The organism is Pseudomonas sp. WAC2 (assembly GCF_030403525.1).
In the GTDB taxonomy this organism is placed as follows: domain Bacteria; phylum Pseudomonadota; class Gammaproteobacteria; order Pseudomonadales; family Pseudomonadaceae; genus Chryseomonas; species Chryseomonas luteola.
Map to the genome: position 1 here is coordinate 1 of NZ_JAUEPD010000010.1, position 228903 is coordinate 228903.

The window sequence follows — 228903 nt, forward strand, 5'->3', positions numbered from 1 at the left end:
GCCCTTTCACGGCGGTAACAGGGGTTCGAGTCCCCTAGGGGACGCCATATGCGGGAATAGCTCAGTTGGTAGAGCACGACCTTGCCAAGGTCGGGGTCGCGAGTTCGAGTCTCGTTTCCCGCTCCAAATTAAAAACACCGCCTTCTTGGCGGTGTTTTTGTTTGTGCATCTTGTTTTTGATGAGGGCCTTTGTGACCCTCATCGCTTTATCTAATGAGTTTGTCCGTTGTCTGGAAGCAGCATCAATTGCTTCTCTTGATTCCAGTCAAAGGGCTCTCCAGCAGCCTCTGCTTCGAAGCGGCGCTCATCCAGTGCCTGGTAGCGGGCGATTTCCTCGTCAGGCATGAAGTGAAGACAATCTCCCCCAAAGAACCACAGCAGGTCCCTGGGTACCAGATGGGCGACCTGGGGATAGCGATGGAAAATCTGGCTGATCAGGTCCTGCCCTAGATAATGGTTTTCTTCCGGATGTTTGGGTAGCTCAGTCAAAAGCTCGTCGAAGCGGTCCAAGAATAGCCCGTGGTTATCTTCAGGAATCTGCTCTGACTCACCCAATGCGGCCAATATGGTCCGCAGGTGCGCCAAAAGCGCCATGTTGTGTTCCAAATAGTCAGTGGCCATGTGTATGTCCCATTCATATACAGTGGAGCAGTATAAAGGCGGATGGCCAGACTGTCTTTTCTCACCCGATTTGGAATGATGTGGGCTTACATTCGTCAAAGGTTGTAAATCGGGTATTGCACCCTCATTTAGCCCCTCTAATTTTCTGAAATTTGTGAGCGAGATGAACGAAGCTCTGTCCATACGGCAACTCACTAAAACCTACGGAAATGGTTTCCAGGCGCTCAAGGGGTTGGACCTTGATGTCAACGAAGGCGATTTTTTTGCGCTTCTCGGACCTAATGGCGCAGGAAAATCTACCACGATAGGCATTCTGTCCACGCTGGTGAATAAAAGCAGTGGTCAGGTTTCGGTCTTCGGACATGATCTGGATCGTGATCCGGCAGGACTCAAGCGCTGTCTTGGGGTTGTGCCCCAAGAGTTCAACTTCAATCAGTTTGAAAAGGCATTCGACATTCTGGTTACGCAGGCAGGCTATTACGGAATACCTGCCAGGCAGGCCAAGGAGCGTGCCGAGGAATACCTGACTCAGCTAGGGCTCTGGGACAAACGAGATACCCCGTCCCGTATGTTGTCTGGGGGGATGAAGCGGCGTTTGATGATCGCCAGGGCGCTCATTCACAAGCCAAGGTTGCTCATACTGGACGAGCCTACTGCTGGTGTGGATATTGAATTGCGCCGTTCGATGTGGAGCTTTTTGACCACTCTCAATCAGCAGGGTGTCAGCATCATTCTGACGACGCACTATCTGGAAGAAGCAGAACAGCTGTGCCGCAACATTGCCATTATTGACCATGGCACCATTGTGGAAAACACCAGCATGCGTGAGCTTCTTCAGAAACTACATGTCGAGACATTCGTTCTGGATGTAAAGCAGGCGCTATCAGTTGCGCCCTCTCTTCAAGATTATCCGGTCAGGCTTATCACCAGTCACTCGCTTGAAGTGCAAGTCGACAAGAGTGTTGGAATCAATGGCCTGTTCACTCAGTTGAATGCTCAAGGCGTAGACGTCATCAGTATGCGCAACAAGGCTAATAGGCTTGAGGAGCTGTTCGTGTCGTTGGTAGAAAAGAACTTGGCCAAGGTGGCGAGATGAAAACTGAAATAAAAGCCAACCTTATTGCCTTGCAAACGATTGTCCATCGGGAGGTGCGGCGCTTTACGCGTATTTGGCCGCAGACCTTGTTGCCTCCTGCGATCACTATGGCCCTTTACTTCGTTATCTTTGGCAATCTGATCGGTAGCCGAATAGGAGGCATGGGCGGGTTCTCCTATATGGAGTATATTGTGCCGGGCCTGATCATGATGTCCGTTATTACTAATTCCTATAGCAATGTCGTATCAAGCTTTTTTAGTAGTAAATTTCAACGCTCTGTTGAAGAGTTGCTGGTCTCGCCTGTATCACCTCATGTCATTCTTATTGGTTATGCATGTGGCGGTATCCTGAGAGGGCTGGCAGTAGCGGCTATCGTTACGGTTCTTTCTTTATTTTTTACCCATGTGCAAGTGCATCATTTAGGAATCACGTTGCTTGTGATCATCCTGACTGCTGCCATTTTTTCCTTGGGTGGTTTCATAAACGCGGTCTATGCCCGTAACTTTGACGATATCTCTATAGTGCCCACGTTCATCCTGACGCCATTGACTTATCTTGGTGGGGTCTTCTATTCGATCGATCTGCTACCGCCGTTCTGGCAGGGCATGTCGATGGCTAATCCCATCCTGCATATGGTCAATGCATTCCGCTATGGGATATTAGGCGTCTCAGATATCCAAATTGGTGTCGCGATTGGTCTTATGCTAATTGCTGCCGTTGTTCTCTATATATGCTGCATTCGTCTACTGATAAGCGGGCGCGGCATGCGTCATTGATATATTGAGGGCGCTATGGCGAGAGTACATCTGACATAGCGCGCCTCGGATTTTTGAGAAATTCTATGCAGACTGTCGATCATTCTCCGCTCGGTAAAACGAGCGAGTACGTGGATATCTATACGCCTTCGTTGCTGTATCCCATACCGCGTAGCCCTAAATGGACCGAATTGGGGCTTACAAGAGAAACGTTACCTTACTGCGGTATGGATATATGGACGTGTTATGAGTTGTCCTGGCTGAACTCAAAAGGTAAGCCTGTCGCTGCTATTGCTGAGTTCTCCATACCGGCCAACTCGCCAAATATCATCGAATCCAAATCATTCAAGCTGTATCTGAACTCACTCAATCAGACAACATTCGAAGGTCCTGAGGCGCTCACTGAGGTTTTAACAAGGGATCTGTCTCAGGCAGCAGGAGACCACGTTGGGGTTTTGGTAAAGCCAATAGATTTAGTAGCCAGGGAAGGGTTTGTTACGCCCTCTGGAAGCTGTATTGATGAGCTGGATATTGAGGTACAGCACTACGATGTGCCTAGACCAGATTTATTAAAAGCCTTACCTGGTCAGCTTGTGAAAGAGTCGCTTTATAGTCATCTGCTTCGCTCCAATTGCCCGGTTACGGGGCAGCCGGACTGGGGAAGCGTCGTGATAGAGTATAAGGGCAGAGCAGTGCTTGATCGGGCGTCATTGCTCGCTTACATCATCTCTTTCAGGCGCCATGCAGATTTTCATGAGCAGTGCGTCGAGCGCATGTTTCTTGATTTGCGTAGCGTGCTGGAGCCGGAGTCGCTTACTGTTTATGCGCGGTATGTGCGGCGGGGAGGGCTTGATATCAATCCTTATCGAAGCACTCATGCCGCACATCTGCCGGTAGCAGGGCGCTTGGCCCGTCAGTGACGTCAGATACCCATGCTCGCAAGGCTCTGCATGATCGAGCGGAGGGTGTTCGCTACTCTGGGGTGGCTGACTTCAAACCGCTCGACTGCCAGATTTACGCCATCGACGAGATTGGAATCCGGCTTGGTCGAGTCTTCGTGAGCAAGCTGCAGTTCTATATCCCTGATTAACAGTTCTAGCGAGGCGCGATCTTCCTCGCTTTCAGGAGGACTTGTCTTGAGCTGGTGCTGTAGTTCGATCAGCTCCTGTTGCAGGCGAGAGGCGGGCATACGTTTTCTCCTTTTGAAGCGTACCCACCTGTAGACCTAATTGAGTGATCAAAGGTCAATAAGGCAAGTTGTTTCATCCGTAACCAATTGCAAAGACATCGCGGTTATAATTTTGCCACTCTGCCAGTAAGACTGGACAAACTCATCAGGAGAATATGATGCCGTTTAACAAAGGAGCATGGAGTACCCGTATTGGCGGCATTGCCTTTGGCGCAATGTTGACTGTCGCGAGTACCGCTGTGTTGGCTGCCTCGGAAGATGATCCATGGGAAGGGGTCAACCGAGGTATTTTCCGTTTTAATGACACGCTTGATACCTATGCGCTGAAGCCTATCGCACAGGGTTATAACAAGATCACACCTGACGTCGTGCAAACGGGAGTCAGTAATGTTTTTCGTAACATTGGTGATGTTGGCAATTTAGCTAATGACGTTTTGCAGGCAAAACCGTATGCCGCCGGTGTAGATACCGCACGTTTGCTCATGAACACCACGCTGGGTGTATTGGGTATATTTGATGTGGCGACTCATGCGGGACTGACGAGAAATGACGAAGACTTTGGTCAGACATTAGGTCATTGGGGCGTTGGTAGCGGCCCGTATGTCGTCTTGCCTTTCCTGGGTCCCAGCACAGTACGTGATGGACTAGGCCGAATTCCTGATTCCTATGCCTCGCCATACCCCTATATGGGTGATGTAGCGGCGAGGAATTCGGCATTTGCGCTGAGTGTAGTAGATACACGCGCTAACCTGCTTGATGCCGAGAAAATGATTACAGGCGACAAGTACATCTTTATCCGTAACGCTTACTTACAAAGTCGCGAATACAAGATTAAAGACGGTAATGTGGTAGACGACTTTTAAGAGGACTCATCACGTCAGGCAGCAGGTCTCTGCTTGACGTGATGCTGATCTGTGATCTAATTCATGGAAAGGATGCTGAGTCCTAGCAGTTGACTGCCTTGTTCCAAAGATGTGACGCGAATCACTTCGGCTTCGGCTTCTAGCCCTTGTAGCTCCGGGTGTTCAGAGGGGATCACTACGATCACTTTGTCTCCTTCCTTGACGTGACTCTTAGCTTCGATCTGAAGCCCTGTGCTCGACAAATCACGGCAAATTGCGTCTATTTCTTCGCCATTTGTCCGAAGAATAGCCTTGGAATCAATCTGCATTCTAATAAAGTCGCGCTTTTCGCTGTACGAACGATCGCTTAAGCTCATTGGAACAAGTCTCTCAATAAAGGTACTTCGCAAGTAAACGAAACCATATAGCCTTAGCCTCAAGGCCTTGTAAAGCTGGCCTCAGCCGTTTGGATAGAAGGGGCGCTTGAACGGCTCGGCTGATGGGAGTAGTGTCTGCGCCGTATTAAAAATAGTACCTATTGCGTGCACCCTGGCCTGATCCAAAAGACCACCTCATAGGGATACGCATGCCTGGATAGTTTATGCCTAATCCCAGCGCCACACTTTTGATTATCGATGATGATGAGGTTGTACGCCTGAGTCTGGCGGACTATCTCGAAGATAGCGGCTTTACGGTCTTACAGGCTTCGAACGGCATGCAGGGTTTGCAAGTCTTCGAGCGTGAGCAGCCGGATCTCATTATCTGCGACCTTAGAATGCCTCAGTTGGATGGGCTTTCCTTGTTACGGCGCATTTCGGAAATGTCGCTCGATACGCCTGTCATAGTCCTCTCGGGCGCAGGGGTAATGAGTGATGTTGTCGAGGCGCTGAGATTGGGCGCGGCCGACTATCTCATCAAGCCTCTTGAGGATCTGGCTGTTCTAGAACATTCGGTCATTCGGGCGCTCGACCGTGCAAGGCTTCGCCTTGAAAATGATCGTTATCGCATCAAACTGGAAAATGCCAATCGAGAGCTTCAGGCGAGCCTGAGTCTTTTACAGGAAGACCAGAATGCCGGCCGGCAAGTGCAAATGAATATGCTGCCGGTAACACCTTGGGAAACCAATGGTTTGAATTTCGCTCACCAGATCATTCCATCTTTGTATCTGTCTGGTGATTTTGTTGATTATTTTCGCGTTGATGAGCACCGTATCGCTTTTTATCTGGCAGATGTTTCCGGGCATGGAGCGTCGTCAGCGTTTGTAACGGTGTTGCTCAAGTTTATGACGACGCGGCTGTTGTATGAATCTCGTCGTAATGGCACTCTGCCTGAGTTCAGGCCTTCCGATGTGCTGGGGCATATCAATCGTGGCTTGCTGAACTGTAAGCTGGGCAAACACGTTACCATGTTGGGTGGCGTGATCGATGAAGACAGTGGCGTACTTACTTACAGTATTGGTGGGCATTTGCCGCTTCCTGTGTTGCACACAGCAGAAGAAACATGCTTTTTGCAGGGAAAGGGGTTTCCGGTTGGCCTTTTTGAAGAGGCCAGCTATTCAGACCATACTTTGGAGTTACCCGCCAGTTTCAGCCTTGCGCTGTTTTCCGATGGGATTTTTGATTTATTACCTGGAGAGAACTTGAAAGCGAAAGAGGCTTCTTTACCTGAACAGGTCCGCCTGGCCAATGGGACGCTAGGTGGGATTTCGAAACAGCTTGGACTGGCCAACTTGGGCGAGATGCCGGATGATATCGCCATGCTGGTGTTAAGCAGGAACCTTGCATGAGTACCGGTAAAATCCAGTTCGCTGAAATGAATGGCACCTTTGTGCTCAAATTCATCGGCGAGGTGCGCTTGACATTATGCTCGGCGCTGGATGCCACTATTGAACAGATCTTTTCTGCGTTGAATTTCTCATCAATCGTAATCGATCTGATCGACACTAAAAGTATCGATAGTACGACGCTAGGCTTATTGGCAAAGCTCTCTATTCTTTCACGTCAAAAGATTGGCCTATTGCCAACATTGGTCACCACCAATCCAGATATCACACGACTGTTGGATTCGATGGGTTTTGATCAGGTATTCAATATCGTGAATCAGCCCGTGCCATGTTCGGACTGTCTGCATGACCTCCCCCCGCAGGATGAGTCTGAGGAAGTCGTCAGGGATAAGGTGCTAGAGGCTCATCGTATACTGATGAGTTTGAATGAATCCAATCGTGAAGCGTTCAAGGATCTAGTCAATGCTTTAGAAAAGCATTGACTAGATCAGGCATTACTTCTTGGCGCTAATCAGGCCTTCCAGTTTTTCCTGATCACGAGCGAATTGGCGGATGCCTTCCGCCAGTTTCTCGGTGGCCATGGCGTCTTCATTCAAAGACCAGCGGAAAGCACTTTCGTTAAGGGAATGCAACGGCTCGGCTGTGCCGCCTGCTACCAGGTTACGCTCAAGCGTGCCTTCATCTTCAGACAGGCTCTGCAGTAGCTCTGGGCTGATCGTCAAGCGATCACATCCTGCCAGTTGTTCGATTTGGTTGAGGTTGCGGAAGCTTGCACCCATCACCACGGTTTCGAACTTGTTGGCTTTGTAGTACTGATAAATACGGGAAACTGACTGTACGCCTGGATCTTCCTTTCCAGTAAAGTCACGGCCTTCGGCTTTCTTGTACCAGTCGTAGATACGACCAACGAATGGAGAGATCAGGAAAACGCCAGCATCAGCGCAAGCTGCCGCCTGGGCAAAGGAAAAAAGCAAAGTCAGATTAGTTTGAATACCATCTTTTTCGAGCTTTTCAGCAGCGCGAATGCCTTCCCATGTGGAGGCAATTTTGATGAGTACTCGGTCTTTGCTGATTCCGGCTTTCTCGTACAGGTCAATCAAGCGCTCTGCACGGCTCAGGGTTGCATTTGTATCAAACGAAAGCCTGGCATCGACTTCAGTCGAAATGCGACCCGGAATGACATTAAGAATTTCCTTGCCAACAGCAACCGCAAACTTGTCGCAAGCCAGGCCGATGTCGTCACCCGTATCGTTGAGAGCGTCGCCTAGCAGTTGAGCGTAGCGGGGCAATGCTGCCGCCTTCAGCAGAAGGGAAGGGTTGGTCGTAGCATCGACAGGCTTCAGACGCGTGATAGCGTCCAGATCACCTGTATCGGCTACTACTGTAGTGTATTGCTTGAGTTGCTCTAGCTTGTTCATGCTTGCTATCGATCCTCACGTAGTGATTAGAGTGTTTGACCAGATTCAATGACCTTCCAAGAGTTCAGTGGCTTGGTCAAATATACGTAGCGGTTCCGAGCTTTTATGCACATCTACTGAGAGTAGCTGCCTGAAGCGGCGCCCTCCCTTAATTCCCTGCGAAAGGCCCAGAATGTGCCGGGTTATGTGATGCATGGCGCCGCCTGACGCCAGATGCTTGTCTATATAAGGACGAAGCGACTGTAACACCTGGTGCCGAGTCGTAATGGCACGGTCATCACCGAACAGCCGTTGATCCACAGACGCTAGAAGATACGGGTTGTGATAAGCCTCACGGCCAAGCATGACGCCATTGAAAGTCTTCAGGTGAGTCTGTGCGTCTTCCAGGGTCTTAATGCCGCCATTCAGAATGAATTCAAGATCCGGAAAATCATTCATCAGTCGTGCGGCTACGTCATAACGCAGCGGCGGGACTTCACGGTTCTGCTTGGGAGACAATCCTTCCAGGATGGCAATGCGTGCGTGTACGGTAAAACTATTGCAGCCCGCTTCGTTGACGGTGGTAATGAACTCCTGCAGCTGATCATAGCTGTCTCGGCCATTGATCCCAATACGGTGTTTTACCGTAACGGGAATGCTTACCGCGTCGCGCATTGCCTTTACGCAATCAGCCACCAGTTGAGGATGGGCCATCAGGCAGGCACCAATCATGTTATTCTGTACCCTATCGCTTGGGCAGCCAACGTTCAGGTTGACCTCATCGTAACCTGCTGCTTCGGCCAGGCGAGCACAGGCTGCCAGCTCATGCGGAGTACTACCGCCTAGCTGCAGCGCGATAGGGTGCTCACTTTGGTCGTACGCTAAAAAGCGTGCCGGATCGCCTCGAAGCAAGGCGCCTGTTGTTACCATCTCGGTGTAAAGCAGTGTTCGCTTCGAAAGCAGGCGCATGAAAAAGCGGCAATGTTTGTCCGTCCAGTCCATCATTGGCGCAACGGAGAAGCGGCGTAACAGTGTAGAAGGCTTGTTCAAGGCTGGGTAAGTGTTCGAGGCGGTCATGAGGTGTTCCAGTTACAACGTTACAGCCTGCTCCAATACGACATCGGAAATAGAGGTCAGTAACTTCGGCGAGCTTGAGCGCTAGCTTATCAGGAAAGCCTGCGTCTGATCGAAGATCGGTATCGTATCCTTGGCTACGCGTGCTTTTTAATTCAGAAGACGCCAAAAAGACGAAATACCTCATATTCCAGCGAACTCTATAGGGGTACGCTTTGTCTTGTCGGTAGCATCATAAATGTTCGTATCGGTATCCTTTCCAAACTCCTGTATTCTAGATCTGATTTATTAACCATATGGTCGGTTTGTTTTTCTTTGCGCCGACTGTATAAGCCTTATTTCATACCACGAAGAGATTCGCTGTGATACTGACCATGCCCTCAGACAAGCTCAAAGCCTGGGGCGCCCATGGCGTCACCGCCACGGGTGTTGTCCTGGCGTTGCTTGCAACACTTGCCCTGTTTGATAATCAGCCCAAAGAATGCCTGCTGTGGCTCGGTGCTGCCCTGATTGTAGATGGTCTGGACGGAACCCTGGCGCGCAAGCTCAATACCAAATCTGTTCTGCCCCATTTCGACGGTTCAGTACTTGATCTGGCGATTGACTACCTTACGTATGTCTTCATTCCGGCGCTGTTCATTTACAAGTACATACCTTTACCAAGCTACACCGCGCTCTTTACCGTTTCAGTGATTCTGGTGTCTTCCTTGTTCTGTTTCTGTAACGTGAACATGAAGAGCAGCGATAACTACTTTGTAGGCTTTCCGGCAGCCTGGAATGTGGTGGCGCTTTATTTGTATATCCTGTCGCCAGCACCGTGGCTGACGCTATTGGGCGTTATTGTGCTGGCGATGCTGACCTTGACGCGCATGAAATTCTTGCACCCTTTCCGAGTGCGCAAGTTCATGCCTATCAATATTGCAGTAACGTTCGTCTGGCTGCTGTGCAGTATGTTGCTGATTCTTAATCATCCTGACCATAGTCCAACCTTGTTGGCAATCTGGTTTGCCATGTCTGGATACTTCATTGGAATCTGCATTTGGCGCTCGGCCATTGAGTGGTTTGGTCACCTGCGTGCTTAAGCGCTAGAATCGCCTTTGCCTAAAAGCCTCGCTCATGCGGGGCTTTTTATTGCTCATGAGTTTTGGTAATGAAAGTGTCGGTCGTATAGAGATCATTGGCCTTGAACACCTGTCGAGTGATCAGGTCTATCTTTGACGAGGCAATGCTTCGAAGTGAAAAGAAGACCACTAATCTAAGACGGGGGCCGCTATGAAAACCAAAGCACTAGCTGTGTTGGCGTTGACGGGACTGATGTCTGTAACTGGCATGGCATTGGCTGACGATAAGACAAGCCCTAACTCTGCCGGCATGGGGACGCCTGACGGATCATCCTCGGGTAAAGGCGCCGGCGCTGACGTGGGGGGTGACGTCACGCCTTCACCAAAAGAAGAGCAGGGCGATAAAAGCGATAAGTAAGGTATATAGATTTAAAAGCTCAAGTTTCCAATCTGGGGAACTTGAGCCTGTTTCGTGGTCAAAGCTGCGTGTTTAATCGAGTGAGACGGTTCATGAGTTCTACAGATAAAGTGGTATTAATCGTAGAGGATGAACCTCAGGTCTTGTTAATACTCGTTGATTACCTTACTGAGCTTGGTTACAAGGTGCTTCAGGCGCCTTCATCGACCGAAGCCTTTCTCATTTTGGCTACAAAGCCTGACCTTGATCTTCTGATCACTGACTACAGATTGCCTGATGGCGTGTCGGGCGTAATGATTGCCGAGCCGGCACTTAAGCTACGTCCTGACCTAAAAGTAATGTTTATCAGTGGCTATCCGGCTGAAATCATGGATACAGGCAGTCCTTTGATTGGGACAGCTCCAGTATTGGCCAAGCCTTTTGCTTTGGACAAGCTGCAGGACTATATCCAGCGGCTCCTGGCTTAACGCTGCTTTTAGTTGATCCAACTTTCTGCCGACAACAGTCGATGCTCTGCCATGGCATGGTGATCTGTTGTGTTGTACTAACAGATACTTATTCTTTTATACCTCAGGCAGATCGTTTCCTAGCCTTATCAGTCTACTAAGTATCCGGTTGGCTTGTGGACGCCAACGTTAATGTGGAGAGGACTGTATCTATGGCAATCAAGCATTTCGAACATTTCGAAGCGATTTCATCCGCCGTACCTGCGCAAGACGGCTTTGAAGCCGTGATTGGCGTTAAGGCCCGAGAGGAAGGAAGTCAGCCTCATTTTCACCGTGTAGCCACCGAGCGGCATTTCGACTTGGCATCCGAGGCTGAAGAAGCTGCTGACGCAGCGCTTAGTCGGGTAGTTGAAGTCACTGAGGATGGCGGTCTTATCTGGGAAGAAAGTACCCGCTGAGCGAGGAAGCTCTATGGATCCGGTTGATAAGGGAAAAACGCCTGGTCTTACCGCCGAGGAAGAGCAGGATGTTAGTGAGAACCAGCCGCCCCGCGCGGCGGTTCTCCATGAAACGATCAGAAAGCAAGGCGAACAGGAGCTTGAGAGAAGTAGCAGTGCGCTTTTCTGGTCCGCTCTGGGCGCAGGGCTAACTATGGGCCTTTCGCTGATAGCGATGGGGCTCTTGAATTCTCACCTTCCTGAGGGAGAGACAAGCAAGATTATTTCGAGCTTTGGTTACTCGGTGGGTTTTCTGGCTGTCATTCTGGCTCGACAACAGCTTTTCACCGAAAACACCATCACGGCAGTACTTCCTGTAATGACGCAGCCGTCATTACATATGTTCAAACAGTTGCTGCGGCTATGGGGCATCGTTCTTATAGGTAACTTGATTGGTACATCGCTCATTTCCTATGTCGTGCTTCACCTTCCGCTATTCGAACCCAAAGTGGACGCGGCCTTTTTGGAGATTGGCCGGAAAGTAATGGAAAATGGCGTGCCGGAGATGTTCTCGAAAGGAATCATTTCCGGATGGATGATTGCAACCATGGTCTGGATGATATCGTCAGCGGAGCAGGCCAAGATCTGGATAATCATTGCGATCACCTATCTGATGGCCTTGGGCGATTTCACCCACATTATCGTGGGATCGGCTGAGGTGGCTTATCTAGTGTTTTCCGGCGAGCTTTCATGGACAGAGTTTGGGCTTGTCTTCGCTGGACCTACCTTGGCAGGTAATATTGTAGGCGGAACGTTTATTTTTACTCTTCTTAGCCATGCCCAGATACGGAGCGATACGCCATAAAAAAGGCCCCTTAGGGGCCTTTTTTATGTTTACGTCACTCTTCTATCTGACCCATGGCGGTAGTGTTGAAGCCGCCATCGACATAAAGAATTTCGCCGCTGATGCCTGATGCTAGGTCCGAGCACAGGAAGGCACCGGCGTTGCCGACCTCTTCGATGGTCACATTGCGACGCAGAGGGGTTTGGCGTTCGTTAGCCGCAAGCATCTTGCGGAAGCTCTTGATACCCGATGCTGCCAGGGTGCGAATGGGGCCAGCCGAGATGGCATTGACGCGAGTGCCTTCCGGGCCAAGGCTGCCTGCCAGATAGCGGACACCTGCCTCAAGGCTGGCCTTGGCCATGCCCATGACATTGTAGTTGGGCATGGTGCGCTCGGCACCCAGATAGGACAGGGTCAACAAGCTGCCGTTGCGGCCCTTCATCATTTCGCGTCCCGCCTTGGCCAGCGCAACAAAGCTGTAGGCGCTGATGTCGTGAGCGATACGGAAGCCTTCACGGGTTGTCACTTCAGTAAAGTCGCCATCCAGCTGATCGCCGGGTGCAAAGCCAACAGAGTGAACGATGATGTCCAGGCCGTCCCACTTCTTGGAGAGCTCTGTAAACACCGCTTCGATTTCTTCGTCTTTGGCAACATCGCAAGGGAAGCACAAATCGGCATTGGAGCCCCAGCCAGCCGCGAACTCTTCAACGCGGGACTTGAGCTTGTCGCTCTGATAGGTAAAGGCCAGTTCGGCACCTTCACGGTGCATCGCAGCAGCGATACCGGAGGCAATGGACAATTTGCTGGCGACGCCTACGATCAGGACGCGCTTACCGGCGAGAAATCCCATGTGTTTTCTTCCTCTTGGTTAATAGGCAGGGGCGGACGATGCAAGTGCCGCATCCAATAACTGCCGTGTATACGGGTGCTGAGGTCGTTGAAAGACATCTTCAGCACTCCCTTGTTCTACAACCTGGCCCGCTTTCATCACCAGCAGTTGGTGACTCAGCGCTCTTACAACAGCCAGGTCATGGCTGATGAACAGATAAGTCAGATTGTGTTTGGCCTGCAGATCGCGAAGCAGGTCCACGACCTGCCGCTGAACTGTCCTGTCGAGCGCTGAGGTAGGCTCATCCAGCAAGATCAACGAAGGTTTCACTATCAGGGCCCGGGCAATGGCGATGCGTTGCCGTTGCCCACCTGAAAACTCGTGAGGATAACGATGGCGGACCTCTGGATCGAGTCCTACCTCCCGTAATGCCCTGATTATTGCTGTCTCCTGTTCTTCTGGTGTTCCTATGCGATGGATTCTCAGTCCTTCTCCCACGATGTCGCTAACGGACATGCGTGGACTCAGGCTACCGTAAGGGTCCTGAAAGACCACTTGCATCTGTCGCCGCAACGGTCGAATTTGGGCAGAGGATAACTGATCAAGCGCCTGATTGCCGAAGCGTATGCGGCCGCGGCTTTCCAATAGACGAAGAATGGCCAGGCCCAATGTGGTTTTACCAGAGCCGCTCTCACCCACAATGCCCAAGGTTTGACCTCGTGGAACCGCTAGTGAGACGTCGTCAACGGCTTTTACGTGATCAACCGTTCGACGAAACAGCCCTTTACGAATCGGAAACCAGACGCTCAAATGTTCAGTAGCCAGCTCTACAGGTGCAGGATGGCTGGGAATCGGGTCGCCACTCGGCTCCGCTGCCAGCAGTAACTGTGTGTAAGGATGCTGTGGATGTTGAAACAGCGTCTTGCACGTTTCCTGTTCGACGATGCGACCACGTTGCATGACACATATTCGATCGGCAATCTGACGTACCAGGTTCAGATCATGGCTGATAAGTAGGATCGACATGCCTAATCGCTTCTGCAGATCTTTCAAAAGGTGTAGAACCTTTTGCTGAACGGTAACATCCAGTGCAGTAGTGGGCTCGTCAGCAATGAGCAGATCCGGCTCGCATGCCAGCGCCATGGCAATCATAACGCGCTGACGCTGACCGCCCGAAAGCTCATGTGGGTAAGCTGAAAGGCGGCTGGCTGGATCGGGAATGCCTACCAGGTCGAGAAGTTCGACCATACGCTTGCGTGCCGTAAGACCTTTCATGCCTTTATGCAGCGCCAGGACTTCGCCTAGCTGCTTATCGAGTGTATGCAGTGGGTTGAGGGACGTCATCGGCTCCTGAAAGATCATGGCGATGCGATTCCCGCGTATTCCGTACAGTTTCCTTTCAGGCAACTTCAGCAGATCTTGGCCACCGTACAGGATACGGCCGGCAGGATAGTGGGCGGTGGACGCTGGTAATAAACGCAGCAACGAATGGGCTGTTACTGACTTGCCCGAGCCGCTTTCACCGACAAGAGCCAAGGTCTCGCCAGGGTAAATATCGAACGATACCTGCTCGACTGCACGAATTATCTCTTGTCCGTTACGAAATTCGACGCACAGATCACGCACTTCAAGCAGTCGGGTGGTCTGCTGGGCAGAAGACGCCACGTTATTTTCGGGGGTCAAATGCATCGCGTGCCGCCTCGCCAATGAATACTAGAAGGCTTAACATCAAGGCCAATGTCACAAAGGCCGAGATGCCCAGCCATGGCGCCTGCAGGTTCTCTTTACCCTGAGCGATCAGCTCGCCCAGGGAGGGTGCACCAGCCGGAAGCCCAAACCCTAGAAAATCCAGGGACGTCAAGGTTCCAATCGCTGCCGTGAGCAGGAAGGGAAGAAAGGTCATGGTAGCGATCATGGCGTTTGGCAAAATATGATGAAACATGATCGCAGGATCTTTCATGCCGAGCGCGCGTGCCGCACGTACATATTCAAGGTTACGGCCACGCAAGAATTCAGCGCGCACAACATCTACCAGAGACGTCCATGAAAACAGCAGCATGATGCCCAGCAGCCACCAGAAGTTAGGCTGTACAAAACTGGACAGGATGATCAGTAGGAACAGCACGGGCAGACCTGACCAGATCTCCAGAAAGCGCTGCCCTAGAAGATCTACCCAACCGCCGAAATAACCTTGTAGCGCGCCTACAAGCACGCCAATCAGGCTGCTGCCGATGGTTAGAATCAAGGCGAATAGGACCGATATGCGAAAGCCATAGATGATACGGGCCAGAACGTCTCTTGCCTGATCATCCGTTCCTAGCCAATTTTGTGCCGAGGGTGGGGCGGGGGCTGGGACATTGAGGTCGTAATTGATGCTGTCGTAGCTGAAAGGAATGAGCGGCCATACCATAGAGGCTGCTTTTTCAGCCATCAGCTTTTCGAAGTAGGGGCCTTTGTAATTGGGCTCCAGAGGAAACTCACCGCCAAAGTCTGTTTCGTTGTAATGCACCAACGCAGGGAAATACCACTGATCATCGACATGAATGACCAAGGGTTTGTCATTGGCAATGAGCTCTGCGCAGAGACAAAGAACAAACAGGACGATAAACAGCCAGAGCGAATACCAGCCTCGTTTATGAGCCTTGAAGCGACTCCAGCGGCGTTGATTGAGGGGGGAAAGACGCGGCATCAGTAGTCTCGGCTTTCGAAGTCAATGCGAGGATCAATCAGCATATAAGTTAGGTCGCTGATTAATTTGGTCACCAACCCGAACAGGGTGAATAAAAACAGTGTTCCGAATACGACTGGGTAATCCCGGCTCATGACTGACTCGAAGCTAAGCAGCCCGAGGCCATCCAGGGAAAAAATTACTTCAATCAATAATGAGCCGGTGAAAAATACGCCCAGTAATGCCGCAGGGACACCTGATATGACCAAAAGCATAGCGTTTCGAAAAACATGCCCATAGAGGACGCGACGCTCTGTCAGGCCTTTGGCCCGTGCGGTGATGACATACTGCTTATTGATCTCGTCTAGAAAACTGTTCTTGGTCAATAACGTAAGCGTTGCAAAGCCGCCGATCACAAGGGTGGTGACCGGGAGCGCCAAGTGCCAGAAGTAGTCGACGATCTTGCCACCTAGCGTCAGTTCCTCGAAATTGGGTGACGTTAGGCCGCGCAGTGGAAACCATTGCAGATAACTGCCGCCCGCAAACAGTACGATCAGCAGGATACCGAACAGAAAGGCCGGGATCGCATAGCCAATGACGATGGCAGAGCTGGTCCATACATCGAACGTACTGCCGTGGCGGATAGCCTTGGTAATGCCGAGTGGAATGCTGACCAAATACAGAATCAGTGTGCTCCACAAGCCAAGGGAAATTGAGACCGGCAACTTTTCCAGGATAAGGTCAGTTACTTTGGCGTCCCTGAAAAAGCTCTGGCCAAAATCCAGTTGGGCATAGCTTTTTATCATCAGCCAGAAGCGCTGCGTTGCAGGTTTATCAAAGCCGTATTGCTTTTCGAGCTGCTTGATCAGATCCGCGTCTAGGCCCTGGGCACCGCGATAATGTGTATTGCCATGCTCTGCCGACTCGCTCCCGCCGCCCGTAATGCGGCTTGTTGCGCCACCCGCGCCCAAACCTTGCAGGCGAGCCATGGCCTGGTCAACAGGGCCGCCAGGAGAGGCCTGAATAATGATGAAGTTGATGAGCAAGATGCCGAACAGCGTAGGAATAATCAGCAGCAGTCGTCGCAGGGCATAGGACAGCATCAGGGGCTCACCTGCGACGTTTTGCGCGCCGTATCGCTGACTTGCCACCAAGTCATAAGGCCGAAATCGGAGTCGGGTTGCTTAGTGGGGCGTCCGAAGCGGTTCCAATAGGCAACTCGCCAGCGGTCGGTATACCAGTTGGGAACGACGTAATATCCCCAAAGCAAGGCGCGATCTAGCGCTTTGGCATGGGTAATTAGTGAAGCACGAGTATCGGCGCTGATTAGCATTTCCACGAGACGATCGATGGCAGGGTCCTTCAGTCCAAGCAGATTACGACTTCCAGGGTCATCTGCACTGGTTGAGTGCCAGAAGTCACGCTGTTCATTACCGGGCGAGCTGGACTGTGGCCAGCTGAAAATTGTCATATCGAAATCGCGGGAGCGTACACGATTGACGAACTGGGATACATCTACCCGCCGAATATCCAGGGTGATACCAACTTCCGCGAGGTTGCGTTTGTAGGGCAGCAGCACTCTTTCAAAGGCGGGCTGGGCCAACATGAACTCAAAGCGCAGTGGATTGCCTTGTGCATCCACCATGCGATCATTTTCGATGTGATAGCCCGCTTCCAGCAAGAGCCGGTACGCCTCTCGTTGTTGCGGTCGGATAATTCCGCTTCCGTCGGTACGGGAAGGCTCCAGCGATTGGCTAAAGACTTGTGGAGGCAGTTGATCGCGTAGAGGTTCCAGAATCTTCAGCTCTTCTGGGCCGGGTAGTCCTCTGGCAGCCAGTTCGGAGTTTTCGAAGTAACTGTTGTTACGTGTATAGGCGCCGTAAAACAGCTGACGATTGCTCCATTCAAAGTCGAATAGAACTGCAATAGCCTGGCGCACCCGCTTGTCCTGGAACATGGGACGGCGCAGGTTGTAAATAAAAGCCTGCATGCCTTGAGGCTCATGATTAGGTATTTCCGCCTTGACGATGCGTCCTTCTCTCAAAGCCGGTGTTTCGTAAGCAGTTGCCCAATTCTTGGCGGACATCTCCTGGTTCACATCGAACTGATTCGCCTTGAACGCCTCCAGTCCTACGTTCTGATCGCGGTAGTAGTCAACCGTGATAGTGTCGAAGTTGTAGAAGCCCTTGTTAACGGCAAGATCCTTACCCCACCAGTCTTTTACACGCTCAAGCCTAAGCGAGCGCCCGGCCTGCAGGCTGGCGATTCGGTAAGGACCGCTACCAAGAGGTGGTTCCAGAGAAGACTTCCCAAAATCCCGGCTGGCCCACCATGCCTTAGGCAGAACCGGTAGCTGCCCCAGAATAAGAGGCAGCTCACGATTTTGGGTTGTCTTGAAGTCAAAACGGACCACCAGCCGGCTCTCAGCTTTGACTTCTTTTACATCCGCGTAATAGCTGCGGTAGAGCGGATCGCCCTGATTGACCAAAGCGTTGAAGGTGAACACTACGTCATCAGCCGTGACTGGTGTTCCATCATTGAATCGAGCCTGGGGACGCAGGTAAAAGCGAACGTAGCTGTTATCAGAGGCTTTTTCGATCTTTTCGGCCAGCAACCCGTATTCGGTGAAAGGCTCATCCTGAGCATGAAATGTCAGCGTTTCATAAATCAGGCTGATCTGGACAGGGGGCGTCCCCTTGTTGTTGAAGGGATTGAGCGTATCGAAGCTACCGAAGCCGGACAGGCGTAAGGTGCCGCCTTTAGGAGCATTTGGATTGGTGTAATCAAAATGACTAAAGTTTGCTGGATACTTGGGGGCCTCATCATACAAGGTAACTGCATGCTGAGGGGTAGCATGGGCGTTACCATACACCAGCCCTAGCGCGGCGGCGAAAAGAGCGCCATGAATCCAGGCAGAAAAACGAAGGGCCATCTTAGCGCTCATTGTATGTGTCGGAGAGGCTGGCTTGATCATAAGCTGTACGGCCAGGCAGAACTCTTTCTGTAAGGCATTGAGCAGTAACGGTACCAGTTCGCTTCAGCAGGAAAAAGAGACGTATATGACTGCCTGTGACGCACCAAGACCCATCAATCGAGATACAAGGTCAAGGTCTGGCCAGGCGTGAGGTTTTTTCCACTCTTGGGATTCCACTGCTGGATAGATTGCAGTTGTACATTGAAATGTTTAGCAATCATGTACAACGAGTCGCCCGGCTTGACTCTATAGTACGTCACGTTCTGGCGCGATTTGCTGCTGTTGGCTAGCTTGCTTGTTTTCACCGGTGCGCCATAGAGCTTGAGTACCTGGCCCGCCCTAAGGCCCTGCTTGCCCAAATTGTTCCAGCGTTTCAGGTCGCCCAGCTCGACCTTATTGTCGCGAGCGATGGTCCAGAGATTATCGCCACTTCTGACCCGGTAGGTACGAGTCACCGGCTCCTCAACAAGGGCGGCAATGTCTTTCTGGCTAGTGACTGGTGAAATACTACCTGATACGCGAGGAATCATCAGTCTCTGGCCTGCAGCCAGTCGGCTGGACTTCAGCTTGTTGAGTGACAGGATCTGTTGAGTGCTTACGCTATAGCGATTGGCGATAGCGCCCAGGCTATCACCACGGCGCACCGTGTATTCCTGCCATCTTACGATCGCTTCAGAGGATTCGTTCGCCAGGTTTTCGAGTAACAACTCGGCTTTTTCTGCCGGAATCAAGAGCTGTTTGGGTCCGTCCATGGTAACCCGACGGGTATACGCCGGGTTCAGGCGATACAGTTCGTCCTCATCGAGGTCAGCCAGCTTGGCAACCTTGGCAAGGTCCAGGTGCTGCTTGATCTTGACGACTTCGAAATAGGGCTCGTTGGCAATCGAGTCCAGTTGGATACCGTACGATTCAGGGTTCATGATCAGCTGGGAAACGGCCAGCAGCTTGGGTACGTAGTCCTGTGTTTCCTGTGGAAGCGAAGACAGGTTCCAGTAGTCGGTAGGCAATCCGAGCTTTTGGTTGCGTTCAATGGCGCGACCTACAGTACCCTCACCGGCGTTATAGGCTGCCAGTGCCAGTAGCCAGTCGCCATTGAACATATCGTGGAGCTTGGAAAGATAATCGAGCGCGGCGTTGGTAGACGCTGTGATATCCAGTCGTCCATCGTACCAGCGAGTCTGTTGCAAGTTGAAATAGCGCCCGGTGGTGGGAATGAATTGCCAGATTCCGGCCGCCTCGCTGCGTGAAAGCGCAAAGGGGTTGAAGGAGCTTTCTACAATCGGAAGCAGGGCAAGCTCAAGGGGCATATTCCGCTCTTCAAGCCTTTCGACAATATAATGCAGGTACAGTCCGCCCCGGTTAGCCGATTTTTCGATATTGGCCGGGTTGCTGACATACCAGAGCCGCTGCTGCTCGATACGAGGATTTACGCCGATTTCGCTTTGCAGCTGAAAGCCACTGCGCATGCGATCCCAGATATCTTTGGGTGCCTTGTTCTGGGTGCCGAGCTTTATCCACTCGGGCTCCCGATGCATATTGATATTGCTGCTCAGGCTGTCTTCTGGGAGATAGCGTTCCTGGTCTTTAGGCGCCATTCCCTGACAGCCCGCCAGGAAGACAGCAAGGAAAAGAGCAGAAAGTTTCGCGGTGCGAGCCAGTCCGTCTACGTCGGCATTATGTGGCGGCTGTGGCGGCATTAGCTGAGTGCATCCCCGGAAAAATTTGCGCGATTCTAGGAATGCCGCTCCGCAGGGTCAAGATTGACTAGTCCTCAGAAATGATCTTTCCATGCGCGCAAGGTAGTGAAAACTTCTACTTCCGAGCGGGTTGGAAAGCCATTTTTTTCGTCCGCAGCGCGTTTGACAGAAGGGGTTGAACAGCGCATGAACGGGTTCGTAGCAAGCTCTAGCTCTAGGGTAGAGGGGAGCGTCATTTCGCCTCGCTCGCGCATGGCCTCTACCTGCCTGTACCGTTTGGTCAGCTCGTTATTAGTCGGTTCTACGGCATGAGCAAAACGCAAGTTGTTCAGCGTATATTCATGTGCACAGTACACTTTGGTCGTGGGCGCAAGCTGAGCAAACTTACGCAACGAGTCATGCATTTGTGCAGGTGTCCCTTCAAACAACCGACCGCAGCCGCCTGCAAATAGAGTATCGCCGCAGAACAGCAAAGGCTGAGCGCCGGTACGAACATAGGCAATATGGCCCAAGGTATGTCCAGGAACATGCAGGACTTGAAACGGGCGCTCAAAAACTTCAAGGCTGTCGCCTTCATTAAGTGCAGTGTCCAGACAGGGTACGCCTTCCAGTGCCGGACCGTAGACGTGGGCTGCTGTCGCTACTTTCAGAGCCTGCACGCCGCCTACGTGATCGTGATGGTGGTGAGTGAGAAGAATGTCTGTAAGCGTCCATTCCGGATGCCGTTCCAGCCATTCAAAGACGGGAGCAGCATCGCCTGGATCTACCACGGCACAACGCTTGGAAGACGGATCCTGCAATACCCAGATGTAGTTGTCGGAAAAGGCGGGAAGGGCGTCTATCTGAATCATGTGCGGTAACTACCGTTAGATGTGCAAAATTGCATATTAGGCTTTTATGAGTTTGAGAAGCGAGCACTAAAGCTGTGTCGTACGTTCATCGCTTGTCGGAAGTCTGCAAGCAATCATGAAAGGATACAGTCTTCATGTGTAGAACTGTTTAAAGTCTGTAGATTGCTGTCCATCGTCGGGGACACTTGCTGTTTGGTATTGAGGGTGCCGCCTTGGTGCTCAAGCGTCTCTAAATCCAGGTGCTCTATGGCGCCTCTGGAGGAAAAGCATATGGTAAATGACGCATTCGCCCAGGCTGATGAGCGTTGGTTAGCGCTGATGCGCTCGGCTCGCCAGTGGCTTGATGGCCCGTTGGGCCAGTTAATGATTGAGGAAGAGGAGCGCCTGCTTTCCGAGGAGCTGAAGCGCCACTTTGGAGGTTATCTGGTCCACTATGGTCCTTCCTTGAAGATCCCTCCAGGCGCAGACCAGTTACGTCATGGCGTACGTCTTGGGCCGCCGTTGCCAGGTGTCGATATCGCCTGCGAGGAAGGTGCCTGGCCACTGGGTGAAAATGCAGCAGACGTGGTGTTGCTCCAGCACGGTCTGGATTTCTGTCTTTCACCCCATCGCTTGTTGAGAGAGGCTGCCCTCAGCGTAAGGCCCGGTGGGCATCTGCTGATTCTTGGTATCAACCCTTGGAGTACCTGGGGTGTCAGGCATTATTTTGCCCGCGACGCGTTTCGCAAGGCCCGTTGTATTGGTGCCAGCCGTGTAGCTGATTGGTTGGCATTGCTGGGATTCGCGTTGGAGAAACGTCGGTTCGGGTGTTATCGTCCGCCGCTTTCTTCGCCGGTCTGGCAGAATCGTTTGTCTTGGTTGGAGCGCAATCGGGAAGGCGAGCCCTCGCCAGGTGCAGGCTTCTATTTATTGTCGGCTCGCAAGCTGATGGTCGGGCTTCGTCCCTTGCCACAGACCCGCCGTGAACCCCGTGGAAAGCTGATTCCCATGCCGGTTGCCAAGGTGAGCCGTCGCGAAACGAGCGGAACGAATGAGTGACATCGTAGAGATCTACACGGACGGTGCCTGCAAGGGAAATCCTGGCCCTGGCGGTTGGGGTGCCTTGCTGGTCTACAAGGGCAACGAGCGAGAGTTGTGGGGCGGGGAGGCCGTTACGACCAACAATCGAATGGAGCTGATGGCCGCCATCCGCGCGCTTGAAGCGCTCAAGCGTTCATGTCACGTACGAATCGTGACAGATTCCGAATACGTAATGCGTGGTATCACGGAGTGGTTGCGTGGCTGGAAGTCTCGCGGCTGGAAAACCGCTGCCAAACAGCCGGTCAAGAATGCCGATTTGTGGCAAGCCCTCGATGCCCAGGTGGCTCGACATGAGGTCGAGTGGGAGTGGGTAAGAGGACATACCGGGCATCACGGTAACGAGCGGGCTGACCAGTTGGCTAATCGTGGTGTTGATGAAATCCGCGCCCTGCGGACAGTGTGATAGGTGACTTTAGATGCGTAGCGTAGTACTCGATACGGAAACAACCGGTATGCCCGTTACCGACGGGCACCGAATCATCGAGATTGGTGGTGTTGAGGTTATTGGTCGTCGACTGACGGGCCGGCATTTTCATGTCTACCTCAATCCTGATCGCGAGATTGACGAAGGTGCTATCGCCGTTCACGGCATCACCAGTGAGTTCCTGGCGGACAAGCCGCGCTTTCGTGACATTGCAGAAGAATTCTTTGAGTTTATCAAGGGCGCTGAGCTGATCATTCATAACGCCGCGTTCGACATCGGCTTCATCAATAACGAGTTTCGTCTGCTAGGTGATCGACCTGAGTGGGCAGAAATTACAGATCATTGCACGGTACTCGATACCCTGATGATGGCGCGTGGGCGTCATCCAGGTCAGCGTAATAGCCTGGATGCGCTGTGCAAGCGTTATGGAGTGGATAACTCGAACCGCGAGCTGCACGGCGCCTTGTTGGACTCTGAGATCCTGGCCGATGTTTATTTGGCCATGACCGGTGGGCAGACCTCCCTCTCCCTTGCTGGACAGGGGCAGGAAGGTGATGGCAATAACAGCGGTATCAGCCCGATTCGCCGTCTGCCAGTGGACCGGGCCAGGACACGAGTCATCACGGCAAGTGAGGCTGAATTGGCCGATCATGCTGCGCGTCTGGCTGCCATTGAGAAGTCTGCAGGCGCCCCAGCGTTATGGGCTCAGATGGAAGAGCAAACCACCCAGCATTGACCTCTTTATACCTTGGCGGTTTAGGCGAACTGCCAAGGTTGCTTTCCTATCGCTATGCCTTTCCAGCTGAACGGTTCCTGTCAAAATGTCACGCAGACGCTCGGAAACGTCTGTTTGGCACATCAGTGCAAATATTTCGAATTATCAACTGAACCGTATTGCTTTATGATGTGACTAAAGTCGCAGTATGAATAGCGGCATATCGCTATCAAGGCAAGGCGGCTTTTGGTTGTCCGCTACCCCGTTTTCGAGAATCGTTCCAGCTTGGAAGAGGAGCAGATGGAAGAATTCAGCGCGTTCCGTCTTGAGCGTGTCGATAAGGTCGCTCATGTGATTATCAATCGACCCGAAAAGATCAATGCCATGAACGCTGAGTTCTGGCAGGAGATACGCAGTCTCTTCCATTGGGCCGATCAGGAGCGTTCAGTACGGGCCGTTGTGCTGTCAGGCGCAGGTCCTCATTTTTCTTCCGGTATAGACCTTTCGTTACTTGGCGAGACCGCCGGTCAGCTTGGACGTGACGTAGGCCGCAATTCGGAGTTATTACGCTCCAAGATTCTTGAACTTCAATCGTCTTTCAACGCAGTCGATCAGTGTCGCAAGCCGGTTCTGGCTGCTATCCAGGGATATTGCCTGGGTGGCGCTGTTGACCTGATAGCCGCATGCGACATGCGTTATGCCACAGCCGGAGCTCAATTTGCCTTGAAGGAAATTGATCTAGGCATGGTGGCTGACCTGGGCTCATTGCAACGCCTGCCTCATCTGATCGGTGAAGGCATGCTGCGAGAGCTGGCTTACACAGGGCGATCTTTCAGTAGTGAGGAAGCGTACTCCATGGGGCTGGTCAACCGTATTTATGCAACGGCTGAGCAGATGATGGAAGACGTATTTTCATTGGCGCATACCATCGCTACCAAATCACCGCTGGCTATACGCGGTACTAAGACGATGATCGGTTATATGCGTGATCATCGGGTAAATGAGGGGTTGGATTACATCGCCACATGGAATGCGGCAATGCTGCAATCAACCGATTTGCGTATCGCATTGGCTGCGCAAATGAGCAGGCAAACTCCGGAGTTTCCGGACTGATGGCAAGCGGATGTAGCGCAGGAGGCGTTTGACGGTATGGTTACCGGAGCGAGAGCACTGAGTCTGGTGCGCGACGAATTGTTCGCGACCATCGATCAGGCTGAACAGAATTTAGAGCGTTTCATTATGGAGCGGCACTGCAGTAGTCTGCTCCAGCGTGCCGTCGAATGCATTCATCAGATTCGCGGTGCCCTTTCCCTTATTGAGCTGGCTGGAGCCGAGCTGCTCGCCCACGAAACATTTGAGCTGGTGACTGACATTCCGGCAGGTGCTGGCGCAGAACGTGACGACCATTTGATGGCGCTCTGTCACGCACTGCATGTATTGCGTCGTTACCTTGAGCAGTTCCGCAGCCGTTATGAAGAAATGCCGGAGCTGTTACTGCCTGCTATTAACGAGTTGCGTCGCGTGACGGGGCAACCCGCGTTACCTGAATGCTATTTCTTCACGGTCCGGCTGGATCTGCCGCGTAACCCTGTCTCACGTACTGATGACTTGTCTCTCAACGAGCAGCGCAGTCTGGCGCGTCGCATGCGGCAAATGTATCAGATTGGCTTGCTGGGCCTGCTTAAGGAGCAGAACCCCAAGGCGAGCCTCAACTTGATGGAGCGTGCACTGACGCGCCTCGACCATCTTTTATGTGATCAAGCGGGAGCAAGGCTGTGTTGGGTCGGTGCGGCTGCCATTGAAGCTTTTCGAGAGGGCGACCTGCTACTTCACCGGACCCGGAAGCAGCTGTTTTCGCGTCTTGACCGTGAGCTCCGTCAGCTGTTGACGGTACCGGAGTACGAACCGCCTCGTAGTATCCTGAAGGATCTCCTGTACCTTATCGCCTTGTCGGAAAGCTCGGGTGCCCGCGCTGAAGAGCTGCGAGAAGCGTTCTCCATCGATACGCTGCCTTATACTGACGCGATGCTCGACAGAGAATATCGCAGGCTGACAGGACCAAGCCAGGCGGTTATGCAATCGCTTTCGCAAGCGATTCATGAAGAGTTGGCAACCGTTAAGGAACTGCTGGATCTTGTGGAGCGGCGTGTGGCTGAGCCTGATGCATATGCCCGACTCTATATCCAGCTGGGTATTCTGGCGAAGACATTGATCATGGTAGGACAGCCTTCCGCGGGTCAAGCCCTGCAAGCACATTTGCCCGTGCTGAATCAGTGGGCCAAAGCCGGAGCGGTAGAACAGGTACAGCTCGATAATCTCGCCGATGCCATCCTTTATGTGGAAAGCTTGGTTTCCTGTTTTGAGCACGAAACCGACAAGGAAACCTGCCCAGTACCCGCGTCGCCAGGGCAGGAGGGCGAGTCGTTTGGCAACCACCTGTTGAACGAGGCCCAGATGCTGCTGCTGGCTGAAGCCAAGACGGGGCTTTCCAATGCCAAACAATCCATTTCGGCGTATCTGGACGCCAGGGGTGAAGCCATACACTTGGCCAATGTCCCTGCAACGCTGCATAACGTGAGAGGTGCTCTGTTGTTTCTGGAGCATGCCCGTGCGGCGGAACTGACTGGTATCTGCGCCCAGTATATTCAGGCGCATATGGTGAATAATTTGAACATGCCGACTGCTTCGCTACTCGAAGTACTGGCGGATGCATTGAGCAGCATCGAGTTCTTTCTTGAAAGCGGTGCAATGGCGTCCCGTTCTGGGCAGCCCGATATCCTCGAGCTGGCTACCGAGAGTGTAAGTGCCCTAGGGTGGAGGCCTGTTGCCGCAGCATGAGTCATTGGGAGCCGGGTTGCCTGGACCTGTCAGGCAGTGTTGATAGTTTGATCATTGTTCATAGCTCGATGGGTTTTCTGACCCGAGAAGACAATGTTCTGTTTTCTCAGGGTTCTCCGTTTTTAAAAGAGCTGACAACATCCGGTATCTACGGGTTGGGCTACTTCGATGGACAGGCTGTTGCCCTGTATGAAGTCGTGTCTGCTCCCGAGCTTGAGGGTTATGAGTGGCAGCCTCTTCGTCCGTTGATGCTCAAGACCGAGCATGCCGTCTTCAAGATGTTGGGTTATGCCGCACAGATTGGCACTTGGGCGAACGATCATCGTTACTGTGGCCGCTGCGCCACGCCTACTGTGATCATCAAGGGGCAGCGTGGACTTAATTGTCCTGCCTGCGGGCTGACCCAGTATCCGCGCTTGTCGCCCAGTATCATTGTGCTGATTACTCGGGATGATGAAGTCTTACTGGCGCGCTCTCCGCGCTTTGCACCGGGCGTTTACAGTACCTTGGCGGGGTTTGTAGAGCCAGGTGAGACCATCGAGGCGTGCGTGGCGCGTGAGGTCAAGGAAGAGGTAGCCGTCGACGTCAAGAACCTGCACTACCTGGGAAGTCAGAGCTGGCCCTTTCCTCACTCATTAATGCTGGGCTTCCATGCCGAGTATGCTGGCGGAGATATTGTTTGCCAGCCGGAGGAAATCGAAGATGCCCAATGGTTCAAGCTGGATAATCTGCCCCAGCTGCCAGCCAAACAGTCCATTGCCCGTTTCCTCATAGAGCTTTATATCGCGCGCAGGCTAGGCATGCCCGAACCAGTGTTGCCAGACTAAACGCGCCGTCAGTGCCAGTACGACTAGAATAAACAGGGGGCGTATGAATTTTGCGCCTCCGGCTATGGCGGTATGGGCGCCCAGGTAGGCGCCAAACATCAGCGAAATACCCATGGTCAGTCCAAGCATCCAGACCACTTGGCCAAGGCAGATAAACACCGCCAGGGCTACGCCATTGCTGACAAAATTCATCGTGCGTGCTACGCCGCTGGCCCTGACGAGATCGATCCGGTAGAGAATGAGTGTGCTGATCGTCCAGAAAGCGCCCGTGCCTGGTCCGATCAAACCATCGTAAAACCCCAGTCCCAGCCCTTGTGGCCATTGCCGCTTCCGAGGGATCTGAGCATCAGCATCCAGCGGAGCTTCAGGCAGCCGACCAAACAGCAGGTAGATACCGCATCCGAATACGGCGAGCGGAAGTAGCCGGTCCAGCCAATGGGCAGGAAGATAATGTGCGCCGATTGCACCGACGGCTGCGCCCAGTGCGGTAGCGCTTAGGGCATTTTTCCACTTAAAGGGCGTAAACAGTTTCTTGCGATAGAACGTATAGGCTGCCGTTGCGCTGCCAAAGGTCGAACTCAGCTTGTTCGTACCCAATACCAAGTGAGGAGGCACGCCAGCAAGGAGCAGGGCCGGAACCGTTAGCAGGCCGCCTCCGCCAGCAATGGCATCGATGAAGCCTGCAAGAAAGGCAACGGCCGCGAGGATAATAAGTGTGATGGGTTCAAGCGCAAAATCATAAGGCATAACTACAGCTCGACAAGACCGCTATCCCGGCGGGGCGGGCCGTATAGTGCCTAATAATGGAGGGGTTAGAAAGCCCAGGCGGTTATGCCAAGAGGCCACCGTCGACGTTTAGGATCGTACCGGTGGTATAGCTTGACGCATCACTGGCAAGGTATAGCACTGCGCCAGCCATCTCGTCCGGTTGTGCGACACGCTTGAGCGGGATCTGCTGAAGCGCCAGATTGAGGATGGAGGGGTTATTGACCAGTGCCGATGCAAAGCGTGTATCGGTAAGGCCGGGAAGCAAGGCGTTGCAGCGGATGCCAAAACTGGCGCATTCCTTGGCAAAGACTTTGGTGAGGTTGATAACCGCCGCCTTTGTGATGGAGTAAACACCCTGCATGAGGCCCGGCGAAACGCCGTTGACCGAGGCTATGTTAATAATGCTTCCGCCTGTGCCGGCTTGGCGCATCAATTTGCCCGCCTCGATGGACATGAACAGATATCCGCGGATATTGACATCAACCGTCTTTTGAAATGCCTCGGCGTCCGTGTCGAGAATATGCCCGAACTGCGGATTGATAGCGGCATTGTTAACCAGGATATCTAAAGAGCCAAAGCGCTCACCGATGTGGATAAACGTCTGCTTGATCTGATCAAGGTCCCCGATATGGCAGGGCATGACGGTTGCCTGACCGCCAGCTTGGTTAATCGCGTCTGCAACCGATTGGCAGCCGTCGGCCTTGCGGCTGCATACGATGACATGAGCACCCTGCGCAGCGAGCAAATGGGCGATAGCAGCACCTATGCCGCGGCTTGCGCCAGAGACAAATGCTGTCTTGCCGGTAAGATCGAACGCTGCGCTCATGTCATTTCTCCGCTATAAAAAAGCCGGAGCATGCTCCGGCTTTCACGTGCTTAGTTAGGGAACAATTCGCTGAGCTTCATGGCCAGCATCATGTTGCCTTCGGCGCGAACCTTGCCAGCCATGAAGGCCTGCATGCCATCCGTTTCGCCAGAAACGATGCCTTTGAGCGTGTCGGTATTCATGATGAGCGTGCAATCCGGCTCGTCAGCATTGCCTGCCTTGACGTCGCAAGTCTGATCTTTCACAACCAGGTGATAATTCTCACCATCTTCGATGTCAAACTGATAAGTGAGATCCAGGCCGGCGGCCGCATCAGGATTGAACTTGCTTTTCAGGTTTTCGATGATGTCAGCACTGCTCATATGCAGAATCCTTAGGGGTCGTACATGAATGCGGACGCGTCCGCGGTTAGCCCAGCCGCTCATCAGCGGCAATGAATCGAGAGTAGGGTGGCTAGTGTTCGCTGTCAATGGAAAATCATACAGTTGTTTGAATACGCTATAGTTGCCTGGGTGTCCCGCTGGCTGGCAAGCGTAGCCATGAGTATGCTTAGTGGATCAAGAGTCGTGGATGAGCGGAAGGCTTGTCGACAGTAAGGAGAGCATGTGGATTTTTTTGTGGATTACGCCAGTTTTCTAATTAAGACCGTTACGGTTGTCATTGCCATCATAGCGGTGCTGATTTTTATCGCTGCCCTACGCAGTAAAGGCAAGCGTGCCACGGGAGGACACCTTGAAGTCCAGAAACTAAATGATTTCTACAAATCGCTACGGCTCCGCTTGCAGCAGAGCGTCCTTGACAAGGAACGCTTCAAGACGATGCGCAAGGAGGAGGCGAAAGCAGAAAAGGCCAATCGCAAGAAAGGGGCTGCCAAGAGCCACGTCTATGTGCTGAATTTTGATGGCGACATCAAGGCGTCTGCCACTGAGCAACTGCGCCATGAGGTGACGGCCATATTAACGATGGCAACTTCCAAGGATGAAGTGGTTGTTCGTCTGGAGAGCGGTGGAGGCATGGTGCATGGCTATGGGCTGGCAGCCTCGCAACTGGCACGCATCCGTCAGGCAGGTGTTCCGTTGACGATTTGTGTCGACAAAGTTGCTGCCAGTGGCGGATACATGATGGCCTGTATCGGTGACCGCATCCTGAGTGCACCGTTTGCCATTCTGGGCTCGATCGGCGTTGTTGCCCAGCTACCCAACGTTCACAAGCTGCTGAAAAAGCACGATGTCGATTATGAGGTTCTTACGGCTGGCGAATACAAGCGCACCTTGACGGTATTCGGTGAAAATACGGAAAAAGGGCGCGAGAAATTTCAGGAAGACCTGGAGAAAACCCATGAGCTCTTCAAGAACTTCGTGAATCGGTATCGCCCGCAACTGATCATGGATGAGGTGGCCACAGGAGAGGTATGGCTCGGTGAGTCGGCATTGGGTAAACGTCTGGTTGATGAACTTAAGACCAGTGACGAGTACCTGTGCGAGCGAGCCAAAGTGGCAGAGCTTTTCCAGGTTCGCTTTATTGAAAGAAAGACATTGCCTGAGCGCGTAGGTCTGTTTGCCAGCGCCACTGTCGACCGACTGGTTACGACATGGTGGGGTAGATTCACTCAGCATCGCCCTTGGCAGTAATGCCCAGGTTTTCAGGCATCACGATTAGGAGAAGGTAGATGGATACTTTCAAGGCGCTCTGGATTACGGAAGGCCCTCATGGGGCATTCCAGCAAGAGCTCATCCAGCGCCGTATCGATGAACTGCCCGCTGGCGAGGTGCTGATCAAGGTCTGTTATTCCTCGCTCAATTACAAGGATGCCCTGTCGGCGATTGGTAATCGCGGTGTTACACGGCGTTATCCTCATACCCCTGGTATCGATGCGGCCGGTATCGTGGTCGAATCTCAGTCGGATGAGTTTAAAGAAGGCGACGAGGTCATCGTGACGGGGTATGACCTTGGCATGGATACGCCGGGAGGCTTCGGGCAATACATTCGTGTTCCTGCTGCCTGGGTGATCAAGCGGCCTGAGGCTTTGTCGCTACGTGAGGCCATGACGCTGGGTACAGCAGGCCTGACGGCTGGGTTGTGTATCGACAAGCTTGAGCATGCAGGCCTGGTACCGGAAGCGGGTACTGTTCTGGTAACGGGTGCTTGTGGTGGTGTTGGAAGCCTTGCCATCAAGTTGTTGAGCAAGCTGGGCTATCGAGTAGCGGCTTCCACAGGCAAGCTGGAGCAGGCCGAGTTTCTCCATCACCTTGGCGCACAACAGATCCTGGATCGTGCCACGGTATTAGATGGTATTGAAAAGCCGCTTTTAAAAGAGCAATGGGCCGGCGCGGTAGACACCGTGGGCGGTGACATCCTGTTCAATATCGTGAAGTCCCTGAGCTATGGCGCAAGCGTTGCCAGCTGCGGCCTGACGGCTGGCAGTGGTTTCAAGGCATCGGTCTTTCCGTTCATTCTGCGTGGTGTCAATCTACTGGGGGTAGACTCGGTAGAGTTGCCCCTATCTGTAAAAGCAGCCATGTGGGAAAAGCTTTCGGCAGAGTGGAGGCTGGAGGGGCTGGATGAAATCACACGAGAAGTACCGCTTGATGATCTGCCAGGCACTATCAATCAGATGTTGGCAGGTAAAATGATCGGACGGGCACTCGTCAATCTTCAATGAATACATAGCCTATAAAAAAAGCCCCGCTAATACGGGGCTTTTTTCATCAGGCCAAGCGTCGCCGGAAAAGCGGTTGGGGCTGATCTACACCGCTCTGGTAGGCAACCGTGAAATCGTCCAGGCCTGCCAGGGCTGCTTCTGGATCACGATCTGCACGGATCACATAGGCATCAAAGCCACAACGCTGCATGAAAAAGAGCTGGTCCTGGAGCACATCGCCAATGGCGCGAAGCTCTCCCTTGTAACCAAAACGCTCCCGCAGCAGACGCGCGTAGCTGAAGCCGCGACCGTCAGTAAAGGCCGGGAAATTAATGGCGATTACCTGAAAATGCTCCAGGGAATCAGCAATGCTTTCCGGCTCTTCATCGCTATCCAGCCAAACGCCCAGCCCGCCGTCGCGTGTCGTCAAGGCATGACCATGCTCAAGCCAGAGCGCAGCGGGAATGATGACGTTATCGCTGTTGGGAATTTCCTCGAAGGTGGTTTCCTTTGGCAGCAGGTGCCAGTTATCGGTAACGACCTCGCGTCCCTTAATGATTCTTTGCATAGACGCGCTCCTTGAAGGGGTCGATGCCAATACGGCGGTAGGTATCGATGAAACGCTCATCTTCGGTGCGCTGATCGACGTAGACATTGATGATCTTCTCGATCACATCCGGCATTTCGTCTTGAGCAAAGGAGGGGCCCAGGATCTTTGCCAAGCTGGCGTCACGACCGGCATAGCCGCCGAGCGATACCTGGTAGAACTCTTCGCCTTTCTTGTCTACGCCCAGAATACCGATATGGCCTACATGGTGATGCCCGCAGGCGTTCATGCAGCCGGAAATGTTCAGATCGATATCACCGATGTCGAACAGATAGTCCAGATCGTCGAAGCGGCGCTGGATCGACTCGGCCACCGGAATGGACTTGGCATTCGCCAGCGAACAGAAGTCGCCGCCTGGGCAGCAGATCATATCCGTTAAAAGGCCCACATTTGGTGTCGCAAAACCATTCTCGCGCAGTTCGTTCCACAGCGTGAACAACTGATCCTGACGGACATCTGCCAGGATGATGTTTTGCGTGTGGGACGTACGAAGCTCGCCAAAGCTATAGCGGTCCGCCAGATCGGCAGCGGTGTCGAGCTGCTTGTCAGTGATATCGCCAGGCGCTGTGCCGGTGGGCTTGAGGGATAGCGTTACCGCTACGTAACCCGGCTTCTTGTGCGGGAAGGTGTTGCGGCTTCTCCAGCGGGCAAAGCCCGGATTCTCGGTGTCCAGCTTAGTCAAGGCCTCGCTTTGGTTTTCGAGCGCTTCATAAGCCGGATCAACAAAGAACTTGGACACGCGCTCGACTTCTGCTTCGATCAGGGTGCTAGGGCCGTCTTTAAGATGCGCCCATTCCGCTTCGACCTTCTCGGCAAAAGCTTCTTCACCCAGCGCCTTCACCAGGATCTTGATGCGTGCCTTGAACTTGTTATCCCGACGACCATAACGGTTATAGACGCGCAGGATCGCTTCCAGATAGGTCAGTAGATGCTGCCAGGGCAGGAAGTCCTTGATGAACGCACCTACGTAAGGCGTACGGCCTTGTCCGCCACCTACCAACACGCGGAAGCCAAGCTCGCCCGCTTCGTTCTTGACTGCCTCAAGACCAATGTCATGAACCTCGATGGCGGCACGGTCCATCTTGGCGCCGTTCACGGCAATCTTGAACTTGCGTGGCAGGTAGGCGAATTCGGGATGGAAGGTCGACCACTGGCGGATGATCTCGCACCAGGGACGCGGGTCGACTAGCTCGTCCGCCGCTACACCGGCGAACTGGTCGGTTGTTGTGTTACGAATACAGTTGCCACTGGTCTGGATGGCATGCATCTGCACCGTAGCCAGCTCGGCCAGAATATCTGGAATCTCTTCAAGCTCAGGCCAGTTGAACTGAAAGTTCTGGCGCGTACTGACATGGGCATACCCTTTGTCGTAGTCGCGGGCGATCTGCGCCAGTTTGCGTACTTGCTTGGTGTTGAGCAGGCCATACGGTACTGCGATACGCAGCATAGGGGCGTAGCGCTGGATATACAGGCCGTTCTGCAGGCGGAGTGGGCGATACTCTTCGCCTGAAAGCTCACCAGCCAGATAACGGCGGGTCTGATCGCGGAACTGCTTGACGCGTTCCTCGACGATCCTCTGGTCGTATTCGTCGTATACGTACATTAAAAATCCTGCTCAGGCTAAGGCTGTGCGCGCACGACTGCGCGTTCTTATCAGATATGCCCACGATAACAGCACCCGTATATGCTTAAAAGTGATGTTTTTTTATATAAAAATCGATTTGGGCGATAAGAGGTGATTCAAGCAGGTATGGCAAGGCAGCATCCCAGTATTATTGGGATGCTGCTTTTTAACAAACGATAGGCTAGTTGAACTGGCTCTTGAACCAGGTCCATACCCCGAATGAGAAATCAGGAAAGATATCGATGTTCAGGGCGGATTTGATTAGATAAAGAATGACCAAGCCGACAGCGAGGCTAAACAGCAAGAAGATAGCAATCACAAAGGCTTTAGCCATTTGGGACAATTCATGCTGGCGCCGGGACAAATCACGGCGGTTGCGGCCAACCAGGAACACACAGTAGTACCGCCAGCGCCACAGTTTGAACGTGGCGCGAAGGTCAACCGCATGCTTTCCCCATTGGCGGGCGCCAAACGCAACCTTGAGCGCCTGGAGTTGCTCCTCGGTGAACGACTCTTTCAGGTCGCTGGGCAAGCGCTCCTTCAGGCCTTGAACGAAGGGGTCTTGATGGATATCGATATCCGGCATCGTACAGATCCTTTTTGCGTCTGCCAGGGCAGAGGCCTTTGAGCTAACAGGTTTCCTTCCTGCACAGGACGTGTACAGACCTATCGCTTCGCACCGGCAGATGAAACGCTTTGCCTTAAACGACTGCTTACGAAGCTCTATCGTAGAGGTGTACGTGCCGGTAAGTGCGGCTACGAACTCAACGTAGTGGCTTACATGGGTGGCATAGCCAGGCCCTTGACCATCGTCAGGTTGCGCAGCGTTGGATAGATCAGTATGTCGTCCCAGCTAAGGGTGTTACCGTTATCTGCCGGTATGAGCAAAACCTTTAGCCCTACAAGCATTTTTTCTGCGCTTTGCTTGCGGAGGAGTATTTCTTCAAGGACCTGCCCAAATGAGCGCTCAATCATCGTTTCCTTGCGCAGCTGAAAATAATCACACGCCGATGGTTACGAGTTCCGGCGGGCTAATCGCAACACTGCGCGGAATCAGCAGGCCATTAATGGCGAGACGTATGCTGTCGATGCATTCAAGAGTGGCACTGATATCGGCTCCGGTGCGTATGACACGCTCTAGGTTGCCCAGCTCATCCAGCTTTCAGGCATTATCAAGACGCTCATCCATGCGGCTGCCATCGTTGAGCTGGAGACTAGGCACCTTTTTGCGCCGATCAGATCGAAGCAGGTAGCTTCGTCATCATTGGAAAGGTAGATCTTCTCGCGCTCGACCTGCTTGTAGTGGCAACCATAACGGCATGGACGCAGAAGAGGCAATGATCGTATGGGGAGAGTTTCATGGACATCCTTATTGCTGCGAGCCTGTCTACAGTGAGCAGGCCTCGGGCAAAAAGATGTCCATGTGTAAAGCGGTACGGTAATGCCGCCAGGGCGGGGTGGCGCTTAGCGGACCCGCTTGATCAGCCGCTTGCTGTCAACGGTCTGCACGGCGCGCGCTCTAAGTTGCCCGCAACCACCCTCGATATCCTGGCCGGCTGAATTACGGACTTTGGTCAATACACCACGGCTGTGGAGATAGCGGACGATCTCAACGATACGCTCACCGCGTGGCCGCTGGTAGTCATCACCCTCCAGGCTGTTGTAGGGAATCATGTTCATAACGGCATACTTGCCCTTGAGCAGGCGCAGGATGCCGTCCAGCTCTTCCTGGTTGTCATTGATGCCGGCCAGGAGCGTCCATTGATACTGGATGGGATAACCTGTTTGGCGAGCATAGGCTTCGCCAAGTTCGACCAGTTCTTCCGGATCTATCCGGGGGGCCTTGGGCAGCAGCTGTTGTCTCAGGTCGGCACGGGTCGTGTGAAGCGAGAGCGCCAGGGCTGGACGGACGGTTTGCTGAGGCAGACGCTCAAATACGCGCATGTCCCCCACGGTTGAAAACACCAGGTTCTTGTGGCCGATGCCGCCCTCCGTGCCGAGCAGATCGATCGCTTCCAGTACGTTGTCCAGATTATGGGCCGGCTCGCCCATCCCCATGAAGACCACTTTCTTGACCGGCCGGAAACGACGAGCCAGCGCTACCTGAGCCACAATTTCAGCGCTACCCACTTGGCGCAGCAAACCACTCTTGCCCGTCATGCAGAATACACAGCCCACTGCACATCCCACTTGTGTAGAGACGCACAGACCGTCCCGAGGCAACAGTACGCTTTCCACCATCTGCCCGTCGGTCAGCTCTACGAGCAGGCGCGCTGAGCCATCGGCAGCAAGGTGCTCTGATTTCAATCGAGCAAGCCCGTCGAGTGTGCAGGCAAGCTCAGGTAGCCCTTCACGAACGGTCAGCGGCAGAAAGTTTTCCGTTTGCTGATGCCGTGTCCCGGTGTCGAGTGGCAGGCCTTTCAGCCAGGCGCGACTGACGCGTCCGATGTGCATGGGTTTGGCGCCGAGGTCGGCAAGGCGGTTTTGAACGTCGTGGATGCGCATGAAATAGACTACTGATTCATAAGGCGGAATACGGTTGCTACGGGTAGGTCAGCCTCGCACGCGTAACGTCAGGCCCTTCAGGAAATTTCGTAATAACTGATCGCCACAGGTGCGGTAGTTGCTGTGTCCAAACTTGCGAAACACCGCGTTGAGCTCTGGCTTGGTAATAGTGAAGTCTACGGATTGCAAAATCTGCAAAATGTCTTCTTCCCGGAGCTCAAAGGCCACGCGTAGCTTTTTCATCACCAGGTTGTTCGTAACCGGCAGCTCAAGCGGAGGGGCGGGGCGGCTCTCGTCCTTGCCGCGTAGGTGGAAGACCAGACCATCCAGAAAGCTGGCCATCAACTCGTCCGGGCACAGCTCGAACCCGGTCTCATCATCTCGTTTGAGAAAGGCGGTAATGTCATCTGAGCTGACCGTTTTGCCAGCCAGTTTAAAGATATCGGCAACCTTCCGGTCATTGATATCCAACATGTAGCGAACGCTGCGTAATACATCGTTATTGAGCATGCGGGTGATCCTTGGGTAAGCGTGAAAGACGTAAAGAGCAGCGCGGTTAGAAGCGTTCCTGAAGTGAAAGGTAGCGCCACTGCCCCAAGGGGAGCTTGCCCATCGAAACGCCGCCTATTCTCAGACGCTTCATGCTGACTACCTTTAGCCCAACGCTTTCACAAAGGCGCTGAATGATTCCAGGTGCGGGATTCTTCATGGCGAAACGCAAGCGTGTCTCGTTCTGCCAGCTGACCTTGCAGGCAGGAAGTGGCTGGCCTTTATGGGTATGACCGCGTTTGAGGCGTTCCAGCCCGTTCTGCACTATCTCACCACTGACTTCAACGACATATTCCTGTTCAAGCTTGGCTGCGTCCTCAGTCAGTTTGCGCAGCGTCCGCCAGTCCTGGCTATAAACCGCCAACCCTTCCGCGCCGGGTTGCAATGCCAGCCCTGGCTTTAAGCGAGCAAAATGCCCCTTGAGTACCGGCCGCTCGCTTGGGTCTTCCGCCCAGTGCGTTTCACGGCTAAGCAGATGCTTGTCAGCGTCTGGCAGTGAAGTAATGCCAGCGGGCTGATAGACCAGAAACGTTACAGGCTCCAGCGGGGTAGCCGAAGCGCCTGGTAGCAATGCCACCGTTTCGGCGTGAACCTGAAATTGCGGCTCGTCGATAACATTGCCATCGACCGTTACCCAACCCCCTTCGATATACAGCTCAGCCTCACGGCGCGAGCAGCCCAGCAGTTCAATGAGGCGTTTAGAAAGGCGAATGGAGTCAGTCATGAGGAGAGGCAAACGTTAGAAAAGAAGACTAGTTTACCTGGGATGCACGAAAAGGGCGGGACTTATCCGACCCGCCCTGATCTTATGCCGCTATCTGGTAAACGGTTGCCCGTTGATGGTGACGTTCTGTGCAGTCAGACCCTCCACGTGCTCAAGCACACCAATGCCACCTGCCTTCTGGAAATGAACATCCGCTAGTCGCAGGTCTTTTATGGGTGCCCGTTCGAAGCCGCGAACCTGAAATACCTGATCGGCACGCTGGCAGACGAGGTTGCGAATTTCGATATCGCGCACCGTTGGGTCGAACTTCCCGGCATCGCCTTCCTCGTAGTGGAAGTCTATGACGATCGCATTCTGAACCTCTCCAATGGTGATATCCCGATAGCGAATATGCTCGATTACGCCGCCGCGTATGGAGTTGGTCTTGAAGCGGATACCGCGCTCCAGATCAGGGCTGCTCATGCTGCAATGCTCGACAAAGATGTTTCGTGCGCCGCCCGAGATCTCGCTGCCAATCACGACACCGCCATGGCCTGCCTCCATCTTGCAGTTGGCGATGACAATGTTCTCGGCAGGTCGATTGATCCGGCGCCCATCCGCATTACGTCCGGACTTGATGGCAATGCAGTCGTCACCGGTATTGAAGAAGCAATTCTCGATGACTACGTTGCGGCAGGACTCGGGGTCGCAGCCGTCGGAGTTCGGGCCCAGGCTTTCCAGGTGCACGCCGCGCACGGTCACGTTTTCGCACAACACTGGGTTCAAGAGCCAGAAGGGTGCCCGTACGATGCGTACATCCTCGATCAGCACGTTCTCGCATAGATAAGGCTGCACGAAAGGTGGACGGAAATAGTAGCCTTCGGCATACAGCCGTTGCTCTGGCGGTATGCCAGCCTCCACATCCTTCATCAACGCTTCGCGGCCGGCATCCTGAGAAGGATAGCCCTCCACACCCCACTCCTTGTTGCCTTTCCAGGGCCACCACGTAGTGCGGTCGGCCTGGCCGTCCAGTTCGCCCTTGCCGGTAATGGCAATGTTCTTCTGGCGGTACGCGTAGATCAGCGGCGAATAACCCATCAGCTCCATGCCTTCCCAGCGAGTGAACACCGCAGGCAGATAAGCCTTGGAATCGGTAATGAAGCGAATCTTTGCGCCTTCTTCGATATGCAGGTTGATGTTGGACTTGAGGTGGATGGGACCGGTCAGGTAATCGCCACCGGTTACCAGTACCCGACCACCGCCAGCAGCGGAGCAGGCCTGAATAGCGGCGGCAAAAGCCTTGGAGTTATCGGTACGACCATCGCCTACCGCGCCATAGCGGCGGATATCGAAGTCTACGTTTGGAAAGCGGGGGACGGTGGTCTTGCGGCGGATCGCATCGGCCATGGCCCAATCGTTGGTCTGGCCAGAACCGTCTGACCCGAACGACGAGCACCCTTGAAGATTGATCAGCGCGAGGCCAGCAGTCCCTCCTGCCATGGACGCCAGAATACGACGTCGACTAAACATGCTCACTCAGCAATTCCTTATTCGAGTTGTTTGCTTCAGGTGATGCCGCGATACGTGGCTCTTCCACTATAGACCCAATCGAAGCGGCGCGAGCCTATAAGGCTACTAAGGTAGGTAGTGAAATGGTGGGGTGGCACGGTTTACCGGGCAAGCCAAGTGAGTGCAAGACCAACCGGGCGCCTTACTCAAGGGAGAAAAGGTATAGCCATGCAGGGTTTAACCTCGCTGCACAACATGCAGAAAGTTAAGCGTCGGTAAGGTAAGCGATTCACGCAAAAAGGCAGGGCGCAGGTCTACATCACGAAGGGATGCCCTGGGAAACCATCGAAACTCTAATGATGTTCCAGCCTCAGTGCCGTTATGGGTACGCGACTTATCGAGAAGGGCAGAGTGGCTATGAAGCTGAGCGCGAAAGTACAAGCCGATTTCATGATTTGGCTGGTTTAGGTAATCAAAGAAGTTTTCAACCAAATATAGTAGCTCGCCACAAACGATAGGCTCGTCAAGCTCCTCCATCATTTCGCGAACAAGTGTGGCCTGGGCGTTTTCACCTGGCTCAACCCGGCCTCCAGGTAATGCCCAGAATGAGTCATTCACGCCTCGGTGTAGCAGAATATGGTTGTCGTGTTCCACAACGGCCGCTGCACGCATCTGGAAGCGGTGGCCGTCAATCTCGACAGAGATCATGAATCATCACCTTTATCGGATAAAAAAGCAGGGCATGGTATCTGGTAAAGATAGGCAGCTCAGGCTTGCCCCAGCTGTTTGGCTGTTTTGGCAACAGGAGCCGGAGCTGTCACCTGCTGATGAGCCTTGAGAATCTTGTTTGCAGCCATCAGGTTCTTGGCTGGAAGAACCAATCCTGATTCAAAAGGGCTCAACACAAACGTTGTGATCAACGCGGTCATCAGCCCGACCGTACGCGCTTTGGGATCAATGCTGCGGCAGAGCCTGTGAACCCGCACGGTGTAGAACAGCACAGGTGGAAGCGTGACGAGTGTAAGCAGAACTGACGCCTGCATACCGTGCTTTTCCCACTGCAACGTGAAGAACACACACATGACCACAAACCACACAACATGCATTACATAGGTGTGGATCAGGCCGGTACGGGCCTTGGTAAGGTCACGAATAAGCTGATCTTTCGAAGGGGCATCAGCGCTCCTTGTCATCTTGGCTCTCCTGTTGAGGCGGAGCGTTTCCTAGGTGATATAAAGCTTGAGTGAAGGAGAGGGCTTCAACACTTCTTGCCTGAACACGATCTGGAGACGCGCTGCTTACCAGGGTTACGGTATAGGGCGTGGATGACAGATTCTTTAAACGTTAAGCCAGCAAGGCATCTAGCATGCTGCTCTGAGCGCTCCAAGCGATGCGAGTCAAGCTCGCTATCGCGCACAATAGGCCCGTAAAGGCCGATTTACTTCCACAGCGCCCATTCTTACGATGACCCGCTTCGGATATGATGCGCGCCCCCCAACGCTGCACTCAAATCAGGTCATCATGCCCGGCAACGCCCTCTATACCGATCTGTCGGGTTACTACGATCTCATGTGCGCCGATATCAACTATCAGGCGCAAAGCCACTGCATTCATCGGCTGCATCAGTTATTCGGGAGTGGCGGAAGCAGGCACCTCGACCTTGCCTGCGGAACAGGGCCGCATGTTCGGCATTTTATTGATGCTGGCTATCAAAGTGCGGGGCTCGACATCAATCAGCCTATGCTGGATAGAGCATCCACTCGCTGCCCCGAAGCTCAGTTTTCCTTGCAGGACATGTGCAGTTTCACGGTAGAAGAGCCGGTAGACCTTATTACCTGCTTTTTGTATTCCATTCATTACAGCGCAAGTGTTGAAAGGCTGAAGGCCTGTATCGCCAGCGTATATGGCGCATTGGCCGATCATGGCATCTTCTGCTTCAACGCAGTCGACAAGAACACTATCGATAACAACTCATTTGTATCGCACACCGCCAATCACCCTGACGGCTTATTTAATTTCAGCTCCTGCTGGAATTACAGGGGAGAGGGCGAGCAGCAGTCACTGAAACTTCGCATCGAAAAAACGACAGCAGATGAGCGCCAGGTATGGCACGACGAACACCCTATGGTGGCTGTAAGTTTCGGCGAGTTACAGACGCTATTGCAGCCGTACTTTGAGGTTCATGTTCTGGAGCATGATTATGAGAAGATCATCCCTTGGGATGGGGCCTCTGGGAATGCGATTTTTGTTTGTGTAAAGGTTTAACAATGTATGAAAGTGCGGTTATTCATCACAGTGAATGGCCATGTGGCTGAGATAGTACAAAAGCTTATGCCCTTACTCAGCGTTAGCGGCCAGATGTTGGCTTTAATTCAGGTAAGGGGCGGGCTTCAGCCCGTCCCAGTGAGCGAAGTGAACGGTTTGAACCAGTTGTTAGGCTTTTGTTTGATCACTTTACTGATCATAATTTTGAATTGGTACTTCGTTCAGATAGTTGGTTAGCTCTTCGGCGCTGATGCCGGGGGCTCCCAGTTCTAACCAATATTCAAACTCCGCTGAATACAATGAATGAACGTATGTACCTTTGAGGACTCTCTGCTGCGAAAGACCGAACTGCGCTGCATACCTAACATGATAAATCGCCATGACCCAAGCACGGCTTTCTTCTCTGCTTGACTCTGAGATGCCAATGCTGTGCGGTAGCGTGTAACAAGACTCGCCCTCCATCAACTCTCGCAACTCTTCAGGCCGATTTGCTACTAACCAGCGTAGTGCCTGTTTATGTAGATGAGTCACAGCTGACTTCATGAAAGGCCTAGCGTTCAGGTTAAGGGGCGCGCTTTAGCGCGTCCAAGTGAGCGAAGCGAACGAGCCTTGAACCGCATGTTAGGCCGTTTCTGACTCATCGATGATCTCAAAGTCTGCTCCCAGTTGCTCACGAAGATTACCCAGAAGTCGCTGCGCAGATAGATTGAAGTCGGTGCGCTCTCGCACGTCCCAAGGCGAAGGGTTTGGTGGATAGCTCCAATCTATGCTCGTGTCGTACCAAGCACAAATGTAGAGCGAAAATCGCCATGTGTTTTCAGGCAGCGGAAGGCCCTGGGCATCAATTGGGTAATCCCACTTCTTGTGCGCAGCTTCATTCCCGGCCCAAAGGCAAACGTTGCTCCCGGCAGAGAAGAAAAATCTGAGTTGGTACAGGTGCATTACGAGGCAGCCTAACGCCTTGGGTAAGCCGCCGGGACGGAGCACAGCGTAGTACCGGTCGGCTTCACCCATTGGTGAGAAATTAGTCTAAAAAGCTACTCTGAATCCGGGTAACCAATGGTCTTTCCCTTAGGCAGAGAATACTTTATCGCTTCACCGCTCTCTGGTCTTAACTCAATTTGTTTCTCAGGAACATGCCATTCTCTAGAGATGGTTTCTTTAAAAGTATCTAAACTAAACTCTCTAAAGGACAACTTCCATATGTTGCTGAAAGAATCCTCGTCCTCTTCCGTATCAATTAGAAGCTCCTGACCTTTAACCACGATGGACTCTATAGAAGGAGGATCTTTTTTCTGAAGGTCAAGCTCAACGATCAAAATTTGCGGATTCGAATTAGGTATGATTGGCAACTGGTCTTTATAAGGCTGGAGGACCCGCTTTATAAAGCTTATTGAGTCTGAGTACTTTTCAACGGATTGAATTTCTAGCAACTCGTCTAAACACCGACTTTTCAAATTTCGGCCACGAAATTCGCCCTTGGAATCAAAATACACCTCATAGAACATGCCGTTGATTAGGTGCTCGGCCGGAGCCTGAGGAATAGTCGCCATCTCTCTTCTCAGGTTATCTAATATATCGTTTGCCTTATTTTCTCCCCCACATGCTGTTTGATATATATTTCGGCCGAGTACGAATAACTCGTCATCACTAAGATTGTTCAAATCAAGTTGGAATATCTTATTTATAGCGGGATTTTGTGTGTACCAATTGCTGGACTTTAAATCGGTAAGGATCTGAGATACAGAGGGGTAGTCAGCGAGAGGAAAATCTATATCTGCTTTAGCAAAACTTGAATAACTGAACTTTTCCTCAACCTGAAGAGATACCCCGCTATCCTCAAGTTTTTGAATTATTTTGTCACCGAATTTTTCCGGTTCGAGACCACGCAAGCTAATGTAGCCAGTGGTTTTCAGCAACCCTGGAATTTCCACAGCTTCATCAAACATTGCCGGCAGGATATATTCTTGACTTTCGGTAAAAGCTCGAGCCTGAGCACTTTTGCGCTCGTGGTTAGTCCATAATTTTTCTTTGTAGGCTTCAGACACGAACATAACCGTATATAACGCGCGGTTTTGGTATATGTCCGTCAAATATGTATAGAGATCTTTTCCCCAGAGCTTGGTTTCCTCGAACTTATCGTAGAATACCTCGACACCGTTTTCGCGTAGATGGTTCGCGACACGATCGACATAATCTCTGTCTTCACCAGCGAACGACAACGCAATATGGTACTTACTCATGGGATCTCCTTTTTCAATATTTCTAACGTTTGGTTAAGGGGCGGGCTTTAGCCCGTCCAAGTGAGCGCGGCGAGCGACTTGAACCACTCGTTATGTTACTTTGGTTGCGGCAGTTCGATTTTACCTATAAATGCAAGAAGTTCTTTTTGCATTCCTTGAGTGAAGAATAAAAGCATACCTATTGTCGAAAACATGCCCTTCACCGTATTTAGTACGTCGGTGATTTGCTCGGTTGTGTAGGACATTTTTTCGTGCTCATAGTATGATTTTAAAAGTTCTCCTTTGCCATGACTAAAGAGAGAGAACTTCTCATAGCTTGCCATGTGTTTTTTCGTAAATTGAGAAAATGCACCGTCGAAACTACTTCCTTTTGGATTTTTTACCTTTTCTAGTTTTTCTGTCATCTGAAAGAAGCTAGGGAATTGCTTCTCTTCATTTATATATTCATTTACATCGTCACCTTGTTCTTTGGCTATAAATTCTAGGTAATAGCTTTTAATATGAATCTCAAGCATTGTTCTTACTAAGATAATTCCTGAAGTGTGATAGCCCCCGGAGTAGATCAGGTGATTGATTGCTTCGTAGTGCGTTGAAAATATTCTAAAGTAAGCCCAGATAATTTTCTTATAGTCATCAGAGAGGTCCAGTTCATGATTTTTCAGGAAACCATGAAACACACCATATTCCTCCTCCATTTTTCTTACTAGGCATTCAACTTCTTTGCTCACAGCATCCTCCATAATTTGGTGAGTAACATAACGTTTGGTTAAGGGGCGGGCTTTAGCCCGTCCTAGCGAGCGAAGTGAGCGACTTGAACCACTAGTTAGATTTTTGGGAATGCTACGCCGTTTTTGATGAAATTTTCCATTGAATTGGCTCCGCGCTCTTTAAGCCCAGCAGCCTGCATTGCTGCGTACCATTTAATCAAAGCCTCTTTCATGGCGGAAAAATCGCTCTTTGAAGCCTGGCCGACATGCTCAATCCATAACTCAATTTCTTTTGTAGTAACTTCGCTCTTTCCCGCGAGAAGCTTTGCTATTTGGACGAGTGATTGAGAGAGTTTTTCGTCGATGATGTTGCTAGGCATCGACCAATTTTTATTACCCAAACAATCCGTATAAAAGCCAAGCTGTTTTAGCTGATCAAGGATAAATGGATGCTCTGCATCTTCATCGAAGAGAGGGCGCAGATCTTCTAGCTTCCTTGCCCCTTTTATTGCGAGCTCAGGAAGCAACCACTGAACGTTCTTGCGAGTATGAGAGCGATAATTTTTCCAGCTTGCTTTGATTTCTTCTGCGGTAGTAGCCGTAGAAAGCTGGCGTAGGATTGAAGCCTTTCCGGACTCCTCGATAGACAGAGCTGCGAGGGATGCTGCAGTTGGAAAGCTTCCGGTCTTCAGCAATTTCTCAGCATCGTTTGCTAGACGCAGGGCGTTGGCGTTGGCCGCGTTCATGCCGGCTGCAATTTCTGAGGCAGATAATTTGCCTTGATATGCATCGAGTTTCTTTTTGATTGGCATAAAAATCTAACGTTTAGTTAAGGGGCGGGCTTTAGCCCGTCCCAGCAAGCACAGCGAGCGATTTGAACCAATGATTAGAGGTCTTTCTCAAGCTCGCCGTCCATTCTGTATTCAACGCCATCTTCAAGCCACTTTCCTGATATTTCCAAGAATGTATCTTCAAGTTTTATTGATACTTTAATAGAACTTTCGTAAGCCTCGTACCCTTCATATTGGAACTTACCTAGACCTGAGTACTTTTGAGGCGACCGCTCGTTGGCAATGCAGTGCCCTGTAAATTTACAGCCTTCTTTTATGCCCACAAAATCGAAGCTAATTTTTCCCTCTGAAATAACGCAGCGAGGGATTTGATATATCCAACGATGGGCTTCATTAGCCACATCAATTTCTCCGCTGAATTTCATGGGGTAATCCTCTAACGTCCGCGTAATAGGCGCGAGCTTGCGAGCGTCCTAATTGACGCGTTTGTTAAATTTTAGCTGCTAGCTTACGTAGATGATCTTTGAAATTTTCGCATGTGGATTCTGTTGTGCAGAGCTTCTTTTTTTCGTGCTCTGCAATGAAAATCTTTCCTAAGCGCTGCAGCATCATTACTTCATTTGGTTCAATCGGCGTGTTCATTAAGCTTGCGTTAAACGCCTTCTTAAGATGCCAATGATTTAGATTCACAAATGATATGAATTCGGGGTAATTTATCTCATCAAAAAATTCATCTGGCCTTAAGCCAGCAAGCTTTAGCAGCTGAGCTTTATAGGATTCTGAAGTATTGCAGAGCTTTGAATACGCGTCTTTATGCCATTGATCTTGATACCAATGCCTAGCACCTTGATTTCTTTCGACTAAGGTTCCGAAATTAAGCGGCTCTACATTTCCTCCCCACCACTCTGAAAATAGTGAGGGATATAAGTCAACTTCTAATATCGTGTTTATGAAATTATGTTCGCCCAGCGTATGGTAAAACTTTTGACTAAATCCAATACCTTTATTCTCAGCGTATGCATGACAAACCGTATCTAGTAGCTGCGTAGAAAACGAGCAAGCCATTTGATAAACATCTACGGTTTCATTATACGAATCGGTTTTGTTTTTGAAGTTGATTTTAAAGAACCACTTTCTTGTTATCCCTAGGCATTCTCCAAGAGCAGAATGCTCCAAATCCATGAAAGCAATACTCTGAAATGCCAGAAGGTCATGAAAGATATCTTGCGTGTTTTTTAGTGCTAAGTCCCATGAGTACTTGCCTGGCTTGTTGTGGTCACCCAACCCAAGCTTCAGCTTGTATTCTATCTCTGAACGCAGCCTATATAATCCTCCAACCAATGATTCTTCGGGAAACACAAGGGCTTGGTGTGCACTTACATTTCTTAGGTGCTTTAGAATCTCATACTCTTTTAAATTTTGACTTCTATATGTGTTAACTGCGTCCTTCAACCAATCTGGAGTGTTTTTAATTGACACCTCAACGAAAAACAATGTACTTCGGAGCAGATTGTTTAGGTTTAAAATGAACTGTTTCGGGTTGTGATAACAAATATCAAGCTGCATTTTGTTTTCATGGACAACCTCCATGTTCTGAACTAGCAAAGGCTCTTCCTGGGCAAGTTGCTCAAAAAAAACCGAAGATTTTTCTAGCTCGAACATCCGATATTTCCTGATAATTTAACTATTATTAGACGTCATGTGACGGATAACACGCTGGAGGCGTTTGACGGATAACCTTCCTTGTCATCTTCATTCTTCCTGTCTAGGGTGGACGTTTCCGAGGAGCACTGACGGTATAAAGGGGTTATACGTCGTGGAAGGGAAGCCACGACTGCTGGATCAAGTGCGAGAGCAAATCAGGCTCAAACATTACTCGATCCGAACGGAGCGCGTCTATTGCGAGTGGGTCAAGCGATTCATTCGTTTTCATGGTTATCGACATCCGGTCGAAATGGGAGCACCGGAGGTTGAGTCTTTTTTATCTCATCTGGCTGTCAATAAAGATGTGGCTGCGTCGACCCAGAATCAGGCGCTGGCTGCGCTTCTGTTTCTTTATAAATAAGTATTACGGCAGGACTTGTCCTGGCTGGGTGAAGTTGTGCGCGCTAAAAAGCCAAGTCGTTTACCTGTAGTGTTATCAAAAGAGGAAGTGCAGAAGATTCTGGCGAATCTGAAGGACGAGCCATGGCTTATCTCAAGCTTGCTGTACGGCACGGGGATGCGGTTGATGGAGGCTGTCAGGCTGCGCGTTAAAGATGTCGACTTTGGTCGGCGAGAAATCCTTATTCGTGACGGAAAAGGCCAGAATGACAGGGTTACGGTGTTACCCCTGCGCTTGATTGAGCCGCTCAAGGCGCAACTTTCTCATGTGAAATATCTTCATCAGCATGAAGTGGCACAAGGGCGCGGTGATGTGTATCTGTCCGATGCCCTGGCGCGCAAATACCCTAGAGCACCTTGGGAGTGGGGCTGGCAATACGTGTTTCCAGCTTCTGGCTTATCGGTTGATCCCCGCAGTGGTGCCGTCAGGCGTCATCACTTCAATGAGCAGAGGCTTCAGCGTGGCTTCAAACACGCTGTTCAGGTGGCAGGCATTGTTAAGCTGGCTACGCCCCATACGTTGCGCCACAGCTTTGCCACGCATCTGCTGGAGAGTGGCCAGGATATTCGGACGGTGCAGGAGCTGCTGGGCCACGCCGATGTAAAAACCACCATGATTTATACCCACGTACTTAATCGCGGTGGGCTGGCCGTCTTGAGTCCATTGGATCGAGTTTAAGCGGCTTCTTTACTCGTCTTCGGAGTCGGCACCAATGGCTTCAAAACAGACGAGACGATGGTCCTCGATCAGCCAGCTGTTTGTCGTCGTGTTGTGCTCGGCCTCCATTACGCTGTTGTAGCTGAACTGCCAGCGCTTGCGCTCGCGTCCGTCCAGCGCTTCGATGGTCAGGACGATCTCTTCGCTTTCAAAAGACTCACCGGCTTCGGCGGCGGCATCGGCCTGGTCGAGAAGATCATCGTTTAAGGTAAAGTTGGCCGCATGGAGCCCGTCGATTTCGAGCATGTCGGCGAGTTCGAGTTGGTCGAGCAGGTAGGGCGTTTCGGTGGTCATGGGCAGGTACGTAGAATCTGAAGAGGGAAGAGGTGGGCCAGCCAGCGGCGTAACCCACCCTACAGGTTAGTTAATTATCGTAGCCCAGATTAGGGGCTAGCCAACGTTCGGTGACGGCGAGATCCTGGCCTTTACGCTGCGTGTAGCTTTCCACCTGATCCTTGTCGATCTTGCCAACGGCAAAGTATTGCGCTTCCGGATGGGCGAAGTACCAGCCGCTCACAGCTGCGGCGGGGAACATGGCGTAGTGTTCGGTCAGGAATACACCGCTGCGGCCCGCCTGGTTGAACTGCGCCTCCGGGTCGAGCAGGGCGAAGAGCGTGGCTTTTTCGGTATGGTCCGGGCAAGCCGGGTAGCCAGGAGCAGGGCGGATGCCTTTGTAGCGTTCCTTGATGAGTTCCTCATTGGAAAGTTGCTCATCACGTGCATACCCCCAATGCTCCTTACGTACACGTTCGTGCAGCCACTCGGCACAGGCTTCGGCCAAACGGTCGGCCAGTGCCTTGACCATGATGGCGTTGTAATCGTCACCCTTGGCTTCGTAGCTCTTTGCCAATTCTTCTGCGCCGATGCCGGCAGTAGTAATAAAACCGCCCATGTAGTCGGTTATGCCGCTTTCCTTGGGTGCTACGAAGTCGGCCAGGGAGAAGTTGGGCTTGCCGTCTGGCTTGATAGTCTGCTGGCGCAGGTGATGCAGCGTTGCCAGAACTTCACCGGAGTCGCTGTAGACCTCCAGGTCATCATTGCGTATCTGATTGGCTGGCCAGAAGCCGAATACAGCACGCGCCTTGATGAGCTTTTCGTCGATCAGCTTTTTCAACATTGCCTGGGCGTCGTTGAACAGGGCAGTGGCGGCTTCGCCCACTACTTCGTCGGTCAGGATGCGGGGGTATTTACCTGCCAAGTCCCAGGAAATAAAGAAGGGCGTCCAGTCGATATATTCGGCCAGTACGGACAAGTCGATATCATCCAACACTTTGACCCCAGTAAAGCTGGGTTTGGGTGCCTGATAGCCCAGCCAGTTGAACTGCGGCTTGTTGGCGACGGCCTTCTCATAACTCAGGCGTTCAATGCGTGCGCTGCGGTTGGCCGTGCGTTCACGCACTTCAGCGTATTCGGTACGGGTTTTCTCGACGAAGCCCGCCTTGAGCTCCTTGGAGAGCAGCTGGGTGGCGACACCTACGGCGCGGGAGGCGTCGGTTACATAGACCACCGCGTCATTGCTGTACTGCGGCTCGATCTTGACGGCCGTGTGCGCCTTGGAGGTCGTGGCACCGCCAATCATGAGTGGCAGTTTGAAGCCTTGACGCTGCATTTCCTTGGCGACGTGGACCATTTCGTCCAGCGATGGCGTAATCAGTCCGGAGAGGCCAATGATGTCGCACTTCTGCTCGATGGCGGTTTGCAGGATTTTTTCTGCCGGCACCATCACGCCCAGGTCAACAATGTCGTAGCCGTTACAGCCCAGCACCACGCCCACGATGTTCTTGCCAATGTCGTGAACGTCGCCTTTTACTGTCGCCATGAGGATCTTGCCCTTGGCCTCGGGCTTGTCACCTTTTTCCGCTTCGATGAAGGGGATCAAATGAGCCACAGCCTGCTTCATCACGCGAGCGGACTTGACTACCTGAGGCAGGAACATTTTGCCGGAGCCGAACAGGTCACCAACGACGTTCATGCCGGACATCAACGGGCCTTCGATAACCTCGATAGGGCGGGCACATTGCTGGCGGGCTTCTTCAGTATCTTCGACGATAAAGGTCGTGATGCCTTTGACCAGTGCATGCTCAAGACGCTTGTCTACCGGGTAGCTGCGCCATTCTTCTGTTTCGACTTCCTTGACGGAGCCGTCACCCTTGTACTTGTCGGCAATGGCCAGTAGCGCTTCGGTGCCATTGGGGGTGCGGTTGAGCACAACGTCTTCGACCCGATCACGCAGTTCCTTGGGAATCTCGTCATAGATTTCCAGCTGACCGGCGTTGACGATACCCATTGTCAGGCCGTTCTTGATGGCGTAATACAGGAAGACAGAGTGGATGGCCTCACGCACCGGGTTGTTGCCGCGGAACGAGAAAGACACGTTGGAGACGCCGCCGGAGGAGAGGGCGTAGGGCAGGTTGTCTCGGATGAAGGCGCACGCGTTGATGAAATCCACCGCGTAGTTGTTGTGCTCTTCGATGCCGGTTGCGACCGCAAAGATGTTCGGGTCGAAAATGATGTCTTCCGGCGGGAAGCCTACCTGATTGACCAGAATGCCATAGGAACGGGCGCAGATTTCATTCTTGCGCGCTTCGGTATCGGCCTGGCCCGCCTCATCGAAGGCCATGACGACCACAGCCGCACCGTAGCGTTTGCAAAGCTTGGCGTGGTGGGTGAATGCGTCGACACCTTCCTTCATGGAAATGGAGTTGACGATGCCCTTGCCCTGGATGCACTTGAGGCCGGCCTCGATGACATCCCACTTGGAGGAGTCAATCATGATCGGCACACGGGAGATGTCCGGTTCAGAGGCAATCAGATTCAGGAAAGTGACCATGGCCGCCTTCGAGTCCAACATGCCTTCGTCCATGTTGATATCGATGACCTGGGCGCCAGCCTCTACCTGTTGGCGGGCTACGTCCAGTGCCTCGGCATAGTTCTCTTCGCGAATCAGACGGGCAAATTTGGCGGAACCGGTAATGTTGGTTCGCTCGCCTACGTTTACGAAGAGGGACGTGCGATCAATGGTGAATGGCTCAAGGCCGGACAGGCGGCAAGCACGCGGGATCTCTGGTAGGGCGCGCGGTGGGTATTTGGCTACCGCCTCGGCAATCGCCTGGATATGGCCGGGCGTGGTGCCGCAGCAACCGCCTACGATATTCAAAAAGCCACTGGCCGCGAACTCTTCAACTACCTCAGCCATTTGTGCAGGCGTTTCGTCGTACTCGCCAAAGGCGTTAGGCAAGCCAGCGTTCGGGTGGGCTGAAACGTGGGTTTCGGCCTTGGCGGACAATTCTTCTATATAGGGGCGCAGCTCTTTTGCACCCAGCGCGCAGTTGAGGCCGACCGAGATGGGCTTGGCATGGCGAACCGAGTTCCAGAAGGCCTCAGTGGTCTGGCCGGACAAGGTGCGGCCGGAGGCATCGGTGATTGTACCGGAGATCATGATCGGCAATTCAAAGCCGACTTCCTCGAATACGCCCTGTACTGCAAAGATCGCTGCCTTGGCGTTCAGGGTGTCGAAGATCGTTTCGATCAGAATCAGGTCCGCGCCACCTTCGATCAGACCGCGCGTGGCCTCAGTGTAATTTTCCACCAGCTCATCGAATGTTACATTCCGGTAGCCGGGATTGTTTACGTCTGGCGAGATGGAGCAGGTGCGGCTGGTTGGACCAAGGACGCCGGCAACAAAACGTGGTTTATCTGGCGTTTCGGCTGTCTTTGTGTCAGCAACTTGACGCGCCAGCCGTGCACCTTCCACGTTCAGCTCATACACCAGCGCTTCCATACCGTAGTCGGCTTGGGAAACGCGCGTAGCGTTGAATGTATTGGTCTCGAGGATATCGGCGCCTGCATCCAGATAGGCTTTTTCAATCGCCTGAATGACATCAGGACGAGTCAGAAGCAGGAGGTCGTTATTGCCTTTGACATCGCTAGGCCAGTCAGCGAAGCGTTCGCCCCGGTAATCGGCCTCTTCCAGTCTGTAGCTCTGGATCATTGTACCCATACCGCCGTCCAGAATAAGGATGCGCTCCTTGAGTGCGGTTTGCAGGGCGGAGAAGCGTGCGGCGCGATCGATCATGGGCAGGTATCCAGATTACAGCGACAAAAAAGGGATGATAGCAAAGCTGTCAGATGGCACGAAGACTGCTTTAGTCATCTGATATATGAGCTATCTTCAAGTAGTAACGCTTCCATTTTTAACGAGTATCGATTGTGACTGCGACCCCGCTACTGGTTTGTGATGATTCTGCCATGGCTCGAAAGCAGCTGATTCGTGCTTTACCTCCTGAGTGGTCTGTGGACATAACACAGGCGACCAATGGGAGCGAGGCGCTTAACGTGCTGCGTCAGGGCAAGGTCCAGGTCATGTTACTGGACCTGACCATGCCGGTCATGGACGGTTATCAGACGCTGGAAGCGATGCGGGCTGAAAACATCACATGCAACGTGATCGTGGTTTCTGGCGACGTTCAGGAAGAGGCCATACGGCGTGTGCTGGAGTTGGGTGCACTGGCGTTTCTGAAAAAGCCAGCCGATGCTGAGCAGCTCAAGGCACTGCTGCTTCAGCATGGCTTGCTTGGGTCTGCACCCAACAAGGACGCCGTCATGGAGGATCGTCCCGATCCTGATGTCAGCTTTCGTGATGCCTTCCGCGAAGTGGTCAACGTATCCATTGGTCGCGCGGCAGCGTTGTTGGCCAAGGTGCTCAACGTCTTCGTGCAGCTCCCGATTCCCAACGTCAATATCCTTGAGGTAGGTGAGCTGCATATGGCGCTGGCCGATGTGCAGCGCGGCAGCCGTGTCACAGCGGTCTGCCAGGGGTTTATCGGTAACGGCATTGCGGGCGAGGCCTTGTTGATTTTCCATGATTCGGAAGTCAAGGACATGGTAACGCTGCTCCGCAGTGGCAGCACACAAAACAATGATCAGATGGAGATGCTGCTCGACTTGGCCAGCATCCTGATCGGGGCATGCCTTAGTGGTTTGTCGGAGCAGATCGATGTGCGCTTCTCACAGGGGCACCCGATGATCCTGGGGCAACATACGGCGCTTGAGAATCTGATTCAGGTCAATCGCCAGCGCTGGAAGAAGACCCTGGCTGTGGAGGTGAGCTATAGCCTCGAAGGGCATGACATACATTTTGATTTGCTGCTGCTGTTTACCGAAGACTCGGTCAAGCGGCTTACTAATAAAATCAATTACATGATGGATTGATACATGGCGATCGAACTCGACGATCTTCACTGGATGCTGGATATCGTGCAGCACATCGATGTCGGTGTGCTGGTGATCAATCGCAAGTATGAAGTGGAAGTCTGGAATAGCTTCATGGAAAACCATTCGGGGATCGTTCCGAGTGACGCGCAAGGCAAGCCGGTCTTTTCGCTTTTTCCCGAGATGGATGAAGAGTGGTTCCGTTACAAGGTCGAAGGCGTCGCCATGTTGGGAACGCCAATGTTTACTATCTGGGAGCAACGACCCTATCTGGTCAAGTTCAAAAATTACCAGCCCATTACAGGCCTGGAAGACCATATGTACCAGAATGTCACTATTCTGCCTTTGCATGACACGCGAGGCGGGGTGGGTTACATCGGTATCATTATCTATGACGTGACACGGGTCGCGACCAACACGCGTCAGCTGCAGTCGGTCAATGGTCAGCTGGAGCAGTTGTCACGAACCGACCGGCTGACCGGACTGTTCAATCGTGGCTTCTGGGATGAATGCCTGAAGCATGAATTCGCGCGTCATTTGCGCTACCGTTGCAATGTCGGGCTGGTGATTATTGATATCGATCATTTCAAAAAGATCAATGACACCTACGGTCATCCGGGAGGCGACAAGGTTATCCAGGCTCTGGCTAACCTGATTAACGGGCATATTCGGGCAACCGACAGGGCGGGGCGCTATGGTGGTGAGGAGTTCGTCATTCTGATGCCGGATACGCCATGCAGTGGCGCCCAGGTCTTTGCAGAACGCTTGCGCCAGCAGGCCGAACAGTTGAAGGTGGAGCACGAAGGTAAGCAGATTACCTTTACGATCAGCATTGGTATCGCCGACTTGAGCCTGCCGGTAGAGAGCCCTGAGGTGTTGCTGGAGCGTGCCGATCAGGCGCTTTACCGGTCCAAGCATAATGGTCGCAATCAGGTTACGGTCTATTTAGACGCATGAGTAGGCGAGAAAAAAGCCCGCTGTTTCAAGCGGGCTTTTGATATGCCGTGCTGATCAATCCAGGCCTTGCAGCAAGCCAGCCATGTCATCGGCGTGTTCTTCTTCCTGAGCCAGGATGTCTTCGAAGATACGCCGTGTGGTTGGGTCCTTATCACCGATGTACTGCACGATCTCGCGATAGGTATCGATGGCGATGCGCTCGGCGATCAAGTCTTCCTTGATCATGTCACGCAGGTCGTGACCTTCGGCATATTGGGCATGGGAGCGGGTGAGCAGACCTTCAGGGTTGAAATCAGGCTCGCCGCCCAGTTGCACGATACGCTCGGCCAGGCGATCGGCGTGCTCCTGTTCCTGGTCGGCATGCTCCTGAAATTCGGCAGCCGCAACGCTAGCCTTGATACCGGTAGCCATGAAGTAATGACGCTTGTAGCGCAGCGTGCATACGATCTCGGTCGCAAGAGAATCGTTAAGGAGTTTGATAACGGTTTCGCGATCGGCGCTATAGCCCTCGGTGATGGGACCGTCTTCAATATGTTGGCGGGCTCGTTGGCGAATGGTTTCGATATCGGTCAGAAAGGGTTGGTTGGTCAGCATGGGGCATTCCTCTTAGGCTTCACGGTCCATCTGGGATGGCCCTCTGTCGGGGCCTGTCCAGATGTGATTCCCACGTCTGGTAAAAGTTTTGTCCAAGATTTATCGGCGGATCGGGCTTGAAAGAATCGAGCACAGGTGCCATTTATCCTACTAAACTAGTAAGTCTTTAACCGTAGGCCGCTCTGGCGTACACTGCGCCCAGGTAAGCGAGGAGTAGAAATGAGCGCTATCACCATTACTGAAGCCGCCCAGGATTACCTGGCTGGCCTGCTTGAAAAGCAAAACACTCCCGGTATCGGCATTCGCATTTTCATTACGCAGCCGGGAACCCAGTACGCCGAGACCTGTATTGCCTACTGCAAGCCGGGCGAGCAGAAGCCGGAAGATACGTCGTTTGGTCTGAAGGACTTTACCGCCTGGATCGATGCGATCAGCGAGCCCTTTCTGGAAGATGCCATCGTCGACTATGCCCAGGATCGCATGGGTGGTCAGCTGACCATCAAGGCGCCCAACGCCAAGGTGCCGATGATCAGCGAAGACAGCCCGATCAGCGAGCGCATCAATTATTACCTGCAGACTGAAATCAATCCCGGTCTGGCCAGCCACGGCGGTATGGTGAGTCTGGTTGAGGTGGTAGAAGACGGGGTTGCCGTGTTGCGTTTTGGAGGCGGCTGCCAGGGCTGCGGTCAGGTTGACCTGACGCTCAAGGATGGCGTCGAGCGTACCTTGATCGAGCGTATCCCTGACCTGAAAGGCGTTCGTGACGTAACCGATCATAGCAATCGCGAAAACGCCTATTACTGATAGGGTTTTGCGAAAAGAAAAGGCGGCTACGAGCCGCCTTTTCTATGCCGCCTGTTAGTTAGTGCGGGGTATAGATCTGGTCGAAGACACCGCCATCGGCAAAGTGCGTTTTCTGTACGGTCCGCCAGTCACCAAACAATTGCTCGACTGAGAAGAAGTCCACTTTCGGGAAGCGGTCCTGATACTGCGCCAGAATCTCTGCATTGCGTGGACGCAGATAGTTGTCGGCTGCGATACGCTGACCTTCTTCCGACCAGAGATACTTGAGATATCCCTCAGCCACTTCGCGTGAGCCTTTCTTGTCAACGACCTTGTCGACCACCGTGACGGGTGGCTCGGCTTCAGCCGATACGCTGGGGTAGATCACCTCGAAGTTACCGCGACCAAATTCGCGCGCAATCATTTCGGCCTCGTTTTCAAAGGTCAGCAGCACATCGCCAATCTGATTTTGCATGAAGGTTGTGGTAGCAGCGCGACCGCCTGTATCCAGAACCGGAACATGCTTGAACAGCTCGCCCACAAGGGCTTTGGCCTTGGCCTCGTCGCCTCCGGTTTTCAAAACGTATCCCCAGGCGGAAAGGTAGGAGTAACGTCCGTTACCTGTGACCTTGGGATTTGGAATGATGACTTCCGTACCGTCCCTGACCAAGTCAGGCCAGTCTTTAATGCCCTTTGGGTTGCCTTTGCGAACGATAAAGACGGTAGCGGAGGTGAATGGGGCGCTGTTATTCGGTAGACGCTCGGCCCAGTTCTTGGGGATCAGCCCGCCATTGTCGGCCAGGGCGTTAATGTCGGTGGCCTGATTCATGGTGATGACATCCGCAGGTAAGCCATCAATGACGGCGCGGGCCTGTTTGCTTGAGCCACCATGAGACATCTGAATGGTTATATTCTGGTCATGGGTCTCCTTCCAGTGCTTTTGGAAGGCCGGGTTGTACTCCTTGTAGAAGTCACGCATCACGTCATAGGAAACGTTCAGCAGGGGCGCTGCATTCGCGGCACTTCCCAGGAGCAGGCCGGCCGCCAATAGCGGAGCGAAGAGTTGTTTTCTCATGGTGATGTCTCTTATCGGTTGTTATCAGAGCGTCCCGCTCTGGAAGGGCCACATTATTCCGGTATTACTGTTCGTTTATAAAGCGAGTTTCCACAGCGGCTACAAAACGATGCCTGTGCTTCGTGGAGTTCCTTGCCACACGCCCCGCACGGCTTGTGGATACTGTTCTCGCCTCGAATGGCATTGGAGAGCTCAGCGGTAAAAATGCCAGTAGGCACCGCGATGATCGAATAACCGCAGATCATGACGAAGCTCGCGATAGCCTGACCCAAGGCAGTCTGCGGAACCATGTCGCCGAACCCTACGGTTGTCAGGGTCACGATAGCCCAGTAAATGCTCTTGGGAATACTGGTGTAGCCGTTTTCCGGCCCCTCCACTACATACATCAGGGAGCCGAACAGCGTCACCATTGTCAGAACACTCAGCAGAAAGACGATGATCTTTTGCCGGCTGCCCCTTAAGGCTGTTACAAGAAAATTTGCCTGGGTGAGGTACTGACGAAGCTTGAGAATCCTAAACACCCGGAGCAGACGCAGGATGCGGACCACTAATAGGTATTGAGCGCTCGGTAGGAAGAGCGCAATGAAGCTGGGTAAGATGGCCAGCAGATCCACGATGCCGAAAAAGCTGAAGGCATACTTCGCAGGTTTTCGTGCACTGTACAGCCTCAACAGATATTCGATGGTGAACAGAACGGTAAATGTCCATTCGCACAGGGACAGCAGCTCGTCGTATCGAGCATGGATGTCCGCCACGCTATCGAGCATGACCACGACCAGGCTCGCCAGGATCGCAAAGAGGAGGGCTTCGTCGAACCAACGTCCCGGAGCGGTGTTGGAATGGAAGATGATGATCTCCAGACGTCGGCGCAGGCGCTGAGCGTCGGCCATGGCATAGACTCCTTCTAATGTTAAAATCGCACCCTTGTGTCTTCTCGCCATGCCGGTAATGAAGGCACGCGAAGGAAGGGCGCATGCGGCTAAAATCCATCAAGTTGGCGGGCTTCAAATCATTTGTAGACCCGACAACCGTTAATTTCCCCAGCAATATGTCGGCAGTCGTAGGGCCGAACGGATGCGGCAAATCGAATATCATCGACGCCGTGCGCTGGGTCATGGGCGAAAGCTCGGCAAAGAACTTGCGCGGCGAGTCGATGACCGATGTCATCTTCAACGGCTCGAACAGCCGCAAACCGGTTACTCAGGCTTCAATCGAGCTGATTTTTGATAATTCGGACAACTCTCTGGTCGGTGAGTATGCCAGCTATGCGGAAATCTCCATTCGCCGACGGGTAACTCGGGACGGGCAGAATACCTATTTTCTCAACGGTACCAAATGCCGTCGCCGCGACATCACTGATATCTTTTTGGGCACAGGGCTTGGCCCGCGCAGTTATTCGATCATCGAGCAGGGGATGATTTCCAAGCTGATCGAGGCTCGTCCCGAGGATTTGCGCAACTACATCGAAGAAGCGGCGGGGATCTCCAAGTACAAGGAGCGCCGTCGTGAAACGGAAAGCCGTATTCGCCGTACCCAGGAAAACCTGGCGCGCCTGACGGACCTTCGTGAAGAGCTTGAACGGCAACTCGAACGGTTGCACCGACAGGCGCAGGCTGCCGAGAAATATCAGGAGTACAAGGCGGAAGAGCGTCAGCTTCGTGCCCAGCTGGGAGCACTTCGTTGGCGCGATCTGGATGAGCTGGTGCAGCAGCGTGAGCGCGTCATTGGCAATCAGGAGGTAGCACTCGAAGCGTTGGTTGCTGAGCAGCGCAGTGCTGATGCCAGTATTGAGCGACTGCGAGACAGCCATCATGATTTGTCCGAGCGGTTCAATCAGGTGCAGGGGCGCTTCTATTCGGTTGGTGGAGACATTGCGCGGGTCGAGCAGAGCATTCAGCACGGCCAGCAGCGCTTGCGTCAGCTGCAGGATGATTTGCGTGAAGCCGAGCGCTCTCGGGAAGAAACCGCCGCACATCTGGGTAATGACCAGGCGCTTCTTGCTACCCTGGCCGAAGAGCTGGCCATGCTGGAGCCCGAGCAGGAAATGAGCGCAGCTTCTGCTGAAGAATCTGCCCTGGCGCTGGAGGCGTCCGAGCAGGCCATGCAAGCGTGGCAGCAGCAGTGGGACAGCTTCAACCAGCACAGTGCAGCGCCTCAACGTGAGGCCGATATTCAACAGTCCCGGATTCGTCACTTGGAGCAAAGCCTGGAGCGACTCATGGAGCGCGAGCGGCGTCTGCGTGACGAGCTGACGCAACTGGCGGCGGACCCTGAAGACGCGGCGTTGCTCGAGCTCAGCGAAGAGCTCGCGGGAATCGAGTTGATTCTCGAGGACCTCGCCCAGGAAGAAATAGAGGTCACCGAGCAGCTGGCTATCGGTCGAGAGCAGCTACAGGTCGTGACCGCCCAGCAGGCCGCAACGCAAGGTGAATTACAGCGTCTGGAGGGACGTATTGTCTCCCTGGAGGCCTTGCAGCAGGCTGTGCTCGATCCTGGAAAAGGGGCGGATGACTGGATGCGCCTGCATGATCTGCATGAGCGTAGCCGCCTGGCCGAGGGTGTTCGGGTTGAGTCAGGCTGGGAGAGAGCCGTTGAAACGGTGTTGGGCGCTGATTTGCAGGCGGTTTGCCTGGATGATCTCTCCGGTCTCGACCTGGCTGCATTCGAGCAGGGCGAGCTGCGCCTGGTAACACCTGGGCATGTAGCGCCTGCAACGCCAGGGAGCTTGTTGGATAAAGTCGAAGCCCCACATGATCTGTCGCCCTGGCTGGGCAATGTATTTCCAGTGGAGACCCTTGAGGACGCACTGGCGCAGCGGCAGAGGCTTGCTGACGGGCAGAGCCTTGTCAGTCGAGACGGGTATTGGGTATCCCGTCACTTTTTACGAATACAGCGCTCCAGCGAGGCGGAAAGCGGTGTGCTGGCGCGCGGCCAGGAGCTTGAGCGTTTACACGCTGAGCGTACTCAGCTGGAACACCGGCTGAGTGAGGGGCAAAAGGCATTTGAGCAGGCGCAGGAGCAGTTGGCAGAGCTAGAGCGCAGCCGCGAAACGGTCCGCCGTCGATCTCAGGAGGAGAGCCGCCGCCAGGGTGAAGTCAGAGCTCAGCTGTCGGCACGGCAGGCCAAGGCCGAGCAGCTTGGACTGCGCCGAAAGCGGCTTGAAGACGAGCGGGTTGAAATGGCAGAGCAACGCGCTATCGAGACCGAGCAGATTGGTGAAGCACGACTGAGCCTTCAGGATGCATTGGATGCCATGGCTGCCGATACCGAGCGCCGCGACCTGTTGATCGCTCAGCGCGAGACGCTACGCGAGCGGCTGGATCGGGCTCGTCAGGAGGCGAGGCAGCATAAGGAGCAGGCTCATCAGCTGGCTGTAAGGCTGGGGTCGCTCAAAGCCCAGCATGACTCTACACAGCAGGCACTGGAGCGTCTGCTGCTGCAGGCGGCTCGGCTCGACGAGCGACGTGAGCAGCTTAGTCTCAACCTGGAAGAGGGCTCTGCACCGATTGAAGAGCTCAGGTTGAAACTCGAAGAATTGCTTGAGCGCCGTATGAGCGTCGATGAGGAGTTGCGAGGCGCGCGCATGGCTTTGGAGGAAGCGGATCGTGAGCTGCGTGAGTCCGAGCGCCGTCGCACCCAGGCCGAGCAGCAGGCGCAGGTGGTGCGCAGTCAGGTGGAGCAGCAGCGGCTTGAGTGGCAGGGACTGTCCGTGCGCCGTAAAACCCTTCAGGAGCAGCTGCATGAAGAGGGGTATGACCTGCAGACCGTAGTGGCTACCTTGCCTGAGGATGCCACCGAATCGGCATGGGAGTCTCAGCTGGAGGCGCTGAATGCGCGTATTCAACGCCTGGGTGCCATTAACCTGGCAGCCATCGAGGAGTATCAGCAGCAATCCGAGCGCAAGCGCTATCTGGATGCGCAAAACGATGATCTTGTTGAGGCCTTGGAAACGCTCGAAAACGTGATTCGCAAGATCGACCGTGAAACCCGCAATCGTTTCAAGGAAACATTCGATCAGATCAATAATGGCCTTCAGGCCTTGTTTCCAAAAGTTTTTGGCGGCGGACACGCCTATCTGGAACTTACGGGAGAAGATTTACTCGATACCGGGGTTGCGATCATGGCGCGTCCGCCGGGCAAGAAGAACAGCACGATTCATCTCTTGTCGGGCGGTGAGAAGGCATTGACGGCAATCGCGTTGGTTTTTGCGATTTTTCAGCTCAATCCAGCGCCATTCTGCATGCTTGACGAAGTGGACGCGCCTCTGGACGATGCCAACGTTGGCCGCTACGCGCGGCTGGTGAAGGAAATGTCCGAAAAAGTGCAGTTCATCTATATCACACACAACAAGATCGCCATGGAAATGGCCGATCAGCTGATGGGCGTGACGATGCACGAACCGGGCTGTTCGCGTTTGGTGGCCGTCGATGTCGAAGAAGCTGTTGCTTTGGCTGAAGCTTGATACGACAGACGGTGTAAAGTTGGTGGCGGGCGTGCTAGTTTATGCCCGTTTTTGGGCGTTTGGCATTTTGCTATGCATGGGCAAGTGGCGAGCGCGAAGTTGATTTTTGACAGAGGTATGCGTCTTACATGGATATCGGTCTGCGCGAATGGCTGATCATCATCGGCATTATCGTAATCGCCGGCATACTTTTCGATGGCTGGCGACGGATGAGCGGGAAAGGGAAACTCAAGTTTCGCCTGGACAACAATCTCTCCGGCCAGTCCGATGAGGGCGGTAGTTCAGAACTACTAGGGCCGTCTCGTGTGGTCGAACATAAGGAGCCGTCTTTTGATAGCGAGGAAGAAGCGCCTCGCCCAAGTCGTGCCGCTCGCAAGCGCCGCGAAGAACCTGTTGCGGAAGAGTTAGAGCTAGGCGGCGCCGAACCTCAGTTCAGTGCCCTGGCTGATGATGATGAGGCACCGGCTCGTGGCAAGGGCAAGGCCCGCAAGGACATCGTCGACGCCGAGCCGGACCTGTCTGCGATGGAGGAGCCTCGCAAAGAGCGCAAAGAGCTGCCACCCGTCGAAGAGGTGTTGGTCATCAACGTGATTTCGCGTGATGAGAACGGCTTTCGCGGTCCGGCTCTGCTGCAGAACATTTTGGAAAGCGGCCTGCGCTTCGGTGATATGGATATCTTCCATCGTCACGAGAGCATGTCCGGCAACGGCGAAGTGCTTTTCTCCATGGCCAATGCCGTACGGCCAGGTACGTTTGATCTGGACAACATCGATAGCTTCCGCACGCCGGCCGTAAGCTTCTTTTTAGGCCTTCCAGGCCCGCGGCATCCCAAGCAGGCGTTTGAAGTGATGGTGGCTGCCGCTCGCAAGCTGGCCTCCGAGCTCAACGGTGAGTTAAAGGACGAGCAGCGTAGCGTCATGACGGCACAGACCATCGAACACTACCGCCAGCGTATCATCGACTTCGAACGTAAGAGCCTGACTCAGAAACGCTGAGCCGATTTCAGAGTCGATTAAAGAGCAGCTTATGCTGCTCTTTTTGTTTCTGCCTGTTGCTGGACATGACGTCCAGCCTTGGTGCTAGAGAGAGAACAGCATGACCCAAGCCCAAGATGCCGCTGAGCGGATCGCTTCTTTGCGCAGCGAAATCGATGCGCATAATTACCGTTACTATGTTCTGGATGAACCCAGTGTTCCAGATGCCGAATACGATCGGCTGTTTCGTGAGCTCAAGGCGCTTGAGGCCGAGCACCCTGAGCTGATTACGCCTGACTCTCCCACGCAGCGGGTGAGTGGCTCCGCCCTGTCGGCTTTCGGGACGATTCGCCATGAAGTCCCCATGCTAAGTTTGGGGAATGCCTTTGAAGAAAAGGATTTGCTCGAATTTGATCGCCGCGTACGGGACGGGCTGGCTGATGAGCTTGGCAGTCATAACGGTAACAATCTTTTCAGCCAGACGGCAGAAATTGAATACACCTGTGAGCCCAAGCTCGACGGCCTGGCGGTAAGCCTGCTGTATGAGCGGGGCGTGCTTGTTCGCGGGGCGACCCGTGGTGACGGCACGACAGGCGAGGACATCACCGCCAACGTGCGTACTATCCGCAACGTCCCGCTCAAGCTTCAAGGCAGTGGTTGGCCGGAGGTGCTCGAGGTGCGGGGCGAAGTCTTTATGTCCAAGGCCGGTTTCGAAGCCTTGAATGAGCGCGCCATGGAAGCCGGTGGAAAAACCTTTGCGAACCCACGTAATGCCGCCGCAGGCAGTTTGCGCCAGCTCGACTCCAGTATTACTGCCAAGCGCCCGCTCGAATTCTGCTGTTACGGCTACGGACGGGTAGAGGGCGGAACGCTGCCAAATACTCAATACGAGATCTTGCAGTCGGTTCGCAAGTGGGGCATTCCAATCAGCAAGGAGCTGAAGCTGGCCAAAGGTGCTCAGGCGTGCCGTGATTACTACCATGATATTGGCGAGCGACGTGATGGGCTCGCTTATGAAATCGATGGCGTCGTCTTCAAGGTTAACCGTATCGATTGGCAGAAGGAGCTGGGCTTCCGGGCCAGGGAGCCGCGCTGGGCGATTGCCCACAAGTTTCCAGCCCGTGAGGAGCTGACGGAGCTTACCAACGTTGAGTTTCAGGTGGGCCGTACGGGCGCCATCACGCCTGTTGCTCGTCTCAAGCCGGTTCAAGTGGGCGGCGTTACGGTCACCAATGCAACCCTGCACAATATGGATGAGGTCGAAAGGCTGGGCGTGATGATTGGCGATACTGTCATCATCCGCCGTGCAGGCGATGTTATTCCTCAGGTCATGCAGGTGGTGCTTGAGCGTCGTCCGGCAGATGCGCGGCCTGTGGCGGCGCCGACCCATTGTCCCGTCTGTGGCTCGGAAGTGGAACGGACACAGCTCGTCAAGCGAGGCAAGGGACGAGAATCGGTCAGCGTGGGCGCTGTCTATCGCTGCGTAGGTCGCCTGGTCTGTCAGGCGCAGCTCAAGCAGTCCATCATTCATTTTGCGTCACGCCGTGCGATGGAAATCGATGGGCTGGGCGACAAGATTATCGAGCAGCTGGTAGACCGGGGTATGGTCAAGTCACCGGCTGATCTGTATGCGTTGACCTTTGAACAGGTCATCCAGCTGGAGGGGTTTGCGGAAATCTCGACCAGAAACCTGCTCAGCGCTATCGCGAACAGCCGAACGCCTGTGCTGGCACGTTTCATTTTTGCCTTGGGCATCCCCGATGTCGGCGAGGAAACTGCCAAGCTGCTGGCACGTACGTTCGGGAGTCTGGAGCGTATTCAGCGGGCCTTGCCGGAAGTGCTGATCTACTTACCCGATATTGGTTATGAGGTCGCGTACGAGATCCATAACTTCTTCGAGGAAGAGCACAACCAGAATGTCATTGGTGATTTGTTGCGTAATGGCGTGCAGGTTCAGGAGGAGGGTGAGCTTCATCCTGAGTTCGCTGGCTACGCCACGTTTGCCGATTTCATCGAGAAGCTGGGTATTCCCTATGTAGCGGCAACCGGCGCTAAAAATCTCGCCGGTCACTTCAAGACGCTGGAAGCGTTGATTACTGCCGACTGGCTGGATCTGAGCGCCATGAAGGGCTTGAACGAAAGAGCCAAGAATGCCGTGCGCGATTTCTTCAGTCAGGCTGAACACGCAGAGCGCGCGCGAATGATCGAGGCACAGCTGCGCGAATTTGGCATGCATTGGGAAAGCGAAAGGACACAAGTGGAAGGGTTGCCGCTAGCAGGTCAGACGTGGGTGCTGACAGGAACGCTAGAGGCGATGAGTCGAGATGTAGCCAAGGAAAAGCTCGAGGCGCTTGGCGCTAAGGTTTCCGGATCGGTATCTGCCAAAACCACATGTGTCGTAGCAGGTCCGGGCGCTGGATCAAAGCTGACCAAGGCAACCAAGCTAGGTGTTACGGTACTGGATGAGCAGGCTCTGCTTGATCGTCTGGCCAGCTTCGAGGTGAGCTGAAAATAAGACGGCGCCCTCCATCCAGAAGGCGCCGTCTTATTAATTATCCGCTAAATGACTGAAAAGCTTGTAACTTCTGCTCAAGTGAGTAGAATGATGCGCCTCACCTGTTGGTGACGTTCGTTATGGTGGTCCTGCCGGTCCCCCCGCAACGATCAGCCGTGAACCCGGTCAGGTCCGGAAGGAAGCAGCCGTAGCGGTGACATCGTGTGCCGGGGTGTGGCTGGTGGGGCCACCTCCATTCTTAAAGCGTTCAGCTTGACTCTCTAATCAACTTCTCGAATTTGCTGCTTTTGCGGGTAGATATTCTCGCGTTTAGCAATAGTCTTTTGCCATGAAGGCACTTTGCTACCGCTCATCTGTCTGTCACAATTTTTCACGCTTAAGATTGAATTAATTAACGTATTTCATTTCTACAGCGTGACGTAGGTCCTAGTTGTACTGCAGCGCTTGTCTGTATGTGTTGTTCTGACCTGCTTGTCAAAGAATATTGTTCAGCGTGCATCCAGTAGTCCTTTCTACAAAAGGATGAGGAAAGGGCTGCAATAATAAAATTCAAAGGATGAGCAAAAAATGGAAAGCATCCAGACATCAGTATCCCCAGAAGAGCCTGTTTCATTCGTATCTATCATTCAGAAAACTGTGCAGGAGGCATGGGCTGTGGTTTATGCACATGGAGGAATCATTTCGGAGTTCAACAACGAGCAGGAAGCTAAATGCGAAGCAGAGCAATGGGGCGGGGTGTGGTTCCGTCTTAACGTCTGATAGTTTTCTCTAGCATCTGTGCGGCTGATTGGCAGCTGCACAGCTGTGCGCAATAACCGCCCTCCTTATTTTTCTTTTCAGTTGCCTCGTCTAATCATATGATGATTAGAGCGCTTTCTATCAATAACAATACGTCTTTGCGCTGATCGAGCAACGGCCTTCAACAGTCGTTAAGATGCTTATAGGTCAGAGCGGGCGAGGGCGAGGTCTGAATGTCGAATAACTTTCACGCATCAGCCGTAGATAAACTGGGTAGCTTGATCGCTTCCGGGCAATTCAAGCCTGGGGATGCGCTGAAAGTCGAGGCGGATCTTGGTGAGGAGTTGGGTGTCAGTCGAACGGTCGTGCGGGAGGCCATCAAGACACTGGTCGCCAAGGGGATGATCGAGGTGGGCCCCAAGGTGGGAAGCCGTGTATTACCCCTAAATCGGTGGAATCTCTTCGATCCCCAGGTGGTGGCATGGTTGAGTCGTGGCGGCTTGCCCGAGAATTTCGTCAAGGATCTGCTTGATTTACGGCGTGCTATTGAGCCAGTGGCTGTGCGCTGGGCTTGCGAGCGTGCAACACCTGAGCAGATCAGGCGCGTCCAGGCAGCCTATACGGCGTTGGAAGCTTCGCTTTCAGGTGGAGATTACAACAGTGCCGACCAGCACTTCCATGAGTGCGTCCTGGCGGCCAGTCACAACCAGTTCATCGAGCAAATGGTGCCCGCGCTAGGCGCCTTGCTTGCCGTTTCCTTTCAGATTTCGTCTGTCGATCCTTCAGAGTTGCAACGAACGCTGCCCTTGCACAAGGAGCTGGCGGATGCCATTGCTGCGCGAGATTCCTCTCGGGGCGTTTGGGCATGCATGACGTTGATCGACAAGGCTGCTGTCACGATTTCTAAATATGCTCAGGCTAGTAGTTAGCGTGAGCTGTGCATTCATAACTACAAATAAGGATGCTTTATGGAGTGGCAACCGGTTATATCCCATCGCTTTAAATTAGCGGAAGGTCCTTTTTGGGATGAGCCCACCCAAGCGTTGTACTGGGTGGATATCGTAGGTAAGAAAGCCTGTCGACTGGAGGGGGGGCATTACTCTGAATGGCAGGTGACCGAGCCTGTTTCGGCCTTTATTCCCACGATACGCGGAGATGCGTTGCTGACCATGGTCAGTGGTGTTCACCGCCTGGACCTGGAATCACCACCGCATGCACCTTCACTTTCACTGTTCTGCGTACCGGATCCTATTGAGGGGAACCGCGCCAATGAGGCGCGCTGCGACGCGGCAGGGAATCTGTGGTTGGGCAGCATGCAGAACAATATAGGTGAGCAGGGCGAAGACCTGCCGATCACCCGTCGTTCGGGTGGATTATTTCATATCGGTCCTGATGCGAAGGTCACTCGTCTGGCCAGCGATATCGGCATTGCCAACACGCTACTCTGGAGTACAGAGGGGGATTGCGTTTACACCGCCGATACGCTGGAAAGCGTGATCTACCGTCATACTATTGGTGCCAAGGGGCTTGGCGAAAGAACAGTTTGGGCGCAGGCCCATGAGCGTGGTCATCCAGATGGGTCTGCCATGGATTCGCAGGGATATGTCTGGAATGCGCGCTGGGACGGCCACTGTCTGATTCGATTTGCTCCAGACGGTTGTGTCGACACGATTATAGAGCTACCTGTGTCCCGGCCCACCAGTTGTGTGTTTGGCGGACACGACCTCAAGACGCTCTATGTCACGAGTGCGGCAGGTGATCAGCCTCTAGATGGTTCTGTGCTTTGTGCGCGTGTGGATGTGGCCGGGATGCCGTGCCATCGCTTCATGGGTTGACGTTAAGCGACTCGATTTGTGATCCAGCGCTTCTCTTTTTTCGATTGCTCAAGGAGAAGTTGCAGCCGATCGAGTCCAATCATATTATGATATGACTGTTTCGCCTGGTCTGTCTTATTACGTCAGTCAGGTGTCAGCACAATTTGATGCAGTACACGCTAGCTATTCAATAAAAATAAGGAGGTAGCTATGTTTCGTGGCCGTGGGATTTCTTCCCTGGTGAAATCTGCCTTGGCAGCTGGTGCGCTGGGCCTTTCGTTATCTGCGGCTTCGGTCGCCCATGCCGAAGATGTGAAGATCGGCTTTCTCGTCAAGCAGCCTGAAGAACCTTGGTTTCAGACCGAGTGGGCTTTTGCAGAAAAAGCTGCGAAAGATAAAGGCTTTACCCTCCTCAAGATTGCTGTACCTGATGGTGAAAAAACGCTTTCCGCCATCGATAGCCTGGCGGCTAACGGTGCTAAAGGCTTTGTCATTTGTCCGCCTGATGTTTCCCTCGGCCCAGCCATCGTGGCCAAGTCCAAGATCAATGGCTTGAAAGTCATGGCCGTGGATGATCGCTTTGTCGGCTCCGACGGAAAGTTCATGGAAGACGTGCCTTACTTGGGCATGGCCGCCTTTGATGTAGGGCGTCAACAGGGCGAGGCAATGGCTACGGAAGCCAAGAAGCGCAACTGGAAGTGGGATGAAACCTACGCGGTTATCAACACCTTCAATGAGCTTGATACCGGAAAGCAGCGTACCGACGGCTCTGTAAAGGCGTTGCGTGACGCCGGTCTGCCAGAGGACCACATCATTTATGCTCCGCAAAAGACGCTGGATGTACCCGGCAGCATGGATGCCACCAGCTCCGCACTCGTCAAGCTACCGGGTAGCGCCAAGCACCTGATCGTAGGTGGTATGAATGACAACACAGTGCTGGGTGGTGTGAGGGCGACTGAAAGTGCCGGCTTCAGTGCTGAAAACGTGATCGGAATCGGCATCAACGGTACAGATGCTATCGGTGAGTTGAAAAAGCCCAACAGCGGCTTCTTCGGCTCGATGCTTCCCAGCCCACACGAAGAGGGCTACCAGACCGCCACTATGATGTACGAATGGGTGACTACCGGCAAAGAGCCGCCCAAGTACACCGCCATGGACAAGGTTACGCTGATCACACGCGAAAACTTCCAACAGGAACTCGAAAAGATCGGGCTCTGGAAATAACCGTCTCCTGCATTATCCGGTCCGCCTGACGGACTCCTTGCAACCTTGCGACGCCTCTATGGCGTCGCTTTAGGAGGTGATATGGAAGCATTACAGCAGTCGGTGCAGGGCGAAAGCCTTGCGTTCCAGGGCATTGGTAAGACGTTTCCTGGCGTCAAGGCGCTGTCCGACATCAACTTCACGGCTCGCCCCGGCTCCGTACATGCCCTGATGGGGGAAAACGGTGCAGGCAAGTCAACATTGCTCAAGATTCTGGGTGGCTATTACCAGCCCAGTAGCGGTCATCTACGCATTGGTGATCGTGACATGGTCTTCAAGAACACGGCGGACAGTATCCGTAATGGCGTAGCCGTGATTCACCAGGAACTTCAACTCGTTCCGGAAATGACTGTGGCTGAGAACCTGTTTCTGGGTCACTTGCCGGCCCGCTACGGCATTGTTAACCGTGGGCGTCTTCGTCAACAGGCTCTGCAATTGCTGAAAGGCCTAGCGGAGGAAATCGATCCGAATACGCGCGTCGGGCGTCTGTCCCTGGGGCAGCGGCAGTTGGTGGAAATTGCCAAGTCCTTGTCTCGTGGCGCCCATGTAATTGCATTCGATGAGCCCACCAGCAGCCTGTCTGCCCGTGAAACCGAGCGGCTGATGGCAATCATTGCGCGTTTGCGCGATGAGGGAAAAGTCATTCTTTATGTTTCGCACCGGATGGAAGAAGTCTTCCATATCTGCGATGCCGTCACGATCTTCAAGGATGGACGTCATGTGCGTACATTCGAGCGCATGAGTGAAACCACGCCGGATCAGCTGATCACCTGCATGGTAGGACGTAGTCTGGACGATATCTATGACTATCGTCCCCGTGAAAAGGGCGAAGGTTGTTTGAACGTATCCGGCCTGATGGGGCGTGGTCTGCAGCAGCCAGTCAGCTTTGAGGTTTGCCAGGGTGAAATCCTTGGGCTCTTCGGGCTGGTTGGAGCAGGGCGTACCGAGTTGCTCCGCCTGCTATCAGGTCTTGAACGGCACAGTGCGGGCGTGCTCAAGCTCAAGGGCGAGGCGTTGACGCTTCGCAACCCACGTGATGCCATCGCTGCTGGCATCCTGCTCTGTCCCGAGGATCGCAAGAAAGAAGGCATCGTTCCGCTGGGCAGTGTGGCCGAAAACATCAATATCAGCGCACGTCCGCGGCATGCAACCTGGAGCTGCCTGCTTCAAAGCCGCTGGGAAAAGGAAAACGCTGAAAAGCAGATTCGCGCATTGAATGTAAAAACACCTACGCCTTACCAAAAGATCAAGAACCTTTCGGGCGGTAACCAGCAGAAGGCCATCCTGGGGCGCTGGCTGTCCATGCCCATGAAGGTGTTGCTACTGGACGAACCTACACGCGGTATCGATATCGGTGCGAAATCCGAAATCTACCAGATCATTCACTCGCTGGCGGCCAAAGGCATTGCAGTGATTGTGGTGTCGAGCGATCTCATGGAAGTCATGGGGGTTGCGGACCGCATCATGGTCATGAGTGAAGGTGCTGTAACGGGTGAGCTGGCACGTGCCGAAGCGACCGAAGAGCGTTTGCTGGAGCTCGCATTGCCCCGTACGCGCGCCTGATATGTAACAAGCCTGCGTTGCCTTGAAGGCTTCGAAATACAAAAACAATTGAGGTGTTCCATGTCCACGCAAAACAACGCTTTGGCGGCACCGCGCCGTAGCTTTGATACTCGCCGTTTTATTGATGACTGGGCGATGATGCTGGCGGCCCTGGCGATCTTTGTTCTCTGTACCTTGTTTATCGATAACTTTCTTTCGCCGCTCAACATGCGAGGGCTGGGGCTGGCAATCTCCACAACGGGGATCGTCGCCTGCACCATGTTGTTCTGTCTGGCATCTGGGCATTTTGACCTGTCTGTAGGCTCGGTCATTGCCTGTGCGGGCGTTGTCGCAGCGGTAGTAATGCGTGAATTCAATAGCGTGGCGCTAGGTGTAACCGCTGCACTGGCAATGGGGTTATGCGTAGGGCTCATCAATGGGCTGGTCATTGCCAAACTCAAGATCAATGCCTTGATCACAACTTTGGCGACCATGCAGATTGTACGCGGACTGGGTTACATCTTTTCCAACGGCAAGGCCGTAGGCGTAATGGAAGAGAAGTTCTTTATCTTTGGTAATGGCCAGATGTTTGGTGTTCCGGTGCCGATTCTGATCACACTGGTATGCATCCTGTTCTTTGGCTGGCTCCTCAACTACACCACGTTCGGACGCAACACGCTGGCTATCGGTGGTAACGAAGAAGCCGCCTTGCTGGCGGGTGTACACGTTGATCGTACCAAGATCATCATCTTTGCCATGCAGGGTGTGATCGGTGCGTTAGCGGGCGTGGTTCTGGCGTCGCGTATGACCTCCGGCCAGCCGATGATAGGGCAGGGGTTCGAGCTGACCGTGATCTCGGCATGTGTGTTGGGAGGGGTGTCGTTGGCCGGTGGTATCGGCATGATTCGTCACGTCATTGCTGGCGTGCTGATCTTGGCAGTGATCGAGAACGCCATGAACCTCAAAAATATCGACACGTTCTACCAATACGTCATCCGTGGAACGATTCTGCTGCTGGCCGTTGTAATCGACCGCTTCAAGCAGCGCTGATACCTAATGGAGACCTCACGGCACGCGTGCTGACACGTGCCGATGGGGTCGCTTTTGCCTGTGACCCGGCCTATCCCATAGATAAGAGACATCCATCATGTCCACAAAAAAGACCACCCTGCGCTCGGCCCAGTGGTTTGGCAATGCCGACAAGAACGGCTTCATGTATCGCAGCTGGATGAAGAACCAGGGCATCCCGGACCACGAGTTCCAGGGCAAACCCATCATCGGGATCTGCAACACCTGGTCCGAACTTACCCCCTGCAACGCCCACTTCCGCAAGATTGCCGAGCACGTCAAGCGCGGCGTCTACGAAGCCGGCGGCTTTCCCGTCGAGTTTCCCGTCTTCTCCAATGGCGAGTCCAACCTGCGCCCCACCGCCATGCTGACCCGCAACCTGGCCAGCATGGACGTGGAGGAAGCCATCCGCGGCAACCCGGTCGATGCCGTGGTGCTGCTGACCGGCTGCGACAAGACCACTCCTGCGCTACTGATGGGCGCTGCCAGCTGCGACGTACCTGCCATCGTGGTGACCGGTGGCCCGATGCTCAACGGCAAGCACCACGGTCGCGACATCGGTGCCGGTACCATCGTCTGGCAGATGCACGAGGCCTATAAGGGTGGGCTGATCGACCTGAACGAGTTCCTCTCTGCTGAAGCCGGCATGTCCCGTTCGGCCGGTACCTGTAACACCATGGGTACTGCCTCCACCATGGCCTGCATGGCTGAAGCCCTGGGCACCTCGCTCCCGCATAACGCTGCGATCCCAGCCGTGGATTCGCGTCGCTATGTACTGGCGCACCTCTCTGGCATGCGTATCGTGGACATGGTGCATGAGGACCTTCGCCTGTCGAAGATCCTGACCAAGGAAGCATTCGAGAATGCCATCCGCGTCAATGCTGCCATCGGCGGTTCGACCAATGCCGTGATTCACCTCAAGGCCATCGCTGGCCGTATGGGCGTAGACCTTGAGCTGGACGACTGGACGCGGGTCGGTCGCGGTACGCCCACCATTGTCGACTTGCAGCCATCCGGTCGCTTCCTGATGGAAGAGTTTTACTACTCCGGTGGCCTGCCTGCCGTGATTCGCCGGATGGGCGAGGCAAACCTGCTGCCGCACCCTGATGCCCTGACTGCCAATGGCCAATCGATCTGGCAGAACTGCGCTGAGGCACCTATCTATGGCAAGGATGAGGTTATTCGTACGCTGGACAATCCCATCCGCAAGGACGGCGGCATCTGCGTGTTACGGGGCAACCTGGCACCCAAGGGCGCAGTGCTCAAACCCTCTGCTGCCACGCCAGAGCTGATGCAGCACCGGGGCCGTGCGGTGGTGTTCGAGAATCTGGAGCATTACAAGGAGCGTGTGCTCGACCCGGACCTGGATATTGACGAGACCTGCGTCATGGTGCTCAAGAACTGCGGACCAAAAGGGTATCCGGGCATGGCTGAGGTGGGCAACATGGGTCTGCCACCCAAGCTGCTGGCCAAGGGCATTACCGACATGGTGCGTATTTCCGATGCGCGCATGAGTGGGACGGCCTATGGGACGGTGGTACTGCACGTAGCGCCGGAGGCTTCGGCAGGTGGTCCGCTGGCGGTTGTGCGTGACGGTGACATGATCGAGCTGGACTGCGAGAACGGCCGCCTGCATCTGGATATCAGCGATGAAGAGCTGCAGGCCCGCCTGGCGGACTGGCAGGACCCGAACGCCAACCTGCTCGGTGGCGGTTACCGCAAGCTGTACGTGGACCACGTGCTGCAGGCTGATGAGGGCTGTGATTTCGACTTCCTCGTTGGCTGCCGTGGCTCCGAGGTGCCGAGGCACTCGCACTGATCTTCTTTAAGGTAGCCCGGCCATTTCAGGCTGGGTTATCTTCTGAATGCCTTGATTTCTCTGGCCTAGACCCCATCTCTTGAGTCTGGCTAAAGGGTGTCCCGTACATGACTCGATATAGGAATATGAGGCGAGTCATAGGCTTTTGGATGCAATTTACCCCTTGCTTCGCTAGCATTAGCCGACTTCTTTTTCTTCGCCGTGTCAGGTATCGATGAGTTATCAGGTTCTCGCTCGCAAATGGCGTCCGCGCTCTTTCCGTGAAATGGTCGGACAGACCCATGTGCTTAAAGCCCTGATCAATGCCCTGGATAACCAGCGCCTTCATCACGCTTATCTCTTTACCGGCACGCGTGGGGTGGGTAAAACCACCATTGCGCGTATTCTGGCGAAGTGTCTGAATTGTGAGACCGGCATCAGCTCGACCCCCTGCGGGGAGTGTTCGGTCTGCCGGGAAATCGATGAAGGTCGTTTCGTCGATCTGATCGAAGTGGATGCTGCCAGCCGCACTAAGGTAGAGGATACCCGGGAGCTACTGGATAACGTGCAGTACGCCCCTACGCGTGGTCGTTACAAGGTTTACCTCATCGACGAAGTCCACATGCTCTCGACCCATAGTTTCAACGCACTGTTGAAAACATTGGAAGAGCCGCCGCCTCACGTTAAATTCCTGTTGGCAACGACCGATCCGCAAAAGCTCCCCGTTACCATTCTGTCGCGCTGCCTGCAGTTTTCGCTGAAGAACATGCCGCCTGAGCGTGTGGTTGAGCACCTGACCCACGTGTTGACCGCTGAGCAGATTCCTTTCGAACAGGATGCCCTATGGTTGCTGGGGCGTGCTGCCGATGGCTCGATGCGCGATGCGATGAGCCTGACCGATCAGGCGATTGCCTTTGGCGAAGGGCATGTTCTGGCTGCCGATGTACGCGCCATGCTGGGTACGTTGGATCAAGGGCAGGTATATGGTGTATTGCAAGCCCTGCTGGAAGGCAATGCCCGCGCACTGCTCGAGGCCGTACGTCATCTTGCCGAGCAAGGTCCTGATTGGGCAGGTGTGCTGGGCGAGATGCTGAATGTTTTGCACCGTGTAGCGATTGCCCAGGCGTTGCCTGAGGCTGTGGATAACGGTCAGGGTGATCGTGAGCAGGTTTTGGCCTTGGCTCAGGCGCTACCCGCCGAAGATGTGCAATATTATTACCAGATGGGGTTGATTGGGCGTCGAGATCTGCCGTTGGCGCCTGATCCTCGTGGCGGCTTTGAAATGGTATTGCTGAGGATGCTGGCCTTCCGACCGGCTGAGGGCGGCGGCAGTACACCCAAGGCTGCGTTAAAGACGTTGGGAGCCAGTCAGGCCACGACTGACTCCAAGCCAGAACCGGTGGCCGCTCCGTCTGCACCATCCACGCCGGCTCAGTTGCCTGTTGCGCCAGTCACTCGCCCAGCGCCCGTGGCGAAACCCAGTCCCGCTCTGGTTAAGTCCGAGCCTCGGCCGGAACCGGTAACGGCTTCTGCATCGTCTGTTGCGAAAGAGCCAGAGGCCTCTCAGACAAGCGAGCCTGTCGATCTACCCTGGGATGAACCTACAACGGCCATCAAAACGCCGGTAGAGCCAACCCATGTGGTTCCGATGGCAACCGAAACGTTGGAGGCCACTGTAATTGAGCGGGTCGTTGACGAGCAGGACAATGAAGGCTTGGCAGACGACGAGCCACCGCCTGCCGATGATTATTACAATGCCGAGTCCGATTACGGCTATTTGGACGAGCTGACCGAAGGCGTACTGGCCGAGACGCCGGCGACGGCCCCAGAGCCCGTACCGGCAGCCAAACCTGCAACCGGACTTGCCGCCGAGTGGATCGAATTGCTACCTAAGCTAGGCTTAGGAGGCATGACTGCAAGCATTGCGGCAAACTGTACGCTGGTGTCGGTTGAAAATGATGCATGGCACCTTCATCTGGATCCAAATCAGAGCGCATTATTCAACACGAACCAGCATCGCCGTTTGAATGATGCCTTGAATCAATACCAAGGGCGTACGATCAAGCTGGATATCACACTCCAGACGCCCGAGCAGGAGACGCCAGCACAGGCTGCCGCTCGCAAACGTGCGGAGCGTCAGCGGGAAGCTGAGGCGTCCATACAGAATGATCCGCTGATCCAGCAAATGATGGAACAGTTCGCGGCTGTAGTCCGCGCGGACACTATCGAGCCGGTCAATTCCAAGGACTGACCGGGTTCTCAAACCAGACGAGGTAAACAGACATGTTAAAAGGTGGCATGGCCGGCCTGATGAAGCAGGCTCAGCAAATGCAGGAAAAAATGCAGAAGATGCAGGAAGAGCTGGCAAATGCCGAAGTGACCGGTCAATCCGGCGCCGGGCTGGTCAGCGTCGTCATGACAGGTCGCCACGACGTCAAGCGTGTGTCCCTGGATGACAGCCTGATGCAGGAAGACAAGGAGATTCTGGAAGACCTCATCGCGGCTGCGGTGAACGATGCCGTTCGCAAGATCGAGCAGAACAGCCAGGAAAAGATGTCTGGTATGACTGCGGGCATGCAGCTGCCGCCTGGATTCAAGATGCCTTTCTAAGCGTCTAAAGGCTTATGGTCACGCCGCTGGCCGTTCTGGCTGGCGGCGATCCAGGCACGTTAACAGACGATAGCCTGTCTATACTTTTATCTATCTCCATTCGAGATTTCTTCATGAGTTTTAGTCCTCTCATTCGACAATTGATCGACGCGCTACGCATTTTGCCTGGGGTGGGCCAGAAATCAGCCCAGCGTATGGCCATGCAGATGCTTGAGCGTGACCGGAGCGGGGGCCTGCGCTTGTCGAGTGCCTTGCAGGCAGCCATGGAGGGAGTAGGGCATTGCAAGCATTGTCGTACCCTGACGGAAAACGAACTGTGCCCTCAGTGCGCTGATCCGGATCGGGATGATCAACTGCTTTGCGTGGTTGAGTCACCGATGGACGTCTTTGCCGTTGACCAGACGGGCTTTCGTGGGCGTTATTTCGTGCTGAAAGGGCACCTGTCTCCTCTGGATGGTCTCGGCCCGGAGGCGATCGGCATTCCAGAGCTGATGGAGCGTATCGAGCAAGGTGCCTTCCAGGAAGTCATTATTGCAACCAACCCGACAGTGGAAGGCGAGGCAACGTCCCATTACATTGCGCAGCTATTGAAACCACGCGGTTTAACTATTTCCCGGATTGCCCATGGTGTCCCCTTGGGTGGTGAACTTGATCTGGTAGACAACGGCACCCTTACGCATGCCTTTGCAGGCCGTAAGCCGATCACGCTTTGATCGGCGGTACGCAAATTGACGTAAAAAAGCATAGACCTATTCTTGAGAAGCATTATCATTAGCGATATCTTAATGCCATCTCGATAGGTTCTGACATGTGCGCGGCTGAAGTGTCATCACCCAACGCCTTGCATGACTGGTATAGCGAGCATCATGGCTGGCTGCACGGCTGGCTGAGCAAACGGTTGGGATGCTCGTTCAATGCAGCCGATCTGGCCCAGGATACATTCCTTCGCCTGTTAGCCAAAGGACGCGATCTTCCGTCCGTTCGAGAGCCGCGCGCTTACTTATCGACCATCGCCCATTCATTACTCGTCAATCACTGGCGGCGTCAGGATATCGAACGGACCTATCTCGAGGCGCTGGCTGATCGTTCCGAGTATTACGCGCCATCTCCAGAAGCGCGAGAAATCATTATTGAAAGTCTCGTTCAAATCGACGCCATGCTGGACCGTCTACCTGAAAAGGTGCGCTCAGCCTTCCTGATGTCTCAACTGGAAGGGCAGACGTATGCAGCCATTGGTGAGGTGCTAGGGGTGTCCGAGCGAATGGTCAAAAAGTACATGGCCCAAGCCATGCTGCACTGCCTGACCCTTGAGGTGGAATAGACCATGCAGGCCGCCCAGCAGATATCCGAGACAGAGTGCGACTTTGCGGTGCTTGAGCAGGCGGCCGAATGGTTTGCCGTGCTCAGTGCTGATGATGTCAGCGATCAGGAACGTGTGCAGTGGCAGCTCTGGCTGGCAGAAAATCCGCAACATGCCCAGGCGTGGCAGCGTGTCGAGCTGATCAGTCGTCATTTTCAGCGCATACCCTCCGAGCAACGCCATGGCGCTACACAAGCGCTACAGAAAAAAGGGCAAACGCGGCGTCAGACATTAAAACTGATGACCGTACTTTGCAGTACCGGTGTTCTGGTCTGGACTACCTCTTCACAGTTGTCCTGGAGACAATGGTATGCCAGCTACCGAACACGTGTGGGAGAGATCAAGGATTTTCAGCTTGCTGATGGCTCGCATCTCTGGCTGAACACCGATACGGCAATGGACGTCTCGAACGAACCGGACCGCTTGCATCTGGCACTCTACAAGGGTGAGGCCATGCTGTCTCGAGGCAAGGATGCTCACTATCCGCTGACGCTTGATACGACATTCGGTGCGTTACTGGCCAAAGAAGCCCAGTTTAGTGTTTTTGATCGAGGAGGCTTTGGCGAGTTGGCAGTTTTCAACGGCAGTGTGCAGGTTGCTCCTGTGGCGTCGGCGTCCGTCACAGTAAAGGCAGGACAACAGGTGCGCTTTAGCACTGACGGGGTTTCTACTGCTCAGGTGAGTGAGCAACGCCGTCAGGCTTGGATCAAAGGGATGATTCTGGCTGATGATATGCGATTGAGCGATTTTGTTGATGAGTTATCGCGTTATCGCTCCGGGTATCTGGCCTGTGATCCGGATGTAGCGAATCTGCGTCTGGTCGGTGCATACCCGCTGAAAGATACGGAGCGGGTGCTGACAGCCTTGGAGCAAAGCCTGCCCATTCGCATCAATCGACCGCTGCCGTGGTGGACGTCTATTTCAGCGCGTCCTGCCTGAATCTTAATAAAAAATATTATCATTAGCAGTTCCCTTTTCTTGATTTCGACTGGCTTTAGTCTCAAACAGGCTGAAAGCCATCACTGTTGAACACAAAAAAGGGATGAGTAATGGATTCGCGTCGTTCGTATCAGGCTTTTTTCAAGCGGAGCCCTCTGCATCAGGCTGTGCATGCTGCTGCACTTGCTATACCGATGAGCCTCGCCCTTGTGCCGCTTGCAGGTAATGCCGCTGAAACGGCTGCCACGGCCCAGGCAGTACGCAGTTACGATATACCGGCTGGCCCGCTGTCGACGGCATTGAGTCGTTTTGCTGGCGAAGCGAATGTCATGCTATCTGCCGATGGCGCATTGACGGAGGGCAAGCAGAGCCCAGGTCTCAAGGGGCAGTACAGTGTTGAAAAAGGTTTTGCAGCGCTGCTAAAAGGAAGCGGCTTGCAGATCGTCAACACCGGTAGCGGCAGCTACTCGCTGGCGGCTGGAACAGCAAGCGTTAGCAGTGATGTTTCCGAGCTTTCTGCGACTACCGTTACTGATTTCGCACTGGGCAATGCGCTTGGAACCATGGAAGGCTATAACGCCACCCATAGCCAGATTGCAACCAAGACAAGTAAGTCGATCCTGGAGACCTCTCAATCGGTATCCGTTGTAACGCGTGACCAGATCGACGATCAGGGCTCGCAAACAATTTCTCAGGCGTTGCGTTATACCCCAGGCGTCATGACCAACCCATATGGTGCAACTCACCGGTATGATTATGTTGCCATGCGTGGTTTCAATGACGGCTCGGTAGATAACATCTATCTTGATGGCCTCAAGACCATGGGAGATAGCGGTACCTATAGCAGCATGCAGGTAGATCCGTATTTCCTTGAGCGCATCGATATCCTGAAAGGCCCATCTTCGGTGCTTTACGGACGTAGTAATCCCGGTGGCTTGGTAGCCCTTACCAGCAAGAAACCACTCTATGAGCCTTATCATGAAATCCAGGCCACGGTAGGTACTCAGGGCCAACGGGGTATGGGGTTCGATTTTAGTGGTCCGGTAAACGAGGACCAGACGATTGCCTATCGGCTGGTAGGCCTGGCGGACAAGTCCGATACGCAGTTTGATCACAACGAGGAGAAGCGCTACGCCATTGCGCCCACTGTAGCCATCGACTTTGATGAAAATACGACGCTAACCCTGCAGGCGTATATGCAACATGACCCCGAGGGCGGTTACCACGGCGGTCTTCCGGCAGACGGCACACTCTATCGCCACAATGGACAATATATCTCAAAGCATTTCTTTGAGGGCGACTCCGATTTCGACAAGTTCGAACGTACCCAGCAGATGGTGGGTTATCAGTTTGAGCATCGTTTCAATGATGTCTGGTCGGCACGGCAGAACTTCCGCTATCTGGATGGCAAGGTGGATATGCGGCAGGCTTATGCTGCGGGTTGGGCCAGCATAGGATCCAACGAGTTAGCGCGCGCAACCACTGAAGGCAAGGAGCGTCTGCATGCCTGGATTGTAGATAACATGGCACAGGCTGAATTTAATACCGGGTCAGCCAAACATACGCTTTTGATGGGGTTGGATTATCAGCGTCGTAAGGCCAAGGTCGACTACGCAGGCGGGTCCGCTTCTAACATTGATGCGTTCGACCCTGTCTATGGTAATCCGGGCGTCACGGAAACATGGCAAACCAGCGATCTGCGTCGGATGGAGCAGACTGGCCTGTACATGCAGGACTTGATTGACCTGGATAAATGGCGGTTTTCGCTCGGTCTGCGCAAGGATTGGGTAGAGACCTCTTCCGAGGATGAGCTATACGGTGCAGGCAAAAACACCTACAAGGAGAATAAGGTTACTCCGCGGGTGGGTGCACTGTATCTTTTCGAAAATGGTATCGCGCCCTACATTAGCTATTCAGAGTCTTTCAATCCCAACTCTTTTACTGACCAGAACGGCGATCCGCTCAAGGCTACTGAGGGCAAGCAGTGGGAGGCTGGTATCAAGTATCAGCCGCCGGGTACGGACAATATCTTTACGGCATCAGTCTTCCACATTACCCAAGAAAACCTGGCGACCAAACTGGCGAATGAACAATATTATCGCCCGGTAGGAAAGGTACGCTCCCAAGGCGTAGAGTTGGAAGCTCACATGCAGGTGACTGATAGCTTCCGTGTACTAGGGAGCTATACGTTTGCTGATGTCGAATACATTAAGTCGGATGACGGTACAGAAGGCAATACGCCTAACGTGGCCCCTCGTCATATGGCATCTGTCTGGGGAGACTACTCATTCAAGGAGGGATCGCTCCAGGGCTTGAGCCTGGGAGCGGGGGTACGGGCAGTTAGTAAGAGTTGGGCAGATCCAGCTAATACCGAACGCGTTCCTGGATACACCCTGTTTGATGCGTCAGTGGGTTATGACTTGAGTAATGTGGGTCTCAAAGGTGTAGATGTACGTGTCAACGCCAATAACCTAACCGATAAAAAATACGTCGCTGCATGTAATAGCCTGTTGTATTGCTATTACGGCGAAGAGCGTAACGTCACCGCCACGGTCAGTTACAAGTTCTAACGATCAAAAGCGATAAAGCTTTTCAAGCAAAACGGGCGGCTTCAGGGCCGCCCGTTTTGTTTCAACCTTCCAGCTGGCCACCCGCCAGGGCACAGAGCTGAATCGAGTCGAGGATATGCACTTCCTTGCCTTCGGCCTCGATGATGCCGCTCTGCTGGAAGCGCGTGAACACACGAGAAACTGTCTCCACTGCAAGGCCCAGATAGTTACCGATCTCATTACGGGACATGGACAGGCGGAACTGCTGGGCGGAGAAGCCACGAGCGCGGAAACGTGCAGACAGATTCACAAGAAACGTCGCGATACGCTCGTCTGCGCTTTTTTTGGACAAGAGCAGCATCATCTGCTGATCATCCCGAATCTCGCGGCTCATCACACGCATCAGCTGGCGACGCAGCTGGGGAAGCTGATCGGCCAGCTCATCAAGATGCTCGAAGGGGATCTCGCATACCGATGTGGTTTCCAGCGCCTGTGCAGAAACCGGATGCAGCTCCGTATCCATACCGGACAAGCCAACCAGCTCGCTGGGTAGGTGAAAGCCGGTAATTTGCTCTTCACCGTTATCGGTCACGCTAAAGGTTTTAAGCGCGCCTGAACGGACGGCAAAGACGGAGCCAAAACTGTCACCCTGTCGGAACAGATAGTCGCCTTTCTTAAGTGGACGGCCGCGCTTGACGATCCGATCAAGCTCATCCAGATCCTCAAGGTTCAACGACAATGGCAAGCATAAGGGTGCCAGGCTGCAATCTTTACAGTGGGCTTGCGGCGAGGTGACACGCATTTTCAAAGTCTCGGACATGGCTTTCGATTTATTCCATTAGTAAGCCAAGGGTATTACTGCACGCATGATGATGAAAGCTGTTAGTGAATTTATTAGATGACCCGTGAAAACCGTTGTGTGTTCTGTTGGGGCAAATAACGATCAAACAACATACAAACTGATCGCACGAGTAACCTCCCGGCCGGCAAGATATCAATGCCTTTTTCATCCAGGCGAATAAGCTCATCAGTCGCCATACGCTCAAGGTCAGGCAGGACATCGGCAAAGTAATCCCTGAAATCAATTCCCAGTGCTCGGCCTGTTTCAGCAAAGTCGAGCTGGAAGTGACAAATTAGCTGCTGGATTACCGCGCGACGAATCAAGTCGTCCCGTTCACAGTGCAAACCCCGGCGTACAGCAAGTTGACCGTTATCCAGACTAGTCTGGTATTCGGAAATATCCACTGCGTTTTGAGAGTAAAGCTCATTTATCTGGCTAATGGCCGATACCCCCAGCCCAATCAGGTCACAATGGCCATGGGTCGTATAGCCCTGAAAGTTACGCTGCAGCGAACCATCTTCCTGAGCAATGGCCAATTCGTCGTCGGGCAGGGCGAAGTGATCCATCCCGATGTAACGATAACCGGCAGCCATTAGCTGCTCAGTTGTCCTTTGGAGCATCTCCAGCTTTTGTGCGGGGCTTGGCAGCTCAGCGGCCTCAATCCGCCGCTGTGGTGGAAAACGGGTGGGGAGGTGCGCGTAATTGAATACAGACAAGCGATGCGGTTGCAGATCAATTACTGCCTCGACGGTTTTGGCGAAGCTTTCCGGCGTTTGGCGGGGGAGTCCATAAATCAGGTCGATATTGATTGAGCGATAACTGAGCGTACGGGCCGCATCGATGATGGCCCGCGTCTCGTTGAGGCTTTGCAGGCGATTCACAGCCAACTGCACATTCGTATCGATGTCTTGAACACCGAGGCTGACCCGGTTGAAACCCAGCTCACGCAACAGGCCCATCGTGGCCCAGTCCGCTTCGCGTGGATCGATCTCGATCGAATAATCTCCAGAGTCATCATCCAGCAGGCTGAAGCGCTGACACAGCTCGGACATCAGCTGCCGTAGCTGTTCAGGGTTGAGAAAGGTCGGCGTGCCGCCGCCAAAATGCAATTGCTCTACCCTCTGGTCTGCGCCTACATGACGACTGATCAGCTGAATTTCCCTTGTCAGGCTGGCCAGATAAGGCACGCTGCGGCTGCGGTCCTTGGTAATGACTTTATTACAGGCGCAGTAGTAGCAAATATGTGCGCAGAAGGGTACATGGACATACAGCGACAGCGGCCGCTTGGCAGTGCGGCTATCCCTTAGTGCATGCATCAGATCGAACGCGCCTATCTGATCATGAAACTGCACTGCAGTTGGATAAGAGGTATAGCGAGGCCCTGCCATGTCGTAGCGCTGGATTAATTCTGGTTTCCAATCGATGGCGTCGAGCATGACCATACTCCCGTAAAACTATGAAGCAAAGTCTAGAAGCAAGTAGGTAGTGGCATCTTGACCTACATCAATAGCGACAACGTGAAGGCTAGAGAGGCGATAAAAGGTACGATGGATTCTGTTGAGCTAATTTTGTATGTAATACCAGCCCCATTAAGGTGTTATTAGATTCGCTAGGAGGATTCGTGCAAGACAACCAAGCCAATCAAAAGGAGGTTTCGCTTCTTTGGAGCAGGTGTGATCAAAAAATGGGCACGCTTGTTCTGGCTCATGGAGCAGGGGCTTCCATGGACAGTCCGTTCATGGATCAAATGACCAGGGCGCTGGTAGCCCAGCGTATCGAAGTAGTACGGTTTGAATTTCCTTATATGGCTGAGCGACGAATCTCAGGAAAGAAAAGACCTCCTTCTCCTAAGGCGCAGTTGCTTGCTACCTGGAAGCAGGTCATTGATCTGGTCAGGCAAACAACCCCAGGACCGCTTGCCATTGGCGGCAAATCAATGGGAGGCCGAATGGCCAGCCTGGTCGCTGATGAGGAGCGGGTCAGCGCATTGGTATGCCTTGGGTATCCATTCTATGCGGCAGGCCGCCCGGAAAAGCCGCGGGTCGACCATCTCGTTGATTTGCAAACGCCTACGTTGATCATCCAGGGCGAGCGTGATGCTCTGGGAGATCGGGAGACGGTTGAGCATTACACACTGTCTGACCAGGTCCGAATCGAGTGGGTACCGACAGCCAACCATGACCTTAAGCCACTCAAACGCTCAGGCTTGAGTCATTCACAAAGCATTGAGAAGAGTGCGTTATCGGTAGTGCGCTTTTTGGCCGCCCATTGGGCATAAAAAAGCCCGCACTGCGGCGGGCTTGTTTGTGGGAGCGCTTACATCAGGCTGCGCAATACATAGTGCAGAATGCCACCCGCCTTGAAGTATTCCACTTCGTTGAGGGTATCGATTCGGCAGAGAAGCTCTACCGTTTCCATGCTGCCATCTTCACGAGTGATTTCCATGGTCAGTGGCATACGTGGCCGCAGTTCGACGCCATCCAGTCCGAAAATGCTGATTTTCTCCTTACCGGTTAGACCTAGCGACTTGCGATCCACTCCGTTCTGGAACTGAAGCGGAAGGACGCCCATGCCTACCAGGTTGGAGCGGTGGATACGCTCGAAGCTTTCGGTAATCACTGCCTTGACACCGAGCAGGTTGGTTCCCTTGGCTGCCCAGTCACGGGATGAACCTGTGCCATATTCCTTGCCTGCAATAATGACCAGTGGAGTGCTATCTATCTGATACCGCATGGCAGCGTCATAGATGGCCATTTTCTCGCCGGTTGGAACATGCAGCGTATTGCCACCTTCCTCGCCACCCAGCATTTCGTTACGGATACGAATGTTAGCAAAAGTGCCGCGCATCATGACTTCATGGTTGCCACGGCGGGAGCCGTACGAGTTGAAGTCTTCATAGGCAACACCATGTTCGGTAAGGTAGCGGCCCGCCGGGCTATCCTTTTTGATGTTACCAGCTGGGGAGATATGGTCTGTTGTGACTGAGTCGCCCAGTAAAGCGAGAATTCGCGCATCATGAATATCTGATACACGAGGCGGGTTGCCGCCAATGTTCTCGAAGAAGGGAGGATTCTGGATATAGGTCGAATCGTTTCTCCAGGTATAAGTTTTGGAAGCTGGAACCTGAATAGCCTTCCAATTCTCATCGCCCTCGAAGACCGCTGCGTATTCCTTGCGGAACATCGCCGAGTTGACTTTCTCGATGGCGTCAGCCACTTCCTGTTGGGTGGGCCAGATATCCTTCAGATAGACCGGCTGGCCGTTCTTGTCTGTACCCAAAGGATCTTTAGACAGATCAACCTTGACGCTGCCTGCCAAGGCATAAGCGACCACCAATGGTGGTGAAGCCAGCCAGTTCGTTTTGACAAAGGGATGTACGCGGCCTTCGAAGTTGCGGTTGCCCGAGAGCACTGATGCCACGGTCAGATCGCCTTCCTGAATCGCTTTTTCAATCGGTTCGAGCAGCGGCCCGGAATTGCCGATGCAGGTGGTGCAACCGTATCCCACAAGGTTAAAGCCCAACTTGTCTAGCGAAGTCATAAGGCCAGCAGCCTTATAGTATTCGGTTACGACCTTGGAACCAGGCGCCAATGAACTCTTGACCCAGGGTTTGCGCTCCAGCCCTTTTTCAACGGCTTTTTTCGCCAGTAGACCGGCAGCCATCATGACGCTGGGGTTGGAGGTGTTGGTGCAGGAGGTAATGGCGGCAATTACAACTGCGCCGTTTTGTAAGCGGTGTTTCTGGCCATCAAGCTCATACTCAATGCCGTCCGCCTTGGGTTCGCCTTTAACCGAGTCGTCCAGCCCACCGGGTGTAACGGGATGTCCATTACCCTTAGGCGCAGTAGGCTTGAGTTGCAGACTCATGAATTGATCAAATGCTTCGCTGACCTTGGATAGCGAAACACGATCCTGCGGACGCTTGGGGCCTGCCAGGCTGGATTCGACATCGCCCAAGTCCAGATGCAGGGTGTCGGTAAAGCTTGGTTCGTCACCGGCCTCACGCCACATACCCTGAGCTTTGGCGTAGGCCTCAACCAGCTTGACTGTTTCTTCGGGGCGGCCCGAGAAGCGCAGAAAGTCCACAGTGACCTGGTCAACCGGGAAGAAGCCGCAAGTGGCGCCGTATTCCGGAGCCATGTTGCCGATGGTAGCGCGGTCCGCCAGTGGCAAATCAGCCAATCCGTCTCCATAGAACTCAACGAACTTACCCACTACGCCTTTCTTGCGCAGCATCTGGGTTACGGTCAGCACCAGGTCAGTAGCGGTAATGCCTTCGCGCAGCTTGCCTGTAAGCTTGAAGCCAATGACCTCAGGTATGAGCATGGATACCGGCTGGCCCAGCATGGCGGCCTCAGCCTCAATGCCGCCTACGCCCCAGCCTAGTACACCCAGGCCGTTGATCATCGTCGTATGCGAGTCGGTGCCTACCAGGGTATCCGGGAAAGCGTAAGTCTCGCCGTTTTCTTCGCGAGTCCAAACTGTACGGCCCAGGTATTCAAGGTTCACCTGGTGACAGATGCCGGTGCCCGGTGGCACTACGCTGAAGTTGTCGAAAGCTTGTTGACCCCAACGCAAGAATTCGTAACGTTCACCGTTGCGCTGCATTTCAATGGCTACGTTTTCCTCATAGGCATGTTCGGAGGCGTAACGGTCGACCATCACCGAGTGGTCAATCACCAGATCGACAGGGGAGAGGGGATTGATTTTTTCAGGATCACCTCCTGCCTTGGCCATGGCATCACGCATGGCTGCCAAGTCCACAACTGCGGGTACCCCGGTAAAGTCCTGCATCAGAACGCGCGCCGGACGGTATTGAATCTCGCGGTCGGAGGTGCGTTCCTTGAGCCAGTCAACCAGTGCCTGCAGGTCTTCACGGTAAACGGTTTTATTGTCTTCCCAGCGCAGCAGATTTTCGAGCAGGACCTTTAGCGATACAGGCAAGCGCGAAATATCACCCAGGCTCTTGGCGGCTTCGGGAAGGCTATAGTAGTGATACGTACGGCCATCGACCTCTAGGGTACGACGACATTTCAGACTATCCAGTGCAGGCATGACGATGAATCTCCTCTCGGCTTGGGACGGCACGACGGTTCGGCCTTGTGCAAGACGACGTGGCCTTCGCTAATCCCGGCTCAGGCCCACTCCGAGGAAATACCGAAAAGCCTGCCAACACTGCCTCTCGGCACGAAGATTCTGGGCCGAGCATCAATGGGGCCTGATCGGTATCAACAGCGGCGGACATCCGGCGCCAGCCTGTCGACCAAGCGTCGTCTTGCGCTTGTTCTCCAATACTGGACCGATTGACGGCTTTTACGTTCCCTGTTCCGCTCAATCCGGCTGGCTCGGGTATAGTGCGCGGCTTATTGCAAGGCGCATCACAGGGCTGGAGTTTTGATGAATACATTGTTGTTACATTGCCGACCTGGTTTTGAAGGCGAGGTGTGTGCCGAGCTTAGCGATCTGGCTGCACAGCTGGAAATTTCAGGCTACGCGCGGGGCAAGCCAGCCAGCGCCTTTGCCGAGTTCATTTGCAGTGAGGCAGAGGGAGCGGATCGCCTCATGAAGCGCCTGCGCTTTGCCGACCTGATCTTTCCGCGCCAATGGGCGCGAGGCGAAGGCTTTGTCACGTTACCTGAGCAGGACCGTGTAGGGGCCATCCTGCAGGAGCTACAGAGCTATCCGGTCTGCGGGAGCCTGTGGTTCGAGGTGCTGGATACCAATGACGGCAAAGCGCTGTCGACATTCTGCAAGAAATTCGAAAAGCCTCTGAGGGCTGCATTGACCAAGGCCGGCCGTCTGAACGAAGACCCTGCCTTGCCACGGCTGCAATTGACCTTTCGAACAGGAACGGATGTGTTCATTGGCGTGGCCGAGCCGCGTAACGCTGCGTTCTGGCCGATGGGTATACCCCGACTCAAGTTTCCCCGTGAAGCGCCCAGCCGCTCTACGCTTAAACTGGAAGAGGCCTGGCATCAGTTTATTCCTCGTGCGCAGTGGGATGAGCGCCTTGCCTCGGGTATGCACGCCGTAGACCTAGGGGCAGCACCTGGAGGCTGGACATGGCAACTGGTCAACCGGGATATGCTCGTGACCGCCGTGGATAACGGGCCGATGGCAGAGTCCCTGATGGAGTCAGGCCTTATCGAGCACCTGCAGGTCGATGGCTATGCCTTTCGTCCACGTAAGGAAGTCGACTGGATGGTATGCGATATCGTTGAGAAGCCGGCTCGTACGGCCGCGCTCATGGAAAACTGGATCGGCGAGCGCTGGTGCAAGGAGGCAGTCGTAAATCTGAAGCTGCCAATGAAGCAGCGCTATGCTGAAGTCAGGCGCATTCTGGATCGATTGAAAAGCTATTTTGGTAGTAAGGGAATGTCAGTTTCCGTTGCCTGCAAACAGCTCTACCACGATCGCGAAGAGGTCACCTGTCACCTCCGTCGCTTGAAATAACCAAAGCAGAACATTTACGGCTCGAAACGTACTGATGCAGCCAGTGCCTATGTCAAAGGCGCGGCTGCTACCGAATGGAGAAAAGCATGACTCTTACCGTTGACGCGACACTTGACGCCAGCGGGCTGAATTGCCCTGAACCTGTCATGATGCTGCACAACAAGGTGCGAGACCTGGCAGGTGGTAGCCTGCTCAAGGTCATTGCAACTGATCCCTCTACGCAGCGGGACATCCCCAAATTCTGCATGTTTCTAGGACATGAGCTGGTGCAGAAGGAGGAAGAGGGCGGAAAGTACCTTTATTGGATACGCAAGAAAGTCGAATAACCTAGTGGGCTGCATTTCGTATCCGGCGGCGTGCGCTACGTGCAAGGCGTATGGCAAGCAATACCGCTGCACAGGTAAGCCCCACCACCAGACCTTGCCAAAGGCCCGCCGGTCCGCGGGCCTGCCCAATCCAATCGGTCAGGCCTAGTACATAACCTACTGGCAGACCGATACCCCAATAGGCGAGCAGTGTGATCACCATTGTGGCCCGTGTATCCTGATACCCCCTGAGTCCCCCGGCCGCTGTCACCTGTACCGCATCTGAAAACTGGAAGAGAGCGGCAAATACAATCAGCGACGCCGCCAGGCTCACCACAGCCGGGTCCTGTGTATAAAGCGTTGCGATCGGTGCGCGGAAAAGCAGCATGATACTGGCAGAAATACAGGCCCAGGATAGGCCAACGGCCACTCCCGTGCCTGCCGAAAACCGCGCTTGCCGAGGCTCGCCGCGTCCCAGGGACTGTCCAACCCGTACAGTGATGGCCATGCCGATCGACAAGGGGATCATGAAGGTGAGTGAGGCAAAGTTGAGAGCAATCTGGTGGCCTGCTACCACCGTTGCGCCTAGCTCTCCGATCAACAGGGCAATGACCGAGAAGATGCTGGACTCCGCAAATACCGCGATTCCAATAGGCGCACCCACAGAGAGCAGGCGACGAATCACTGGCCATTGGGGAGCGTCGAAGCGGCTGAAGATACCGCATGCCTGGTAGATCTTGGCGCGTCGCACCCAGGCGAACATGCCTAGGAACATCAACCACATCGCCACGCCACTGGCAAATCCGCAACCTGGACCGCCCATCGCTGGCAAGCCAAGGCGACCATGGATGAACAGATCATTTAGCGGAACGTTGAGTGTCAGGCCAACCAGACCAATGATCATGCTGGGCCGGGTGCGTCCAAGCCCGTCGCTGAAGCAGCGCAGCACGTAATACAGTGCAACCGCGGGGATACCCATGGCGATGCCATGCAGATAGGTCATGGTTGGCTGAATCAGCTCCGGACTGACATGCATGGCAATCAGTAAAGGCTTCGCTGAGCATAAAAGAGCGCTGGCTATCAATCCGATGACCACGGCCAACCAGAGCGCCTGTCGAACAAGCGGACCAATCTTCTCCGGTTGCCTGGCGCCATGATGCTGCGCCACGTTTGGCGTAGTGGCCAGCAGCGTTCCGGTCATCAGAAGAAAGACCGGCACCCAGACGGAATTGCCTAGCGCAACGGCTGCCAAGTCCAACGGACCGACACGCCCGGCCATGACGGCATCGACGAACCCCATGGCAGAGTGCGACAACTGCGCAATGATAATAGGCGCTGCCAGGGCGAGCAGGGCCGTTAGCTCATGACGGATCCGCTGCCGCCGGGTAGGTCTTGTGTCCACGAGATTATCAGGTGAGGGAAAGTTGGTCAGTGTACGACGCTTTTCGGATGCCGAGAAATCCATCACATGTCTTGGGCCTGATAAAATGTATGTCTCGCTGATTGGAGTTCAAGATGCGCATCCTCGCAGATGAAAATATCCCCCTTCTGGATGAATTTTTTGGTGCCTTTGGATCGATCAGGCGAATGCCAGGCCGCGCCATGGATAGGGCTGCCGTGGGCGAGGCGGATGTTCTCATCGTACGGTCCATAACACCGGTAACTCGGGCATTGCTGGAAGGCTCACCGGTCCGTTTCGTGGGGACGTGCACCATCGGTACGGACCATCTGGACATTGATTATCTGGAATCGGCTGGCATTGCCTGGAGCAGTGCGCCGGGGTGCAATGCACGCGGCGTTATCGATTACGTTCTGGGTGCGCTTCTTGCCTTGAGCGACGCCCGCGGAGTCTCGCTGAGTGAGCGCGCCTATGGGATTGTAGGCGCCGGACAGGTTGGTGGCCGACTGGTGGAGGTGCTGAAAGGGTTGAACTTGAATGTGCTGGTGTGTGACCCACCACGTGCGCTATCCGCACCCGATGATTTTGTCTCGCTTGAAACCGTGATGGAGAAATGTGATGTCATTTCCCTGCACGCACCGCTGGTACGTTCCGGGCCTGACGCGACGTATCATCTTTTTGATGCTGAGCGCCTGGCTGGGTTGAAGGCTGGAACATGGCTGATCAATGCATGCCGCGGAGAAGTTATCGACAACAAGGCACTTCGTGAATGCTTGGTTGAAGGTGCCGACCTGGAAGTTGTTCTGGATGTATGGGAGGGCGAGCCTGAGGTCGATATCGAACTGGCCAAGCGATGCCGCCTGGCTACACCTCATATCGCTGGCCATAGTCTTGAAGGCAAGTGGCGCGGTACTGCAATGATTTACGCTGCCTTTTGCGCCTGGCAGGAACAGAGGCCAGAAAAAGCCTTGGAGGACTTTCTACCTGAACAGTGGCTATCGAAGATCGAGCTTTCGGCCAGTGCTACGCCTGAACAGGCACTGAGACTTTTGTGTCGGGCCGTTTATGATCCGCGCAATGATGACGCCGCCTTTCGATTATCACTCAAAGGTGATACTCAAGCGCGGCGTAAGGGTTTTGATCAGCTTAGAAAGCATTATCCCCAACGTCGGGAAATTACCGGACTTCGCGTTTATACAGATACAAGCCTGGCAACTTCCCGGATCGTAGAGGCGCTAGGCGCTACACGTCTGTGATTACTCAGGGTGCGTAGGCGTCTTGAGAGAGTCGTCTGGCTCACGACATGCCTTTTGAATCATGGCCTCGGTAATCGGGATCTCGCGACCCTTTTCATCGATGAGGGCGCCACCCAGGCGTTGAGCATGATCGGAGGTTGTGTGCTGAGAAGTGTTCTGAACGGTCATTTCAGTCTCCTTTGCCATATAAGTCCAACCTAGCCAAGGCAGGTTAAGAAGATATGACAACCTAGAGCGTCCAAAAGTGCGACAAGGGTGCATAGCGAACGCTATGCACCCGGCCTGTCAGTGATATTCGCAGAGATAAGCCGTTTCCACGCTGACTTTGAGCTGGAATTTGCTGTTGGCCGGAACGGTGAATTTCTGGCCTGCCTCAAAAGTTTCCCAAGCATCACTGCCAGGTAATTTGACCGTCAGGGCACCTGCTACCACGCTCATGATTTCCAATTGGCTCGTTCCGAATTCGTATTCCCCTGGCGCCATGACGCCAATGGTGGCTGGCTTACTGCTCAGATTGAAGGCGATGGATTTAACGGTGCCGTCAAAATATTCGTTAACCTTGAACATGGCTTTCCTTAGGATTGTTTTAAACGTCAAGCCAGTATGCCGAAACCTTTACGCTGCCGCCACTAAGCCATTAGTGCACGGTTATGGGCAATAGTCTTGCCGTGTTACGCGCGTCCTCCAAGGCCCTGTGCGGCTGACCATGAAAGCAGTATCCGGCAAGGCTCAGGGCCGAGCCTAGGCTGACAGGGCGGGGCAGTTGCCTGGACTTCGCAAAGCGCTGCTTGAGATTCATGTGCGGAGTGCGTGCCAGGAGTGTGCTGATTCTGTGCTCACGCCAATCACGCTGTAGTTGACGGCGATCATAGTCACCCCAGCTGCACCAGCCCGCCAAATGCGCTTCATGGCTACTCAGCCATTGCTCAAAGTGTTGCCAGACCGTGTATAAAGGCGCTGCGCTGTCTACATCGTCTTGGGTGATGTGCGTAAGCGATTTGCAGAACGCGGTCAGCAGAGGTCGATGCAGGGGCTTTACATAGCTCTGGAAGTGATCAAGCTCTTGTCCGGTGCTATCGATCAACACGGCGCCGATCTCGATGATCTCCATCTCCTCGACAGGCCATCCGCCTTCATCAGTGGTCGCTTCCAGATCGATGACCAGCCAACGCTTCATCGTGCCTCCAAAGAGCTTCTTGTAAGTAAGAGGACAAGGCATCCTGGTAACGGACCGGCGCCCACAGGCAGAGACCTGTATCAAGATAGGCAAGTTTCAGGCTTAAACACAGAGCTACGCACATTTTGAGGCTCTTCTGACGAAGGGTGTGACTGAATCCATGCCGGTGCCGACTATTAAGTTGGACGCCAGGTATCAGCTGCTTGGACAAACGTTTGAGTGACGCTTGGCGTTGGGGCCAATCCCCCTTATGCTTTTTGTATCTATTACTCAGGTCTATACGTTATGGAATGCCGTGCCGGCTGCGGTGCATGTTGCATTGCGCCTTCTATTTCCACGCCATTGCCTGCGATGCCACAGGGCAAGCCTGCAGGTGTGCGATGTGCACATCTAAGCGAAACCGATTTATGTGAGTTGTTCGGAAAGCCGGAACGACCGCCGGTGTGCAGCGCCTTTTCGGCAGAGCCTTTTGTCTGTGGTGAAAGCCGTGACGAGGCACTTATGCTGATAGCGTATCTGGAAGATGTGACTGCCGCCTGATTCAACCCCACCATACACGCTTTATGCTCATAACAAGAAAAGGAAGGTTCAATGCGTACTTTTTTTAAAACAACTGTTTTAACGGCTCTGTTCGCGACGTTGTGTTCTGGCGCCTACGCCGAGGAATGGAAACTTGCAAAGGATGAAGATGGGGTAAAGGTCTACACCCGTAGCGTGGAGGGGTCTAAATACAAGGCCTACCGTGGGGTTGTTACGATTAAGGCTACTCCTGAGCGTATCGAGCAACTTCAGGAGGATACCGCCAGCTCCTGCAAGTGGCTCTATCGTTGCCAGCAGCTCAAGGTGCTCAGGCAGCAGGGGCAGGACACCTGGACCTATATGCGCATTGAAATGCCCTGGCCGGTCACGGCGCGTGATGTGGTGCTACATATCACAACGGAGCAAGCCGGCAATGGAGGTTTCGTTCGTCATTTAAAAGGGGAGCCCACTTACACACCTCCTGCAGACGGCTACGTGCGAGTCAGCAGTTTCGACGGTAAATGGCAGGTGCTGCCAAAGGCGACAGGATCTGTGGAGGTGACGTACGAAGCCCAAAGCGAACCGGGCGGAAGCATACCGTCTTGGTTGGCTAATAGCTTTGTCGTTGATGCGCCGTTCAACACCTTGCAAGGTCTTCGTAAGGCGGCGGAGAGCCGTTAACCCAAATAAAAACGCCCCGGGTTAGCCGGGGCGCTTTTTATCTACCAATCAGATCAAGCGATCTCAACCGCATCGATCTTAGCCTTGGCTGCGCTTTCGCGGAACTCGGCAATCTGATCGAAGCTCAGGTAGCGGTAGACATCCGACGCCATGCTGTCGATGTCCTTGGCGTACTGCATATACTCTTCTGTCGACGGGAGCTTGCCCAGGATGGAGGCAACGGCCGCCAGCTCCGCAGAGGCTAGGTACACATTGGCACCATCGCCCAGACGGTTCGGGAAGTTACGAGTCGACGTCGAGACTACAGTCGAGTTGGAGGCCACACGTGCCTGGTTACCCATGCACAGTGAGCAGCCTGGCATCTCCATGCGAGCGCCAGCCTTGCCATAGATGCCGTAATAGCCTTCCTCGGTCAGCTGATGCTGGTCCATCTTGGTTGGCGGGGACAGCCACAGGCGGGTCGGAATGGCGCCCTTGACCTTGTCGAGCAGCTTGCCAGCCGCGCGGAAGTGGCCGATGTTGGTCATGCAGGAGCCGATGAAGACTTCATCGATCTTGTCGCCAGCCACTTGAGACAACAGGCGAGCATCGTCCGGGTCGTTTGGCGCGCACAGGATCGGCTCGGTCACTTCAGCCAGATCGATTTCGATGACTTCGGTGTACTCGGCATCGGCATCAGCTTCCATCAGCTCTGGATTGGCCAGCCAGGCTTCCATCGCCTGAGCACGGCGCTCCAGCGTACGGGCATCACCGTAGCCTTCGCTGATCATCCAGCGCAGCAGCGTGATGTTGGACTGCAGATACTCAGCAATGGATTCCTTCGACAGCTTGATGGTGCAGCCAGCAGCGGAACGCTCGGCCGAGGCATCGGACAGCTCGAAGGCTTGCTCGACGGTCAGATCCGGCAGGCCTTCGATCTCGAGGATGCGGCCAGAGAAGATGTTTTTCTTGCCTTTCTTCTCGACGGTCAGCAGACCTTTCTGGATCGCATAGTAGGGGATGGCATGCACGAGATCACGTAGCGTGATTCCCGGCTGCATCTTGCCTTTGAAGCGAACCAGTACCGACTCGGGCATATCCAGCGGCATAACGCCTGTTGCAGCGGCGAACGCTACCAGGCCGGAACCTGCTGGGAAGGAGATGCCAATCGGGAAGCGGGTGTGGGAGTCGCCGCCAGTGCCAACGGTATCCGGCAGCAGCATGCGGTTCAGCCAGCTGTGGATGATGCCATCGCCCGGACGTAGAGAAACACCGCCACGGGTACGGATGAAATCCGGCAGGGTGTGGTGAGTCTTGACATCGATTGGCTTGGGATAGGCGGCTGTGTGGCAGAAGGACTGCATCACGAGGTCAGCGGAAAAGCCCAGGCATGCCAGGTCTTTCAGCTCGTCGCGAGTCATCGGGCCGGTCGTATCCTGGGAGCCGACAGTAGTCATCTTCGGCTCGCAGTAGGTGCCCGGACGAACGCCGGCCACGCCACAGGCCTTGCCAACCATCTTCTGAGCCAGGGTATAACCCTTGCCGGTATCAACAGGCTGCTCGGGCTTCTTGAACAGGTCGGAGTGTTCCAGGCCGAGTTCGGCGCGAGCTTTTTCAGTCAAGCCACGGCCCACGATCAGCGGAATACGACCACCCGCACGAACTTCGTCCAGCAGAACCGGGGTTTTCAGCTCAAACGTCGCAACCACATCGTCGCTACCGTGACGGGTCACTTTGCCTGCATAGGGATAGACGTCGATCACGTCGCCCATTTCCAGCGCGGAAACGTCGAACTCGATTGGCAGAGCGCCCGCATCTTCCATGGTGTTATAGAAGATCGGAGCAATCTTGCTGCCAAAGCAGAAGCCGCCAGCGCGCTTGTTTGGAACGTAGGGGATGTCGTCACCGAAGAACCACAGTACTGAGTTGGTAGCGGATTTGCGGGAAGAACCCGTACCTACCACGTCACCCACATAGGCAACCGGGAAGCCTTTGGCGCGAACTTCTTCGATCTGCTTCAACGGGCCGATGCTGCCTTGCTGCTCCGGTACGATACCGTCACGGGCCATTTTCAGCATGGCCAGGGCGTGCAGCGGGATGTCGGGACGCGACCAGGCGTCAGGCGCAGGGGAGAGATCGTCAGTGTTGGTTTCGCCGGGTACCTTGAAAACGGTCAGGGTGACCTTTTCCGGAACAGCCGGGCGAGCCTTGAACCATTCACCGTCTGCCCAGGATTGCAGAACGGACTGAGCGTTGGCATTGCCTGCCTTGGCTTTTTCGGCGACATCATGGAAGGCATCGAACATCAGAAGCGTATGCTTGAGTTGTCCGGCGGCTATGGTGCCAAGCTCGGCGTCATCCAGCAGTTCGACCAGCGTGGCGATGTTATAGCCACCCTGCATGGTTCCCAGAAGCTCGACCGCGCGCTGCTTGGAGATCAGCGGGGAGCTGGTTTCGTCTTTGGCGACAGCAGAAAGGAAGCCAGCCTTGACATAGGCGGCTTCGTCAACGCCCGGCGGTACACGATTGGTGATCAGGTCAACGAGAAATTCTTCTTCGCCGGCCGGCGGGTTTTTCAGAAGTTCGACCAAACCTGCAGTCTGTTCGGCGTTAAGCGGCTGGGCAACGATACCCTGCGCGGCACGCTCTTCTACGTGTTTACGATAGGCTTCAAGCACAATATGACCCTCATCAGTGGTCCAGTAATGACGTCCGGGATCTGGCGACCCCATGAGCCCGAATGACGAAATAGCAATCGCTAGCAAGCGGCAGGAGCCAATGCGACGTCATTCAGGCTCCGGTGCGAAGCTGTTTTCAAAGTTTTACGCCAGCGGTATTACACGTGGGCCAGAATGCAGACGTGTGATGAGTACGCTGCACCCTGACCGGGAACCTGCCGGATAATTGTGTTCGTGACGCTTTGAAAACAGCTTCGTATCGGACATGGCGCCCCTTAGGGCGTACGGATTCTACTCCAAGGTTTCGCTAAAGTTAAGCTGAACATGCGACTAAACGACGCTGACCTTGGTTAGACGAAAGGCTAAAATAGGCTTTTGCTTGATCGGAACGACTATGTCCAACCAGCGCATAAAGACGCCCTGCGTCGGACTTTGCTCAACGGTATTCGGTGACCAGGTTTGCCGGGGCTGCAAGCGATTTCATCACGAGATCGTGAACTGGAATGCGTATAACGATGAGGAAAAGCGAGCTGTCTGGGCCCGTCTCGAGGTGCTCCTGACCCAGGTGGTTTCTGCAAAGCTCGAGGTGTTTGATCCGCTACGCCTGAAGGAACAGCTACAGCAACGGAAGATTCGCTTCATTCCTGAGCAGTCCGAATATTGCTGGGCCTATCAGCTGATTTCACGCGGCGCGCGCCATATTCAGCAGGTCGATGCTTATGGCATACATATTTTTCCTGAATTCAGGGAGCGCCCGCTGATGGAGCTGCGTGATGCCATCGACCAAGAGTTTTTCATCCTCTCCGAAGCTCACTATGAACGTTACATTGCGCCACGTTTCCTGCTTGAAGGAATGGACGTTCGAGTCTGACACCGCGCACCGTATAATCACCTCATATTCCAGTGCAATCGCTTCAGGCGGATGTGCTTCCCTTGATTCTGGAACAGATGGTTAGCCGCCTGTTGATTAAAGGATTTGCGTTATGTTGTTGCCCGAAATGGACGAATTCCTGGCCTGTAAAACGCCGGAAGCTTGGGTGGAAGCTGCTTTGCAGGATCTTCCTACCCTCTTGATCGATCATGCCAATAATGAAAAGAAAGCAGCGGGCGCTGCGTTTCATTACCTGTTTACTTACAGCAATAAGCTGGATCTGGTAAACAAGATGTCACGGATCGCTCGTGAGGAGCTACGGCACTTCGAGCAGGTGCTACACATTATGAAAAAGCGGGGCATCGCGCATGAAAACGTTACGTCAGCTCGTTATGCCGGGGCTATGCGCAAGTTATGCCGTAATCATGAGCCCTATCGACTAACGGACTCGCTTGTCGTAGGAGCCTTTATCGAATGCCGCTCATGCGAACGCTTTTCTGCAGTCGCTCCACATCTGGATGAAGAATTGAGCAAGTTCTACAGCGGACTGCTCAAGTCGGAAGCGCGCCATTATCAGGATTATCTGAAGTTGGCATATCTGTATGGTGACGAGCAGGATGTAACCGCCAAGATTCAGGAGATCAGAGCGCTAGAGGCCGAGCTTATTGCCTCGGCGGATACGGAAATGCGCTTTCATAGCGGTGTGCCGCGTGTGGCTTAACCGCAAATTACGCTTCGAGCCGTATCACGCCAGCTCGAAGCGTTCCTGCTCCATGCGGTCACGGGAAATCTTCAGGACCCAGCCGTAACGGTCCCAGTCACCCAATACAATTCGCGTCGCAGCGTTGCCATCAAGCATGAATTGATGTGTGGCAGGACGATGTGTGTGCCCATGAATCAAGGTCTGAGTGCGGGTACGCCGCATGACACCCTCAACCTCTTCAGGTGTAACGTCCACAATATCCATGGCTTTCTGCCGAGTCTGTACCTTGCTCTCGTTACGTAATTTCCTGGCCAGCTCGCGACGCTTCTGTAGAGGAAGATGGCGCAGGATCCACAATGAAACCGGGTTGCGAAGCCAGCGACGTAATCGCATGTAGGCCTCGTCCCGTGTGCACAGACTGTCACCATGCATCAGCAAAAGGCGCTTTCCTTCGGTCTCGATGACGGTCGGGTCAGCCAGCAGCGTACATCCCGCCAGTCGGCAAAAGTCCTTGCCAAGCAGGAAATCGCGGTTGCCATGCATCAAAAAAATGCGTGTGCCACGTTGGGCTAGGGTTTTTAAGGCCTGCGCAATGCCTAGCTGAAATTCGTCCATGGCGTCATCGCCAATCCAGACTTCAAAAAAGTCGCCTAGAATATAGAGCGCTTCGGCGTGAATGGCCTCTGTCTCGAGAAAACGCAAAAACGCCCGGAAAATAGCCGGGCGTTCAGGTTCGAGATGCAGATCAGAGATCAGCAGTATCACTCAACGATCTCGGCACGCTCGATAATGACATCTTCAGCCGGGACATCCTGATGGCCGGCGCGGGATGTAGTCGCTACACCCTTGATGGCATTGACGACATCCATGCCATCAACAACCTGACCAAACACAGCATAACCCCAGCCTTGTGTAGTAGGGGCGGTGTGGTCTAGGAAGGTATTATCGGACACGTTGATAAAGAACTGAGCGGACGCTGAATGCGGATCCATGGTGCGTGCCATGGCAACAGTGCCATTGCGGTTGGAAACGCCATTATTCGCTTCGTTCTTGATCGGTGCGCGAGTGGACTTTTGCTTCATGCCGGGCTCAAAACCGCCGCCCTGGACCATGAAGCCATTGATCACGCGATGAAAGATAGTGCCGTCATAGTGACCGCTCTTTACATACTCTTTGAAGTTGGCTGCTGTTTCAGGAGCCTTATCTTCAAACAGTTCAAGAGTGATGACGCCGTGGTTTGTATGCAATTTGATCATGGAATTTATGTCCGTGGTCAGATAGGAAGTTTGTCAGGGTCTTGACGGGTTCGGCTATGATACGGACTTTGATTTAGTCGGCCTACCCTTAAGCCGAACAACACATTATTAAGGACCCCATGAGCAAGCCAGAAACTCCCGCTACTCCAGCGAATTTTCTTCGTCAGATCGTCCAGGCTGATCTGGATGCCGGCAAGCACACAAAGATTGTGACACGCTTTCCGCCAGAGCCTAACGGTTATCTCCACATTGGCCACGCCAAGTCGATTTGCCTGAACTTCGGGCTGGCTCAAGAGTTTGGCGGCGAGTGCAATCTGCGCTTTGACGATACGAACCCAGCCAAGGAAGATCAGGAGTACATCGATGCCATCAAAAGTGATGTCGAGTGGCTGGGCTTCAAGTGGGCAGGTGAGGAGCGCTATGCCTCTAATTATTTCGATCAGCTCTATGACTGGGCGATACACCTGATCAAGACGGGTAAAGCCTATGTTGATGATCTCACGCCCGAGCAGGCGCGTGAGTATCGTGGCACATTGACCGAGCCGGGCAAGAACAGTCCTTTCCGTGACCGCTCCGTTGAAGAAAACCTGGATCTCTTTGCACGCATGAAGGCGGGCGAGTTCAGGGATGGTGAAAAGGCGCTACGTGCTAAAATCGACATGGCCTCGCCAAACATGAATTTGCGCGATCCGATTTTGTATCGTATCCGCCACGCCCATCATCACCAGACGGGTGACAAGTGGTGCATCTACCCGAGCTATGACTTCACACATGGCCAGTCGGATGCAATCGAGGGAATCACTCACTCTATTTGCACACTCGAATTCGAGGATCATCGTCCGCTGTACGAGTGGTTCCTGGCAAATCTGCCTGTGCCGGCGCAACCGCGTCAGTACGAGTTTGCCCGCCTGAATTTGAACTACACCGTAACCAGTAAGCGTAAGCTGAAGCAGCTGGTTGATGAGCGGCATGTAAGCGGCTGGGATGATCCGCGCATGTCCACGCTGTCTGGTTATCGCCGTCGCGGTTATACACCAGCCTCCATTCGTAATTTCTGCGAGATGGTAGGCGTTGCTCGCTCCAATGGTGTAGTCGATATCGCCATGCTTGAGTTCAGCATCCGGGAAGATCTGGACCGAAATGCGCCTCGGGCCATGTGCGTACTGCGGCCGCTCAAGGTTGTCATCACCAACTATCCTGAGGGCAAAGTGGAGCAGTTGGAGCTGCCACGTCACTCGAAGGAAGACATGGGGATGCGTACGCTACCGTTTACACGTGAGCTCTACATCGACCGCGATGACTTCATGATCGATCCGCCCAAGGGATACAAGCGCCTTGAGCCAAATGGCGAAGTTCGTCTACGGGGAAGTTATGTTGTTCGCGCCGATGAGGTTATCAAGGATGAGGCGGGCAATATCGTCGAACTGCGTTGCTCGTATGATCCTGAAACGCTCGGGAAGAACCCTGAAGGCCGCAAGGTAAAGGGTGTTATTCACTGGGTGCCTGCTGAAGGCAGTGTTGAGTGTGAGGTTCGCCTGTACGATCGTCTGTTCCGTTCGCCGCAGCCTGAGAAAGCGGAAGAGGGGCAGACCTTCCTGGATAACATCAATCCGGAATCGCTGCAGGTGCTGACTGGGTGCCGTGCTGAGCCATCGCTTGCGCAGGCCCAGCCTGAGGACCGTTTTCAGTTCGAGCGTGAAGGATACTTCTGTGTCGATCTGAAAGACTCAAAGCCGGGTGCTCCGGTCTTCAATCGTACCGTCACCTTACGCGACTCCTGGGGGCAATAATGCCACTTGCGATCTACAACACGCTCACCAAGACCAAGGAAACGTTCAAGCCGCTCGAGGGCAATAATATCCGTATGTACGTGTGCGGTATGACAGTCTATGACTTCTGTCATATTGGTCATGCACGTGTGATGGTGGCATTTGACGTCGTGGCTCGATGGCTGCGCAAGTCAGGTTACAACCTGACCTACGTACGCAACATTACAGACATTGACGACAAGATCATTCGCCGTGCGCAGGAAAATGGCGAAACGTTCAAAGACCTGACTGGACGTATGATCGAAGCGATGCGTCAGGATGAGGCCCGCCTGGGTGTTCAGCGTCCAGACGTTGAGCCCTGTGCGACTGATCATATTCCTGGCATGTTCACTATGATCCAAACCTTGATAGACAAAGGTTATGCCTATGCGCCTGGAAACGGAGATGTGTATTACCGCGTAGGACGTTTTGCGGGATACGGCAAACTGTCACGCAAAAAGATTGAAGATCTCCGCATTGGGGCCCGTATTGAGGTGGATGAGTCCAAGGAAGATCCTCTGGACTTTGTCTTGTGGAAGGCCGCCAAGCCGGGTGAGCCCAGCTGGGAGTCACCATGGGGGGCGGGTCGTCCCGGTTGGCATATTGAATGCTCAGTCATGTCTACGTGCTGCCTAGGTGATACGTTTGATATTCACGGCGGTGGCCCTGACCTGGTTTTCCCCCACCACGAGAACGAAATCGCTCAGAGTGAGGCTGCTACGGGAAAAACATATGCGGCATCTTGGATGCATGCGGGGGCTGTGCGGGTAGATGGCGAAAAGATGTCCAAATCCCTGGGCAACTTCTTCACTATTCGCGAAGTGCTGGAGAAATACCACCCGGAAGTCGTTCGTTATCTGCTGGTTTCCAGTCATTACCGCAGCCCGATCAATTACTCTGAAGAAAGCCTCCGTGAAGCACGCGGCGCGCTGGATCGCTTCTATCACGCCTTGAAAGGTCTACCGCAGGCATCGGCTGCTGGCGGGGAGCCCTATGTGGAGCGTTTCGCGGCCGCAATGGATGACGACTTCAACACGCCAGAGGCCTGCGCGGTCCTGTTTGAAATGGTCCGTGAGGTCAATCGTCTGCGAGACCAGGATATTCAAGCTGCCGCTGGCCTTGCCTCTCGACTCAAGCAGATGGCTGAAGTGCTGGGTGTTCTACAGCTGGAGCCGGAGGAGTATCTACGCGCAGGTGCGGAGGGCAAGGTTGATGAAGCGGCCGTAGAGCGCCTGATTCAGGCACGTCTGGATGCGCGAGCAGCAAAGAACTGGGCGGAGTCGGATCGTATTCGCGATGAGCTGACAGCCATGGGTGTCGTGCTTGAGGATGGTAAAGGTGGAACGACGTGGCGTTTGGCCAACTGAGTTCACCTGATATAAAAAAGGCCGCATTAGCGGCCTTTTTTATGGGGAGATATTTTTATTCGGCATGCAGCTGTTCAGCTGCATAGAGCGTGTTCTCTAGCAGACAGGCACGCGTCATGGGGCCAACACCGCCAGGAACAGGCGTGATCCAGCTGGCGCGTTCCAGAGCTGTTTCATATTCGACATCGCCAACCAGTTTTCCATCTGCCTGGCGGTTGATGCCTACGTCAATGACAATGGCGCCTTCCTTGATCCACTCGCCCTTCACCAAGCCTGGTTTGCCTGCCGCCACCACCACTAGGTCGGCCTGACTGACATGAGCGGCCAGATCACGGGTGAAACGATGAGTAACTGTTACTGTACAGCCGCCCAAGAGTAGCTCCAGCGCCATGGGGCGACCAACAATGTTGGAGGCGCCTACCACCACTGCATTCATGCCGTACAGGTCTGCCCCTATACTTTCCAGCAGACGCATGATGCCCTTGGGCGTACAGGGGCGGAGCAGGGGGATGCGTTGAGCGAGTCGGCCTATATTGAACGGATGGAAACCATCAACATCCTTGTCGGGACTGATGCGCTCAAGCAGATTGGAAGCATCAAGGTGAGCGGGCAGGGGAAGCTGAAGCAGGATGCCGTCAACTGCAGCATCTGCGTTCAGTGAGTCAATCAGCGCTTCCAACTCCTGCTGTGTGGTGGTGCTGGGAAGGTCGTACGCCCTGGATACAAAGCCTACTTCCTCGCAGTCCTTTCTTTTGTGAGTAACGTATACCGAAGAAGCTGGATCGTCACCTACCAGAATGACTGCCAGGCCAGGGGCGCGTAACCCGTGTTGACGCCGCTGGGCAACGCGTTGGGCAATTTCTTGGCGGAGAGAAGCGGCGATCGCTTTACCGTCGATCAGTTGAGCAGTCATATGCAGATAGGTCTTGCTAATGGAAGAAGGATGCTTATTTTCGCATGTACGCACTAAAGGAAGAAGCCTTGGTGAGAGGGTAGTGAACCTATCTTCTTAATTTTTTTAAAAAAATTGTTGACGAGTGGTCGAGTCATTCGTAATATACGCCCCGCTTGCCGAGCACAGCCTGAAACGAAATGAGAAGGCGATGCGAACCGGCTCAGCTTCTTAGGAGGCTGTTTCGTAAGCAACGGTTGCTGCGCAATAAAGCGCCCGTAGCTCAGCTGGATAGAGCATCCGCCTTCTAAGCGGATGGTCGCAGGTTCGAGTCCTGCCGGGCGCGCCATTGGCGGTTCGGCGCAAGCAATGCAATATGGTGGGCGTAGCTCAGTTGGTAGAGCACAGGATTGTGGCTCCTGGTGTCGTGGGTTCGATTCCCATCGTCCACCCCATATTGAGAGCATCAGGCATTAATAATGCCTGATGCTCGTTTTAAGTGTTACGCGGATGTGGTGGAATTGGTAGACACACTGGATTTAGGTTCCAGCGCCGCAAGGTGTGAGAGTTCGAGTCTCTCCGTCCGCACCATAGTGAAAAAGCCGACAGCGATGTCGGTTTTTTTTTGCCTTGAAAATGGCTGGCATGTTTCGGGTATGAGCGAGAGGGGTTGCAGGCTTTTTTCATGCTTGGTGACCAATACCTGCTTTATGCAGGATGACTTCCGTATCCTCTACCTCTAGAATGCTTGCCCTGTTTCTGGGGGCCGGAACGGCCGGCCTATGTCTGTGCCATGAGGATTATCCATGCAAGTTTCTGTTGAAAGCACCTCCGCTCTTGAGCGCCGAATGACCGTAGGCGTGCCGGCCGAGCGTATCGAGACCGAAGTCGCCAAGCGTCTGCAGCAAACTGCTCGCCGCGTTAAAGTGCCTGGTTTCCGTCCTGGTAAGGTGCCGATGAGTGTCATTCGTCAGCGCTACGAAGCCAGCGCTCGTCAGGAAGCTTTTGGTGATCTGATTCAAGAAACATTCTACGAAGCCATCGTTCAGGAAAAACTGAACCCGGCAGGTGCGCCTTCTGTTGAGCCCAAGGCTTACGAAAAAGGCAAAGACCTTGAATACGTCGCTACATTCGAAGTATTCCCTGAGTTTGAAGTGAAAGGCCTGGAAGACATTCAGGTTGAGCGTCTGCAGTCCGAAGTCGCTGATAGCGATCTGGATAACATGCTTGAGATTCTGCGTAAGCAGAACACTCGTTACGAGGAAATCGACCGCGAAGCGGCCAACGATGATCAGGTCACTATCGATTTCGTAGGCAAGATCGACGGTGAAGCCTTCCAGGGCGGCTCTGCAAACGGTACTCAGCTTGTGCTGGGCTCCGGCCGCATGATTCCGGGCTTCGAGGAAGGGCTGGTGGGTGCAAAGGCAGGCGAAGAGCGTGTGCTTAATCTGACCTTCCCGGAGGATTATCAGAACCTGGATCTGGCTGGCAAGACTGCCGAGTTCACTGTGAAGGTAACCAAGGTTTCTGCCCCGCAGCTACCTGAAATGAACGAAGAGTTCTTTGCTCAGTTCGGCGTTCAGGAGTCTACTCTGGAAGGCTTCCGTGCTGAAGTTCGCAAGAACATGGACCGTGAGCTGCGTCAGGCGATCAAGAACAAGGTCAAGAACCAAGTTATGGATGGCCTTATTGCTGCTAACCCGATCGAAGTTCCAGCCGCTCTGATCAACAGCGAAGTTGATCGTCTGCGTGTTCAGGCTGTTCAGCAGTTCGGTGGCAATATCAAGCCCGATCAACTGCCGGCTGAGCTGTTTACCGAGCAGGCTAAGCGCCGTGTTGTTCTGGGTCTGATCATTGCGGAAATGGTCAAGCAGTTCGAGCTCAAGCCTGACGACGAGCGTGTACGTGCACTGATCGAGGAAATGGCCTCTGCCTACCAGGAGCCTGAGCAGGTCGTTGCCTGGTACTACCAGAACGAGCAGCAATTGAACGAAGTGCGTTCGGTTGTACTCGAAGAACAAGTCGTAGATACTGTTCTTGAAAAGGCTAAAGTGACCGATAAGCAGGTTTCCTACGAGGACGCGGTCAAACCGGCCGAGGCCCCGCAAGCAGCCTGATCTTTACCCGCCTCGAATCACATAAGCCAGCCTCGTGCTGGCTTATGCGTCTTAAGGCAAGACCATCCTAATAGGGAGTGATCGCAGGACATGTCCCGCAATTCGTTCATGCAAACAATGCCCGAAGTTCAAGCCGCTGGCGGCCTGGTGCCCATGGTGGTCGAACAATCTGCTCGTGGCGAGCGCGCATATGATATCTACTCGCGTCTGCTCAAGGAGCGGGTGATTTTCCTGGTAGGCCAGGTCGAAGACTATATGGCCAACCTGGTGGTCGCTCAGCTTCTGTTTCTGGAAGCGGAGAACCCTGACAAGGATATTCACCTCTACATCAACTCACCTGGTGGTTCGGTGACAGCTGGTATGTCTATCTATGACACCATGCAGTTCATTAAACCCGATGTCTCGACAATCTGCGTAGGCCAGGCGTGCAGTATGGGTGCCTTGCTACTGGCAGGTGGTACTGCCGGCAAACGCTACTGTCTGCCTCACTCTCGTATGATGATCCACCAGCCCTTGGGTGGCTTTCAGGGGCAGGCATCAGACATCGAAATTCACGCGCGTGAAATTTTGACGATCCGTGAGCGTCTAAACAAAGTGTTGGCCCATCATACGGGTCAACCCATGGATGTTATCGCCCGTGATACCGATCGCGATAACTTCATGAGCGGTGATGAGGCTGTGAAATACGGCTTGATCGACAAGGTGTTGGAAAAGCGCAATATTCCCGCTTGAGCCGGCAAGCCTGCCACTAAGTCATGATTACTGAGTGGCAGGCTTGAAAATGCATAGATTTGCCTTCATCTTGTTCCTGTAAGTAACCCGATTGGATTGATCGAATGACAGATACTCGCAACGGTGACGACAACGGCAAGCTGTTGTATTGCTCTTTCTGCGGCAAGAGCCAGCATGAAGTGCGTAAGTTGATTGCCGGTCCCTCAGTCTTTATTTGCGATGAATGTGTCGACCTGTGCAATGACATCATCCGTGAGGAAGTACAGGAAGCCCAGGCCGAAAACAGTGCACATAAACTTCCAGCACCTAAAGAAATCAGTACGATTCTTGATCAGTATGTGATTGGTCAGGAACGTGCCAAGAAAGTATTGGCTGTAGCGGTATACAACCACTACAAGCGTCTCAACCAGCGTGAGAAGAAAGATGACGTTGAGTTGGGCAAGAGTAATATTCTGCTTATCGGGCCGACAGGTTCCGGTAAGACTTTGCTGGCTGAAACGCTGGCACGTCTGTTGAACGTACCGTTTACCATTGCGGACGCCACTACGCTAACCGAAGCAGGTTACGTGGGTGAGGACGTTGAAAATATTATTCAGAAGCTTTTGCAGAAGTGCGATTACGATGTTGAGAAAGCCCAGATGGGCATCGTCTATATCGATGAGATCGACAAGATTTCGCGCAAGTCTGATAACCCCTCTATTACTCGAGATGTATCGGGTGAGGGCGTGCAGCAGGCTCTGCTCAAGCTGATTGAAGGTACGGTAGCCTCAGTACCCCCGCAGGGCGGACGCAAGCATCCTCAGCAGGAGTTCCTGCAGGTGGATACGCGTAACATTCTGTTCATCTGTGGCGGTGCATTTGCCGGATTGGAAAAGGTCATCCAGAGCCGTTCTACCAAGGCGGGCGGAATTGGTTTCAATGCCGAAGTCCGTAGCCAGGAATTGGGCAAGAAAATCGGTGAGTCGCTTCGTGATGCCGAGCCTGAAGATCTGGTCAAGTTTGGTCTTATTCCAGAGTTCGTTGGTCGTTTGCCTGTAATCGCAACGCTAGATGAACTTGACGAAGCGGCGCTCATGCAGATTCTGACCGAGCCCAAGAATGCGCTGACCAAGCAGTATGGCAAACTCTTCGAAATGGAAGAGGTGGATCTCGAGTTCCGTCCAGACGCTCTGAAGGCAGTGGCCCGCAAGGCATTGGAACGTAAAACAGGCGCACGTGGTCTACGGTCCATACTAGAGGGCGTTCTGCTCGATACGATGTATGAGATTCCTTCTCAGAAGGAGGTCAGCAAAGTCGTCATCGATGAGAGCGTCATTGAGGGTACTTCCCAACCGTTGTTGATTTACGAAAACAACGACCCGGTCAAAGCGGCACCGGATGCATAAATAAAAAGGGGCCCTGCGGGGCCCTTCGCATTAGTTAGCCTTGTTTTCTGATCGATTAGGCCGCATGTTAGAAAAACATGCCATACGGTCGTTTCTATGCGGCCAGTCGAATGCCAAGAGCTGAAACCATGAATAAAACGATTGAATTGCCTCTTTTGCCACTGCGTGATGTAGTGGTGTATCCGCACATGGTAATTCCGCTCTTTGTTGGGCGTGAAAAATCTGTTGAGGCCCTGGAAGCTGCCATGGCCGGCGACAAGCAGATCCTACTGCTTGCGCAAAAGAATCCTACCGACGATGATCCAGACTCCGATGGCCTGTACCGCATGGGTACCGTCGCCACTGTCTTGCAACTGCTCAAACTTCCTGATGGCACTGTTAAAGTGCTGGTAGAGGGTGAGCAGCGCGGCAACATTGAGCGTTTTGTTGAGGCCAAGGGTTATTCTCGCGCTGAGGTTCAGCTGATTGAGGATACCGAAGCGGCAGACCGCGAGTCGGAAGTCTTTGTTCGTAGCCTAATGAGCCAGTTCGAGCAATATGTCCAGCTGGGCAAGAAAGTGCCAGCAGAGGTGCTGTCTTCACTTAATGGTATCGACGATCCAAGTCGTCTGGTCGATACGATGGCAGCCCATATGGCGCTTAAGCTTGAGCAGAAGCAGGAAATCCTTGAGATCGTAGATCTTGCTGAGCGAGTCGAGCACGTTCTGGCGTTGCTGGACGCAGAAATCGATCTGTTGCAGGTCGAGAAGCGGATCCGTGGTCGCGTCAAGAAGCAGATGGAGCGTAGCCAGCGCGAGTATTATCTGAATGAGCAGATGAAGGCCATTCAGAAAGAGCTGGGCGACATCGACGAAGGCCATAGTGAAATCGATGACCTGAAAAAGCGCATCGACAATGCTGGTCTGACCAAGGAAGCGTTGGCCAAGGCCAATGCAGAGCTGAACAAGCTCAAGCAGATGTCTCCCATGTCTGCCGAGGCCACAGTAGTACGTTCCTACATTGACTGGCTTGTGAATGTCCCATGGAAGGCGGAAAGCAAGGTCCGTTTGGATCTGAGCAAGGCCGAGGACATTCTTGATGAAGATCACTACGGTCTTGAGGAAGTCAAAGATCGGATTCTGGAGTATCTCGCTGTCCAGAAACGAGTCAAGAAAGTACGTGGCCCGGTATTGTGCCTGGTTGGTCCGCCTGGGGTAGGTAAGACGTCTCTGGCTGAGTCCATCGCGCGCTCCACCGGCCGCAAGTTCGTTCGTATGGCCCTGGGTGGTGTGCGTGATGAGGCTGAGATTCGTGGCCATCGCCGTACGTATATCGGCTCCATGCCAGGTCGTTTGATTCAAAAGATGACCAAGGTTGGCGTGCGTAACCCATTGTTCCTGCTCGATGAAATCGACAAGATGGGTAACGACATGCGTGGTGATCCGGCCTCTGCTCTGCTCGAGGTGCTGGATCCAGAACAGAACCACAACTTCAATGATCACTATCTGGAAGTTGATTACGATCTGTCGGATGTCATGTTCCTTTGTACGGCCAACTCCATGAATATTCCGGCACCGTTGCTGGATCGTATGGAAGTGATTCGTCTGCCTGGCTATACGGAAGACGAAAAGGTCAATATCGCTACCAAGTACCTGATACCCAAGCAGGTCAAGGCAAACGGTTTGAAGAAGACCGAAGTGACCTTTGACGAGGCTGCTCTAAGAGACATGGTGCGTTACTACACCCGCGAGGCGGGGGTACGTAGCCTTGAACGTCAGGTTGCCAAGGTTTGCCGCAAGATTGTCAAGGAGCACGCCAAGGAAAAAGCGGCTCAACAGGCTGCTGTCACCAGTGAAAGCCTCGAGCACTACCTGGGTGTACGTAAGTTCCGTTATGGTTTGGCTGAACAGCAGGACCAGATCGGACAAGTCACAGGACTAGCCTGGACGCAGGTTGGCGGCGAGCTTCTGACCATTGAAGCGGCTGTTGTGCCGGGGAAAGGGCAGTTGATCAAAACCGGTTCGCTGGGCGATGTAATGGCGGAATCCATTACTGCAGCACTGACGGTTGTGCGTAGCCGTGGCAAGAGCCTTGGTATTCCCAAGGACTTCCATGAGAAGCACGATATCCACATTCACGTACCAGAAGGCGCTACACCCAAAGATGGTCCAAGTGCTGGTATCGGTATGTGCACCGCGCTGGTGTCGGCTGCTACCCGGATCCCAGTGCGTGCTGATGTAGCCATGACAGGTGAGATTACGCTGCGTGGCCAGGTACTGGCCATTGGTGGTTTGAAGGAGAAATTACTGGCGGCACATCGTGGGGGAATCCGCACGGTGGTCATTCCGGAGGAGAATGTACGCGATCTGCGCGACATTCCGGACAATATTAAGGCCGATTTGGTGATTAAGCCTGTCAAATGGATTGACGAGGTCCTTCAGGTTGCGCTGCAATATGCGCCGGAGCCCTTGCCAGATGCGGCTCCTGAAATAGTCACGAATGAAGAAAAGCGCGAGCAGGATTCAAAAGAAAGAATCAGCACGCACTAGCCAGAGCTTCCTTGACACTTTTTTTGAGCCCTTGATATAAAGCGGCTCTTCAAGTGTCAGGCATGCCTCACAGCATCCATTTTTGCCTACACACGTAATATATTCTTATCAGAAATGAACAAGGGGACTTAGAGTGAACAAGTCGGAACTGATCGATGCCGTTGCTGCATCTGCTGATATCCCGAAAGCTGTAGCTGGGCGCGCTTTGGACGCAGTGATCGAATCTATCACTGGTGCCCTGAAGAGCGGTGATCCGGTTGTGCTTGTCGGTTTCGGCACTTTCGCCGTCAAAGAGCGTGCAGCACGCACTGGCCGCAATCCGCAGACTGGCAAGCCGATCGAAATCGAAGCTGCCAAGATCCCTGGTTTCAAGCCCGGCAAAGCGCTCAAGGATGCTGTGAACTGAGTGCTTAAGGGTTTTGGTTTCAATAGACGTCTGTCTGTTGAGTTCTAGCACGTGATACCGTTTGGTTCATTCCGCACGAAGACTCGCCAAAGCCCCGTTTAACAGAAGGCGCATCCTCTGATGCGCCTTTTCTCTATTCGCAATTCACCCATGCTGCCTAGCCTTTGGCCAGACGCAGCCGTTTTGGGGGGCGCATGCTGCAGAACATCAGGGAACATTCACAAGGCTGGATAGCCAAGGTCATCATTGGCGTCATTATCTTGCTGATGGCATTGACCGGATTCGAGGCGATCATTCGCGCCGGTAGCCACCAAGGTGCCGTAGCACTGGTAAATGGTGAGGAAATACGCCAGACCGATCTCAATCAGGCTGTGGAGATGCAACGTCGCTCTCTGGCGCAGCGTCTGGGTCCTAATTTCGACCCTGCTCTTCTGGATGAAAAACGGTTACGCGATGCGGCTTTAAAGGCCCTGATCGAGCGCGAGCTATTGCTTCAGGATGCCAAGTCGAACAAGTTTGCTTTTTCTGAAGCGGCTTTGGACCAGCTCATACTTCAAACACCTGAGTTCCAGGTTGATGGGCAATTCAATGCCCAACGTTTTGACCAGACCATTGCCCAGATGGGTTACTCACGTCTTCAGTTTCGCGAGATGCTGAAGCAGGAGATGCTCATGGGGCAACTCAGAGCGGGTATTGCAGGTACCGGTTTTGTAACCGATGCCGAATTGAATGCCTTCGCAGCTTTGGAACGGCAAACTCGAGACTTCGCAACCCATGTGGTTAAAGCGGATGCTTCGAAAGTTGCAGTCACCAATGATGAATTACAAGGCTACTATGACGATCATCGTAGCGAATTCATGACGCCTGATCAGGTGGTCATTGATTATATCGAGCTAAAGAAAAGCGCTTTTGCCGATAAGGCGCAGGTCAAGCAAGAAGACCTTCAGGCCCTTTATCAGTCGGAAACCGCTAACCTTTCCGAACAGCGTAACGCCGCTCATATCCTGATTGAAGTGAACGACAAGGTGAATGACGAGCAGGCCAAGGCCAAGATTGATGAAATCAAGGCTCGTCTGGACAGGGGCGAGGATTTTGCTGCGCTAGCCAAGAAGTTCTCTCAGGATCCTGGTTCGGCCAACAAGGGCGGTGAGCTCGGTTATGCTGGGCGAGGGGTGTATGACCCTGCCTTTGAAGAAGCCTTGTATGGTTTGAACAAGGGAGACGTTTCTGCTCCCGTACATTCGACATTTGGATGGCATCTGATCAAGCTGCTTGGCGTTCAGGAAGCCAAAGTACCTTCGTTGGAGAGCATGAAGCCGCGTCTTGAGGCTGAGCTCAAGGCTCGCGAGGCTGATCGCCTTTTTGTAGATGCTACCCGCAATCTTGAAAGCGCAGCGTTTGAAGCTTCAGATCTTAGTCAGCCTGCTCAAGAGCAAGGTTTGAAAGTGCAAACCAGCAAGCCATTCGGACGTGAGGGCGGCGAAGAAGGGGTTATTGCCAATCGTCAGGTTGTCCAGGCTGCTTTCAGTCCCGAAGTGCTGGAGGATGGTGCCAATAGCAATGCTATCCAGCTGGACGATGAAACGGCTGTCATCCTGCGCGTTAAGGAGCATCGCAAGCCTGCTCAGCAGAGCTTTGATGATGTCAAAGACAACATCCGCAGCACGCTGACCAAGCAGAAGATAGCTGAGACTGCTCGTCAGCAGGGCGAGACGTTGATTGCTGACCTGAAGGCAGGCAAGGCCAATACGATCAAGGACTGGAAAGTCATCGAGGCTGCTACACGTAGTCAGGAGGGCGTTGACCCGGTAGTACTCCAACAGGTGTTCCGCATGAATAAGCCTGGAGACAATTCCAAGCCGACTTATGCAGGAGTCAATCTGGCTGATGGGACCTACATGGTTATTCGCTTGACGGGTGTCAGCGTTCCGCAGGGCACCTTTACTGACGAAGAAAAGGCTATGTATCGCCGTTTCCTCTCTTCACGCAGTGGCCAAGAGGACTTTGCGGCTTACCGCCGTGCATTGGAGTCCAGGGCAGAAATCAAGAATCTTTGATTTCTGACAGGTAAGTAAAAGAAACCCCGCTTCGGCGGGGTTTCTTGTTTAAACATTAAGTTTGTCGCGAATATCGTAGTACCAGGCGCCCAGGGCGGTAAATGGAACGCGGAAAAGACGACCGCCAGGGAAGGGGTAGTGGGGTAGCCGGGCGAATGCATCAAAGCGCTCAGCGTGTCCTGCCAGTGCCTCACCAAGCACGGTACCGATCAGATGGGTAAACGTAACGCCATGTCCGCTGCAGCCTTGCGAATAATAGATATTGTCGCCCAGACGGCCTACTTGAGGGAGGCGGGACAGAGTCAATAGGAAATTACCGGTCCAGGCATAATCAATCCTGACGTTGGCCAGTTCTGGAAAGGTTTTTGCCATCTTAGGGCGTATGATTTTTTCTACATCGGCAGGATCACGTGCGCCGTATATAACGCCACCGCCATATAGGAGTCGACGATCAGCCGAGAGGCGATAATAATCTAGGAGGTAGTTGCAATCCTCGACACAATAGTCTTGAGGAAGTAATCGTTTTACCGTTTCCTCAGAGAGGGGTTCGGTGGCAATCACTTGCGTTCCACAAGGCATGGATTTGGCTGCCAGCTCTGGAATGAGATTACCCAGATAAGCATTACCGGCTACCACAACATACGTCGCTCTTACACAACCTTGTAGAGTATGTACAACAGGCTTAGGGCCACGCTCGATGCGTACAGCAGGTGTCTGTTCGTAAATAGTCCCGCCCAATGACTCAACGGCGTCTGCTTCTCCTAGAGCGAGATTAAGGGGATGGATATGACCGCCGCTACGATCCAGCATACCCCCCGCATATCGATGGGTGCCTACGACTTGCTCAATGGCTGTTTTATCCAGCATCTCCAGTTCATGATGCCCATGGCGAGCCCAAAGGGCTTGCTGAGCTTCCAGATGCTGCATCTGTCGGGCGTTGAAAGCCGCGAAAACGCCACCGTTCTTCAGGTCGCACTGAATATCATAACGGTTCACCCGTTCTCTGATGATACGTCCGCCTTCGAAGGCCATTTGACCGATCAGTTGCGCTTCACGGGCAGGCAAGGTTCGCTCGATAACATCAATATCCCGGCTATAGCTGTTGACGATCTGGCCGCCGTTGCGGCCGGATGCACCAAAACCTACCCTGGCGGCCTCGAGAATTACAACGCTGTAGCCTCGCTCAAGCAGTGCAATGGCAGTGGAAAGACCGGTATAGCCAGCGCCGACAATACAAACGTCAGCAATGCGTTCACCTTCAAGCATGGGGCGCTTGGGCGCAGGATGAGCAGAGGCCGCATAGTAGGAGTTCGGATAGGATGTGTTCGGCATATTCATTCCCTGTGTGAAATTTTTTACGCTCTAACGCGATAGTAGCTCAGCTGCCAGTGCCGTTCTAGCAGCCGAAAGTAGGGCAGGGAGAAACGAAAAGGCCCGCCGGTGGCGGGCCGAATGAGGTTACTGGACGGTTTCCTGTTCGCTGAACAAGCCGTCAAACAGCATGGTAGACAGATAGCGTTCACCGGAGTCAGGTAGGATGACAACGATTGTCTTTCCCTGCATGGCGGGTTCACGGGCAAGACGCACGGCCGCCGCCATGGCGGCTCCACACGAGATGCCACAGAGGATACCTTCCTCACGCATAAGCCGTTGGGCCATGGTCTTGGATTCATCGTCACTGACGCGTTCCACTCGATCCACCATGGAAAGATCCAGATTTTTCGGTACGAAGCCAGCGCCGATCCCCTGGATCTTGTGAGGGCTGGGTTTGACTTCCTGTCCGGCCATGGTCTGGGTGATAACAGGCGAACTCTCGGGCTCTACCGCTACTGACAGGATAGGCTTGCCCTTGGTGTTTTTGATAAAGCGGGAAATACCGGTCAGTGTGCCGCCGGTACCAACACCCGCCACCAGGACATCCACAGCGCCATCGGTGTCGTTCCAGATTTCCGGGCCAGTGGTTTTTTCATGAATGGCCGGGTTGGCCGGATTTTCGAATTGCTGGGGCATGAAGTAGCGAGAAGGATCGCTTTCCGCAATTTCTTTGGCTTTTTCAATCGCGCCCTTCATGCCTTTGGCGGGCTCTGTCAGTACCAGCTCGGCACCTAGTGCCTTGAGAACCTTGCGACGCTCCAGGCTCATCGAGGCGGGCATGGTCAGCATGAGCTTGTATCCACGGGCTGCTGCAACATAAGCGAGACCAATGCCGGTATTGCCGGACGTAGGTTCGATCAGGGTCATGCCGGGCTTGAGCTTGCCGTTGGCCTCCGCATCCCAGATAAGGTTGGCGCCGATTCGGCATTTCACTGAATAGCCCGGGTTACGGCCTTCGATCTTGGCCAGAATGGTTACCCCTTTAGGCCCAAGGCGATTAATGTAAACCAGAGGTGTGTTGCCAATGGATTGTGCGTTATCAGCGAAAATTCGGCTCATCTAAAGATCCCTGCATGGGTCAACAAATATGAGTTCAGCCTAAGGCTATGGCGTCAAGGCGTCCAGTCCAAGGAAACTGACACTGGCATGGTCGGTCCATGAAAGACATGCCAGAGGGAACCGAGCCATGAAACTGCGCTATAAGACGCCTGCACTTGTCATCTTGAGCATAGTTGCCCTGTTGATTGTCGTGCAGCTCGCCATGCCTTATGTCATACGACATTACCTCAATACCAAGTTGGCGGACATGGGCGATTATCGGGGACATATTGCCGATGTCGATCTGGCGTGGTGGCGGGGCGCCTACCGTATCGATGGACTCAAGATCGAAAAGGTGACAGGCAAGGTGCCCGTACCGTTTCTGGACGCGCCCAGCATCGACATTGCCGTGAGCGGAAGAGCGTTATGGGAAGATCACGCCATTGTCGGGAGGATTATTTTCGAGCGCCCCGAACTTAACTTTGTCGACGGCGGCGATGATCCGCAGTCCTCCCAGACAGGTGAGGGTACGGACTGGCGTGCTCAGTTGGAGAAGATCATCTCGATCACCTTAAATGAGGTGCGTGTGGAGGATGGCAAGCTCAGTTTCCGTAATTTCAACTCATCACCCCCCGTCAATCTACAAGCAACCCAGGTAAACGCCAGCCTTTACAACCTGACCAATGCCGCCGATGCCCAAGGCAAGCGGGTGGCACGTTTCGAAGGCAAGGCCACTGTGCTGGATAATGCACCGCTGGAAACCTCGGCAGAATTCGACCCCTTCAGCGACTTTAGTGACTTCCTGTTTCGGCTGAGGGTAACGCAGGTAGACCTGCCCAAAATAAATGACTTTGCCAAAGCGTATGGCAAGTTTGACTTCAAGTCCGGTAGTGGTGATCTGGTCATTGATGCCAAGGCTAATAATGGACAGCTCAGCGGCTACATCAAACCCTTGTTCAAGAATGTAGACGTCTTCGATTGGCGTCAGGATGTAGAGAATAAAGACAAAGGATTTTTCCGCGGGCTGTGGGAAGCCGTAGTAGGAGGAAGTCAAACCCTTTTGAAAAATCAGCGCAAGGATCAGTTCGCGACTCGAGTTGAATTGCAGGGCAGCGTCAAGCAGCAGGATATCAGTCCTCTACAGGCGTTCTTTTCCATCCTGCGGAATGCTTTCATTCAGGCATTCAGCGCTCAGTACGAGGATCAGGGTTAGTGTATCGCCTGTGCTTTATGCCTATCATCACGTCCTGTTGATCAATCCCGAGGGTCGCCCATGAAATTTGAAGGTACGGCGGATTACGTAGCAACCGCTGATCTCCAATTGGCTGTAAACGCAGCCATCACCTTGCAGCGTCCGCTGCTGATAAAAGGAGAGCCTGGTACTGGCAAGACGCTGTTGGCTGAGCAGCTGGCGCAGGCTCTTGGTACACAATTGATCACCTGGCATATCAAGTCCACTACGAAAGCGCATCAGGGGCTGTACGAATACGATGCCGTCAGCCGGCTGCGCGATTCCCAGTTGGGTGTCGACAAGGTTCATGACGTTGCCAACTACATCAAGAAAGGCAAGCTTTGGGAGGCATTTGATGCGCAGGAGCGGGTCGTTCTGTTGATTGACGAGATCGACAAGGCGGACATTGAGTTTCCAAATGATCTGCTGCAAGAGCTGGATCGCATGGAGTTCTATGTATATGAAACAGGCGAAACGGTTCGTGCCCGGCACCGTCCCATCATTATCATTACGTCCAATAACGAGAAGGAGCTACCTGATGCCTTTCTGCGTCGCTGCTTCTTCCATTACATTGCGTTTCCTGACCGCGATACGTTAAAGCGTATTGTGAATGTGCATTTTCCAAATATCAGCCAGACGCTGGTCAATGAGGCGCTGGAGGTATTCTTTGATATCCGTCAGGTGCCTGGACTTAAGAAAAAGCCTTCCACGTCAGAGCTGGTCGATTGGTTGAAGCTGTTGATGGCCGATGATGTCGGTGAGTCGGTTCTGCGTGAACGAGACCCTCGCAAGGCTATTCCGCCGCTTGCCGGGGCCTTGGTCAAAAACGAGCAGGATGTTCAGCTGCTTGAGCGCCTGGCTTTCATGACGCGGCGAAACGGCTATCGATAATCAAGGAGGTCCTATGCTCAAGGGTAGCTGTCTGTGCGGTGCGGTGACCTATGAAGTCGATACTTCGCTTGAAAAAGCTACCCACTGCCACTGCTCGATGTGCCGCAAGGCCCATGGTGCGGCCTTTGCTACGTATACGACTGTGTCTAAGAAAAGCTTTCGTTTCACGACCGGTGAAGCAGATGTTGCAGCCTACCGTTCGTCTCCAGAGGTGGTTCGTACGTTTTGCCGGCGGTGCGGGTCGAATCTACAGTTCTTGCGGGATGGCCGGGATACGCTGGGGTTGGCGCTAGGTTCATTGGATTCCGCGCTTGGTGCTTTGCCTGTCGATGAAATTTTTACCGAGGCCCAGCCGTCGTGGTATCAAGCACCGGTGCGTCATGACTGATCGTTCTCCAGCCGGGAATAGCCGATGCTGCTGAGTCTTTTTCATGAGTTGCGTTCTGCTCGAATTCCCGTTTCCCTGCGGGAGTTGCTGGATCTGCATGAAGCGCTACTGACAGGTGTCGTGTTTGCAGACATGGACGCCTTTTACTTTCTGGCACGTACTATCCTGGTCAAGGACGAACGTCATTTTGATCGCTTCGACAGGGCATTTTCAGCGTATTTTGACGGGCTTCAATCACTCGACGAGGCGCTGGAAGTATTGATCCCGGATGAGTGGTTGCGTAAAGCCTTTGAGCGTTCACTGACGCCCGAGGAGCGTGCGCAGATTCAGTCATTGGGTGGTCTGGACAAACTCATTGAAACCTTTAAGCAGCGCTTGGCCGAGCAAAAAAGTAAGCATGCTGGTGGCAACAAGTGGATTGGTACGGGCGGCACCAGCCCCTTCGGCTCAGGGGGGTATAACCCTGAAGGCATTCGTGTCGGCGAGGCAGGTGAAAGGCAGGGAAAGGCCGTCAAGGTCTGGGAGCAACGTGAGTACCGTAACCTGGACGATCAGGCGGAGCTCGGGCGCCGGAATATCAATGTTGCTCTTCGGCGTCTACGTAAGTTTGCCCGGGAGGGGGCAGCGGAAGAGTTTAATATCGAAGGTACTATCGATCATACCGCCCGCGATGCCGGATTGCTGAATATCCAGATGCGGCCCGAGCGCCACAATGCGGTCAAGCTTTTGCTGTTGCTGGATATCGGCGGGTCGATGGACATGCATGTGCAGGTCTGTGAGGAACTGTTTTCAGCCTGCCGCACTGAATTCAAGCGTCTGGAGTATTTCTACTTCCATAACTTCATCTATGAATCAGTCTGGAAGGACAACCAGCGCCGGATGAGCGAGCTGACGTCTACGCTTGATCTATTGCATCGCTATGGCGAGGACTACAAAGTGGTATTTGTTGGCGATGCGTCCATGGCACCCTACGAGGTACTTCAGCCTGGCGGTAGTGTCGAGCACTGGAACGAAGAAGCAGGCTCAGTCTGGATGGAGCGATTCAAGGCCAAATTTCGAAAGATCATCTGGCTTAATCCCTATCCGCAGCGGACTTGGGAGTACACATCCTCTATTCAGATCATCCAGGAATTGGTTGAGGGGCATATGTACCCATTGACCCTTGAAGGCTTGGAAGAGGGGATGCGTTACCTCGCACGTGGGTGAGGCTTGCAGGGCAAGCCTTCTATTAGCCTGGAGCGAAAGGAGGGGCCTCGGTAATTTCTATCAGGAAGGGCCTATCGGGTGGCGCATCGAGTAGCAGTTGTTCCAGATGTTGATGATCAGAGGCTTTTGCGGCTGCGCAGCCAAAGCCTTGAGCTAGCGTTATAAAGTCGGGTGTATAAATGTCTACACCCAGCGGTGTAATGGCGCGCTGCTTCATGTATCGCTTGATCTCACCGTATCCCTGGTTATTCCACAAGAGAACGATGATTCCGACACGCGCCTCTACGGCGCTGGCCAGCTCCGGCAGGGTAAATTGAATACCGCCGTCACCGATCAGGCAGATAACCGGCCGACCTGGACAGGCCAGCTTGGCTCCAATGGCGGCTGGCAAGGCATAGCCCAAGGTGCCGTAGCCCGTAGAGGCATTGAACCAGCGACGTGGCGAGCGTAGCTCGACGATATGGTTACCGGCATAAACCGGCTGTGTTGAATCACCTACATAACAGGCATCGGGACAGGCGCGGCTAAGCGTATCGAACAGTGTACGGAAGTGGCTGAGTGGTGCCAGTGTGTCGGCTAACTCACGCCGGGCCTTGGCCACACGCTCGCGACCGCTACCGGTTGCCTGAAAAATGTCAGGAGGCAATCTGTTCAGAAGCTCTTGGATAGCCGTCCTTGCATCCGAGACAATACCCAGCCAGGGCTGGTAGTTACGGGTAAGTTGATCAGGGTCTATATCGATTCGGATCAGGTCACCACTCAGTTCGAATCCACCATCGAAAACCACGTCATAATCCGTCTCGCCCAGTTCTGTCCCGATAGCCAGAATGACATCCGCCTCTTTTGCCAGTTGCCTGACGGCGGGCAATGACTGGTTGCACCCCAATGCCAGTGGATGGTAGTCAGGCAGTACTCCTTTGGCATTAATAGTGGTAGCGGCAGGCGCTGCGAGTCTATCGACAAGAATCCTGGCTTCGCTGGCTGCGGCAATACAGCCGCCTCCCAGTAGTACCAATAGACGTTTGGCGTTTCCGAGTCGCTTGGCGGCGAGGTCGAGCTGCTGCGGATCAGGTGCCGGGCGGCTGAAGCAGGGTTTGCATACAAGGGACAAGTGATCGGCGGGCGCGGTAATGACGTCGAGGGGAAGCTCAATGTGTACAGGTCGAGGCCTTTGGCTTTCGAATACCGCAAAGGCTTGGGTCAGGACCGCAGGCAGCTGGTCGACATCCAGCAGCGTATGACTGAAGGCTGTCACCCCGGCGGTCATGGCGCGCTGATCGGTCAGCTCATGCAGATAGCCACCGTTCCGCCCCAGGCGAGCCCGCGTAGTTACGCTTGAAATGACCAGCATAGGGATGGAGTCTGCGAAGGCTTGAGCCATGGCAGTCAGGATATTGGTTACGCCGGGGCCGGTAATGACAAAACAAACTCCGGGCTTGCCGCTGGCGCGAGCGTAACCGTCTGCCATGAAGCCTGCACCTTGCTCATGGCGAGGCGTGATATGGCGAATGCTGCTGTCTGGTAAGCCTCGGTAAAGCTCAACGGTATGAACACCGGGAATGCCAAATACCGTATTCACGCCCCAGGCTTCAAGTTGTCGAACCAGAAATTGGCCGCAGGTAACCATGCTAAATCTCCTCAGGCGCGGTTGTTGCCAGGGCATGTTGAGCGGAGCGAGCCAGAAGGCTCAGCAATACGAAGCTGCTCAGACTGACCGCCAGACTGAAATAAATGGGCGTGTTGGCTTCCAGGCCATCCTTGAACATGAAGATCAGTGCCGTCAGACAGCCCAACAACATGCTGGTGATCGCGGCAGGTGTGGTTGCTCGCTTCCAATAGATGGCGCCGATCAGGGGAATCAACATGCCGCCAACCAGCAGGTTATAGGCGCACGTCAGCGCGTTGAGTACATCGTCTACTGCCAGGGCAATACCCAATACGATGAGTCCGACGAGCAAGGTAAACAGACGGTTGAGCAAGAGATTGGTCAGCGGCCTTCCCTGACGCAATACCGGGATCAGGTCTTCCGTTAAAACTGTGGAGGCAGCCAGCAGGGCCGCGCTGGCGGTAGACATCATGGCAGCCAGAGCGGCAGCGATCACCAGGCCCCGGATGCCATCCGGCAGGGCTGCCTGAACGATTGCGGCAAAGGCATTATTGGCGTTATCCAGGTCCGGTAGAAGCACCTTGGCTGTCATGCCAATCAAGGCGCCACCCAGTCCGTACAAGACACAATAGATGCCTGCGGTAGTACCTGCATAGCGGGCGACGCGCTCATTTCGGGCAGTAAATACCCGCTGCCAGATATCCTGTCCGATCAGGACGCCAAAGAAATAGATGACGAAGTACGTCACGATCGTGCTCCAGCCAATGGCGGTAAAGCTGAAGCTGGAGGCAGGCAGCTTGGCAACGAGTTCATCCCAGCCGCCAATCCTGTACAGGCAGATCGGCAGGAGGATGAACATCAGACCTACGGTCTTTATGACGAACTGGACGATATCCGTCAGTGTCAGGGACCACATCCCTCCGATTGCGGAATACACCACTACCACGCCGCCGCCGATCACGACGGCCAGCCAGAAGGGAATGCCAAAAAGCACCTGCATGACTGTACCGATGGCAATGGTCGAGGTCGCTGCCAGCATAAGTGCATAGGCCACCATGATGACGGCGCTGGCTTGGCGTGCGGTTGTGTTGTAACGCCGCTCCAGTACCTGAGTCACGGTAAAGATGCGAAGTTTGAGGAGCGGTTTGGCCAAAAACAGATTCAGGATAATGATGCCAAGGCCCAGGGCCGCACACAGCCAGAACCCGGAGATACCGTGTACATAGCCCAGGCGCACTGTACCTACCGTGCTGGCGCCGCCCAATACAGTAGCCGCCATAGTGCCCATGTAAAATGTGGGGCCCAGGTTGCGACCCGCCACTAGAAACTCATCATGGGATTTGGCGCGGCGCATGCCGATCCAGCCTAGTAAAAGCATGGCAGCTACATATGCGAGGACCACAAGGATATCCAGGGCCATGAAGGCCTCCTTTAGCATCAGTTGAATGAGGAGCCGGGCAACGAGAGGCTTCAGGCATGTGCCTTGAGCCAGCCGTCGATCAAGTGCCGCAGGCGTTCACCGGAAAAGCTGGGGAAATGCCCGCCGTGTACTGTGCGGATAGGCATCTGTCGAAGCCGCTCCAGACTTAAGGCATAGGCCTCCAGATTCGAGTGGTAGGCATCCTCGACCAGCGGCCCGTCGTAGATAATGTCGCCGCTGAATAGCGTTGCGGTGGCGGCTTCCCATAGGTTGATGCCACCAGGCGAATGCCCGGGTGTATGCAGGATCTCCAGGTGGCGATCGCCGAGGTCAAGAATGTCGCCTTCCTCGATCAGGCGAGTCGCTGGAGCAGCTTTGACGCGGTATTCGGCATAGCACAGCGGGCAGTCAGGGTGTGCCTCGAACATGGCGTCCGTGACGTATCTGGCCGCCAGAGTATTCTCGCGGGTGGGGTGGGCGAGAATATCGGCTTCAGCAGGGTGCGCCAGACGCTCATCGAACTCATGATGCCCAGCGATATGATCGAAATGCGTATGGCTTGCCACGGCCATCAAGGGACGCTCGGTCAGCCAGGGAAGTTGCTCCCGCAGGCTGACGACACCCGAGCCGCTATCGATCAAAACATCACGGTCTCGTCCTTGAATGTGCCAGAGGTTGCAGCGGTAAAAGGGCCGAATGTAAGGTTCGTGGATCAGACTGATCCCATCGGCGCCACGCTTTACCTCAAACCACTGATCTCGGCTGACAATGTTCATAGGTGTCACTCCAGAGGTCAGGATAGGCTGGCGTTGGAGCGGATCAGCGCAGGGCCGCCGCGCGTTGCAGATGCGTTGAGCCAGGCAGGGCCATAGACTTCGATCGGTTCTGGAAAAAGTCGGAGCAGCAGGCTGTAGAGCAGAGCGGCCATGCCTAGCGTGATGGGCAGGCTGATATCGATTCCGCCTGCCAGCTCGCCTAAGGGGCCTACGAACTGACCGGGCAGGTTGACGAACAGCAACCCAACCACCGCGCTGGGAATCCAGGCACCCAGGCCCCGCCAGTTCCAGCCGTGGTGGAACCAGTAGCGTCCGCCACGTTCGCCGCGAGTAAAGACCTGCAGATCGTCAGGGCAGTAAAAACCGCGCCGATTGATCAGTCCGATGATCATGATGATCATCCAGGGGCTGGTGCAGGTAATGATCAGCACTGCAAATGTCGACACGCTCTGGACCAAATTAGCGGCGAAGCGGCCGATAAAGATGAATACGATGGCCGCAACACCAATGAGGAGCGTGGCACGTACTCGCGTCAGTACACGAGGGAAGACGCTGGACATGTCCAGCCCTGTACCGTAAAGGGAGGTGGTGCCGGTAGACATGCCGCCGATGGTGGCAATCAGGCAGACGGGCAAGAAGAACCAGTTGGGAGAGATGGCCAACAGGCCACCCACATAATTATTCTCGGCGATGTATTGAGGCGCTTTTACGGCCACGATGCTGGCCGTGGCCAGACCGAACAGGAAGGGAATCAGCGTTGCGACCTGGGAAAGCACCACGGCCAGCATGATGTGCAGTTTAGATGTTTGGCGAGGAATGTAGCGAGCCCAGTCACCCAGGAAGGCGCCGAAGGAGACCGGGTTACTCATGGCAACCAGCGCCGAGCCTATGAGCGCTGCCCAAAAGCCTTCTGTGCCGGGATTGAGCGTGCCGGCATAACTTGCGTCGAACGGCCCTGCAAAGGCTGCGATTCCCAGCATGAACAGCACGCTGGCGCTAACGACCGCGACCTTGTTTACCCAGAGCAGGAAGCGGAAGCCATACAGGCAGACCGTCAAAACCAGTATGGCAAATACGCCGTAGGCCAGTCCGAGCGTCAGGTCTGTTTCAGGAAGACCGATCAGGCGCTTGGCACCTCCGATCAGGGCATCGCCTGAACTCCATACGGAAAGTGAAAAGAACGCGATAGCGGTCAGCAGGGAAAGGAACGAGCCTACAATGCGACCATGTACACCGAAATGAGCCCCGGACGAGACGGCATTGTTCGTGCCGTTTATAGGGCCAAATAAGCCCATGGGCGCAAGGATAACCGCGCCGGTCATGACGCCCAGAAGAATCGCCCAGACGCCTGCCTCGAAAGACAAGCCAAAAAGAATAGGAAAACTGCCCAACACGGCAGTAGCGAAGGTATTTGCTCCACCAAAAATCATGCGAAACAAATCGAAAGGAGTAGCGTTGCGTTCGGCGTCTGGGATTTTTTCGACGCCAAAGGTTTCGATACGGGTGATACCGTTAGGGTTGTCCATGGTCGCCTCGACACGGTTATAGGCCACTGCACTGAGCGATGGCTTCTTTTGTTATCCCCGCAGGCGCTGGGCCCGCGGGTTGGTGTTCGGCAGTACGGCAAGGCCGGAAGGCTAATTGCCTGAGGCAAGTTCTGGACCTGCCTCAAACGGGAGTCTTTGCGGACTCCTCGGATTTATTTATCGTTACAGCGGCTATCGGCGTACCACCCCAGGCAGTACACACAGCATTTCATAAAGCAGATTGGCGCCCAGTAAAGAGGTGTTGCCTGTAGTGTCGTATGGGGGAGATACCTCCACAAGATCGCCTCCCACTAGATCAAGCCCGTGGCAGCCGCGGATAATTTCCAGCGCCTGAATGGTGGTCAATCCGCCTATTTCAGGGGTGCCGGTTCCTGGAGCCCAGGCGGGGTCAATACCGTCGATGTCAAACGACAGGTAAACAGGTCCGCCTTGCACTTTTGCCCGGACTTCCGCCATCAGAGGAGAGAGTGATGTGTGCCAGCACTCTTCCGCCTGCACAACGCGAAATCCCTGCTCACGGCTCCAGTTGAAATCGTCTGCCGTATAACCCTGGGCACGTAGTCCGATCTGCGCGACGCGATTGCAGTCCAGCAGGCCTTCTTCGACTGCTCGGCGAAAAGTAGTGCCATGAGCAATCTTCTCGCCAAACATGTGGTCGTTCACATCGGCATGGGCGTCGACATGAACCAGCCCAACCTTGCCATATTTCTTCTTCATGGCTCTGAGAATAGGCAGGGTGATCGTATGGTCACCTCCAAGGGTGAGCGGAATGACATTGTGCTCAAGAATGCCGTCATAGGCCTCTTCAATAATCCGTACGGCATCGAGAAGGTTGAAGGTATTGATGGCTACATCGCCAATGTCGGCCACCGAGAGCGAATCGAATGGTGCGGCGCCGGTTGCCATGTTGTAGGGGCGGATCATGACGGATTCGGCCCGAATTTCGCGTGGACCAAAGCGGGTGCCGGAGCGCAGTGATGTTCCAATATCCAATGGCACACCAACGAAGGCGGCGTCCAGCCCGGCAGGCGACTCGAGGTGAGGCAAGCGCAGCATGGTCGCGATGCCCCCAAAGCGTGGCATCTCGTTACCACCCAGCGGTTGATGAAGTTTTTTCTCCACAATCGATCTCCTGCCTGCGAAACGATGGCCCGATTGTGTGAAGGAAACAGCGCCTGAAAAATCGGCACGTGCAAAAAATCAGTTCAGAGATTTCTAAACTATCGGATAGGCTGAAAAAAATAAGACAACGGATCCTGTCCATGGCCAATGCGCTGCACGATATTCGTCTACTCAGAATTTTCGCGACTGTTGTCCAGAGCCAGGGCTTTGCGGCGGCACAGCGTGAACTGAATCTATCAACGTCAGCCATCAGTACCTATATGAGCCAGTTGGAAAGCCAATTGGGCATCACCTTGTGTCATCGTGGGCGCGGCGGGTTTGGGCTGACCAGCAAGGGTGAGATGTTTTATCAGGAGACGTTGAGAATCCTGGGAGAGATCGAAGGCTTTGAGCGATATGCAGCCGCGCTCAAGGGAGAGCTGAGCGGTACGCTCAAGCTGGGGATGCTGGACTCGTTAGCCAATGAGCCTGCCTTGTCATTGGCGGATGTTATCGGTGCTTATACAGGTGAATACCCCTCAGTCCACATTCATCTGACGGTCATGAGTCCTTATGACCTTCAACTGGCCATTCTTGAAAACCGTTTGGACTTGGCCATCGGTGCGTTTTCTGCGCGAATGAATGGGGTAACGTATCAGCCACTTTATCGTGAGCAACATTGGTTGTATTGCAGCGACCGCCATCCTTTATTCAAGGAAAGGCATATTCCCGAAGAACTTATTACTCAACAAAGAATGGTCCGAAGAGGCTATTGGAGTCAGGCCGAACTGGCTCGGCATGGGTTCAAGGAAAGTGCGGCAACAGTTGAAAGTATGGAGGCTCAGTTAATATTAATCCTTTCAGGAGCTTATATAGGTTATTTACCTGAGCATTATGTTCATGCGTGGGTTAATCAAGGGCGATTACGTGCTTTACAGCCAGCAATGTTTGGCTATCAGGCGCCATTTTCGCTCATATTTCGCCGAGGCCGTAATCGCGAAAGTCTTATACAGACTTTTCAAAGAATTCTTAAAGCTCATATGCGGCGTGCCGATAAGTAGCTGATGTTAAAAAATGATGACAACTAACAGGAGTGCTATTTGCCATCATTTAATTGAACGTCCGCTTATTTGGAAATCAGGAAGGCTTCTCCGCCATGCGCAAAAACCTGCCAGTGACACAACAGGCTCGTACATTCAGGGAAAGTGAGCGTCTTATCTCAACGACGAATCTCAAGGGACAAATTACTTATTGCAATGACGCTTTCGTCACAATAAGCGGTTTTAAGCGAGAAGAGCTTATTGGCAGTCCGCATAATCTGGTTCGTCATCCAGATATGCCGGAGGGCGTATTCGGCCATATGTGGGATACCCTAAAACAGGGCAAAGCCTGGATGGGTATCGTCAAAAACCGCTGCAAGAACGGCGACTATTACTGGGTAAATGCATACGTCACACCTATCTGGGAAAATGGCCAGATGGTGGGCTATGAGTCCGTACGTGTGCTGCCTACCGCGGATCAGATCCGGCGGGCCGATGTCATGTATGCACGGCTGCGTGAAGGCAAGCGTGCAGTACCAGTGACAGAAGCCATCAAGCATTCTGTCAAAATTGCATGGCCTACGCTTTTCAGCGGTGCCGTTATCTTTGGCGGTCATTTCTACTTCAACGACCTTGCCCAGGCTGGTGTGATTGTTGCCAGTGCACTAGGCATTACCTTCTGGCAGTTCAAGCGTCAGCGCTGGACCATTGAAAAGATCTTCGAGGCCAATCCGAAGATGTTTACCAGCGCCATCGTTGCGCCTACGTACAGTAACCAGTTTGGCGCGGCAGGCCAGATGGACCTCGCCTTGCAAAGCCAGGAGTCACGTTTGCAAACGGCACTGACTCGCCTGGTGGATACAGGCAACAACGTGCAGAGCAAGGCGGCAGAGTCGTTACGTCTTGCGCGGGCTCAAGCCGAGTTGCTTGATCGTCAGCGCTATGAGACCGACCAGTCAGCCACCGCAATCAACGAAATGTCTGCCACCATTCAGGAGGTTTCGCAAAACGTTAACCAGACGGCTCAAGCTGCTGGCGAGGCGGAGTCGCTGGCCCTACATGGTCGTGACGTGGCGGATGAGAGTTTAGCCTCCATGAGGCAGCTGTCTGGCGCCGTGAGTGAAATTGGACAGGCAGTGGGTGAGCTTGCCGATTCCACCCAGTCGATCGGCAGCGTTGCCGATGTGATTACTTCGATTGCCGAGCAGACCAATCTACTGGCGCTTAATGCTGCGATTGAAGCGGCAAGGGCAGGCGAGGCTGGTCGCGGTTTTGCCGTGGTCGCAGACGAGGTGCGCTCGCTGGCTTCACGTACGCGTGATTCTACCCAGCAGATTCACCAGATCATCGAGAACTTGCGTTCAGGCGCGCAGCGCGCCGTTGCTACAGCAGCCAAGGGCGAAGAGGCCTCACGACAGAGTGAAGAGCACACGGCAGCTGTACGCGAGGCACTGGAGGGTATCAGCCAGGCGGTCATGCGAATCACGGCCATGAGCCAGCAGATGGCTACAGCAGTAGAGGAGCAGAGCCATGTGGCAGAGGACATCAATCAGCAGATTACCCGCATTGCCGAGTTGTCCGATCACAGCACTCAGCAGTCACAGCAAGGTGCCGTGCTCAGTGGTGAGCTTGAGCAGATGGCAGTCTATCTGCGTGATCTGGCAGAGCGCTTTAATCGCTAGGCAACGCTTGAGGTAGACTGATGGCTGTTGCCCGCTATTGGTCTACCTAGAGGTTGTATGTCACGCCCGCGTTGTGCTGCATGCCAGCGTCCTGAAAGCCATTGCTTGTGTGCGCTTGTTCCCAGGCTTTCCAGTGCCACTCGCCTGTTGATCCTGCAACACCCTGACGAAACCCAGCATGCGCTGAACACGGCGCGCCTGGCCGCACTAGGTTTGGTAAACAGCGAGTTGCTTGTTGGCGAACAGTTCGAAGGGCTCGAAGCCCGTTGGGAAGGGTATACGCCCTGGTTGTTGTTTCCTGACGAGCAGGCTGAAAGCCTTGAGCATATAAAGGCCAAAGCTGAGCATTCTGGCAAGGCTATGCTTGTCATACCTGACGGCACATGGCGAAAGGCACGCAAGCTGCTGTACCTTAATCCGTGCGTGGCAGCGTTACCACGAGTCAGCTTGCCGACCGGTCTTTCGTCGCGTTATCGCCTTCGAAAAGCTCCTGCCGCTGGGGCTGTCTCGACCATCGAGGCGATTGTCACGGCCTTGAACGTATTAGAGACGCCCAAGCGTTTCGATGCGCTGCTTGCGCCTTTCGAGAGGTTAATCGAGCGCCAGATCGAGGCAATGGGTGAAGAGGTATTTGCAAAAAACCACGCGCTGAAAAGACATCATCATTAGGCTGTCATGAGCCCGACATACCGTTTAGGCATGCTCTTTTTAAGGAAGCTCTGAAGCGTTCAAAGCGTGCGGGCTCTTTAAACAGTCAAAAGCGACCACTTACCAGAAATTATGAATTTCTTGGCCGTACTAGGCTCTATCCATTACAGCCCGGATGAATCCGGTAAGACCGGTCGAGTAGGAGAGCAAGCTATGACCTTGAGTATCCAAGTCGTACGACAGGTGGAAGAGGACGAAACCATTCTGGCCTTCATTCCAGTATGGATGGGTGGAGACCAGCCTATTGAGCCTGGTGTTCCGACTGAGCCTATTTCTCCGCCATCGCAACCCATTGAGCCTGGCGAGCCCACCGTACCTGATCCCATTCCACCGGCACCTGTAGCCGATGCCCGCAGCATGATGATGTGAAGGGCAAGCCGTGACGAAAGCGGAGCTTAGGCTCCGCTTTTTATTAGGTTCCAGCAGGCACTCTGATCATGCTCAGAAAGCGCTGCTCTTCGAGCACATGCACGGCCTCAAGCTCCCGCCCCTTTTGCCAGCAAGGTGAAAGCGTCTTGGCGAGACGTAACCGGGCATAGCCGGATGGATCCCATTCGACCAGTTCGGCATCCTGGAAATAAAAGCGAACGCCAGTCAGCGGATAAAGCGCCTTGAAGAGGCTCTCCTTGAGCGAAAAGACTGCAGTGACATAAAAGGCGCTTTCAGCATCAGGGCTTTCATGCTCACGGGGCGTCAGCACTTCACTGGCCAGCCTCGCTGCACGTCCTGGAGCCAGCAGCGTCTCGGCGTCCAGCCCGATACTTTGCCAGTGCCTGGTTGCCGCAGTTGCTGCTCCTGCCCAGCCGTGACTGTGAGTAATGGAGCCGCAGAAGCCTCTCGGCCATACAGGTGCACGATCTTTCCCTACGTGTGGCGTTTCCACGGCTCCTGTTATTTCAGCTAACGATGCTCGTGCGCACAATCGTCCAGCCAGAAATTCGGTCTGCCGCTTCGGCACGGCCTTTAGCAATGACGGGGGCAGCGCCATGTCAAGGCAGTCGAAATCCGCGGCGGTTAACAAGGTAGGGATAAAGCGCGTGGAGTATAGAGCCACGCCCAGTCGCTCAACTGGAAACGGCCAGTACAAGGTTGGAAGAATATTGCCAGGATAGAGAGTAGTCATGAAAGCATTCTGCCGCGCTGCATCTCATCCGCCAAGCGACGCTACAGTCAGTCATTGGCATCGGACAGGTGTTGCATGATCAGCTTTTTATCGGCAATGCCAACCTCTGCTGTGGCGGTTTTCCCCCAAATACCTCAGGGGGAAAACCGCCACCTTGGGCGAATATCCGCCTCTTGAACCTCTTTATTCATACTTCTCAGTAGCTAAGGCTATGAAAAATATCGAGTTTTCTTTTATCTGAGGGAGTGGCACATGGCTTGCATTGTATATGGCAAGATCAAGGCATGGCCTTAATCCACAACAAAAGCTCCCTGGATGAGGGGCAGAACGCGATTGGCTTGACGTATCGCAAGGATGTGAGCGTAAGCACCATGGAATCACTCCCATGACAGCTAAAATTGAAGCAACCGCAGTGCCTCTTGCTGCAAAACCCCCGTTGTATAAGTCCTTGTATGTTCAGGTTCTGGTGGCTATTGCCATCGGTATCTTGATTGGTCACTTCTACCCGGATACCGGTGCTGCCCTGAAGCCGCTAGGTGATGGTTTCGTCAAGCTGATCAAGATGGTGATCGCGCCGATCATCTTCTGTACCGTTGTAACAGGGATTGCCGGCATGCAGAGCATGAAGGCCGTCGGCAAAACCGGCGGTTATGCGCTGCTGTATTTTGAAATCGTGTCGACCATTGCCCTGATCATTGGTCTGATTGTTGTAAACGTTGTCCAGCCGGGCGCTGGCATGAACGTTGACCCTGCCACTCTGGATACCAAGGGTATCGCTGCTTACGCGGCTGCTGGTGAAAAGCAGAGTACCATTGAGTTCCTGATGAACATCATCCCGTCGACGGTGGTTAATGCGTTCGCCCAGGGTGAAATTCTTCAGGTGCTGTTCTTTGCTGTCTTATTCGGCTATGCCCTGCATCGTCTGGGAGAGAAAGGCGAGCTGATCTTCAACTTCATCGATCGCATCTCTCACGTATTCTTCAATATCATCAATGTCATCATGAAGCTGGCTCCAATCGGTGCCTTTGGCGCCATGGCCTTCACGATTGGCAAATACGGTGTGGGCTCGCTAGTTCAGCTCGGCCAGTTGATGCTGTGCTTCTACATAACCTGCGTGTTGTTCGTGCTTATCGTGCTAGGCGCCATTTGCCGTGCCCACGGTTTCAGCATTCTCAAGTTCATCAAGTACATCCGTGAAGAACTGCTGATCGTGCTGGGTACGTCTTCCTCCGAGTCTGCACTGCCACGCATGTTGACCAAGATGGAAAAACTGGGCGCTCAGAAGTCAGTGGTTGGCCTGGTAATTCCCACCGGTTACTCGTTCAACCTGGACGGCACATCCATCTACCTGACCATGGCGGCTGTGTTTATTGCTCAGGCAACCAACACCCATATGGATATCACGCATCAGATCACGCTGTTGCTCGTGCTGCTGATCTCCTCCAAGGGTGCGGCAGGTGTAACTGGTAGTGGTTTCATCGTCCTGGCTGCAACCTTGTCCGCGGTGGGTCACTTGCCTGTTGCGGGTTTGGCCCTGATTCTAGGTATCGATCGCTTCATGTCCGAAGCTCGTGCACTGACCAACCTGGTAGGTAATGGTGTCGCCTCCATTGTGGTTGCTAAATGGTGTAACCAGCTGGATGAGGGCCAACTGCACCGTGAGCTGGCCAATGGCCCGACGCGTATAGAGGAAGAAGAAGCCCACAAGGTGGCTTGATCTCTCCCAATAAAAAGCCCCGCCTAGACGGGGCTTTTTATTGCTTGTTCGTCATTCATTGTCGAGCCGTGTTTGCCCTGTGTAAGTCAGCGGACTCTGACAGCGACGGCAGGAGTAGCGATACCCTTTCTTGACCAGTCCATGTCGGCGCGCGGTAAAGGAAAAAGGGCTTTCCGAACAGCCGCACCGATAGAGGTAGACCTTCCGTGCCGGACGCTCAATTGCATAGGTATGGCATCTGCTTGGTGGCAGACCGTATACCCCCTGCATGATGAGTTGCCACTCTTTGCCGTGCGGACTTATCCGACTGCCAAATAGTTGGTGAGCTACCAGATGGGCCACTTCGTGGGCAACGGTATGCTTTAAAAAATGCTCCTGATTCTGCCTGTAGAGCACCTCGTTAAAGCGCAGGCGGTTTTCCTGCAGATGGGCAACCCCGGCTTTCTGTCCTCGTAGGCGAAGGCTCACGTCGGGGCGAATAAACGATTTTTTGAAAAATTGCTCGGCCAGCTGATAGCAGTCTTCGACACGAGCGAGTAAGGCTTGAGACATTCGCTTTCTCCGTATCGAGCCTATTATGCGTCAAAGCGCATCGGCTGCCTAAGTGGGCCGCTTACCGGCAAGCAGCCCGGACAGCTAATTACTGATTGATGCTCTCATTACGCAAATGATGGCGCCTGAGCGCTTCCATTGCCCCATTGAGTGACTGCAGAGTTGCGGTACAGCCTCCACGATCTGGATGGTTACGGCTAACCAGCTGTCGGTACCGATGGCGGATGGCTGAGTATGAAGCAGACTCGTCCAGATCCAGCAGCGCAAAGGCAGACTTGATGCCACCCTCATCATTCTGGCGAGTCCAGAAGCTCTCTAGTAGCGCCTCTACGTCTTCCAGCGTGGTCGTGTCGAGCTGTTCGAGATCCAGATAATAGCTGCGCAAAGGATCCGCTACGATCAGGCCGGGTTTTGCACGGCGATAATCCTGTAGCTGAATGCGTAGCGCATGGATTTCAAGATGGGCGCTGGCATTGGCCCATAGTCGATCGCGCAGGGTATACAAGGCATTGAACAAGACGAAGTGCGTGCGAAACAGTACCAGTTTATCCAGCAGCGGCTCTTGAGGCACAAAGGGTGACCGGTCCGCTCTCAAGCGCTGAATCACATCGTATTCCGATAACCCTGCAGGGGCCGCCTTGAGCAATGCATGCAATTGATGAATGAGCGTTTCATTCGGGGCTGGTTGAAAAGCAGTCATAGCCCATACCAATAAGCGGGTTGTACAGGGCAGGGTAGGGGAAACCGTGCTTTACGCGTAAAATAGTCCTTTTCGTGCATTTCCTGATTTGGATTCATCCATGAGCACCCTTTCTGTCAATCAGAACAAGCTCCAGAAACGTTTGCGACGTCTGGCTGGCGAAGCCATCGCCGATTTCAACATGATCGAAGATGGCGACAAGGTCATGGTCTGCCTGTCTGGTGGTAAAGACAGCTATACCATGCTTGATGTGTTGCTTTACCTGCAAAAGGTCGCGCCTATCAAATTCGAGATCGTTGCGGTCAATATGGACCAGAAGCAACCAGGCTTCCCCGAACACGTACTGCCGGCTTATCTCGAATCCGTCGGTGTGGCTTACCACATCATCGAAAAGGACACCTATTCGATCGTCAAGGAAAAGATTCCCGAAGGCAAAACGACATGCTCGCTTTGCTCGCGTCTGCGCCGCGGAACGCTTTATACCTATGCCGACGAAATTGGAGCGACCAAGATGGCGCTTGGCCATCACAGGGACGACATAGTAGAGACCTTTTTCCTTAATTTGTTCCATGGCGGAACCCTCAAGGCAATGCCGCCTAAACTTTTGGCAGACGATGGACGCAATGTCGTAATCCGTCCGCTCGCGTATTGCAGCGAAAAGGACATCGAAGCCTACGCAGAGCTCAAGCAGTTCCCGATCATTCCATGCAACCTGTGCGGCTCCCAAGAAAACCTGCAGCGCAAGGTAGTCAAGGAGATGCTTCAGGAGTGGGATCGCAAGACCCCGGGGCGCACCGAAATTATGTTCAGGGCTCTGCAAAATGTAGTTCCTTCGCAGCTGGCCGACCGTAATTTGTTCGATTTTGTGAACCTGCGCATCGATGAGGACGCTACACCGCGTTTTCTGGATGTCATGAATCTCTGAGGTACTGTGTTCTCCAATGCGTGACTATGCCTGGCTACATGAGTTTTGCCTGAACCGCTTCGGCTCTTCCAAAGCCCTTGAAGCGGTATTACCCCAGCCCGCATCAGCCGAAGCGCTCGCCCAAGTGACTGCTGACCGCTATTTGTCCTTGATGACACGGCGAATATTTCGTGCGGGTCTCAAGCACAGCCTGGTAGACGCCAAGTGGCCTGCGTTCGAAGAGGTTTTCTTTGGCTTTGATCCAGAAAAGGTCGTCTTGATGGGCGGCGAATGGCTGGAGCGGCTCATGCAGGACACGCGTCTAATCCGGCATCTGGGGAAGCTGAAAAGCGTTCCCCGTAATGCGCAGTTCATCCTGGATATCCAACGGGAACAGGGTGACTTTGGCCAATTTCTGGGGAATTGGCCCTCAGAGGATATTGTGGGACTCTGGCAGCTTTTATCTCGGCGAGGTAGCCAGATGGGAGGGCTTTCGGCACCGCGTTTTTTGAGAATGGCGGGCAAGGACACTTTCGTTGCCACGCAGGACGTTGTGGCTGCACTCAAAGCTCAAAACGTTATGGACAAGGAGCCGACCAGTCAGCGTGATCGGGCTGCCATGCAGGCCGCCTTCAATCAATGGCAGGCGGAAAGCAAGCGGCCGTTGTGTCAGCTTTCGGTCATGCTCGCGCATACGGTAAATCATTGACGGACACGATAAGACAGGTGGCCCAGGCGCTTGAAAGCGCTCAGCGGATTCTTGTGATAACAGGTGCTGGGCTTTCGGCAGACTCTGGACTGCCTACCTATCGCGGTCTCAATGGGCTGTATAACGGAAAAACTGAAGAGGGCATTCCTATCGAGGCTGCGCTCTCCGGTACGATGTTTCGACACCGTCCGGATGTCTGCTGGAAGTATCTGGCGGAGTTGGGCAGGGCTTGTCTTAGCGCTCAACCCAATGCAGGTCACGAGGCCATAGCCGAGTTACAGCGGCGCAAGTCTGAGTGTTGGGTGCTGACCCAGAATATCGATGGTTTTCACCGGCGAGCCGGGTCGCCCATGGACAGAGTCATAGAGATCCATGGTGAGATGGGGCCACTGTTTTGCTCGGCCTGCGAGGCAGGCAATATCCCTGTTGCTGATAAAATTGGTCATTCCCTGCCGCCACGGTGTGACCGTTGCGGGGGTGTTTTACGACCGCCCGTCGTGCTGTTTGAGGAGGCTTTACCTGCCAGAGCGGTATCTACTCTGATGCAGCAGAATGCTATCGGTTATGACGTTGTGCTCCTCATAGGCACTACCGCCAGTTTCCCGTATGTCATCGAGCCAGCCTTGCAGACCCTCAACAACGGAGGTTTTGTTGCCGAAATCAATCCAACCATGACTGATTTGAGTGCATCGGTGACAGTCAGGCTCCAAAAAAGGGCCGTAGACGTTTTATCGATTATTTTAAGTCACATGTCCGATTAAAAAATTCTTGCCTGTTCGTTGGGTAAACGGCAAAGTGTCGCAACTTTTGAATTATGACACGGTCGTGCCCATGCTACGGACTCGCTTAGCACCCCTCGTGCCCCTAAGTTTTATTGCTTTGTTGGCGGCTTGCGCCAACGCTCCACAACAACAAAAGCCTGAACAGGCACAGCTTTCAAAGCCAGCCCGGGAACAATCGGCCGCTGTTGAAAGCAAGCAATCGGCTCAGCCAGTTCATTGGCTTTCCAGCAACGCTACCCGTGGGGGTGGTCATGCCTCCCGTCAGCCTTTGAGCTGGGAGCATGAGGTTGGCTCCACGCAGCCGATGCCGACTCTGGCCGATAGCATCCTGACCCGCGCCGAAGAGCTTGTCGGTACGCCTTATCGCACTGGCGGAAGCTCGCTCAAGGGTTTTGACTGCAGTGGCTTCGTCAATTATGTCTTCCGTGAGGAAGCCGGTATCCAGTTGCCACGCTCAACCCGCCAGATCATCAATCTTGATGTACCTGTTGTCAGCAAGAACGACCTGCAGCCAGGCGACATTCTGCTGTTCAATCACAACGGCCGCGGTCGTGTCAGTCATGCAGCCATTTACATGGGCGAGGGGAAGTTCATTCATTCCTCGAGCCATCGCAGTGGCGGTGTTCGTGTAGACAGTCTTGAAGACCATTACTGGAAGGTCAGCTTCCTCGAAGGAAAGCGCATATTGCGCTAACAGGGCTTTGATCGCGTAGCGCGTTCAACGCTGCGCGATCGAGGTGGAATGCAAGAGTGAATGGATTGTCCTATGCCTGCTTTGGCTCGTATCGCACTAACTGCTCTGACCATTCTGCTGGCCGCCTGTGCCGGCACTCCGCCGCCTTCTCCTCATCCTGCGGCAGTGCCTGTTTCCAGGGTTCAGCTTGATACCCATTCACAGGCCGCCGATGACGTTCTGTTTCGCGCAATAGGGCTGGTTGGGACGCCTTACCGTTACGGGGGAAACACGCCCGACAGCGGTTTTGATTGCAGTGGCCTGATCAATTTCGTATACCGCGACGTCATGGGGATTCGCTTGCCGCGCTCCACGCGGGAAATGATCACTCTCAACGCGCCTTCTATCTCTCAATCGGCCTTGCAGCCCGGTGACCTGGTCTTCTTTGCGACGGCTGGAGGCAAGCAGGTCAGTCATGCGGGAATCTATGTGGGTGAAGGGCGCTTCGTACACGCGCCCAGTACTGGCGGAACGGTAAGACTAGACAGCCTCAGTACCCGTTACTGGCAGAAGTCCTATCTGGATGCCAAACGTGTACTGGTTACACCTAACCTGGCCAGCAGTGCCGCTGGCGGGCGCCTCTGATACCAGAGGCGCTTTGAACTCCAGGTGGATCGGTTGAATCTGATGGAAACACACATTTTCCTTCCCGTTCATGCCAGACGCGATTCGACTGCCACCCCAGCCTGATGCCTGCGAACTTTGCGGACGAAAGGCTCCTCTCACTCGGCATCATCTGATTCCCAAGTCCCTGCATGACAAGCCCTACGTGCAAAAGCGCTTTGATCGTATAGAGCGTATTACGGCAACGCTGTGGGTATGTCGTCCGTGCCATAACCACATTCATGCCACGTTTGACGAGAAAGCGTTAGCACTTACCTACAACAGCCGTGAGCGCCTCATGGAGGATGAGCGGATACGAACATTCGTGGAGTGGCTGTCACGAAAGCCGGACGGCTTTGTACCCAAACGGTAACGCTTGGGCGGGTTAGCTAGAATAGTTTGTTTCCCTTCTTTTAATTGACGCTATAACCACGTCCAGCCAGACAGGCTGTCAATGCGCGACGATAATAATCCGTAGTTGCGCTTGGCGGTGCTGCCGTTGCGGTGGCTGGATCAAAGCCACTTTGAGTGACCGCCCAGCTATGGCATTCATATCGATCCCGAGCCTGCTGATCGGGCGTCTGGCCGCGAGCCGGGTAGGCGATGACGTCATAACTTTGTGTACTGACTGTTGTAGGAACAGGTGGTGTTACAACGATATAGCGCTGTTGATCGGCATTCCATACATAGTAAGTACCTGCAGCCAAAAAGTAGAGTGCACTGCCTATCCAGACCTCTCGCGCAAAGTCTGGTAGCCCGTGCCCATGTCGGGGGCCTGGGTTGAAGGCCGGACCGGCATTGTGTGGAGCACGCCAGTCTGGTCCGGGACCAGGCCCGTGAAGCGGCTCTGCCGTAGCAAGACTGGCTATGCCTATAGCTGCGAGGCCAACAACTGTTTTGCTGAGAGAAAAAAGATGCATATGTGCTCCCATGTTGTATGCGCAATCATGGAAAGGCACCCTACCCAGTTGAACTGCAAAAAGTGTTTGGCTTGTGTAAGCAGTACGTAAATTTTGGGCAGGTGACAAGTCTGAGGTTTTGATAATGACCGCCAGGCTTGCTGAATCCGTTTTGGTCCATTTGGCTTGCACACACCGCTTGTGGCCTTTATCTTGGCGAGTCGAATCGCAGCTGTCGTCCCATTGCATCGGGGCAGGTGAAAAATAGAAAAATAGGACGATAGCCGATGGGGTCAAGCCCACCTTTAGGGCGGGCTTTGTGTAAAGCCCTGCCTTTTTTATTACTCGCCGCGTTCAATGGCCCTGTCTGGGCGGGAGAGGGCGCAAGCATTGATACGAAACGGGGCGAATACCTGACGCAGTTGGGAAACTGTCAGAGTTGCCATACCCGTAAGGACGGCTTGCCCTTCGCCGGTGGCGTAGCCTTTATCACTCCCTTCGGTACGCTTTACTCTACTAACATCACGCCTGAAAACACGACTGGTATCGGTGCCTGGAGCGACGACCAGTTTCTCAATGCCATGCATAAAGGCATACGGCCTGATGGCGCACATCTGTACCCGGCGTTTCCCTATACGGCTTACACCCAATTATCCCGTAACGACGTTCTGTCTATCCTTGCGTATCTAAGGTCCCGGCCAAGCGTTGTCTATACGCCGCCTGCCAATGAGCTGCGTTTTCCTTTCGATCAGCGTTGGATCATCAAGGGCTGGAAGCTACTCAATTTCCGTGAAGGCCGTTTCAACGAGGTTTCTTCGAACGAACAGATCAACCGTGGCGCTTATCTGAGCGAGGCGCTAGGGCACTGCGGGGAATGCCATACGCCCCGTACCTGGAGTCAGGGGTTGGATCGCTCTCTACACTATGCTGGTGCGCGCCAGCAGGGATGGACGGCCTGGAATATCACGTCTGACCCTCGTGGTATCGGTGACTGGAGTGACGAAAAGCTGATGAATTACTTGCGAAATGGTCATCAGCGTGGGGAGGCGGTAGCGGGCGGACCCATGGCACAGGTTGTCAGCGGTAGCCTGCGGTTTTTGACGGACGAAGACCTGCGGGCCATGGTGGCGTATTTGCGTAGCGTGCCTGCAAAGCCGGGCACCGTACCAACGCATGCCGAAATAAGCGTGAAGCCGGAAACGCAGGGCAATACAGACGCCGAAGCGTTATTCGTGTCGCTATGCGAGAGCTGTCATCATCCCGATGGACAAGGGCTGGGAGGGCCTTATCCGCGCTCTTTTCCAAACTACTCGGCTGTGCGCGACCCGGATGGAACAAACCTCATTCGTGTCATGCTTGAAGGGATTGAGCGGAAGGGGATGCAGGATGAGGCTTTTATGCCTGCCTACCGCGCACTCTTGAATGATGATCAGATTGCAAGTCTGGCCACTTATATCGGCCACCGGTTCGGTGGCCATACCCATGTGTTTTCGGCTCAGGATGTAGCCCGTCAACGAGAAGCAGGAGCCGGGCAATGACAATCCATCAATTGAATGTCAACGGCGCGGCTTACGAGATCGATGTCGATCCGCAGGTGCCACTGTTGTATGTGCTGCGCAACGAGCTGGGCATCATGAGCCCTAAATTCGGATGCGGTCTTAGTGAGTGTGGGGCTTGCACGGTTCTGGCAGGCGGTCGCCCTGTACGCTCCTGCTGCGTGCCGGTCGGCTCACTGGCAAGCCAGGCTATCGTGACCGTTGAAGGCCTGGGCACGCCAGACCGACCACACCCTCTGCAGCAGGCGTTCATCGATGAGCAGGCCGCGCAATGTGGGTATTGCATTCCAGGCATGTTGATGAGTGCACAGGCATTGCTCTCTCAAAACACCTCGCCAACCGACGAGCAGGTCAAACGGGCGCTTGCCGGTAATCTGTGTGGATGCGGAACACATACGCGCATCGTCAAGGCAGTCCAGCGTGCCGCAGGCGTCATGCGCCAGGGCGAGGAGCGCTTATGACTTTTCTGGTGTCGCGCCGTTGTTTTCTCCAGGGTTTATCCGCTCTGGTGGTAGGGTTCAGCTTTAACGGTGTTCGGGCTGCCGAGCTATTGACGCCTGACCTTTCGGCCGAGCAAGTGCAGAAAACTTTGGACGCCAGGCAGCTCGACGCCTGGTTGGCTATTCGCCAGGATGGCTACGTCATTATCTATAGCGGTAAGGTGGAGCTGGGAACCGGGGTTGAGACCGCATTGCGCCAGATTGTGGCAGATGAATTGTGCGTCTCGTTCGAGTCTACTCGTTTGATTCAGGGTGATACACAGTTGACGCCCAACCAGGGCATCACAGCAGGGAGCAAGACGATTCAGGTGGGTGGTGCCCAATTGCGTCAGGCTGCCGCTTCAGCCCGGCATTATCTTTTTAATGAGGGTGCACATCGCCTGGGGCTCGATACGTCGGTGCTCGATACGGTGGATGGGTGTGTGGTCTACCGAGGCGATCCAACAGGTCGTTATGTTCGTTATTCCGACCTGCTGACGCAGGGTGCCTTTGAACGTTCTATAGATAAGACTGCTAGTGTTCGAGCGGTCGAAAGCTATCGAGTCGTCGGTCAATCCATACCGCGAGTGGATATTCTTGCCAAGGTTTTCGGCCAGTTTCGTTACGTTCATGACCTAACTGTCCCGGGTATGGTGCATGGGCGTGTGATTCGTCCTCCGATAACGGGCGCCAGCCGTCTGGATGGATTAAAAATCGAGCACCTTGATGCCAGTGAACTACCGGCAGGCGCGCAATTGGTCTATGAAGGCAACTTCGTGGGTGTGGTTGCAGAGCAGGAATGGGTGGCCATGCAGGCTGCCCGTGCGCTCAAAGTGACGTGGAGCTATACCTCCACGTTGCCGAACCCTGGCGATTTGTACGGCCGCTTACGCCATGTGGCCGGCGAGCCTGAGGTGCTGGTCGAGCAGGGCGATGTCATCGAGCATATGGAACAAGCCGCCCAGGTTATCTCGGCTGAGTACCGCTGGCCTTTTCAAAACCACGACTCGATTGGCCCTTCGTGCGCTATTGCCGATGTACGAGCTGACGCGGCAACCATTTGGTCGAGTACTCAAGGCATTTATCCGTTACGGTCGGCTTTGGCCGATCTGCTAGGCATGGACGAACACGCCGTGCATGTCATTTATAGTCAGGCTTCAGGGTGCTATGGACATAATGGGGCGGACGACGTCGCGGGTGATGCTGCGCTGCTGTCCAGGCACTGTGGTCGTCCGGTACGTGTACAGTGGTCCAGGGCTGACGAGCACGGTTGGAACCCCAAGGGTCCGGCTATGCTGATGCAGCTGCAGGGAGGGATGAACGCATCTGGTGACGTTGTGGCGTGGCACTTCCAGAACTGGACGCCTACCCATGTCACCCGGCCCAGCGCTAAGGCGGGAGCTGCTTCCCTGTTGGCTGGGCAACTCTCTCGGGGACTGGCCGTCCAGGGGCCCAACGCGGGGGGAGACCGTAACGCGCCCACCAGTTACACCCTGGTGAACTGTCGGGTTGAAACGCACTGGATCGACCCCTTGAGTTCGCCGCTACGGCCCTCTGCACTGCGTGGTTTGGGAGCGGTAGCAAACACCTTTGCCAATGAATCCTTCATGGATGAGCTGGCTTGGGCCGTGTCGGTTGATCCCTTGGCGTTTCGACTGCGTTATCTGCAGGATCCTCGCGGCCGTGCCGTGCTTGAAGCGGCCACCCGGCAGGCTCGCTGGACGCCTCGACAGCAGGGTCCTGATCGCTGGAAAGGCCAATCCGCACAGGGCCGCGGGATCAGTTACGTTCAATACGAGAACGAAAATGCCTATGTGGCCGTAGTCGCCGATGTGGATGTCAGTTCAGCCGGAGTAAGGGTCAGACGCGTGACGGTTGCCCATGATTGCGGGCTCATCATCAACCCGGACGGTGTTAGGAATCAGATTGAGGGGAATGTGATTCAGGCGATCGCCCGTACACTCAAGCAGGAAGTGACGTTCAACCCTACCGGTGTGACCAGTCTTGAGTGGGGAGCCTATCCCGTGCTGGCCTTTCATGAAGTGCCAGAGATTGACATCGTCTTGCTCGATCAGCCGGACCAGCCTTCTGTTGGGGCAGGTGAAGCAACGTCTGCTGCAGTGCCTGCCGCTATTGCCAACGCGGTATTCGATGCGACAGGGTTACGGCTGCGGCAGGTACCTCTGACAAGAGCGCGCCTGACCAATGCCATGCACGCATAAGCCTTCTTACTGCTGACCGCCGGGCACCAGGACCTCATGACGATCCGTCTCCAGTGCCTGCTCTTCTGCCTTCCAGGTCAGGTTGAAGCGCTCGGCAACCGTAAAGCGCTTGTCGATGAAGTCCCAGCGCTCTACCTCGATGCATTTAGTTTCACCGTTGCCTACGATCAGTCGATTGAAGGAGTTGGGTGCACTGCCACGTACGCGAGAGGAGAGCGTCGTGCCTGCCTGCACAATCCATATCTCTCGGGAAAGCTCAGGGTACTGGCCGCTTAGGGGAAGAACATAAGGGAGGTGGATATGGCCACCCATTACCAAGTCTAGGCCGGCGTCGGCCCAGGCGGTAAGCGCATCTCCTGCACCGCCCTGCAGATTGCTCAAGTCACTCAGAACCATGGCGCCAAAGGGTTGATGTGCTACAACGATGCGCAGCTTTTCCTTTGAGGTCTTGTTCAAGCGGTCGACGACGCGTTGAATCTGCTCGGATGTAACCGCTCCGTCCTTGCGTCGCTTGGGGTGCGTAGTGTTCAACCCAATGACCAGAAGATGTTCATCTTCATAGGTAGGCTCAAGGTCGCTTCCAAAATGACGCTGATAATTGGCATAGGGCGTCATGAATCGGGCAAAGAGGTTATAAAGCGGAATGTCGTGGTTGCCTGGTATTACCAGGGTAGCTGGAATGCCATATTTCTCAAGACGCTGCACGTAAGCCAGCCCGGCTTCGAACTGCTTGTCACGGGCTCGCTGTGTGATATCTCCTGAAAGAATCAGCAAGTCGGCGCCATGTTCACGTACGTGATCTTCCAACGCATCAAGTACGGGTTGTTGTTCGGTACCGAAGTGAGTATCGGAGATTTGCAGAATCGTTGTCATGGGAAATGCATGCTGTCAGTGTGAAGTTACGACGCTAATGGGCGGCGAGAATTCGATTGTCTGGCCTGATTTAACGGTTAAGAGGCTGTAAGTGGTTAGGCAATTCCACTTGCATGGGCGTCTTGAGTTAGCCGTTATTCGTTTAAACGTTCAAACGGCATTATCGATGAAAAACGACACCGATGTCCCTTTGCATGGGGCAAGGAAAAATATGTGATGTTTTTATCCAAAAACTTGCAGACAGTTTCTCATCATTGAGCAGTAATCTGCTGCCGCTGCTTGTCGCTATCAATAATTAGCAGTACTTCATGGCTCACGATTTGTAACATATCACGGGCGTTTTAGACGTCATCGCTTCCCGGATTTTGGTCTGGTTACAAACCTGATTACTGATTTCTCACCAGAATGTGCGGGTACCTTCAAGCAGGAGGCATCTGCAGGTTAATGGAAGCGCATCGCTATGAATCAAGCGTGGAAGATTGAGGTAGAAGGGCGCGCGCTTAACGAGGCGTTGCGCCGTGGGGTAATTGCGCTGGGTTGGCCCAAGCTAGGCGATTTGCGGGCTTATCCTGATGAAAAGGCAATTAAGATCAAGCTTTCCGAGTATACGACTCAGCATAGTGAGTCAATGTTGGATACGTGGGCGTCAGCGCTCAAGACGCTAACCCACGACATCAGGGTAGGCGATGCCTTAGTCGTGTATGACCACAGGACGCGTCAGTACTGGCTGGGACATGTTACAGGTGGGTATAGCTATGATCCGCATGAATGCGAGGAGTGGCCCAACCTGAGACAAGTCAGGTGGTATGCACAGATTCCCCGTGCGCAGCTCAGCGTCAAGGCGCGCAATGCATTGAATGCGGTGCAGGGTTGTCAGTTGCGCCAGGAAATCTGGCAGCAGCTCGACTCACTCAGCCGTGGTGATTTTCAGCCGGGCGAGCAGGAGGCCGACACTATCCTGAGTGCTCGACAGGATATGGAGGCACAGGCTCGCGAACTGATTGCTGATCGGCTCGATCGTCTTTCCGAGGCGCAGATCATCCAACTGGTGTCCGGTCTGGTACGCGCCATGGGATTTATCACCAAACAGCCTCCTGCGTCCAACGGTAGCCTGGCTATTGAGGCCTCCCTGGATGGCCTGGGTCTGCATCCCCCTCATGTAAAGGTCCAGGTTCAGCATCGTCAAGGTGTTGTAGGCGGTGAGACTTTGCGAGCGCTTCTGAACTGTCTGAAGGCTGACGACAAGGGTATTTTTGTCAGTACATGCGGCTTCAGCCAGGAGGCCATCTATGAGGCCGAGCGCGCCGGTCAATTGGTGGCTCTGATGGACATGGATCAGTTAGTCGACATGCTTCTGGTGCATTACGAGTCTCTGGATCTGGAGCTGAAATCTCTGATTCCCTTGACGCGGATCTACTGGCCAGCCTCCTGAACGCAGCAGAAATAAAAAAGCCCCGGCACTTTGCCGGGGCTTTTCACGATGACCTGTTACTCTTCAAAGTGCCAGGCATCGTAGAGTTCGCTGGCAGAAGCGCTTGCCACTTCCTTGCGTGCCTTGAGCCAATCGGTCAGGGCCTGACGGTCTTCCTCGGTGGGCGAGCCGTAGCGCTTGTTTGCCATGATAGTGCCTTCGATCCAGGTTTCGCCGAAGCCACCCATGTAGTCCAGGTTACGGGACTCGACGAAATCGACGAAATCGCTCAGCAGCGCTTCTAGCGCTTCGTCTTCAAGCGATTCCTTGAAATCAGCCTTGAGCTCGAATGCCAGTTCCTGGAATTCGCCCAGGTAGAGCTTCTTGCGGATACGGCGCTTCATGCGGCTAAGACGGGGATCGTTGGCAGTGGATTCGGACATAGGGAGACCTGTAGCTCGATAACTTCATGGCCAGCCAAAGGGTTTGACTGGATGGAAAGCGGCGCATTATCACCAGCTTCAGCCAGCATGGCTATCAAATATGATAGCGCGGTGACGATAAAACGAAATGAATCTGTCGTGCCGGTGGATTTTCTGCGCAAAGATTTATCTCCATTTGCCATGACTTTCGTTGACGCTCCCAGGGCTTGCCCGTAACCTGCGCGTCTGCTTGAGGTGCCTCGTGACATGGGTCGACGAGGTGAAACAGGGAAGCCGGTAGCAAGCCGGCGCTGCCCCCGCAACGGTAGGTGAGTTGAACGTCGCACAGGCCACTGGACAGCTGTCTGGGAAGGCGCGGCGGAGGAGTTTCCGCTCACGAGCCCGGAGACCGGCCTCAGGCGTTACACGGCAATGCGGAGGGCATTGATCGTCGCACAGGGCTAATGGCGTTGTGCGTCGTTGCCTCGTCTGTATCCTTGCGGAGCAGATCTTTCCGTTCGCCTCAGCCCTTGCCTGAAGGAGAGCGTCATGAGCGATACCCCGGAAACCCCCACCTCGTTACCCGTCGATGATGCGCGCAATGAGCGCCACCGTGAGCGAATGGTCCGTAAGAAAGCTGTCATGGACGAGCGGATCGCCAATGCACAGAATGAGCGAGGCTTGCTGCTGGTACACACCGGTATCGGCAAGGGCAAGAGCAGCTCTGCCTTTGGCATGGTGGCCCGAGCCTTGGGGCATGGACTGAAAGTGGGCGTCGTGCAGTTCATCAAGGGACGCGTCAGCACCGGTGAGCAGATGTTCTTCCAGCGGTTCCCCGAGGAGGTCCGTTACCATGTGATGGGCCAGGGATTCACGTGGGAGACCCAGGATCGTCAACGGGACATCGAAAACGCTGCCAGTGCCTGGGCTGTTGCCAAGGCATTATTGAGTGATCCTGAAATAGCACTCGTAGTGCTTGATGAACTGAATATCGCATTCAAGCATGGCTACCTGAAAGTTGAAGACGTGCTGGCGGATATCGAGGCGCGTCCGGTCTCCCAACACGTTGTCGTAACGGGGCGCGGTGCACCGCAGGCGCTGATCGACGCGGCTGATACCGTCAGTGAAATGGGCTTGGTCAAGCATGCCTTCCAGAGCGGCATTCGCGCCCAGAAAGGAATCGAATTTTGAACCTGCATGATCATCGTCGGTGTCCGGCGCTCCTGGTTGCCGCGCCGGCCTCCGGCCAGGGCAAGACCAGTGTAACGGCAGCCCTGGCACGTCTGCATAGAAGACAGGGCCGCAAGGTCCGTGTATTCAAGTGCGGCCCGGACTTTCTCGATCCCATGATCCTGGCCCGTGCGAGCGGTGCGCCGGTGTACCAGCTTGACTTGTGGATGGTAGGGGAAGAAGAAAGTCGCCGGCTGCTATGGGAAGCGGCAGGCGAAGCTGATCTGATCCTTATCGAAGGCGTCATGGGGCTGTTTGACGGCACGCCGTCTAGTGCGGACCTGGCACGTCGCTTCAATGTGCCGGTACTGGGTATTATTGAGGCGACCGGCATGGCGCAGACCTTTGGGGCATTAGCCTACGGTCTTGCACATTATCAGGCGGATCTGCCCTTTGCTGGCGTACTGGCCAATCGTGGCTCCAGCGCCCGGCAGACCGAGCTGCTCAAGGCCAGTTTGCCAAGCGGTATGCGCTGGTTTGGCGCCTTGCCGCGCAATTCGGGTATCGAGTTGCCGAGCCGGCATCTTGGACTGATCCAGGCTGACGAGTTGTCGGATCTGGATGCACGTCTGGACGCTGCGGCCGATGCCATTGCTGCCAGTGCCGATACCTCACTACCGGAGCCTGTGCTGTTTCAGGCCCCTATGAAGAAGAGCGTCGAACCGCTGCTGGCTGATGTGCGCATCGGGGTTGCACGCGACGCGGCACTGTCGTTTCTTTATCAGGCGAACCTTGATCTTCTACGCGCCATGGGCGCTGAGATTCGGCATTTTTCAGTGTTGCAGGACCAGCAGTTACCGGAAGTAGACAGTCTCTACTTGCCGGGCGGTTATCCTGAATTACATATTCAACAGCTGTCTGGAAATACCGCCATGCAGTCTGCTATTCGGGCGCATCATGCCGCAGGCAAGCCCATTCTGGCCGAATGCGGGGGGATGCTCTATCTGCTGGAGCGCCTGGCTGACAAGACAGGCGAGCAGGGCGAGATGGTTGGACTTCTCGAAGGGGAAGCTACCTTGCAGCCACGTCTTACTGCACTGGCGCTGCAAAGCGTTGCCTTCGATAGCGGCACCTTGCGTGGCCATACGTATCATCACTCATCCTTGGAATCGCCACTGGCTCCAACGTTGCGTGGTATCTGTCCCAATGGCAAGGCCACGGCGGAGTCGGTGTTCCAACAGGGCCGCCTGACTGCCAGCTACATTCACTTCTACATGCCATCCGCCCCCGAAACGGCGGCTGCCCTGCTAGCACCATGAATCCTCACGCCTTTACTTCCGCCGAGCAGGCCGGCGTCTATCGTGCTATCGCCGAACGACGTGACATGCGTCATTTCAGTGGCGGCCATGTACCGGAGGATCAGCTGCGGCGGCTGTTGAGCGCTGCTCATCAAGCGCCAAGCGTAGGCCTCATGCAGCCATGGCGCTTCATGCGCATTACTGACCAGGGGCTGCGTGCCGAGCTTTACCGGCTGGTCGAGTCCGAGCGTGTCTGCACGGCAGAGGCACTGGGTGAGCGTAGCGATGAGTTCATGCGGCTCAAGGTGGAAGGCATAAAGGAGTGTGCCGAGCTGCTGGTGGCTGCCCTCATGGAGGGGCGAGAAGCCCATATCTTCGGACGCCGTACGCTGCCTGAAATGGACGTGGCATCACTGTCTTGTGCGATCCAGAATCTATGGTTGTCCGCCCGGGCGGAGGGGCTCGGGATGGGATGGGTTTCGCTGTTCGACCCGGCTGCAGTGGCTGAACTGCTGGAAATGCCGGAAGGCAGCAAGCCGCTGGCCATCCTGTGTCTTGGCCCTGTCGAGGCCTTTTACAATCAGCCCATGCTGGTCGAGGAGGGTTGGCGGACGGCTCGCCCGTTGGATGAGCTCGTGTTTGAAAACCGCTGGGGTTCTGTCAAGGAGACTGAGAAGACATGATTCTGGCCCTGACCATCTTTTTAGGTGTACTGCTGGATACGATACTGGGCGAGCCTCGACGTTGGCATCCTCTGGTGGGATTTGGCTGGTGGGCAAACGCGCTGGAGCGCCGTTTCAATCCAGGCGGTGGCGGCTGGCGCAGTCACGGGCTGACGGCTTGGTGCATGGCTGTACTACCATGGGTCGTCTTGGTAGCGCTACTCGATCAGATTCCCTATGTAGGCTGGCTGGTTGAGGCGCTGGCGCTGTACTTCGCGCTTGGCCTTAAAAGCTTGGGCGAGCATGCCAAGCCCATCGCGCTGGCGCTACGGCGTAATAACCTGGAGGAGGCGCGGCGGCGTGTTGGCTATGTGGTCAGCCGGGAAACCCGTGAGCTGGATGAAGAGGCTGTCGCGCGGGCAGGTACAGAATCCGTACTGGAAAACGGAAGCGACGCTGTTTTTGCGGCTCTCTTCTGGTTTGTCCTGTTAGGCGCCCCAGGTGTTGTTCTATACCGCTTGGCCAATACGCTGGATGCCATGTGGGGCTATCGCAATACCCGCTTCGAACGCTTTGGCTGGGCGGCTGCACGCATAGATGATGGGCTCAATTACATGCCGGCGCGTCTGGTGGCATTGACGTATGCACTGTTGGGTAACTTTGGCTCCGCTCTGCATTGCTGGCGAACACAGGCGCCTCGTTGGGACAGTCCCAATGCCGGTCCGGTCATGGCGGCGGGCGCCGGTGCGCTGGGCGTGACACTGGGTGGCCCAGCGCGCTATCACGGCGAGCTACATGATCGGCCTGTTCTGGGATTGGGGCCTGCACCCACAGCGCACAGTATCGATATGGCACTGCTGCTCGTCCGTCGGGGCGTCATGCTCTGGGTGGCCGTTATCGTGCTGGGAGGCGTGATCAGTGCTTGAGCATGGCGGACGTCTGCGCAAGGCTGCGCAGCGCTATGGTATCGCGTTGGAGGATTGGCTGGACCTGTCGACAGGGCTTGCGCCTATGCCCTGGCCAATACCCCACATACCGTTATCAGCCTGGGCGCGTCTGCCCGAGACAAACGACGGCCTGGAGGAGGCTGCCGCTTGTTACTACGGTGCTCCACGAGTGCTGCCTGCTGCCGGCTCGCAGGCGGCCATCCAGGCCCTTCCCACACTTCGCCCTGAAGGGCGAGTAGGCGTACTGGCACCCTGCTACGCTGAACACGAGCAGGCCTGGGAGCGAGCAGAGCATTATGTTGTACCCCTATCACTCGACGATGTAGAGGCAGCGCTAAGCACGCTTGACGTCTTGGTTCTGGTCAACCCGAACAATCCTACCGGACAGCTTATCGAGCCTGAGCGGCTGCTCCGCTGGCATGCCAAGCTGACCGACCGGAGTGGTTGGCTAGTCGTGGATGAGGCGTTCATGGATCTCTCTCCCGCTTACAGTCTGGCTTCATGGGCGGATCGGCCAGGATTGATCGTACTGCGGTCTTTCGGGAAATTCTTCGGTCTTGCCGGTATCCGTCTGGGCTTTGTGCTGGCTGAAGCGAGCCTGCTGGAGCGACTGGACGATGTTTTGGGCCCTTGGACAGTCAGTGGTCCAGCTCGGGCCGTGGCACGTGAAATTCTGCTCGATAAGCGTGGTCATGACCGGCAGCGCAAGAGGCTTGCGACGGCAGGGCAGCGCCTGGCTGATGTATTGACCGCTCACGAGCTGGTCCCTGATGGCGGATGCGGTCTGTTTCAATGGTTGTCTCGACCCGATGCTGAGGCGCTTCATGAGTTCCTGGCCAGACGAGCCATTCTCACGCGTTTTTTCCCTTCAATAGCGGGCATCCGCTTTGGTCTTCCCGGTGATGAAGCCGGGTGGACGCGACTCACCCTGGCTTTGCAGGTATACAAGGATTCCTTATGACAACCGTGATGGTGCAGGGCACCACCTCCGATGCCGGCAAGAGCACCTTGGTCGCCGGTTTATGCCGCTGGCTCAAACGCCAGGGGGTGGCTGTCGTACCGTTCAAACCACAAAACATGGCTCTCAACAGTGCCGTCACGGCAGACCATGGTGAGATAGGGCGCGCCCAGGCTGTACAGGCCCAAGCCTGTGGAATCGCGCCGCATACAGATATGAATCCCGTGTTGCTCAAACCCAATACGGACATCGGCGCACAGGTCATTATTCATGGTCGTGCAGTGGCTACGATGGATGCCAAGACCTATCACGGCTACAAGCGTATCGCTCGCGAGGCGGTGCTGGAATCCCATGCGCGTCTGGCCGGCCGATACGAGGTGATCATGGTGGAAGGAGCAGGCTCGCCCGCAGAAATCAACCTGCGTGAAGGCGATATTGCCAACATGGGGTTTGCCGAGCGCGTGGACTGCCCGGTTATCCTGATCGCCGATATCGACCGGGGCGGTGTCTTCGCCCATCTCGTGGGCACGCTAGAGCTTCTCAGCGAGTCGGAGCAGCAGCGTGTAGCCGGTTTCGTTATCAACCGTTTCCGCGGCGATATTGCATTGCTCAAGCCGGGCCTGGACTGGCTGGAAGCGCGGACGGGCAAGCCGGTGCTGGGTGTTCTGCCTTACTTGCACGACCTGCATCTCGAAGCCGAAGATGCGGTCGATACGCGACAGGTCGCCAAGCGGGACGAGGTTATCCGAGTGGTGGTGCCGGTGTTTCCACGTATCAGCAACCACACTGACTTCGATCCGTTAAGGCTGCATCCCCAAGTCGAAATCAGTTTTGTAAGGCAAGGTCAGGCGCTACCGCCTTGCGACCTGATCATTCTTCCTGGGTCAAAAAGCGTGCGAGGCGATCTGGCCTTCATGCGCAAACAGGGGTGGGATACTGATATTCAACGGCATCTCCGTTATGGAGGACGCGTGCTGGGTATTTGTGGCGGCTATCAGATGCTGGGCCGTACCGTAAGTGACCCGCTCGGGTTGGAAGGTGATCCAGGTGACAGCACAGGTTTGGGCGTGCTCGACATGAACACCGAGCTGGCCGCTGAAAAACAACTCCGTAATGTCGCGGGGTGCCTGGCGGCTACCCGGTCTGCCGTAACAGGGTACGAGATTCATGCGGGAGTCACCGAAGGGGCCGCCTTGGAGCAACCTGCCATTATCCTGGATGATGGTCGCTGCGATGGCGCACTGAGCGAAGACGGGCTGATCATGGGAACCTACCTGCATGGGTTGTTCGAGTCGCCTGATGCGTGCACCGCCTTGTTGCGCTGGGCGGGGCTGACTACTCCTGAACGTGTCGACTACCATGCTTTGCGCGAGCGCGATCTCGAACGGCTGGCGGACTTGGTCGACCAGCATCTGGACACCGCGAAATTGCGTGCTTTATGTGGAATAAACCAATGAAGGAATTGATTCTGGGGGGCGCGCGTTCGGGCAAGAGTCGCCTTGCAGAAAAATTGGCCACTGACTCAGGTCTGGATGTCATCTACATTGCGACGGCCCAGGCCTGGGACGGCGAAATGCGTATCCGAATTGCCCAGCATGCCGACCGCCGCCCCGTTGAGTGGAGACTGGTGGAAGAGCCTCTTTATCTAGCTGCGGTGCTGCAAGCTCATGCTTCGACTGGGCGCTGTCTTCTGGTGGATTGCCTGACCCTCTGGCTGACCAATCTTCTAATGGCAGAGGATGCCACTATGCTCGCCCGGGAGCGAGCGGCCTTGCTGGAAGCCCTATCCGGGCTACCAGGCCATATCATTCTGGTCAGCAACGAGACTGGCATGGGAGTAGTGCCGCTGGGTGAGCTAACCCGGCGCTATGTTGATGAGGCGGGCTGGCTGCACCAGGCGCTGGCCGAGCAATGTGATCGTGTTGTGTTGACCGTGGCAGGTTTGCCAATGACGCTCAAAGGAGCTTCTTTATGACGCAGTACTGGTGGCAGGCACCCTGTCAGCCATTGGATGAGCGGGCCCGTCAGTTGGCGACGGCCCGCCAGGCGCAGCTTACCAAGCCGCGTGGCGCACTCGGGCTGCTGGAGCAGGTTGCGATTGATCTGGCAGCGATGCAGGGACGTGAACGGCCTGTTATCGAGCACGTGGCAATCAGTGTCTTCGCAGGGGATCACGGTGTCGTGGAGGAAGGGGTGTCGGCCTATCCTCAGGCGGTGACAGGCGAAATGCTGCGCAACTTTGTTGGCGGTGGCGCTGCCATCAGCGTTCTAGCGCGTTCGCTCAAGGCTCCGCTGGAGGTCATTAATCTGGGAACCGCTGAGCCCATGGAGGCGTTGCCAGGCGTTATTGATCGTCCTCTTGGTCCAGGTACGGCCAACTTTACTCGCGAGCCAGCCATGACTGTTGCTCAATGCGAGGCAGCTCTGCAGGCAGGACGAGACAGCGTCCAGAAAGCCAAGGCAAGCGGCGCTCAGCTGTTTATCGGTGGTGAGATGGGGATTGGCAACACCACGGCGGCCAGCGCTATGGCTTGTGCATTGCTGGAAGCTTCACCCCTCGCGATGACGGGGCCGGGAACCGGACTCGATGCAGATGGCATCGCCTTGAAGGTCGCGGTTATCCAGCGTGGTCTGCTACGCCATGCGGAGTCATTGAGTAACCCGCTAAAGGTGTTGCGCCGTCTGGGTGGCTTCGAGATTGCCGCGTTGACCGGCGCTTACCTTGCCTGCATGCAGGAGGGGGTTCCGGCATTGGTCGATGGGTTCATCAGCTCTGTTGCCGCCTTGTGCGCCGTACGAATGAGCCCCACCGGGCGGGAGTGGCTGCTGTTTGCTCACAGCGGAGCTGAGCCGGGCCATGCACTTGTGCTTGAAGCACTCAACGCTCAGCCGCTGATTGAGCTGGGGCTGCGTCTGGGGGAGGGAAGCGGTGCAGCATTGGCGGTGCCCTTGCTTCAGTTGGCGTGTCGCCTGCATGGCGAAATGGCGACCTTTGCCGAGGCCAGCGTATCGGATCGCCCGGCATGAGCCTGTTTCTGTTGAGACATGGTGAGACACAAGGGCCGGGTGGTTTTCGGGGGCGTCTGGATCATCCGCTTTCGGAGCAGGGCTGGTCCAGTATGCAGGCCGCGGTCCAGGCATTACCGTCATGGGAGTTGATTATCAGCTCACCCCTTGAGCGGTGCCGAGCCTTTGCCGAGTGGCTGGCAGGTATGCAGGGGGTAGAGTGCAAACTTGAGCCTGACCTGCGCGAGTTGGACTTTGGCGATTGGGAGGGGCGTACCGCTGCCGAACTGATGGAGGGTCAGGCTGATGCCCTAGGCCAGTTCTGGGCTGATCCCTACAGTTTTACGCCGCCCAATGGAGAGCCGGTGGCCACGTTCGAACAGCGTGTCCTAGGCGCCATGGAGCGTATAGTCAGGCGTACAGCGGATACGCACGCACTAGTGGTAACCCATGGCGGCGTTATCCGGTTGTTGCTGGCACGGCAGCAGGGACTACCTCGTAAAGATCTGCTTCAAGTAGAAGTTCCTTATGCCAGTCTTCATGCTTTTGAGGCGTCTGCCTTGAGCGACACGTACCCACCATGCTGCCCTTCCTGATTGCCCTGCAGTTCTTGACTCGTCTGCCGGTACGCCTGCCCGGCATGCCTCCACCCGAGAAAACCGGTGAGTCTTTATTGTGGTACCCCATGGTAGGCGTGCTGGTGGGTACCATTTTATGGCTGCTTGGCAACCTGCTCGGGCAGGCGGCTCCGGTATTGCAGGCCGCTATTGTTCTGGCTGTATGGGTCGCGCTGACCGGTGCGCTGCATCTGGACGGCCTGGCGGACACGGCAGACGCCTGGGCCGGTGGTTTTGGCGACCGTGAACGCACCTTGACGATCATGAAGGACCCTCGCTCCGGCCCGATGGCGGTCGTTGCAGTGATCATTGTGCTCTTGCTCAAGTTCGCGGCGCTTTACGTACTGCTTGAGCACCACCAGTTGGATGCCGTCCTCCTAGTTCCCTGGCTTGCGCGAGTTGCGCTGCCTGGGTTGCTACTCGTGACCCCTTACGCAAGGCCGGGAGGCTTGGGTCAGGTGCTGGTCGATTACATGCCGAAGCGATTGCTGCGCCTTGTACTGGCCGCCCATGTCATTGCCATGTTGCTCGTGATACGAGAAAGCCTGATCGCTTTGCTGATGGCAGGGCTGCTCTTTCTGTGGCTTCGTCGAGCATTCATGACACGCCTGGGCGGGACTACTGGCGATACGGCGGGTGCGCTGGTCGAGTTGCTTGAGTGCGGTGTTCTGGTTGCGCTAGCCCTGACGAGTACCTGAATAAAAACGCCGCCTCAAGGGCGGCGTTTTTTCATACGTGTCTATCAGAAGCGATAGCTGACCTGAGCGGCCAAGCCATGGGCGCTGTTTTCAACCTTGGCACTGTAGGCCGGCTGCAAAGCAGTCGCTTCACGATTGATCGAGGCCTTGTCTTCCCACAGGTAGGCATAGGCAACATCAACGGTCAGATCAGGCGAAGGAGACCAGCCTGCACCAATCGATACGGTCTTGCGATTACCCACCGGAATACGCACGTTGCGGTATTCATTGTCGGTCGGCGATGGATCGATTGCGAAACCAGTGCGCAGTACCCATTGGGGGTTCAGCTGATAGGAAGCGCCGATGGCATAGGACCAAGTGTCGTGCCATTTGAGTTCTTCATCCACTGTACCAAGGACATTGCCCAGAGTAGGTACTGTAGGCGTTCCACTGTTTTGTACTTCCAGCTTGTCCAGACGGCTCCAGCGGGTCCAGGTTGCGCCACCGTATAGTGTCCAGCGATCGTCAAGCTTGTAAGTAAAGGATGTATCCAGCGATTCAGGGGTAGTGATATCCAGCTCGGCATCGTACTTGCCATTCAGCGGGCTGATCAGGCGATTGACGACGGGAGACAGACTGGACACGCCACTGGCCTTGGTATGGCCCTCCAACTTGTATTTCACTTTGGAGTGGTAGGTGACCCCGACCGCTAACTGATCCGTTACATCGGCCAGCACGCCAATGTTGTAGCCCAGCGCAACATCATCGCCCTTGATTTTGACTTCCGCATCACCGCCACCCAAGGGCGCAAGGGACAAGTTGCTTTCCAGCTTGCCAGCGATTCGGTTGATCGTAGGACCAAAGCCAACGGATACGCGGTCATTGATCTTGTAGCTCAGCGTTGGTTGGACTGTAATGACCTCAACCTTGCTGTACGATCCGTGATAACGACCCTGGAAACTATTTTCATAGTCACTGATCAGCGCGTAGGGTACATAGATACCCAGACCAAAGTGCCAATCATCATTAAGTGGTGTTACAACGTAGCCGAACGGAACGGCGGATGTCGGCACCATATCCCCTTCGTTGGTGCCACGCGCATTCGAACGCACATTACTAAAATCGCTACTGGCATCAATTACGGCCGCTCCGCCGCTGATTTCAGTACGCTTGAGCTTGGACATGCCAGCCGGGTTACCAAAAACGGTCGAAGCATCCAATGCAGAGGACGAACGACCGGCAAAGGAAGTCCCCATGCCACTGGCGCTTTGCTCGTTGATGGCAATGCCGTTGGCAAGGCTAAGGCTAGAAAAACTGGCGACAGCCAGCGCAATTGCTGTTTTCAACCCTGTTGTTTTCATTGTTAGCGCAACTCCAGAAGATGACGCGGGCGGAAACTATCAGAACGGTGACCTTTTACCAACAGCCACGACGAGCGTATCGCTCAAAAAAGGTTTTAACAGTCTATTGGCCGTTATTCAAAAAAGACTACCGGGTCATACTCAGGCTACCTGGTTCCACGTCTCGCTGCAGCGCTGCCAGGCCATGTGAAAGTCGTGAAGACGGCCTCTAGGATTGAAAACCTTACGCCATAACCGGGCCTGCCCTTGATGGTCGTCAGGCTCCGGTAAGGGCAGGCGTGATTCTTCGATCATGAGCCAGGCGATTGCTGTGGCATAACGAAGGTTGACGGTCAGCTCCAGATGAGGCGCCCCGAAAAAGGCATGTTGACTGGCTAGGCCTCGGACAAGGCTGGCCAGCTCAGGGTCGCGGGCCAGATAGTAATCCCAGAGGGCGGCATGCCGTTCGGCGGAAATTCGGTAAATACCGTGGTATTGCTGTGTTTCAAGCGTGGCGCCTAGCGCAGACTGCGTGGCGGCGGTGGCCAGCAGCATGGCCTCTGCTGCCAGGGAATAGCGGTCTAGATAGACCAGGGTGGGACGAATAACATACTGACTCAATTCGCATGCAGCGATTCCCATGGCTACCTCATCACTAAGACAATGACCCGCTCGAGTCGAATGCCTGGTCGGTTGATGTTGTTTTCGTGTAGCCCCGACTTCTCTTGACGTTAGGCCTTGAACTTCAAGTTTAGCTTTAAGTTTCGCACGTAAACCTAAGCCGTTAGACGATTTTGAAGTTTTCATCCCTGCCCATATTCCGCTTGGTCACGTTAGACTCATGCCGCCAGGTTCGGATGGCGGTCGCCTCGGCAGGCTGGCGCCTGTCTGGTCATGCCGTGCAGCCTGCCCTATGTTCTAAGACAACGAAACGCCTCAAATGTGGCAAATCGGGATGCTTGATAAGCATTAAGCGGCTTAATCTGGGCCTTTGATCTGCCTGAACGCTTCAGGATGGATATACTTCCGGTAACAGTACTGGAGGATTTACGTGGCTCTTGCTATCCAATGGCTCAAAGACGATGCCAGCCTTGCTCGACAATGCGCGTTCTGGCGCACCTTGCCCTTCATCGTGCTCGACACCGAGTTCATGCGGGTCGATACCTTCTATCCCATTGCGGGCCTCCTTCAGGTCGGCGACGGGCAGGGCGCTTTTCTGATCGACCCATTGACGATCAGTGACTGGGCGCCGTTGTCTGGGCTGTTGGAAGACAAGCAGGTCATAAAAGTCCTTCATGCCTGCAGTGAGGACCTTGAGGTTCTGCTCAAGCTGACCGGAAGCCTCCCCGAGCCGCTATTCGATACGCAGCTGGCGGCTGCCTATTTGGGGTTGGGTCATTCGATGGGATATTCGCGTCTGGTACACGAACTGTTAGGTATCGCCTTGCCCAAGGACGAGACACGCTCGGACTGGCTTCAGCGCCCACTGACGGAGCTACAAGAGCGCTATGCCGCGGCTGACGTGGAGCATCTGGCGGAATTGTATCTGGCGTTGTCTGAGCGCCTGGATCAGACGAAGCGGGGATGGCTCTTGGAAGATGGCCGTGAGCTGGTAGCCAACCTTAAGCAGGAGTCGGACCCCTATCAGGCGTATAAAGATGTCAAGCTGGGCTGGCGTCTGTCACGTCAGCAGCTGGCTGTGCTAAGGGCCATCTGTGCGTGGCGCGAGCAGGAGGCAAGGTTATGTAACCAGCCTCGCAATCGTATTGTGCGCGAGCGCTCCCTGTGGCCTCTGGCGCGACTTCAGCCCAAGGACAAGGTCGCGCTGGCCCGTATCGATGACATGCATCCTCGTACTGTACGTCAATACGGCGATCACCTGATCGAGCTGATCAGCGAGGCCGCCAAGACGCCTCCGGATCAATGGCCTGAGCCGTTATCCGAGCCGCTGCCTCCGGAAATCTCGCCGATTCTGAAGGACCTTCGTCTCATTGGCCAGAGTGAAGCTGAGCGCCTGACCATGGCGCCTGAACTCATGCTGCGAAAGAAAGTGCTGGAAGCCTTGATTAAGAGTGGCTGGCCGGATGGTCAATATGTTTTACCCGACACGCTGCGCGGATGGCGCCGCGAGTTGATGGGGCAGGCCTTGCTGGATCGCCTGGCTGCCTTGCGAACCTGATGTTATCCGGAGTACCCATGAAACGAATCTGTTCCATTTACAAAAGTCCGCGCAAAAGCGAAATGTACCTCTACGTCGACAAGCGTGACGGGCTTGCCCGCGTACCAGAAGGGTTGATTGCAGCCTTTGGTACCCCTCAGCTTACGTTTGAATTCGTTCTTACGCCGGAACGACAGCTGGAGCGCGAAGACACTGCAAAGGTTTTGGAAAATTTGGAGAAGCAGGGCTATCACCTGCAGATGCCACCACCTCAGGAGGAGTACATTGAGCATCTGCCTGAGCATTTGCTGCGTATGAACGACCCCGTGTAACGCGACAGTCATCACCACTGCTTGTCAAGGAAAGACCAGATCATGCGTTTCTTGTTGTTGGAAGACAGTTATGAGGACTATCTCACCGCGTTGCATGGGTTGGACGCCTCTCTGGAAATAGTCGGAGGTAATGATCCAGAAAAGGTGGCAGGCGTGGCTGCCGAGTGCCAGATCTGGCTAGGGCAGCCAGATCTCGTCGCAAAGCTTCTGGATCAGGGGCTCAAGCCCTCATGGGTTCAGTCCACCTGGGCGGGCATCCGGCCGCTACTGGCCTCCGGGTTAACGCAGGACTATGTGCTCACGCGCGCAGTGGGCGTGTTCGGGCAGCTGATGAGCGAGTATGTGCTCGGCTATCTGCTTGCCCATGAGCGATGTCTCTTGGAGCGCGCTCGAAAACAGGCGGATCGACTCTGGGAAGCCTGTACCCCCGGCTCGCTGGCAGGGCGACGTGTTCTGATTGTCGGGGCCGGTGACATTGGCCAGGATGTAGCACGCTTTCTAGCGCCTTTTGGAGTTGAGCTCTACGGTATTGCCAGAAGCCCGCGCGCACTGCCCGGCTTTCTTGACGTGCATGGTCTTGAGGACTTGAGTCGTGAGGCCTCGAAAGCTGACTACCTCATCAACCTTTTACCTGACACTTCGCATACGCGTGATCTCTATACGCTTGACCTGTTCAAACAACTGAAGCCTTCGGCACTGTTCGTAAATGCAGGACGTGGCACTGCCGTTGTGGATGCCGATCTGGTAACAGCATTGGAGCAGAAATACCTGGCCGGCGCCGTGCTCGATGTTTTTCGAGAGGAGCCGCTGCCTAAGACTCATGCGTTCTGGTCGGCGCCTGGACTGATCATTACCAGCCATACCGCGGCAGTGTCTTCGCCCCCTTATATTGCCCGACTCTTTCTTGAAAACCTGAGCCGCTACCGCAACGGAGAGGCATTGAAAGGGCAGGTGGATTTCAAGCAAGGGTATTGATTGCGTGCAGAGCCGGCCTCTTCGTAAGCCGGCTCTGTGGCGGCATTAGCCGAGAGTGTAAGGGCCTTCGGCAGCCAACTCTTCGACTGGCCGACGTGGGCTGGGCAGCTCACGGGCCTGTAATTTCTCAGACAAAGACGACTTGTCGCCCAGCTTGCCAATGGCAATTGCCATTTCGATCTTGAAATCGGTGGGTACTTTCAGCTCCTGACGAATCAGGTCGTACTCAATACCTGCCATCCCGTGGGTATGAAAGCCCAGCTTGCCAGCCTGTAGAGACATAAAGCCCCAGGCTGCGCCGGTATCAAAACTATGGCTACCCAGCGGAACCTCATCGCTGCCGCCGGGCGGTACGAAGGTGGTTTTGGACAAGACGATGACCAACGCCGCAGCATGTTGTGCCCAGCTACGATTGTACTCACTGATCAGCTTGAGAAAGGTATCCCAGTGCGCAGAGCCACGGCGAGCATAGAGGAAGCGCCAGGGCTGAGCATTGTAGGCAGAGGGCGCCCAGCGAGCGGCCTCGAAGATGCTCATCAACTGGTTTTCTTCTATAGCGGCATCACTGAAGGCGCGGGGAGACCACCGTTGGACGAATTGCGGGTCGACTTCATACTGCGGAACACGAGTGCTAGCGGTCATGTGACGTCCTATGAGGTAAAGGTGTTGCGCGTCACTCTGGTTCGGCCTGAAGGAAATGATATGAAGCGCGCCATGCAGGAGCCATCCTGACTTCAGCCATTCTGGCCGCGGATGCTGTTTCGCCTGCGCAGGGGTTCGTCACATTTTACGCTCAGGCAGGCCCATGAGCTGCGCATCTGGAGAAGCCCTGTAACGTTAACCTCCAGAAGGCTGCGGCGACAAGCTGCACGAGCGGTGCTTGGCCGATTCGTGCATGAGGACTAGACTGCGCGCTTTTCGCAACCGACTACGTTCATGGCTGATATCACTCGACCTTTCTGGAAACGCAAGACCCTAGACCAGCTCGACCAGGGGGAGTGGGAGTCCTTATGCGACGGCTGTGGCTTGTGCTGTCTGCAAAAGCTGGAGGATGAGGACGATGGCAGCGTGTATTACACGCGTATCGCCTGCAAATTGCTGGACCTGAAAACCTGCAAGTGCACCCGCTACGCCGAACGGAAGCAATTTGTGGCTGACTGTATTCAGCTCACTCCAGGGCAGGCTGATGAATTCAAGTGGCTGCCGCCCACCTGTGGCTATCGCCTGATATCAGAAGGCAAGGACCTGCCGCTCTGGCATCCCTTGGTCTCGGGAGACGAAAGCGCCGTACATGATGCCGGAATCTCCCAGTCGGGCCGCATGCTGAGTGAAACCCAGGTAGCGGAAGAGGACTGGGAAGACTATATGATCTTTCGGGCGGGCTGAGTCAGCCCACTGGGGACGGATCGGTCAGCGATGTGTTTCCGGTAACGGTTACCATCTGCGTGGCGCTGGCCGCACTTTCCATCAAGCGCTTCAGATGAGTCAGGTCTCGGGAAGCCTGTGACGCCGGATCGCGTTTCATGATCTTGGCGAGGCTGTGCCCCAGTACGCCACCTGGCGGATCATAGGCAATCAGGGTTTCGACTTCGGTACTGCCATCAGGACGCTCATTGAAGGCTACCCAGCCCATCGTATTGAGATCGCCGCCGGCGATGGAGCGCCATCCAATCAAGTTGCCAGGCTCGTCCTCCGTGATGACTGAATCCCACTCGAGCGGGCCGGTCGGGCCTTGAATCACCCAGTGAGAGCGTTTGTCGTCCAGGATGTCGATGCGCTGGATCAGCTCCATGAATGCAGGCAGGTTCTTGAAGTCGCGCCAAAAGCGATAGAGTTCGTCCTTGGGTCGATTGATAACCACGCAGCAAGACTCGGTCTTGGCATTTTTCCAGTGATAGTCGCGCATTAGTTGGCGTTCAAACTCACTATGACTCAACGCTTGTTTGGCAGCACAATGCCCTGAATAACCCCGGTAAAGTGCCAACGCCCCGACAGCCATCCTTGCAACCCCGAGCAGGCCGCCCTGTCGTAGTCCCTTGATCAACAGCAGGCCACCCCCTGTCAGGGAGGCAATACGCTCAAGTCCCCCCACATTTTGCACGCGGTCTGAAAGATGGCTGTTCCGGGTAGCACGGCGGCCCAACATGACAAGCTCCTTGATGACAGGCAATTACAAAAAGACCGCGCCAAGGCAAAGCTGTTCCGGTGGGATCGATAGCTGGTTAACAGATCGGAGCGTTTCCAGCAGGCAGGGTCGGATGCTCTGCCTGCTGGAAGCGTATCAGTGACTCAGTCCAAGAACCTTGAGCAGGAAAGCGTACTCAAGTGCTACGTCACGTAGCGCCTGATAACGGCCGCTCATGCCACCGTGACCTGCGCCAAACTCGGTCTTGAGTAGCAGCAAGGCATCATTCGTGCGCGTGGCTCTGAGCTTGGCTACCCATTTGGCCGCTTCCCAGTACTGCACGCGAGTGTCGTGATAGCCTGCTACGGCCAGCAAGGCTGGATAAGCCTGGGCCTTTACATTTTCGTAAGGCGCATACGCAGCGATGCGGGCGTATACATCGGCCTCACCTGGATTGCCCCATTCATCGTACTCGGTGACGGTCAGGGGAAGGTCGGGCTTGAGCATCGTATTGAGCACATCCACGAACGGGACTTCTGCAATGGCCGCTGCAAACAGATCAGGCCGCTGATTGAGCACAGCGCCAATCAACAGGCCGCCAGCACTACCGCCGCTGATGCATAACTGCGAGGCGGTGGTATGCCCCTGATCGATCAGGTGTTCGGCGCAGGCAATAAAGTCATCGAACGTGTTCTGCTTGTTTTCCAGCTTGCCCGCCTGATACCAGGCCTCACCTAGTTCACCACCGCCTCGCACATGTGCGATGGCAAAGGTGAAGCCACGTTCCAACAGACTCAGACGCGCATGGGAGAACCAAGGGTCGAGGCTGTGACCATAGGCGCCATAACCGTACAGGTACAGCGGGGTAGGCTGGCCCATCCGATCCTTGCGCATGACCAGGCTGATCGGGATCTGCGTGCCATCTGGCGCCGTAGCCCACAAACGTCGACTGATATAGTCGTCGGCATTGAACGGCCCCTCTACCGGGACTTCCTTCAAGACCTGTTGTTCGCCGGTGGCAAGGTCTAGTTGGCGTACCTGTGCAGGGCGATTGAGTGACTCATAACGCAAACGCATGACCGGGCTGTCAAACTCCAGCACGTCGATCATCCCAAGGTTGTAAATCTCGTCAGGTAACTGTACCCGATAAGCAGGTGCGTTTTTGGGGCGTACCTCGAGCACCGGCAGGCCTGACTCGCGCAGATTCAGGATATAGCCGTTTGCATTGAGGTTTACCTCTTCGAGCATTCGCTCGGGATCATGTGGAACCAGCAGCTCCCAGTGCTCGCGGCTGGGCATGTCATCTGGCGCTTGATACAGGGCATAGTTGATACCTGCCTGATTGCTTCGAATCATCCAGCCATCAGCTCCATGATCAGGGAAGTACTCATGACCTTCCTGACGAGGGGCTACACAGACGAAAGCCTCGCTTGGCCGGTCCGCGTCCATGACCCAGGCTTCACTGGTGGTCTTGCTGTGGGAAAGGAGAATCAGCTTGCGCTCGGAGCTTGAGCGGTAGCATCCAATAAAGAAGCGGCCATCCGTCTCGTGGAAGACCATTTGCGCCTCTTGGTCACCCAGGCGATAGCGATAGAGCTTGTGAGGGCGATGAGCCTCGTCACGCTCTCCGAAAAACAGGGTTTGGCTATCGCCAGCCCAGGTCATGCTGCCATCGCAGTCATTGAAAGGAAGTTCGGTCAAGTCGCCTGATGCCAGGTCTTTTATAAACAGACGATAGGTTTCGTCACCGGTCTGGTCCAGGCTGTAACCCAGCTTGGTCTGATCAGGGCTGAGCGTGAAACGGCCAATTGACAGAAATCCGCCACCGGCCAGTTCATTGGCGTCGAGTAGCAATTCCTCCTGGAACTCATCGATGGTCAGCGAGCCGTCCTGGGGGCGAGGGCAGCGGTAATGGCGCGCATATTCATCACCGGCGCGGGTTCGGTGGTAGTAGAGATAATCTTTGTACGGTACCGGCAGTGATAGGTCCGTCTCCCGGATGCGTCCCTTTATCTCCTGGAAAAGTGTCTCACGCAGCGCGGCTTCCGGCTGCAATACCTCGTCCAGATAAGCATTTTCAGCTTTCAGATAGGCCAGCACTTCAGGATCATCGCGTTTCTCCAGCCAAACGTAGGGATCTGCGCCGTGCGTACGTTGAGCGAGAGGAGGTTGTGTCATGGGTGACTCCTTAGGTGTCGGTGGACCGGTTTTGAGGTGCCTGTGCATGGGCAGGGAGCGAGTAGGGGCGCCCAACCGTGCAAAAGTCGCTATCATAGGCATCCTTTTTATAGACCCGCCATGTATCGAAATGACTGAGCACGATTACCTGATTGCCTGGGCTGTCTATGGTGTTGCCGCACTAGGCTGTCTATGGGTGTGTTTCAAAGCGACCGGCTGGATGTGGCGTTGGCTGCGAGAACCCATCCGTTTGATTGTTGCCCTGATACTGTTCTCTCCGACAATAGCAGACCCTGAGCACAGCTTTTACGCACCCTCTAGCGCCATTGTCGTCATGGATCTCGGCTTCCATGTAGGAAACAGCGCTTGGCGGGCTGTGGCGGAAATGGCGTTGTATGGGTGTATCGCATTCGCGGCATATCTCATCTTCGCGCTGATCCGCTGGCTTTTCCAGCGCTCCCGGCGCAATGATGAGGCTGCCAACCAGACACCACCGCCTGCCGACCAGCCTGCTCCCACGGCAGCGAACAACCCCTCGCCATCATCCCCACCATCACGGGTCCCAGAGCGTCGTACGCGCATCGAGCCGCGCCTGTAGTCATCACGCCGCCCTTGTCTGTTTGCAGGCTGGGGCGAATGTTCTCCGTCTGGCTGGGTCCATTTCTGTGTATGTTCATAAGACAAGTGAATGATAGGAAGCCGCCGGAAGTACCGTCAGGTAGCCGTTTTATTGCCGTATCGTCGTCAAACAGCTGATTCGAAACTGTTTCTTGGACATACTCATTGTCTGGCAGAGGGCCTGCTATTAGAGCATTTCTCGTGCCGTATCGAATGAGGTCTGGATATGTGTGAATTGTTGGGCATGAGTGCCAATGTTCCTACCGATATCACCTTCAGCCTGACGGGGCTGATGCAGCGAGGAGGACGTACCGGTCCCCACCGGGACGGCTGGGGCGTGGCGCTGTACGAAGGACGCGGACTGCACATGTTCAAGGATTCCATGCCGGGAGCGGATTCCGAAGTGGCTCGCATGATCCAGGGCTATCCGCTCAAGAGTCGCACGGTTATCGCGCATATTCGCCATGCCAACGTCGGCTCGGTAAACCTTGCCAATACACACCCTTTCGTTCGGGAGCTGGGAGGGCGCTACTGGTGTTTTGCCCATAATGGCCAACTCAACGAGTTCGCACCAGATCCCGGTCTGTTCCAGCCAGTAGGGGACACGGACAGTGAGGCGGCATTCTGTTATCTGCTCAATGAGGTCAGGCGGCGTTTTCCCGATCCGGTGCCTGTCGAAATGCTCCTGCCTGTTCTGGTCGGAACTTGCGATCACTTTCGCCGCTTTGGTGTGTTCAACTGTCTGCTGAGTGATGGTGACTGGCTGTTCACGTTTTGCTCGACCAAGCTGGCCCACATTACGCGACGGGCCCCGTTTGGTCCGGCGCACTTGAAGGACGCCGACCTGACGGTAGATTTCAAGGCTGAAACAACGCCTGATGATGTGGTTACAGTGATTGCGACAGAGCCTTTGACGGCCAACGAAACCTGGGCGCTTCATCAGCCTGGTGAGTGGAAATTATGGTGGGATGGCGAAATCGTCACCCAGGGGCGGGTCTAAACGGTTGTAGCGAAGCCTGCCATTCAATACGCAAGGAGTTATGATGCTGCGTAGTTACATCCGGCTAATCCTGTTTGCGCTAGGCCTTCTGGTTGGTGTGCAGATACCAGGGTTTATCACTGATTACAGCCAGCGTATCGAGGCCCATCGCCTTGAAGCCCATCAGGCGTTGGAAGGGTATCGCAAAACGGCAGGCGAGTTTTTTGGCGGTGATATGGATCGTCTGGTAGCCCATTATCGTGCCAGTGATGATCCGGTCTTCCAGAGCGATGCCGATAGCCTTGGCATGCTGATGCGCCGTGAGCAAATGCTCGATTCGCAATGGCAGGCATTGCAGGGCCGCTGGTATGAGCGCGCTTGGCATGTCTTTACCAAGGCTAACCCAGCAATACTTGAAGAAACGTGGCAAGGCTACCGTTATCAGGTTGTCCTGACGCCTGAATGTATCGGTTGGGGGCTGGCCTGTGCCTTTTTACTGTCCTGGATCATCGAGGCCATCGCCTTGGCATTGGCTGTACTTATCATGCCGCGGCGTAGGCCAGCCCGACGTCTCGTCTAAATTGAAAGGCCGGAAAATTCCGGCCTTTTTTGTGTCGCTCAGCCTGCAATGTGGGCAACTGCCTCTATCGACCGGCAGTCGCCTGCTTTAGTGGGCCTGATTTCAGCACGCTTCGTGATAACCATGACGCTGATCCATATCCGTATCACTGCCGAGCATCTTCTTGACCGATACGGCATAGGTACTTTGTATGCGTTGGTCAGGTGCATAGATGAGCCGGTAGTGGCTTTGAAAGATACAAGTCCGCGGTCGATTGAGCGAGTCGCTGAAGAAGGGCGCAAGGCAGGGCGCGAGGTGATAAGCCATCGTCCCAGGGGTATGATGGAATGGCAGACTTGCGCGGCCTCTGGCCGAGGCAACAGGTTACTCCGTAGGCGAAATTTACTGTAGTCATCAAGTTGCTTAGGGGCTGTTTGAGCGGAGGTTATCGGTATGCAAGGGAGAAGATCTAGCCTATCCGGTTGCCAAGCCATTTAAGGTTCAGTTCTCTCACTAGGGAATTACCTGATTTCAGGCTATGCCAATAAATTTTCGTCTTTTCAGTGATTTAGAAGAAAAAAGGCTTGACGACCCAGTCTAATTCCGTAAAATGCGCACCCACAGCAGGCACGTAGCTCAGCTGGTTAGAGCACCACCTTGACATGGTGGGGGTCGTTGGTTCGAGTCCAATCGTGCCTACCAAATATTCCCGCACTGCTGGCGGGGCAAGAAGCCGATCCGAAAGGATCGGCTTTTTTGTTTGGGTCGTTAAAACATTTCGTCTCAAACACAGCTCAATAATGTTCTCAAATTGACGTATAACGTCAGGTCTTCTGACTGACGAGTCACGGTGCCAGGAGTGGGTAATGAAATGGTTTTGTGTAGGAGCCGTGCTTCTACTCGCCGGGTGTGCAAGCGTAAAAGATCTGGAGCAAAGTCCGCCTTCAATGGATGTCAGATCAGGTAAGGACGTTCAGGCCTATACCCAATGCCTGGTTGATCGACTGGCTAAAAGTCGAGCACCTGCAACGCTGGCAGGAACAGCTAGCGAGCAAAGGATTATTGTGCCATCCAAGGTTTCTTCTATTCCTGCTGCGGTTATCCATGTAGACGATAGCTCTCGTGGCAGTCACATCACACTGCACGAACGCATGGCTAACAATCCTCTTCGGCCCAGCGATGTTCGCGAGGCGGTTAAGTATTGCATTGACTAACGGGTTAAGCAGCGTGCCCTTTAGGTTGTTTCGAGAGCACGCTCTCAGCCATCTAGAGGTATGAGAAAAGTGCGCCGAATAAAATGACCCAAACGACCGGGACGGAAACGTAGAGAAATTTTTCGGTGGGCGTGAAGGGCTTTTTACTGATCATCGCGAGTGACTACCTGTATGAATTCGCTATGTGATGAGTGGGGCATTAAGGCCGGAAATATGCCTGAGCTACATGACGTATCGGCGTAACAGGCGAAACTTGAAGTGGGCAGGTAAGGGCGGCCGCAATGGCAGATGAATGGTCGCGGCATCGGTAGGCATTCAGGCTGGGTGCATGAATGTCCGATCTGTAAAATGAAAGCCTGATAATAACTCTTCGCGGGAAGTAGGAATGCAGGACGTGTTGATCCACGTGTGGGAAAGGATTTTTTGGGTAATGCTCTGGGCGGTTCGTTACCTGCCGGCTACGCTGGCTATTCTGGGGATAGCGCTGATCGTGGGTGTCAAAAATAACCATACATGGTGGGGGCGGGTCGTACTGCTTCTGTTTGGTCTCGTAACACTTCTGGTAGCAATGACCATTCAGATTCTTTCCTCTTCCCCTCCTGCCTAAACTCTTTCAAGTCGGCTGTCCTGTAGCGTTGGTTAGCAGTCAGTGCTACAGGATGACTAGCGATTTTAGGTACGACAGACCTTGAGATCGACATTTCCAACGTATTTATTGCCGTGACCCATAATGCACGCCAGGCGCTGGTTTCGTTGGCGCTCCCACCGCTCGGCCGGGTATTGCTTGTTCCAGGCTGAATACAGCTGTTGGTCCTGCTTGGATAAGCGCAGGTCATACCGCTCGCTCATGTATAGGTAGGTGCGCGCAATCATGCCGCGGATTTCTGGGCGGGGCATGGCTTTCTTGGCTTTGAAGTCGACCACCATCTGACAGGCCCCATACTGGGTCGGTTTCTGTGGCAGCCAGCCGAACGAAAAATTGCTGCGGTCGCCATTCACTTCACCGATGACCGGTACCAAATTGAACAAATCAGCTTCGGCTTTCTGATAAATCGGATCGCTTGAGGTGCAGTTTTTTCTCCCTCCTTTTTGCCAGCACTGGCGCTGATGGCCGATAACCCAGGCAGGCACGATGTGCTCCCATTCGATGCGAGAGGCTCTGGTCGCATTTTTGCGGGGCACATAGCCACAGCTTTTCAGGTCCACGGTCTTGCCGGAGTAGTGGCAGCCGCAATAAAAATCTACAGGTTGCTGCTTGTAGACTTTAGCGCCTATCACTTTGGCTTCACGAAACGTGCGAGGCGCTTCTGCATGAGCCGGAATGATAAAAAAGAAGAAAGAAATCAGAGAAAAAATACGAAACATGGCCGCGCTCAATAAGTAAATCGGCGCGGATGGTAACGGGCAGCGTTGGGTTTGAGGAAGGCAGTAGGACTAAAATGAGAAATGGTTCACTGTATGGATAGACAGCTGTTTGGCGGAGAGGTAATTGCTAGCGACTTACTGTCATGTAACCCGCTAGCGACAGGATTAGCGCCGTGTACGCTTGGCTGCCTTTTCCCACTGCCCAATCATCTCAAGAGTAAGGCGCTCGTCCCAGGATTCTAGCTCAATGTTTTGAGCCAGCAGTTTTTTACGGGCGGCGACCAGAAGGTGGTGTAGGGAAGTAGGATTGCAGTAAATCGCGGTACGGATACGCCCAGATTCAAAGTGGATAACTCCCTGAGGATCTATCGCTTTAAAGGCAAAGGTACCGCGAGAATCACGGTTGGTGAAATGGCATTCCAAGGGTGCCAGGGCAGCTTGTATTCTGGAGCGGGCGGCATCGTAGCGTGAGGGTTGCATGTCAGTATGCTTAGAACGACTATTTAGGATGGCACACTGACATTAAGTTTATACAGTAGTTCGATAGGGAGCGCTGTTTGAGCCTTTAATTGTTAAAGATATCTATTTTGCAGGTTGAAGACGTTAAGAATCTCTATTTTCGGGCGTCTCTAACGATGCAGACAATCATGGCGATAGTGGCCACAATCATCGTTGCAATACCGAAGCCCAGCTGAATTCTGGCTTTGGTTTGATCACATATTTCAGCAACACCGCCATGCGAAGGACAGCCGCCTGTTGTAAACCAGTAGGCATTACCCAGAAGTAACATCCCAAAGGCGCAGGCGATGAATGCAGTCAACGCCAAAAACAATACTGTGCGTAACATATGGACTCTCTAGGTAAAGCGAATGAATGCTGATCAGGCAGTAGGCGATACGAAAGACATGACTCGATGCGTATTGGCTTGCCTCTATTCTCATTATAACGCGCTTAAGGGCAGAAAAAGGTAAGAACCAATACCCGGTATGAATGCCCAAAACATTGCTGCTTACTTCTTGGAGATGCCAACATGCCTGAAACTGATCATATAAATCCTGACCAGATCGACGTCGACCCTGAGATTCAGCCTAACCCTAAAGAGGCTCCTGTTCCTCTGGAGTCTGATGAGGACGCAGAGAACAAATAACCAGACGTTGCCGACTCATTTATAACAAACTGATTTATAAATGAGTCATGCATGATTCGAAAAAGCAGGACAGGCTGTCAAGCGTAGCAAGGCCCATCTAGCAGGGCAGGCGGATGCCTAGCGATAAGACCAGTCGATGTTAAGCAGGTTGAGCTTTTGTGCACGCAGACGACGCTTGTTGAGTTCGTCACTATAGGGGGGGAAATCCAGTTCCAGACTCTCGCCTCCATGCTGTTTCAGTACGTACAAAAGGACAGTGCCTTCATCGACATCAGCCGGCGCGTCGGCTATTGCCAGTTCTCTTGGTTCTCCTGCCTCTTCATAGGTAATAACCAGGTTGCCTGCATTGCTCATGATCGTACTCCCTTAATGGTGTAATTCGATGAAGCCATCTCTTTTGACGGGCTAATAATGAATTCATTCCTTACAAAGGCAGCCTGAATGGCTTCCAGGCGTAAACGCATGGGTTTTGCATTTTGCTAAGGTAAATACGTCACACTTTCGACTGATGTGAATTGTGAGCATTGATAGGCGCACTGAAAATCTCGCCCTAATTTAGGAGAGGGTTTAATGCTGCATGTATACATGCCGATGGGTAGTTCAAGGGATTCTCTTTGTCTGTCTTCTGATGGCCATGTTTGGCCCTCAAATGACGTGGCGCTATTTCATAGCTCGCCGCATTGCTTCCCGTCTAGGTATTCAAAGTCTTTTCGAGCTTAATACCTTGGTTGTTGGCTTCTTGCTACTGGTCGGTTTCTTTCTGGTACGGTGGAGCACGCACGCTCCCTCTTGAAGACGGTAAGCCATATTTACAAAGTAGCCCTTGTTGCCGGGTGCTTCGAGTCCGTATGGTAGAGCTTTATGTAAACGGTAAGGCAGTGTAATGACTTGGAAGTTGAGTTCCCTGGCAGCGTTAATTTCTTCCTTGGTTCTTGTAAGTGCCTGTAGCAGCTCTCCAGAGTCTGGCAGTAACGAACGTACCCGAAGCAGTGATGCAGCTACATCCGCATCCTCACTTGGAAGTGGTTGTAATTCCGATGCTGCACAATATGCAGTGGGCAAGACGGCCACTCCTGAGCTCTTCAAGCAGCTTCAAGAGCGCTCTGGTGCAAGGATTACGCGTCTTGTGCGTCCAGATGATGCCATGACGATGGATTTCAACTCGGAGCGCCTGACGGTTACCACTGATGAGGCGCTTGTGATCAAGACGGCTCGTTGTGGCTGATACATCCGAGGGCGGGCCAACACTGATGCCTCTGATCAGGTTGGTCTGCCTGAGTCTACTCTGAATCGATCAATCTACTCTCGTTGTGGATAGGATGGCTTTGGCCTGTGTCTATCTTATGAACACGGATTAGACGAGAGGAGAAATTGATGGGATTGCGAATCTTTGGCGATCACCGCGCCTGGGCAAGTGCGGTAGAAAGCGAAACAGGCATCGAAGCCTTTATTGCCATACAAGGGCATGGAAAGGAAGAGGAAGCTCTGCACCGAGTAGCGACAGACCGTACCTTTACGGACCTTATGGAGGCCGAGCGTGCGGCGGATGAGATCCTGCAGAAGATGACGGGTATCAGTGCAGACAGCCAACCCCTATTTGACTAAGTCTTTGTATTTAATTCAGGCATAAAAAAGCCCCGTCATGGACGGGGCTTTTTCAAGGGAAGTGGATTAAACCACTTCAACCTCTTGTGCTTCCATACCTTTCTGGCCTTTGGCAGCCACGAAAGATACAGCCTGACCTTCTTTCAGGCTCTTGAAGCCGGCAGCCTTGATCTGGCGGAAGTGAACGAACAGATCAGCACCGCCGGAGGACGGGGTGATGAAGCCAAAACCTTTCTCATCGTTGAACCACTTAACAGTACCGGTTTCGCGATTAGCCATGGTGTTTTTTACCTTTTCAAAAATTAAGTTTCGGTAAAGGGAAGTCTTGACCGAGACTGAGCACTGAGTGTAACGGAGTCGTAACGATGTTGGATCTGTATCTAAACACCATGTTGCGATTCACAGTAATGCACGGGCACAGCAGGATCATATTACGATCATATATGAGCATTTGAAAAGACCAAAAGTTCATCTAATGATCAAACCCATGATTGCAGGCTGTCCGGTCAGCGATATAGACCGCTAAAAAACGTATTTATTTCCTTGAACTGGCTAAAAATTCAAAGAAAAGTACAGTGATCTATTTTTTTTGAAAATGTGACGTCTGGTACAGCGAAACGACAGTTGAGAGAGAAAGACGTAAGGCGGGGCAGTTTGAAGAGATGTCAGCTTGAAGGGTGAAGGCAGGCGGGGCTACAGATAAGCCCCGCCTGCTATCAGCTTTTTACTTCTGAGGCAGTGCAAAGGCGATTACATAGTCGCCCTGACGAGTGCCCAAAGAGCCATGCCCACCCGCATAAACCAGGATGTACTGACGTCCATCCTTGCCGGTGTAGGTCATGGGAGTTGTCTGGCCACCTGCTGGCAGGCGACCTTCCCACAGCTGCTTACCGTTACGAACATCGTAGGCACGCAGGTATTGGTCTAGCGTACCGCTCAGGAAGGCCAAGCCGCTGGATGTCATGAAAGCCCCACCCAATGCTGGAACACCCATGGGGAGCGGCATTGGAACAGGCGCACTGTCACGAACAGTGCCGTTCTTGTGCTTCCAGATGACTTGATTAGTGGTCATGTCGACAGCAGCCACATAACCCCATGGCGGTGACTGGCAAGGCAGGCCCATCGGAGACAGCAGTGCACCCATGATCACACCATACGGTGCGCCTTTGTTTGGCTGAACGCCCTCTGTCTCGCTTTTGCGAGCCGGACCACCCTCGACATCCTCGCGTGCGACAAGCTTGGATGTAAAGGCCATGTAGCTAGGCGAAAGGAACATCACCTGACGGATAGGATCCACGGCGACGCCACCCCAGTCGAATACACCGAAGTTGCCCGGATAAACGATCGAACCCTGCAGGGAAGGCGGCGTGTAGATGCCTTCATAGCGATGCGATTTGAACGTGATACGGCACAGCATCTGATCCAGAGGTGTCACACCCCACATGTCCGCTTCCTTGAGTGTCTGCGGCATCATGTTGAGTTCGGACATTGGCTGCGTTGGGGAAGTATGATCGCCTTCCACTGCGCCCTGCGGAACGGGTGTCTCGTGTATGGGAACGATGGGCTGACCATTGGTGCGATCCAGCACATAGAGGCTGCCTTGCTTGGTGGATGCAATCAGGCCTGGCTTGATGCCGTCAGCCGTCTTGATATCCATCAGCGTGGGCTGCCCACCTACGTCCATGTCCCATAGGTCATGGTGAGTGAACTGGTAATTCCAGCGTACCTTACCCGTATTGACATCCAGAGCGACAACGCCGGCGCTGTATTTCTCGGCTTCTGGCGTACGCATGCCACCGTACTGATCCGGCGTTTGGTTACCCATTGGCAGGTAGATTAGGCCCAATTTTTCGTCCACTGACATGACGGACCATACGTTCGCAGAGTTGCGGGTGTAGGTCTGGCCTGGCTGAATCGGCTCGGTAGCTTCAGGGTTGCCACTGTCCCAATTCCAGACGAGGTGGCCGTCGTGCACGTCGTAGGCACGAATAACGCCGGAAGGCTCGTCAGTAGAAGCGTTATCCGTTACATGGCCACCAATGATGACCAGGTCCCGGGTAACTGACGGCGGCGAGGTGGAGTAGTAGCCACCAGCAGTGAAGCCGCCGATGTTGGCGCCCAGGTTGATGGAGCCTTTGTCACCAAAGTCTTCGCACATTTTGCCAGTGTCGGCATTTATGGCGATCAGGCGAGTATCGGCGGTGGGCAGGAACAGACGGCGAGGGCAGGAGTTGCTGAGCGGTGTAGCCTCTGCTGGGGCAGACGCTGCCTGCGCATTGTCCTGAGCCTCCGCCTGTGCATAGGCGGCGTCATCATGGTAGGCCACGCCACGGCAGGTCATGTGTGCCCAGCCCTTGAAGCTGTCGGCACTCTGAGTGCTCAGCTTGGGATCAAAGCGCCATAGCTCCTTGCCGGAGTCGGGATCCAGGGCAATGACCTGGCTGTGCGGCGTACAGACGTACAGCTTTCCATTGACCTTGAGGGGCGTATTTTCAGCCGTGGTTTCCTGCGGATCGTTCGGCCCGGGAATGTCGCCGGTACGATAGGTCCAGGCGACTTCCAGCTGATTCACGTTTTCCGGGGTGATCTGATTCAGCGGGGAATATTTGTCGCCAAATGACGTACGGCCATACGACTGCCAATCGCCATCGGGCATGGTGGGGGCAGCGTTCACTGTACCTGCACTGGCACGATCCAGACTGCCCTCAATGTTATGTGGATTGGTGAACTGACTGGCGACTGCAGCAGCACCGGCCAGAACGACCGCGCCGGTCAGTGGCATGGCGCCTACTGAGCTGACACCCGCCTTACGTGCCATGGGGCGACGTATCCATGGCAAAAGCAGAACGATGCCTACTACAAACCACAGTGCCAGACGTGGAACCAGTTGCCACCAGTCCAGACCGACTTCGTACAGCGCCCACAGCGTTGAGGCAAACAGAACGAGCGCAAACAATGGGAGTGCTGCACGATGGGCAAGCACGAGAAGGATACCAGTGATGAAAATACCGGCACCCGCGAGGGCGTAATAGAAGGATCCTCCTACAGTGATCAGTTTGACGCCACCTACAAGCATGGCGAGACTAATCAACACAAGGACGATGCCGACTAACGTAGAAAAAAGACGCGTTTTTGCAAACGGTCCAGTCGTTTCGTTCATGAAGGCAATACCAAATTCTTAAAATAGGATTCACCGGACTGGACCGCAAGGGTCGCCCGGGAGTTGCACGGTGAAGGATGTTGGAATTCTTATAACAGCAATCTTATACCGTCTGTCACCCTCTGCGCATATTCAAGTTAGGCAAAGGTGTTTTGTGGATTTGTGCAAAGGCGAAAGTGAGAGATGGTTTGAATTATTACGTATATTTGAAATTCGGCCGTGAATTGTCAAAAAACGATCGCAATAAGTCATGTTGATCTGTCTCCATTGCCGCTGCGATCAGGAGACATGTCTCGGCTTAGGCTGAACCGGAAGAATCTTGAATCAACTTCCTGAGATGGTTTCCGTGAGCCAGGTTTCAAACACAGTGGTCATAGCGCTAGTAAGTTTTTATTTTGGAGTAGCGCTGCATTGCCAACCCTTATTCGCCGTAAGTACCGATTCCTGCATAAAACCCTTTCCTATACAGGTTGGTCGCTGTTTTGGCTGCTTATCTGGGACATTGTTGTCACCGTTGACTTCATGCTGTTCGTCGATGATCGAATGAGCCTTCCTTCGATGCCATTGACGCTGCTGGGCTCCGCCCTGGCCATGCTGGTGAGTATTCGGAACACCAGCGCTTACAACCGCTGGTGGGAAGCTCGTACGTTATGGGGAGGGATGGTTAACAGCTCGCGCAACTTTGCCCGTCAGGTTCTGATTCTGGTTGATGACCCGGGCGATGCTTTAAACCCTATCAAGGAGGTGCTGTTTCGCCGCCATGTGGCCTATGTCAATGCTTTAGCCGCGCATCTCAAGAAGGCTCCGATTCCAGAGCGACTTGCAGAGTTGTTGCCTGCTGAGGAAGTGGCTCGAAGCGGTGATACCAATAATTTTCCCAACGATATCCTAAGCGGCTCGGCAGCTTTGATTGCCCAGGAATACAAGGCGGGGCGTCTCGACAGCATACGTTTGGCACGTCTTGAATCGACGATGGTGGATATTTCCAACTGGCAGGGAGGTATGGAGCGCATCGCTAATACTCCGTTGCCGTATCCTTATGTGTACTTTCCACGCCTGTTCATCTCGCTGTTCTGTTTGATCGTCCCGGTAGGGTTGGTAGAGTCGTTAGGCTGGTTTACACCTCTGGCCTCTACGGTAGTGGGCTTTATGTTGCTGGCGCTCGAGAAAATCGGAACTGATCTACAAAGCCCGTTTTCCGAAAGCCAGCACCAGATACAGATGACTGATCTCTGCGCGAACATCGAGAAGAATCTTTCGTCCATGTTCAGGGAGTCGGAGAACGCTTCTGTTCGCTCCACTGAGTAGCATTGGAAGCCGGCGTTACGCCTACGGTGCGCATAACAGGCTGGCCAACGCCAGTCTGGAGCTGGCCGTAGACACCTTCATCAGCCCCTTTTTCGCTGTCTACCAGTTCGGCAGGTGGGGTGTAATGAATACAGCCATACCAAATGACGATTGGAAAAAGCGCATGCAGTACAAGACGTACTGCCAGGGCCCACTCAGGAAGCGCTGGAAACAGGCCCGCATGTTGCCAGGTGTAGAAGTGTACAGGCAGCATAAGGAGCGTACAGACAAAGAGAACGCTGCCCGCGTAACGACGAAGCTCTTTGAAGAGCACCGCAACCGCTACCATCATTTCCAGAATGCCGCCAAAGCAAACGATGGCAAACCGGTAGGGTACGTCGATGGGAACAAGTTTCACGAAAAAGCCGGCCATGAACAGGTGGGCGAAACCACCTACCATGAACCAAGCCACTACGAGCGCAACCGCTTGTTTTTGATAGCGCATATGCAGGCCGCCTTTTTGATTTCTTATAACGGTATGACTACTTTTTTGTGATCTTTCTCACTTGTTCGGCTGCTTCCAGATCAAATGCATCTGCCAATAGCCTGTGATTGAACCGATGCGCTCAGCTGCCTCTCTATTGGTAAATGCTTCGTAAGCAGATTGAGGGACGACACTGCGTTACGTCCCATCCTGCTATGGACCGGTTCGAAAGCCTGGAGAGATGACTATGGAACTTCCTGTAAAAGATCTCACGACCTTATTCGATCAATTGGGTCTGGATTCAGATAAGGCCAGTATTGACGCGTTTGTCGCCAAGCACTATCCGCTTCCCGATGACGTCAAGATTTCCGAAGCACCTTTTTGGACGCCCAGCCAGGCGGCGTTTTTGAAAGAGGAAATCATGAACGATGCCGAGTGGGAGCCGATCGTTGATGAACTCAACGTATTGCTGCACGAGAATAAGCCGTTTCAAGCGACCTGAATGGTAGGCCTGGCAGGTGATAAAACGGTGGGTTCAAGCCCACCGTTTTGCTTTTCAGATTCCTGCTTATCCCGTCTGCCAATCCCGCTGTGCCTCTTCGCATGTTCGTACCAAGTGGATGGTAGCGCCGTCTACGCGGGCCACCCATTCCAGAGGAATCAGGTGATATTGCCCCTGAGCATCTGGATCACTTCGCTCAAGCTTGAGTTTATTTCGATCCACAATGTCATAGACCTTGCCGACGTGTTGACCATCGGAGCCTAGTACGTCCGCCTGAACAGGGATTTTATCGACATCAACCATGCGGGTTTCTCCGGCAATAGGACAAAGGGTTCTGTAGGTAATCATCCGCTATCTATTCAGAGGTTTGCCGAATGGCTAACGTTCTGAGTGAGCGACAGGAGGCATTTTTCAACTCTCCTGATGAGCGAGCAGAACTGTCCGATACCCCTTTTTTCTGACTGATGTACAGCATTGTCCAAGGCTGTAGCGAACGGACCTGATAAGGAGCAAACGTAATGATTGAACTCTATGGCATGGGTAGTCCCAATGTCCTGAAAGTGGTGCTGATGCTGGAGGAGCTGCAACTGGCTTACCGGTTCAAGCATGTACATGTCTGGAAGGGTGAGCAGTTCACCGACGCCTTCAAGGCGCTTAACCCAAACAGCAAGGTTCCTGTGTTGATTGATCCTGACGGGCCTAACGGAGAGCCCTACCGTGTGTTCGAGTCGGGTGCAATTCTGCAGTATCTTGCCGAGAAGACAGGGAAATTCCTGCCTGCAAGCGGTACGGCACGTTATGACGTCATGCAGTGGTTGATGATCCAGTTGACTGGAGTCGGCCCTATGTTCGGCCAGTATGTTCACTTTACGCGCTTCGAGCCTGAAGTCTCCGACTACGCGCGCTCGCGCTATACTACTGAAGTGCTGCGCCTGGTTGAGCTTATCGACCAGCGTCTGGCTACCCACGCCTATCTTGGCGGCGATACTTATTCAATTGCCGATATCGCAACGTATCCCTGGATGGCCATTCTCGAGTTCCTTGGCTTACCCCATGAGCGTTATACCCATCTGGCACGCTGGCTGGGTGAAATCTCAAAGCGACCTGCCGCCATTCGATTAGTCGAGATGACCAAGGAGATTCAGGCGGAAGGCGCGGCCTCTCGTGCAGAAGCCACACCGGATGACTATGACCGTATATTCGGCCGCGGTCAGTACGCTCGCTCGTTGTAAGGGCAGGGGCATGGATGCCTACTTCATCAGGAATCGACCAGCTCCTTGAGAAAGCACGTCAGGGCATGGCCGGGATCGTCATGGTCTGACGAAATCATGCGGATGCCCCACTGGCTCAGGATTTCTTCCTGTACCGGATTGGGCATATGGGAAAAGACATAGGAGATGGGCCTGACGCCGGAGGGCTCATACTTGCTCCACATCTTTGAAAGCTTATGGAAGAGCAGCCGGATATTGGTATCCGAAAGGCTGTAGCCAATGAATAGAACGGCCTTGCTCAGTGTGTCGGCTCTCAGCTTGATATCGAGCGGCGTCTCGAATTGAAGCCGTTCGTAATAGCTTGTTTCGGCCAGCACAATCGACGAGTCATCATCGAAATCACCATGGAATTTGATGATCTGTCTGATGTTGTCCTGCGCCTTGGCCAGATCGCTGGCATTGGCGATCTTGATGTACTCTCGCTGATAGGCATCGTGGGCATATTCCAGCCAGCGGTCGTAGTTGGTGGTGTAGATCGCCGAGAACCGGCCTTGTACGATCAGCCGATGTATTTCTGATGCCATGATATCGATATCTTTATGCCACTCCCGGTCCATCCAGCTTCTGAGCGCACCGATGTTGCCTTTCTTGATACGGTAATACTCGGCTAGCGCAAGAAAGTTGCCGTAGGTATTGAAGACGTCCGGGTCATAATCCAGCTGGACGGCAACTTCTTCGATCAGTTGTTTCCAAGGTGGTAAGCCAAGGTTGGCCGATACTCCGGCCCCTACGAACAGGATTAGCCGATTGCTACGGTAAGCGTCCCTAAGGCTTTCCATTTTCAGGACTCCTCGATAAAGCTGACGAATTTTTCCAGCGCCTGCCGTCGCATGGAGTACTCATGCTTGCGTGGCCCCAGTTGGGCAAAGGTTTGATCAAGGCCATCAGGCATAAACACACAATCCCATTCAAAGCTGCTATCACCGGCAGGCCGATCCGTGATTCGCCCAGGAACGGCGCCCTCAAAGAAGTATTTCTTGCGACCGTCACAGTAGCCGATCAGCGTCTTGGCCACGGCTGAGGGATCTTCAAGGCCGCCTATGACGGAGGAGAAGCGTTCTGCCAGTAATTTGTCCCAGAAGAGTTGCGTAAGGCCGGCAGGAAAATCATTCAGGCTCTTGATGTAAAGCCCAGTGTGTTCAACGAATACAGGCTTCCCAACGAGGCGGAAGGCTTTGAGCAGCTTGTCGCTGATCAATTGGCACACATCCTCGGTTTGCAGTTCATCGATTTTGATCTGGTAGGGGACAATCTCGATTCGCGTTTTGGCGAGCAGGTGAGAGACTTCCTCAATCTTTCGCGTGTTGCTGGAAATAAATCGAATTTTCATGGCTGGCCTGCAAAGGCATTACGATTCTCAGGGCGGCTCGCTACGTCTCTGATTTAGAGGGAAGTGGATAACCAAGGGTTCGCCTTCAAAAGGTCCGGCGGTCGGCATACGCCATCAGCCTGCAAGCAGACGTTGCATGTCCAGTGCGTTGGGTACGGCTGCGCCGCTGGCCGTGTTATCAAAAATGCACCATGTGGGAACGCTCCGTTCATGATGATGTGCCAAGGTCTGGGCCAGAGACGCAAGGGCATCATGGGTATAGGAGGAGTGATAGATCTGGGGCGAGCCGTGAAGGCGGTAGTAGACCACCTCCGGCGATGCACCGGGCATGTTGCCGTTCACCAATGGAGAGGGATCGGCAGCTACTTGGCCGATTCGATAAGCCATCAGTATGGACTGGGCATCATCACGTTGCCAGCTGGCATGGCGGGGCTCAAGAACGGCGTGTCCGTTGTAGCGAGCCCTAAGATCCTCCAGAAAGTCACGGGTAAGTTCTGCCTTGAATGCCAGTGAAGGAGGAAGCTGGATCAGCAGGCAGCCCAGTTTCTCTCCCAAGTGACTGCACTCCGACAGAAAGCCGTTCAACAGTGCTCCGCCGTGAGCGAGGCGCTGAATGTGAGTGATCTGCTTGGGGACCTTTACTGCGAAGCGAAAACCCTCTGGCGTCGAGTCAGCCCATTTGGCGTAGGTCGCCGGTTGGTGAGGGCGGTAAAACGAAGAGTTGATTTCAACGGTATTGAAGCGGGCAGCGTAGCGCTGCAAGTGGGTGCCCTCTGCCGGAAAGTCGGGCCATTGTGAACGCGGCAGGCTCCAGCCAGCGCATCCAATGTAGGGAAGTGTATTCAAGATCAGTTTTGAGCCAGTCGTGTCTGATCTGTGTTTGACTAACGGATCGGGCGATTGATCCTGCCGCTTCGTAGCGGGGAAGCGGCAGGTGCCTGGTTAGAAGCGGAAAGCCTGACGGCCGATCAACAGCCATTTTCCATTTTGTTTTTGCCAGATCTGAAAGTTTTCAATTTCAGTAGGCGTCAACTTGCCGCTATTGATGGCTTGTGCAGAGAAATGATTGCGAACCAGGGCCACATCACCCGACATTGTGATTTTCTGGTTAAGCATTTTCAGCTCTTTGAATGCGCTTTTGCCTGTTTCGATATCCGCAATGAATGCTTTCTTATCTTGAATGTTGCCGCTGGAATGGCCATAGGTAAGATTTTCGGCCGTCAGGGCGTTCAGACTGGCAATATCCTTGTGCCACATGGCCTGGGTAAGCTTGTCCACGGCCTCAGCTACCGCCGTTTCATCCGAAGACGTGGCGGCCATAGCATAGCCGCTGAAAAGGCACAGAAAGCCAACGATCAGCTTGATATTTCGCATGAGCATTTCCTTGTTGTTGTAAGCGATGCGGAATGGATCGTTGTACGTGATGGCTGTAGATCTTCGTTCGAGTATGGAAGAAGCACAGCGGTCATGGGTCGTCGTACAACATGATGTGTTGTAGACGTTTCATGAGAGGGCGTCAATTGGCGTGTTGTTTTTGCTAATAGAGCAAGCGCTGCTTGAGCGAAAAGGTTCTCGTCAAGCAGCAAAGCAGGGTGGCTTAGGCGTGTAGCGAAAGGAAATCTTTCCAGGCAGCGGGCACGTTGTTGAGTTGCAGGTACTGAAGACGCTCGTTTTCATCCAGGCGGCTCCAATAAGGCGTCCAGTGCTGGCTCCACCAGAACGCCAACTCGCCTTGTAGCGTATCCATGCAACCCACATCGACCGTAGGAAATGCCTGCCAGGGAGCTGGGGGTGCAATTTTTTGTGCATGAATGGAGGCCAGTAGGGCGGGTGAGTCCGTGACCAGATTGAGCAGCACACCGCCAAATTCGGACTGCATGCGCAGCATCAGTTTTTCACCCGCCTCGTTGCGATACAGCGTCTGTTCAGGAGTGCTCGAAACGGGAGTAAAGCCCAGCTTCATCAAGGCGGCACCCAAACCCATTTTACCTTGGTGACAACTCATGACCTGGAACTGATACGCCCGGATACCAAGCCCTTCAAGGCTTTCTGCGCCTTCCTGGTCGATGTTCAGTGGCGGGTGGTCGAACAGGGGGAATTCGGTACCTAATTGCTCAAGCTGGCGATCAATATCCTCGAAGGTGCGCTTGGAGACCAGACGCTTTAGCAAAAGGAGAAAACCGGTACCGTGGAGCTGGGGGTGCGAAGTCATGGGGCCTCCTGGCGCGCGTCTGGACTATATGGTCTTAAGACCCGAAGCCAACCGTTTTGCTTCAAGGCTGGCAAAGAAATTTCCATCTGCGCGAAACGGATAGCAGGGCGACTGTGCGGGCAAGAGGCTGCCGCAGCCGTAATATACGTCTTCAACATAGCTTCATCATGTGACCGAAACATGAATCAGAAGGCAGTCACGACGGGCTGTATTCTAAGGCTATCAAGGGTTTGCTTTGCTGATAGCGCCGGAGTTTATCGCTAAGCGACTCTGGCAAGGATGCTAGTGTCTGAAATCCATTGGATTGATAAAAAGGGACGAGTTCGGGGTGGCAGAACAGCCAGACAGGCGATGCCGCATGGTTTACGGCATGCTCCAGCAATCTGCCAGCAATACCCTGACCGCGCTCCTCATGTGAAACGAAGAGGCCCGTCAGCCAAAAGCCCTGTTCGATGGGACTAAGGTTCAGGACACCGAGAATGCCTTGTCGCCGGGCTACCCAATAGCGCACGCCATCGCCTCTGGCGGTTCGCATGGTGCTGCCATGGGCGCGATAAAACTTATCGATAAGCGGGCGGAGTTCAGGTGAGAGGAGGCCGTAGTGCAGTTCGCTCATAGCTCTCTGAGGACAAATAGCATTCAGGTATTGGGCGTATTACCGGCCAGCTGCTCCAAGGCACGCCTCACCATCGAGGCGTACTCAGTGGGGCTGAGGCTATAGAGCTCAGTAGCGACCCAGGGTAGCCAGCGTGCGCCCATTTCGTCTCGTCTGGAAAGCAGGCGCTGTGCCTCGGCAACGGCTTGTGTGGCATGTGCTTGATGAAAATCGGCTCGGCTCATGATGATCTCTTGCAGCAACCCGTCATGATAAAACCGAACCGACGTATTTACCTACCGCGAGCGACACGGCGAGCGATTAACGGCTCGCCGTATCGACATCAGTCAACGCTGACCCCAACGAAAGCATTATGGCCCAGCGGGCTCATTACATAGCCCTGCACATTCTTGCGCATGGGCATGAACGCCGTGGAGTGGGCGATTGGGGTATTGGGGATCTGTTCCTTCATGCGCACCTGAGCCTGACGGTAAAACTCGGTCCGCTCGGCCTGATCGGAGACACGCTTGCCATTCTTCACGAGGTCATCGTAGGTTTTGTCGCACCACATGGAGTAGTTGTTGCTGCCAATCGCATCGCAGCCATACAGCGTACCCAGCCAGTTGTCCGGATCACCATTGTCGCCTGTCCAGCCCACCAGGATGGTGTCCTGCTGGCCGCTCTTGGCGCGCTTGAGGTATTCGCCCCATTCGTACGTCACGATCTCGGCGTTGATGCCAATCTTGGCCCAGTCGTTCTGGATCATCTGGGCCATCAGGCGCGCGTTCGGGTTATACGGCCGCTGGACCGGCATAGCCCATAAGGTGATCTTTGTGCCTTCTTTGACGCCAGCTTGCTTGAGAAGCTCCTTGGCCTTGACCGGGTCGCGCGGCAGATCCTTTATCGTTTCGTTGTAGGACCACTGGCTGGGCGGCATCCCGTTGACGGCAAGCTGCCCTGCGCCCTGGAAAACGGCTTCAATGATGTTGTGCTTGTTGATCGCCATGTCGAGCGCCTGGCGGACTTCCAGCTTGTCCAGTGGCGGATGCTGAACGTTATAGCCTAGGTAGCCAATGTTATAGCCAGGGCTACTCATGACCTTCAGGTTGGGGTCTTTCTCCAGCGAGGCAATATCCGCCGGATTAGGGTAAACGCTGACGTGACATTCGCCTGTGCGCAGCTTTTGAGCCCGCACGGCAGAATCGGTATTAATCGAGAAGATAAGGTTGTCGAGCTTGACCTGTCCCGGTTGCCAGTAATCCTTGTTGCCCTTGAAACGGATCATGGCGTCTTTCTGGTAGCGACTGAAGACGAAGGGGCCGGTACCGATAGGCTTCTGGTTGATCTGTTCAGCCTTGCCCTGTTTGAGCAGCTGGTCGGCATATTCGGCTGAATGGATACCGGCAAACCGCATCGCCAAATTCTGCACAAAAGCAGCGTCGCGCTCATTTAGCATGAAGCGAACTGTATGCTCGTCCACCTTTTCAACCCGGGCGATATTCTTGTCCAGACTCATGCCGGTAAAGTAGGGGAACTCGCTGGGATAGGCCTTGCGGAACGGATGCTCTTTATCCAGCATGCGCTGAAAGGTGAACAGGACGTCATCGGCATTGAAGGGGCGGGTCGGTTTGAAATAGTCCGTCGTATGGAAGTTCACGCCCTGCCGTAGAAAGAAGGTATAGGTCTTGCCGTCTTCGCTGATGTCCCAACGCTCTGCAAGGGAAGGAATGGCCTTGGTGCCGCCTCGCTCGAAATCGGCCAGTCGGTTGAACAACGTACTGGCCGCAGCATCATGATCGGTTCCCGCTGTGTACAGGCCGGGGTCAAATCCTGCTGGACTTCCTTCCGAACAATAGACCAGGTTGCTTGCAGCCTGGGCAGATAAAACGTTGAACACGCAGCCAGCCGTGACCAACGCCGTAAAAAGCGTCTTGAACATGAGCCGTTTCCTTGAAGCGTGAGGTTCAGCGAAACGCGTACGCTACCGCGGCTCCGGAATACCGGCAGGATTTAAATGAAAGCAGATATTTCAAGGGTCACGTCAGATAAGCCGCTTGGTCAGTTTCACTTCGGTCAGGTCGACACCACCTCTTGATTGGGTTTTATGGGCTTCTGTATGGTCGAAGCCGTGCTGTCGATAAAAAGCCATTGCTGCAAGGTTGTCCTGTAATACCCAGAGGGATACACAACTAACGGCGGGGAACTCCAGCGAAGAGAAGTAATGCCGTAACAGCGCCGTTCCGAGGCCGGTACGGTAGTGTAGTGGAGCTATGTAGATCGCATGAATTTCTCGCCTGGAGGCGTCTTCCGGCCAATCACGGTCAGGGCCGCACGCCATCCAGCCGGCTACTGACCCGCTGCGCTCAGCAACCCATATCGGAGCATTTTCCGCTTCCAGTCTTGATTTCCAATGGGCATATCTGGACTCGTATTGGAGGTTATCCAGCACTGCCTGAGGCATGATGCCTTGATAGGCGGCGCGCCAGGATTCGATATGGATCATGGCGATTGCGGAGGCATCTTCAGACGTGGCTGCTCGTACAGGCATGGCGGCTTTCCATTAGGCTGAAACGATAAGGGCAGTTCTTAAGACTATTGCATCCCTTGGGCAGGCGATACTATCCCAAGGCCCGGCCCAGACGGGTTTCTTTGCTTATAACAAATTGCGGTCTGCGGTTCACACCGTTTTGTTCGAGTTCAATCGCCAAGACTCGCCTGCCAATTTGAAACTACGCTGTGCCCAATGTGACGCGCTATTTTGTATGACCGCGTCGTGGCTGCATGGAATAAGAAAAATAGGGAGAGTAAGCATTAATGCGTCTATCTTTGCTGTTTCTGGCTATCAGTACGTCCCTTGGCAGCTATGCCTTTGCTAACGAAACCCAGTCTGTTACTGAAGCCGGAACGACGGTACAGGAGGTCAACATGGCAGATAAGAACGGCTCGGCCCTTCAGGCGAATCCCTTTTTCCAGGAGAGTGCATTGCGCTTTCAGGCACCTCGGTTCGACCTGATCAAGGAGTCGGACTTCGAGCCCGCCATTACAGAAGGCATCCGGCAAAAGTTGGCTGAAATCGAGCACATTGCCAACAACCCCGAGCCGCCTACTTTCGAGAATACCTACGTTGCGCTGGAAAAAGCCGGAGCCCTGCTGGACAGGGTCATGACAGTTTTTAGCGCGCTCACTGGCGCCAATACGTCCGACACGCTTCAGCGGATCAATGAAGAGCAGTCGCCCAAGCTGGCTGCGCTGGGTGATGCAATCACGCTCAACAGCACATTGTTCGACCGTCTACAGGCCGTTTACGACCAGCGCGAAACGCTTGATCTAACACCCGAGGACAAGCGGCTTATCGAGATTACCCATCAACATTTCGTGTTGGCAGGTGCCCGGCTGTCTGAGACTGATAAGGCCCAGCTCAAATCGCTCAACCAAGAGGCGGCAACGCTCACTACCCAGTTTGTGAATCGGCTGCTGGCTGCAGCCAAGAACGGGGCCCTGGTTGTCAGCAACAAAGATCAGCTTGAGGGACTTTCTGAGCCTGAGCTCAAGGCAGCCGAACAGGCAGCCCAGGACCGTCATCTGGACCAGCAATGGCTGCTCACTCTTCAGAACACCACGCAACAGCCTTGGCTAGCGTCTCTTGCCAACCGCGATACGCGTAAGGCCTTGTTCGATGCCTCGTGGAATCGGGCCGAGAGGGGCGATGCCAACGATACCCGCTCGCTTATCGCGCGTCTGGCCAAGGTGAGAGCCGAGCAGGCCAAGCTGCTGGGGTTCCCGGATTATGCAACCTGGAAGTTACAGGATCAGATGGCCAAGAAGCCAGAGGCTGCGCTAGGTTTCATGCGGGACATCGCGCCGGCGGCCACAGCCCGAGCCAAGCGCGAGGCGGCGGATATTCAGGCCGTTATCGACAAGCAAGGGGGCGGCTTCAAGTTGCAGGCCTGGGATTGGCTTTATTATGCGGAGCAGGTTCGCAAGGCCCGTTACGATCTGGACGAGTCACAGATTCGCCCGTATTTCGAGCTTAATAATGTGCTCCAGAACGGGGTGTTTTACGCAGCGCAGGCGCTTTACGGCATTACGTTCAAGGAACGGACGGACATTCCGGTGTATCAGTCGGATGTGAAGGTTTATGAGGTGTTCGACAAGGATGGTTCTTCAATGGCCTTGTTCTACACCGATTTCTTCGCCCGGGATAACAAGAGTGGCGGTGCCTGGATGGGTAACTTCGTCGATCAGTCCCGGCTGCTGGGCACTAAGCCGGTTGTTTATAACGTCTGCAATTTCACCAAGCCTGCTCCAGGCCAGCCGGCGCTGCTTTCATGGGACGATGTCATAACCTTGTTTCATGAGTTCGGTCATGCCCTGCACGGTATGTTCGCCGACCAGATGTACGCCAGTATCTCGGGCGCCAATACGCCGAGCGATTTCGTCGAATTTCCTTCGCAGATCAACGAGCACTGGGCGGAAGACCCCAAGGTGTTCGCCAACTATGCCAAGCACTACGCAACCGGCAAGCCCATGCCCGCCGAGTTGGTCGAGAAGATCAAGACCGCGTCTCGCTTCAACAAGGGCTATGACATGACCGAGCTCCTGGCCGCTGCGCTACTCGACATGCACTGGCACATGATTGCAGCTGAAGCGCCTCAGCAAGACGTTGATGCATTTGAAAAGGCTGCGCTGGAGAAGGACCGCATAAACCTCAGTTATGTGCCGCCTCGCTACCGATCCAGCTATTTCATGCATATCTGGGGCAATGGCTATGCGGCAGGGTATTACGCTTATCTGTGGACACAGATGCTGGCCGATGATGGCTTCGAGTGGTTCAGAGAGCACGGCGGCCTTACTCTTGAAAACGGCCAACGCTTCCGCGACATGGTTCTTTCTCGCGGCAACAGCACCGATCTGGAGCAGGTCTACCGGGACTGGCGGGGCCATGAACCGGATATCGAGCCCATGCTGATTAACCGCGGCCTGAAAGGTGATAGCCAGGGTTGAGCTTGCCTTATAAGTAGATGGGCCTGGAAGGTCCGTCTTGCTGCCAGCATTCATGGCCTAGGCTTAAAGTGCATCTTTTTGTCCTATGCCGAGCCGCGCAGTATTTGTCACAGTGGAGCGCTTAGATTAGGCGCTCCCAATTATTGCACCATGTTTTTGAAAAGGACCCGTCATGATCACGACTGTTACCGGCGCCAGCGCACCGGATAGCCTCGATATCGATTCACGCTATGAGGCCGCCAAGGCTATCGCACAGGAAGCGGCACGCCTGGGCATGGACTTCTATGCGCGCCGTTCGAGCCTGACGGTAATGCACAAAGGCGGTAACCTGCAGGATGTCGTCAGTGTTGCCGACAAGACACTGGAGGACTTCATCCGGGCGCAGCTTTCGGAGCGTTTTCCGGAGGATGGCTTTATCGGCGAGGAAAACGGTACTGCAGCATTGGATGCACGCTGTATCTGGGTCATCGACCCCATCGACGGAACCAGCTGTTTCGTAAATGGTTTGCACAGCTGGTGTGTATCCATCGGACTCATGATTGACGGTGAGCCCTATCTGGGCGCTATCGCCGATCCGAACCATCAGGAACTCTTTCATGCCTGCCTGGGCCAGGGCGCGTTCGTCAATGATATCCCGCTTAGGGCCCATGCTGCCCAACACGTTCGTGAAGGAGTCGTAGGGGTAGGTACAACGCACCGCCGTGGCAGGGAAAACTTCATTCCTTTCCTGACCGGTCTGTTGGACGAGGGTGGGATGTTTATCCGCAACGGCTCCGGGGCGTTGATGACGGCTTACGTAGCCGCGGGTCGGTTGATTGGCTATTACGAGACGCTTATCAACAGCTGGGATTGCCTGGCAGGCCTTGTCATGGTCAAGGAAGCCGGTGGTCGGTCGAGTGACTTCTTCCGTGGCGAAGGGCTGCTGGAAGGGAATCCGCTTCTGGTCGCTGCGCCCGGAGTATATGAACAGCTAGCAGGCCTAATAGGGCCCTCGTTGGATAGCAACTAAGCCTTTTGCGTTTTTCTGCGCGTGGGGGCATGACGGTACAGTGTATGTGTCACCGTTCATCTATCCTTTGAGACAGGACTTGTACGAAGCGGGCATACCTGTGCGAACCTGACGATGCCATTCGAAAGCGAGGATCAGACCATGAGTACCATGCAATGTACCTACCGCGATCATGTCATTACGGCTGAAATCATGGAGCATTCAGGCAGTCCTTTACCCTGGGCAGGCGGTTGCCGGATAAGCGACCTGCACGGGCATGTAACCCGGCGCATGCCGCTTCCGGTCAGTCATGCCTTCCTGGCCGAACTGGATCAGGCCCAGAGAGCGTCCATTGCTCACGGCAAATGGCTAGTTGACCAATGCCTGGACCATGGGCGAATGCTGTTTGATCAGCCCAAGGCTGCCTGATACCCATCTCACAGGGCGAAAGGCGAGACCTGCTTTTCGCCCCGGCTGCATGGCTTAACCTGCCAGACCTACATAAACGTTCTGCACGTCATCGTGGGCATCCAGGGCTTCCAGAAAGGCTTCTACTTCTTCCATTTCAGCATCGCTCAAGCCGGTGACCGGGTTTTTGGGGCGATAACCCAGATTGGCCGACTGTACTGTAAAACCAAGAGTTGGCAGCGCCTTGCAGACGGCGTCCATGTCGGTAGCGTCGCTTATAAAGAGGGTGGCGTCATCCTCACCCGCCTCGAAATCCTGAGCGCCTGCTTCGATCGCGGTCAGCTCCGGATCAGCTTCTGGCGTATCGGGCGTTGCCTCGATCATGCCTACATAATCGAAATCCCACGCTACCGAGCCGGACGCGCCAAGCTGGCCCTTGCGAAACAGTACGCGAATCTCGGCGACAGTACGGTTCACGTTATCGGTCAGGCATTCCACAATGACTGGCACACGATGGGGAGTAAAACCTTCATAGGTGGTGCGCTCATAGTTGACCGCTTCGCCCAAAAGACCTGCGCCTTTCTTGATGGCGCGCTCCAGTGTTTCGCGAGGCATGGAGGCCTTTTTGGCCTGCTCGACGACCAGACGCAGGCGAGGATTCATGTCTGGGTCCGGGCCGGAGCGCGCAGCGATCATGATCTCTTTCGACAGTTTGCCAAAGATCTTGCCCTTGGCATTGGCTGCGGCTTCTTTATGTTTGGCTTTCCACTGTGCGCCCATAGTTGTCTCTTCAAGAGGGAATAAAGGCGCAAATTCTAGTCCATACCGAGGGTTTGAGCGGAGCTAAATGATCAGCTGTGTGCCATGCACAGCTAATCCCGCGCAGGTGTCCAACCCCCTCCCAGCGCCTGGTAGAGCGAAATGACATTGTTCAGCTGGCTCTCGCGCACCTGTACAGCCGCCAGATCCAGATTGAAGAGGTTACGTTGGGCGTCGAGCTCATCAAGGTAAGAGGAGTAACCGCTGCGGTAGCGATCCCGGGCGATTTCAAGCGAACGTGCCAGCGTGCGCCGGCGTGCCTGGATACGATCAATCTGTTCGGCATACAGCGTGACGCCTGACAAGGCATTTTCAACGTCGGCAAACGCATTCAACGCTGCGGCCCGATACGCATAAGCGGCCTGATTACGCTGAGCGGTAGCGATATTGACCTGGGCTTTCAGTCGACCCGCTGTGAAAATCGGAGCAAGGATGCTGGCGCCCAGGCTCCAGACCTTGACCGGATCGTAGTTCAGCGAATTGATGTAAAGCCGGCCGACGCTGCCGGACAGTTGTACCTGCGGAAGAAACTCATCACGTCGGGCCTCTAGGTTGAGGTCACTGGCAGCCAGCTGCTGTTCGGCACGTGCGACATCTGGCCGTCTGCGCAGCAACTCCGATGGCAATACACCGGGAACACGGGGCGGGTGTACGTCCTGAAAGTGCAGCCCACGGTCCACTGGGGCCGGCAGGGCGCCCGTCAGCATCTGAATGGCATTTTCCTGTCGGCGAATGGCCTGTTGAAGCTGCGGAATCATTTGCATGGCGGCCTCATATTCGGACTGGGCCTGCGTTAACTCCAGTTCTGACGTGTAACCCTCACCGGCGCGATCCTCTGCGACCTTGAGCGCTCCAAGGCGAGACTCGGCTGTCTCACGGGTAACCTGCAGCTGAGCATCCAGTGAGAGAAGGGTGATGTATGCCCGTGCGGTCGTGCTGGCTACGGTGAGAAGAACAGCATCCCGATCGGTCTGGCTGGCCTGATATTGGAGCCGTGCGGCCTGTTCGAGAGTACGCAGGCGCCCCCATACATCCAGCTCATACGCAATCTGTACCTGTGGCTGAGCCGAACGGGTATGGGTGATACCCAGCGTGCCGAGATTGCGGTTGGTTTGTGTGGCAACCGAGGCATTTACCGAAGGAAACAGGGCCGAGCGTGCCAGTGCAATCTGCTCGCGAGCCGCATCGACGCGGGAAATAGCGGCTAACACGTCAGTGTTGTGCTCAAGCGCGGTTTCTACCAGGCGAGTCAGCCGGGGATCGTTGAAGTTGTGCCACCAATCGCTTCGAACGGCACTTGCCGGCTCACTCGCTGCACGCCACTGCCTAGGAGGTTGTATGGCTGCTTCGGGCGGTAGCGGTTTCTTGGGTGGCACACAAGCGGCCAGGCTTACCGCCAGGGCCAACAGCAAAGGATGGAATCGAACGTCCCTCATGGTGTAGCGCTCCGTTGCGCTACAGGTCGTTCTGTCTGGCTGGTCGCTGGGGTCGCATCCGTATCAACATGGGTGACAACGGACATCCCTGGCCTTAGCCGCTGCGCCAAGGGCTGGTCAGGATCAATGGTGATCCGCACAGGGATGCGCTGTACCACCTTGGTGAAATTACCCGTGGCGTTGTCTGGGCGAAGAATGCTGAACTCCGAGCCGGTTGCAGGCGCCAGCCGTTCGACACGGCCGGTAAGCTCTGCGCCGTCCAAGGCATCAACGTTGAAGCGGACCGGCTGACCGATCGCCATGTTATGTGTCTGCGTTTCCTTATAGTTGGCTACCACCCAGACCAGATCCGGTACCAAGTAGAGGAGTTGCGAGCCTGCCGTCACGTACTGCCCGAGGCGTACGGATACCTCGCTGAGCTGTCCTTCCCGTGGCGCCTTGATCAAAGTGTTGTCGAGGTCGATCTGTGCCAGATGCAGCGCCGCTTCTGCCATCTGTACCTGAGCTTCCAGGCTTCCGCGTGACACGCGAGTCGCCTTTACGTTTTCCTCGGCAATATTGATGGCCGCTTGTGCCTGCTTGACCTGAGCGGCGGCGGCCCTGGCCGAGGCGCGTGTCTGATCACGCTCGCGCAGGGAAACCGAGCCTCGGGAGGCGAGTTCGTTGACACGACGCTCATCGGCTCGTGCGCGATCCAGTTCGGCCTGCGCCGACAGGAGTTCCGCCCGGCGCGACGCTAGCGTGGCCTGGTTGGAAGCCAAGGTTTGTATGGAGTTCGCAAGATCCGCCTGCCGAGCCGCCAGCTGTGCCTGGTTTTGCTCAACACGCTGGCGATAGATTCGGTCGTCGATCCGAACCAGCAGTTGCCCCTGCTTTACATGCTCGAAGTCCTGTACGAGTACCTCGGCGACATAACCATTCACCTGAGGGGCCATGACGGTAATCTGTCCCCGGACGTAGGCATTATTGGTTGTCACGATGCCACTGGTGAATGGCCACAGCTGCCACGCATAGAGGATCGTCAGGACGCCTGCCAGCGCTACCACCAGCATGATGATGACCGTCATCCGTGACGGCTTGATCACCTTGGGCGGCCCAGGGTTTGTCGCTCCGGCATCCGGTACGGAGGCTGCCTGTTCGGTTTGAGGCGGCGTTTTTTCAGCTTCGCTTGAGCCCTTGCGCTCGTCATCAGGTAATGGTTTTTCGTCGCTCATGTCGTCTCACGTAGCAGCGTTATTAGAGGAGTTGGCTTGTGCCCGTTCCGCCTTTCTTCGCCGATAGGACAGGCGCAGGGTATGGAACAGTGACCAGCTCAGAAAGGTGATCGATACGAAGCCGATCAGCCGAAATACATCGTTGAAGGCCAGCACATGTGCCTCTCGTGTGGCGGCCTGGCTGAGTTGGGAGGTGCCTAGCGCCTGTTGCAGGGTAGGGTCAGTCTGCACCGGGGCATAAACCTGACTTTGAAGCTGCAGGCGCTGCACCACCAGTGGGTCGGTACGGTTGACGTTCTCGATCAGGTGACTGGAATGGTATTTCTCTCGCACCGTCTCGAATGTTCCAAACAGAGCCGGGCCGGCCAATCCACCCAGGCTTTGCGTAAAGGAAAACAGCACGGTAAAGCTGACGATATAGGTCGGACCGTTCTGCAGGGCACGCAAAAAGCCGATCATCATCAGCGGACCCAGGAACATGCCGCTGGCAAAGGCCAGAATACCCTGGCTGACAAACAGGTCCTGCGGGCGTGTCTGGTTTGTCGAGTCGGTATCCATGAAGCTGGCTATACCGATCAATACAATCGAAACCAGAATCTGAGGGATCATCGTTTTCGGGCTGAACACCAGAGCACTGACGGCAATGCCCGCCACGATGCCAGCAAGAATCACTGCAAAAAGCGGCTGTAACTGATCGGCTGTAAGCCCCAGGGTTTGCAGCAGACCCACTGCTCCATAATTCTGTTCGGACAGGATAAAGCGCAGCATGATCGCCCCGAAGGCAAAGCGCAGCATCTCGGAGGTGCCAAGCCAGCGAGTCTGGAGCAGGGGATTGCGTCGATGGTGCTCAATGGCGACCGCAATGATGATCAATACCAGAGCGGCTGCCAATGAAAACCCCATCCAGGGCTGCGTCAGCCACCATTGAATGCGTCCCTGTGCCAGGACGGCGGCAATCATGGCAAGGGCAGGGCCGAGCAGGGCAAATGTCAGAAAGTCCAGTCGCTCGAACGCCTTGATGCGTATGCCTGGAGGTAGCTTGAGCAGGGTGATGGCGGCGAGTGAGCACAGCGCCATGCCGGCCTCGAAGATATACAGGCGATGCCACTCGCCCAGATCCCTGAGCGCGGGCGAGAGCAGCCAAGCCAGAGGCGTTGCCAGCTGGGAGATGCCAACGCCAATGACCAAACCTTTGCCTACCTGAGCCTTCCGAAACGCCTGGAGCATATACAGCGTACCCAGGGTTGTGATCGTCGCGCCAGCAAAGCCGCTGGCGGCTCGGACCAGCACCGCCATGGGAAAGTTGTTGGCAAACACATGGGCGATCGTGAATACGGCATACAGCGCCAGCCCGATCTCGGCAAAGCGGCGAAGCCCGTATTGCTGACGAAACTTCACGAGAATCAGGTTAGCTGACACGTTTACCATCAGAAAGGCTGCAGGCAGCCAGGCACCCTGGGTGGGCGTCAGACCCAGATCACCCTGGATATAAGGAAGGTTCACGCTGATCAGCGCATTACCGAGGCCGCCTGTCAGGCCCAGCAGCACGGACACCAGCGCGTAGGCAAGGCGTACCGGTGGGGCATGCAGTGGCGTAGCCGGAGAGCCCGGCATCGAGGGCCGCTCGTGCGGCTCCCAATTGGGCAGGGGTTCCAGATATTTATCGGGCACAGCAAATAGGCGCCTTATTGAATCCTTGAGAAGTGCCAGTCACTGTTTAATCAATGATGGCAATGGATTCGTCCATAAGGCGCCGCAACAGTTCAGCCTGACGGGCAAGGAAGTCGTGATTACAAAAAAGCCCAACCAGACTTTTAGTCAACGCAGGCCATGCTCAAACGCATGGCCTAGCTGCTCCCTCTGATCATCCGGCCAGTGATGGGGGATATTCACCACGGATGTATTGCTCCAGTTGCAGAATCAGCCCGTCCTGCTCGGCAATCGTTTCCTTCACGATATCGCCAATGGAGAGCAGACCGATCAGCTGATCATTGTCGATCACCGGTAAGTGGCGCAGATGGCGATCCGTCATGAGCGACATGCACTCACGAATGCTCTCCCGAGGCGTCACTGTGATCACAGCACGGGTCATGATTTCCCGAACAGCGGTTCCTATGGAGGAGCGGCCCTGTAATACGCCTTTGCGCGCATAGTCGCGCTCGCTAATGATACCGACCAGCTTACCGTCTTCGGTAACGGGCAGGGCACCCACATTTTTCTCGGCCATGACTTTAAGCGCATCAAGCACCGTAACGTTTGGGGTGATCGTAAACACACCCTGGCTTTGCTTGGCTCTAAGGATATCCGCTACCGTCTTCATATCATTCCTCCCTTGCTGGCAAATCAATAGGACGAAAATAACCCGACCTGTCCGGCCGTCACCAAACAACGTAATCCATGGGTACGATTAAAATTTTCAAGCACGAGCATGGCCTATGCCTTACTCGGAGCCGAACTGCACAATCAGTTCTTCTCCAGTCAGGGTGCGGGTATCGTTGGCAAAGCAGTAGAAAGCTGGTTTTTCTTCTATGAAAACCTGCAGCGCAAATGTCCAGTCATCCGGGTCATCAAACAACCCAACCGGGACGGCATGAAAGTCGCCGTGTTTTAACCGGTAAAACAGGTGAGTACCACATCGGCGACAAAAGCCTCGCTCAGCCCACTCTGATGACTCGTAGACGTGAACATGCTCCTCTCCTGTCAATTGGGGAGGGAGCGTGCTTTCGACAACCATCAGTGGACCGCCGCCCCATCGCCGACATATCGAGCAATGACAAGCGCTGACAGATGTTTTTTCCAGACCGACAGTTACGTGCACCGCGCTGCACAAGCAGCGTCCTTGTCTCTCGACCCGAGCAGCCATAGCCATCCCGCCTTTCGCTGAGTGGAATGAAAAGCGTAGTCGAAAATCGGCGATTAAAAGGAAAAAAGAGGGTAGGACGACGTTTTGTCTCTATTGGGGGCTTTTCAACGTAGAGTCGTCAGCAGGCTCACTTTAAGCCCTGCCAAGAGCGAAAGGCAGCCTGACTCATTCACCATGAGGCGTGGCGCCTTTCTATTAGTCGGTTCATCACTTTTCATACGCTGCGCCAATGCCCTGACGACGTATATAACGGGCCCGAAGCGTATCGTAAATCCAGTTGAAGCATACCGAATAAGGCAGGAAAAACAGGATCAGTCCGATATCGAGCACTAGCGCCTGGAGCAGGCTGATCGAAAGCCACCACGCTGCCAACGGAACCAGCAAGACCACTAGGCCAGCCTCAAAAAGACAGCCGTGAAGCAGGCGGACGGCAAAGCTGCGTTTGAATCCCAACCGGTTTTGCGCACGGTCAAACAAGAAGTTGAAGATCATGTTCCACAACATGGCTATGGTCGAAAACATGAGCGTCAACACGCCAATCTGTGCCATGGGTTTGCCCATAGCCCAGGCGATCACAGGCGCACAGAGGCCCAGGGCAATCAGCTCGAAGGCCAGCGCATGACCTGCCCGCTCCCAGAAACTGCGATCAGTTGATGAAGTAGAAGACATTGGAAAACTCGCTTAGGGATGACTGCAATGGTCTATTATCATCGGTTTAACCAATAACCAAAAATTAGCTGGTATCGCTTATACCGATATGAACCTTTCAATAGAAGCGCTCGAATCGTTTGTTCATGCTGCATCCAGTGGCTCGTTCAGCGCAGCGGCGAGGGGGCTCGGTAAAAGCCAGTCGACCATTAGTGAAACCATTGCCCGCATTGAAATAGAACTGGATGTTGAGCTCTTTGTTCGTGGCGCTCGCCAGCTGACATTGACCGAGCCTGGGCGTAGCTTGTTGGGATATGCGCTGGAGACGCTATCGGCGATAGACCGATTGAAACGTCACGCGGCTACCTTGGGCCGCGGGCAGGAAGCCAAGCTGACACTGGTACTGTCAGATACCTACCAGCAGAGCCAATATGAAGCGCGTCTTCACGAATTGGACCAGCGCTATCCTGATCTGGAGTTCGAGTGCTTTTTTGCCGAACAGGCCGATGTGCTGGATCTGATCAATCAAGGCCGCGCCAACCTGGGGCTATTGGCCGCTCAACCGGAATACGGGCCGGATATTGCGCATTCCCGGCTGCCTTACTATTCCTCCTTTGGTCTTTTTGTCAGCCAAGGTCATGCCCTTTCCCAGAAAGCGGTAGTTGAACCTCAGGACCTTGCTCACTACCGCATGCTGCGTCTGAGCAGCGTTGTCAGCAGTGATCTGGACGATTCGACCCTGCCTGTACACAGTACGCGATGCTGGTCGACTCCAGACTACCTGCTGTTGCTGGAAATGGCGGCGTTGGGCTTTGGGTGGGCCGCGTTACCCAAGGGGTTGGTCGAGTCCCATGCACAGGGGCGGGTGCATGAGTTGGTCATGAATGGCTGGCCCAAGCAGGTATCGGTGGATGTGGTGTGGTCGCGTAAACAGCCGCTTGGTCCTGCTGCAGCCTGGCTGCTTGAGCGTCTTACACAAACGAATAGATCTTGAAGGATGCGTACTACTCAGGCAGCCGCAAAGAGGAGGAGCATCCAGTAAATCAATCAAAAGAATACAGTGGATCGTAACCTGCCAGTTATCGGCAGAGGGTTCGCTCATCGGCTAAACGAGAACTGTTTGAGGGATGTAATGGACAGAGTAAGTAAGCCGGCTTACGAACCATCCCATTTATAGCCTTCATGAGGGAAAGCCCATGAGCGATCTTGAACTCACTGCACAAATCATCCGCTCGCTGATGAAAGAGCTGCGGGCAGCACGTGATCATGACAGTCAGCAACTGATTGTCAGGCAGTTGCATCGTTTGACCGATCATCTGACTACTGAGAATCGTTATGAAATCAGTCGAATCCTGGCCAAGTCAGAGGCTTACGCCGCTTAACCGCACTGTACCGTTTTGTCAGTCGCTTTGTTCGCGCTGAACATGAGTGTCGCTAGCACAACACCACGAGGGTGTGCCTGTCCCCAGGCGGGACGGCCACCTCTCAGCTAGGTACATTTCAGGACCAATCTGGCTGCGCGGTATGGCTCCAGTTCATCAACTCATGACGCATCGTCCAGTCCGGCTTTTAATCGTGCTGGCCCAACCTCTGCTCTTCCAATCGTCTGAGCCTTGAAGCGGTTGTGTCAACCTGCAGCTATCGGCAAGGTTGTGTTTAACCACATGTATCAAAAAATTTCGTTGCGCCGCAGCGTCTTTGTAGGGCTGATGATATGATTGCGTCTGGATAGCACAACATATCTTCATGGAGCTTTTATGCCGATCAAGGAACTGATCCTGGCCAGCCTCTTGGCTGTGGCCGTTATTCCCGCCGCTTATTCCGCCAACCCACAGCCCGAACCCGTTAGCGCCACGTCTGCCGCGTCGAACGCTCAAGAGATGACAGTGGACCGGTTCCTCAAGTCATTGAACTTCAAGACGGGCAAGATCGTTCTCAATGACAATCTTGCAACGCTTGATCTGCCTAAAGAATTTGTCTTTCTGAACAGCAAGGACGCCGAACGTGTACTGGAAGCCTGGGGCAATCCTCCCAGCCAGAACCCGCCCATGGGGATGGTGATGCCTGCCGGCATTTCGCCCTTCGAGCGCGAGTCATGGGGCATGACAGTCTATTACGAAAAAAGCGGCTACGTATCTGATGAGGATGCGGCTGACATCGACTATGCCGACCTGCTGAAGGACATGCAGCAGGATGTTCGCGATGGCAACAAGGCGCGTCAAGAACAAGGTTATGAGCCGCTTGAGCTGGTAGGCTGGGCTGCTGCGCCGCGTTACGACAAGGAAGGCAAAAAGCTCTATTGGGCTCAAGAGCTCAAGCTGGGCAATGATTCCGAGCATGGCCTCAACTACGATATCCGTGTACTGGGCCGTAAAGGCGTATTGGTGCTGAGTTTCATTGCTGGGATGGATCAGCTACCTCAAATCCAGAAAAGCGCGCCTGCTGTCCTGGCAATGACCAATTTCAATGACGGTAACCGTTACGCCGATTTCAATCCTGACATCGACAAGGTGGCAGCTTATGGCATAGGCGCACTGATTGCAGGCAAGGCGGCGGCCAAGTTGGGAATTCTGGCTGGAGCGCTATTACTGTTCAAGAAGCTATGGATGCTACCCATGCTTCTGATTGGTTGGGTATTCAACCGGTTTCGGGGTAAGAAAAAGAGCGAGCCCGTAGCGCCGACTCCGGTCATGAATGAACCTGAGACCCCAGCCAGGACTGTCATGGACATGAACAGCTCCGAGATAGACGACAAGAAGTAACGCTTAACCTATCCGCCGGATCGGATTCCTGGTCTGGCTGTAGCGTGGCTGGCCATCAAGCAGTCAACGCAATTTCCCTGAATCTATTGAATGACCTACCAGCCAGCAGAACATCCTGCTGGCTGAGTATCGCCGCGCATGCAGTCCGGTGAGTCAATGAAAACAAGAAACGTTGCGCCCTGTTTAATGATCACTTTGTTCTGCTTGATAGGTTGCACCCATACCTTTGAAGCAAAAGGTAAGACGCAGGTCTATGAAGAGGTTTTCCGACAGACTTTGATAATGCGCATAAAAATCGGCTAAGGACAGGCCCTGCTACCATCCTGTTCGGGCCAACGCCCTGGTGGTACACCTCCATAAGATTGACGGCTGGGACTTTTCGCTCAGCGCGAAGGTGTACCGTTATGCCTATCTCGGTCAGTCATTCACCGTGTCTGGAGAAGAGAGCACGTTACCTTACAATTTGAAGGTGAGTTAGACGCGCCATAACACCCATCTTTTCGAACAGGAAGACCAGGTAGGCTGTACCACTTCAGGCATCTGCTCCCATGAGGTCACTCTACTGGAGTGTAAATCCGGCAAATCCCATTCAAGCGGAAGCAAGGGCTATCACAGGCATGAAGATGATGAGCGTTGCGATAAAAAGAGCCGTTACGAAGCAGGCTTTTATTCCAACTGTCCAGGCATAAGGACCGATTTAAATCGGTATAAGACATCCAACTATACCGTTACGGTCGACTTTATGGATTCGAAGAGACCACAAATAAAGCTAGGCCAGTTCACTGGCGAAACGCAGTATATGGCGGACTCTATCGAAACCCTGTGTGAAGGCCACTGCTTCTTGTAGCAAGACAGCCCTGCATTAGAGCGTGTCCGCTAATAAGCTATCGTGAGAACTACATTGAGCCGATGAATCAGGTCTTTTGGAACGCCTGATGATATTGTGGGTCGATGTTACTAAGCGTATCATTTGTGTTACTTAGTTTCCCATCTAAGCTCTGTAGTTCTTCCTGAATAACATATACGCCATACGCGGCCAGTGATGCTGCGGGTTGGTGTGTTGTCGTTTCGGGTCTAGTGGCATTGGATGGCTAAGCTTCAGGCAGGCAGTTCCTAAACTGCCGGACCAAGACTCATCCTGTAAACCAGAAGACTAGATAGTGCTGATGAATACCTCTGTTGATTCACGCGGCGGTGCCTGGCTTGGCGTAATTGCGCTGGCGCTGGCAGCCTTTATCTTCAATACCACTGAATTCGTACCGGTGGCGCTGCTCAGTGACATCGGCAAAACCTTCGAGATGTCGCCAGCTCAGGTGGGCATCATGCTGACCATCTATGCCTGGGTCGTGGCGCTCATTTCGCTCCCCATGATGCTGTTCACGCGTAATATCGAGCGGCGGCGGCTGCTGATTCTGGTCTTTGCGGTATTCGTCGCCAGTCATATCCTGTCGGGCTTCGCCTGGAGCTTTACCGTATTGATTGTGAGCCGTATCGGCATCGCCATTGCACATGCGATCTTCTGGTCTATCACGGCATCATTGGCTGTACGTATCGCCCCTGAAGGCAAGCAGACGCAGGCCTTGAGCCTATTGGCGACCGGTACGTGTCTTGCCATGGTCCTGGGTATTCCGCTAGGGCGGGTGTTGGGAGAAACGTTGGGATGGCGGGCAACTTTCGTGGCGATTGCGGTCTTTGCTACCGGTATAGTGATCTGGCTGGCCAGGGCATTGCCGTTGCTGCCAAGCCATAACTCCGGTTCCCTGAGCAGCTTGCCCGTGCTCTTCAAGCGGCCTGCCCTGGTCTGTATCTATATCCTGACAGTGCTCGTGGTAACGGCCCATTTCACAGGTTATAGCTACATTGAGCCCTTCGCTCAGGAGATCGCCCATCTGAGTGGAAACATGACAACGGTTCTGCTGCTCCTGTTTGGTGGCGCTGGTGTCATAGGCTCCGTCCTGTTCAGCCGGTACAGCATCATGTATCCCAATGGCTTTCTGATCTCGGCCATTGCGGGTATCACCATCTCTCTGTTGGTGCTGCGGCCGTTTGCCCAGCACGCCTATCTATTAGGCGGGCTGAGTGTCGTCTGGGGCGTTGCGATCATGTGTTTCGGTCTTGCCTTGCAAGCCAAGGTGCTAGCGCTGGCCAAGGATGCCACTGACGTGGCGATGGCCCTGTTCTCGGGTATTTATAACATTGGAATTGGCGGTGGGGCCCTGATGGGTAGCGTTGTAGGGACTCAGCTTGGGCTCATCCATATTGGTGTCGTAGGCGGTCTGCTGGCATTTGCCGGTCTGGCGTTCTGCTACATCATGACACTCAGGTTTTCCAAGCAGCTCAACGCCAATCCGCTATAAATCAAGTGATGTGCCGAGGTGCCTGCTGGGTCTCGGCACATCACTGCTAACGGCCACGCGCCGAGCGAGACGCGCGTTTTCCTTCTGCTTCTCCCTGCTTTTCACGTCCGCTCTGATTTCCTCGTCCCAGGCTTGAACGACGAGGGCGTTTGCGCCTGGAAAGCTCACGTGTAATGGCTTCGTTCAGCAAGGTGCGGTGCTCTTCACCACGCTCGATGTCCGGGAAATATTCCGGCAATGTACGTGCAAGGTGCAGGTAGGTCTCCACGATATGCAGCGAGCTTTCCAGCGTTGCAAGATCTGATTCGAGAATCAGGCGTGGCAGCTCAATGACCTTTTCTTGGGCAACCTTTTTCAACCAGTGTTGTGCAAAGCTGCTGGCAGGGCTTTCCAGGCCTCCCCGAATAGGAGTGCAGGCGAAAATCCAGCGTAGCCAGAGGGGAATGCGTGGATCATCGATTGCCTTGATCCAGTCAGCCAGCTCATCGGGCAATACAGATACAAACGCATCGCCATAATTGATGTTTCGGTTGAACGTCAGCCACGCTCTGAGCAGGCTGGGTTCATTCATCAGCTCGGAAATGGCTTTCAGGTGATCGATAGAAGGCCGCACCTGAAACTGAGACAAGTCTACTGGCTTGTCGGGACTGTTGAACAACCGTTTGATGGACTTGAGTACGTGTGGCTCCAAGGCAGTGATAACGCCTTCGTCATGATGGCCAAAGCGTCCGGCGCGCCCGCCAATCTGCTTGACCTCCTGTACGTTGAGCTGCCGCACCTGAATGCCGTCAAACTTTTCATCCGTGTAAAAGCACAGGGTATGGGCCGGTAGGTTAAGGCCCATGCCCACCGCATCGGTTGCTACCATGATGTCTGCTTCACCTTCGCGAAACCGGCGTGCCTGTTCGCGCCGTACCTCTGGAGACAAGGCACCGTAAACCACAGAAACCGTTTTGCCTGTCATCTCCAGCATTGCCTTGAGATCCAGCACCGTACGACGGCTGAAAGCCACCAGCATCGATCCGGGCTCCAGGTTCTTCAGGCTGGTGGAGTGTCTCGAAACCTCGACAGGGGAGAGCCGCTTGGTGCGCTTGATGATCAGGCGGTCTTCGCACAAGTCGCATAGCGTTTTCAGTGACGGCTCGATCAGCGGTGGCCCAGTCATGATCAACTCAGGCGTATAGGCGCTGACGAGCGCGTCTACCCAGGCCCAGCCTCGTTGCGAATCGGCCATCATCTGCACTTCATCCACCACGACCACATCCCAGCGCTTCTGGCGAAAGCGTGCAAACTCCTCAACCGTGCAGCAAAAATGCGTCGCACCTTCCCGGATAATTTCTTCTTCACCGGTTACAAGCGAGCAGGGTATGCCCATGGACTCGATGCGCTCCTGATTTTCCAAGGCCATCAGGCGCAGCGGCGAAAGGTAAATACCGTGGGTAACCGAAGTCATCGCTTCGATGGATTGGTGCGTCTTGCCACTGTTGGTAGGGCCGAGCAGGGCAATCCACTTACGCGTTAACTGTCGAGCCGGATACAGCTTGTGATAATGCAAAAAGCGAGGATCGTTCTGCAGGAGCGTAGCGAAGGCCATTTTCTCCTTGTAGTTGCGCAACGTGTTGCGAATCGTCTTGCGCAGCCGCCCAGTATCCTGCATGAACAGCTCTGTCAATCGATGCTGACCCAGTTGCAGCAGGTCGAAGTCGCCAGCTTCTTCAAGGACCATATTGAACTTGGCCAGAACTTCCTGCCGGTCTTCATCCTTCAGGGTCAGGACTTCTTCCTCGCTGAGAATATGGCCTTGGTTTGCCGGTATCCGGCGCTGTATATCCAATGCCAGATCGCCGTGGCGCAACTCAACTACAAAGCGCAGCTCATGGCGAACCTCATTAATGATCTCGACCGCATGTTCCAGAAAGTCATCAATACGTGAAAGCTCCGGCCGTAGCCGCTCAAGCACTTCCAGTCGATCGTCTTCGCTCATCTCCCTGAACGGGCGCTCCAGGATGCGTAGCCGCTCCTGCACATAATGCTCCATAGCTTGCCGAGCCTGATCCTCGAATGCCTCATGAGAATCACTGTCTTCCAGGCGTAACGTCCACTCTGGCTCGATCAAGAGCTGTACTGAACCCAACGAGACAATCTTTTCAGCGCCAAAAATATCAATAAGGCACCTATAGTCGCTGCTGTCGCGTAACAAGATACGCCCTAGCAACCGCTCTGGATCAGGCTCATCCATAGTCGCCTCGATGGTGCCGGCATCTAGCCCTAACCAGAAACCCTTAGCGGCACGACCCAGGTTGGGAATGGCATACCCGATATAGGGCTTATACCACTCTTCCTGATGATGCTTCTTGGGGGTGAAATCGGGATACCGCCCGGTTGCCCACTCAATAAACCGCTTGAGACGTTCAAGGCGGAGCGCTTTACGCTGTCTATAGTCACCTTTAGGCATTGCAGGGACTTCCCGAAAATCAGTGAGTTATGACGTTAAGACAAGATTGTGCGGTCTTTGGTCGTTTCATGCGACTGATGGAGGGCTGAGAAAGAGAGCAAGCAACTGAGCAGCCCATCACAAATGTGATGTTAGGGTGCCATCTTCAAGAACGGTTCAGCTATCGCTGCGCTCAAACCTTTGTATGCAGTAAGACCTGATCCAGCCAGTGCTTTTGCTTTCCAAAAACTAAGGGTTGCCTGAATAGATGCACGCCGCGATTGGATAACCAGGCGCAGCATTTACAGGCAGACCAATAATAAAGAAGGGTTCAAGCATGCTTATCGATTCAAAACGTTTGCTGCTGTTCTTCTGTTTGCTGGTAAGTTGCGTGGCCTGCCAGGATAAAAAAGCGGAAGCCGTTCCAATCAGGGAGGCGAAGCAAGCGCCCAAGCCATTCGAGCAGAAGGGCAAAGCTTCATACTACTCCCAGAAGTTTCATGGGAGAGAGACGGCCAGCGGTGAGACATTCAATAACAATACGCTGGTTGCTGCGCATAAAACGCTTCCTCTGGGTTCCAAGGTGCGTGTCACCAACCTGGAAAACAACAAACAGGTGGTAGTACGGATTACCGACCGGGGCCCCTTTATCCGTGGCCGCATTATCGACTTGTCTCGCGCGGCGGCTAAGCGGGTCGATCTTGTAGAAGACGGCACAGGGCCAGTCAAAATCGAGCGAATCGATTAAAACCCAGAGGTGTAGGACCTAGGGCATTTGCTCAAAGAAAGCTTTAAGCAAACGCCCTCAAAACTGTATTCAAATGTCAGCGCAGCGCTTTAATTGCAGCGCCCAAGAATGCATAGGTCTCCATTTCCTGCTTATCCATTTCGGGTTTAGGCCAAGCGCTCCACACCACGGCAACGATACCTTCCTTGCGGTTGATATACAGGAACTGTCCAAAGATCCCTTGTGCCTCGAACGCTCCGCCCTCATGGCCGGGCAGGGCGTGGGTGCCTACAGGGAATGTCCACCATTGATAACCATAACCCAAGGGATACTCGCCCTCGTATAGCTTTCCGGGAGCCAGATAGGATGCTGGGTCTACACGAGTCGCCTGATCAATCCAGCCTGCCGGCAGGATACGCTCACCGTTGATCACACCATCATTGAGAATGAACTGCCCAAAACGACCATAATCCCTCAAGGTAGCCGAGAAGCCGCTGCTGCCGATTTCCTGGCCTGCTCTTGCGTCGAGCTGCCAAAAGGCGTCGCGCTCCATACCCATACGCGCCCAGATACGCTCGGAGAGATAGTCGCTTGTGGTCATGCCTGTCGCGGCGTGCACCAATTCACTCTGAAGGTGCGACTCACCGGTGCTGTACTTGAAGGTTGTACCGGGCGCCGAAGCACGCTTGAGTCCTGACAATTGCTTTAACAATTCGCCGGGCTTATTAGCGAGCTGAAGCTCAAACATTCGACGCCGATCCGACGTGGGATCACGATAGGTTTCGTTCCAGGCAGCCCCTGAACTCATCTGCAATACCTGCTCTATCGTCACGTTGTTATAGGCGCCGCCCGATAGTTGGGGCAGATAACGTGCAATAGACTCCTTCACACTCTTGATTCGCCCCTGTTGTACCGCCGCTCCAACAAGGGAAGAGGAGATGGATTTCACTACGCTGAATGACGTCCAGCGCGTCTCTTCTGTATTTCCCAGACCGTACCGCTCAAGAGCGATTCTGCCGTTCTTGATGATCAACAACCCACCCACGTGATTGCGTTGCATGAACTCATCAACACCCAGCGTGCCATCATCCGTTTGGTAGTGCACATTGATCTCGTGCTGGCGTGGCAGCGGATAAACTGCCGGACCGCGGTGTACCTCGCGTGTGAAGAAGAGCTGATCCATATGCCGATACGTTCCGGGCTGGTAAGCCGGCGGTAAATCATAAAGATCCTGAGCGCGCCCGATTAGCTCGGGTTTGGACGTTTGAGTATCGGCCTGTGGCGTAGAGCAGCCTGCCATAAAAAGGGCAAGAAGGGAGAGGGCGGCAGTCTTTGGAATAATTGTCATGACTAGTCTCGCAGTCAGCATGGATTAGGTCCGCGTAAAGCGCAGCGGTGACAGCTGACTGCTAAGAGCTGGCTACAAGCGGGACGGTTCCTAAGAAGGTGTGACAAATACCGTAGGATGGGGTGAGCGGAGCGATATCCATCTTCGTTAAACAGGCCCATCCTCGTTTAATTGATTAAGTAAGTTTTAGATGCGACGCAGGGTGATATGCCGAAGGAACATAGCACTCGGATCTATAACTTCACCTGCTATTGTTAGGGCCGAGATCTGAATTGGGCCGCTTGCACAGAGACGTAACGTTGAACAGCACGTACGATTATTACCAGAAACATGCTACACAGTTTTTCGCTGAAACCGCCGAAGTCGATATGCATGAGTTACACATGCAATTTCTCGCCCGAATCCCGGCTGGTGGTTACATACTCGATGCTGGCTGTGGCTCTGGACGAGATGCTAAAGCCTTCATGCAACTGGGCTACCAAGTATCGGCTTTTGATGCCTCGCCGGCGTTAGCGGACCTTGCCAGCGATTATCTAGGGCAACCAGTACAGGTACTTCGTTTATCTCAGTTTAGTGAAGTCCACGTTTACGACGGAATCTGGGCTTGCGCCAGCTTATTGCATGTTCCACAGATAAAGATGCCCAAAGTGCTAGCCAGTCTCTGGCGGGGACTGAAATCGGGCGGAACCTTCTACTGTAGTTTCAAACTTGGACGGGGCGAGCGGGAGCAGGGTGGACGACGCTTTACAGATGCTGACGAGGAACAACTACGTGAGTGGCTGGCTACTGTGGACGATGTTGCTAACATCAAGATCTGGCATACCCGCGATCAGCGCCCTGGTCGTGATGAGCAATGGATAAACCTGTTGGCTTGCCGCGCTGAGGCACCTAGGCAGCGCCTAGTCACAGGCGGCCAAGACCATTTTCTGCCGCACTTGCTCGCCGCTATCAATAGTGCAAGAAAGATCGATATGGCCGTTGCATTCGTCATGACGGGCGGGCTGGATCTGCTGATTGATGACCTGCACGTCAAGCTTCAACCCGCAGGTGAGCACGAGGCGGCGTTTATGCCTGCGCGTATACGTATCCTTACCAGTGATTACTTCGATGTAACGGATGTGGAGGCTCTGCGCCGATTGATGCTGCTGCAGGACGCTGGTGCCGAAGTACGCGTTTATGAATGCAAAGGACCGCACAGCTTCCATTTGAAGGCATACCTATTCGTGACGCAGGACGACCCGAATAACGTGCACGGTCAGGCTTTTATTGGCTCTAGCAACATCAGCCGTAAGGCATTACGTGATGGCCTAGAGTGGAACTATCGCATCGACTATCCTGGCGATAATGGATTTCTCGAAGCCCGTGACCGCTTCGAAACGTTATTCGCTGATCCACGTTCTAAGCCGCTAACGCACGCCTGGATTGATGCTTATGAGGCGCGGCGCAAGAAGCCGCCTACTCTAGCGCCCATCGGCGTGGAAGAGGAGATCAAGCCACCTCCTACCCCAACATCAATACAAAATGAGGCGTTGGCCGCGCTCGATAAGACCCGTGCAGAAGGCTATCAGCGCGGATTAGTCGTTCTTGCGACCGGTTTAGGCAAAACCTGGCTTGCTGCGTTCGACGCCAGGCAGTTCGGCGCTAAACGTGTGTTGTTTGTGGCGCACCGAGAGGAAATTCTGCACCAAGCAGCCGAAACCTTCGTACGTATTCGTCCCGGTTTACGTGTGGGTTACTACATGGGCCGGCAGCGGGATGTGGAAGTCGAGGTGCTTTGCGCATCGATCCAGACGCTAGGACGTAACGAGCACCTGCAGCGCTTCTCGCCGCGCCATTTCGATTACATCGTAGTGGATGAATTTCACCACGCCGCCGCGCCTACTTACCGGCATTTGCTCAACCATTTCTTACCGGCCTTTTTGCTCGGCCTCACCGCCACTCCAGATCGCACCGATTGTTCAGACATACTCTCGTTATGCGATGACAACTTGGTTTTCCAGACGGATTTATTCCATGGTATCCAGGCGCGCTTGCTCGTGCCGTTCCGCTACTACGGTATCTTCGATGAAGACGTGGACTATCAGTCCATACCCTGGCGCAATGGTCGTTTCGATCCTGTGCAACTGGCTAGCCGGCTCGCTACGCTCGGACGGGCCCGTCACGCTTTACGCACGTGGCGTCAGTATGCACAGAAGCGCACATTGGCATTCTGCATCTCCATTCGCCATGCTGAGTTTATGGCCGAGCAGTTTCGCAAGGCGGGCATTCAAGCTGCTGCTGTATACGCTGGTTCAGAGCTCGCTCGAGGGGAGGCCCTAGAGCAACTAAGCGATGGTCGCTTGGCGGCAATCTTTTCAGTTGATCTCTTCAACGAAGGCGTCGACTTGCCTGCTATCGACACTGTCATGATGCTAAGGCCAACCGAGTCTAAGATTCTCTTTCTCCAGCAACTAGGTCGAGGATTGCGTCGGGCCGAAGGTAAAGACCATTTGGTGGTGCTGGACTTCATCGGCAACCACCAGAGCTTTTTACACAAACCACAGGCGCTTATGGGGCGGAGTATGACCCATCGGCAGTTAGCCGATTATGCTCGTGCGGCCCAGTCGCAACAGCTGGAACTGCCCGAAGGCTGCTTTGTAAACTATGACTTGCAGCTGATCGACTTCCTCAAGTCGCTGGATGGTGACGGTATTCAAGGTCACTACCTGGCCTTGCGCGAAAGCCTCAATCGCCGACCAACGCTTACTGAGTTCTATCGCGCGGGTGCCAGTCTGCAACAGATGCGCAAGCAGTACGGCAATTGGTTTGCACTAGTAGCAGCCCAAGGCGACCTAGACAGCAAGCAACTTGTAATGGTCGAGACGCATAAGGTCTTCCTGCGTGAGCTGGAAACCACGCCGATGACTAAAAGCTTCAAGATGATCCTGTTGGAAGCTTTCCAAGAGCTGGATGGCTGGCAGCTACCGCCTACCGAGGCAGACCTGGCCGAACGTTCCTGGACGGTACTGCAGCGCCGCCGCACGTTCTTAAGCGACTTGCCTGCAGAACTGGCTAGGCTTGTTAACGGTAGCGATCTCGCATGGCTGCGCTATTGGCAAGCTAACCCGATTAATGCCTGGATCGGTGGTAATAAAAGTAAAGCTGATGCTTTCTTTAAAGTAGATGAAGGCCGCTTTCAGCCACGTTTCAGCGTTGTGCCTGATAATCGAGAAACCTTTACCGATCTAGTGCAGGAAGTGCTCGACTGTCGCTTGGCACAGTATACGGCTCGTCAGTCTGAAACGTTGGCACCCGTCATCCCACTGCGGAAGGAGGAGCCAGCCGGTACTGAGTTGCCATTCTTCCCTAATCTAAAAATTGCGTGCGGCCATTTCAAAACGGGTCATGCCGATAGCGAAGAGTATCGTCGTATTGGTGAAGGCTTCGGCCATCTGGAACCGACCCGGCACTTCATTGCCCGCGCGTCCGGTAACTCCATGAATGGAGGTAAACGCCCCATCCTCGATGGGGATTACTTGTTGCTAGAACACATGGACTCGAAGTCAGCGGGCAGCATCACTGGCTCCACCTTGGCTATTGAGCGCCAGGATGGGACTGGAGATAACCAATACCTGTTGCGTGTCATCCTTAAGGAAAAGAACGGCAGCTATACATTACGAGCTAACAACCCGGATTATGCTGATATATCGGTAACGGAGGAACTACGCGAACAGCTGCGTACCTTCGCTCGGCTTAAAGCAGTGCTAGATCCGTTGGAAATGGCGATAGGTCAGCGTTTTTTGCGCGAGGATATTCCTGCGCTGTTCAATGTCACGTTTAATCCAGGCAACTGGAATGTTGGTCATGTCGTACTGCCCGAACAGAAGGCTCACGTACTGCTCGTAACGCTGAATAAGCAGGGCAAAGCCGAGGAGCATAAATACCTGGATCATTGGGTCGATCAGCACACTTTTCATTGGCAAAGCCAGAACGCGACCACGCCTCAAAGCAAGAAAGGCAAGGAGCTAATTGAGCATGAGCGACTGGGAATCGATATCCATCTTTTTGTGCGGGAGCATAAGCTGGAGGCTGGAAAAGCGGCACCTTTTATTTATTACGGGAAGGTGAGGTACCTGAGGCATGAGGAGAGTGGGCCGATGAGTATGGTGTTTAACGTAACCAAATAAGCGCAATTTTATACAAAAATAAAGATGATTTCCGGTTAACTGTAGCCCAAATAAGCTAGTCCCGTATAGATAAACTAACTACAAACTAGTTAGTTTATCGTTTAAAGTAATGCGGTGTTTTCCGCATGCAGCGTTTCAGTAATTTCCTTCGTTTGGTCGCATGGAGTTTTGCCTGGCTATATAGATCATTTGCGTAAAGGGTATAAATCTCGTCGTAGGTATGTTTTCTGGAAAAGAAAGATACTTGGAAAAAGAGAGGATGTGGCGATAGAGCAAAAGTCAAAAAAGATAACAGGGAAATTTTTTTTTGCTGTGATCGCTATGATCGTGTTTATCTCCTTTTTGGCGGCTGTTGAAAGAAACGGAGAAGAAAAGGCTAGAAATATACTCAGTGAAGGACAAAAAGATTCGAGACGACTCATTACGTTAACGGGTGAATCTGGAAAGTTAATCTTTTTGGCTTGCGGCTCTCGTAACTGCGCTGCACTAGATGAAAATACTAAAGCAGTCCGGCACTTTAGTCAGGGAAAAGGTTTTTCTTATCCCCTTTAAATTTCTCTATTAAAATTCTTGGATATTAGCTGTCGGCTCATTGAGAAACATTGCTTTATTGTAGAAAGATATCGATTGGTAGGGAGGCAAGCGTTATAGCCTATACAATGAGATGCTCGAATTTTGCTGTCCCGGCCATTTCTAAATGGCCTCTGTTAAACGAAAAATTAATATTTTAAACAGCGGAAAAGAGCTTAATGATTAGTTTTTATAAAAAGCCCCGCAATAGGCGGGGCTTTTATTAGCTTGCTTCTAACACCTATATCGGCGTAAGACCAATTTTTGCTGGGGCAAGAGGCTATCAATCCCAGCTCAACGCCCCGCCAGTCTGATACTCAATCACACGCGTCTCGAAGAAGTTCTTCTCTTTCTTCAAGTCCATGATTTCGCTCATCCACGGGAAGGGGTTGGTCGTACCGGGGTACTCTTCCTTCAGGCCGATCTGGGTCAGGCGGCGGTTGGCGATGAACTTCAGGTAGTCTTCCATCATGGCCGCGTTCATGCCCAGTACGCCGCGGGGCATGGTGTCGCGCGCGTATTCGATCTCGAGCTGCGTGCCCTGGAGAATCATCTGGGTGGCTTCGTCTTTCATCTGGGCATCCCACAGGTGTGGGTTCTCGATCTTGATCTGATTGATCATGTCGATGCCAAAGTTCAGGTGCATGGACTCGTCACGCAGGATGTATTGGAACTGCTCGGCAGTACCGGTCATCTTGTTACGACGGCCCATGGAAAGGATCTGGGTGAAACCGCAGTAGAAGAAGATACCTTCCAGTACGCAGTAGTAGGCGATAAGGTTCTTGAGGAACTGACGATCCGTCTCGGGTGTGCCGGTCTTGAATTCCGGATCGGAGATGGAGCGGGTGTACTTGAGGCCCCAGGACGCTTTCTTCGCGACTGACGGAATCTCGTGGTACATGTTGAAGATTTCACCTTCGTCCATGCCCAGCGATTCGATGCAGTACTGGTACGCATGGGTGTGGATCGCTTCTTCAAATGCCTGGCGCAGGATGTACTGGCGGCACTCGGGGTTGGTGATCAGGCGGTACACGGCCAGCACTAGGTTGTTGGCAACCAGGGAGTCGGCAGTGGAGAAGAAGCCCAGGTTACGCTTTACGATACGGCGCTCGTCCTCGGAGAGACCGTCAGCGCTCTTCCACAGGGCGATGTCCCCAGTCATGTTGACTTCCTGCGGCATCCAGTGGTTGGCGCAGCCGTCCAGGTACTTTTGCCAAGCCCAGTCGTACTTGAAGGGTACGAGCTGGTTCAAGTCGGCGCGGGCATTGATCATCTGCTTGTCGCCTACCTGTACGCGGGCAGCGGAGCCTTCCAGATCATCCAGGCCTTCCTGAATGTCGAGATCGTTCAGTGCGGCCTTGGCGCGGGCTACGGCATCAGAGTCGGCGGCATCTACGGCGCGTGCTTCGTTGGCAGCAGCACCGCCTACGCTATCCAGTTTTTCCAGCGGCATGTCGCCGTCCTGCTGTACGGTGGCAGGGGTGGCGGTTGCTTCTTCGTCTTTGTCGAATTCGTCCCAGCTCAGCATGGTGTGTTCTCCTGCTTGAGGACCGGCACTCGGCCAGTCGGTAAAATCTAGATGTCTTTTAGAGTGCACATGGGGCACGGTGTTTGATCGGACGTCACACGTTTAAGCAGCGGATGACCGCACTATGTGGTTACGCCCCAATCGTGCCTGCTCTGCCAAGGTGAGCCCCTGTAATCATGCTCAAGGCAGGGACAGGCCAATCGGTCTCGTGAGGCCGACTTTCAGTACTTGTTGTGTTTGGATTTACGTTCGGGGAGGGTGATAAACCCTTCCCCGAATCCTCTCCGAAGAGAGGGCTTATGACTTACTGACAGGCTTCGCAGTCGGGGTCGTCGATGCTGCAGGCCTTGGGCACTGGTGCCGGAGTCGGAGCGGGTGCCGCCTCGGCTTTTTGTGCTGGCGCCGGTGAGGCACTGGCTTGTACGCCGGTGATCGGATCCGCACTAACGGCATTCAGCTTGCCGGTGTTGATGGTGGACTTCTCGGTGCTGGTAGCAGCCAGGGCACGGAGGTAATAGGTGGTCTTCAGACCACGGAACCACGCCATGCGATAGGTCACGTCCAGCTTCTTGCCCGAGGCGCCAGCGATGTAGAGGTTCAGGGACTGTGCCTGATCGATCCACTTCTGACGGCGGCTCGCTGCTTCCACGATCCAACGGGTTTCGACTTCAAACGCGGTAGCGTACAGGTCCTTCAGGTCTTGCGGGATGCGCTCGATCTGCTGGACGGAGCCGTCGTAGTACTTGAGGTCGTTGACCATGACTGGATCCCACAGGCCGCGTGCTTTCAAGTCACGCACCAGGTAGGGGTTAATCACGGTGAACTCGCCTGACAGGTTCGATTTCACGTACAGGTTCTGGTAAGTCGGCTCGATGGACTGCGATACGCCGGTAATGTTGGCGATGGTTGCAGTCGGCGCGATGGCCATGATGTTCGAGTTGCGAATACCTTTCTTGACGCGCTCGCGAATCGGCGTCCAATCCAGTGTCTCGGACAGGTCGACTTCAATGTACTTGGAGCCACGCTCTTCGATCAGCATCTTTTCAGAGTCGATCGGCAGAATGCCCTTGGACCACAGCGAGCCTTCGAACGTCTCGTAGCTGCCACGCTCGTCGGCCAGGTCACAGGACGCCTGGATCGCAAAGTAGCTGATCGCTTCCATGGACTTGTCGGCGAACTCGACGGCGGCATCCGAACCATAGGCGATGTGCTGGAGGTACAGCGCATCCTGGAAGCCCATGATGCCCATGCCCACCGGACGGTGCTTCAGGTTGGAGTTGCGAGCCTGAGGAACCGAGTAGTAGTTGATGTCGATAACGTTATCGAGCATGCGCACGGCAGTCTTTACGGTACGGCCGATCTTCTCGATGTCCAGCTTGCCTTCGACGATGTGGTTCACCAGGTTGATCGAACCCAGGTTACATACAGCGATCTCGTCCTTGTTGGTGTTCAAGGTGATCTCGGTGCACAGGTTGGAGCTGTGAACCACGCCCACGTGCTGCTGCGGGCTGCGCAGGTTACATGGGTCCTTGAAGGTCAACCAGGGATGGCCGGTTTCGAACAGCATGGACAGCATCTTGCGCCACAGATCCTTGGCCTTAATGGTCTTGTACAGCTTGATCTTGCCGTATTCGATCAGGGCTTCGTAATACTCATAACGCTCTTCGAATGCCTTGCCGTACAGGTCGTGCAGATCCGGTACATCGGAAGGGGAGAACAAAGTCCAGTTGCCGTCATCGAATACACGTTTCATGAACAGGTCCGGAATCCAGTTCGCGGTGTTCATGTCGTGAGTACGGCGGCGGTCGTCACCGGTGTTCTTGCGCAGCTCGAGGAATTCTTCGATATCTAGGTGCCAGGTTTCCAGGTACGCACAGACGGCGCCCTTGCGCTTGCCACCCTGGTTAACGGCTACGGCGGTGTCGTTCACTACCTTCAGGAACGGAACAACGCCCTGGGACTTGCCGTTGGTGCCCTTGATATAGGAGCCCAATGCACGTACCGGTGTCCAGTCGTTACCCAGGCCGCCAGCGAACTTGGACAGCATGGCGTTATCGTGAATCGCGCCGTAGATGCCCGACAGATCATCCGGGACGGTAGTCAGGTAGCAGCTGGACAGCTGTGGGCGCAGGGTGCCGGCGTTGAACAGGGTCGGTGTGGACGCCATGTAGTCAAAGCTGGACAGCAGATTGTAAAACTCGATTGCACGCGCTTCCTTATCGGCTTCCATATGGGACAAGCCCATGGCGACGCGCATGAAAAACAGCTGCGGCAGCTCGAAGCGGGTACCGTTGCTGTGCAGGAAGTAGCGGTCGTACAGCGTCTGTAGGCCGAGGTAGGTGAATTGGCCGTCACGCTCGTGGTTGATCGCCTTGCCCAGCTTTTCCAGGTCGAAGCTTGCTAGTTTCGGGTCCAGCAGCTCCAGCTCTACGCCTTTGGCAACGTAGGCGGGCAGGGCTTTGGCGTACAGGTCGGCCATCTCATGGTGAGTGGCGCTTTCTGCAACGCTTAGGAAGGACAGACCTTCCGCACGCAGGCTGTCGAGTAGCAGGCGGGCTGTAACGAAGGAGTAGTTCGGCTCGCGCTCAACTAGCGTACGCGCCGTCATGACCAGTGCGGTATTAACGTCTTTTTCGGCTACGCCGTCGTACAGGTTCTTCAGTGTTTCGCGCTGGATCAGCTCGCCGTTGACTTCGGCCAGGCCTTCACATGCTTCGGAGATGATGGTGTTCAGGCGACCCATGTCCAGCGGAAGCAGAGTACCGTCAGCCTTGGTTACGCGGATGCTTGGATGCGGCTCTGCCACTTCAGCAACGGCGCGCTTGCGCTCCTGGGCGCGTGCTTCGCGATAGATTACGTAATCACGAGCCACTTTTTGTTCGCCGGCACGCATCAGAGCCAATTCGACCTGATCCTGAATTTCTTCGATGTGAATCGTACCACCGGAAGGCATGCGACGCTTGAAGGTCGCTGTGACCTGCTCGGTCAGACGCTTTACCGTGTTATGGATACGTGAGGAGGCCGCAGCAGTACCGCCTTCAACGGCCAGGAATGCCTTGGTGATGGCAACGGTGATCTTATCGTCAGTGTAGGGAACGACTGTGCCGTTACGCTTGATGACACGCAGTTGGCCGGGAGCAGTGGCCTTGACGTCCAGGTTGTTGTCGTCGGCCGGGAAGCCGTCGGTCGTTGCTTTCTCGCGGGACAGATCAGTCTGCATGCGGGTTCGTCTCCTAACGTTATAAGTACGATGGAGCCTCTACGGCTCCTATCTTTAAGCGTTTTGCAAAACGGCGCCGGGTTGGCTTTGCAAAACGCTCACACCAGACACGGCTTATGGCCAGGCCCGTTAATCACTCAAACATGAGCCATAAAGCGTTAAAGGCTCAAAAAACGATTCAATACCAGCCGGCGGCTAACCACATCATGTAGTGGTAGGGGCTGTATGGGCTTCGGGGAGGAATAGCGGGTTGGCTGGTCTCCGAAGCTGCGTCAATCGTCATTGAAAAAGAGCTTCGACCAACCGGAGGCTGAACGCTTGACGGGTTGACAAGTTTTACTTTGTCTAGTGTCCGGTTGCTCGGCGAACCCCAATATATAGGGATGTTCGTTAAAGCGAGGTACAAGATAATGCGCTAGCGGCTGCTTTGCAAGTTGATAAAACGCCACAGCCTGTGGATAAAAAGTGGGTAATTTTGGGATATGTCGACGCAGGTCGCATGGCTTCTAAGGTTCGCCGTCAGTCGCGTTTTCTGCATCTTTTCGTCAGAGCAGGCAAATGAAATTTCGTTCAAACGTTAACACTATATGTAGTGGTGCTTTTATGACTGGATGCGATAGAAATAAGTAAGAGAAGTCAAGTAGGAAAAACACTTCTTTGAGAGCAACAAAATGAGTCCCGCTAAGGGACGGGACGAGTCTTCTGACGAAGGATGTAGATTGTCACGCAGGCCGAGCTGACCACCATGAACACGCGTGCCCAGAAATAGGGTACTAGCCAGCTGGAGATTCCAATGCTGATCCACATGGTGAGAATGGCGTAGATTTTTCCCTTGAGCGGAATCCCTTCACCTTCCAGATAATCCTTGATCCAGGGGCCTAGCCGAGGATGGTTGACCAGCCAGCCATAGAAGCGCTCCGAGCTGCGCATAAAGCAGCCCGCTGCAAGGAGGAGAAAAGGGGTGGTTGGTAGAAGAGGCAGAAAAATGCCAATCACGCCCAAGGCAACACTGACCCAGCCCAGCGTCAGCAGGCTATAACGGACCCAGAGCCGCCGGCTGACGCGTACATCTCGTTCAGGCATTCGATGTTGAGAGCCTCAGTGACGAGGCTTTAGCAACGCTGGCTTTTCTTCAGGGGCATGGCACAGCAGGAACAGCTGCGTCAGGATTTCTGGAATCTGCGAAACCATGTTGTCGACCAGCTCAGGGTCTTCAGCGATATCGCTAAATTCAGCCTGTTCTTCGAAAAGGCCTGAGCCAACCATGATGGGCAGCAGCAGTTCGCTGACTTCTTCCTCGGCCTGCTCGAACCAGACGGCTTCACGCAGGAAGACACCTTCCATGAATCCGATACACCAGCCGCGCAGGTCGGAGTCATCTGGATCGTCGCCTAGCTCCAGGTCGCATGGAAGCTCAAGCTCCTCATCGCTGCCCAGTATGCGCAGGATATGCGCCTTGAGCTGGACAAGCGTGGATTCGATTTCTTCGCGCTGTGCATCGCTGGTGTAATGCGGCGGCTCGGCGAAAAGGGCATCGATCCATTCACGCTCGGGTACGTCTTCCGGGCAAATGGCCAGAGCGGTTAGATAACCGTGCGCTGCGATGTAGTCGAGCGCTTCCTCATGCAGGTCGTCCGCATCAAGAAACTCACGGAGACGGGACAGTTGTTCAGCGAAGGACATCGGTTACTTACCTCGGAAAACGGGCTGGATATACGATAAAGGCAGTCGCGTTACGATGATGTTCCCGCAAATCGCCTATTGGGTTCCATATTGTTCATAGGCTGAACTCGGGAAAGCCACACGGACGATGTGCATGGTGTCACGTTCTGCAACTGCCTCAACGAAGCCGATTGTAGACGAGCCGGTGCGCCGCGGCAAAAGGCACGTCATTAATCTAGCCAATCTGGCCCTTCTATCAGGGCTTTGTTACAGCCTTGGGCACTGAGTGACGGATAACCGGGCGTTTCTTGTCAGTGCCCGTATAATGCGCGCCATCAAATGGAGGCAGCATGTTCGATCAAGCTTTGCGTATTCTTAAAGACGTCTTTGGTTATGACGCGTTCCGTGGCAATCAGGCCCGGATCATCGAGCGCGTTGCCAACGGCGGAGATGCGCTGGTGCTCATGCCTACAGGTGGCGGCAAATCCCTGTGTTATCAGGTACCCGCCTTGTTGCGTGAGGGGCTGACCGTTGTCGTCTCGCCACTGATCGCCTTGATGGATGATCAGGTTGCGACGCTGGATGAACTAGGCGTGCCAGCGGTCGCGCTCAATTCGACGCTTTCGCCCGAGGCACAGCGCGACATTGCTGCACGGCTTGAGCGCGGCGAGATCAAGCTCTTGTACCTGGCGCCGGAGCGTCTGGTGCAACCGCGCATGCTGAATTTCCTGCAGCGACTCGGCAACATTGCACTGTTCGCCATCGACGAGGCGCACTGCGTTTCCCAGTGGGGGCACGATTTTAGGCCAGAGTATCTGCAGCTTGGCCAATTGGCAGAGCAGTTTCCCGATGTGCCACGCATTGCCTTGACCGCTACGGCAGACATGCGGACCCGGGATGAAATGATTCAGCGACTGCATCTGCAGAATGCCGAGCAGTTTCTATCCAGTTTTGACCGACCCAACATTTTCTACCGTATTGTTCCCAAGGAGCAGCCTCGCAAGCAGCTGTTGTCGTTTCTGACGCAGCATCGGGGTGATGCGGGCATTGTTTACTGCATGTCGCGTAAAAAGGTCGAGGAGGTAGCCGAGTACCTTTCCGCGCAGGGTTTTCCCGCCTTGCCTTACCATGCAGGGCTTTCCAACGAACTGCGTGCGTTTAACCAGAAACGTTTCCTCAACGAGGAAGGGCTCATCATGGTCGCGACTATTGCCTTTGGCATGGGCATCGACAAGCCGAACGTCCGCTTTGTCGCGCACCTGGATCTGCCCAAGAGTCTGGAAGCGTATTACCAGGAGACTGGACGAGCAGGGCGGGATGGTTTGCCCTCTGATGCCTGGATGGCTTATGGATTGCAGGATGTCCTGCTGCTTCGCCAGATGATGCAAAGCTCCGAAGGGGATGAGCGTCATAAGCGCGTAGAGCGCAACAAACTCGAAGCCATGCTGGCATTGTGCGAAGAGACACGCTGCCGCCGGCAGGTACTGCTGGCCTATTTCGATGAAACATTGCCTGAGCCCTGTGGGCATTGTGATAACTGCGTAGACGGTGTCGAAACCTGGGATGCCACTCAGCCGGCTCGGCAGGCATTGTCAGCCATCTATAGAAGCGGTCAACGGTATGGCGTAGGTCATCTGGTCGATATCCTGCTGGGGCGGGAAAATGACAAGATCAAAAGTCTGGGGCATGAGCGTCTGGCTGTTTTCGGCCTTGGTAAATCGCTGGCTGAAGATGAATGGCGAACCCTCTTTCGTCAGCTGGTAGCACGTGGTTTCGCTGACGTGGATGTAGACGGCTTTGGTGGTCTTCGCCTAACGGAGGCATGCCGTCCGCTTCTGCGTGGGGAAACGACGCTCGAGCTACGCCGCGATCCCAAGCCGCAGCGAACACGCGGTAACAATTCCGGCCCCAGCGCAGCCAGCCAATTGGTACGCTCTGAGGAGCGCCAGCAGTGGGAGGCCCTACGTACGCTGCGGCGGAAACTGGCAGAAGAGCATGGAGTGCCTCCTTATGTCATTTTCCCGGATGCAACCTTGTTGGAAATGTTGCGGGGGCAGCCACGAACCTTGCACGATATGGGGCGTATCAGTGGCGTAGGTGCGCGTAAGCTTGAACGGTATGGCCAGGCTTTTCTTGATGTGCTGACAGACGCTCCATCAGCACCGGAGCCTGTTGCCGATGTTCGTCATGAGGTCATTACCCTGGTCCGTGCGGGTATGACGCCTCCGCAAATCTCACGGCAGCTTTCCTGCTCTGAGAAAAATGTGTACAGCATTCTGGCGGAGGCCATTGCACGACAGCAGCTTTCCCTGGATCAGGCGCTTGAGCTGCCCGATGATCTTGTAGGCGAAATTCAGGATGCGTTTTTGGAGGAAGAGGGTGACTTGCCTCCAGCAGCAGCGCTGGCGGATCGATTCGCTGACCAGGTGCCGGTCGGCGTTTTGTATTGCATAAGGGCTGCACTGGCTGCAGAGCTCGCAGAGTGAAGAGAGATAAGCTGCCAAATGTATTGATTGCGGGGATAAATTCACTAACAAAACTAGATTGTAGGCTGTTTAATAGCTAAACAATAATAACCGTCAAAACGATAAGGTCATTGGTCCATGCCGCAAAACGATCCCCATCTCTTTGGTCGCCAGCTTTTCCATGTTTCGCGTGCCTGGCGAGCAGAGCTTGATCGCCGTCTGAGCCATTTGGGTTTATCCCAGGCGCGCTGGCAGGTCTTGCTGACCCTTGCACGCATGAAGGATCAGCATCCTACTCAACGAGAACTGGCCCAAAGTGTCAGTGTAGAGGGGCCAACATTGGCTCGTCTTTTGGACGGACTTGAAGCTCAGAAACTGGTGCGCCGAGTGGCGGTGAGTGAAGATCGTCGAGCCAAGCGCATCATGCTGACAGCTGCCGCTGGCCCGCTTATTGAAAAGATCCAAGCCATTGCGGATGAGCTGCGTGAAGAGTTGCTGGCGGGTATTGATGACTCCGCGATTGATATTTGCCAGCAAGTCCATCAGAAAGTACTGGCCAACCTCGAAAAACGAGGCCAGTAATCGGAATCTTCGCGGCTCCGCTGAGGGCCGCGTCGTATCGGTTTGTTCCTCTATACTTTCAGTGCTACTTTTTTTGAATAGCGCTCGCTAGTCGATTTTCTAAACTTTCTACGAGCGCAGCCGTTGCCGTTGTCAGGGCGGTAATTTTTTTATTTGCAGTTAGGGCGCTGAATGGCCACGAAAAACGTTAATCGTTTTCGAACTCTCATAATAGTATCCGGCCTGGTGCTGGGCGTTGGCAGCAACTCTGTCTTTGCGGTCGGGCTGGGCAACATCGCGCTTCAGTCTTCCCTCTATCAGCCTCTTAGCGCGCGTATCGAGCTGGTGGATGTCGGTGAGCTTGAGGCCAGCGATTTTCACATCGGCCTTGCGTCTAATGACGAGTTTGCGCGTTCTGGCCTCGATCGTACTCAGTTCATGAGTGACATGCACTTCACGCCAGTGATTGAGCCGGGCGGCAGGAGTTATATTCGCGTCACATCGACCCGTCCGGTTAGCGAGCCTTATTTGAGTTTTCTGGTTGGTCTTGAGCTGCCCGGCGGGCGTCAGTTGCGTGAGTTCACTGTGCTGATAGATCCGCCCGGCTATCAGGTGCCTGCAAGCCCTGCGGTGAGCCGGAGCAACAGCTATGCACAGGTAGAAGTATCACGTCCTGCTGTACCCCGTGCTTCGCGGCCTTCTATGCCTCCTGCACCTACACCGAGACCAGACCTTCAGGCAGGTGCTGCTACCTACACGACACGCGCAAACGATACGCTCTGGCAGATTGCACAGAAGCTGGTTCGCCAGGCGGGTAAAGGCTCTGTTCAGCAAATGATGGGGGACTTGTATTCGCTGAATACCAATGCATTTGCCGCGGGCGACATGCACCGGCTCAGGGTAGGGCAAACGTTACGTCTTCCTGCCGACTTTTCTACTCCTGTAGCAGGGGCTGAACAAAACGGCGCATCGATTGCTGCTCCGGCGCAAAATCCTCCTCGTGAACAGTCCTTACCGTCAGAGTCGCCCACGAACATTGCCCCGGTACAGGCTGGAGTGGAGCAGACAGTACCTACGGCGGTTGCTCAGCAGGATCAGCTTCTGCTTCGTATGGCTCAGCTGCAAACTCAATTGGAGCAACTCCAGGCTCGTCTGGATGAAACCGTAAGGGATAAGGATAACCAGATCGCAGCGTTGCAGCAGGAGGTTGCTCAGCTGCGTACCTCTGAAAAAACAAGCGATATACCCTCGCCAGCGGATCCGTCTTTGGCGCCGCCCCCGTCAACTCTTTCCGATAGTGATACAGGGGTAGCTCGGGCGCCGTCTGAAGATCCTTCACAGGCACCCACTATTGCTCCGTCTGCTCCAACTACGCTGCCTGAGCAGAGCGCTTCGCAGATCCTAAGCCCTCTTGTCGCACCGTCACCGGTGCAAGTCGATGCAGAGCAGGAAAGGGATTGGTCATCCTATTATTTATGGTTGGTTCCTGTTGCCGCCTTGCTGGCAGCGGTCCTCATTGCGATACGTCGTCGACGCATGCAAGAAGAATCGACAGCTGCTGTAGTGGCTGATTTGCCTGAGGAGGGCGAGCCCGATCATGACGGTCATGCCCTTGTGCCGCTTGTCGAGCCAGCGGTTATAGCTAGCCGTGTGGAACCGCATGATGCTGAGCCTCAGATACCTGTTTCACCCCAGCATGCCACGCCCAAGGCTGACGATGAATTTCTGGGACGTGCCGAAATTTACCTGGCTTATGGACGTTATAACCAGGCTCGTGAGGTGCTTGAGGAAGGCATCGCCGAGCAGCCTGGCCGCCTGGATCTGCGCATGATGCTGCTCCAGGTGCTGGCTGCTTTAGGTGAGAGAAAGCTGTTCGCCGTTCAAGAGGCGGCCGTTCGTGAATTGGGTGGCGATACGCAGGCAATCGATCAGCTAAAGGCACTCCTTCCAGGCATGATCGAGGAGTCGGCTGAGGAGCAGAGCGTCAAAGCTGAGGAGGAACCTCTGGAGGTTTCTCTTGATCTGCCCGACGGTCTGGAAGAGGAGTGGAAACCTCGGCTTGACTTGAAAGCTGACGAAATGAAGCCCACTCAAGTCGATATCGAAAATTTCGATCTGGATTTACAGGACCTCAGTTTTGATGACGCTATTGCCCTTACAGAGCTGCTAGACGCTGAGCAAGGACATGAAAAAGCCAAGCCTGCTGAAGCGCTGGACGATGATTTTCCTTATACGTTAGGAGAGTTGCCATCAGTGGATGAGCTGGACATGACGCTGGACGAGCATTTCGCCAGCCATGTGCCGAGCGCCTCGGTGGCAGACAATGAGCTGAGCGATTATCCAGCCAGCCCTCTGTTGCAACAGGCGAAATCCTGCATGGCCCAAGGCGATATGCGGGCAGCCAGCGCTATCCTTCAGCGGATCCTCAATGAAGGAAACGATGCACAGCGCCATGAGGCAGAGGTACTACTGGCGCGCATTGCTTGATGCGCGCTGTAGACGTCTAATTTGAGCCTTAGAAGTTATTTCCGAGATTCAGGTAAACCGCTCGTTGGCCGTCATCATTTAATCCATAGCTAAAGTTAAGCGGCCCCAGTGGAGTATCGAATCCCAGGAAAATACTACCTCCGGTGATTGAGCCGCTGTCATAGTTATTTCCCTTGTTCCAGATACGCCCTTGCTCAAGACTTCCTCCGAGATAAACAGGGAAGTCGAGCGGTAGGAGTGAGCGCTCTGTCATCCGACGATAATAGATCAGCCGCCCCAACGTGTAATTCTGACCAGACAGGGCATCCTGTCGATAACCGGAAAGTTGCCTTGCGCCGCCCAAGAGATAGCTGCTGGTTACCGTGTCAATATCGTTGAACGTTCGGCCGTAATAACCACCTAGAACTACAGTGTCCTGGCCAAACGTCAACGCCTTGTCTAATTTGAACTCCATCTGCTGGTAACGCTCATCCGAGCCAAGGCTGGTATCAAATTGGCGAAGGGTTACAGAAATATCTTCTCCCTCATTGGGAAAGTCCACATTATCCATGGTATCGAATGAGTATTTCAGCTCATAGAAGCCTTCGCTAAAGGTATCGGTCGGGAGATTCGAATTGCCGATATGGACCTTCGTTTTACCCCAGCGCTGACCGATGCCAAAGCGGATCTCGCCATTGTTGTTGATCTGTCTCCCGACATTAAACCCGTACCCATACCGCTCACGACGATATTCAGCTATAGGATCATTATCCTGGACGGCTTCGATGTTTTGTGCGTCCGCACTCAGATAGGGCGCAAAGAAATATCGTGAGCCTACATCCAGCGGTTGATAGAACTCTGTGTAAAGTTCTTGTTTGTCGCCAACCTGAAGGCGGGTCAGCCATTCGGCGCCTAATTTATTGATGCCGTTTATCCGATAGCTGGCGCCTATATTGAAAGCGCTGTCGCCCTCCATGTCGTCTGAAAGACTCAAGCCTAGCCGCAGAAAATCAGTGCCGCTGCGTTTTCCGAGTGCATGAATTACAAGGGCATTATCGTCTTCGCCTTTTTTCTTTTGTCGGACGATGCGGTATTCCACCTGATCAAAGTAGTCGAGCCCATAAATGGTGCCCATATCGTCTTTTAGCTTTTCTAGATCAAGCGGTTCGCCTAATGACTGACGTATGTAATGCCGGATAACACTGTCGCTTACCTTGGAGTCGTTTTCGATCCGTACCTCTGTAATGATCGGGTTTCGCTGCCCCGGCTGGCGTGCAATGGACAATGCAATGTCCGTATCGTCCACCGGCGGGCGCCTTAGACTGGCCAGGCGAGAAGACAATGCCTGAGTGGCGCGATAGCCAGCGTCAATTAATTCATTGACGCTACCAAAGTCAGCGCTGGTGTACGCAGCCAGCGGTGGTTCAACCAAAATATCTTTGGATGTGAGTGTTGCCAGCTGAGCTTCGGAGTTGTTGCGTGTCATCAGGGTAGTGGACTGGTTGAGCACGTCTACAACGGTAGTGAGCTCCTTGCGTTTCAGCAGTGGAGTGCCGATATCAACAGCAATAACCCTATCAACGCCCATGCTGCGAGCGACATCGATAGGGATGTTATCAACCATGCCACCATCGACTAGCAAGCGTCCGTCTACATCAACCGGTGCAAATACGGCTGGAATTGACATGCTGGCTCGAATAGCCCGGGGCAAATGTCCCTTGCTGAACACAACTTTTTCGCCTGTCACGATATCAGTGGCAACGGCACGAAAGGGAATAGCCAATTTATCGAAGTTTCGCGTTTCGCTCGTGTGGACCAGCAGGCTTTCCAGTAGCATGGAAAGGTTCTGGCCTTGAATGACACCAATCGGAAGGCCAAGCGTTCCATCGTCTCGAAAGCTGAGTTGCTGTTTGATGAGAAAGTCTCTGTCGTCCTGCTTTCGTCGAAAAGGAACGTCTTTTCGGGGTGGTTGATCCGAAAGTACCTGCTGCCAGTCCATTTCTTTGGCAATGCGCTCGATTTCATCAACTTTGTAGCCAGCTGCATACAAACCGCCAATGACTGCACCCATGCTGGTTCCAGCGATAGCATCGATATGAATGCCTTGTTCTTCCAGTGCTTTCAATACGCCGATATGAGCGAGTCCACGCGCTGCGCCTCCAGACAATACCAGCCCTATTTTAGGGCGAACTTGATCACTCCATGAAAGGCTTGGCAGTAACAGTAGTAAGCAAAGAAATAAATAGCGCATGAGCAAGCCACAGGCAGGCAAGGGACGAGAGGCTTATTATAAGCAGCTCAAAAGAGGAGAATGGGATGACTGAGCAAAAGCCAGAGGTGGTTATTACCTATTGCACACAATGCCAGTGGCTACTGCGGGCGGCCTGGATGGCGCAGGAGTTGTTGAGTACCTTTGCTACTGAGCTGGGTCGGGTCAGCCTTGAGCCATCGACAGGTGGTACTTTTCAGATTACTTGCGATGGGGCTCTCATATGGGAAAGAAAACGGGATGGAGGTTTTCCTGAGGCCAAGGTCTTGAAACAACGTATTCGCGACCTTATTAATCCGGATAGGGATTTAGGTCATAGTGATCGGCAAGGTAAGCAAGATTCTATGCCTGAGCGATAAAGCCGCTCAGGCATAACTGCGAATCCTGGCGTCACACCTCGGAGGTCATCCTTGCATTGGCAGGCTCGCTGATTCGTTCAGTTCTTGCTGGTGCAGCTACTTCCGCAGCGCGGATGTTAACGGCATGCAAGCCCTTGGGGCCTTGAATGATTTCAAAATTCACGGCCTGGCCAGCTTTCAGTGTTCGATAGCCGTCCATCTGGATTGCTGAATAATGAGCGAATAGGTCTTCGTCGCTTCCTTCCGCTACTATGAAGCCGTATCCCTTGGCATTGTTGAACCACTTGACTTTGCCGCTGAGCATGCTGGCATCCCTCTGCAAAGGACTCCACAGGTGGAGTATTATCCCACTACAGTCCCGTTCAGATAGTCTTGAACGCACTAAAACACGGAACCCCTGGTACCCTTATGGGTATCCAAAGGTTTTAACACCCTTTTAGGGTTAGTCAAGGCGATGCGATATTCGCCTGAGAAGTAGATCAAGGTCTTTGCGGACCTTCTAATCCATTCACTAGAAAAAATTTCTTGAGCATGCATCCAATCAGCCATATTCGACTAACATCAGAACAAGGCCCTTCACATCACGAGGATGACGGTGCAGGCCTGGCTGTCCAGGAAGCAAAACCTGCATTGAAGGCTCCGTCGTTGTATAAGGTACTTATGTTCAACGACGACTACACCCCGATGGAGTTTGTTGTTGAGGTGCTTGAGAAGTTCTTTAGCATGAATCGTGAAAAGGCCACACAGATAATGTTGGTCGTTCACACCCAAGGTAAGGCCGTGTGTGGAGTCTTTACTCGCGACATTGCTGAAACCAAGGCCATGCAAGTGAATCAATATGCTAGGGAGAGCCAGCATCCGCTCCTTTGTGAGATTGAAATAGAAAGTTGATCTGTGCCTGGCTATGAGGTGAAGCTATGTTGAATCGTGAGCTCGAAGTCACCCTCAATCTTGCCTTCAAGGAGGCAAGAACGAAGCGTCATGAATTCATGACTGTCGAACACCTCCTCCTCGCGTTGCTGGATAACGAAGCGGCTGCAACAGTGCTTCGTGCATGTGGTGCGAACATGGATAAGTTGCGGCGGGATCTGCACGAGTTTATCGACTCGACGACTCCGCTCATCCCGCAGCAAGATGAAGAGCGTGAAACCCAGCCTACGCTTGGTTTCCAGCGTGTCCTGCAGCGTGCTGTTTTCCATGTGCAAAGTTCCGGCAAGCGAGAGGTAACCGGAGCGAACGTCCTTGTTGCAATTTTTTCAGAGCAGGAAAGCCAGGCGGTCTTTTTGCTCAAGCAACAGAGCGTAGCGCGTATTGATGTTGTCAATTTTATCGCTCATGGGATCTCCAAGGTGCCTGGCACCAATGAGAGAGACCAAGAGCAGGATCAGCCTGACGAGGAGGGCGGAGAAACAACCGCCAGCAACCATCCTCTGGAGGCTTATGCAAGTAATCTGAACGAGTTGGCTCGTCAGGGTCGTATCGATCCTCTTGTCGGTCGTGAGAACGAAGTAGAGCGTGTCGCCCAGATTCTGGCTCGCCGCCGCAAGAACAATCCTTTGCTGGTGGGTGAGGCCGGGGTAGGCAAAACGGCGATTGCTGAAGGTTTGGCTAAGCGCATCGTTGATGGGCAGGTGCCGGATCTGCTGGCTGATAGTGTCGTTTATTCACTTGACTTGGGTGCGCTGCTGGCTGGTACCAAGTACCGCGGCGATTTTGAGAAGCGCTTCAAGGGGTTGCTACACGAGTTGCGTAAGCGTCCCCATGCTGTGTTGTTTATTGACGAGATCCACACAATCATCGGTGCGGGTGCCGCATCTGGTGGTGTAATGGATGCTTCCAACCTGCTCAAGCCATTGTTGTCATCGGGTGAAATCCGCTGCATCGGCTCAACAACCTTCCAGGAATTCCGCGGTATTTTCGAGAAAGATCGTGCCTTGGCGCGCCGGTTCCAGAAAGTTGATGTGGTTGAGCCTTCCGTTGAAGATACCTTTGGTATCTTGCGAGGCCTGAAAGCTCGCTTTGAGCAACATCATGGTATTGAGTACAGTGATGAGGCACTGCGTGCCGCCGCCGATTTGGCTGCGCGTTATATTAATGATCGACATATGCCGGACAAGGCTATCGACGTCATTGATGAGGCGGGTGCTTTCCAGCGATTACAGCCTGAATCGAAGCGTGTGCAGCGTATCGAAGTCGCACAGGTTGAGGACATTGTTGCCAAGATTGCTCGAATTCCTCCAAAGACGGTCAATACGTCGGACAAGGAGCTTCTGCGTAATCTGGAGCGCGATCTGAAATTGACGGTATTTGGTCAGGACATGGCAATCGACTCGCTATCGACTGCTATCAAGCTCTCGCGAGCTGGTCTTAAATCGCCCGACAAGCCGGTCGGCTCCTTCCTGTTTGCCGGTCCTACCGGTGTTGGTAAGACAGAGGTGGCAAGACAGCTAGCTAAAGCGTTAGGGATCGAATTGATCCGCTTCGATATGTCGGAGTATATGGAGCGTCATACCGTTTCGCGTTTGATCGGTGCGCCTCCTGGCTACGTTGGCTTTGATCAAGGTGGTCTGCTGACTGAAGCTATTACCAAGACGCCGCATTGTGTACTTCTGCTTGATGAGATCGAAAAGGCGCATCCTGAGGTCTTTAACCTGCTTCTGCAGGTCATGGATCATGGTACGTTGACGGATAACAACGGCCGTAAGGCTGATTTCCGTAACGTTATTGTGATTCTCACGACCAACGCAGGGGCTGAAACCGCTTCTCGTGCCTCGATCGGCTTCACGTTGCAAGATCACTCAACCGACGCAATGGAAGTTATCAAGAAGAGCTTTACACCTGAGTTCCGTAACCGCCTGGATACCATTATCCAGTTTGGTCGCCTTAGCCACGAAACCATCAAGAGCATCGTGGATAAATTCCTCACTGAGTTGCAAGCTCAGCTGGAAGATAAACGCGTTCAGCTTGAGGTCTCGGATGCTGCCCGCGGCTGGCTGGCTACCAATGGTTATGATCCTCAGATGGGAGCTCGGCCCATGGGTCGTCTGATTCAGGATAAGATCAAGCGGCCGCTGGCTGAAGAGATCTTGTTTGGTGAGTTGGCTGAACATGGAGGGGTGGTTCACATCGATCTCAAGGGTGATGAGTTAGCCTTTGAGTACGAAACTACGGCGGAGCCTGCATAAAGAGGTTGCGCCCACAAAAAAGCCCGGCATATGCCGGGCTTTTTTGTGGAGGTATCAACGAGCGCGATACGTAATTCGACCTTTACTCAGATCGTAGGGCGTCAGTTCCACGCGCACCTTGTCTCCGGTTAGGATACGAATGTAGTTCTTGCGCATCTTTCCAGAAATATGCGCCGTAACGACGTGCCCATTTTCCAACTCCACGCGGAACATGGTGTTAGGCAGGGTGTCGACGACAGTACCTTCCATTTCGAAGCTGTCTTCTTTCGACATAGGTTATGAAGCCCCTCGGTAACATAAAAATGCCTGGACCATCCAGGCGGAAAATCGGCATGCATTGTGCCCGAAAAACTCAATCGATGCCATGTCTGATGTCAGGACACTCGAACCCAGCGTTGATTGACAAAGAGTTCGATTGGCCGATATTGAGTCTTATAGGACATCTTTCGACAGCCTTTGATCCAATAACCGAGATAAACCGCTTCAAGATTCAGGCGTGCCGTTTCCGCGATCTGCCAGAGAATGCCAAACGTACCAAGACTTCTACGTTCCTCGTCTGGATCATAGAAGGTATACACGGCAGACAGGCCGTTGGGTAACACATCGGTTACTGCAACGCCAACCAAGCGTTCGCCCAAGCGCATTTCGTAAAAAAAGGCGTAAGGCAGCTCCCGGATAAGAAAGGTCGTAAACTGTTCTCGGCTTGGAGGGTACATGTCACCGTCTGCATGCCGTTCCGTAATGTAGCGTGCATACAGTCGATAATGCTCTTCTGTAAAGCGAGGCCTACGCTTTTCAATGGTGATATCTGCATTTCGCTTGAGAATACGCTTCTGACGTCTATCGGGAACAAAATCGGCAGCGCGAATACGTGCCGGAACGCACGCCTTGCATTGCTGGCAGTGAGGTCGATATAGATGATCTCCGCTGCGCCTGAAACCTAATTCAGAGAGTTCGGCATACAGCTGGCCGCTCATGGGTTGGGCGGGGTCGAGAAAGAGCGTGGTTGCCTGCTGGTCAGGCAGGTAACTGCAAGTGTGCGGCTGAGTGGCGTAAAACTTCAATCGGGCCAGCTCGCTCATAATCTACCTCTAGGAAAACATGAGGAAGGTAATCAATCCTGTCATGCCGGTTGCAAAGACCAGTCTGCTTTAGATGTTTCGTCCAGGTATCGTGCCAAATAGTTCGAAAATTGCGTACGAGAAATGCTCGTCGCGCCAAAGCTTTCAAGGTGTCGCGTGGGCATCTGGCAATCAATCAGCGCAAAGTCCCATTCTGCCAGTTGCTGAGCCAATGTAGCGAAACCAACCTTGGACGCATTGGCGGTGCGGCTAAACATGGACTCTCCAAAGAATAGTTTACCGATTGCCAAGCCATACAGGCCGCCGACGAGCGAGTCCTCTTCCCAAACTTCGACTGAATGAGCAATGCCTCGTTTGTAAAGCTCTACATAGGCCTGCTGCATTTCCGAGGTGATCCATGTTTCGTGGGTATAATCTCGTGGTTCAGAGCACCCCTTGATGACCTGCGCAAAATCTTTGTCAAAGGTCACCGTAAAGCGTTGCTGACGAATCAGCTTTGCAAGGCTGCGAGAGATATGGATCTCTTCAGGTATCAATACCGTTCTGGGGTCGGGCGACCACCAAAGAATGGGTTGGTCAGCCTGGAACCATGGAAAGCAACCGTGACGATAGGCGGCAATCAAGCGTTCGGGTGAAAGGTCACCGCCTATCGCAAGCAGCCCATTAGGTTCGCTCAGCGCACTACTGAGCGGCGGAAATTGTATAAAGTCGCGTTTCAACCAAGTCAGCATGGAAGGGGAGGGGGTTAACAAAGTAGTCTTCAGGCTAACTCCGATTACTGGCAAGCGCCAGTTTTCCCTTTTGATTTAAACTTTGTTGAGGAATGCTGCATAACTCTTTGTCACAACAGCAAAAGAATGTTCCAATGCATGGTTCACGGCTAAAGTCGTGGTAAAAATAGGTCATTGTTGTTGCGACTCGGTTTTTCGTATGGAACGAGCTGCGTAGGGTCGTAGAATGCTGCCTTGTTTCTTTTCATCTTCACGTTGTCGGTGCAGGAAAAGTCGCGTTTGAAACAATCTACTTCTGCCAGCCATGTGACACAGTGGCGCGAACACCTTCATTATCGTTTGAAGGAGGTGTTGCTTATCGCATTAGCCGCCTTGTGTCTGTATACACTGATGGCTTTATTGACCTATGACCCCTCTGATCCAGGCTGGACGCACACCAGTCGTATAGATCAGATCCACAACGCTGCAGGGCGTGCTGGCGCATGGCTGGCTGATGTCCTCTTTATGGCGTTGGGATACTTCGCTTTCATTTTTCCGTTGCTGTTAGGCATCAAGACCTGGCAGGTGTTCAGGCATCGCTATATGCCATGGGAATGGAGCGGGTGGCTGTTTTCATGGCGTCTGACCGGACTGGTTTTCCTTATTCTGGCAGGCTCTGCACTGGCTTACATTCACTTTCACGCTGACGCCCATTTGCCGGCTTCGGCAGGCGGTGCGCTTGGAGAAAGCCTGGGGCAACTTGCCCTTAATGCTCTAAATGTGCAGGGCAGTACATTGCTATTTTTAGCAGTATTCCTGTTGGGCCTGACCGTTTTTACCGATCTCTCCTGGTTTAAGGTCATGGACCTGACAGGAAAGATTACGCTTGATTTATTCGAGCTTGTTCAGGGAGGCGCCAGCCGCTGGATGGGTAGCCGCAGTGAGCGGAAGCGTCTTGCTTCACAACTGCAGGATGAAGAGTATTACGACGATGAAGAGCTTGAGGTTGAGGAGGAAGAGCCTCAGGCGCCTATCAAGCGAGAAGCTAAAAAGACTCGTGAGCGTGTCGTTGAAACCGTTGAGCTTGATGATGAAGCTCTGGTGCCTGAGCGCAAGTCCGTTCCCGCTATGCCAGTTAATGAGCGGCCTGTAGTGGAAAAGCCTCAAGCTGCCAAGCCAGCACCTCAGATCAATATGCCAGCGCCTGCTCCGATCCCTAAGCCGATCGAGGCAAAACGATCCGCTCCGCCTGCCGCGCACGTTGTTGATTCAGCCGTTGAAGGTACGATACCACCGATATCCTTGCTGGATCCGGCAGAGAAAAAACAGCAGAGTTTTTCTCCAGAGTCGCTTGAGACGATGTCACGTCTGCTTGAGATAAAACTCAAGGAGTTTGGTGTCGAGGTCACAGTCGAGTCGGTTCACCCGGGACCAGTCATTACTCGTTTCGAGATACAACCTGCTGCTGGAGTGAAAGTCAGCCGTATTTCTAACTTGGCGAAAGATCTGGCGCGCTCACTGGCTGTTTTCAGTGTTCGGGTTGTTGAGGTCATTCCGGGCAAAACTACTGTCGGTATCGAGATTCCAAATGAAGACCGACAGATGGTGCGTTTTTCTGAAGTACTGGAGTCTCCTGAATATGAGGCCTCTAAGTCGCCCGTGACGCTCGCCCTAGGCCATGACATTGGCGGTAGGCCTGTTATCGCGGATTTGGCCAAAATGCCGCACTTGCTTGTAGCAGGTACCACAGGTTCGGGTAAGTCCGTTGGCGTAAACGCTATGCTTCTGTCGATTCTGTTCAAGTCGACGCCCGAAGAGGCGCGGTTGATCATGATCGACCCCAAGATGTTGGAATTGTCTATCTACGAGGGTATTCCACACCTTCTTTGCCCTGTCGTAACGGACATGAAAGAGGCTGCCAATGCGCTGCGCTGGAGCGTAGCCGAAATGGAGCGGCGCTATAAGCTCATGGCTGCTATGGGGGTCAGAAACCTTGCTGGCTTCAACCGCAAGATCAAGGACGCGGAGGAGGCAGGGACACCTCTGACAGATCCTCTTTATCGACGCGAAAGCATGGATGACGAAGCGCCGCTTCTAAAAG

Annotated in this window: 213 protein-coding genes, 5 tRNA genes, 1 other RNA gene, 2 pseudogenes and 1 riboswitch (1 of these 222 only partly in view); of the genes and pseudogenes, 122 read left to right on the top strand and 99 right to left on the bottom strand. The window is 54.2% G+C overall.

The features are described from left to right. The first annotated feature begins 50 nt into the window (after positions 1–50). Positions 51–126 (top strand) — tRNA-Gly (locus tag QWJ10_RS19460). Positions 127–210: 84 nt separating this feature from the next. Here the strand turns inward: QWJ10_RS19460 and QWJ10_RS19465 are convergent. Then, positions 211–621, bottom strand: coding sequence for a PA2817 family protein (locus tag QWJ10_RS19465; protein WP_010794885.1), 411 nt, complete (start codon positions 619–621; stop codon positions 211–213). Positions 622–784: 163 nt separating this feature from the next. On the opposite strand from QWJ10_RS19465, the gene QWJ10_RS19470 reads away from it, so the two are divergent. The 3 genes from QWJ10_RS19470 to queF all read left to right on the top strand — a co-directional run bounded on the left by QWJ10_RS19470 (position 785) and on the right by queF (position 3392). Then, on the top strand, positions 785–1717 hold the full coding sequence (locus QWJ10_RS19470; protein WP_125888306.1) for an ABC transporter ATP-binding protein: 933 nt from the start codon (positions 785–787) through the stop codon (positions 1715–1717). Beyond that, positions 1714–2493 carry an ABC transporter permease gene (locus QWJ10_RS19475; protein WP_125888307.1) on the top strand — a complete coding sequence of 260 codons (780 nt, stop codon included), beginning with the start codon at positions 1714–1716 and terminating at the stop codon, positions 2491–2493. The genes QWJ10_RS19470 and QWJ10_RS19475 overlap by 4 nt, the downstream gene beginning before the upstream one ends. Positions 2494–2558: 65 nt before the next feature. Then, positions 2559–3392: an NADPH-dependent 7-cyano-7-deazaguanine reductase QueF gene (queF, locus tag QWJ10_RS19480; RefSeq protein WP_125888308.1), complete on the top strand. Its 834-nt coding sequence runs from the start codon at positions 2559–2561 to the stop codon at positions 3390–3392. A gap of 2 nt (positions 3393–3394) precedes the next feature. Here the strand turns inward: queF and QWJ10_RS19485 are convergent, their stop codons facing one another. After that, positions 3395–3661, bottom strand: coding sequence for a DUF4404 family protein (locus QWJ10_RS19485; RefSeq protein ID WP_010794881.1), 267 nt, complete (start codon positions 3659–3661; stop codon positions 3395–3397). Positions 3662–3876: 215 nt separating this feature from the next. On the opposite strand from QWJ10_RS19485, the gene QWJ10_RS19490 reads away from it, so the two are divergent. Beyond that, on the top strand, positions 3877–4524 hold the full coding sequence (locus QWJ10_RS19490) for a VacJ family lipoprotein (protein WP_037030381.1): 648 nt from the start codon (positions 3877–3879) through the stop codon (positions 4522–4524). A 56-nt stretch (positions 4525–4580) separates the two neighbouring features. On the opposite strand, the gene QWJ10_RS19495 is transcribed toward QWJ10_RS19490, so the two are convergent. After that, entirely contained in the window at positions 4581–4880 is a 300-nt protein-coding gene (locus QWJ10_RS19495) for a PilZ domain-containing protein (RefSeq protein WP_074823944.1), read from the bottom strand. Between the two features lie 224 nt (positions 4881–5104). Here QWJ10_RS19495 and rssB point away from each other — a divergent pair, with 224 nt between their 5' ends. Both rssB and rssC read left to right on the top strand, forming a co-directional pair. Beyond that, complete coding sequence (gene rssB / locus QWJ10_RS19500) at positions 5105–6289, top strand: two-component system response regulator RssB (protein ID WP_122042222.1); 1185 nt, start codon at positions 5105–5107, stop codon at positions 6287–6289. After that, positions 6286–6768 (top strand): anti-sigma factor antagonist RssC, encoded by a 483-nt coding sequence (gene rssC / locus QWJ10_RS19505; RefSeq protein WP_074823947.1) that lies wholly within the window; start codon positions 6286–6288, stop codon positions 6766–6768. The genes rssB and rssC overlap by 4 nt, the downstream gene beginning before the upstream one ends. 12 nt (positions 6769–6780) lie before the next feature. On the opposite strand, the gene tal is transcribed toward rssC, so the two are convergent. Beyond that, on the bottom strand, positions 6781–7704 hold the full coding sequence (gene tal / locus QWJ10_RS19510) for a transaldolase (protein WP_010794876.1): 924 nt from the start codon (positions 7702–7704) through the stop codon (positions 6781–6783). A 45-nt stretch (positions 7705–7749) separates the two neighbouring features. After that, on the bottom strand, positions 7750–8760 hold the full coding sequence (gene dusA, locus QWJ10_RS19515; RefSeq protein ID WP_125888309.1) for a tRNA dihydrouridine(20/20a) synthase DusA: 1011 nt from the start codon (positions 8758–8760) through the stop codon (positions 7750–7752). 371 nt (positions 8761–9131) lie between these two features. Here dusA and pcsA point away from each other — a divergent pair, with 371 nt between their 5' ends. From pcsA to QWJ10_RS19540, 5 genes are all read left to right on the top strand, one after another. Continuing rightward, positions 9132–9839 carry a phosphatidylcholine synthase gene (gene pcsA / locus QWJ10_RS19520; RefSeq protein ID WP_010794874.1) on the top strand — a complete coding sequence of 236 codons (708 nt, stop codon included), beginning with the start codon at positions 9132–9134 and terminating at the stop codon, positions 9837–9839. A 190-nt stretch (positions 9840–10029) separates the two neighbouring features. Then, positions 10030–10236: a hypothetical protein gene (locus QWJ10_RS19525; protein ID WP_197872241.1), complete on the top strand. Its 207-nt coding sequence runs from the start codon at positions 10030–10032 to the stop codon at positions 10234–10236. A gap of 92 nt (positions 10237–10328) precedes the next feature. Continuing rightward, a complete protein-coding gene (locus tag QWJ10_RS19530; protein ID WP_010794872.1) occupies positions 10329–10703 on the top strand; it encodes a response regulator in 375 nt (124 codons plus the stop codon). A 191-nt stretch (positions 10704–10894) separates the two neighbouring features. Further along, the gene (locus tag QWJ10_RS19535; RefSeq protein WP_289929172.1) at positions 10895–11140 is read left to right on the top strand and encodes a hypothetical protein; all 246 of its coding nucleotides are present in this window, start codon (positions 10895–10897) and stop codon (positions 11138–11140) included. 13 nt (positions 11141–11153) lie between these two features. Continuing rightward, entirely contained in the window at positions 11154–11984 is an 831-nt protein-coding gene (locus QWJ10_RS19540; protein ID WP_122042227.1) for a formate/nitrite transporter family protein, read from the top strand. 34 nt (positions 11985–12018) lie between these two features. Here QWJ10_RS19540 and fabI read toward each other — a convergent pair whose 3' ends face one another. The 7 genes from fabI to gloB all read right to left on the bottom strand — a co-directional run bounded on the left by fabI (position 12019) and on the right by gloB (position 20982). Continuing rightward, complete coding sequence (gene fabI, locus QWJ10_RS19545) at positions 12019–12813, bottom strand: enoyl-ACP reductase FabI (protein ID WP_289929174.1); 795 nt, start codon at positions 12811–12813, stop codon at positions 12019–12021. An 18-nt stretch (positions 12814–12831) separates the two neighbouring features. Further along, on the bottom strand, positions 12832–14481 hold the full coding sequence (locus tag QWJ10_RS19550; RefSeq protein WP_289929178.1) for an ABC transporter ATP-binding protein: 1650 nt from the start codon (positions 14479–14481) through the stop codon (positions 12832–12834). Continuing rightward, positions 14459–15481: an ABC transporter permease gene (locus QWJ10_RS19555; RefSeq protein ID WP_289929179.1), complete on the bottom strand. Its 1023-nt coding sequence runs from the start codon at positions 15479–15481 to the stop codon at positions 14459–14461. The genes QWJ10_RS19550 and QWJ10_RS19555 overlap by 23 nt, the downstream gene beginning before the upstream one ends. After that, entirely contained in the window at positions 15481–16563 is a 1083-nt protein-coding gene (locus tag QWJ10_RS19560; RefSeq protein WP_197872238.1) for a microcin C ABC transporter permease YejB, read from the bottom strand. The genes QWJ10_RS19555 and QWJ10_RS19560 overlap by 1 nt, the downstream gene beginning before the upstream one ends. Beyond that, positions 16563–18392: an extracellular solute-binding protein gene (locus QWJ10_RS19565; protein WP_197872237.1), complete on the bottom strand. Its 1830-nt coding sequence runs from the start codon at positions 18390–18392 to the stop codon at positions 16563–16565. The genes QWJ10_RS19560 and QWJ10_RS19565 overlap by 1 nt, the downstream gene beginning before the upstream one ends. Before the next feature lie 155 nt (positions 18393–18547). Beyond that, complete coding sequence (locus QWJ10_RS19570) at positions 18548–20131, bottom strand: LysM peptidoglycan-binding domain-containing protein (RefSeq protein ID WP_197872236.1); 1584 nt, start codon at positions 20129–20131, stop codon at positions 18548–18550. A gap of 74 nt (positions 20132–20205) precedes the next feature. Next, positions 20206–20982: a hydroxyacylglutathione hydrolase gene (gene gloB / locus QWJ10_RS19575; protein ID WP_289929184.1), complete on the bottom strand. Its 777-nt coding sequence runs from the start codon at positions 20980–20982 to the stop codon at positions 20206–20208. Positions 20983–21252: 270 nt separating this feature from the next. Here gloB and QWJ10_RS19580 point away from each other — a divergent pair, with 270 nt between their 5' ends. The 6 genes from QWJ10_RS19580 to nudC all read left to right on the top strand — a co-directional run bounded on the left by QWJ10_RS19580 (position 21253) and on the right by nudC (position 26866). Further along, positions 21253–22020, top strand: coding sequence for a methyltransferase domain-containing protein (locus tag QWJ10_RS19580; protein ID WP_289929186.1), 768 nt, complete (start codon positions 21253–21255; stop codon positions 22018–22020). Further along, a complete protein-coding gene (gene rnhA, locus QWJ10_RS19585; RefSeq protein ID WP_197872234.1) occupies positions 22013–22465 on the top strand; it encodes a ribonuclease HI in 453 nt (150 codons plus the stop codon). Before QWJ10_RS19580 ends, rnhA begins: the two co-directional genes overlap by 8 nt. Before the next feature lie 13 nt (positions 22466–22478). Next, positions 22479–23222, top strand: coding sequence for a DNA polymerase III subunit epsilon (gene dnaQ, locus QWJ10_RS19590; protein WP_289929187.1), 744 nt, complete (start codon positions 22479–22481; stop codon positions 23220–23222). 279 nt (positions 23223–23501) lie between these two features. Next, positions 23502–24314, top strand: coding sequence for a crotonase/enoyl-CoA hydratase family protein (locus QWJ10_RS19595; RefSeq protein WP_289929188.1), 813 nt, complete (start codon positions 23502–23504; stop codon positions 24312–24314). A 36-nt stretch (positions 24315–24350) separates the two neighbouring features. Next, positions 24351–26039: a ferrous iron transporter B gene (locus tag QWJ10_RS19600; protein ID WP_289929189.1), complete on the top strand. Its 1689-nt coding sequence runs from the start codon at positions 24351–24353 to the stop codon at positions 26037–26039. Next, positions 26036–26866, top strand: coding sequence for an NAD(+) diphosphatase (gene nudC / locus QWJ10_RS19605; RefSeq protein WP_289929191.1), 831 nt, complete (start codon positions 26036–26038; stop codon positions 26864–26866). Before QWJ10_RS19600 ends, nudC begins: the two co-directional genes overlap by 4 nt. Here nudC and QWJ10_RS19610 read toward each other — a convergent pair. The 3 genes from QWJ10_RS19610 to QWJ10_RS19620 form a co-directional block, all read right to left on the bottom strand. Beyond that, positions 26834–27613 carry a TSUP family transporter gene (locus QWJ10_RS19610; RefSeq protein WP_289929194.1) on the bottom strand — a complete coding sequence of 260 codons (780 nt, stop codon included), beginning with the start codon at positions 27611–27613 and terminating at the stop codon, positions 26834–26836. The two genes, nudC and QWJ10_RS19610, sit on opposite strands and share 33 nt — an antisense overlap. Before the next feature lie 82 nt (positions 27614–27695). Continuing rightward, a complete protein-coding gene (locus QWJ10_RS19615; RefSeq protein WP_289929195.1) occupies positions 27696–28460 on the bottom strand; it encodes an SDR family oxidoreductase in 765 nt (254 codons plus the stop codon). Between the two features lie 50 nt (positions 28461–28510). After that, positions 28511–28822 carry an SCP2 sterol-binding domain-containing protein gene (locus QWJ10_RS19620; protein ID WP_010794854.1) on the bottom strand — a complete coding sequence of 104 codons (312 nt, stop codon included), beginning with the start codon at positions 28820–28822 and terminating at the stop codon, positions 28511–28513. Positions 28823–29065: 243 nt separating this feature from the next. Between QWJ10_RS19620 and sohB the strand changes: the two genes are divergently transcribed. Further along, positions 29066–30091, top strand: a complete 1026-nt coding sequence (gene sohB, locus QWJ10_RS19625; protein ID WP_289929199.1) for a protease SohB — start codon at positions 29066–29068, stop codon at positions 30089–30091. A 38-nt stretch (positions 30092–30129) separates the two neighbouring features. Beyond that, positions 30130–31122 (top strand): YhdH/YhfP family quinone oxidoreductase, encoded by a 993-nt coding sequence (locus tag QWJ10_RS19630; RefSeq protein WP_010794852.1) that lies wholly within the window; start codon positions 30130–30132, stop codon positions 31120–31122. A 46-nt stretch (positions 31123–31168) separates the two neighbouring features. Here QWJ10_RS19630 and QWJ10_RS19635 read toward each other — a convergent pair whose 3' ends face one another. The 10 genes and pseudogenes from QWJ10_RS19635 to QWJ10_RS19680 all read right to left on the bottom strand — a co-directional run bounded on the left by QWJ10_RS19635 (position 31169) and on the right by QWJ10_RS19680 (position 39791). Next, the gene (locus QWJ10_RS19635; protein WP_010794851.1) at positions 31169–31669 is read right to left on the bottom strand and encodes a DUF934 domain-containing protein; all 501 of its coding nucleotides are present in this window, start codon (positions 31667–31669) and stop codon (positions 31169–31171) included. Further along, the gene (locus QWJ10_RS19640) at positions 31653–33311 is read right to left on the bottom strand and encodes a nitrite/sulfite reductase (RefSeq protein ID WP_289929204.1); all 1659 of its coding nucleotides are present in this window, start codon (positions 33309–33311) and stop codon (positions 31653–31655) included. Before QWJ10_RS19640 ends, QWJ10_RS19635 begins: the two co-directional genes overlap by 17 nt. A gap of 202 nt (positions 33312–33513) precedes the next feature. Then, the gene (locus QWJ10_RS19645; protein WP_122042245.1) at positions 33514–33918 is read right to left on the bottom strand and encodes a 3-phosphoshikimate 1-carboxyvinyltransferase; all 405 of its coding nucleotides are present in this window, start codon (positions 33916–33918) and stop codon (positions 33514–33516) included. A gap of 191 nt (positions 33919–34109) precedes the next feature. After that, positions 34110–34331 (bottom strand): annotated as a pseudogene (locus QWJ10_RS19650) (hypothetical protein); the annotation flags it as partial. Between the two features lie 465 nt (positions 34332–34796). Continuing rightward, the gene (locus QWJ10_RS19655; RefSeq protein WP_289929209.1) at positions 34797–35837 is read right to left on the bottom strand and encodes an RNA methyltransferase; all 1041 of its coding nucleotides are present in this window, start codon (positions 35835–35837) and stop codon (positions 34797–34799) included. A 48-nt stretch (positions 35838–35885) separates the two neighbouring features. Beyond that, positions 35886–36347, bottom strand: coding sequence for a DUF1456 family protein (locus QWJ10_RS19660; protein WP_289929211.1), 462 nt, complete (start codon positions 36345–36347; stop codon positions 35886–35888). 46 nt (positions 36348–36393) lie between these two features. Next, a complete protein-coding gene (locus QWJ10_RS19665; protein ID WP_289929213.1) occupies positions 36394–37110 on the bottom strand; it encodes an rRNA pseudouridine synthase in 717 nt (238 codons plus the stop codon). Positions 37111–37200: 90 nt separating this feature from the next. Beyond that, the gene (locus QWJ10_RS19670) at positions 37201–38619 is read right to left on the bottom strand and encodes a glycoside hydrolase family 28 protein (RefSeq protein WP_289929540.1); all 1419 of its coding nucleotides are present in this window, start codon (positions 38617–38619) and stop codon (positions 37201–37203) included. A 216-nt stretch (positions 38620–38835) separates the two neighbouring features. Continuing rightward, positions 38836–39306, bottom strand: a complete 471-nt coding sequence (locus QWJ10_RS19675) for an NUDIX hydrolase (protein WP_289929214.1) — start codon at positions 39304–39306, stop codon at positions 38836–38838. Between the two features lie 59 nt (positions 39307–39365). Further along, positions 39366–39791, bottom strand: a complete 426-nt coding sequence (locus tag QWJ10_RS19680; RefSeq protein ID WP_219652311.1) for a hypothetical protein — start codon at positions 39789–39791, stop codon at positions 39366–39368. Between the two features lie 328 nt (positions 39792–40119). Here QWJ10_RS19680 and QWJ10_RS19685 point away from each other — a divergent pair, with 328 nt between their 5' ends. Continuing rightward, on the top strand, positions 40120–40863 hold the full coding sequence (locus tag QWJ10_RS19685) for a class I SAM-dependent methyltransferase (RefSeq protein WP_289929220.1): 744 nt from the start codon (positions 40120–40122) through the stop codon (positions 40861–40863). Between the two features lie 1037 nt (positions 40864–41900). Here QWJ10_RS19685 and QWJ10_RS19690 read toward each other — a convergent pair. The 5 genes from QWJ10_RS19690 to QWJ10_RS19710 form a co-directional block, all read right to left on the bottom strand. Continuing rightward, positions 41901–43106 carry a TIR domain-containing protein gene (locus QWJ10_RS19690; protein ID WP_289929221.1) on the bottom strand — a complete coding sequence of 402 codons (1206 nt, stop codon included), beginning with the start codon at positions 43104–43106 and terminating at the stop codon, positions 41901–41903. Between the two features lie 95 nt (positions 43107–43201). After that, positions 43202–43834: a hypothetical protein gene (locus QWJ10_RS19695; RefSeq protein WP_289929222.1), complete on the bottom strand. Its 633-nt coding sequence runs from the start codon at positions 43832–43834 to the stop codon at positions 43202–43204. A gap of 95 nt (positions 43835–43929) precedes the next feature. Beyond that, entirely contained in the window at positions 43930–44625 is a 696-nt protein-coding gene (locus QWJ10_RS19700) for an AbiV family abortive infection protein (protein ID WP_289929224.1), read from the bottom strand. A gap of 74 nt (positions 44626–44699) precedes the next feature. Then, positions 44700–45029: a hypothetical protein gene (locus tag QWJ10_RS19705; protein ID WP_289929228.1), complete on the bottom strand. Its 330-nt coding sequence runs from the start codon at positions 45027–45029 to the stop codon at positions 44700–44702. A 64-nt stretch (positions 45030–45093) separates the two neighbouring features. Beyond that, complete coding sequence (locus QWJ10_RS19710) at positions 45094–46266, bottom strand: hypothetical protein (RefSeq protein ID WP_289929231.1); 1173 nt, start codon at positions 46264–46266, stop codon at positions 45094–45096. Positions 46267–46420: 154 nt separating this feature from the next. Between QWJ10_RS19710 and QWJ10_RS19715 the strand changes: the two are divergent. Then, a pseudogene (locus tag QWJ10_RS19715) lies at positions 46421–47386 on the top strand (integron integrase). A 9-nt stretch (positions 47387–47395) separates the two neighbouring features. Here QWJ10_RS19715 and QWJ10_RS19720 read toward each other — a convergent pair. Together QWJ10_RS19720 and metH are read right to left on the bottom strand one after the other, a co-directional pair. After that, positions 47396–47719 carry a DUF5629 family protein gene (locus QWJ10_RS19720; RefSeq protein ID WP_289929234.1) on the bottom strand — a complete coding sequence of 108 codons (324 nt, stop codon included), beginning with the start codon at positions 47717–47719 and terminating at the stop codon, positions 47396–47398. Positions 47720–47789: 70 nt separating this feature from the next. Continuing rightward, on the bottom strand, positions 47790–51500 hold the full coding sequence (metH, locus tag QWJ10_RS19725; protein WP_289929235.1) for a methionine synthase: 3711 nt from the start codon (positions 51498–51500) through the stop codon (positions 47790–47792). 134 nt (positions 51501–51634) lie between these two features. On the opposite strand from metH, the gene QWJ10_RS19730 reads away from it, so the two are divergent. Both QWJ10_RS19730 and QWJ10_RS19735 read left to right on the top strand, forming a co-directional pair. Continuing rightward, positions 51635–52636, top strand: coding sequence for a response regulator (locus QWJ10_RS19730; RefSeq protein ID WP_289929236.1), 1002 nt, complete (start codon positions 51635–51637; stop codon positions 52634–52636). 3 nt (positions 52637–52639) lie between these two features. Beyond that, a complete protein-coding gene (locus QWJ10_RS19735) occupies positions 52640–53593 on the top strand; it encodes a sensor domain-containing diguanylate cyclase (protein ID WP_289929238.1) in 954 nt (317 codons plus the stop codon). Positions 53594–53647: 54 nt separating this feature from the next. Here QWJ10_RS19735 and QWJ10_RS19740 read toward each other — a convergent pair whose 3' ends face one another. Continuing rightward, complete coding sequence (locus tag QWJ10_RS19740) at positions 53648–54187, bottom strand: ferritin-like domain-containing protein (protein WP_019363835.1); 540 nt, start codon at positions 54185–54187, stop codon at positions 53648–53650. A 219-nt stretch (positions 54188–54406) separates the two neighbouring features. Between QWJ10_RS19740 and nfuA the strand changes: the two genes are divergently transcribed. Continuing rightward, positions 54407–54991, top strand: coding sequence for a Fe-S biogenesis protein NfuA (gene nfuA / locus QWJ10_RS19745; RefSeq protein ID WP_010794817.1), 585 nt, complete (start codon positions 54407–54409; stop codon positions 54989–54991). Between the two features lie 58 nt (positions 54992–55049). On the opposite strand, the gene QWJ10_RS19750 is transcribed toward nfuA, so the two are convergent. Together QWJ10_RS19750 and QWJ10_RS19755 are read right to left on the bottom strand one after the other, a co-directional pair. Further along, positions 55050–56045 (bottom strand): sulfate ABC transporter substrate-binding protein, encoded by a 996-nt coding sequence (locus QWJ10_RS19750; protein WP_289929246.1) that lies wholly within the window; start codon positions 56043–56045, stop codon positions 55050–55052. A 53-nt stretch (positions 56046–56098) separates the two neighbouring features. Continuing rightward, a complete protein-coding gene (locus QWJ10_RS19755) occupies positions 56099–56935 on the bottom strand; it encodes an ion transporter (RefSeq protein WP_019363837.1) in 837 nt (278 codons plus the stop codon). An 83-nt stretch (positions 56936–57018) separates the two neighbouring features. On the opposite strand from QWJ10_RS19755, the gene smc reads away from it, so the two are divergent. The 17 genes from smc (at position 57019) to QWJ10_RS19840 (ending at position 79698) form a co-directional block, all read left to right on the top strand. Continuing rightward, a complete protein-coding gene (gene smc, locus QWJ10_RS19760) occupies positions 57019–60507 on the top strand; it encodes a chromosome segregation protein SMC (protein ID WP_289929249.1) in 3489 nt (1162 codons plus the stop codon). A gap of 128 nt (positions 60508–60635) precedes the next feature. After that, complete coding sequence (zipA, locus tag QWJ10_RS19765; protein ID WP_010794813.1) at positions 60636–61502, top strand: cell division protein ZipA; 867 nt, start codon at positions 60636–60638, stop codon at positions 61500–61502. A gap of 100 nt (positions 61503–61602) precedes the next feature. Next, positions 61603–63990 carry an NAD-dependent DNA ligase LigA gene (ligA, locus tag QWJ10_RS19770; RefSeq protein WP_289929251.1) on the top strand — a complete coding sequence of 796 codons (2388 nt, stop codon included), beginning with the start codon at positions 61603–61605 and terminating at the stop codon, positions 63988–63990. A 135-nt stretch (positions 63991–64125) separates the two neighbouring features. Next, an RNA gene (gene ffs, locus QWJ10_RS19775) (signal recognition particle sRNA small type) lies at positions 64126–64222 on the top strand. A gap of 341 nt (positions 64223–64563) precedes the next feature. Further along, positions 64564–64755 carry a hypothetical protein gene (locus tag QWJ10_RS19780; RefSeq protein WP_010794811.1) on the top strand — a complete coding sequence of 64 codons (192 nt, stop codon included), beginning with the start codon at positions 64564–64566 and terminating at the stop codon, positions 64753–64755. A 212-nt stretch (positions 64756–64967) separates the two neighbouring features. Beyond that, positions 64968–65663 (top strand): FadR/GntR family transcriptional regulator, encoded by a 696-nt coding sequence (locus tag QWJ10_RS19785; protein ID WP_010794810.1) that lies wholly within the window; start codon positions 64968–64970, stop codon positions 65661–65663. 39 nt (positions 65664–65702) lie between these two features. Further along, a complete protein-coding gene (locus QWJ10_RS19790; RefSeq protein WP_019363842.1) occupies positions 65703–66569 on the top strand; it encodes an SMP-30/gluconolactonase/LRE family protein in 867 nt (288 codons plus the stop codon). 189 nt (positions 66570–66758) lie between these two features. Beyond that, complete coding sequence (locus tag QWJ10_RS19795) at positions 66759–67772, top strand: substrate-binding domain-containing protein (RefSeq protein ID WP_289929257.1); 1014 nt, start codon at positions 66759–66761, stop codon at positions 67770–67772. An 81-nt stretch (positions 67773–67853) separates the two neighbouring features. Then, on the top strand, positions 67854–69374 hold the full coding sequence (gene araG / locus QWJ10_RS19800; protein WP_073450838.1) for an L-arabinose ABC transporter ATP-binding protein AraG: 1521 nt from the start codon (positions 67854–67856) through the stop codon (positions 69372–69374). A 60-nt stretch (positions 69375–69434) separates the two neighbouring features. Then, on the top strand, positions 69435–70403 hold the full coding sequence (gene araH / locus QWJ10_RS19805; RefSeq protein ID WP_010794805.1) for an L-arabinose ABC transporter permease AraH: 969 nt from the start codon (positions 69435–69437) through the stop codon (positions 70401–70403). A 97-nt stretch (positions 70404–70500) separates the two neighbouring features. Then, a complete protein-coding gene (locus QWJ10_RS19810; protein WP_074824048.1) occupies positions 70501–72240 on the top strand; it encodes an IlvD/Edd family dehydratase in 1740 nt (579 codons plus the stop codon). 214 nt (positions 72241–72454) lie between these two features. Beyond that, positions 72455–74470: a DNA polymerase III subunit gamma/tau gene (gene dnaX / locus QWJ10_RS19815; protein WP_289929262.1), complete on the top strand. Its 2016-nt coding sequence runs from the start codon at positions 72455–72457 to the stop codon at positions 74468–74470. A 32-nt stretch (positions 74471–74502) separates the two neighbouring features. Beyond that, entirely contained in the window at positions 74503–74829 is a 327-nt protein-coding gene (locus QWJ10_RS19820) for a YbaB/EbfC family nucleoid-associated protein (protein ID WP_010794802.1), read from the top strand. Between the two features lie 113 nt (positions 74830–74942). Then, positions 74943–75542 carry a recombination mediator RecR gene (gene recR / locus QWJ10_RS19825; protein WP_026003868.1) on the top strand — a complete coding sequence of 200 codons (600 nt, stop codon included), beginning with the start codon at positions 74943–74945 and terminating at the stop codon, positions 75540–75542. A gap of 95 nt (positions 75543–75637) precedes the next feature. Then, positions 75638–76150: a sigma-70 family RNA polymerase sigma factor gene (locus QWJ10_RS19830; protein ID WP_019365234.1), complete on the top strand. Its 513-nt coding sequence runs from the start codon at positions 75638–75640 to the stop codon at positions 76148–76150. A gap of 3 nt (positions 76151–76153) precedes the next feature. Further along, complete coding sequence (locus QWJ10_RS19835) at positions 76154–77128, top strand: FecR domain-containing protein (protein ID WP_289929270.1); 975 nt, start codon at positions 76154–76156, stop codon at positions 77126–77128. Positions 77129–77238: 110 nt separating this feature from the next. Next, positions 77239–79698 carry a TonB-dependent siderophore receptor gene (locus QWJ10_RS19840; protein ID WP_289929272.1) on the top strand — a complete coding sequence of 820 codons (2460 nt, stop codon included), beginning with the start codon at positions 77239–77241 and terminating at the stop codon, positions 79696–79698. Between the two features lie 61 nt (positions 79699–79759). Here the strand turns inward: QWJ10_RS19840 and fnr are convergent, their stop codons facing one another. Then, positions 79760–80497: a fumarate/nitrate reduction transcriptional regulator Fnr gene (gene fnr, locus QWJ10_RS19845; protein WP_026003866.1), complete on the bottom strand. Its 738-nt coding sequence runs from the start codon at positions 80495–80497 to the stop codon at positions 79760–79762. Positions 80498–80571: 74 nt separating this feature from the next. After that, positions 80572–81954: an oxygen-independent coproporphyrinogen III oxidase gene (gene hemN / locus QWJ10_RS19850; protein ID WP_289929274.1), complete on the bottom strand. Its 1383-nt coding sequence runs from the start codon at positions 81952–81954 to the stop codon at positions 80572–80574. 185 nt (positions 81955–82139) lie between these two features. Between hemN and QWJ10_RS19855 the strand changes: the two genes are divergently transcribed. Next, positions 82140–82796 (top strand): alpha/beta fold hydrolase, encoded by a 657-nt coding sequence (locus tag QWJ10_RS19855; protein ID WP_354669635.1) that lies wholly within the window; start codon positions 82140–82142, stop codon positions 82794–82796. A 38-nt stretch (positions 82797–82834) separates the two neighbouring features. On the opposite strand, the gene acnA is transcribed toward QWJ10_RS19855, so the two are convergent. Next, entirely contained in the window at positions 82835–85573 is a 2739-nt protein-coding gene (gene acnA / locus QWJ10_RS19860) for an aconitate hydratase AcnA (RefSeq protein ID WP_197873470.1), read from the bottom strand. A 342-nt stretch (positions 85574–85915) separates the two neighbouring features. On the opposite strand from acnA, the gene rlmM reads away from it, so the two are divergent. Next, a complete protein-coding gene (gene rlmM, locus QWJ10_RS19865) occupies positions 85916–86971 on the top strand; it encodes a 23S rRNA (cytidine(2498)-2'-O)-methyltransferase RlmM (RefSeq protein WP_289929285.1) in 1056 nt (351 codons plus the stop codon). Positions 86972–87057: 86 nt separating this feature from the next. Further along, complete coding sequence (tusA, locus tag QWJ10_RS19870; protein ID WP_019365227.1) at positions 87058–87297, top strand: sulfurtransferase TusA; 240 nt, start codon at positions 87058–87060, stop codon at positions 87295–87297. A 1-nt stretch (position 87298) separates the two neighbouring features. Here tusA and QWJ10_RS19875 read toward each other — a convergent pair whose 3' ends face one another. Then, complete coding sequence (locus QWJ10_RS19875) at positions 87299–88741, bottom strand: MATE family efflux transporter (protein WP_019365226.1); 1443 nt, start codon at positions 88739–88741, stop codon at positions 87299–87301. Between the two features lie 50 nt (positions 88742–88791). Between QWJ10_RS19875 and pdxB the strand changes: the two genes are divergently transcribed. After that, entirely contained in the window at positions 88792–89931 is a 1140-nt protein-coding gene (gene pdxB / locus QWJ10_RS19880) for a 4-phosphoerythronate dehydrogenase PdxB (RefSeq protein ID WP_289929287.1), read from the top strand. Here pdxB and QWJ10_RS19885 read toward each other — a convergent pair whose 3' ends face one another. The 3 genes from QWJ10_RS19885 to QWJ10_RS19895 all read right to left on the bottom strand — a co-directional run bounded on the left by QWJ10_RS19885 (position 89932) and on the right by QWJ10_RS19895 (position 91108). Continuing rightward, entirely contained in the window at positions 89932–90099 is a 168-nt protein-coding gene (locus QWJ10_RS19885) for a PA1571 family protein (protein ID WP_019365224.1), read from the bottom strand. 117 nt (positions 90100–90216) lie between these two features. Further along, positions 90217–90498 (bottom strand): pyrimidine/purine nucleoside phosphorylase, encoded by a 282-nt coding sequence (locus QWJ10_RS19890; protein WP_150347121.1) that lies wholly within the window; start codon positions 90496–90498, stop codon positions 90217–90219. A 70-nt stretch (positions 90499–90568) separates the two neighbouring features. Beyond that, positions 90569–91108: an exonuclease domain-containing protein gene (locus QWJ10_RS19895; protein ID WP_289929299.1), complete on the bottom strand. Its 540-nt coding sequence runs from the start codon at positions 91106–91108 to the stop codon at positions 90569–90571. 285 nt (positions 91109–91393) lie between these two features. Here QWJ10_RS19895 and QWJ10_RS19900 point away from each other — a divergent pair, with 285 nt between their 5' ends. Continuing rightward, complete coding sequence (locus QWJ10_RS19900; protein ID WP_122042274.1) at positions 91394–91648, top strand: YkgJ family cysteine cluster protein; 255 nt, start codon at positions 91394–91396, stop codon at positions 91646–91648. A 51-nt stretch (positions 91649–91699) separates the two neighbouring features. Next, positions 91700–92308: an START domain-containing protein gene (locus QWJ10_RS19905; RefSeq protein ID WP_289929301.1), complete on the top strand. Its 609-nt coding sequence runs from the start codon at positions 91700–91702 to the stop codon at positions 92306–92308. A gap of 53 nt (positions 92309–92361) precedes the next feature. Here the strand turns inward: QWJ10_RS19905 and acnB are convergent, their stop codons facing one another. Then, positions 92362–94965, bottom strand: coding sequence for a bifunctional aconitate hydratase 2/2-methylisocitrate dehydratase (gene acnB / locus QWJ10_RS19910; protein WP_289929303.1), 2604 nt, complete (start codon positions 94963–94965; stop codon positions 92362–92364). A 394-nt stretch (positions 94966–95359) separates the two neighbouring features. On the opposite strand from acnB, the gene QWJ10_RS19915 reads away from it, so the two are divergent. Together QWJ10_RS19915 and miaE are read left to right on the top strand one after the other, a co-directional pair. After that, the gene (locus QWJ10_RS19915; protein ID WP_019365221.1) at positions 95360–95836 is read left to right on the top strand and encodes a DUF1289 domain-containing protein; all 477 of its coding nucleotides are present in this window, start codon (positions 95360–95362) and stop codon (positions 95834–95836) included. A 112-nt stretch (positions 95837–95948) separates the two neighbouring features. Further along, entirely contained in the window at positions 95949–96557 is a 609-nt protein-coding gene (miaE, locus tag QWJ10_RS19920; protein ID WP_289929305.1) for a tRNA isopentenyl-2-thiomethyl-A-37 hydroxylase MiaE, read from the top strand. A 24-nt stretch (positions 96558–96581) separates the two neighbouring features. Here the strand turns inward: miaE and QWJ10_RS19925 are convergent, their stop codons facing one another. Then, on the bottom strand, positions 96582–97304 hold the full coding sequence (locus QWJ10_RS19925) for a UDP-2,3-diacylglucosamine diphosphatase (RefSeq protein ID WP_289929307.1): 723 nt from the start codon (positions 97302–97304) through the stop codon (positions 96582–96584). Continuing rightward, positions 97301–97795, bottom strand: coding sequence for a peptidylprolyl isomerase (locus tag QWJ10_RS19930; protein ID WP_188867582.1), 495 nt, complete (start codon positions 97793–97795; stop codon positions 97301–97303). The genes QWJ10_RS19925 and QWJ10_RS19930 overlap by 4 nt, the downstream gene beginning before the upstream one ends. A 119-nt stretch (positions 97796–97914) precedes the next feature. On the opposite strand from QWJ10_RS19930, the gene QWJ10_RS19935 reads away from it, so the two are divergent. Further along, positions 97915–99585, top strand: a complete 1671-nt coding sequence (locus tag QWJ10_RS19935; RefSeq protein WP_289929317.1) for a glutamine--tRNA ligase/YqeY domain fusion protein — start codon at positions 97915–97917, stop codon at positions 99583–99585. Beyond that, positions 99585–100970, top strand: a complete 1386-nt coding sequence (gene cysS, locus QWJ10_RS19940) for a cysteine--tRNA ligase (RefSeq protein ID WP_289929320.1) — start codon at positions 99585–99587, stop codon at positions 100968–100970. The genes QWJ10_RS19935 and cysS overlap by 1 nt, the downstream gene beginning before the upstream one ends. Positions 100971–101025: 55 nt before the next feature. On the opposite strand, the gene folD is transcribed toward cysS, so the two are convergent. Beyond that, a complete protein-coding gene (gene folD / locus QWJ10_RS19945; protein WP_289929322.1) occupies positions 101026–101883 on the bottom strand; it encodes a bifunctional methylenetetrahydrofolate dehydrogenase/methenyltetrahydrofolate cyclohydrolase FolD in 858 nt (285 codons plus the stop codon). 251 nt (positions 101884–102134) lie between these two features. Between folD and QWJ10_RS19950 the strand changes: the two genes are divergently transcribed. The 9 genes from QWJ10_RS19950 to QWJ10_RS19990 all read left to right on the top strand — a co-directional run bounded on the left by QWJ10_RS19950 (position 102135) and on the right by QWJ10_RS19990 (position 111087). Continuing rightward, positions 102135–102211: transfer RNA gene (locus QWJ10_RS19950), tRNA-Arg, on the top strand. A gap of 30 nt (positions 102212–102241) precedes the next feature. Next, positions 102242–102317: transfer RNA gene (locus QWJ10_RS19955), tRNA-His, on the top strand. Positions 102318–102368: 51 nt separating this feature from the next. After that, positions 102369–102453: transfer RNA gene (locus QWJ10_RS19960), tRNA-Leu, on the top strand. A gap of 215 nt (positions 102454–102668) precedes the next feature. After that, positions 102669–103979, top strand: coding sequence for a trigger factor (tig, locus tag QWJ10_RS19965; protein WP_289929325.1), 1311 nt, complete (start codon positions 102669–102671; stop codon positions 103977–103979). A gap of 90 nt (positions 103980–104069) precedes the next feature. Next, positions 104070–104711, top strand: a complete 642-nt coding sequence (gene clpP / locus QWJ10_RS19970) for an ATP-dependent Clp endopeptidase proteolytic subunit ClpP (protein WP_010794775.1) — start codon at positions 104070–104072, stop codon at positions 104709–104711. 104 nt (positions 104712–104815) lie between these two features. After that, a complete protein-coding gene (clpX, locus tag QWJ10_RS19975; RefSeq protein ID WP_010794774.1) occupies positions 104816–106096 on the top strand; it encodes an ATP-dependent Clp protease ATP-binding subunit ClpX in 1281 nt (426 codons plus the stop codon). A gap of 128 nt (positions 106097–106224) precedes the next feature. Then, positions 106225–108624, top strand: a complete 2400-nt coding sequence (gene lon / locus QWJ10_RS19980) for an endopeptidase La (protein WP_289929331.1) — start codon at positions 106225–106227, stop codon at positions 108622–108624. Positions 108625–108757: 133 nt separating this feature from the next. Continuing rightward, entirely contained in the window at positions 108758–109030 is a 273-nt protein-coding gene (locus tag QWJ10_RS19985; protein WP_010794772.1) for an HU family DNA-binding protein, read from the top strand. 194 nt (positions 109031–109224) lie between these two features. Continuing rightward, positions 109225–111087 carry a SurA N-terminal domain-containing protein gene (locus QWJ10_RS19990; RefSeq protein ID WP_289929334.1) on the top strand — a complete coding sequence of 621 codons (1863 nt, stop codon included), beginning with the start codon at positions 109225–109227 and terminating at the stop codon, positions 111085–111087. A 48-nt stretch (positions 111088–111135) separates the two neighbouring features. Here the strand turns inward: QWJ10_RS19990 and QWJ10_RS19995 are convergent, their stop codons facing one another. Further along, entirely contained in the window at positions 111136–112419 is a 1284-nt protein-coding gene (locus tag QWJ10_RS19995) for an FAD-binding oxidoreductase (protein ID WP_289929336.1), read from the bottom strand. 126 nt (positions 112420–112545) lie between these two features. After that, positions 112546–113520, bottom strand: a complete 975-nt coding sequence (gene cysK, locus QWJ10_RS20000) for a cysteine synthase A (protein WP_197873459.1) — start codon at positions 113518–113520, stop codon at positions 112546–112548. A gap of 127 nt (positions 113521–113647) precedes the next feature. Between cysK and QWJ10_RS20005 the strand changes: the two genes are divergently transcribed. Genes QWJ10_RS20005 through QWJ10_RS20020 form a run of 4 tightly spaced genes read left to right on the top strand, consistent with a single transcriptional unit; the run spans position 113648 to position 117215 of the window. Further along, on the top strand, positions 113648–114712 hold the full coding sequence (locus QWJ10_RS20005) for a DUF748 domain-containing protein (RefSeq protein ID WP_122042285.1): 1065 nt from the start codon (positions 113648–113650) through the stop codon (positions 114710–114712). 60 nt (positions 114713–114772) lie between these two features. Beyond that, positions 114773–115621: a MoxR family ATPase gene (locus QWJ10_RS20010; RefSeq protein WP_197873458.1), complete on the top strand. Its 849-nt coding sequence runs from the start codon at positions 114773–114775 to the stop codon at positions 115619–115621. A 13-nt stretch (positions 115622–115634) separates the two neighbouring features. Next, positions 115635–116009 (top strand): GFA family protein, encoded by a 375-nt coding sequence (locus tag QWJ10_RS20015; protein ID WP_074824094.1) that lies wholly within the window; start codon positions 115635–115637, stop codon positions 116007–116009. 24 nt (positions 116010–116033) lie between these two features. Beyond that, positions 116034–117215 (top strand): VWA domain-containing protein, encoded by a 1182-nt coding sequence (locus QWJ10_RS20020; protein ID WP_289929345.1) that lies wholly within the window; start codon positions 116034–116036, stop codon positions 117213–117215. A gap of 22 nt (positions 117216–117237) precedes the next feature. Here the strand turns inward: QWJ10_RS20020 and QWJ10_RS20025 are convergent, their stop codons facing one another. From QWJ10_RS20025 to speB, 5 genes are all read right to left on the bottom strand, one after another. Continuing rightward, on the bottom strand, positions 117238–118842 hold the full coding sequence (locus tag QWJ10_RS20025) for a 5-guanidino-2-oxopentanoate decarboxylase (RefSeq protein WP_289929347.1): 1605 nt from the start codon (positions 118840–118842) through the stop codon (positions 117238–117240). 1 nt (position 118843) lies between these two features. Next, positions 118844–120241, bottom strand: coding sequence for a sodium:solute symporter (locus tag QWJ10_RS20030; protein WP_289929348.1), 1398 nt, complete (start codon positions 120239–120241; stop codon positions 118844–118846). A 50-nt stretch (positions 120242–120291) separates the two neighbouring features. Further along, complete coding sequence (locus QWJ10_RS20035) at positions 120292–121017, bottom strand: MBL fold metallo-hydrolase (protein ID WP_289929349.1); 726 nt, start codon at positions 121015–121017, stop codon at positions 120292–120294. Positions 121018–121034: 17 nt separating this feature from the next. Next, positions 121035–122543: a cytosine permease gene (locus QWJ10_RS20040; protein ID WP_289929352.1), complete on the bottom strand. Its 1509-nt coding sequence runs from the start codon at positions 122541–122543 to the stop codon at positions 121035–121037. 192 nt (positions 122544–122735) lie between these two features. After that, positions 122736–123686: an agmatinase gene (gene speB, locus QWJ10_RS20045; protein ID WP_150347139.1), complete on the bottom strand. Its 951-nt coding sequence runs from the start codon at positions 123684–123686 to the stop codon at positions 122736–122738. 140 nt (positions 123687–123826) lie between these two features. On the opposite strand from speB, the gene QWJ10_RS20050 reads away from it, so the two are divergent. The 4 genes from QWJ10_RS20050 to QWJ10_RS20065 all read left to right on the top strand — a co-directional run bounded on the left by QWJ10_RS20050 (position 123827) and on the right by QWJ10_RS20065 (position 127464). Beyond that, entirely contained in the window at positions 123827–124726 is a 900-nt protein-coding gene (locus QWJ10_RS20050) for a LysR family transcriptional regulator (protein ID WP_019365201.1), read from the top strand. Between the two features lie 95 nt (positions 124727–124821). Beyond that, positions 124822–126387, top strand: coding sequence for a PAS domain-containing methyl-accepting chemotaxis protein (locus QWJ10_RS20055; protein ID WP_289929359.1), 1566 nt, complete (start codon positions 124822–124824; stop codon positions 126385–126387). Positions 126388–126444: 57 nt separating this feature from the next. Further along, positions 126445–127056, top strand: coding sequence for a DTW domain-containing protein (locus tag QWJ10_RS20060; protein ID WP_019366957.1), 612 nt, complete (start codon positions 126445–126447; stop codon positions 127054–127056). A 192-nt stretch (positions 127057–127248) separates the two neighbouring features. Continuing rightward, the gene (locus tag QWJ10_RS20065; protein WP_010794756.1) at positions 127249–127464 is read left to right on the top strand and encodes a hypothetical protein; all 216 of its coding nucleotides are present in this window, start codon (positions 127249–127251) and stop codon (positions 127462–127464) included. 43 nt (positions 127465–127507) lie between these two features. On the opposite strand, the gene QWJ10_RS20070 is transcribed toward QWJ10_RS20065, so the two are convergent. Next, a complete protein-coding gene (locus QWJ10_RS20070) occupies positions 127508–128218 on the bottom strand; it encodes a 4'-phosphopantetheinyl transferase superfamily protein (RefSeq protein WP_289929366.1) in 711 nt (236 codons plus the stop codon). 385 nt (positions 128219–128603) lie between these two features. On the opposite strand from QWJ10_RS20070, the gene QWJ10_RS20075 reads away from it, so the two are divergent. Beyond that, entirely contained in the window at positions 128604–129935 is a 1332-nt protein-coding gene (locus QWJ10_RS20075; RefSeq protein WP_010794754.1) for a dicarboxylate/amino acid:cation symporter, read from the top strand. 51 nt (positions 129936–129986) lie between these two features. On the opposite strand, the gene QWJ10_RS20080 is transcribed toward QWJ10_RS20075, so the two are convergent. Next, the gene (locus QWJ10_RS20080) at positions 129987–130487 is read right to left on the bottom strand and encodes a SprT family zinc-dependent metalloprotease (protein WP_019366960.1); all 501 of its coding nucleotides are present in this window, start codon (positions 130485–130487) and stop codon (positions 129987–129989) included. 88 nt (positions 130488–130575) lie between these two features. Beyond that, positions 130576–131187 carry a DNA-J related domain-containing protein gene (locus QWJ10_RS20085; RefSeq protein WP_010794752.1) on the bottom strand — a complete coding sequence of 204 codons (612 nt, stop codon included), beginning with the start codon at positions 131185–131187 and terminating at the stop codon, positions 130576–130578. A 100-nt stretch (positions 131188–131287) separates the two neighbouring features. Here QWJ10_RS20085 and ttcA point away from each other — a divergent pair, with 100 nt between their 5' ends. The 6 genes from ttcA to QWJ10_RS20115 all read left to right on the top strand — a co-directional run bounded on the left by ttcA (position 131288) and on the right by QWJ10_RS20115 (position 135291). Then, positions 131288–132112, top strand: a complete 825-nt coding sequence (gene ttcA / locus QWJ10_RS20090; protein WP_019366962.1) for a tRNA 2-thiocytidine(32) synthetase TtcA — start codon at positions 131288–131290, stop codon at positions 132110–132112. A 16-nt stretch (positions 132113–132128) separates the two neighbouring features. Next, positions 132129–132800, top strand: coding sequence for a DNA-3-methyladenine glycosylase I (locus QWJ10_RS20095; protein ID WP_289929373.1), 672 nt, complete (start codon positions 132129–132131; stop codon positions 132798–132800). Continuing rightward, entirely contained in the window at positions 132797–133561 is a 765-nt protein-coding gene (locus QWJ10_RS20100; protein ID WP_289929375.1) for an NAD-dependent protein deacylase, read from the top strand. Before QWJ10_RS20095 ends, QWJ10_RS20100 begins: the two co-directional genes overlap by 4 nt. A gap of 70 nt (positions 133562–133631) precedes the next feature. Continuing rightward, positions 133632–134276 (top strand): C40 family peptidase, encoded by a 645-nt coding sequence (locus QWJ10_RS20105; RefSeq protein ID WP_289929378.1) that lies wholly within the window; start codon positions 133632–133634, stop codon positions 134274–134276. Between the two features lie 72 nt (positions 134277–134348). Beyond that, positions 134349–134900, top strand: a complete 552-nt coding sequence (locus tag QWJ10_RS20110) for a C40 family peptidase (protein ID WP_125889620.1) — start codon at positions 134349–134351, stop codon at positions 134898–134900. A gap of 70 nt (positions 134901–134970) precedes the next feature. Further along, positions 134971–135291, top strand: a complete 321-nt coding sequence (locus tag QWJ10_RS20115) for a hypothetical protein (RefSeq protein WP_010794746.1) — start codon at positions 134971–134973, stop codon at positions 135289–135291. Between the two features lie 40 nt (positions 135292–135331). Here the strand turns inward: QWJ10_RS20115 and QWJ10_RS20120 are convergent, their stop codons facing one another. Next, entirely contained in the window at positions 135332–135838 is a 507-nt protein-coding gene (locus tag QWJ10_RS20120) for a hypothetical protein (RefSeq protein ID WP_289929385.1), read from the bottom strand. Between the two features lie 266 nt (positions 135839–136104). Here QWJ10_RS20120 and QWJ10_RS20125 point away from each other — a divergent pair, with 266 nt between their 5' ends. Genes QWJ10_RS20125 through QWJ10_RS20135 form a run of 3 tightly spaced genes read left to right on the top strand, consistent with a single transcriptional unit; the run spans position 136105 to position 140074 of the window. Further along, positions 136105–137355, top strand: a complete 1251-nt coding sequence (locus QWJ10_RS20125; RefSeq protein WP_289929386.1) for a cytochrome c — start codon at positions 136105–136107, stop codon at positions 137353–137355. Next, positions 137352–137834, top strand: a complete 483-nt coding sequence (locus QWJ10_RS20130; RefSeq protein ID WP_289929388.1) for a 2Fe-2S iron-sulfur cluster-binding protein — start codon at positions 137352–137354, stop codon at positions 137832–137834. Before QWJ10_RS20125 ends, QWJ10_RS20130 begins: the two co-directional genes overlap by 4 nt. Beyond that, positions 137831–140074 carry a molybdopterin cofactor-binding domain-containing protein gene (locus QWJ10_RS20135; RefSeq protein WP_289929390.1) on the top strand — a complete coding sequence of 748 codons (2244 nt, stop codon included), beginning with the start codon at positions 137831–137833 and terminating at the stop codon, positions 140072–140074. The genes QWJ10_RS20130 and QWJ10_RS20135 overlap by 4 nt, the downstream gene beginning before the upstream one ends. 6 nt (positions 140075–140080) lie before the next feature. Here the strand turns inward: QWJ10_RS20135 and QWJ10_RS20140 are convergent, their stop codons facing one another. After that, entirely contained in the window at positions 140081–140947 is an 867-nt protein-coding gene (locus QWJ10_RS20140) for a metallophosphoesterase (protein ID WP_197872849.1), read from the bottom strand. A 460-nt stretch (positions 140948–141407) separates the two neighbouring features. On the opposite strand from QWJ10_RS20140, the gene QWJ10_RS20145 reads away from it, so the two are divergent. Next, a complete protein-coding gene (locus QWJ10_RS20145) occupies positions 141408–142379 on the top strand; it encodes a restriction endonuclease (protein WP_197872850.1) in 972 nt (323 codons plus the stop codon). 56 nt (positions 142380–142435) lie between these two features. On the opposite strand, the gene QWJ10_RS20150 is transcribed toward QWJ10_RS20145, so the two are convergent. After that, positions 142436–142801 carry a YggL family protein gene (locus QWJ10_RS20150; RefSeq protein WP_010794739.1) on the bottom strand — a complete coding sequence of 122 codons (366 nt, stop codon included), beginning with the start codon at positions 142799–142801 and terminating at the stop codon, positions 142436–142438. 215 nt (positions 142802–143016) lie between these two features. Beyond that, a riboswitch (cobalamin riboswitch) is annotated at positions 143017–143213 on the top strand. A 116-nt stretch (positions 143214–143329) separates the two neighbouring features. Between QWJ10_RS20150 and cobO the strand changes: the two genes are divergently transcribed. From cobO to QWJ10_RS20200, 10 genes are read left to right on the top strand one after another with little or no spacing between them, the layout of a single operon-like run. After that, positions 143330–143971, top strand: coding sequence for a cob(I)yrinic acid a,c-diamide adenosyltransferase (cobO, locus tag QWJ10_RS20155; RefSeq protein ID WP_010794738.1), 642 nt, complete (start codon positions 143330–143332; stop codon positions 143969–143971). Further along, entirely contained in the window at positions 143968–145269 is a 1302-nt protein-coding gene (locus tag QWJ10_RS20160; RefSeq protein WP_197872851.1) for a cobyrinate a,c-diamide synthase, read from the top strand. Before cobO ends, QWJ10_RS20160 begins: the two co-directional genes overlap by 4 nt. After that, complete coding sequence (bluB, locus tag QWJ10_RS20165) at positions 145266–145931, top strand: 5,6-dimethylbenzimidazole synthase (RefSeq protein ID WP_074824168.1); 666 nt, start codon at positions 145266–145268, stop codon at positions 145929–145931. Before QWJ10_RS20160 ends, bluB begins: the two co-directional genes overlap by 4 nt. Further along, positions 145928–146836: an adenosylcobinamide-phosphate synthase CbiB gene (gene cbiB / locus QWJ10_RS20170; RefSeq protein ID WP_197872852.1), complete on the top strand. Its 909-nt coding sequence runs from the start codon at positions 145928–145930 to the stop codon at positions 146834–146836. Before bluB ends, cbiB begins: the two co-directional genes overlap by 4 nt. Next, positions 146829–147818 carry a threonine-phosphate decarboxylase CobD gene (gene cobD, locus QWJ10_RS20175; RefSeq protein ID WP_289929401.1) on the top strand — a complete coding sequence of 330 codons (990 nt, stop codon included), beginning with the start codon at positions 146829–146831 and terminating at the stop codon, positions 147816–147818. Before cbiB ends, cobD begins: the two co-directional genes overlap by 8 nt. Further along, positions 147815–149272: a cobyric acid synthase gene (locus QWJ10_RS20180; RefSeq protein ID WP_125889629.1), complete on the top strand. Its 1458-nt coding sequence runs from the start codon at positions 147815–147817 to the stop codon at positions 149270–149272. Before cobD ends, QWJ10_RS20180 begins: the two co-directional genes overlap by 4 nt. Beyond that, complete coding sequence (cobU, locus tag QWJ10_RS20185; protein WP_125889630.1) at positions 149269–149790, top strand: bifunctional adenosylcobinamide kinase/adenosylcobinamide-phosphate guanylyltransferase; 522 nt, start codon at positions 149269–149271, stop codon at positions 149788–149790. Before QWJ10_RS20180 ends, cobU begins: the two co-directional genes overlap by 4 nt. After that, on the top strand, positions 149787–150842 hold the full coding sequence (gene cobT, locus QWJ10_RS20190) for a nicotinate-nucleotide--dimethylbenzimidazole phosphoribosyltransferase (protein ID WP_122042310.1): 1056 nt from the start codon (positions 149787–149789) through the stop codon (positions 150840–150842). Before cobU ends, cobT begins: the two co-directional genes overlap by 4 nt. Beyond that, on the top strand, positions 150839–151417 hold the full coding sequence (gene cobC / locus QWJ10_RS20195; protein WP_197872854.1) for an alpha-ribazole phosphatase: 579 nt from the start codon (positions 150839–150841) through the stop codon (positions 151415–151417). Before cobT ends, cobC begins: the two co-directional genes overlap by 4 nt. Continuing rightward, positions 151402–152136, top strand: coding sequence for an adenosylcobinamide-GDP ribazoletransferase (locus QWJ10_RS20200; RefSeq protein ID WP_197872855.1), 735 nt, complete (start codon positions 151402–151404; stop codon positions 152134–152136). Before cobC ends, QWJ10_RS20200 begins: the two co-directional genes overlap by 16 nt. A gap of 44 nt (positions 152137–152180) precedes the next feature. Here QWJ10_RS20200 and QWJ10_RS20205 read toward each other — a convergent pair whose 3' ends face one another. Both QWJ10_RS20205 and QWJ10_RS20210 read right to left on the bottom strand, forming a co-directional pair. Continuing rightward, on the bottom strand, positions 152181–153476 hold the full coding sequence (locus QWJ10_RS20205; protein ID WP_010794728.1) for an outer membrane protein transport protein: 1296 nt from the start codon (positions 153474–153476) through the stop codon (positions 152181–152183). Between the two features lie 141 nt (positions 153477–153617). Then, positions 153618–154097 (bottom strand): hypothetical protein, encoded by a 480-nt coding sequence (locus QWJ10_RS20210; RefSeq protein ID WP_010794727.1) that lies wholly within the window; start codon positions 154095–154097, stop codon positions 153618–153620. Between the two features lie 409 nt (positions 154098–154506). Here QWJ10_RS20210 and rnd point away from each other — a divergent pair, with 409 nt between their 5' ends. From rnd to QWJ10_RS20225, 3 genes are read left to right on the top strand one after another with little or no spacing between them, the layout of a single operon-like run. Then, on the top strand, positions 154507–155634 hold the full coding sequence (rnd, locus tag QWJ10_RS20215) for a ribonuclease D (RefSeq protein ID WP_197872857.1): 1128 nt from the start codon (positions 154507–154509) through the stop codon (positions 155632–155634). A 17-nt stretch (positions 155635–155651) separates the two neighbouring features. Beyond that, positions 155652–155945: a YcgL domain-containing protein gene (locus QWJ10_RS20220; RefSeq protein ID WP_019366981.1), complete on the top strand. Its 294-nt coding sequence runs from the start codon at positions 155652–155654 to the stop codon at positions 155943–155945. Between the two features lie 42 nt (positions 155946–155987). Further along, entirely contained in the window at positions 155988–156920 is a 933-nt protein-coding gene (locus QWJ10_RS20225) for a D-2-hydroxyacid dehydrogenase (RefSeq protein ID WP_289929420.1), read from the top strand. Between the two features lie 45 nt (positions 156921–156965). On the opposite strand, the gene QWJ10_RS20230 is transcribed toward QWJ10_RS20225, so the two are convergent. Next, on the bottom strand, positions 156966–157562 hold the full coding sequence (locus QWJ10_RS20230) for a nitroreductase family protein (protein WP_019366983.1): 597 nt from the start codon (positions 157560–157562) through the stop codon (positions 156966–156968). Between the two features lie 294 nt (positions 157563–157856). Between QWJ10_RS20230 and QWJ10_RS20235 the strand changes: the two genes are divergently transcribed. Then, entirely contained in the window at positions 157857–158306 is a 450-nt protein-coding gene (locus QWJ10_RS20235; RefSeq protein WP_122042318.1) for a YcgN family cysteine cluster protein, read from the top strand. 1 nt (position 158307) lies between these two features. Here QWJ10_RS20235 and QWJ10_RS20240 read toward each other — a convergent pair whose 3' ends face one another. Continuing rightward, entirely contained in the window at positions 158308–159066 is a 759-nt protein-coding gene (locus QWJ10_RS20240) for an SRPBCC family protein (protein WP_289929424.1), read from the bottom strand. A gap of 135 nt (positions 159067–159201) precedes the next feature. Further along, positions 159202–161223 carry a S9 family peptidase gene (locus QWJ10_RS20245; protein ID WP_289929425.1) on the bottom strand — a complete coding sequence of 674 codons (2022 nt, stop codon included), beginning with the start codon at positions 161221–161223 and terminating at the stop codon, positions 159202–159204. 130 nt (positions 161224–161353) lie between these two features. Between QWJ10_RS20245 and QWJ10_RS20250 the strand changes: the two genes are divergently transcribed. The 6 genes from QWJ10_RS20250 to QWJ10_RS20275 all read left to right on the top strand — a co-directional run bounded on the left by QWJ10_RS20250 (position 161354) and on the right by QWJ10_RS20275 (position 165200). After that, on the top strand, positions 161354–161821 hold the full coding sequence (locus tag QWJ10_RS20250) for an MFS transporter (RefSeq protein WP_239382860.1): 468 nt from the start codon (positions 161354–161356) through the stop codon (positions 161819–161821). 246 nt (positions 161822–162067) lie between these two features. Then, complete coding sequence (locus tag QWJ10_RS20255) at positions 162068–162841, top strand: class II glutamine amidotransferase (RefSeq protein WP_010794718.1); 774 nt, start codon at positions 162068–162070, stop codon at positions 162839–162841. A 43-nt stretch (positions 162842–162884) separates the two neighbouring features. Beyond that, positions 162885–163400 carry a DUF2937 family protein gene (locus tag QWJ10_RS20260; RefSeq protein WP_019366989.1) on the top strand — a complete coding sequence of 172 codons (516 nt, stop codon included), beginning with the start codon at positions 162885–162887 and terminating at the stop codon, positions 163398–163400. A 604-nt stretch (positions 163401–164004) separates the two neighbouring features. Then, positions 164005–164081: transfer RNA gene (locus QWJ10_RS20265), tRNA-Val, on the top strand. 164 nt (positions 164082–164245) lie between these two features. Next, positions 164246–164593, top strand: a complete 348-nt coding sequence (locus tag QWJ10_RS20270; RefSeq protein ID WP_010794716.1) for a hypothetical protein — start codon at positions 164246–164248, stop codon at positions 164591–164593. Positions 164594–164978: 385 nt separating this feature from the next. Beyond that, complete coding sequence (locus QWJ10_RS20275) at positions 164979–165200, top strand: hypothetical protein (RefSeq protein WP_073450168.1); 222 nt, start codon at positions 164979–164981, stop codon at positions 165198–165200. A gap of 65 nt (positions 165201–165265) precedes the next feature. Here QWJ10_RS20275 and QWJ10_RS20280 read toward each other — a convergent pair whose 3' ends face one another. From QWJ10_RS20280 to QWJ10_RS20295, 4 genes are all read right to left on the bottom strand, one after another. Then, entirely contained in the window at positions 165266–165958 is a 693-nt protein-coding gene (locus QWJ10_RS20280) for an endonuclease I family protein (RefSeq protein ID WP_019366992.1), read from the bottom strand. Positions 165959–166123: 165 nt separating this feature from the next. Beyond that, complete coding sequence (locus QWJ10_RS20285) at positions 166124–166438, bottom strand: hypothetical protein (RefSeq protein ID WP_010794713.1); 315 nt, start codon at positions 166436–166438, stop codon at positions 166124–166126. Positions 166439–166571: 133 nt separating this feature from the next. Further along, entirely contained in the window at positions 166572–166805 is a 234-nt protein-coding gene (locus QWJ10_RS20290; protein ID WP_019366993.1) for a hypothetical protein, read from the bottom strand. A gap of 417 nt (positions 166806–167222) precedes the next feature. Next, on the bottom strand, positions 167223–167459 hold the full coding sequence (locus QWJ10_RS20295; RefSeq protein ID WP_074824214.1) for a hypothetical protein: 237 nt from the start codon (positions 167457–167459) through the stop codon (positions 167223–167225). Positions 167460–167988: 529 nt separating this feature from the next. Here QWJ10_RS20295 and QWJ10_RS20300 point away from each other — a divergent pair. Further along, entirely contained in the window at positions 167989–168330 is a 342-nt protein-coding gene (locus tag QWJ10_RS20300) for an I78 family peptidase inhibitor (protein WP_150347161.1), read from the top strand. Positions 168331–168479: 149 nt separating this feature from the next. Then, positions 168480–168710 carry a hypothetical protein gene (locus tag QWJ10_RS20305; RefSeq protein WP_010794707.1) on the top strand — a complete coding sequence of 77 codons (231 nt, stop codon included), beginning with the start codon at positions 168480–168482 and terminating at the stop codon, positions 168708–168710. A gap of 66 nt (positions 168711–168776) precedes the next feature. On the opposite strand, the gene QWJ10_RS20310 is transcribed toward QWJ10_RS20305, so the two are convergent. Both QWJ10_RS20310 and QWJ10_RS20315 read right to left on the bottom strand, forming a co-directional pair. Next, on the bottom strand, positions 168777–168989 hold the full coding sequence (locus QWJ10_RS20310) for a cold-shock protein (RefSeq protein WP_010794706.1): 213 nt from the start codon (positions 168987–168989) through the stop codon (positions 168777–168779). Positions 168990–169434: 445 nt separating this feature from the next. Next, positions 169435–171870, bottom strand: a complete 2436-nt coding sequence (locus tag QWJ10_RS20315; protein ID WP_289929434.1) for a glucose/quinate/shikimate family membrane-bound PQQ-dependent dehydrogenase — start codon at positions 171868–171870, stop codon at positions 169435–169437. Between the two features lie 411 nt (positions 171871–172281). Between QWJ10_RS20315 and QWJ10_RS20320 the strand changes: the two genes are divergently transcribed. Beyond that, positions 172282–173178 (top strand): bestrophin family ion channel, encoded by an 897-nt coding sequence (locus tag QWJ10_RS20320; RefSeq protein ID WP_010794704.1) that lies wholly within the window; start codon positions 172282–172284, stop codon positions 173176–173178. Here the strand turns inward: QWJ10_RS20320 and QWJ10_RS20325 are convergent. Beyond that, on the bottom strand, positions 173138–173662 hold the full coding sequence (locus QWJ10_RS20325) for a hypothetical protein (RefSeq protein ID WP_125889642.1): 525 nt from the start codon (positions 173660–173662) through the stop codon (positions 173138–173140). The two genes, QWJ10_RS20320 and QWJ10_RS20325, sit on opposite strands and share 41 nt — an antisense overlap. 226 nt (positions 173663–173888) lie before the next feature. Here QWJ10_RS20325 and QWJ10_RS20330 point away from each other — a divergent pair, with 226 nt between their 5' ends. Continuing rightward, entirely contained in the window at positions 173889–174143 is a 255-nt protein-coding gene (locus QWJ10_RS20330) for a DUF2789 domain-containing protein (RefSeq protein ID WP_074824231.1), read from the top strand. Positions 174144–174209: 66 nt separating this feature from the next. Here QWJ10_RS20330 and QWJ10_RS20335 read toward each other — a convergent pair whose 3' ends face one another. Next, the gene (locus QWJ10_RS20335) at positions 174210–174446 is read right to left on the bottom strand and encodes a DUF2171 domain-containing protein (RefSeq protein ID WP_289929439.1); all 237 of its coding nucleotides are present in this window, start codon (positions 174444–174446) and stop codon (positions 174210–174212) included. A 215-nt stretch (positions 174447–174661) separates the two neighbouring features. Here QWJ10_RS20335 and QWJ10_RS20340 point away from each other — a divergent pair, with 215 nt between their 5' ends. Further along, complete coding sequence (locus tag QWJ10_RS20340; protein WP_019367002.1) at positions 174662–175375, top strand: glutathione S-transferase N-terminal domain-containing protein; 714 nt, start codon at positions 174662–174664, stop codon at positions 175373–175375. A gap of 26 nt (positions 175376–175401) precedes the next feature. Here QWJ10_RS20340 and QWJ10_RS20345 read toward each other — a convergent pair whose 3' ends face one another. The 9 genes from QWJ10_RS20345 to QWJ10_RS20385 all read right to left on the bottom strand — a co-directional run bounded on the left by QWJ10_RS20345 (position 175402) and on the right by QWJ10_RS20385 (position 182099). Then, positions 175402–176193: an SIR2 family protein gene (locus QWJ10_RS20345; RefSeq protein ID WP_019367003.1), complete on the bottom strand. Its 792-nt coding sequence runs from the start codon at positions 176191–176193 to the stop codon at positions 175402–175404. 2 nt (positions 176194–176195) lie between these two features. Beyond that, complete coding sequence (locus QWJ10_RS20350; RefSeq protein WP_289929441.1) at positions 176196–176744, bottom strand: non-canonical purine NTP pyrophosphatase; 549 nt, start codon at positions 176742–176744, stop codon at positions 176196–176198. Between the two features lie 114 nt (positions 176745–176858). Further along, positions 176859–177590: a DUF72 domain-containing protein gene (locus QWJ10_RS20355; protein ID WP_289929443.1), complete on the bottom strand. Its 732-nt coding sequence runs from the start codon at positions 177588–177590 to the stop codon at positions 176859–176861. A 96-nt stretch (positions 177591–177686) separates the two neighbouring features. Next, positions 177687–178118, bottom strand: a complete 432-nt coding sequence (locus tag QWJ10_RS20360) for a nuclear transport factor 2 family protein (RefSeq protein ID WP_010794696.1) — start codon at positions 178116–178118, stop codon at positions 177687–177689. A gap of 223 nt (positions 178119–178341) precedes the next feature. Then, entirely contained in the window at positions 178342–178956 is a 615-nt protein-coding gene (locus tag QWJ10_RS20365) for a hypothetical protein (protein ID WP_019367006.1), read from the bottom strand. Between the two features lie 196 nt (positions 178957–179152). Further along, positions 179153–179572, bottom strand: a complete 420-nt coding sequence (locus QWJ10_RS20370) for a GNAT family N-acetyltransferase (RefSeq protein ID WP_197872865.1) — start codon at positions 179570–179572, stop codon at positions 179153–179155. Between the two features lie 23 nt (positions 179573–179595). Beyond that, a complete protein-coding gene (locus tag QWJ10_RS20375; protein WP_074824259.1) occupies positions 179596–179796 on the bottom strand; it encodes a hypothetical protein in 201 nt (66 codons plus the stop codon). A gap of 98 nt (positions 179797–179894) precedes the next feature. After that, positions 179895–181490 (bottom strand): ABC transporter substrate-binding protein, encoded by a 1596-nt coding sequence (locus QWJ10_RS20380; protein WP_289929449.1) that lies wholly within the window; start codon positions 181488–181490, stop codon positions 179895–179897. 102 nt (positions 181491–181592) lie between these two features. Beyond that, positions 181593–182099: a GNAT family N-acetyltransferase gene (locus QWJ10_RS20385; RefSeq protein ID WP_289929451.1), complete on the bottom strand. Its 507-nt coding sequence runs from the start codon at positions 182097–182099 to the stop codon at positions 181593–181595. 266 nt (positions 182100–182365) lie between these two features. On the opposite strand from QWJ10_RS20385, the gene dcp reads away from it, so the two are divergent. The 3 genes from dcp (at position 182366) to QWJ10_RS20400 (ending at position 185972) form a co-directional block, all read left to right on the top strand. Continuing rightward, positions 182366–184555: a peptidyl-dipeptidase Dcp gene (dcp, locus tag QWJ10_RS20390; protein ID WP_289929452.1), complete on the top strand. Its 2190-nt coding sequence runs from the start codon at positions 182366–182368 to the stop codon at positions 184553–184555. Between the two features lie 172 nt (positions 184556–184727). Further along, positions 184728–185564: an inositol monophosphatase gene (locus tag QWJ10_RS20395; RefSeq protein ID WP_289929454.1), complete on the top strand. Its 837-nt coding sequence runs from the start codon at positions 184728–184730 to the stop codon at positions 185562–185564. Between the two features lie 141 nt (positions 185565–185705). Beyond that, positions 185706–185972: a hypothetical protein gene (locus QWJ10_RS20400; protein WP_010794688.1), complete on the top strand. Its 267-nt coding sequence runs from the start codon at positions 185706–185708 to the stop codon at positions 185970–185972. 54 nt (positions 185973–186026) lie between these two features. Here QWJ10_RS20400 and QWJ10_RS20405 read toward each other — a convergent pair whose 3' ends face one another. From QWJ10_RS20405 to QWJ10_RS20435, 7 genes are all read right to left on the bottom strand, one after another. Continuing rightward, positions 186027–186731 (bottom strand): YebC/PmpR family DNA-binding transcriptional regulator, encoded by a 705-nt coding sequence (locus QWJ10_RS20405; protein WP_289929458.1) that lies wholly within the window; start codon positions 186729–186731, stop codon positions 186027–186029. Between the two features lie 92 nt (positions 186732–186823). Next, positions 186824–188206, bottom strand: a complete 1383-nt coding sequence (locus QWJ10_RS20410; RefSeq protein ID WP_289929461.1) for an efflux transporter outer membrane subunit — start codon at positions 188204–188206, stop codon at positions 186824–186826. Further along, a complete protein-coding gene (locus QWJ10_RS20415; protein WP_289929463.1) occupies positions 188203–189420 on the bottom strand; it encodes an HlyD family secretion protein in 1218 nt (405 codons plus the stop codon). The genes QWJ10_RS20410 and QWJ10_RS20415 overlap by 4 nt, the downstream gene beginning before the upstream one ends. 6 nt (positions 189421–189426) lie before the next feature. Then, positions 189427–191034 carry an MFS transporter gene (locus QWJ10_RS20420; RefSeq protein ID WP_074824281.1) on the bottom strand — a complete coding sequence of 536 codons (1608 nt, stop codon included), beginning with the start codon at positions 191032–191034 and terminating at the stop codon, positions 189427–189429. A 250-nt stretch (positions 191035–191284) separates the two neighbouring features. Further along, positions 191285–191740 (bottom strand): CBS domain-containing protein, encoded by a 456-nt coding sequence (locus tag QWJ10_RS20425; protein ID WP_289929465.1) that lies wholly within the window; start codon positions 191738–191740, stop codon positions 191285–191287. Between the two features lie 120 nt (positions 191741–191860). Beyond that, positions 191861–192289, bottom strand: a complete 429-nt coding sequence (locus QWJ10_RS20430; RefSeq protein ID WP_197872873.1) for a GFA family protein — start codon at positions 192287–192289, stop codon at positions 191861–191863. A gap of 201 nt (positions 192290–192490) precedes the next feature. Beyond that, positions 192491–192952: a multidrug/biocide efflux PACE transporter gene (locus QWJ10_RS20435; protein ID WP_286788778.1), complete on the bottom strand. Its 462-nt coding sequence runs from the start codon at positions 192950–192952 to the stop codon at positions 192491–192493. Positions 192953–193040: 88 nt separating this feature from the next. Here QWJ10_RS20435 and QWJ10_RS20440 point away from each other — a divergent pair, with 88 nt between their 5' ends. From QWJ10_RS20440 to QWJ10_RS20455, 4 genes are all read left to right on the top strand, one after another. Further along, the gene (locus QWJ10_RS20440; protein WP_289929469.1) at positions 193041–193925 is read left to right on the top strand and encodes a LysR family transcriptional regulator; all 885 of its coding nucleotides are present in this window, start codon (positions 193041–193043) and stop codon (positions 193923–193925) included. Between the two features lie 202 nt (positions 193926–194127). Next, complete coding sequence (locus tag QWJ10_RS20445) at positions 194128–194313, top strand: hypothetical protein (protein ID WP_019367020.1); 186 nt, start codon at positions 194128–194130, stop codon at positions 194311–194313. A 375-nt stretch (positions 194314–194688) separates the two neighbouring features. After that, positions 194689–195693, top strand: coding sequence for a DUF2167 domain-containing protein (locus tag QWJ10_RS20450; RefSeq protein ID WP_286788777.1), 1005 nt, complete (start codon positions 194689–194691; stop codon positions 195691–195693). A gap of 1166 nt (positions 195694–196859) precedes the next feature. Next, on the top strand, positions 196860–198050 hold the full coding sequence (locus QWJ10_RS20455; protein WP_289929471.1) for a sugar transporter: 1191 nt from the start codon (positions 196860–196862) through the stop codon (positions 198048–198050). A 46-nt stretch (positions 198051–198096) separates the two neighbouring features. On the opposite strand, the gene QWJ10_RS20460 is transcribed toward QWJ10_RS20455, so the two are convergent. Next, on the bottom strand, positions 198097–200505 hold the full coding sequence (locus tag QWJ10_RS20460; RefSeq protein ID WP_289929473.1) for a helicase-related protein: 2409 nt from the start codon (positions 200503–200505) through the stop codon (positions 198097–198099). 316 nt (positions 200506–200821) lie between these two features. Here QWJ10_RS20460 and QWJ10_RS20465 point away from each other — a divergent pair, with 316 nt between their 5' ends. After that, entirely contained in the window at positions 200822–201232 is a 411-nt protein-coding gene (locus QWJ10_RS20465; RefSeq protein ID WP_289929476.1) for a septal ring lytic transglycosylase RlpA family protein, read from the top strand. Between the two features lie 76 nt (positions 201233–201308). Here the strand turns inward: QWJ10_RS20465 and QWJ10_RS20470 are convergent, their stop codons facing one another. After that, positions 201309–202559, bottom strand: coding sequence for a serine hydrolase (locus QWJ10_RS20470; RefSeq protein WP_289929478.1), 1251 nt, complete (start codon positions 202557–202559; stop codon positions 201309–201311). A gap of 299 nt (positions 202560–202858) precedes the next feature. Here QWJ10_RS20470 and QWJ10_RS20475 point away from each other — a divergent pair, with 299 nt between their 5' ends. Both QWJ10_RS20475 and QWJ10_RS20480 read left to right on the top strand, forming a co-directional pair. Continuing rightward, positions 202859–206725: a DUF3427 domain-containing protein gene (locus QWJ10_RS20475; RefSeq protein WP_289929481.1), complete on the top strand. Its 3867-nt coding sequence runs from the start codon at positions 202859–202861 to the stop codon at positions 206723–206725. 261 nt (positions 206726–206986) lie between these two features. Further along, complete coding sequence (locus QWJ10_RS20480) at positions 206987–207277, top strand: hypothetical protein (protein WP_289929484.1); 291 nt, start codon at positions 206987–206989, stop codon at positions 207275–207277. A 301-nt stretch (positions 207278–207578) separates the two neighbouring features. On the opposite strand, the gene QWJ10_RS20485 is transcribed toward QWJ10_RS20480, so the two are convergent. The 4 genes from QWJ10_RS20485 to QWJ10_RS20500 form a co-directional block, all read right to left on the bottom strand. After that, positions 207579–208823: a ribonucleotide-diphosphate reductase subunit beta gene (locus QWJ10_RS20485; protein ID WP_289929486.1), complete on the bottom strand. Its 1245-nt coding sequence runs from the start codon at positions 208821–208823 to the stop codon at positions 207579–207581. 304 nt (positions 208824–209127) lie between these two features. Beyond that, positions 209128–212043 carry a ribonucleoside-diphosphate reductase subunit alpha gene (locus tag QWJ10_RS20490; protein WP_289929488.1) on the bottom strand — a complete coding sequence of 972 codons (2916 nt, stop codon included), beginning with the start codon at positions 212041–212043 and terminating at the stop codon, positions 209128–209130. A gap of 681 nt (positions 212044–212724) precedes the next feature. Further along, complete coding sequence (locus QWJ10_RS20495) at positions 212725–213126, bottom strand: YbaN family protein (RefSeq protein WP_289929492.1); 402 nt, start codon at positions 213124–213126, stop codon at positions 212725–212727. Positions 213127–213141: 15 nt separating this feature from the next. Continuing rightward, positions 213142–213726: a YecA family protein gene (locus tag QWJ10_RS20500; RefSeq protein WP_010794668.1), complete on the bottom strand. Its 585-nt coding sequence runs from the start codon at positions 213724–213726 to the stop codon at positions 213142–213144. A gap of 329 nt (positions 213727–214055) precedes the next feature. Between QWJ10_RS20500 and recQ the strand changes: the two genes are divergently transcribed. The 3 genes from recQ (at position 214056) to QWJ10_RS20515 (ending at position 219218) form a co-directional block, all read left to right on the top strand. Next, entirely contained in the window at positions 214056–216191 is a 2136-nt protein-coding gene (gene recQ / locus QWJ10_RS20505) for a DNA helicase RecQ (RefSeq protein ID WP_289929495.1), read from the top strand. Positions 216192–216308: 117 nt separating this feature from the next. After that, the gene (locus QWJ10_RS20510) at positions 216309–216752 is read left to right on the top strand and encodes a MarR family transcriptional regulator (protein ID WP_010794666.1); all 444 of its coding nucleotides are present in this window, start codon (positions 216309–216311) and stop codon (positions 216750–216752) included. A 171-nt stretch (positions 216753–216923) separates the two neighbouring features. Continuing rightward, complete coding sequence (locus tag QWJ10_RS20515) at positions 216924–219218, top strand: FimV/HubP family polar landmark protein (RefSeq protein ID WP_289929498.1); 2295 nt, start codon at positions 216924–216926, stop codon at positions 219216–219218. Positions 219219–219246: 28 nt separating this feature from the next. On the opposite strand, the gene QWJ10_RS20520 is transcribed toward QWJ10_RS20515, so the two are convergent. Then, positions 219247–221448: a patatin-like phospholipase family protein gene (locus tag QWJ10_RS20520; protein WP_289929500.1), complete on the bottom strand. Its 2202-nt coding sequence runs from the start codon at positions 221446–221448 to the stop codon at positions 219247–219249. Between the two features lie 65 nt (positions 221449–221513). Here QWJ10_RS20520 and QWJ10_RS20525 point away from each other — a divergent pair, with 65 nt between their 5' ends. Continuing rightward, the gene (locus QWJ10_RS20525) at positions 221514–221825 is read left to right on the top strand and encodes a SelT/SelW/SelH family protein (RefSeq protein ID WP_150347191.1); all 312 of its coding nucleotides are present in this window, start codon (positions 221514–221516) and stop codon (positions 221823–221825) included. A 31-nt stretch (positions 221826–221856) separates the two neighbouring features. Here the strand turns inward: QWJ10_RS20525 and cspD are convergent, their stop codons facing one another. Further along, positions 221857–222129, bottom strand: a complete 273-nt coding sequence (gene cspD, locus QWJ10_RS20530; protein WP_010794662.1) for a cold shock domain-containing protein CspD — start codon at positions 222127–222129, stop codon at positions 221857–221859. A 227-nt stretch (positions 222130–222356) separates the two neighbouring features. Here cspD and clpS point away from each other — a divergent pair, with 227 nt between their 5' ends. Continuing rightward, complete coding sequence (clpS, locus tag QWJ10_RS20535; RefSeq protein WP_026004116.1) at positions 222357–222716, top strand: ATP-dependent Clp protease adapter ClpS; 360 nt, start codon at positions 222357–222359, stop codon at positions 222714–222716. 26 nt (positions 222717–222742) lie between these two features. Beyond that, the gene (gene clpA / locus QWJ10_RS20540; RefSeq protein WP_074824332.1) at positions 222743–225010 is read left to right on the top strand and encodes an ATP-dependent Clp protease ATP-binding subunit ClpA; all 2268 of its coding nucleotides are present in this window, start codon (positions 222743–222745) and stop codon (positions 225008–225010) included. Positions 225011–225064: 54 nt separating this feature from the next. Here the strand turns inward: clpA and infA are convergent, their stop codons facing one another. The 3 genes from infA to aat all read right to left on the bottom strand — a co-directional run bounded on the left by infA (position 225065) and on the right by aat (position 226823). Continuing rightward, positions 225065–225283, bottom strand: coding sequence for a translation initiation factor IF-1 (gene infA / locus QWJ10_RS20545; RefSeq protein ID WP_002553999.1), 219 nt, complete (start codon positions 225281–225283; stop codon positions 225065–225067). 101 nt (positions 225284–225384) lie between these two features. After that, the gene (locus QWJ10_RS20550; protein WP_010794658.1) at positions 225385–226092 is read right to left on the bottom strand and encodes an arginyltransferase; all 708 of its coding nucleotides are present in this window, start codon (positions 226090–226092) and stop codon (positions 225385–225387) included. A gap of 41 nt (positions 226093–226133) precedes the next feature. Further along, positions 226134–226823 carry a leucyl/phenylalanyl-tRNA--protein transferase gene (gene aat / locus QWJ10_RS20555; protein WP_289929543.1) on the bottom strand — a complete coding sequence of 230 codons (690 nt, stop codon included), beginning with the start codon at positions 226821–226823 and terminating at the stop codon, positions 226134–226136. Between the two features lie 261 nt (positions 226824–227084). On the opposite strand from aat, the gene QWJ10_RS20560 reads away from it, so the two are divergent. Then, positions 227085–228903 carry the 5' portion of a DNA translocase FtsK gene (locus tag QWJ10_RS20560; protein ID WP_173869058.1) on the top strand. The gene runs 677 nt beyond the window's last position, so 1819 of the gene's 2496 nt are visible here — the first part of the coding sequence; its start codon is at positions 227085–227087; its stop codon lies beyond the right edge, outside the window.

What these genes read in the sequence shown, in the direction of transcription:
- QWJ10_RS19465 (WP_010794885.1), bottom strand. Translation starts at nt 621, where the DNA reads ATGGCCACTGACTATTTGGAACACAACATGGCGCTTTTGGCGCACCTG.
- QWJ10_RS19470 (WP_125888306.1), top strand. Translation starts at nt 785, where the DNA reads ATGAACGAAGCTCTGTCCATACGGCAACTCACTAAAACCTACGGAAAT.
- QWJ10_RS19475 (WP_125888307.1), top strand. Translation starts at nt 1,714, where the DNA reads ATGAAAACTGAAATAAAAGCCAACCTTATTGCCTTGCAAACGATTGTC.
- queF (WP_125888308.1), top strand. Translation starts at nt 2,559, where the DNA reads ATGCAGACTGTCGATCATTCTCCGCTCGGTAAAACGAGCGAGTACGTG.
- QWJ10_RS19485 (WP_010794881.1), bottom strand. Translation starts at nt 3,661, where the DNA reads ATGCCCGCCTCTCGCCTGCAACAGGAGCTGATCGAACTACAGCACCAG.
- QWJ10_RS19490 (WP_037030381.1), top strand. Translation starts at nt 3,877, where the DNA reads ATGTTGACTGTCGCGAGTACCGCTGTGTTGGCTGCCTCGGAAGATGAT.
- QWJ10_RS19495 (WP_074823944.1), bottom strand. Translation starts at nt 4,880, where the DNA reads ATGAGCTTAAGCGATCGTTCGTACAGCGAAAAGCGCGACTTTATTAGA.
- rssB (WP_122042222.1), top strand. Translation starts at nt 5,105, where the DNA reads ATGCCTAATCCCAGCGCCACACTTTTGATTATCGATGATGATGAGGTT.
- rssC (WP_074823947.1), top strand. Translation starts at nt 6,286, where the DNA reads ATGAGTACCGGTAAAATCCAGTTCGCTGAAATGAATGGCACCTTTGTG.
- tal (WP_010794876.1), bottom strand. Translation starts at nt 7,704, where the DNA reads ATGAACAAGCTAGAGCAACTCAAGCAATACACTACAGTAGTAGCCGAT.
- dusA (WP_125888309.1), bottom strand. Translation starts at nt 8,760, where the DNA reads ATGACCGCCTCGAACACTTACCCAGCCTTGAACAAGCCTTCTACACTG.
- pcsA (WP_010794874.1), top strand. Translation starts at nt 9,132, where the DNA reads ATGCCCTCAGACAAGCTCAAAGCCTGGGGCGCCCATGGCGTCACCGCC.
- QWJ10_RS19525 (WP_197872241.1), top strand. Translation starts at nt 10,030, where the DNA reads ATGAAAACCAAAGCACTAGCTGTGTTGGCGTTGACGGGACTGATGTCT.
- QWJ10_RS19530 (WP_010794872.1), top strand. Translation starts at nt 10,329, where the DNA reads ATGAGTTCTACAGATAAAGTGGTATTAATCGTAGAGGATGAACCTCAG.
- QWJ10_RS19535 (WP_289929172.1), top strand. Translation starts at nt 10,895, where the DNA reads ATGGCAATCAAGCATTTCGAACATTTCGAAGCGATTTCATCCGCCGTA.
- QWJ10_RS19540 (WP_122042227.1), top strand. Translation starts at nt 11,154, where the DNA reads ATGGATCCGGTTGATAAGGGAAAAACGCCTGGTCTTACCGCCGAGGAA.
- fabI (WP_289929174.1), bottom strand. Translation starts at nt 12,813, where the DNA reads ATGGGATTTCTCGCCGGTAAGCGCGTCCTGATCGTAGGCGTCGCCAGC.
- QWJ10_RS19550 (WP_289929178.1), bottom strand. Translation starts at nt 14,481, where the DNA reads ATGCATTTGACCCCCGAAAATAACGTGGCGTCTTCTGCCCAGCAGACC.
- QWJ10_RS19555 (WP_289929179.1), bottom strand. Translation starts at nt 15,481, where the DNA reads ATGCCGCGTCTTTCCCCCCTCAATCAACGCCGCTGGAGTCGCTTCAAG.
- QWJ10_RS19560 (WP_197872238.1), bottom strand. Translation starts at nt 16,563, where the DNA reads ATGCTGTCCTATGCCCTGCGACGACTGCTGCTGATTATTCCTACGCTG.
- QWJ10_RS19565 (WP_197872237.1), bottom strand. Translation starts at nt 18,392, where the DNA reads ATGGCCCTTCGTTTTTCTGCCTGGATTCATGGCGCTCTTTTCGCCGCC.
- QWJ10_RS19570 (WP_197872236.1), bottom strand. Translation starts at nt 20,131, where the DNA reads ATGCCGCCACAGCCGCCACATAATGCCGACGTAGACGGACTGGCTCGC.
- gloB (WP_289929184.1), bottom strand. Translation starts at nt 20,982, where the DNA reads ATGATTCAGATAGACGCCCTTCCCGCCTTTTCCGACAACTACATCTGG.
- QWJ10_RS19580 (WP_289929186.1), top strand. Translation starts at nt 21,253, where the DNA reads ATGGTAAATGACGCATTCGCCCAGGCTGATGAGCGTTGGTTAGCGCTG.
- rnhA (WP_197872234.1), top strand. Translation starts at nt 22,013, where the DNA reads ATGAGTGACATCGTAGAGATCTACACGGACGGTGCCTGCAAGGGAAAT.
- dnaQ (WP_289929187.1), top strand. Translation starts at nt 22,479, where the DNA reads ATGCGTAGCGTAGTACTCGATACGGAAACAACCGGTATGCCCGTTACC.
- QWJ10_RS19595 (WP_289929188.1), top strand. Translation starts at nt 23,502, where the DNA reads ATGGAAGAATTCAGCGCGTTCCGTCTTGAGCGTGTCGATAAGGTCGCT.
- QWJ10_RS19600 (WP_289929189.1), top strand. Translation starts at nt 24,351, where the DNA reads ATGGTTACCGGAGCGAGAGCACTGAGTCTGGTGCGCGACGAATTGTTC.
- nudC (WP_289929191.1), top strand. Translation starts at nt 26,036, where the DNA reads ATGAGTCATTGGGAGCCGGGTTGCCTGGACCTGTCAGGCAGTGTTGAT.
- QWJ10_RS19610 (WP_289929194.1), bottom strand. Translation starts at nt 27,613, where the DNA reads ATGCCTTATGATTTTGCGCTTGAACCCATCACACTTATTATCCTCGCG.
- QWJ10_RS19615 (WP_289929195.1), bottom strand. Translation starts at nt 28,460, where the DNA reads ATGAGCGCAGCGTTCGATCTTACCGGCAAGACAGCATTTGTCTCTGGC.
- QWJ10_RS19620 (WP_010794854.1), bottom strand. Translation starts at nt 28,822, where the DNA reads ATGAGCAGTGCTGACATCATCGAAAACCTGAAAAGCAAGTTCAATCCT.
- QWJ10_RS19630 (WP_010794852.1), top strand. Translation starts at nt 30,130, where the DNA reads ATGGATACTTTCAAGGCGCTCTGGATTACGGAAGGCCCTCATGGGGCA.
- QWJ10_RS19635 (WP_010794851.1), bottom strand. Translation starts at nt 31,669, where the DNA reads ATGCAAAGAATCATTAAGGGACGCGAGGTCGTTACCGATAACTGGCAC.
- QWJ10_RS19640 (WP_289929204.1), bottom strand. Translation starts at nt 33,311, where the DNA reads ATGTACGTATACGACGAATACGACCAGAGGATCGTCGAGGAACGCGTC.
- QWJ10_RS19645 (WP_122042245.1), bottom strand. Translation starts at nt 33,918, where the DNA reads ATGCCGGATATCGATATCCATCAAGACCCCTTCGTTCAAGGCCTGAAG.
- QWJ10_RS19655 (WP_289929209.1), bottom strand. Translation starts at nt 35,837, where the DNA reads ATGCGCATCCACGACGTTCAAAACCGCCTTGCCGACCTCGGCGCCAAA.
- QWJ10_RS19660 (WP_289929211.1), bottom strand. Translation starts at nt 36,347, where the DNA reads ATGCTCAATAACGATGTATTACGCAGCGTTCGCTACATGTTGGATATC.
- QWJ10_RS19665 (WP_289929213.1), bottom strand. Translation starts at nt 37,110, where the DNA reads ATGACTGACTCCATTCGCCTTTCTAAACGCCTCATTGAACTGCTGGGC.
- QWJ10_RS19670 (WP_289929540.1), bottom strand. Translation starts at nt 38,619, where the DNA reads ATGTTTAGTCGACGTCGTATTCTGGCGTCCATGGCAGGAGGGACTGCT.
- QWJ10_RS19675 (WP_289929214.1), bottom strand. Translation starts at nt 39,306, where the DNA reads ATGATCTCTGTCGAGATTGACGGCCACCGCTTCCAGATGCGTGCAGCG.
- QWJ10_RS19680 (WP_219652311.1), bottom strand. Translation starts at nt 39,791, where the DNA reads ATGACAAGGAGCGCTGATGCCCCTTCGAAAGATCAGCTTATTCGTGAC.
- QWJ10_RS19685 (WP_289929220.1), top strand. Translation starts at nt 40,120, where the DNA reads ATGCCCGGCAACGCCCTCTATACCGATCTGTCGGGTTACTACGATCTC.
- QWJ10_RS19690 (WP_289929221.1), bottom strand. Translation starts at nt 43,106, where the DNA reads ATGAGTAAGTACCATATTGCGTTGTCGTTCGCTGGTGAAGACAGAGAT.
- QWJ10_RS19700 (WP_289929224.1), bottom strand. Translation starts at nt 44,625, where the DNA reads ATGCCAATCAAAAAGAAACTCGATGCATATCAAGGCAAATTATCTGCC.
- QWJ10_RS19705 (WP_289929228.1), bottom strand. Translation starts at nt 45,029, where the DNA reads ATGAAATTCAGCGGAGAAATTGATGTGGCTAATGAAGCCCATCGTTGG.
- QWJ10_RS19710 (WP_289929231.1), bottom strand. Translation starts at nt 46,266, where the DNA reads ATGTTCGAGCTAGAAAAATCTTCGGTTTTTTTTGAGCAACTTGCCCAG.
- QWJ10_RS19720 (WP_289929234.1), bottom strand. Translation starts at nt 47,719, where the DNA reads ATGACCACCGAAACGCCCTACCTGCTCGACCAACTCGAACTCGCCGAC.
- metH (WP_289929235.1), bottom strand. Translation starts at nt 51,500, where the DNA reads ATGATCGATCGCGCCGCACGCTTCTCCGCCCTGCAAACCGCACTCAAG.
- QWJ10_RS19735 (WP_289929238.1), top strand. Translation starts at nt 52,640, where the DNA reads ATGGCGATCGAACTCGACGATCTTCACTGGATGCTGGATATCGTGCAG.
- QWJ10_RS19740 (WP_019363835.1), bottom strand. Translation starts at nt 54,187, where the DNA reads ATGCTGACCAACCAACCCTTTCTGACCGATATCGAAACCATTCGCCAA.
- nfuA (WP_010794817.1), top strand. Translation starts at nt 54,407, where the DNA reads ATGAGCGCTATCACCATTACTGAAGCCGCCCAGGATTACCTGGCTGGC.
- QWJ10_RS19750 (WP_289929246.1), bottom strand. Translation starts at nt 56,045, where the DNA reads ATGAGAAAACAACTCTTCGCTCCGCTATTGGCGGCCGGCCTGCTCCTG.
- QWJ10_RS19755 (WP_019363837.1), bottom strand. Translation starts at nt 56,935, where the DNA reads ATGGCCGACGCTCAGCGCCTGCGCCGACGTCTGGAGATCATCATCTTC.
- smc (WP_289929249.1), top strand. Translation starts at nt 57,019, where the DNA reads ATGCGGCTAAAATCCATCAAGTTGGCGGGCTTCAAATCATTTGTAGAC.
- zipA (WP_010794813.1), top strand. Translation starts at nt 60,636, where the DNA reads ATGGATATCGGTCTGCGCGAATGGCTGATCATCATCGGCATTATCGTA.
- ligA (WP_289929251.1), top strand. Translation starts at nt 61,603, where the DNA reads ATGACCCAAGCCCAAGATGCCGCTGAGCGGATCGCTTCTTTGCGCAGC.
- QWJ10_RS19780 (WP_010794811.1), top strand. Translation starts at nt 64,564, where the DNA reads ATGGAAAGCATCCAGACATCAGTATCCCCAGAAGAGCCTGTTTCATTC.
- QWJ10_RS19785 (WP_010794810.1), top strand. Translation starts at nt 64,968, where the DNA reads ATGTCGAATAACTTTCACGCATCAGCCGTAGATAAACTGGGTAGCTTG.
- QWJ10_RS19790 (WP_019363842.1), top strand. Translation starts at nt 65,703, where the DNA reads ATGGAGTGGCAACCGGTTATATCCCATCGCTTTAAATTAGCGGAAGGT.
- QWJ10_RS19795 (WP_289929257.1), top strand. Translation starts at nt 66,759, where the DNA reads ATGTTTCGTGGCCGTGGGATTTCTTCCCTGGTGAAATCTGCCTTGGCA.
- araG (WP_073450838.1), top strand. Translation starts at nt 67,854, where the DNA reads ATGGAAGCATTACAGCAGTCGGTGCAGGGCGAAAGCCTTGCGTTCCAG.
- araH (WP_010794805.1), top strand. Translation starts at nt 69,435, where the DNA reads ATGTCCACGCAAAACAACGCTTTGGCGGCACCGCGCCGTAGCTTTGAT.
- QWJ10_RS19810 (WP_074824048.1), top strand. Translation starts at nt 70,501, where the DNA reads ATGTCCACAAAAAAGACCACCCTGCGCTCGGCCCAGTGGTTTGGCAAT.
- dnaX (WP_289929262.1), top strand. Translation starts at nt 72,455, where the DNA reads ATGAGTTATCAGGTTCTCGCTCGCAAATGGCGTCCGCGCTCTTTCCGT.
- QWJ10_RS19820 (WP_010794802.1), top strand. Translation starts at nt 74,503, where the DNA reads ATGTTAAAAGGTGGCATGGCCGGCCTGATGAAGCAGGCTCAGCAAATG.
- recR (WP_026003868.1), top strand. Translation starts at nt 74,943, where the DNA reads ATGAGTTTTAGTCCTCTCATTCGACAATTGATCGACGCGCTACGCATT.
- QWJ10_RS19830 (WP_019365234.1), top strand. Translation starts at nt 75,638, where the DNA reads ATGTGCGCGGCTGAAGTGTCATCACCCAACGCCTTGCATGACTGGTAT.
- QWJ10_RS19835 (WP_289929270.1), top strand. Translation starts at nt 76,154, where the DNA reads ATGCAGGCCGCCCAGCAGATATCCGAGACAGAGTGCGACTTTGCGGTG.
- QWJ10_RS19840 (WP_289929272.1), top strand. Translation starts at nt 77,239, where the DNA reads ATGGATTCGCGTCGTTCGTATCAGGCTTTTTTCAAGCGGAGCCCTCTG.
- fnr (WP_026003866.1), bottom strand. Translation starts at nt 80,497, where the DNA reads ATGTCCGAGACTTTGAAAATGCGTGTCACCTCGCCGCAAGCCCACTGT.
- hemN (WP_289929274.1), bottom strand. Translation starts at nt 81,954, where the DNA reads ATGCTCGACGCCATCGATTGGAAACCAGAATTAATCCAGCGCTACGAC.
- acnA (WP_197873470.1), bottom strand. Translation starts at nt 85,573, where the DNA reads ATGCCTGCACTGGATAGTCTGAAATGTCGTCGTACCCTAGAGGTCGAT.
- rlmM (WP_289929285.1), top strand. Translation starts at nt 85,916, where the DNA reads ATGAATACATTGTTGTTACATTGCCGACCTGGTTTTGAAGGCGAGGTG.
- tusA (WP_019365227.1), top strand. Translation starts at nt 87,058, where the DNA reads ATGACTCTTACCGTTGACGCGACACTTGACGCCAGCGGGCTGAATTGC.
- QWJ10_RS19875 (WP_019365226.1), bottom strand. Translation starts at nt 88,741, where the DNA reads ATGGATTTCTCGGCATCCGAAAAGCGTCGTACACTGACCAACTTTCCC.
- pdxB (WP_289929287.1), top strand. Translation starts at nt 88,792, where the DNA reads ATGCGCATCCTCGCAGATGAAAATATCCCCCTTCTGGATGAATTTTTT.
- QWJ10_RS19885 (WP_019365224.1), bottom strand. Translation starts at nt 90,099, where the DNA reads ATGACCGTTCAGAACACTTCTCAGCACACAACCTCCGATCATGCTCAA.
- QWJ10_RS19890 (WP_150347121.1), bottom strand. Translation starts at nt 90,498, where the DNA reads ATGTTCAAGGTTAACGAATATTTTGACGGCACCGTTAAATCCATCGCC.
- QWJ10_RS19895 (WP_289929299.1), bottom strand. Translation starts at nt 91,108, where the DNA reads ATGAAGCGTTGGCTGGTCATCGATCTGGAAGCGACCACTGATGAAGGC.
- QWJ10_RS19900 (WP_122042274.1), top strand. Translation starts at nt 91,394, where the DNA reads ATGGAATGCCGTGCCGGCTGCGGTGCATGTTGCATTGCGCCTTCTATT.
- QWJ10_RS19905 (WP_289929301.1), top strand. Translation starts at nt 91,700, where the DNA reads ATGCGTACTTTTTTTAAAACAACTGTTTTAACGGCTCTGTTCGCGACG.
- QWJ10_RS19915 (WP_019365221.1), top strand. Translation starts at nt 95,360, where the DNA reads ATGTCCAACCAGCGCATAAAGACGCCCTGCGTCGGACTTTGCTCAACG.
- miaE (WP_289929305.1), top strand. Translation starts at nt 95,949, where the DNA reads ATGTTGTTGCCCGAAATGGACGAATTCCTGGCCTGTAAAACGCCGGAA.
- QWJ10_RS19930 (WP_188867582.1), bottom strand. Translation starts at nt 97,795, where the DNA reads ATGATCAAATTGCATACAAACCACGGCGTCATCACTCTTGAACTGTTT.
- QWJ10_RS19935 (WP_289929317.1), top strand. Translation starts at nt 97,915, where the DNA reads ATGAGCAAGCCAGAAACTCCCGCTACTCCAGCGAATTTTCTTCGTCAG.
- cysS (WP_289929320.1), top strand. Translation starts at nt 99,585, where the DNA reads ATGCCACTTGCGATCTACAACACGCTCACCAAGACCAAGGAAACGTTC.
- folD (WP_289929322.1), bottom strand. Translation starts at nt 101,883, where the DNA reads ATGACTGCTCAACTGATCGACGGTAAAGCGATCGCCGCTTCTCTCCGC.
- tig (WP_289929325.1), top strand. Translation starts at nt 102,669, where the DNA reads ATGCAAGTTTCTGTTGAAAGCACCTCCGCTCTTGAGCGCCGAATGACC.
- clpP (WP_010794775.1), top strand. Translation starts at nt 104,070, where the DNA reads ATGTCCCGCAATTCGTTCATGCAAACAATGCCCGAAGTTCAAGCCGCT.
- clpX (WP_010794774.1), top strand. Translation starts at nt 104,816, where the DNA reads ATGACAGATACTCGCAACGGTGACGACAACGGCAAGCTGTTGTATTGC.
- lon (WP_289929331.1), top strand. Translation starts at nt 106,225, where the DNA reads ATGAATAAAACGATTGAATTGCCTCTTTTGCCACTGCGTGATGTAGTG.
- QWJ10_RS19990 (WP_289929334.1), top strand. Translation starts at nt 109,225, where the DNA reads ATGCTGCAGAACATCAGGGAACATTCACAAGGCTGGATAGCCAAGGTC.
- QWJ10_RS19995 (WP_289929336.1), bottom strand. Translation starts at nt 112,419, where the DNA reads ATGCCGAACACATCCTATCCGAACTCCTACTATGCGGCCTCTGCTCAT.
- cysK (WP_197873459.1), bottom strand. Translation starts at nt 113,520, where the DNA reads ATGAGCCGAATTTTCGCTGATAACGCACAATCCATTGGCAACACACCT.
- QWJ10_RS20005 (WP_122042285.1), top strand. Translation starts at nt 113,648, where the DNA reads ATGAAACTGCGCTATAAGACGCCTGCACTTGTCATCTTGAGCATAGTT.
- QWJ10_RS20010 (WP_197873458.1), top strand. Translation starts at nt 114,773, where the DNA reads ATGAAATTTGAAGGTACGGCGGATTACGTAGCAACCGCTGATCTCCAA.
- QWJ10_RS20015 (WP_074824094.1), top strand. Translation starts at nt 115,635, where the DNA reads ATGCTCAAGGGTAGCTGTCTGTGCGGTGCGGTGACCTATGAAGTCGAT.
- QWJ10_RS20020 (WP_289929345.1), top strand. Translation starts at nt 116,034, where the DNA reads ATGCTGCTGAGTCTTTTTCATGAGTTGCGTTCTGCTCGAATTCCCGTT.
- QWJ10_RS20025 (WP_289929347.1), bottom strand. Translation starts at nt 118,842, where the DNA reads ATGGTTACCTGCGGCCAATTTCTGGTTCGACAACTTGAAGCCTGGGGC.
- QWJ10_RS20030 (WP_289929348.1), bottom strand. Translation starts at nt 120,241, where the DNA reads ATGGCCCTGGATATCCTTGTGGTCCTCGCATATGTAGCTGCCATGCTT.
- QWJ10_RS20035 (WP_289929349.1), bottom strand. Translation starts at nt 121,017, where the DNA reads ATGAACATTGTCAGCCGAGATCAGTGGTTTGAGGTAAAGCGTGGCGCC.
- QWJ10_RS20040 (WP_289929352.1), bottom strand. Translation starts at nt 122,543, where the DNA reads ATGGACAACCCTAACGGTATCACCCGTATCGAAACCTTTGGCGTCGAA.
- QWJ10_RS20050 (WP_019365201.1), top strand. Translation starts at nt 123,827, where the DNA reads ATGGCCAATGCGCTGCACGATATTCGTCTACTCAGAATTTTCGCGACT.
- QWJ10_RS20055 (WP_289929359.1), top strand. Translation starts at nt 124,822, where the DNA reads ATGCGCAAAAACCTGCCAGTGACACAACAGGCTCGTACATTCAGGGAA.
- QWJ10_RS20060 (WP_019366957.1), top strand. Translation starts at nt 126,445, where the DNA reads ATGTCACGCCCGCGTTGTGCTGCATGCCAGCGTCCTGAAAGCCATTGC.
- QWJ10_RS20065 (WP_010794756.1), top strand. Translation starts at nt 127,249, where the DNA reads ATGACCTTGAGTATCCAAGTCGTACGACAGGTGGAAGAGGACGAAACC.
- QWJ10_RS20070 (WP_289929366.1), bottom strand. Translation starts at nt 128,218, where the DNA reads ATGACTACTCTCTATCCTGGCAATATTCTTCCAACCTTGTACTGGCCG.
- QWJ10_RS20075 (WP_010794754.1), top strand. Translation starts at nt 128,604, where the DNA reads ATGACAGCTAAAATTGAAGCAACCGCAGTGCCTCTTGCTGCAAAACCC.
- QWJ10_RS20080 (WP_019366960.1), bottom strand. Translation starts at nt 130,487, where the DNA reads ATGTCTCAAGCCTTACTCGCTCGTGTCGAAGACTGCTATCAGCTGGCC.
- QWJ10_RS20085 (WP_010794752.1), bottom strand. Translation starts at nt 131,187, where the DNA reads ATGACTGCTTTTCAACCAGCCCCGAATGAAACGCTCATTCATCAATTG.
- ttcA (WP_019366962.1), top strand. Translation starts at nt 131,288, where the DNA reads ATGAGCACCCTTTCTGTCAATCAGAACAAGCTCCAGAAACGTTTGCGA.
- QWJ10_RS20095 (WP_289929373.1), top strand. Translation starts at nt 132,129, where the DNA reads ATGCGTGACTATGCCTGGCTACATGAGTTTTGCCTGAACCGCTTCGGC.
- QWJ10_RS20105 (WP_289929378.1), top strand. Translation starts at nt 133,632, where the DNA reads ATGCTACGGACTCGCTTAGCACCCCTCGTGCCCCTAAGTTTTATTGCT.
- QWJ10_RS20110 (WP_125889620.1), top strand. Translation starts at nt 134,349, where the DNA reads ATGCCTGCTTTGGCTCGTATCGCACTAACTGCTCTGACCATTCTGCTG.
- QWJ10_RS20115 (WP_010794746.1), top strand. Translation starts at nt 134,971, where the DNA reads ATGCCAGACGCGATTCGACTGCCACCCCAGCCTGATGCCTGCGAACTT.
- QWJ10_RS20120 (WP_289929385.1), bottom strand. Translation starts at nt 135,838, where the DNA reads ATGCATCTTTTTTCTCTCAGCAAAACAGTTGTTGGCCTCGCAGCTATA.
- QWJ10_RS20125 (WP_289929386.1), top strand. Translation starts at nt 136,105, where the DNA reads ATGGGGTCAAGCCCACCTTTAGGGCGGGCTTTGTGTAAAGCCCTGCCT.
- QWJ10_RS20130 (WP_289929388.1), top strand. Translation starts at nt 137,352, where the DNA reads ATGACAATCCATCAATTGAATGTCAACGGCGCGGCTTACGAGATCGAT.
- QWJ10_RS20135 (WP_289929390.1), top strand. Translation starts at nt 137,831, where the DNA reads ATGACTTTTCTGGTGTCGCGCCGTTGTTTTCTCCAGGGTTTATCCGCT.
- QWJ10_RS20140 (WP_197872849.1), bottom strand. Translation starts at nt 140,947, where the DNA reads ATGACAACGATTCTGCAAATCTCCGATACTCACTTCGGTACCGAACAA.
- QWJ10_RS20145 (WP_197872850.1), top strand. Translation starts at nt 141,408, where the DNA reads ATGAATCAAGCGTGGAAGATTGAGGTAGAAGGGCGCGCGCTTAACGAG.
- QWJ10_RS20150 (WP_010794739.1), bottom strand. Translation starts at nt 142,801, where the DNA reads ATGTCCGAATCCACTGCCAACGATCCCCGTCTTAGCCGCATGAAGCGC.
- cobO (WP_010794738.1), top strand. Translation starts at nt 143,330, where the DNA reads ATGAGCGATACCCCGGAAACCCCCACCTCGTTACCCGTCGATGATGCG.
- bluB (WP_074824168.1), top strand. Translation starts at nt 145,266, where the DNA reads ATGAATCCTCACGCCTTTACTTCCGCCGAGCAGGCCGGCGTCTATCGT.
- cbiB (WP_197872852.1), top strand. Translation starts at nt 145,928, where the DNA reads ATGATTCTGGCCCTGACCATCTTTTTAGGTGTACTGCTGGATACGATA.
- QWJ10_RS20180 (WP_125889629.1), top strand. Translation starts at nt 147,815, where the DNA reads ATGACAACCGTGATGGTGCAGGGCACCACCTCCGATGCCGGCAAGAGC.
- cobU (WP_125889630.1), top strand. Translation starts at nt 149,269, where the DNA reads ATGAAGGAATTGATTCTGGGGGGCGCGCGTTCGGGCAAGAGTCGCCTT.
- cobT (WP_122042310.1), top strand. Translation starts at nt 149,787, where the DNA reads ATGACGCAGTACTGGTGGCAGGCACCCTGTCAGCCATTGGATGAGCGG.
- cobC (WP_197872854.1), top strand. Translation starts at nt 150,839, where the DNA reads ATGAGCCTGTTTCTGTTGAGACATGGTGAGACACAAGGGCCGGGTGGT.
- QWJ10_RS20200 (WP_197872855.1), top strand. Translation starts at nt 151,402, where the DNA reads ATGCTGCCCTTCCTGATTGCCCTGCAGTTCTTGACTCGTCTGCCGGTA.
- QWJ10_RS20205 (WP_010794728.1), bottom strand. Translation starts at nt 153,476, where the DNA reads ATGAAAACAACAGGGTTGAAAACAGCAATTGCGCTGGCTGTCGCCAGT.
- QWJ10_RS20210 (WP_010794727.1), bottom strand. Translation starts at nt 154,097, where the DNA reads ATGGGAATCGCTGCATGCGAATTGAGTCAGTATGTTATTCGTCCCACC.
- QWJ10_RS20220 (WP_019366981.1), top strand. Translation starts at nt 155,652, where the DNA reads ATGAAACGAATCTGTTCCATTTACAAAAGTCCGCGCAAAAGCGAAATG.
- QWJ10_RS20225 (WP_289929420.1), top strand. Translation starts at nt 155,988, where the DNA reads ATGCGTTTCTTGTTGTTGGAAGACAGTTATGAGGACTATCTCACCGCG.
- QWJ10_RS20230 (WP_019366983.1), bottom strand. Translation starts at nt 157,562, where the DNA reads ATGACCGCTAGCACTCGTGTTCCGCAGTATGAAGTCGACCCGCAATTC.
- QWJ10_RS20235 (WP_122042318.1), top strand. Translation starts at nt 157,857, where the DNA reads ATGGCTGATATCACTCGACCTTTCTGGAAACGCAAGACCCTAGACCAG.
- QWJ10_RS20240 (WP_289929424.1), bottom strand. Translation starts at nt 159,066, where the DNA reads ATGTTGGGCCGCCGTGCTACCCGGAACAGCCATCTTTCAGACCGCGTG.
- QWJ10_RS20245 (WP_289929425.1), bottom strand. Translation starts at nt 161,223, where the DNA reads ATGACACAACCTCCTCTCGCTCAACGTACGCACGGCGCAGATCCCTAC.
- QWJ10_RS20250 (WP_239382860.1), top strand. Translation starts at nt 161,354, where the DNA reads ATGACTGAGCACGATTACCTGATTGCCTGGGCTGTCTATGGTGTTGCC.
- QWJ10_RS20255 (WP_010794718.1), top strand. Translation starts at nt 162,068, where the DNA reads ATGTGTGAATTGTTGGGCATGAGTGCCAATGTTCCTACCGATATCACC.
- QWJ10_RS20260 (WP_019366989.1), top strand. Translation starts at nt 162,885, where the DNA reads ATGCTGCGTAGTTACATCCGGCTAATCCTGTTTGCGCTAGGCCTTCTG.
- QWJ10_RS20270 (WP_010794716.1), top strand. Translation starts at nt 164,246, where the DNA reads ATGAAATGGTTTTGTGTAGGAGCCGTGCTTCTACTCGCCGGGTGTGCA.
- QWJ10_RS20275 (WP_073450168.1), top strand. Translation starts at nt 164,979, where the DNA reads ATGCAGGACGTGTTGATCCACGTGTGGGAAAGGATTTTTTGGGTAATG.
- QWJ10_RS20280 (WP_019366992.1), bottom strand. Translation starts at nt 165,958, where the DNA reads ATGTTTCGTATTTTTTCTCTGATTTCTTTCTTCTTTTTTATCATTCCG.
- QWJ10_RS20285 (WP_010794713.1), bottom strand. Translation starts at nt 166,438, where the DNA reads ATGCAACCCTCACGCTACGATGCCGCCCGCTCCAGAATACAAGCTGCC.
- QWJ10_RS20290 (WP_019366993.1), bottom strand. Translation starts at nt 166,805, where the DNA reads ATGTTACGCACAGTATTGTTTTTGGCGTTGACTGCATTCATCGCCTGC.
- QWJ10_RS20295 (WP_074824214.1), bottom strand. Translation starts at nt 167,459, where the DNA reads ATGAGCAATGCAGGCAACCTGGTTATTACCTATGAAGAGGCAGGAGAA.
- QWJ10_RS20300 (WP_150347161.1), top strand. Translation starts at nt 167,989, where the DNA reads ATGACTTGGAAGTTGAGTTCCCTGGCAGCGTTAATTTCTTCCTTGGTT.
- QWJ10_RS20305 (WP_010794707.1), top strand. Translation starts at nt 168,480, where the DNA reads ATGGGATTGCGAATCTTTGGCGATCACCGCGCCTGGGCAAGTGCGGTA.
- QWJ10_RS20310 (WP_010794706.1), bottom strand. Translation starts at nt 168,989, where the DNA reads ATGGCTAATCGCGAAACCGGTACTGTTAAGTGGTTCAACGATGAGAAA.
- QWJ10_RS20315 (WP_289929434.1), bottom strand. Translation starts at nt 171,870, where the DNA reads ATGAACGAAACGACTGGACCGTTTGCAAAAACGCGTCTTTTTTCTACG.
- QWJ10_RS20325 (WP_125889642.1), bottom strand. Translation starts at nt 173,662, where the DNA reads ATGCGCTATCAAAAACAAGCGGTTGCGCTCGTAGTGGCTTGGTTCATG.
- QWJ10_RS20330 (WP_074824231.1), top strand. Translation starts at nt 173,889, where the DNA reads ATGGAACTTCCTGTAAAAGATCTCACGACCTTATTCGATCAATTGGGT.
- QWJ10_RS20335 (WP_289929439.1), bottom strand. Translation starts at nt 174,446, where the DNA reads ATGGTTGATGTCGATAAAATCCCTGTTCAGGCGGACGTACTAGGCTCC.
- QWJ10_RS20340 (WP_019367002.1), top strand. Translation starts at nt 174,662, where the DNA reads ATGATTGAACTCTATGGCATGGGTAGTCCCAATGTCCTGAAAGTGGTG.
- QWJ10_RS20345 (WP_019367003.1), bottom strand. Translation starts at nt 176,193, where the DNA reads ATGGAAAGCCTTAGGGACGCTTACCGTAGCAATCGGCTAATCCTGTTC.
- QWJ10_RS20350 (WP_289929441.1), bottom strand. Translation starts at nt 176,744, where the DNA reads ATGAAAATTCGATTTATTTCCAGCAACACGCGAAAGATTGAGGAAGTC.
- QWJ10_RS20360 (WP_010794696.1), bottom strand. Translation starts at nt 178,118, where the DNA reads ATGCGAAATATCAAGCTGATCGTTGGCTTTCTGTGCCTTTTCAGCGGC.
- QWJ10_RS20365 (WP_019367006.1), bottom strand. Translation starts at nt 178,956, where the DNA reads ATGACTTCGCACCCCCAGCTCCACGGTACCGGTTTTCTCCTTTTGCTA.
- QWJ10_RS20370 (WP_197872865.1), bottom strand. Translation starts at nt 179,572, where the DNA reads ATGAGCGAACTGCACTACGGCCTCCTCTCACCTGAACTCCGCCCGCTT.
- QWJ10_RS20375 (WP_074824259.1), bottom strand. Translation starts at nt 179,796, where the DNA reads ATGAGCCGAGCCGATTTTCATCAAGCACATGCCACACAAGCCGTTGCC.
- QWJ10_RS20380 (WP_289929449.1), bottom strand. Translation starts at nt 181,490, where the DNA reads ATGTTCAAGACGCTTTTTACGGCGTTGGTCACGGCTGGCTGCGTGTTC.
- QWJ10_RS20385 (WP_289929451.1), bottom strand. Translation starts at nt 182,099, where the DNA reads ATGCCTGTACGAGCAGCCACGTCTGAAGATGCCTCCGCAATCGCCATG.
- dcp (WP_289929452.1), top strand. Translation starts at nt 182,366, where the DNA reads ATGCGTCTATCTTTGCTGTTTCTGGCTATCAGTACGTCCCTTGGCAGC.
- QWJ10_RS20395 (WP_289929454.1), top strand. Translation starts at nt 184,728, where the DNA reads ATGATCACGACTGTTACCGGCGCCAGCGCACCGGATAGCCTCGATATC.
- QWJ10_RS20400 (WP_010794688.1), top strand. Translation starts at nt 185,706, where the DNA reads ATGAGTACCATGCAATGTACCTACCGCGATCATGTCATTACGGCTGAA.
- QWJ10_RS20405 (WP_289929458.1), bottom strand. Translation starts at nt 186,731, where the DNA reads ATGGGCGCACAGTGGAAAGCCAAACATAAAGAAGCCGCAGCCAATGCC.
- QWJ10_RS20410 (WP_289929461.1), bottom strand. Translation starts at nt 188,206, where the DNA reads ATGAGGGACGTTCGATTCCATCCTTTGCTGTTGGCCCTGGCGGTAAGC.
- QWJ10_RS20415 (WP_289929463.1), bottom strand. Translation starts at nt 189,420, where the DNA reads ATGAGCGACGAAAAACCATTACCTGATGACGAGCGCAAGGGCTCAAGC.
- QWJ10_RS20420 (WP_074824281.1), bottom strand. Translation starts at nt 191,034, where the DNA reads ATGCCGGGCTCTCCGGCTACGCCACTGCATGCCCCACCGGTACGCCTT.
- QWJ10_RS20425 (WP_289929465.1), bottom strand. Translation starts at nt 191,740, where the DNA reads ATGAAGACGGTAGCGGATATCCTTAGAGCCAAGCAAAGCCAGGGTGTG.
- QWJ10_RS20430 (WP_197872873.1), bottom strand. Translation starts at nt 192,289, where the DNA reads ATGGCTATGGCTGCTCGGGTCGAGAGACAAGGACGCTGCTTGTGCAGC.
- QWJ10_RS20435 (WP_286788778.1), bottom strand. Translation starts at nt 192,952, where the DNA reads ATGTCTTCTACTTCATCAACTGATCGCAGTTTCTGGGAGCGGGCAGGT.
- QWJ10_RS20440 (WP_289929469.1), top strand. Translation starts at nt 193,041, where the DNA reads ATGAACCTTTCAATAGAAGCGCTCGAATCGTTTGTTCATGCTGCATCC.
- QWJ10_RS20445 (WP_019367020.1), top strand. Translation starts at nt 194,128, where the DNA reads ATGAGCGATCTTGAACTCACTGCACAAATCATCCGCTCGCTGATGAAA.
- QWJ10_RS20450 (WP_286788777.1), top strand. Translation starts at nt 194,689, where the DNA reads ATGCCGATCAAGGAACTGATCCTGGCCAGCCTCTTGGCTGTGGCCGTT.
- QWJ10_RS20455 (WP_289929471.1), top strand. Translation starts at nt 196,860, where the DNA reads ATGAATACCTCTGTTGATTCACGCGGCGGTGCCTGGCTTGGCGTAATT.
- QWJ10_RS20460 (WP_289929473.1), bottom strand. Translation starts at nt 200,505, where the DNA reads ATGCCTAAAGGTGACTATAGACAGCGTAAAGCGCTCCGCCTTGAACGT.
- QWJ10_RS20465 (WP_289929476.1), top strand. Translation starts at nt 200,822, where the DNA reads ATGCTTATCGATTCAAAACGTTTGCTGCTGTTCTTCTGTTTGCTGGTA.
- QWJ10_RS20470 (WP_289929478.1), bottom strand. Translation starts at nt 202,559, where the DNA reads ATGACAATTATTCCAAAGACTGCCGCCCTCTCCCTTCTTGCCCTTTTT.
- QWJ10_RS20485 (WP_289929486.1), bottom strand. Translation starts at nt 208,823, where the DNA reads ATGCTGAGCTGGGACGAATTCGACAAAGACGAAGAAGCAACCGCCACC.
- QWJ10_RS20490 (WP_289929488.1), bottom strand. Translation starts at nt 212,043, where the DNA reads ATGCAGACTGATCTGTCCCGCGAGAAAGCAACGACCGACGGCTTCCCG.
- QWJ10_RS20495 (WP_289929492.1), bottom strand. Translation starts at nt 213,126, where the DNA reads ATGCCTGAACGAGATGTACGCGTCAGCCGGCGGCTCTGGGTCCGTTAT.
- QWJ10_RS20500 (WP_010794668.1), bottom strand. Translation starts at nt 213,726, where the DNA reads ATGTCCTTCGCTGAACAACTGTCCCGTCTCCGTGAGTTTCTTGATGCG.
- recQ (WP_289929495.1), top strand. Translation starts at nt 214,056, where the DNA reads ATGTTCGATCAAGCTTTGCGTATTCTTAAAGACGTCTTTGGTTATGAC.
- QWJ10_RS20510 (WP_010794666.1), top strand. Translation starts at nt 216,309, where the DNA reads ATGCCGCAAAACGATCCCCATCTCTTTGGTCGCCAGCTTTTCCATGTT.
- QWJ10_RS20515 (WP_289929498.1), top strand. Translation starts at nt 216,924, where the DNA reads ATGGCCACGAAAAACGTTAATCGTTTTCGAACTCTCATAATAGTATCC.
- QWJ10_RS20520 (WP_289929500.1), bottom strand. Translation starts at nt 221,448, where the DNA reads ATGCGCTATTTATTTCTTTGCTTACTACTGTTACTGCCAAGCCTTTCA.
- QWJ10_RS20525 (WP_150347191.1), top strand. Translation starts at nt 221,514, where the DNA reads ATGACTGAGCAAAAGCCAGAGGTGGTTATTACCTATTGCACACAATGC.
- cspD (WP_010794662.1), bottom strand. Translation starts at nt 222,129, where the DNA reads ATGCTCAGCGGCAAAGTCAAGTGGTTCAACAATGCCAAGGGATACGGC.
- clpS (WP_026004116.1), top strand. Translation starts at nt 222,357, where the DNA reads ATGCATCCAATCAGCCATATTCGACTAACATCAGAACAAGGCCCTTCA.
- clpA (WP_074824332.1), top strand. Translation starts at nt 222,743, where the DNA reads ATGTTGAATCGTGAGCTCGAAGTCACCCTCAATCTTGCCTTCAAGGAG.
- infA (WP_002553999.1), bottom strand. Translation starts at nt 225,283, where the DNA reads ATGTCGAAAGAAGACAGCTTCGAAATGGAAGGTACTGTCGTCGACACC.
- QWJ10_RS20550 (WP_010794658.1), bottom strand. Translation starts at nt 226,092, where the DNA reads ATGAGCGAGCTGGCCCGATTGAAGTTTTACGCCACTCAGCCGCACACT.
- aat (WP_289929543.1), bottom strand. Translation starts at nt 226,823, where the DNA reads ATGCTGACTTGGTTGAAACGCGACTTTATACAATTTCCGCCGCTCAGT.